The organism is Acinetobacter sp. NEB149 (assembly GCF_012516415.1).
Taxonomy (GTDB): Bacteria; Pseudomonadota; Gammaproteobacteria; order Pseudomonadales; family Moraxellaceae; genus Acinetobacter; species Acinetobacter lwoffii_V.
Genome location: NZ_CP051208.1, coordinates 1,384,111 through 1,614,796, shown reverse-complemented (window position 1 = coordinate 1,614,796; position 230,686 = coordinate 1,384,111). Strand labels below are relative to the sequence as shown.

At 42.8% G+C, this 230,686-nt stretch carries 200 protein-coding genes, 1 other RNA gene, 18 pseudogenes and 1 other annotated feature (2 of these 220 running past the window's edge); of the genes and pseudogenes, 123 read left to right on the top strand and 96 right to left on the bottom strand.

Annotation, left to right across the window (positions count from 1 at the left end; all coding sequences use genetic code 11):
• Positions 1-1,647: the 3' portion of an EAL domain-containing protein gene (locus HGD77_RS07740; RefSeq protein ID WP_004730980.1), read on the top strand. It extends 933 nt beyond the left edge of the window; only the last 1,647 of its 2,580 coding nucleotides appear in the window; the start codon falls outside the window, past its left edge; its stop codon occupies positions 1,645-1,647.
• A gap of 177 nt (positions 1,648-1,824) precedes the next feature.
• On the opposite strand, the gene HGD77_RS07735 is transcribed toward HGD77_RS07740, so the two are convergent.
• From HGD77_RS07735 to HGD77_RS07725, 3 genes are all read right to left on the bottom strand, one after another.
• A complete protein-coding gene (locus tag HGD77_RS07735; RefSeq protein ID WP_004730978.1) occupies positions 1,825-3,024 on the bottom strand; it encodes an MFS transporter in 1,200 nt (399 codons plus the stop codon).
• A 17-nt stretch (positions 3,025-3,041) separates the two neighbouring features.
• Positions 3,042-4,307, bottom strand: a complete 1,266-nt coding sequence (locus HGD77_RS07730; protein WP_004730976.1) for a DcaP family trimeric outer membrane transporter — start codon at positions 4,305-4,307, stop codon at positions 3,042-3,044.
• Between the two features lie 117 nt (positions 4,308-4,424).
• Positions 4,425-5,723, bottom strand: a complete 1,299-nt coding sequence (locus tag HGD77_RS07725; protein ID WP_004730974.1) for an MFS transporter — start codon at positions 5,721-5,723, stop codon at positions 4,425-4,427.
• A 452-nt stretch (positions 5,724-6,175) separates the two neighbouring features.
• On the opposite strand from HGD77_RS07725, the gene HGD77_RS07720 reads away from it, so the two are divergent.
• The 3 genes and pseudogenes from HGD77_RS07720 (at position 6,176) to HGD77_RS07710 (ending at position 9,708) form a co-directional block, all read left to right on the top strand.
• A complete protein-coding gene (locus HGD77_RS07720; RefSeq protein WP_004730972.1) occupies positions 6,176-6,949 on the top strand; it encodes an enoyl-CoA hydratase in 774 nt (257 codons plus the stop codon).
• A 2-nt stretch (positions 6,950-6,951) separates the two neighbouring features.
• A pseudogene (locus tag HGD77_RS07715) lies at positions 6,952-8,471 on the top strand (3-hydroxyacyl-CoA dehydrogenase).
• A gap of 25 nt (positions 8,472-8,496) precedes the next feature.
• Positions 8,497-9,708, top strand: a complete 1,212-nt coding sequence (locus tag HGD77_RS07710) for a 3-oxoadipyl-CoA thiolase (RefSeq protein WP_004730968.1) — start codon at positions 8,497-8,499, stop codon at positions 9,706-9,708.
• Between the two features lie 120 nt (positions 9,709-9,828).
• Here HGD77_RS07710 and HGD77_RS07705 read toward each other — a convergent pair whose 3' ends face one another.
• On the bottom strand, positions 9,829-10,266 hold the full coding sequence (locus HGD77_RS07705; RefSeq protein WP_004730966.1) for a PaaI family thioesterase: 438 nt from the start codon (positions 10,264-10,266) through the stop codon (positions 9,829-9,831).
• A 110-nt stretch (positions 10,267-10,376) separates the two neighbouring features.
• Between HGD77_RS07705 and HGD77_RS07700 the strand changes: the two genes are divergently transcribed.
• The 8 genes from HGD77_RS07700 to HGD77_RS07665 all read left to right on the top strand — a co-directional run bounded on the left by HGD77_RS07700 (position 10,377) and on the right by HGD77_RS07665 (position 20,119).
• Entirely contained in the window at positions 10,377-11,132 is a 756-nt protein-coding gene (locus HGD77_RS07700; protein ID WP_004730963.1) for a class II aldolase/adducin family protein, read from the top strand.
• Positions 11,129-12,052 carry a 2-hydroxyacid dehydrogenase gene (locus tag HGD77_RS07695; protein WP_168730774.1) on the top strand — a complete coding sequence of 308 codons (924 nt, stop codon included), beginning with the start codon at positions 11,129-11,131 and terminating at the stop codon, positions 12,050-12,052. Before HGD77_RS07700 ends, HGD77_RS07695 begins: the two co-directional genes overlap by 4 nt.
• Before the next feature lie 37 nt (positions 12,053-12,089).
• Complete coding sequence (locus tag HGD77_RS07690) at positions 12,090-12,878, top strand: enoyl-CoA hydratase-related protein (protein ID WP_004730960.1); 789 nt, start codon at positions 12,090-12,092, stop codon at positions 12,876-12,878.
• An 11-nt stretch (positions 12,879-12,889) separates the two neighbouring features.
• Complete coding sequence (locus tag HGD77_RS07685) at positions 12,890-13,870, top strand: NAD(P)H-dependent flavin oxidoreductase (RefSeq protein ID WP_004730958.1); 981 nt, start codon at positions 12,890-12,892, stop codon at positions 13,868-13,870.
• Between the two features lie 210 nt (positions 13,871-14,080).
• Positions 14,081-15,883, top strand: a complete 1,803-nt coding sequence (locus tag HGD77_RS07680; protein ID WP_004730955.1) for an acyl-CoA dehydrogenase C-terminal domain-containing protein — start codon at positions 14,081-14,083, stop codon at positions 15,881-15,883.
• 128 nt (positions 15,884-16,011) lie between these two features.
• On the top strand, positions 16,012-16,851 hold the full coding sequence (locus HGD77_RS07675) for an alpha/beta fold hydrolase (protein WP_004730953.1): 840 nt from the start codon (positions 16,012-16,014) through the stop codon (positions 16,849-16,851).
• Between the two features lie 12 nt (positions 16,852-16,863).
• On the top strand, positions 16,864-18,360 hold the full coding sequence (locus tag HGD77_RS07670) for a flavin-containing monooxygenase (RefSeq protein ID WP_004730950.1): 1,497 nt from the start codon (positions 16,864-16,866) through the stop codon (positions 18,358-18,360).
• Positions 18,361-18,436: 76 nt separating this feature from the next.
• Positions 18,437-20,119, top strand: coding sequence for an AMP-binding protein (locus HGD77_RS07665; protein ID WP_004730948.1), 1,683 nt, complete (start codon positions 18,437-18,439; stop codon positions 20,117-20,119).
• Positions 20,120-20,189: 70 nt separating this feature from the next.
• Here HGD77_RS07665 and HGD77_RS07660 read toward each other — a convergent pair whose 3' ends face one another.
• Positions 20,190-21,413: a CaiB/BaiF CoA transferase family protein gene (locus tag HGD77_RS07660; protein WP_004730946.1), complete on the bottom strand. Its 1,224-nt coding sequence runs from the start codon at positions 21,411-21,413 to the stop codon at positions 20,190-20,192.
• Positions 21,414-21,769: 356 nt separating this feature from the next.
• On the opposite strand from HGD77_RS07660, the pseudogene HGD77_RS07655 reads away from it, so the two are divergent.
• Positions 21,770-23,040 (top strand): annotated as a pseudogene (locus HGD77_RS07655) (MFS transporter).
• Positions 23,041-23,191: 151 nt separating this feature from the next.
• Entirely contained in the window at positions 23,192-23,893 is a 702-nt protein-coding gene (locus tag HGD77_RS07650; RefSeq protein ID WP_004282345.1) for an IS1 family transposase, read from the top strand.
• Here the strand turns inward: HGD77_RS07650 and HGD77_RS07645 are convergent.
• Positions 23,874-24,071: pseudogene (locus HGD77_RS07645) on the bottom strand (hypothetical protein); the annotation flags it as partial. The gene HGD77_RS07650 and the pseudogene HGD77_RS07645 sit on opposite strands and share 20 nt — an antisense overlap.
• 2 nt (positions 24,072-24,073) lie before the next feature.
• Between HGD77_RS07645 and HGD77_RS07640 the strand changes: the two are divergent.
• Positions 24,074-24,871 (top strand): annotated as a pseudogene (locus tag HGD77_RS07640) (AMP-binding protein); the annotation flags it as partial.
• 109 nt (positions 24,872-24,980) lie between these two features.
• Here HGD77_RS07640 and HGD77_RS07635 read toward each other — a convergent pair.
• Both HGD77_RS07635 and HGD77_RS07630 read right to left on the bottom strand, forming a co-directional pair.
• Entirely contained in the window at positions 24,981-25,658 is a 678-nt protein-coding gene (locus tag HGD77_RS07635; RefSeq protein ID WP_004730940.1) for a type 1 glutamine amidotransferase domain-containing protein, read from the bottom strand.
• 171 nt (positions 25,659-25,829) lie between these two features.
• Positions 25,830-26,714: a LysR family transcriptional regulator gene (locus HGD77_RS07630; protein ID WP_004280289.1), complete on the bottom strand. Its 885-nt coding sequence runs from the start codon at positions 26,712-26,714 to the stop codon at positions 25,830-25,832.
• Between the two features lie 177 nt (positions 26,715-26,891).
• Between HGD77_RS07630 and HGD77_RS07625 the strand changes: the two genes are divergently transcribed.
• From HGD77_RS07625 to HGD77_RS07600, 6 genes are all read left to right on the top strand, one after another.
• Positions 26,892-28,421 (top strand): CoA-acylating methylmalonate-semialdehyde dehydrogenase, encoded by a 1,530-nt coding sequence (locus HGD77_RS07625; RefSeq protein ID WP_004280287.1) that lies wholly within the window; start codon positions 26,892-26,894, stop codon positions 28,419-28,421.
• A gap of 11 nt (positions 28,422-28,432) precedes the next feature.
• Positions 28,433-29,323 (top strand): 3-hydroxyisobutyrate dehydrogenase, encoded by an 891-nt coding sequence (mmsB, locus tag HGD77_RS07620; protein WP_004280285.1) that lies wholly within the window; start codon positions 28,433-28,435, stop codon positions 29,321-29,323.
• Positions 29,324-29,409: 86 nt separating this feature from the next.
• Entirely contained in the window at positions 29,410-31,059 is a 1,650-nt protein-coding gene (locus tag HGD77_RS07615) for an AMP-binding protein (protein WP_004730937.1), read from the top strand.
• A gap of 59 nt (positions 31,060-31,118) precedes the next feature.
• Positions 31,119-32,246 (top strand): acyl-CoA dehydrogenase family protein, encoded by a 1,128-nt coding sequence (locus HGD77_RS07610; RefSeq protein WP_004730935.1) that lies wholly within the window; start codon positions 31,119-31,121, stop codon positions 32,244-32,246.
• Positions 32,247-32,268: 22 nt separating this feature from the next.
• The gene (locus tag HGD77_RS07605; RefSeq protein ID WP_004730933.1) at positions 32,269-33,042 is read left to right on the top strand and encodes an enoyl-CoA hydratase; all 774 of its coding nucleotides are present in this window, start codon (positions 32,269-32,271) and stop codon (positions 33,040-33,042) included.
• A 25-nt stretch (positions 33,043-33,067) separates the two neighbouring features.
• Positions 33,068-34,129 (top strand): enoyl-CoA hydratase/isomerase family protein, encoded by a 1,062-nt coding sequence (locus tag HGD77_RS07600; RefSeq protein ID WP_129716697.1) that lies wholly within the window; start codon positions 33,068-33,070, stop codon positions 34,127-34,129.
• A gap of 85 nt (positions 34,130-34,214) precedes the next feature.
• Here the strand turns inward: HGD77_RS07600 and HGD77_RS07595 are convergent, their stop codons facing one another.
• The 5 genes and pseudogenes from HGD77_RS07595 to HGD77_RS07575 form a co-directional block, all read right to left on the bottom strand.
• Positions 34,215-34,385: a hypothetical protein gene (locus HGD77_RS07595; protein ID WP_004280276.1), complete on the bottom strand. Its 171-nt coding sequence runs from the start codon at positions 34,383-34,385 to the stop codon at positions 34,215-34,217.
• A 170-nt stretch (positions 34,386-34,555) separates the two neighbouring features.
• Positions 34,556-35,425 carry an SDR family oxidoreductase gene (locus HGD77_RS07590; RefSeq protein ID WP_004730928.1) on the bottom strand — a complete coding sequence of 290 codons (870 nt, stop codon included), beginning with the start codon at positions 35,423-35,425 and terminating at the stop codon, positions 34,556-34,558.
• A 521-nt stretch (positions 35,426-35,946) separates the two neighbouring features.
• Positions 35,947-37,106 (bottom strand): annotated as a pseudogene (locus HGD77_RS07585) (IS3 family transposase).
• A 75-nt stretch (positions 37,107-37,181) separates the two neighbouring features.
• Positions 37,182-38,552, bottom strand: a complete 1,371-nt coding sequence (locus tag HGD77_RS07580; protein ID WP_004729737.1) for an amino acid permease — start codon at positions 38,550-38,552, stop codon at positions 37,182-37,184.
• A 417-nt stretch (positions 38,553-38,969) separates the two neighbouring features.
• A complete protein-coding gene (locus HGD77_RS07575; RefSeq protein ID WP_004646934.1) occupies positions 38,970-40,472 on the bottom strand; it encodes a PLP-dependent aminotransferase family protein in 1,503 nt (500 codons plus the stop codon).
• A 328-nt stretch (positions 40,473-40,800) separates the two neighbouring features.
• Here HGD77_RS07575 and HGD77_RS07570 point away from each other — a divergent pair.
• The 3 genes and pseudogenes from HGD77_RS07570 (at position 40,801) to HGD77_RS07560 (ending at position 45,146) form a co-directional block, all read left to right on the top strand.
• A pseudogene (locus HGD77_RS07570) lies at positions 40,801-42,071 on the top strand (Glu/Leu/Phe/Val family dehydrogenase).
• 347 nt (positions 42,072-42,418) lie between these two features.
• Positions 42,419-43,681: a 4-aminobutyrate--2-oxoglutarate transaminase gene (gabT, locus tag HGD77_RS07565; RefSeq protein WP_004646932.1), complete on the top strand. Its 1,263-nt coding sequence runs from the start codon at positions 42,419-42,421 to the stop codon at positions 43,679-43,681.
• 16 nt (positions 43,682-43,697) lie between these two features.
• The gene (locus HGD77_RS07560; protein ID WP_085064718.1) at positions 43,698-45,146 is read left to right on the top strand and encodes an NAD-dependent succinate-semialdehyde dehydrogenase; all 1,449 of its coding nucleotides are present in this window, start codon (positions 43,698-43,700) and stop codon (positions 45,144-45,146) included.
• A 204-nt stretch (positions 45,147-45,350) separates the two neighbouring features.
• Here the strand turns inward: HGD77_RS07560 and HGD77_RS07555 are convergent, their stop codons facing one another.
• From HGD77_RS07555 to HGD77_RS07545, 3 genes are all read right to left on the bottom strand, one after another.
• On the bottom strand, positions 45,351-45,632 hold the full coding sequence (locus HGD77_RS07555; RefSeq protein ID WP_085064719.1) for a helix-turn-helix domain-containing protein: 282 nt from the start codon (positions 45,630-45,632) through the stop codon (positions 45,351-45,353).
• Positions 45,625-46,929: a type II toxin-antitoxin system HipA family toxin gene (locus HGD77_RS07550; RefSeq protein ID WP_168730773.1), complete on the bottom strand. Its 1,305-nt coding sequence runs from the start codon at positions 46,927-46,929 to the stop codon at positions 45,625-45,627. The genes HGD77_RS07555 and HGD77_RS07550 overlap by 8 nt, the downstream gene beginning before the upstream one ends.
• A gap of 249 nt (positions 46,930-47,178) precedes the next feature.
• Entirely contained in the window at positions 47,179-48,228 is a 1,050-nt protein-coding gene (locus HGD77_RS07545) for a Rieske 2Fe-2S domain-containing protein (RefSeq protein WP_004729750.1), read from the bottom strand.
• 311 nt (positions 48,229-48,539) lie between these two features.
• On the opposite strand from HGD77_RS07545, the gene puuE reads away from it, so the two are divergent.
• From puuE to HGD77_RS07520, 5 genes are all read left to right on the top strand, one after another.
• Complete coding sequence (gene puuE / locus HGD77_RS07540; protein WP_004729752.1) at positions 48,540-49,502, top strand: allantoinase PuuE; 963 nt, start codon at positions 48,540-48,542, stop codon at positions 49,500-49,502.
• Positions 49,503-49,645: 143 nt separating this feature from the next.
• Positions 49,646-50,149 (top strand): 2-oxo-4-hydroxy-4-carboxy-5-ureidoimidazoline decarboxylase, encoded by a 504-nt coding sequence (uraD, locus tag HGD77_RS07535; RefSeq protein WP_085064723.1) that lies wholly within the window; start codon positions 49,646-49,648, stop codon positions 50,147-50,149.
• The gene (uraH, locus tag HGD77_RS07530) at positions 50,146-50,466 is read left to right on the top strand and encodes a hydroxyisourate hydrolase (RefSeq protein WP_004280258.1); all 321 of its coding nucleotides are present in this window, start codon (positions 50,146-50,148) and stop codon (positions 50,464-50,466) included. The genes uraD and uraH overlap by 4 nt, the downstream gene beginning before the upstream one ends.
• A 30-nt stretch (positions 50,467-50,496) precedes the next feature.
• Positions 50,497-51,855: a nucleobase:cation symporter-2 family protein gene (locus HGD77_RS07525; RefSeq protein WP_086044843.1), complete on the top strand. Its 1,359-nt coding sequence runs from the start codon at positions 50,497-50,499 to the stop codon at positions 51,853-51,855.
• Positions 51,856-51,981: 126 nt separating this feature from the next.
• Positions 51,982-52,695 (top strand): outer membrane protein OmpK, encoded by a 714-nt coding sequence (locus tag HGD77_RS07520; protein WP_086044844.1) that lies wholly within the window; start codon positions 51,982-51,984, stop codon positions 52,693-52,695.
• Between the two features lie 57 nt (positions 52,696-52,752).
• Here HGD77_RS07520 and HGD77_RS07515 read toward each other — a convergent pair whose 3' ends face one another.
• Complete coding sequence (locus tag HGD77_RS07515) at positions 52,753-53,250, bottom strand: ureidoglycolate lyase (RefSeq protein WP_004646920.1); 498 nt, start codon at positions 53,248-53,250, stop codon at positions 52,753-52,755.
• A gap of 12 nt (positions 53,251-53,262) precedes the next feature.
• A pseudogene (gene alc / locus HGD77_RS07510) lies at positions 53,263-54,265 on the bottom strand (allantoicase).
• A 210-nt stretch (positions 54,266-54,475) separates the two neighbouring features.
• Between alc and hpxO the strand changes: the two are divergent.
• On the top strand, positions 54,476-55,633 hold the full coding sequence (hpxO, locus tag HGD77_RS07505) for an FAD-dependent urate hydroxylase HpxO (RefSeq protein WP_086044845.1): 1,158 nt from the start codon (positions 54,476-54,478) through the stop codon (positions 55,631-55,633).
• 76 nt (positions 55,634-55,709) lie between these two features.
• Here the strand turns inward: hpxO and HGD77_RS07500 are convergent, their stop codons facing one another.
• Entirely contained in the window at positions 55,710-56,633 is a 924-nt protein-coding gene (locus HGD77_RS07500; RefSeq protein WP_086044846.1) for a LysR family transcriptional regulator, read from the bottom strand.
• Between the two features lie 278 nt (positions 56,634-56,911).
• Between HGD77_RS07500 and HGD77_RS07495 the strand changes: the two genes are divergently transcribed.
• The 16 genes and pseudogenes from HGD77_RS07495 to HGD77_RS07420 all read left to right on the top strand — a co-directional run bounded on the left by HGD77_RS07495 (position 56,912) and on the right by HGD77_RS07420 (position 75,168).
• Positions 56,912-57,967, top strand: coding sequence for an aromatic ring-hydroxylating oxygenase subunit alpha (locus HGD77_RS07495; RefSeq protein WP_086044847.1), 1,056 nt, complete (start codon positions 56,912-56,914; stop codon positions 57,965-57,967).
• A gap of 388 nt (positions 57,968-58,355) precedes the next feature.
• A complete protein-coding gene (locus tag HGD77_RS07490; RefSeq protein ID WP_071850805.1) occupies positions 58,356-58,751 on the top strand; it encodes a transposase family protein in 396 nt (131 codons plus the stop codon).
• Positions 58,699-59,169 carry a transposase family protein gene (locus HGD77_RS07485; protein WP_086044848.1) on the top strand — a complete coding sequence of 157 codons (471 nt, stop codon included), beginning with the start codon at positions 58,699-58,701 and terminating at the stop codon, positions 59,167-59,169. Before HGD77_RS07490 ends, HGD77_RS07485 begins: the two co-directional genes overlap by 53 nt.
• 433 nt (positions 59,170-59,602) lie before the next feature.
• Positions 59,603-60,703, top strand: a complete 1,101-nt coding sequence (locus tag HGD77_RS07480; RefSeq protein WP_086044849.1) for a BMP family ABC transporter substrate-binding protein — start codon at positions 59,603-59,605, stop codon at positions 60,701-60,703.
• Positions 60,704-60,823: 120 nt separating this feature from the next.
• Positions 60,824-62,425: an ABC transporter ATP-binding protein gene (locus HGD77_RS07475; RefSeq protein ID WP_086044850.1), complete on the top strand. Its 1,602-nt coding sequence runs from the start codon at positions 60,824-60,826 to the stop codon at positions 62,423-62,425.
• Positions 62,426-62,465: 40 nt separating this feature from the next.
• Positions 62,466-63,563, top strand: coding sequence for an ABC transporter permease (locus HGD77_RS07470; protein ID WP_005106992.1), 1,098 nt, complete (start codon positions 62,466-62,468; stop codon positions 63,561-63,563).
• A gap of 33 nt (positions 63,564-63,596) precedes the next feature.
• A complete protein-coding gene (locus HGD77_RS07465) occupies positions 63,597-64,517 on the top strand; it encodes an ABC transporter permease (protein WP_004729775.1) in 921 nt (306 codons plus the stop codon).
• 43 nt (positions 64,518-64,560) lie between these two features.
• Entirely contained in the window at positions 64,561-65,934 is a 1,374-nt protein-coding gene (locus HGD77_RS07460) for an amidohydrolase family protein (RefSeq protein WP_086044851.1), read from the top strand.
• 448 nt (positions 65,935-66,382) lie between these two features.
• Positions 66,383-67,390, top strand: a pseudogene (locus HGD77_RS07455) (DUF1852 domain-containing protein).
• A 45-nt stretch (positions 67,391-67,435) separates the two neighbouring features.
• Positions 67,436-68,479 (top strand): methionine synthase, encoded by a 1,044-nt coding sequence (locus HGD77_RS07450; protein WP_086044852.1) that lies wholly within the window; start codon positions 67,436-67,438, stop codon positions 68,477-68,479.
• A gap of 92 nt (positions 68,480-68,571) precedes the next feature.
• Positions 68,572-69,066: a flavin reductase gene (locus HGD77_RS07445; RefSeq protein ID WP_005246437.1), complete on the top strand. Its 495-nt coding sequence runs from the start codon at positions 68,572-68,574 to the stop codon at positions 69,064-69,066.
• 263 nt (positions 69,067-69,329) lie between these two features.
• On the top strand, positions 69,330-70,535 hold the full coding sequence (locus HGD77_RS07440) for an MgtC/SapB family protein (protein ID WP_415877837.1): 1,206 nt from the start codon (positions 69,330-69,332) through the stop codon (positions 70,533-70,535).
• Positions 70,536-70,547: 12 nt separating this feature from the next.
• Positions 70,548-71,249, top strand: a complete 702-nt coding sequence (locus tag HGD77_RS07435; protein ID WP_004282341.1) for an IS1 family transposase — start codon at positions 70,548-70,550, stop codon at positions 71,247-71,249.
• Positions 71,250-71,484: 235 nt separating this feature from the next.
• Positions 71,485-73,170 carry a phosphoethanolamine transferase gene (locus HGD77_RS07430; protein WP_168730771.1) on the top strand — a complete coding sequence of 562 codons (1,686 nt, stop codon included), beginning with the start codon at positions 71,485-71,487 and terminating at the stop codon, positions 73,168-73,170.
• Between the two features lies 1 nt (position 73,171).
• Complete coding sequence (locus HGD77_RS07425) at positions 73,172-73,843, top strand: response regulator transcription factor (protein ID WP_168730770.1); 672 nt, start codon at positions 73,172-73,174, stop codon at positions 73,841-73,843.
• 5 nt (positions 73,844-73,848) lie between these two features.
• Positions 73,849-75,168 carry a sensor histidine kinase gene (locus tag HGD77_RS07420; RefSeq protein ID WP_168730769.1) on the top strand — a complete coding sequence of 440 codons (1,320 nt, stop codon included), beginning with the start codon at positions 73,849-73,851 and terminating at the stop codon, positions 75,166-75,168.
• 27 nt (positions 75,169-75,195) lie between these two features.
• On the opposite strand, the gene HGD77_RS07415 is transcribed toward HGD77_RS07420, so the two are convergent.
• Together HGD77_RS07415 and HGD77_RS07410 are read right to left on the bottom strand one after the other, a co-directional pair.
• The gene (locus HGD77_RS07415; protein WP_168730768.1) at positions 75,196-75,906 is read right to left on the bottom strand and encodes a phosphatase PAP2 family protein; all 711 of its coding nucleotides are present in this window, start codon (positions 75,904-75,906) and stop codon (positions 75,196-75,198) included.
• Positions 75,907-75,945: 39 nt separating this feature from the next.
• A complete protein-coding gene (locus HGD77_RS07410) occupies positions 75,946-76,332 on the bottom strand; it encodes a diacylglycerol kinase (RefSeq protein WP_004729795.1) in 387 nt (128 codons plus the stop codon).
• A gap of 186 nt (positions 76,333-76,518) precedes the next feature.
• On the opposite strand from HGD77_RS07410, the gene HGD77_RS17140 reads away from it, so the two are divergent.
• The 4 genes and pseudogenes from HGD77_RS17140 (at position 76,519) to HGD77_RS07390 (ending at position 79,096) form a co-directional block, all read left to right on the top strand.
• Positions 76,519-76,860 carry a thermostable hemolysin gene (locus HGD77_RS17140; protein ID WP_168730767.1) on the top strand — a complete coding sequence of 114 codons (342 nt, stop codon included), beginning with the start codon at positions 76,519-76,521 and terminating at the stop codon, positions 76,858-76,860.
• A complete protein-coding gene (locus HGD77_RS17135; RefSeq protein ID WP_004729798.1) occupies positions 76,838-77,248 on the top strand; it encodes a thermostable hemolysin in 411 nt (136 codons plus the stop codon). Before HGD77_RS17140 ends, HGD77_RS17135 begins: the two co-directional genes overlap by 23 nt.
• Positions 77,249-77,283: 35 nt before the next feature.
• The gene (locus tag HGD77_RS07395; protein ID WP_004729800.1) at positions 77,284-77,670 is read left to right on the top strand and encodes an AMP-binding protein; all 387 of its coding nucleotides are present in this window, start codon (positions 77,284-77,286) and stop codon (positions 77,668-77,670) included.
• Between the two features lie 213 nt (positions 77,671-77,883).
• Positions 77,884-79,096: pseudogene (locus HGD77_RS07390) on the top strand (ISNCY family transposase).
• 121 nt (positions 79,097-79,217) lie between these two features.
• Here HGD77_RS07390 and HGD77_RS07385 read toward each other — a convergent pair.
• The 9 genes and pseudogenes from HGD77_RS07385 to HGD77_RS07345 form a co-directional block, all read right to left on the bottom strand.
• Positions 79,218-79,985 (bottom strand): OmpA family protein, encoded by a 768-nt coding sequence (locus HGD77_RS07385; protein ID WP_004280226.1) that lies wholly within the window; start codon positions 79,983-79,985, stop codon positions 79,218-79,220.
• Positions 79,986-80,168: 183 nt separating this feature from the next.
• Positions 80,169-81,845, bottom strand: a pseudogene (locus HGD77_RS07380) (ImcF-related family protein); the annotation flags it as partial.
• 93 nt (positions 81,846-81,938) lie between these two features.
• A complete protein-coding gene (locus HGD77_RS07375) occupies positions 81,939-82,700 on the bottom strand; it encodes an alpha/beta fold hydrolase (protein WP_004280222.1) in 762 nt (253 codons plus the stop codon).
• Positions 82,701-83,615: 915 nt separating this feature from the next.
• A complete protein-coding gene (locus HGD77_RS07370; RefSeq protein WP_004280221.1) occupies positions 83,616-83,984 on the bottom strand; it encodes a hypothetical protein in 369 nt (122 codons plus the stop codon).
• Complete coding sequence (locus tag HGD77_RS07365; protein ID WP_004646887.1) at positions 83,985-84,347, bottom strand: hypothetical protein; 363 nt, start codon at positions 84,345-84,347, stop codon at positions 83,985-83,987.
• A 129-nt stretch (positions 84,348-84,476) separates the two neighbouring features.
• Entirely contained in the window at positions 84,477-85,079 is a 603-nt protein-coding gene (locus HGD77_RS07360) for a nitroreductase family protein (RefSeq protein ID WP_004280217.1), read from the bottom strand.
• Positions 85,080-85,510: 431 nt separating this feature from the next.
• On the bottom strand, positions 85,511-86,002 hold the full coding sequence (locus HGD77_RS07355; RefSeq protein ID WP_004280216.1) for a hypothetical protein: 492 nt from the start codon (positions 86,000-86,002) through the stop codon (positions 85,511-85,513).
• A 126-nt stretch (positions 86,003-86,128) separates the two neighbouring features.
• Positions 86,129-87,523: a class II fumarate hydratase gene (fumC, locus tag HGD77_RS07350; protein ID WP_004280213.1), complete on the bottom strand. Its 1,395-nt coding sequence runs from the start codon at positions 87,521-87,523 to the stop codon at positions 86,129-86,131.
• 138 nt (positions 87,524-87,661) lie between these two features.
• Positions 87,662-88,672, bottom strand: a complete 1,011-nt coding sequence (locus tag HGD77_RS07345) for an NAD-dependent epimerase/dehydratase family protein (protein WP_004280212.1) — start codon at positions 88,670-88,672, stop codon at positions 87,662-87,664.
• Positions 88,673-88,742: 70 nt separating this feature from the next.
• Here HGD77_RS07345 and tusD point away from each other — a divergent pair, with 70 nt between their 5' ends.
• From tusD to HGD77_RS07325, 4 genes are read left to right on the top strand one after another with little or no spacing between them, the layout of a single operon-like run.
• Positions 88,743-89,111, top strand: coding sequence for a sulfurtransferase complex subunit TusD (gene tusD / locus HGD77_RS07340; protein ID WP_004280211.1), 369 nt, complete (start codon positions 88,743-88,745; stop codon positions 89,109-89,111).
• A gap of 44 nt (positions 89,112-89,155) precedes the next feature.
• Positions 89,156-89,506 carry a hypothetical protein gene (locus HGD77_RS07335; RefSeq protein WP_004280210.1) on the top strand — a complete coding sequence of 117 codons (351 nt, stop codon included), beginning with the start codon at positions 89,156-89,158 and terminating at the stop codon, positions 89,504-89,506.
• 17 nt (positions 89,507-89,523) lie between these two features.
• Positions 89,524-89,808 carry a DsrH/TusB family sulfur metabolism protein gene (locus HGD77_RS07330; protein ID WP_004646886.1) on the top strand — a complete coding sequence of 95 codons (285 nt, stop codon included), beginning with the start codon at positions 89,524-89,526 and terminating at the stop codon, positions 89,806-89,808.
• Between the two features lie 14 nt (positions 89,809-89,822).
• Positions 89,823-90,134: a TusE/DsrC/DsvC family sulfur relay protein gene (locus HGD77_RS07325; protein WP_004280207.1), complete on the top strand. Its 312-nt coding sequence runs from the start codon at positions 89,823-89,825 to the stop codon at positions 90,132-90,134.
• Positions 90,135-90,249: 115 nt separating this feature from the next.
• Here HGD77_RS07325 and HGD77_RS07320 read toward each other — a convergent pair whose 3' ends face one another.
• From HGD77_RS07320 to ybaK, 3 genes and pseudogenes are all read right to left on the bottom strand, one after another.
• Complete coding sequence (locus tag HGD77_RS07320) at positions 90,250-90,732, bottom strand: hypothetical protein (protein WP_004280206.1); 483 nt, start codon at positions 90,730-90,732, stop codon at positions 90,250-90,252.
• 69 nt (positions 90,733-90,801) lie between these two features.
• Positions 90,802-92,002 (bottom strand): annotated as a pseudogene (locus tag HGD77_RS07315) (YncE family protein).
• Positions 92,003-92,246: 244 nt separating this feature from the next.
• Positions 92,247-92,714, bottom strand: coding sequence for a Cys-tRNA(Pro) deacylase (gene ybaK / locus HGD77_RS07310; RefSeq protein ID WP_004280203.1), 468 nt, complete (start codon positions 92,712-92,714; stop codon positions 92,247-92,249).
• A 959-nt stretch (positions 92,715-93,673) separates the two neighbouring features.
• Here ybaK and aroQ point away from each other — a divergent pair.
• The 3 genes from aroQ to accC are packed head-to-tail and all read left to right on the top strand — an operon-like array spanning position 93,674 to position 95,945.
• Complete coding sequence (gene aroQ / locus HGD77_RS07305) at positions 93,674-94,129, top strand: type II 3-dehydroquinate dehydratase (RefSeq protein WP_004280201.1); 456 nt, start codon at positions 93,674-93,676, stop codon at positions 94,127-94,129.
• A gap of 16 nt (positions 94,130-94,145) precedes the next feature.
• Entirely contained in the window at positions 94,146-94,562 is a 417-nt protein-coding gene (accB, locus tag HGD77_RS07300) for an acetyl-CoA carboxylase biotin carboxyl carrier protein (protein ID WP_004280199.1), read from the top strand.
• 18 nt (positions 94,563-94,580) lie between these two features.
• A complete protein-coding gene (accC, locus tag HGD77_RS07295) occupies positions 94,581-95,945 on the top strand; it encodes an acetyl-CoA carboxylase biotin carboxylase subunit (RefSeq protein WP_004280198.1) in 1,365 nt (454 codons plus the stop codon).
• Positions 95,946-96,001: 56 nt separating this feature from the next.
• Here accC and HGD77_RS07290 read toward each other — a convergent pair whose 3' ends face one another.
• Positions 96,002-96,445, bottom strand: coding sequence for a hypothetical protein (locus HGD77_RS07290; protein ID WP_005100815.1), 444 nt, complete (start codon positions 96,443-96,445; stop codon positions 96,002-96,004).
• Between the two features lie 314 nt (positions 96,446-96,759).
• Between HGD77_RS07290 and HGD77_RS07285 the strand changes: the two are divergent.
• Together HGD77_RS07285 and HGD77_RS07280 are read left to right on the top strand one after the other, a co-directional pair.
• Positions 96,760-98,191, top strand: a pseudogene (locus HGD77_RS07285) (diguanylate cyclase).
• A 46-nt stretch (positions 98,192-98,237) separates the two neighbouring features.
• Positions 98,238-99,728 (top strand): amidase, encoded by a 1,491-nt coding sequence (locus HGD77_RS07280; protein WP_005266474.1) that lies wholly within the window; start codon positions 98,238-98,240, stop codon positions 99,726-99,728.
• A gap of 16 nt (positions 99,729-99,744) precedes the next feature.
• On the opposite strand, the gene HGD77_RS07275 is transcribed toward HGD77_RS07280, so the two are convergent.
• Positions 99,745-100,911 (bottom strand): MFS transporter, encoded by a 1,167-nt coding sequence (locus HGD77_RS07275; protein WP_004280192.1) that lies wholly within the window; start codon positions 100,909-100,911, stop codon positions 99,745-99,747.
• Positions 100,912-101,114: 203 nt separating this feature from the next.
• On the opposite strand from HGD77_RS07275, the gene HGD77_RS07270 reads away from it, so the two are divergent.
• The 4 genes and pseudogenes from HGD77_RS07270 (at position 101,115) to HGD77_RS07255 (ending at position 105,975) form a co-directional block, all read left to right on the top strand.
• Positions 101,115-102,334 (top strand): IS3 family transposase gene (locus tag HGD77_RS07270; RefSeq protein WP_121980446.1). Its coding sequence is split into 2 segments (ribosomal slippage): positions 101,115-101,391 and positions 101,391-102,334, totalling 1,221 coding nucleotides; the frame shifts between segments, so codons are not numbered across the junction.
• Positions 101,390-101,506: a sequence feature (AL1L pseudoknot), on the top strand. Its footprint overlaps the gene before it by 117 nt.
• Positions 102,335-102,602: 268 nt before the next feature.
• Positions 102,603-103,741, top strand: a pseudogene (locus tag HGD77_RS07265) (catalase family protein).
• Positions 103,742-103,900: 159 nt separating this feature from the next.
• Positions 103,901-105,113: pseudogene (locus HGD77_RS07260) on the top strand (alpha/beta hydrolase family protein).
• Positions 105,114-105,339: 226 nt separating this feature from the next.
• Positions 105,340-105,975: an SOS response-associated peptidase gene (locus HGD77_RS07255; RefSeq protein WP_005266487.1), complete on the top strand. Its 636-nt coding sequence runs from the start codon at positions 105,340-105,342 to the stop codon at positions 105,973-105,975.
• Positions 105,976-106,016: 41 nt separating this feature from the next.
• Here the strand turns inward: HGD77_RS07255 and HGD77_RS07250 are convergent, their stop codons facing one another.
• Positions 106,017-106,157, bottom strand: coding sequence for a hypothetical protein (locus HGD77_RS07250; RefSeq protein WP_005107128.1), 141 nt, complete (start codon positions 106,155-106,157; stop codon positions 106,017-106,019).
• A 211-nt stretch (positions 106,158-106,368) separates the two neighbouring features.
• Positions 106,369-106,547 (bottom strand): annotated as a pseudogene (locus HGD77_RS17225) (type II toxin-antitoxin system HigB family toxin); the annotation flags it as partial.
• Positions 106,548-107,775: 1,228 nt separating this feature from the next.
• On the opposite strand from HGD77_RS17225, the gene HGD77_RS07240 reads away from it, so the two are divergent.
• The gene (locus tag HGD77_RS07240; protein ID WP_005266495.1) at positions 107,776-108,120 is read left to right on the top strand and encodes a hypothetical protein; all 345 of its coding nucleotides are present in this window, start codon (positions 107,776-107,778) and stop codon (positions 108,118-108,120) included.
• Between the two features lie 101 nt (positions 108,121-108,221).
• Here HGD77_RS07240 and HGD77_RS07235 read toward each other — a convergent pair whose 3' ends face one another.
• Both HGD77_RS07235 and HGD77_RS07230 read right to left on the bottom strand, forming a co-directional pair.
• On the bottom strand, positions 108,222-108,497 hold the full coding sequence (locus HGD77_RS07235) for a hypothetical protein (RefSeq protein ID WP_005266497.1): 276 nt from the start codon (positions 108,495-108,497) through the stop codon (positions 108,222-108,224).
• A 621-nt stretch (positions 108,498-109,118) separates the two neighbouring features.
• Positions 109,119-109,349, bottom strand: coding sequence for a hypothetical protein (locus HGD77_RS07230; protein WP_004280185.1), 231 nt, complete (start codon positions 109,347-109,349; stop codon positions 109,119-109,121).
• Between the two features lie 257 nt (positions 109,350-109,606).
• Between HGD77_RS07230 and HGD77_RS07225 the strand changes: the two genes are divergently transcribed.
• Positions 109,607-110,083, top strand: coding sequence for a CinA family protein (locus tag HGD77_RS07225; RefSeq protein ID WP_004280184.1), 477 nt, complete (start codon positions 109,607-109,609; stop codon positions 110,081-110,083).
• Positions 110,084-110,185: 102 nt separating this feature from the next.
• Positions 110,186-110,806 carry a hypothetical protein gene (locus HGD77_RS07220; protein ID WP_005266498.1) on the top strand — a complete coding sequence of 207 codons (621 nt, stop codon included), beginning with the start codon at positions 110,186-110,188 and terminating at the stop codon, positions 110,804-110,806.
• Positions 110,807-110,870: 64 nt separating this feature from the next.
• Here the strand turns inward: HGD77_RS07220 and prpC are convergent, their stop codons facing one another.
• Complete coding sequence (prpC, locus tag HGD77_RS07215; protein WP_005266499.1) at positions 110,871-112,010, bottom strand: 2-methylcitrate synthase; 1,140 nt, start codon at positions 112,008-112,010, stop codon at positions 110,871-110,873.
• Positions 112,011-112,014: 4 nt separating this feature from the next.
• A complete protein-coding gene (prpB, locus tag HGD77_RS07210) occupies positions 112,015-112,899 on the bottom strand; it encodes a methylisocitrate lyase (RefSeq protein ID WP_004280180.1) in 885 nt (294 codons plus the stop codon).
• A gap of 230 nt (positions 112,900-113,129) precedes the next feature.
• Between prpB and HGD77_RS07205 the strand changes: the two genes are divergently transcribed.
• From HGD77_RS07205 to HGD77_RS07195, 3 genes are all read left to right on the top strand, one after another.
• Positions 113,130-113,777 carry a TetR/AcrR family transcriptional regulator gene (locus tag HGD77_RS07205; protein ID WP_168730766.1) on the top strand — a complete coding sequence of 216 codons (648 nt, stop codon included), beginning with the start codon at positions 113,130-113,132 and terminating at the stop codon, positions 113,775-113,777.
• A 113-nt stretch (positions 113,778-113,890) separates the two neighbouring features.
• Positions 113,891-114,811 (top strand): ornithine carbamoyltransferase, encoded by a 921-nt coding sequence (gene argF / locus HGD77_RS07200; protein ID WP_004280178.1) that lies wholly within the window; start codon positions 113,891-113,893, stop codon positions 114,809-114,811.
• 104 nt (positions 114,812-114,915) lie between these two features.
• Positions 114,916-115,389 (top strand): hypothetical protein, encoded by a 474-nt coding sequence (locus HGD77_RS07195; RefSeq protein WP_168730765.1) that lies wholly within the window; start codon positions 114,916-114,918, stop codon positions 115,387-115,389.
• 101 nt (positions 115,390-115,490) lie between these two features.
• On the opposite strand, the gene HGD77_RS07190 is transcribed toward HGD77_RS07195, so the two are convergent.
• The 7 genes from HGD77_RS07190 to rpiA form a co-directional block, all read right to left on the bottom strand.
• A complete protein-coding gene (locus HGD77_RS07190) occupies positions 115,491-115,844 on the bottom strand; it encodes a YnfA family protein (RefSeq protein ID WP_168730764.1) in 354 nt (117 codons plus the stop codon).
• A gap of 95 nt (positions 115,845-115,939) precedes the next feature.
• Entirely contained in the window at positions 115,940-118,216 is a 2,277-nt protein-coding gene (clpA, locus tag HGD77_RS07185; protein WP_168730763.1) for an ATP-dependent Clp protease ATP-binding subunit ClpA, read from the bottom strand.
• An 8-nt stretch (positions 118,217-118,224) separates the two neighbouring features.
• Positions 118,225-118,638, bottom strand: a complete 414-nt coding sequence (gene clpS / locus HGD77_RS07180; protein ID WP_004279780.1) for an ATP-dependent Clp protease adapter ClpS — start codon at positions 118,636-118,638, stop codon at positions 118,225-118,227.
• An 18-nt stretch (positions 118,639-118,656) separates the two neighbouring features.
• Positions 118,657-119,406, bottom strand: a complete 750-nt coding sequence (locus HGD77_RS07175; RefSeq protein ID WP_004279781.1) for a DUF6776 family protein — start codon at positions 119,404-119,406, stop codon at positions 118,657-118,659.
• A gap of 77 nt (positions 119,407-119,483) precedes the next feature.
• Positions 119,484-120,539, bottom strand: a complete 1,056-nt coding sequence (argC, locus tag HGD77_RS07170) for an N-acetyl-gamma-glutamyl-phosphate reductase (RefSeq protein WP_171526263.1) — start codon at positions 120,537-120,539, stop codon at positions 119,484-119,486.
• Positions 120,540-120,722: 183 nt separating this feature from the next.
• The gene (locus HGD77_RS07165) at positions 120,723-121,403 is read right to left on the bottom strand and encodes a M48 family metallopeptidase (protein WP_004646782.1); all 681 of its coding nucleotides are present in this window, start codon (positions 121,401-121,403) and stop codon (positions 120,723-120,725) included.
• Between the two features lie 138 nt (positions 121,404-121,541).
• Positions 121,542-122,213, bottom strand: a complete 672-nt coding sequence (gene rpiA / locus HGD77_RS07160) for a ribose-5-phosphate isomerase RpiA (protein WP_004279784.1) — start codon at positions 122,211-122,213, stop codon at positions 121,542-121,544.
• Between the two features lie 104 nt (positions 122,214-122,317).
• On the opposite strand from rpiA, the gene ilvA reads away from it, so the two are divergent.
• The 3 genes from ilvA (at position 122,318) to HGD77_RS07145 (ending at position 126,015) form a co-directional block, all read left to right on the top strand.
• On the top strand, positions 122,318-123,856 hold the full coding sequence (gene ilvA, locus HGD77_RS07155; RefSeq protein WP_004646781.1) for a threonine ammonia-lyase, biosynthetic: 1,539 nt from the start codon (positions 122,318-122,320) through the stop codon (positions 123,854-123,856).
• A 165-nt stretch (positions 123,857-124,021) separates the two neighbouring features.
• Entirely contained in the window at positions 124,022-124,678 is a 657-nt protein-coding gene (locus HGD77_RS07150) for a potassium channel family protein (RefSeq protein ID WP_004646780.1), read from the top strand.
• A complete protein-coding gene (locus HGD77_RS07145) occupies positions 124,675-126,015 on the top strand; it encodes a TrkH family potassium uptake protein (protein ID WP_004646778.1) in 1,341 nt (446 codons plus the stop codon). Before HGD77_RS07150 ends, HGD77_RS07145 begins: the two co-directional genes overlap by 4 nt.
• Before the next feature lie 70 nt (positions 126,016-126,085).
• Here HGD77_RS07145 and HGD77_RS07140 read toward each other — a convergent pair whose 3' ends face one another.
• The 3 genes from HGD77_RS07140 to HGD77_RS07130 form a co-directional block, all read right to left on the bottom strand.
• Positions 126,086-127,225, bottom strand: coding sequence for a phospholipase A (locus HGD77_RS07140; RefSeq protein ID WP_004646777.1), 1,140 nt, complete (start codon positions 127,223-127,225; stop codon positions 126,086-126,088).
• A gap of 21 nt (positions 127,226-127,246) precedes the next feature.
• Positions 127,247-130,186 (bottom strand): insulinase family protein, encoded by a 2,940-nt coding sequence (locus HGD77_RS07135; protein ID WP_004646776.1) that lies wholly within the window; start codon positions 130,184-130,186, stop codon positions 127,247-127,249.
• Between the two features lie 165 nt (positions 130,187-130,351).
• A complete protein-coding gene (locus tag HGD77_RS07130) occupies positions 130,352-130,804 on the bottom strand; it encodes a GNAT family N-acetyltransferase (protein WP_004646775.1) in 453 nt (150 codons plus the stop codon).
• Between the two features lie 276 nt (positions 130,805-131,080).
• On the opposite strand from HGD77_RS07130, the gene HGD77_RS07125 reads away from it, so the two are divergent.
• Genes HGD77_RS07125 through HGD77_RS07115 form a run of 3 tightly spaced genes read left to right on the top strand, consistent with a single transcriptional unit; the run spans position 131,081 to position 133,042 of the window.
• The gene (locus HGD77_RS07125; protein ID WP_004646774.1) at positions 131,081-132,085 is read left to right on the top strand and encodes an adenosine kinase; all 1,005 of its coding nucleotides are present in this window, start codon (positions 131,081-131,083) and stop codon (positions 132,083-132,085) included.
• A gap of 14 nt (positions 132,086-132,099) precedes the next feature.
• Complete coding sequence (locus HGD77_RS07120) at positions 132,100-132,408, top strand: Rieske (2Fe-2S) protein (RefSeq protein ID WP_004279797.1); 309 nt, start codon at positions 132,100-132,102, stop codon at positions 132,406-132,408.
• A 19-nt stretch (positions 132,409-132,427) separates the two neighbouring features.
• Positions 132,428-133,042: an OB-fold-containig protein gene (locus HGD77_RS07115; protein WP_004279798.1), complete on the top strand. Its 615-nt coding sequence runs from the start codon at positions 132,428-132,430 to the stop codon at positions 133,040-133,042.
• Positions 133,043-133,107: 65 nt separating this feature from the next.
• On the opposite strand, the gene HGD77_RS07110 is transcribed toward HGD77_RS07115, so the two are convergent.
• Both HGD77_RS07110 and HGD77_RS07105 read right to left on the bottom strand, forming a co-directional pair.
• Positions 133,108-133,779 (bottom strand): YidB family protein, encoded by a 672-nt coding sequence (locus tag HGD77_RS07110; protein ID WP_004646772.1) that lies wholly within the window; start codon positions 133,777-133,779, stop codon positions 133,108-133,110.
• 105 nt (positions 133,780-133,884) lie between these two features.
• Positions 133,885-134,355, bottom strand: a complete 471-nt coding sequence (locus HGD77_RS07105) for a DUF6231 family protein (RefSeq protein WP_004279801.1) — start codon at positions 134,353-134,355, stop codon at positions 133,885-133,887.
• Positions 134,356-134,389: 34 nt separating this feature from the next.
• On the opposite strand from HGD77_RS07105, the gene HGD77_RS07100 reads away from it, so the two are divergent.
• Positions 134,390-135,259, top strand: a complete 870-nt coding sequence (locus HGD77_RS07100) for a DUF2797 domain-containing protein (RefSeq protein WP_004646770.1) — start codon at positions 134,390-134,392, stop codon at positions 135,257-135,259.
• 61 nt (positions 135,260-135,320) lie between these two features.
• Here the strand turns inward: HGD77_RS07100 and HGD77_RS07095 are convergent, their stop codons facing one another.
• The 3 genes from HGD77_RS07095 to HGD77_RS07085 all read right to left on the bottom strand — a co-directional run bounded on the left by HGD77_RS07095 (position 135,321) and on the right by HGD77_RS07085 (position 138,225).
• Positions 135,321-137,186: a SurA N-terminal domain-containing protein gene (locus HGD77_RS07095; RefSeq protein WP_004646769.1), complete on the bottom strand. Its 1,866-nt coding sequence runs from the start codon at positions 137,184-137,186 to the stop codon at positions 135,321-135,323.
• A 130-nt stretch (positions 137,187-137,316) separates the two neighbouring features.
• Positions 137,317-137,589: an HU family DNA-binding protein gene (locus HGD77_RS07090; protein ID WP_004279807.1), complete on the bottom strand. Its 273-nt coding sequence runs from the start codon at positions 137,587-137,589 to the stop codon at positions 137,317-137,319.
• A 162-nt stretch (positions 137,590-137,751) separates the two neighbouring features.
• Complete coding sequence (locus HGD77_RS07085; RefSeq protein ID WP_168730761.1) at positions 137,752-138,225, bottom strand: phasin family protein; 474 nt, start codon at positions 138,223-138,225, stop codon at positions 137,752-137,754.
• A gap of 203 nt (positions 138,226-138,428) precedes the next feature.
• Between HGD77_RS07085 and HGD77_RS07080 the strand changes: the two genes are divergently transcribed.
• The 8 genes from HGD77_RS07080 (at position 138,429) to fdx (ending at position 144,605) form a co-directional block, all read left to right on the top strand.
• Positions 138,429-139,079, top strand: coding sequence for a hypothetical protein (locus HGD77_RS07080; RefSeq protein WP_004646765.1), 651 nt, complete (start codon positions 138,429-138,431; stop codon positions 139,077-139,079).
• A 112-nt stretch (positions 139,080-139,191) separates the two neighbouring features.
• A complete protein-coding gene (locus HGD77_RS07075; RefSeq protein ID WP_004279811.1) occupies positions 139,192-139,665 on the top strand; it encodes an Rrf2 family transcriptional regulator in 474 nt (157 codons plus the stop codon).
• Between the two features lies 1 nt (position 139,666).
• Entirely contained in the window at positions 139,667-140,884 is a 1,218-nt protein-coding gene (locus HGD77_RS07070) for an IscS subfamily cysteine desulfurase (protein WP_004279813.1), read from the top strand.
• A 104-nt stretch (positions 140,885-140,988) separates the two neighbouring features.
• Positions 140,989-141,375 carry a Fe-S cluster assembly scaffold IscU gene (gene iscU, locus HGD77_RS07065; protein WP_004279815.1) on the top strand — a complete coding sequence of 129 codons (387 nt, stop codon included), beginning with the start codon at positions 140,989-140,991 and terminating at the stop codon, positions 141,373-141,375.
• A 34-nt stretch (positions 141,376-141,409) separates the two neighbouring features.
• Entirely contained in the window at positions 141,410-141,730 is a 321-nt protein-coding gene (iscA, locus tag HGD77_RS07060) for an iron-sulfur cluster assembly protein IscA (protein WP_004279817.1), read from the top strand.
• Positions 141,731-141,834: 104 nt separating this feature from the next.
• Entirely contained in the window at positions 141,835-142,350 is a 516-nt protein-coding gene (hscB, locus tag HGD77_RS07055) for a Fe-S protein assembly co-chaperone HscB (RefSeq protein WP_004646764.1), read from the top strand.
• 41 nt (positions 142,351-142,391) lie between these two features.
• Positions 142,392-144,251 carry a Fe-S protein assembly chaperone HscA gene (gene hscA / locus HGD77_RS07050; RefSeq protein WP_004646762.1) on the top strand — a complete coding sequence of 620 codons (1,860 nt, stop codon included), beginning with the start codon at positions 142,392-142,394 and terminating at the stop codon, positions 144,249-144,251.
• Positions 144,252-144,266: 15 nt separating this feature from the next.
• Complete coding sequence (gene fdx / locus HGD77_RS07045; protein ID WP_004279821.1) at positions 144,267-144,605, top strand: ISC system 2Fe-2S type ferredoxin; 339 nt, start codon at positions 144,267-144,269, stop codon at positions 144,603-144,605.
• Between the two features lie 89 nt (positions 144,606-144,694).
• Here fdx and HGD77_RS07040 read toward each other — a convergent pair whose 3' ends face one another.
• From HGD77_RS07040 to aspA, 5 genes are all read right to left on the bottom strand, one after another.
• On the bottom strand, positions 144,695-146,140 hold the full coding sequence (locus HGD77_RS07040; RefSeq protein ID WP_004729820.1) for an adenylate/guanylate cyclase domain-containing protein: 1,446 nt from the start codon (positions 146,138-146,140) through the stop codon (positions 144,695-144,697).
• A 55-nt stretch (positions 146,141-146,195) separates the two neighbouring features.
• Positions 146,196-146,630 carry an HIT domain-containing protein gene (locus HGD77_RS07035; protein WP_004646760.1) on the bottom strand — a complete coding sequence of 145 codons (435 nt, stop codon included), beginning with the start codon at positions 146,628-146,630 and terminating at the stop codon, positions 146,196-146,198.
• A 229-nt stretch (positions 146,631-146,859) separates the two neighbouring features.
• Entirely contained in the window at positions 146,860-150,318 is a 3,459-nt protein-coding gene (gene mfd / locus HGD77_RS07030) for a transcription-repair coupling factor (protein ID WP_004646759.1), read from the bottom strand.
• Between the two features lie 123 nt (positions 150,319-150,441).
• Complete coding sequence (locus HGD77_RS07025) at positions 150,442-150,807, bottom strand: hypothetical protein (protein WP_004646758.1); 366 nt, start codon at positions 150,805-150,807, stop codon at positions 150,442-150,444.
• Positions 150,808-150,937: 130 nt separating this feature from the next.
• Positions 150,938-152,380 (bottom strand): aspartate ammonia-lyase, encoded by a 1,443-nt coding sequence (gene aspA / locus HGD77_RS07020; RefSeq protein WP_034439543.1) that lies wholly within the window; start codon positions 152,378-152,380, stop codon positions 150,938-150,940.
• Positions 152,381-152,801: 421 nt separating this feature from the next.
• Between aspA and putP the strand changes: the two genes are divergently transcribed.
• Positions 152,802-154,310 (top strand): sodium/proline symporter PutP, encoded by a 1,509-nt coding sequence (putP, locus tag HGD77_RS07015; protein WP_004646756.1) that lies wholly within the window; start codon positions 152,802-152,804, stop codon positions 154,308-154,310.
• A gap of 79 nt (positions 154,311-154,389) precedes the next feature.
• Here the strand turns inward: putP and HGD77_RS07010 are convergent, their stop codons facing one another.
• Complete coding sequence (locus HGD77_RS07010) at positions 154,390-154,884, bottom strand: Lrp/AsnC ligand binding domain-containing protein (RefSeq protein WP_004279833.1); 495 nt, start codon at positions 154,882-154,884, stop codon at positions 154,390-154,392.
• Positions 154,885-155,002: 118 nt separating this feature from the next.
• Here HGD77_RS07010 and putA point away from each other — a divergent pair, with 118 nt between their 5' ends.
• From putA to HGD77_RS06990, 4 genes are all read left to right on the top strand, one after another.
• Positions 155,003-158,758, top strand: a complete 3,756-nt coding sequence (gene putA, locus HGD77_RS07005; protein ID WP_004646755.1) for a trifunctional transcriptional regulator/proline dehydrogenase/L-glutamate gamma-semialdehyde dehydrogenase — start codon at positions 155,003-155,005, stop codon at positions 158,756-158,758.
• Positions 158,759-158,942: 184 nt separating this feature from the next.
• Positions 158,943-160,025 (top strand): tRNA (uridine(54)-C5)-methyltransferase TrmA, encoded by a 1,083-nt coding sequence (gene trmA, locus HGD77_RS07000; RefSeq protein WP_005263041.1) that lies wholly within the window; start codon positions 158,943-158,945, stop codon positions 160,023-160,025.
• 243 nt (positions 160,026-160,268) lie between these two features.
• A complete protein-coding gene (locus HGD77_RS06995; protein ID WP_004279838.1) occupies positions 160,269-160,493 on the top strand; it encodes a hypothetical protein in 225 nt (74 codons plus the stop codon).
• A 392-nt stretch (positions 160,494-160,885) separates the two neighbouring features.
• Complete coding sequence (locus tag HGD77_RS06990) at positions 160,886-161,446, top strand: lecithin retinol acyltransferase family protein (RefSeq protein ID WP_026055785.1); 561 nt, start codon at positions 160,886-160,888, stop codon at positions 161,444-161,446.
• A gap of 83 nt (positions 161,447-161,529) precedes the next feature.
• Here the strand turns inward: HGD77_RS06990 and HGD77_RS06985 are convergent, their stop codons facing one another.
• The gene (locus HGD77_RS06985; protein ID WP_004646751.1) at positions 161,530-162,441 is read right to left on the bottom strand and encodes a bestrophin family protein; all 912 of its coding nucleotides are present in this window, start codon (positions 162,439-162,441) and stop codon (positions 161,530-161,532) included.
• A 69-nt stretch (positions 162,442-162,510) separates the two neighbouring features.
• Positions 162,511-164,238, bottom strand: coding sequence for a glutamine--tRNA ligase/YqeY domain fusion protein (locus HGD77_RS06980; RefSeq protein ID WP_004279842.1), 1,728 nt, complete (start codon positions 164,236-164,238; stop codon positions 162,511-162,513).
• 422 nt (positions 164,239-164,660) lie between these two features.
• Here HGD77_RS06980 and HGD77_RS06975 point away from each other — a divergent pair, with 422 nt between their 5' ends.
• Complete coding sequence (locus HGD77_RS06975) at positions 164,661-165,170, top strand: peptidylprolyl isomerase (protein ID WP_004279844.1); 510 nt, start codon at positions 164,661-164,663, stop codon at positions 165,168-165,170.
• Between the two features lie 111 nt (positions 165,171-165,281).
• Positions 165,282-166,001, top strand: a complete 720-nt coding sequence (locus HGD77_RS06970; RefSeq protein ID WP_004646748.1) for a UDP-2,3-diacylglucosamine diphosphatase — start codon at positions 165,282-165,284, stop codon at positions 165,999-166,001.
• A 28-nt stretch (positions 166,002-166,029) separates the two neighbouring features.
• Here the strand turns inward: HGD77_RS06970 and HGD77_RS06965 are convergent, their stop codons facing one another.
• From HGD77_RS06965 to istA, 4 genes and pseudogenes are all read right to left on the bottom strand, one after another.
• Positions 166,030-166,248 carry a hypothetical protein gene (locus HGD77_RS06965; protein ID WP_004279847.1) on the bottom strand — a complete coding sequence of 73 codons (219 nt, stop codon included), beginning with the start codon at positions 166,246-166,248 and terminating at the stop codon, positions 166,030-166,032.
• Between the two features lie 681 nt (positions 166,249-166,929).
• A pseudogene (gene hpaI / locus HGD77_RS06955) lies at positions 166,930-167,719 on the bottom strand (4-hydroxy-2-oxoheptanedioate aldolase).
• A gap of 220 nt (positions 167,720-167,939) precedes the next feature.
• Positions 167,940-168,713 carry an IS21-like element ISAba8 family helper ATPase IstB gene (gene istB / locus HGD77_RS06950; protein WP_005105266.1) on the bottom strand — a complete coding sequence of 258 codons (774 nt, stop codon included), beginning with the start codon at positions 168,711-168,713 and terminating at the stop codon, positions 167,940-167,942.
• Complete coding sequence (istA, locus tag HGD77_RS06945; RefSeq protein ID WP_005263048.1) at positions 168,713-169,732, bottom strand: IS21-like element ISAba8 family transposase; 1,020 nt, start codon at positions 169,730-169,732, stop codon at positions 168,713-168,715. Before istA ends, istB begins: the two co-directional genes overlap by 1 nt.
• A 188-nt stretch (positions 169,733-169,920) precedes the next feature.
• Between istA and nfsB the strand changes: the two genes are divergently transcribed.
• Positions 169,921-170,574, top strand: coding sequence for an oxygen-insensitive NAD(P)H nitroreductase (gene nfsB / locus HGD77_RS06940; RefSeq protein ID WP_004646745.1), 654 nt, complete (start codon positions 169,921-169,923; stop codon positions 170,572-170,574).
• A gap of 106 nt (positions 170,575-170,680) precedes the next feature.
• Positions 170,681-170,908: a hypothetical protein gene (locus HGD77_RS06935; protein ID WP_004646744.1), complete on the top strand. Its 228-nt coding sequence runs from the start codon at positions 170,681-170,683 to the stop codon at positions 170,906-170,908.
• On the opposite strand, the gene HGD77_RS06930 is transcribed toward HGD77_RS06935, so the two are convergent.
• The 4 genes from HGD77_RS06930 to HGD77_RS06915 form a co-directional block, all read right to left on the bottom strand.
• Positions 170,871-171,725 (bottom strand): EamA family transporter, encoded by an 855-nt coding sequence (locus HGD77_RS06930; protein ID WP_004646742.1) that lies wholly within the window; start codon positions 171,723-171,725, stop codon positions 170,871-170,873. The two genes, HGD77_RS06935 and HGD77_RS06930, sit on opposite strands and share 38 nt — an antisense overlap.
• A gap of 85 nt (positions 171,726-171,810) precedes the next feature.
• Positions 171,811-172,848 carry a class II fructose-bisphosphate aldolase gene (fba, locus tag HGD77_RS06925; RefSeq protein WP_004279853.1) on the bottom strand — a complete coding sequence of 346 codons (1,038 nt, stop codon included), beginning with the start codon at positions 172,846-172,848 and terminating at the stop codon, positions 171,811-171,813.
• A gap of 119 nt (positions 172,849-172,967) precedes the next feature.
• Positions 172,968-173,246, bottom strand: a complete 279-nt coding sequence (locus HGD77_RS06920; protein WP_004646741.1) for a hypothetical protein — start codon at positions 173,244-173,246, stop codon at positions 172,968-172,970.
• Between the two features lie 154 nt (positions 173,247-173,400).
• A complete protein-coding gene (locus tag HGD77_RS06915) occupies positions 173,401-174,588 on the bottom strand; it encodes a phosphoglycerate kinase (protein ID WP_004646740.1) in 1,188 nt (395 codons plus the stop codon).
• A gap of 139 nt (positions 174,589-174,727) precedes the next feature.
• Here HGD77_RS06915 and HGD77_RS06910 point away from each other — a divergent pair, with 139 nt between their 5' ends.
• From HGD77_RS06910 to HGD77_RS06900, 3 genes are read left to right on the top strand one after another with little or no spacing between them, the layout of a single operon-like run.
• Complete coding sequence (locus HGD77_RS06910; RefSeq protein WP_004279857.1) at positions 174,728-175,111, top strand: DUF2237 family protein; 384 nt, start codon at positions 174,728-174,730, stop codon at positions 175,109-175,111.
• On the top strand, positions 175,111-175,704 hold the full coding sequence (locus HGD77_RS06905; RefSeq protein ID WP_004646739.1) for a Maf family protein: 594 nt from the start codon (positions 175,111-175,113) through the stop codon (positions 175,702-175,704). The genes HGD77_RS06910 and HGD77_RS06905 overlap by 1 nt, the downstream gene beginning before the upstream one ends.
• 29 nt (positions 175,705-175,733) lie before the next feature.
• On the top strand, positions 175,734-176,903 hold the full coding sequence (locus tag HGD77_RS06900; RefSeq protein WP_004646738.1) for a cupin domain-containing protein: 1,170 nt from the start codon (positions 175,734-175,736) through the stop codon (positions 176,901-176,903).
• 79 nt (positions 176,904-176,982) lie between these two features.
• Here the strand turns inward: HGD77_RS06900 and HGD77_RS06895 are convergent, their stop codons facing one another.
• From HGD77_RS06895 to HGD77_RS06875, 5 genes are all read right to left on the bottom strand, one after another.
• Positions 176,983-178,905 (bottom strand): sensor histidine kinase, encoded by a 1,923-nt coding sequence (locus HGD77_RS06895; protein ID WP_004646735.1) that lies wholly within the window; start codon positions 178,903-178,905, stop codon positions 176,983-176,985.
• Positions 178,905-179,588 carry a response regulator gene (locus HGD77_RS06890; RefSeq protein WP_168730760.1) on the bottom strand — a complete coding sequence of 228 codons (684 nt, stop codon included), beginning with the start codon at positions 179,586-179,588 and terminating at the stop codon, positions 178,905-178,907. Before HGD77_RS06890 ends, HGD77_RS06895 begins: the two co-directional genes overlap by 1 nt.
• Before the next feature lie 222 nt (positions 179,589-179,810).
• A complete protein-coding gene (locus HGD77_RS06885) occupies positions 179,811-180,593 on the bottom strand; it encodes a glutathione S-transferase N-terminal domain-containing protein (protein ID WP_005263051.1) in 783 nt (260 codons plus the stop codon).
• A 117-nt stretch (positions 180,594-180,710) separates the two neighbouring features.
• A complete protein-coding gene (gene rraA / locus HGD77_RS06880; protein ID WP_004279866.1) occupies positions 180,711-181,220 on the bottom strand; it encodes a ribonuclease E activity regulator RraA in 510 nt (169 codons plus the stop codon).
• Between the two features lie 12 nt (positions 181,221-181,232).
• Positions 181,233-181,898 carry an NAD(P)H-binding protein gene (locus HGD77_RS06875; protein ID WP_004646732.1) on the bottom strand — a complete coding sequence of 222 codons (666 nt, stop codon included), beginning with the start codon at positions 181,896-181,898 and terminating at the stop codon, positions 181,233-181,235.
• Positions 181,899-182,112: 214 nt separating this feature from the next.
• On the opposite strand from HGD77_RS06875, the gene rpsT reads away from it, so the two are divergent.
• Complete coding sequence (rpsT, locus tag HGD77_RS06870; RefSeq protein WP_004279868.1) at positions 182,113-182,382, top strand: 30S ribosomal protein S20; 270 nt, start codon at positions 182,113-182,115, stop codon at positions 182,380-182,382.
• Positions 182,383-182,543: 161 nt separating this feature from the next.
• Here rpsT and HGD77_RS17130 read toward each other — a convergent pair whose 3' ends face one another.
• The 3 genes from HGD77_RS17130 to HGD77_RS06860 form a co-directional block, all read right to left on the bottom strand.
• The gene (locus HGD77_RS17130; RefSeq protein WP_004646731.1) at positions 182,544-182,669 is read right to left on the bottom strand and encodes a hypothetical protein; all 126 of its coding nucleotides are present in this window, start codon (positions 182,667-182,669) and stop codon (positions 182,544-182,546) included.
• 238 nt (positions 182,670-182,907) lie between these two features.
• Positions 182,908-183,648, bottom strand: coding sequence for a histidine phosphatase family protein (locus HGD77_RS06865; RefSeq protein ID WP_004646730.1), 741 nt, complete (start codon positions 183,646-183,648; stop codon positions 182,908-182,910).
• A 63-nt stretch (positions 183,649-183,711) separates the two neighbouring features.
• Positions 183,712-184,563, bottom strand: coding sequence for a 3'(2'),5'-bisphosphate nucleotidase CysQ (locus HGD77_RS06860; protein ID WP_004646729.1), 852 nt, complete (start codon positions 184,561-184,563; stop codon positions 183,712-183,714).
• A gap of 13 nt (positions 184,564-184,576) precedes the next feature.
• Here HGD77_RS06860 and HGD77_RS06855 point away from each other — a divergent pair, with 13 nt between their 5' ends.
• The 4 genes from HGD77_RS06855 (at position 184,577) to HGD77_RS06840 (ending at position 187,594) form a co-directional block, all read left to right on the top strand.
• Complete coding sequence (locus HGD77_RS06855) at positions 184,577-185,263, top strand: HAD-IA family hydrolase (protein ID WP_016806963.1); 687 nt, start codon at positions 184,577-184,579, stop codon at positions 185,261-185,263.
• Positions 185,256-185,696, top strand: coding sequence for an RNA-binding S4 domain-containing protein (locus HGD77_RS06850; RefSeq protein WP_004646726.1), 441 nt, complete (start codon positions 185,256-185,258; stop codon positions 185,694-185,696). Before HGD77_RS06855 ends, HGD77_RS06850 begins: the two co-directional genes overlap by 8 nt.
• A gap of 145 nt (positions 185,697-185,841) precedes the next feature.
• Positions 185,842-186,885 (top strand): recombinase RecA, encoded by a 1,044-nt coding sequence (recA, locus tag HGD77_RS06845; RefSeq protein WP_004279873.1) that lies wholly within the window; start codon positions 185,842-185,844, stop codon positions 186,883-186,885.
• A gap of 91 nt (positions 186,886-186,976) precedes the next feature.
• The gene (locus HGD77_RS06840; protein WP_004646725.1) at positions 186,977-187,594 is read left to right on the top strand and encodes a regulatory protein RecX; all 618 of its coding nucleotides are present in this window, start codon (positions 186,977-186,979) and stop codon (positions 187,592-187,594) included.
• Positions 187,595-187,807: 213 nt separating this feature from the next.
• Here the strand turns inward: HGD77_RS06840 and ffs are convergent.
• Positions 187,808-187,904, bottom strand: an RNA gene (ffs, locus tag HGD77_RS06835) — signal recognition particle sRNA small type.
• Between the two features lie 294 nt (positions 187,905-188,198).
• On the opposite strand from ffs, the gene HGD77_RS06830 reads away from it, so the two are divergent.
• A complete protein-coding gene (locus HGD77_RS06830) occupies positions 188,199-188,996 on the top strand; it encodes a YbgF trimerization domain-containing protein (RefSeq protein ID WP_004646724.1) in 798 nt (265 codons plus the stop codon).
• 60 nt (positions 188,997-189,056) lie between these two features.
• On the opposite strand, the gene lpxA is transcribed toward HGD77_RS06830, so the two are convergent.
• The 12 genes from lpxA to rimO form a co-directional block, all read right to left on the bottom strand.
• Positions 189,057-189,845, bottom strand: coding sequence for an acyl-ACP--UDP-N-acetylglucosamine O-acyltransferase (gene lpxA, locus HGD77_RS06825; RefSeq protein WP_004279876.1), 789 nt, complete (start codon positions 189,843-189,845; stop codon positions 189,057-189,059).
• The gene (gene fabZ, locus HGD77_RS06820; protein WP_026055766.1) at positions 189,842-190,327 is read right to left on the bottom strand and encodes a 3-hydroxyacyl-ACP dehydratase FabZ; all 486 of its coding nucleotides are present in this window, start codon (positions 190,325-190,327) and stop codon (positions 189,842-189,844) included. The genes lpxA and fabZ overlap by 4 nt, the downstream gene beginning before the upstream one ends.
• Before the next feature lie 5 nt (positions 190,328-190,332).
• Complete coding sequence (gene lpxD, locus HGD77_RS06815) at positions 190,333-191,403, bottom strand: UDP-3-O-(3-hydroxymyristoyl)glucosamine N-acyltransferase (protein ID WP_004646721.1); 1,071 nt, start codon at positions 191,401-191,403, stop codon at positions 190,333-190,335.
• Between the two features lie 3 nt (positions 191,404-191,406).
• A complete protein-coding gene (locus HGD77_RS06810; RefSeq protein ID WP_004646720.1) occupies positions 191,407-191,904 on the bottom strand; it encodes an OmpH family outer membrane protein in 498 nt (165 codons plus the stop codon).
• Positions 191,905-191,983: 79 nt separating this feature from the next.
• Positions 191,984-194,479, bottom strand: a complete 2,496-nt coding sequence (gene bamA, locus HGD77_RS06805) for an outer membrane protein assembly factor BamA (RefSeq protein ID WP_392389744.1) — start codon at positions 194,477-194,479, stop codon at positions 191,984-191,986.
• 84 nt (positions 194,480-194,563) lie between these two features.
• A complete protein-coding gene (rseP, locus tag HGD77_RS06800; RefSeq protein ID WP_085064675.1) occupies positions 194,564-195,919 on the bottom strand; it encodes an RIP metalloprotease RseP in 1,356 nt (451 codons plus the stop codon).
• Positions 195,920-195,922: 3 nt separating this feature from the next.
• Complete coding sequence (gene ispC / locus HGD77_RS06795; RefSeq protein WP_004279882.1) at positions 195,923-197,119, bottom strand: 1-deoxy-D-xylulose-5-phosphate reductoisomerase; 1,197 nt, start codon at positions 197,117-197,119, stop codon at positions 195,923-195,925.
• A complete protein-coding gene (locus HGD77_RS06790) occupies positions 197,120-197,944 on the bottom strand; it encodes a phosphatidate cytidylyltransferase (protein ID WP_004279883.1) in 825 nt (274 codons plus the stop codon).
• 3 nt (positions 197,945-197,947) lie between these two features.
• A complete protein-coding gene (gene uppS, locus HGD77_RS06785; protein WP_005263065.1) occupies positions 197,948-198,700 on the bottom strand; it encodes a polyprenyl diphosphate synthase in 753 nt (250 codons plus the stop codon).
• Positions 198,701-198,707: 7 nt separating this feature from the next.
• On the bottom strand, positions 198,708-199,262 hold the full coding sequence (frr, locus tag HGD77_RS06780; RefSeq protein WP_004279885.1) for a ribosome recycling factor: 555 nt from the start codon (positions 199,260-199,262) through the stop codon (positions 198,708-198,710).
• A gap of 80 nt (positions 199,263-199,342) precedes the next feature.
• On the bottom strand, positions 199,343-200,071 hold the full coding sequence (pyrH, locus tag HGD77_RS06775) for a UMP kinase (RefSeq protein ID WP_004279886.1): 729 nt from the start codon (positions 200,069-200,071) through the stop codon (positions 199,343-199,345).
• 46 nt (positions 200,072-200,117) lie between these two features.
• Positions 200,118-201,461, bottom strand: a complete 1,344-nt coding sequence (gene rimO / locus HGD77_RS06770; protein ID WP_005263068.1) for a 30S ribosomal protein S12 methylthiotransferase RimO — start codon at positions 201,459-201,461, stop codon at positions 200,118-200,120.
• A 341-nt stretch (positions 201,462-201,802) separates the two neighbouring features.
• Between rimO and glnL the strand changes: the two genes are divergently transcribed.
• Positions 201,803-202,912 (top strand): nitrogen regulation protein NR(II), encoded by a 1,110-nt coding sequence (gene glnL / locus HGD77_RS06765; protein ID WP_005107202.1) that lies wholly within the window; start codon positions 201,803-201,805, stop codon positions 202,910-202,912.
• Entirely contained in the window at positions 202,899-204,374 is a 1,476-nt protein-coding gene (glnG, locus tag HGD77_RS06760) for a nitrogen regulation protein NR(I) (protein WP_004279889.1), read from the top strand. The genes glnL and glnG overlap by 14 nt, the downstream gene beginning before the upstream one ends.
• A gap of 49 nt (positions 204,375-204,423) precedes the next feature.
• On the opposite strand, the gene HGD77_RS06755 is transcribed toward glnG, so the two are convergent.
• The 3 genes from HGD77_RS06755 to mnmG all read right to left on the bottom strand — a co-directional run bounded on the left by HGD77_RS06755 (position 204,424) and on the right by mnmG (position 208,284).
• Positions 204,424-204,750, bottom strand: a complete 327-nt coding sequence (locus HGD77_RS06755; RefSeq protein ID WP_005246639.1) for a hypothetical protein — start codon at positions 204,748-204,750, stop codon at positions 204,424-204,426.
• Positions 204,751-204,883: 133 nt separating this feature from the next.
• Positions 204,884-206,089: a 3-(3-hydroxy-phenyl)propionate transporter MhpT gene (gene mhpT, locus HGD77_RS06750; protein WP_005263070.1), complete on the bottom strand. Its 1,206-nt coding sequence runs from the start codon at positions 206,087-206,089 to the stop codon at positions 204,884-204,886.
• Between the two features lie 314 nt (positions 206,090-206,403).
• Positions 206,404-208,284, bottom strand: a complete 1,881-nt coding sequence (mnmG, locus tag HGD77_RS06745; RefSeq protein ID WP_004279892.1) for a tRNA uridine-5-carboxymethylaminomethyl(34) synthesis enzyme MnmG — start codon at positions 208,282-208,284, stop codon at positions 206,404-206,406.
• Positions 208,285-208,538: 254 nt separating this feature from the next.
• Here mnmG and HGD77_RS06740 point away from each other — a divergent pair, with 254 nt between their 5' ends.
• The 19 genes and pseudogenes from HGD77_RS06740 to mutS all read left to right on the top strand — a co-directional run.
• On the top strand, positions 208,539-209,033 hold the full coding sequence (locus HGD77_RS06740; RefSeq protein ID WP_005263072.1) for a hypothetical protein: 495 nt from the start codon (positions 208,539-208,541) through the stop codon (positions 209,031-209,033).
• 144 nt (positions 209,034-209,177) lie between these two features.
• A complete protein-coding gene (locus tag HGD77_RS06735) occupies positions 209,178-210,065 on the top strand; it encodes a bile acid:sodium symporter family protein (RefSeq protein ID WP_005263073.1) in 888 nt (295 codons plus the stop codon).
• 87 nt (positions 210,066-210,152) lie between these two features.
• The gene (locus HGD77_RS06730) at positions 210,153-211,040 is read left to right on the top strand and encodes a bile acid:sodium symporter family protein (RefSeq protein WP_004646703.1); all 888 of its coding nucleotides are present in this window, start codon (positions 210,153-210,155) and stop codon (positions 211,038-211,040) included.
• A gap of 131 nt (positions 211,041-211,171) precedes the next feature.
• A complete protein-coding gene (prmA, locus tag HGD77_RS06725) occupies positions 211,172-212,077 on the top strand; it encodes a 50S ribosomal protein L11 methyltransferase (protein WP_004279896.1) in 906 nt (301 codons plus the stop codon).
• A gap of 15 nt (positions 212,078-212,092) precedes the next feature.
• Positions 212,093-212,968, top strand: a complete 876-nt coding sequence (locus HGD77_RS06720; protein WP_005263075.1) for a DUF3426 domain-containing protein — start codon at positions 212,093-212,095, stop codon at positions 212,966-212,968.
• 398 nt (positions 212,969-213,366) lie between these two features.
• Positions 213,367-213,636 (top strand): DNA-binding transcriptional regulator Fis, encoded by a 270-nt coding sequence (gene fis, locus HGD77_RS06715; protein ID WP_001086304.1) that lies wholly within the window; start codon positions 213,367-213,369, stop codon positions 213,634-213,636.
• Between the two features lie 95 nt (positions 213,637-213,731).
• Positions 213,732-215,306 carry a bifunctional phosphoribosylaminoimidazolecarboxamide formyltransferase/IMP cyclohydrolase gene (gene purH / locus HGD77_RS06710; RefSeq protein ID WP_004646700.1) on the top strand — a complete coding sequence of 525 codons (1,575 nt, stop codon included), beginning with the start codon at positions 213,732-213,734 and terminating at the stop codon, positions 215,304-215,306.
• Between the two features lie 127 nt (positions 215,307-215,433).
• Positions 215,434-216,717 carry a phosphoribosylamine--glycine ligase gene (gene purD / locus HGD77_RS06705; RefSeq protein ID WP_005263077.1) on the top strand — a complete coding sequence of 428 codons (1,284 nt, stop codon included), beginning with the start codon at positions 215,434-215,436 and terminating at the stop codon, positions 216,715-216,717.
• A gap of 465 nt (positions 216,718-217,182) precedes the next feature.
• A complete protein-coding gene (locus HGD77_RS16995) occupies positions 217,183-217,572 on the top strand; it encodes a DUF4145 domain-containing protein (protein ID WP_005263082.1) in 390 nt (129 codons plus the stop codon).
• A gap of 27 nt (positions 217,573-217,599) precedes the next feature.
• Positions 217,600-218,157: a GNAT family N-acetyltransferase gene (locus HGD77_RS06695; protein WP_005263084.1), complete on the top strand. Its 558-nt coding sequence runs from the start codon at positions 217,600-217,602 to the stop codon at positions 218,155-218,157.
• Between the two features lie 602 nt (positions 218,158-218,759).
• Positions 218,760-219,635: a MetQ/NlpA family ABC transporter substrate-binding protein gene (locus HGD77_RS06690; protein ID WP_005263086.1), complete on the top strand. Its 876-nt coding sequence runs from the start codon at positions 218,760-218,762 to the stop codon at positions 219,633-219,635.
• A gap of 76 nt (positions 219,636-219,711) precedes the next feature.
• The gene (locus HGD77_RS06685; RefSeq protein WP_005100878.1) at positions 219,712-220,737 is read left to right on the top strand and encodes a methionine ABC transporter ATP-binding protein; all 1,026 of its coding nucleotides are present in this window, start codon (positions 219,712-219,714) and stop codon (positions 220,735-220,737) included.
• Entirely contained in the window at positions 220,734-221,429 is a 696-nt protein-coding gene (locus HGD77_RS06680) for a methionine ABC transporter permease (RefSeq protein WP_004279923.1), read from the top strand. Before HGD77_RS06685 ends, HGD77_RS06680 begins: the two co-directional genes overlap by 4 nt.
• 356 nt (positions 221,430-221,785) lie before the next feature.
• Positions 221,786-225,358, top strand: a complete 3,573-nt coding sequence (gene dnaE / locus HGD77_RS06675) for a DNA polymerase III subunit alpha (RefSeq protein WP_005263087.1) — start codon at positions 221,786-221,788, stop codon at positions 225,356-225,358.
• Between the two features lie 37 nt (positions 225,359-225,395).
• Positions 225,396-226,202, top strand: a pseudogene (locus tag HGD77_RS06670) (RNA methyltransferase); the annotation flags it as partial.
• A gap of 40 nt (positions 226,203-226,242) precedes the next feature.
• A complete protein-coding gene (cysE, locus tag HGD77_RS06665) occupies positions 226,243-227,052 on the top strand; it encodes a serine O-acetyltransferase (protein ID WP_004279928.1) in 810 nt (269 codons plus the stop codon).
• A 117-nt stretch (positions 227,053-227,169) separates the two neighbouring features.
• On the top strand, positions 227,170-228,120 hold the full coding sequence (locus HGD77_RS06660) for an ABUW_2363 family tetratricopeptide repeat lipoprotein (RefSeq protein WP_005263089.1): 951 nt from the start codon (positions 227,170-227,172) through the stop codon (positions 228,118-228,120).
• A gap of 120 nt (positions 228,121-228,240) precedes the next feature.
• Positions 228,241-230,247, top strand: coding sequence for an esterase/lipase family protein (locus HGD77_RS06655; RefSeq protein ID WP_034436086.1), 2,007 nt, complete (start codon positions 228,241-228,243; stop codon positions 230,245-230,247).
• Positions 230,248-230,582: 335 nt separating this feature from the next.
• A pseudogene (gene mutS / locus HGD77_RS06650) lies at positions 230,583-230,686 on the top strand (DNA mismatch repair protein MutS); its annotated part runs 2,518 nt beyond the window's last position; the annotation flags it as partial.

Below are 230,686 nucleotides of genomic sequence, written 5' to 3'. Positions count from 1 at the left end.
CTTTTTATTACCGATGTCTCTGAAGAAAGGCTAATGGTGTATGTGAATCCAGCTTTTCTAAAGCTCACCGGTTATACGGCAGCAGAAGTACTAGGGCAAAGCTGCTTTTTCTTACAGGGTCCAGATACTGATCCGGATCAGATTGCATTACTCAAGCAAGCAGTTAAAGAACAAAAAGAAATTCAGGTAACTATAAAAAGTTACTGTAAAGATGGCAGCTGGTTCTGGAATCGTTTAACTATAGGTCCTATTTTTGACCAGACAGGAACCTGCACCCATTTTTTGGGGATTCAGGAAGATATTACTCAGCAACGTATTCACGAAGAATATATTCAGCATCAGCATACTCATGATCATTTAACCGGTTTACCGAACCAGCATGCATTCAAACAGATTCTGGAAAATATTTTTGAAGCACAGCACGAGAGCTCACAACCTTTAGTCTTGCTGTATATAGATCTGGATGATTTTAAAAATATAAATGACAGCTTAGGTCATCTGGTGGGTGACCAGATTCTCAAAAGTGTGGGCGAGCGGCTGCAAAAATTTGTTCAAGGCAATAATGTGCTATGCCGCTTCGCTGAAGATGAATTCATTTTGCTGCTCTCAGGGACAGATGAGCACACTGAAGTCGAGGTGATTGCTGGAGAAATTCTTGATCTTCTTTCCATGCTGTTTATCGTCGATCAGTACAAAATACATTTAAGTGCCAGCATTGGTATTGTGGCAGATGACAGTTCGATTCATCATTCTTCTGAATTGATTTATCAGTCTGTTTTGGCGATGCAGGAAGCCAAAAGACAAGGTCGTAATATGTGGCAGTGGTATGAAAAAACCAGAATGCAGCCTGTCGCAGAAATAGACTATACTAATCTGCGTCTGGAACTCATGGAAGCGATCAATCAGGAAAATTTTGACCTGTTCTATCAGCCGCTGGTTCATCCTGAAACTGGACTGGTGACAGGCGTAGAAGCTTTAATCCGTTGGTGCCATCCGCAGCAGGGTTATATTTCCCCAGCAATTTTTATTCCGCTTGCAGAAAGAACCGGGCAAATTATTAGCGTAGGCCAGTGGGTATTGGAAAAGGCCTGTTTAGATATTGCCAAGTGGAACAAGACACACAATAGCCAGATCACGGTATCGGTGAATATTTCGCCTTTGCAATTCCGTAGAGCAGGTTTTTTGCAAGTACTTGAACATGCTCTTGAACTCAGTCAATTACCGCCGGAATTACTTAAAATTGAAATTACGGAAGGTGTCATCATTAATGGTGCAGATCGAACGATAGAAATTTTGAAAGCAGTACGTGCTTTAGGTGTACAGGTTGCCATTGATGATTTTGGTACAGGTTATTCGAGTCTCAGTTATCTGCGTCGCTTGCCGATCAATCAAATCAAGTTAGATCGTAGTTTTATTGAAGAGCTGACCCTCGATGGTCAGGATGCTGCAATTGTGCAATCGATTATTCACTTGGCACATCAACTGGATTTGGAAGTTGTCGCAGAAGGTGTCGAAACCTTAAGTCAGGCCAGTTTGCTCTATCAACAGGGCTGTGATCTGCTACAAGGCTTCTTCTATGCAAAACCTGCGCCTTTAACTGAATTGAAGCCTGTTTATCTCGCGATGGAAAATAGTAAAATGAATTAACTCTAGAAAGTTAAGGTATCTCAATATTTTTAACGGCTCTTCAGATAGAAAGGCAATGGCAAACAGACCTCAAAAATTTTCCTATTTTATCAGCGTATCATCTCTATAATTTATGCTTAGTATAGAAAGCGGGATAAAAAATAAGCTTTTTAACCCTCCAAAGGTTTTTAACAGTATTTAGGGCTCAGGTTGAATATTGGCTAAATTTCTTTCTTGGTTCAGATCATAATAGTTAATTACAAAGATCAATAGGGCAAAAATAAAACCTAAAATGACACAGGCAGACCAGCCATAGCTTTTCCATAAATGCAGCGATAAAAATGCTCCCAGACCAGCACCTGAAAAATAACAGGTCATATAGATGGCATTAATCCGCGAGCGAGCCTGCATTGAAATTCGATAGACCAGATTCTGGTTCAAGACATGTAAACAGGAAATTCCGAAATAAGCCAGAATCAAGCCCAGGATATAAATCCATAAATAATTCTGGGCAAAGAATAAGGGAATCCAGGCCAGAATCAGTCCGCATGTGGCCAGGTGTGCAATCAATTTTTCCCGATGTCTGCCAATCATTTTACCGGTCCATTGAGAGGACCAGATGCCGACCACACCCACAATACCCATGAGACCAATCTGGAAATCATTAAAATGATACGGTGCTTCAGCCAGAATAAAAGTCATGGTAGTAAAGATAATACTCAGCATGCCAAAACCCAAACCTCCGATCATACTACGCCGGATCAGCATGGGTTCTGTTCGGGCAAAGGTAAATAGTGAGCGATAAATTTGCAATATATTCATCTGCAACTGGCTCTTGGCACTCGGCAACTGGAACCACATGGCCAGACTTAGCAGAAGAATTGCACAACCACTAAATAGGTATACCGCATGCCAGGACCATAAAGTAGAAATCAGTCCGGCCACGGTACGGGCAAATAGAATACCAACCAGAACACCACTCATGAGCAGGCCAACGACTTCGGCACTTTTATCACGTTGCGACAGGCTGGCGGCAAAAGGAATCAGAATCTGGGTGGTGATCGAACAAAAAGAGGCGAGCAGAGTAAAGCCATATAACATATGCAGATTGGTACTGGCTGAAAGCCCAATAAGTGCCAGTCCGGTACAGAACATCAAACTGCAGATATACAGCCGTTTTTCAAATAAATCCCCCAAGGGGACAAATAAAAATAACCCGGTGGCATAGCCAATCTGGGTCAGTACTACAGTCCAGCCAGACTGCGCTACACTGATCTGCAGATCCTCTGCAATAGAATAAATCAAGGGCTGGTTAAAATAGTTACAACCTGCGCAGAGTGCGCAGGTCATTGCCATCATGAACATGAAACGGCGTGAAATTTGCCCTTGGGCTGACATCCTTGTCTCCTGAGGCTTTAAAAACTATAGTTGGCAGAGAGGTTGATACGCGAAATATCTGTTTCCTTGTTGTCAAAGGTTTCACGCTTGCCATGATGATATTCTGCACCTAGGTTAATCTTTGGAACAGGAGAATAGATCACGTTAGCTACATAGTCCGTTAAACGTTTATTGGTTTCAGGATTCGCGCGTGCATAGTCGCTGGAATCATCAAAATCAACAATGCTGGCATTAATACTACTCCGTAGTTTCGGCGTAAATTTATGTGTGAAGCCAATATTTATACTATTGAACTCATTGAGCAAAAGTTCATTATTAATTGGATCGACTGAATAATCGCCACCCCAGGTAGCGCCATCAGTTGTTGATCCTTGAGTTAAGAAAGCTGCAATACGCTGATCACCGACCATATGGAAATAGTTCCCTTGAATCGAGTTTTGATCATCTAAACGGTAACGTCCACCAACTCCCACACCCCAGCCAACTTTCTCGATATCGCCTGTCGCAATCTGTGCCTGCTTTTGATTGACAAAGCCTTGAGCTAATAAATGAAGAGAGCCTGATTGATGAACATATTTAGTGGTTAAAGCAGGTAAGGCAGAAGAACGATCGCCACCGGCCATATATTCCAGACCGACATTCCAGGTATTTTCCGGATCAAGTTTGAAAGCATAGCTCACCTGAGGGGTACGTAAGACTGATCCACCCAGGAACAAGCTGTAGTCGACAGCTTCAGTGCTAATCTCTGGTGTAGACATCAATGACCAGGCCTGACCAAACGTCCAGTTATAGTATTTTAAGTGTGCATGACGGATACGTAATCCACCATCGCCTTTACCATTGTTGGTCCAGAAGTCGGCTTCTAAACGAGCAGAAACATTCGGATTGCCTCCTAGATCTTTGGCCAGGAAACCAATCCGGCTGGCAGCCGCAGTAAAATCGGAACGTACAGAATCCGGTTCAGTAAAAGGTACTTTATTAATCTGGTTAATGGTACGGCCACGGGCTTCAGTAGTACTTTTGAAATCGACTGCACCATCAAAGCGGATCAAGCCATAAACATCGACATTATCTACCATTGAACTCAGCGTTTTAGAGTCTTGCGCTTTGGCTTGTTCCTGCTGGTTCTTTAATGCAAGTTGCGCGGCTTTTTGTTGTTCTAGTTCTGCCTGGATTTGCTTTAACTGTGACTCAAGAAATTGCATACGGTCTTCAGAAGCTTCTGCTGAAAATGCCTGTGCTGAAGCAATACCACATAATGTCGCTAAAACTAATTTTTTCATTTCTTAATCCCTAAAGAAATTTTTAATCCTGAATGAAAGGAGACCTTTCTATACTGACGTGTTGTAAATATTTGAAGTGAGGAAGGCAGCGATTTGACCTGCCTTCCGAAGTAGGGTTTATTCTGCTTTTTGCGGATCGTATAAACGGTCTTTAATAAACAGGGCAGGAATCAAACCGCATAGGAAATATGCTGCACCCATTACCAACAGACCTGTACCGATCGAACCATGCATCGCAAGATAACCAATCGTAATTGGCGCGAAGATTGCACCGATACGACCAATATTGAATGCACCGCCCACCGCTGTACCACGAACACCAGTCGGGAAACTTTCGGTTAGATAGGTTGCATTGATGGCATATGGAATACCGTACAGGAAGCCGAAGATTAGCATCAGTACGCCAATGTTATCGGCATTATGCATATACACCACGACAGGGATAAATAGCGCTGTTCCCATGGTGCCGAAAGCAAACACAATACGGCGACCAATTTTATCAGCAACATAACCTGCAATGATTTTGGCGAATATCATGGTCAAGAAAGTACCAATCATATAGATCGCCATTTCCTTGAATTTGATCCCTAATTCCGCTTCCAGATAACTTGGCAGCCAGTTGCTCACCCCAAAGTAACCGAATAAGAGAAAACCTGAGCTGAATGACCATAAGATAAACATTCTGCCGTGTGTTTTATCTTTTAAAATAGTGATATATGGATTGCCTTTTTTTGCATTATTATCGACGATCTGGCCAGTTCTTTTCATTTCCCGAACACGTTTCCACGATTCTGGTTCAGGCACCATAAAGTGCATGAGGATACCGAGTGCTAAAGGTGCAATGGTAATCCAGTACAGCATACGCCAGCCGAACTCAGGAATAATCCAGCCTGAAAGCATGGTAATCACCAGAGAACCCAGAGTAAAACCGGTCATCAATGTTGCCAGCACTGTGGTACGGTATTTGGTTGGCACATATTCAGACATCAAGGTATTACAGGCAATATATAAACAGCCTAAACCCAAGCAAGAAAGAGTACGTAAAATTGCAAATTCAGTATAAGACTGAGCAAAACCTGAGTAGGCTGACAAGATCGAGAAGGCGATGGTGGCCAGTACAATGACGCGGACACGTCCAAATTTGTCGCATGCCCATCCACCAATAAAACCTCCTATCCCCATTCCTAAAAGAGAATAACTTCCCAAGGCACCGGCCTGTACAGAAGTTAGTCCCCATTCAGCTTTCAGACTGGTCAGACTGAAAGCCAGAATCCCGATATCTGCACCGTCACAGAGCAAAATCAGAAAAGCAAAGACAAAAGCCGTCATCCATAGACGTTTTGGCGCCTGTTTAATGGTATCCGTGGAGGAGACATCGGTTTTATTGTCTCCTGTTACGATGGTATCGCTTGTCATTTTTATATCCTCTATATATTAAAAGTAGCATTTCCTCTGCTACCGCTAAATCCATTTTTCTTCCTCACGGAAACATTTTCCTGATCTAACAGACTTGCTCTGCATACAACAGCCGCTGCATTTATTATCAGGCTACATTCGATTTTTCACGCTTTACGCTAAATCAAAATCATCTCATTGCTGGAAAATTTGATTTCGTAAATTAATTTTAAGTTCTGCCTTATGGTGATTATTCATTTAAATGAATAATCAGATTACATTTAAAATACTTAATTCCGTATTGCGAAATCAATTAATCATAAAATAACCAGATGAACAAGAGTTTTTACTCTATTTTTAGTAAAAAATAACTTTTTTGAATTCTGGAGTTAAAAATCCTTGATTTATAGCTTGAGAAACCTTAGTTTTATATAAAATAAAATTTCGCTATACAAAATAAATGGAGTTTTTTAATGGAACAGGTCGTTCAAATAGAACAAATCTCAACTCATGTAGCGATGGTTAAAATTCATCGACCAGAAGCGAAAAATGCCCTGAATACAGAAGTTCGCCAGAAACTCGCGGCGGCTTTTTTGCAACTGAATGCCGATGAAAATATCCGTGTCATTATTCTTACCGGTGGTGAAACAGATTTCGCAGCAGGAGCTGATTTAAAAGAACTGGCCAATGCTGAAACCATTCAAATGATGCAACGTCGCACTGAACGTTACTGGCAGGCGATTGCACAGTGTTCAAAACCGGTGATTGCAGCTGTAAACGGTTATGCACTTGGCGGTGGCTGTGAACTGGCCATGCATGCAGACATTATTATTGCCGGGAAAAGTGCCCAGTTTGGTCAGCCTGAAGTGAAAGTGGGGGTTATGCCGGGTGCTGGTGGTACGCAACGTTTATTCCGTGCAGTGGGTAAATTCCATGCCATGCGCATGATCATGACCGGTTGTTTGGTACCTGCACCGGAAGCCTATCAAATTGGTCTGGTGTCCCAGGTGACTGAAGACAGTGCAACCCTTGCAACTGCCATCAAGATGGCAGAAGGGCTGGCAAAAATGCCACCAATTGCTTTGGAGCAAATCAAGGAAGTGGCTTTATTGGCCGAAGATGTGCCGCTCAATGCCGGACTTACCCTGGAGCGTAAATCTTTCCAGATGCTGTTTTCTTCAGAAGATCAAAAAGAAGGTATGCAGGCCTTTATCGAAAAACGTAAACCGAATTATCAGGGACGATAAGCATGAGTATTCAGATTCAGAAAATCGGCATTATTGGTGTAGGCACGATGGGTGCAGGTATTGCCCAAATCGCGATTCAGTCTGGTCATGATGTGATACTGTTTGATGCCAAAGAAGGGGCAGCTGAACAGGCACAGGACAAACTGGCCAAAACATTAAATACCTTGGCAGATAAAGGTAAATTCAGCCATGAAAAAGCCGCTGAAGATATTGCTCATCTGTCGACTGCGCAGCAGCTAGAAGACCTGAAAGATTGTGACTTGATTGTTGAAGCGATTATTGAAAATCTGGACATCAAGCAAAAACTGATGCAGCAGCTTGAAGGAATTATAAAACCAGAAGCGATTCTGGCATCCAATACCTCTTCATTGTCGATCAGTGCAATTGCTGCCAATTGCAGTCAGCCAGAGCGTGTTGCCGGTTATCACTTCTTTAATCCGGTCCCACTCATGAAAGTAGTCGAAGTGATTGAAGGCTTTAATACCCGCGCTGATATTATTGAAGCATTAACCCAGCTCTCTACAAAAATGGGTCATCGTCCGGTCAAAGCTAAAGATACTCCAGGATTTATCATTAACCATGCCGGCCGTGCCTTTGGTAGCGAAGCCTATGCAATTTTGAATGAAAATGTCACACCATTTTATGATATTGACAGGATCTACCGTGACGGAATCGGTTTCAAAATGGGGCCGTTTGAATTAGGTGATCTGACCGGTATGGATGTCTCGCACCCGGTGAGTGAATCGATTTATCATCAGTATTATGAAGAAGCACGTTACCGTCCAAGCGTGATTACCCGTCAGCGTTTTATTGCCAAGCAGTTAGGTCGTAAAACTGGTAAAGGTTTCTATGATTACACTTCAGGTAGCAAAGAAGGTGATGTTACTCCAGCATTGGTTGATAAGCTAAGTCAATATCCATCAGTCTGGCTAGGCACCGAATATGACGAAGACCGTCAGGCACTTGAGCAATATCTGCAACAGTTCAACATTCAGATTGAGCAAACTGAGATACCTTCAGCAGAGGCTTTAATCCTGATTGCCACTTATGGTGAGGATGCAACATCAGCTGCGATCCGTTATCAGCTGGCACCTCAGCAAGTGGTGTGTATCGATCTGCTATATGGTCTGCATAAACACCGTACCTTGATGCCAACTTTTGTCACCCAACCTGAGCTGGTAAAAGCAGCCCAATCGATTTTCAATCTGGATGGTGTGACCGCCAGCGTAATTCAGGAAAGCGTCGGCTTTGTGGCTCAACGTGCTTTGGCAATGATTGTGAATCTCGGCTGTGATATTGCCCAGCAAGGCGTTGCAACGGTAGAAGATATCAATATCGCGGTGAAATTAGGCCTTGGTTATCCGTATGGACCAATTGAATGGGGGATGTGCTGGGAGCTGAAAAAATTCTAAAAATTCTGGATCGTATGACTGCGATTACCCGTGACCAGCGTTACCGTTCAAGTCCTTGGTTGCGTCGCCGTGTTCAGCTTGGTCTACCACTTGTTCATACAACACATTAATTAGAAAGTTAAAGGAATAACACTCATGTTAAATGCATATATTTATGATGGTTTACGTTCACCAATCGGTCGCCATGCAGGAAGTCTGGCAAGCGTACGTCCAGATGATCTGGCAGCTACAGTCATTAAAAACCTGCTGAAAAAAACCGGTATCCCGGCAGCAGATGTAGAAGATGTAATCTTTGGTAGCACCAATCAGGCCGGTGAAGACAGCCGTAATGTGGCACGTTTTGCAGCGTTGTTAGCGGGTATGCCGGTAACAGTTCCAGGTCAGACGGTAAACCGTTTATGTGCATCAGGTCTCGGTGCTGTGATTGATTCGGCACGTGCCATTACTGCAGGTGAAGGCGAGTTGTACATTGCCGGTGGCGTAGAAAGCATGACCCGCGCACCTTTTGTGATGGGCAAAGCAGAAAGCGCGTATTCACGTGATGCCAAAATTTATGACACCACAATTGGTACCCGTTTCCCGAACCGTAAATTTACGGATCAGTTTGGCGCGCACAGTATGCCTGAAACAGGTGATAATGTGGCTGAAGAGTTCGGTATTAGCCGTGAACAGGCTGACACCTTTGCCGCTGCATCACAGGCAAAATATCAGGCAGCGAAAGAGGCAGGTTTCTTTGAAGGTGAAATTACCCCGATTGAAGTTTCTCAAGGACGCAAATTACCACCTAAACAAATTACTGAGGATGAGCATCCACGTGCATCTTCAACATTTGAAGCTTTATCCAAGTTAAAACCGCTATTTGAAGGTGGTGTAGTAACAGCGGGTAATGCATCAGGAATCAATGACGGCGCTGCAGCACTGATTATCGGCAGTGAAAAAGTTCAGGAACAGTATGGCTTAAAACCTTTGGCTCGTATCCTGTCTTCTGCAGCCGCTGGCATTGAGCCACGCATCATGGGTGCAGGCCCAATTGAAGCGATTAAAAAGGCAGTACAACGTGCTGGTTTGACGCTAGACGATATGGATATCATCGAGATTAATGAAGCCTTTGCCAGTCAGGTATTATCTTGCCTGAAAGGTCTGGATGTCGCTTTGGATGATCCGCGTGTCAATCCAAATGGTGGTGCGATTGCCATTGGTCATCCACTGGGCTGTTCGGGTGCGCGTTTGGCTTTAACCGTTGCACGTCAGTTACAGCGTACCGGTAAAAAATATGCCGTGATTAGTCTGTGTATCGGTCTGGGTCAAGGCTTGGCGATGGTGATTGAAAACCCTGAAGCTGCATAACAGTTTAGTCATAGTCTTAATGCCATGTATCTATGATATGCATGGCATTCTTTATTGGGATTTTTCTTTCAAAATAAAAATCCCTGCACATGCAGGGATTGATTACATCACTGTAATGATTTACTTACGGGCAGTGACTAATAAAGTCGCTGAACCAAAAGCATAAACTTTACCTTCTTTATCGATAATTCGGCCTTCTGAGGTCAGTACATTACGCCCGATCCGGATGACTTCACCAATAGCTGTATAGGTTTCGCCGCTTTTCATCGCTTTCAGCATTTTTACATTCAGGTCAATGGTCGAGAAACTGACACCTGCATCTACTGTCGTATGCACGGCAGCGCCAGTGGCACTATCTAGAACCGTTGCACAAAAGCCGCCATGAATACCACCCTGTAAATTATAATGGCGCTGATCAGGACGCACCTCATATTCCACATAGTTTTCGCGCACCAAGGTCAGACGCATGGGAATAATTTCACTCATGGCTGAGCTGGGGATTTCCCCATTTTTAATTGCGGTAAGATATTCAAGTCCGTTTAATTGTGATGTGGGCATATCCACTCCTTGTAACGATTTATTTCGCTTTATGAAATAATATTCTGTTTTCCTGAAATTATGATATAACAGATAGTGATCAAAATGCTATATTTTTCCAGGATGGAACGATGACAATAAAAAATCTCGTCACAGATGCTGAATGGCAGGCACGTTGTGAACTCGCAGCGCTTTATCGCATTATCGCGCATTACCGGATGACGGACCTGATCGATACTCACATCAGTTTAAGAGTTCCCGATCAACCTGACTGTTTTCTGATTAATCAGTATGGTGTCGCTTTTGAAAAAATGTGTGCTTCAACGCTGGTGAAGATTAATCATGAAGGGCAGGTTGTAGAAAGCTATGAACAGGACAAGCCGGTGAATATGGCGGGCTTCGTCATCCACTCTGCAATTCATGAAGCACATGCTCATCTGAACTGTGTCATTCATACGCATACCGCAGATGGCATAGCAGTTTCTGCACAGAAACACGGACTTCTTCCTATTTCCCAGCATGCGTTGAAATTTTATCAGCAGGTGGCCTATCACGAATATGAGGGCGTTGCATTGTCAACAGATGAACAGGAACGCCTGATTCAGGACCTGGGCAGCCATCGCGCCATGATTTTGCGCAATCACGGACTTTTAACGGCTGGCGAAACGATTGCACGGGCCTTTCATGAAATCTATTTTCTGGAGCGTGCCTGTCAGGCACAGGTGAAGGCCTTAAGCGGTGGTGCTGAATTGCATTATCCAGCAGAAGAAGTCCGAATTAAAACTGCCAAGCAGTTCGCCAGTCCTTTAGTTGAACCGATTTTACAGCGTGCCTGGCAGGCTGCATTATCCCTGATTGAACATCAATATACGGAGTATGCATCATGATTGTGATTTCCAGTACTGTGCCGAATATTGAGGCGATTCTGGTCAAGTCTTTTCAGAAATATGCGCCTGCTGGCAGTTTCTGTACAGTGGACAGCCTGGAAGCTGAACAGGCGACCACAGCAGCTTCGTGGTTTCCAGATCTGGAAAAACTTCGGCAACTTCCAGAACTTGGTCTAATTCATTCGATTGCTGCAGGGGTCGAACATTTAAATTTAAACGAGATTAGAGCTGACCAGTCAGTCTGCCGGGTACTGGATCCACATCATCAAAAAGGCATGCTTGATTACCTGCTCTGGGGCGTGCTGTATTTCCAGCGTTATTTTGACTGCATGATCCAGCAGCAAAAGCAGCAGCTATGGAAACAGTATCGTCAAAGTTATAGCCATCATATCCAGATCGGAATTATGGGACTGGGGCATATGGGTGGATACGTATCAGAACGTTTCGCAGACATGGGCTATCAAGTCTCTGGTTGGTCGAATTCCCCAAAAGACATTAATCAAGTTAAAAGCTATGTAGGCCAAGAACAGCTTTCCGAATTCCTGGCTCAAAGTCAGATTCTGATTAACCTGCTGCCACTCACTGAAGAAAATACCGGCATTCTTTCTGCTGAATTATTTCAGCGGTTGCCTGAGCAGGCGGCATTAATTCATGTCGGGAGGGGTCAGCATTTAATTGAGCAAGATTTATTAAATGCATTAGATTCCAGCCAGTTACGTGGTGCAATTGTCGATGTATTTGAACAGGAGCCATTAGCTGCTGAACATCCATTCTGGCAGCATGAAAAGATCGTTGTTACACCACATGTTGCCTCACATGCACCCATGTCTGTGGTGGTGGAACAGATTCTAGAAAATGACCGACGTTTAAATCTCGGGCTGGATTTATGCCATCAGGTAGATGTTAATAAAGGCTATTAATTGTAGGGATACCGGCAAAAAAATAAGGAAATTAATGATGTGGGAAACGATTCAAACTCAGGTTCAGCAAGGCGTCGCAACCTTAAGCTTTAACCGCGCGGATTCACTCAACAGTTTTAACCAGCAAATGCATGAGGAAGTGCAACAGGTGCTGAAAAACTGGAATACAGATCCGAATATTCGGGTAATTGTGATTCGCGGTAATGGCCGGGCATTTTCAGCGGGACAGGATTTAAAAGAACGTGCTGGACAGCTCGGCAATGTGCCTTTGCCACCGCAAGGCTCGCTGGCCAAATACTATAATCCCTTGATTAATCTGATCCGCCAGAGTCCCAAACCGGTAATCGCAGCAGTGAATGGTGTGGCTGCTGGTGCAGGTGCCAATATCGCGCTGGCCTGTGATCTGGTCATTGCCAAGGAAAGTGCCCGATTTATTCAGGCCTTTTCTAAAATTGGCTTGATTCCTGATGCCGGTGGCACCTGGATGTTGCCACGTTTAATCGGTTATGCACGTGCCATGGCACTTACTTTTCTGGGGGAACCGGTGTATGCCAAAGAGGCCGCTGAAATGGGCATGATCTGGAAAATGCTTCCAGATACAGAATTTGATGCTTATATCGACGACATTGCACACCGATTATCTCAACAGCCGACTTATGCGCTGGCTTTAACCAAACAGGCCTTGCAACGCAGTGCTGAAAATAACATAGACCAGCAACTGGAGCTGGAACAAAACCTGCAATATCGGGCTCTGAGCAGTCAGGACTATAAAGAAGGTGTCCAGGCTTTTGTCGAAAAACGCCCTGCACAATTTACCGGATGCTAAGGAGAGCATTTATGAAAATTCAGACCCGTATTACCGAGCTTTTAGGCATTCGCTATCCAATTATTCAGGGCGGCATGATGTGGGTCGGTACCGCAGAAATGGCCAGTGCCGTATCTAATGCAGGTGGCTTGGGAACATTAACGGCATTGACTCAACCGACGCCTGAAGCCTTGGTCAAGGAAATTGCACGCTGCCGAGAAATGACCGATCAGCCTTTTGCGGTCAATCTGACTTTATTGCCCGCTGTGAATCCGCCGCCATATGCAGAATACCGACAGGCGATCATTGAAAGCGGTATCAAAATCGTAGAAACAGCAGGCAACAAGCCACATGAACATATTGAGGCGTTTAAGCAACACGGCATTATTGTCATTCATAAATGTACTTCCGTCCGTCATGCGCTTTCAGCACAAAGAATCGGTGCGGATATCATTTCGATTGATGGTTTTGAATGTGCGGGCCATCCGGGTGAAGACGATATTCCTGGCCTGATTTTAATTCCTGCCGCTGCGGATCAGCTTACTGTGCCGATTGTGGCCAGTGGCGGTTTTGCTGATGGCCGTGGTCTGGTCGCAGCTTTGGCTTTAGGTGCTGAAGGCATCAATATGGGTACACGCTTTTGTGCGACTCAGGAAGCGCCGATCCATTCAAACATCAAACAGTTCTATGTCGATAATGATGAAAGGGCGACACATCTGCTGTATCGACAGTTCAGGAATACTGCCCGTGTTGCCAAAAATGCGGTATCTGATCTTGTGGTGAAAATGAGTGAAGATCCAAACCTGCAATTTGAACAGATTCGTCCCTATGTCAGCGGTTTAAAAGGCAAGCTCGCTTTAGAAAATGGCGATATTGATGCTGGTGTACTGACTGCAGGTCAAGTGATGGGATTGATTCATGACATTCCGACTTGTCAGGCGCTGATCGAAAATATCATGCAGGAGGCAGAGCAGATTGTTCAGCAACGTTTAGCTCAATTTTTTCCACGTTAATCAACTTTAGTGAAGTCGCTGAATAGAAAAGCCATTCCACCATGAATGGCTTTTTTCATCCTGTATATTTTTTATTTTTAAATGGGAAATTTCATCGAATGACTAGATTTTATTCTTTAAATTATATTATAGTGGATTTAAAACATAATTTCGTATTATGAAATTAATTGTCATAAATATACAAATTAGAACTCATACAAGGGAATTACGATGAGAAATTATATTGCGCCATTAAAAGACATGAAGTTTGTCCTGAAAGACCTGTTAAACGTTGAACAGAAATATCAGGGCTATGCAAAATTCGCAGACAAGGTTTCTATGGATATTATGGAGCAATATCTGGAAGTCGCTGCGGACTTTTGCCAAAACGAACTTCTACCGATTAATGCGACAGGCGACCAGCAGGGTTGCCGTTTGCAGGATGGCGTCGTAACCACCCCGGATGGGTTTAAAGCAGCTTATGACAAATATGTAGAACTCGGCTTTACCTCATTAACTGGTGACGAAGCATATGGCGGTCAGGGCTTCCCGACCTTATACCGTATTGCCATTTCTGAAATTATTACCGCAACGAACTGGTCTTGGGGCATGTACCCAGGCCTGTCCCATGGTGCCATGCGTACTTTAGAGCACCACGGTAGCGATGAACAGAAACAGAAATTCCTGGTACCTTTAATTGCAGGCCGCTGGACTGGAACCATGTGCTTGACTGAATCTCATGCCGGCTCTGATCTTGGCCTGATTCGTACCAAAGCTGTGCCAAATGAAGACGGTAGCTATAGCATCAGCGGTGAGAAAATCTTTATCTCAGCCGGTGAACATGACCTGGCTGAAAATATCGTGCATATCGTACTGGCACGTTTGCCAGATGCACCTGCGGGAACCAAAGGTATTTCGCTGTTTATTGTGCCGAAATACAATCTGGATGAAGCAGGTAATGTGGCTTCCCGTAATGGTGTGGTGTGTAGCGCCATTGAACACAAGATGGGCATTCACGGCAATGCGACCTGTGTGCTGAATTTTGATAATGCCAAAGGTTTCCTGATTGGGCCTGAAAATCGCGGTCTGAACTGCATGTTTACCTTTATGAACTCGGCACGTATCGGTACAGCTATTCAAGGCTTGGCAGCAGCAGAATCTTCTTATCAGGGGGCATTGGCTTATGCCAAAGACCGTCTGGCGATGCGTTCTCTTGAAGGTGCAAAAGTGCCAGGCCAGCCTGCAGATCCGATTATCGTGCATCCGGCAGTACGTAACATGCTGCTGACTCAAAAGGTGTTTGCAGAAGGTTCACGTGCACTTGCATATTATCTGGCGACCTATGCCGATATCGCTGAAGCCACTGACAGCCCGGAAGAAAAGAAAGCAGCTGAAGACCGTCTAGCATTATTAACCCCTATTGCCAAAGCATTAATGACCGAAACCGGCATAGAAGCGGCTAAACATGGTATGCAGATTTTCGGTGGTCACGGTTATATTGCTGAACATGGCATGGAACAGATTGCCCGTGATGCACGTATTGCCAGCCTCTATGAAGGAACTACTGAAATTCAGTCCATTGACTTGCTGGCGCGTAAAGTGCTGGGCTCAAAATTGGGTTTGCTGACCGCATTAACCGATGAAATTCAGGGCTTTGTAAAAGAGCATCAGCAACATATCCAGTTCAGCCAGCAAGTTGCACAAGTCAGCCAGTTGACTGAACAATGGCTGAAATTAACCAGAACCATTCAGGAGCAGGCTCAACAGTCTGCCAATGAAATTGGGGCAGCATCAGTTGACTACCTATATTTCTCTGGTTATGTCGTGTCCGCTTATTTGTGGCTGAAGATGGCAATTACTGCGCAGCAGAAAATTGAAGAAGGCAATACTGATCCGTTCTATGCAGCCAAGATCAAAACTGCACAATTCTTCTTTGCGCGTATTTTGCCAAGAACTTCAACCCACTTTGCCAATATTCAGGCGGGCGGTGAAAGCCTGTTTTTACTTGAACCTGAAGAGTTCAAATTCGATTAAACCTTTTGACCCACGATACTCGTGTCGTGGGTCTTTTTTAATAATTTTTGCATCCTCACCCAATTCAAATATTGAGATTTATTCTCGGATATTGAATAAACCATAAAACAACAAGATCAGGAGTCTATATGGATTTAGACATGATTACTCGACAGTGTCCTTATGCTGATCTGCAGCTTAATTTTCATGAAGTCGGACAGCGTTCTGCATTTCCGACTATTATTTTGATTCATGGCACCGGTGGAAATACCGACAAGCATTTCAGCTATATTTTTCCGATGCTGGGTATTCATCAGCGGGTTTTATCCATTGATTTGCATACCCCCGATAAAGCCGATCTGGCGGTGACTGATTTTAGCCAACAGGTTGAAGCATTGATTCAGCATGCAGTTGCAAAAGATGAAATCATTACAGTGGTAGGCTATTCACTCGGTGCAGTGATTGCTGCACAAGTAGCAGCCAGTTTAAAACAGCGCGTAGCGCGTTTGATCCTGTTAGCCGGTTGGGCCAAAACTAGCTCGGTGCAACAACTGCGTACCGTTATCTGGCAACAGTTATTTACTGAACAATCTGCGGCCTTGCCTCATTTTGTCAATTATTGCCTGTATAGCGATGATTATCTGTCTGCACGAAGCGAACAGCAGGTGCTGGATCTGGCACGCTTTGTTAAACCATCCCAAGATGCAGCCAAACAGCGTGAACTGAATTATCGCATTGATATTACATCAGCTTTATCTGACATCTGTGCAGAGACTCTAGTCGTTGCCTGTCGTGAAGACCGCATGGTGCCTGTAGCGCAAGCTAAACTGCTGTTTGCTTCAATTTCGAACAGTCGCTATATCGAAATTTCTTCAGGACATGCGCTCTATGTCGAAGCGCCAGCCGAAGTGGTGCAACTGGTAAACCAGTTTAGCCAGCATCCAGAACAATATCCGGTGAATCAAAAAATCCAGCCTTATATGCCTTAAAGGAGATAAATAATGCAAGCTAAAGGACAGCGCAGCAAGATTCTAATTGTAGGCAGCGGTTTTGGTGGTTTGGGAATGGCAATCCGCCTTAAACAGCAGGGCATCCACGATTTTAAAATCATTGAACGTGCAGCAGAAGTGGGCGGTACTTGGCGTGACAATACCTATCCCGGAGTCGCCTGTGATGTACCTTCCCATTTATATTCTTTCTCGTTTATTAAAAATCCCAACTGGTCGCGTGTCTTTCCACAAAGGGTAGAAATTCAGCGCTATTTAATTCAATGCTGTGATCAGGAAAATATCCGGCCCCATATTAATTTTCATACCCAACTGGAAAAGGCCAGCTGGAATGCACGAGAACGCATCTGGGAAATTCACACCTCTATAGGTCTGTATCAGGCTGAGATTTTAATTACCGCAACCGGGCATCTGGCAGATGAGCATCTCCCGAAAATTCCGGGGCTGGAAGAATTTGAAGGCCAAGTGATGCATTCCGCGCGCTGGAACCACGAGCTGAATCTGGAAAATCAACATGTCGTTGTGGTGGGTTCTGGTGCTTCTGCCATCCAGCTTGTGCCGGAAATTTCCAAAACAGCCAAAAGCCTGACCGTCTTGCAACGTAGTGCGCCATATATTTTGCCCCGACCAGACCGAGCTTATTCTGAGTCAGAAAAACAGCTTTTCCGCAAAGATCCGGACAGTATGTCGGCCCTCAGACATTCCTTGTTCTGGGGCAATGAATACAATTTTGCCCAACGCCGTAATCTGAAAAGCCAGATTGAGCGGGTCAAGAAAAACTGCCTGCAATTCTTAAAACATCAGATTTCAGATCCTGAATTACAGCGCAAACTTACGCCGAATTATGAACCTGGTTGTAAGCGCTTATTGCTTTCTAATGATTATTATCCGACTTTTCTAAAACCAAATGTCACACTTGAAGACTCAGCATTGGCAGAAGTTATGAAAGACGGTGTATTAAGCCAGGCTGGAAATAAATTTTCTGCAGATATCAGCGTATTTGCGACAGGATTTGAAGCGGCACGTCCACCCTATGCCGCAAAGGTGGTGGGTAAACAGGGTTTAAGCCTGGAGCAGCAATGGTCCAGCGGTATGCAGGGTTATCAGTCAACGACCGTACACAACTTTCCAAACCTGTTCATCCTGAATGGGCCAAATACAGGCAGTGGACATAATTCAGCACTTTATTTTCTGGAAACCCAGTTTGATCTGGTGCTGGATGCCTTGCAGTTTTTTGAGCAGGAACAGATTCAGGTCTTTGAAGCAGATCAAGAAGCTGAAAATAGCTATATGCAGGAGCTACAGCAGCTTTCGCAAGGTAGTGTCTGGTTATCGGAAAGCTGTAAAAGCTGGTATCTGGACCCGGTCAGTCGCAAGCTGACTTTGGTCTGGCCGGATTATGCTCACTCATTTAGAGATAAAAATCAGCATTTTATTCGTAGCAGTTATCACTATCAGTATATTGAATCGAGACAGCAGAAAGTGGTTTAAAAATATTTAATTAAAATCAAAATCTTATGGTTTAAATAATACAAAATAAATGTAAATCCAGGACAGGAGTATAGTCATGAGCATTCAGCCATGGATGGAAGAATATAAAAAGTGGAACATTAATCCGGAGTTTACCCGGCCAGATCCTGAGAAAACCCTGAGCACGACAATTGCTGAGAATTTGGTAAAATTTCAGGATAAAACAGCATTTTTTTATCTGGATCGCAAATTCAGCTATCACGATATCGATGTGTATAGCCAGAAACTGGCTAGCTATTTACAGAGTCTTGGGCTGACTGCTGGCAGCCGTATTGCGGTGATGTTACCGAATATTATTCAATATCCAATCGCGACCTTTGCCATTATTCGGGCCGGTTATGTGCTGGTCAATGTCAACCCCATGTACACCCAGCGCGAGCTCTATCATCAGCTACAGGATTCAGGTGCAGAAGCCTTGATTATCCTTGGACAGACTTTGGAGCAATTAACAGCATTAGAGGAATGTCCTCAACTCAAATATGTTATTTCGACGCATTCGCCAGATTTTATTCAAGAGCAGCAAAGTGCTATTTATAGTCAGGCAACACAATATCCGGATAAACAGTTCTTTGACTTTAGGCAGGCAATAAATCAGGTAGAAATTATTGATTTCAAAACACCTGTACAGCATCAGGAAGATACGGTCATTCTGCAATACACGGGAGGTACCACAGGTGTTTCTAAAGGTGCAGAACTGAGCCATCGCAATATTTTATTTAATATCGCCCAGAACAGTACCGTATTTATCAGCCATTTTGGTGACCGCTATGCCACTGAAAATGAATATGTATTCTGTGCCTTGCCGCTGTATCACATTTATGGATTTACCATCTGCCTGTTCAGTTATGGTTTAAGCCGTGGTTTCGCCAATGTTCTGATTCCAAATCCGAGAGATCTGGATGCTTTGGTAGATCAATACCAGAAACATCCACCGACCGTTTTTCCGGGTGTGAATACCATGTTTAATGCCTTGGCGCATCATTCACATTTTCGTGAACTGGATCATTCAAGCCTGAAAACCACAACCGGCGGAGGAGCATCTATTCTGAAAAATACGGCAGAGTTATGGCATGAGGTTACAGGCTGCCAGATTTATGAAGGCTACGGACTTTCTGAAACCTCACCAACTGCAACTTTTAACCCTCCTTTAAGCCGGCGATTTAGTGGCACGATTGGCTTGCCATTGGCAGGGACTGAAATTCTGATTCTGAATGATGAAGGAGAACCTGTAGAGCTTAATCAGGCTGGAGAAATCGCCATACGTGGTCCACAGGTGATGAAAGGATACTGGCAGCAACCGGAAGCAACAGCACAGGTATTTACCAAAGATGGTTACTTCCTGACAGGTGATATCGGTTGTATGGACGAACAAGGCTATATCACCATTCTGGACCGCAAAAAAGACATGATTCTGGTGTCCGGATTTAATGTTTATCCCAATGAGCTGGAAGGCGTACTGTCCAAACATCCTAATATACTGGAATGTGCAGTGATTGGTATTGATGATGAAAAATCTGGACAGGTACCCAAGGCATTTATTGTGAAACAGGATGAAACTCTGACCCAAGATGAAGTCATGACTTATCTGAAGCAGCAACTGACCAGTTATAAACTGCCGAAATTCATTGAATTTGTGTCCGAACTACCAAAGTCTGCAGTAGGCAAAATTCTGCGTCGTGAACTGCCTCGTAATGTTCAGCCCAGCGCTAAGGCCTGTTAAGGAATGATCTAATCCATTATCTTTAAAGTAAAAAAGGAATCGAAAGATTCCTTTTTTACTGCTTGCAGGCTTATCGCTGCTGGATGATTTTTTTGCTTTTTAGTTCTTCTATTTCAGCAGAACTTAAATATTGACTCAAAATGGCATCGGTATCTTCACCCAGACAAGGTGGGGCCTTTTTATATTCTACCGGTGTCTTGGAAAGTTTAATCGGAGAACCGATTGAAGTGTAATCTTCACGTAAGGTATGCGGCATCTGAATCACCATATCACGTGCCAATACCTGTTCTTCTTGCAAAGTCTGTTTCAGGTCATTGATCATTCCTACCGGTACTTTAACCGCATGAATCAGATCCACCCAGGTTTTTGCCGGTCGAGTATAGAAATGAGCCTGTAGAACTGTGGTCAGTTCTTCACGATGTGTAACACGCCCAGAATTTTTCAAGAAGCGAGGATCTTCTGCCTCCTTAGTCAAACCAACGGCCTGACACAAAGCTTGAAATTGCAGATCGTTGCCACAGGCAATAATAAATTCACCTTCTTGGGCTTTAAACACCTGATAGGGCACAATATTGGCATGTGCATTTCCGAAGCGACCGGGGACTTTGCCTGAGGTGAGATAATTCATGGCCAGAACAGAGAGGGAAGCAACCTGGGTATCCAGCAGCGCCATATCAATATACTGACCTTCACCGGTTTTCTCACGGGACAACAAAGCCGCCTGAATGGCAATTGCGGCATATAAGCCGGTGGTCAAATCGGCAAAGGCCAGACCCGCTTTTTGTGGGCCACCACCGGGCAGGTCATCACGTTCGCCAGTGACACTCATCATGCCACCCATTCCCTGAACGATAAAATCATAGCCCGGCTCTTGCGCACGCGGACCGTTCTGGCCAAAACCGGTAATGGAACAATATACCAGTCGCGGATTTAGCTGGCTCAGACTTTCATAATCCAGCCCATATCGTTTCAACGAACCGGCTTTATAGTTTTCAATGACTACATCACTCTGTTCAGCAAGTTTTTTGATAATACTTTGACCTTCAGGTGTAGATAAATCGATTGCAACCGAATGCTTGCCACGGTTGGCTGACAGGTAATAAGCCGATTCATGGGTATCTTGCTGGTGATTGTTTTTAAGCCAAGGTGGTCCCCAGATACGGGTATCATCCCCATGATCCGGTTTTTCAATCTTGATCACTTCTGCACCCAGATCAGCCAGAATCTGGCTACACCAGGGCCCAGCCAAAATCCGGCTTAAATCCAGTACACGAAATCCTGTTAAGGCACCCATTATTACGCTCCCTGTTCGATCATATTCAAATGACATATCGTTCTTATCCCTCTTTTTAAAGCTATATGAAAATGAAAGAACAATCAACTTTATGATAATAAATTTCGTATAACAAAATAAAACATCTGAAATGATGAATATTCATCTTATTTTCTTTAGCCTGATGCAAATATAAGTATGAACGAAGAACAAGAGGTCACTGATAAAAAGGAAAAAGCGATCTCCCAGACAGGATTAAAAAAGGAGTCAATCAAGTGAATTAAAAACGGATTAGCCTTAAAGCATATTCATTAGCGGAATAGCTTTAAATATAAAAGATCATGAAAACCTAAGGATAGGAAAACAGAGATTTAAATATGACGGATTTAGCGAGAGAATTAGAAAAGATTAAACCTACGACCAAACGAACGCAGCAAATTGCTTTTATTTTCGCCTTTCTGGCTTTACTGGTAGATGGCGCGGACATGTTGCTGCTGTCTTTCAGTTTAAATAGCCTGAAAGCAGAGTTTGGTCTCAGTAATCTGCAGGCCGGTACACTAGGCAGTTTTACCTTAGCAGGTATGGCGATTGGTGGCTTTATGGGTGGCTGGGCCTGTGACCGTCTGGGCCGTGTACGTACCGTAGTCATTTCGATTCTGGTATTTTCCATATTGACCGCAGCCTTAGGCTTTGCACAGAACTTTGAACAATTTGCTGTTTTACGCTTTCTTTCTGCCTTTGGCATAGGCTCTTTATATATTGCAGCCAATACGCTCATGGCTGAATATGTTCCAACTGAATATCGCACCACGGTTTTAGGTACCTTACAGGCAGGATGGACCGTCGGTTATATTGTGGCCACTGTACTGGCAGGCTGGATCATTCCAGAATATGGCTGGCGAACCCTGTTTTTTATTGCCATTATTCCCTCGGTTATGGCGATTTTTATCCAGAAACTGGTTCCTGAGCCAGAATCCTGGCAGCGTGCACGTTTGCAGCGTCTATATGCCCCAGCTGAAATCACAGCACAGCAACCCGCCAAAAAAAGCACAGTCAAAGAGATTTTCGCGGATCCTGCGAATCGTAGAATGTTTATTTTGTGGATCTTTACGGCCGGTTTTCTGCAATTTGGCTACTATGGCGTAAACAACTGGATGCCGGCATATCTGGAATCTGAATTGCACATGAATTTTAAATCCATGGCAGGCTATATGATTGGTACCTATGTAGCCATGATTTTCGGAAAAATTCTGGCGGGCTTTGCCGCAGACCGTCTGGGTAGACGCGCTGTCTTTTCGTTTGGAGCAATTGGAACGGCGATTTTCCTGCCCGTGATTGTGCTATTCAATACGCCAGATAACATTGCCTATCTGCTGATATTCTTTGGATTCCTATACGGCATTCCATATGCGATTAATGCCACTTATATGACAGAAAGCTTCGCCACCTCGATTCGTGGTACTGCGGTAGGCGGTGCTTATAATGCAGGTCGTATCGGCGCCATGTTTGCCCCTGCAATTATTGGCGCGGCAGCCAGCGGTGGTTCAATTGGCTTAGGCTTCCTGATTATGGGGGTGCCTATTTCTTGTGTGGCGCAGTGTCCGGGATATTCATTAAAGACCGTCAATACGATCCACAAAAGGCATAATTTCAATTTATAAAAAAGAGCCTGAATTCAGGCTCTTTTTTATATTCTTCAATTAAAGCTATATTTCTATTTGTTTATTCCTGATCCGTTTCTGGTGGTGTTTCAAAAAGTATGCTGAAAAAAACAATATGGCTTTTGATAAAATAGAGGTATGAAAATAACGCTACAAATCAAATGTCCTACCTGTCTAAGTAACAATATAAAGAGAAATGGCATCAAAGTAGATGGGAAACAAAACCATCAGTGCAAAGATTGCAAACGTCAATTTATTGGTGATCATGCATTAAGCTATCAAGGGTGTAACTCAGGTATTACCGGCAAGATATTACATTTAATGGTCAGAGGAAGCGGTGTAAGAGATATTGCTGAAGTCGAGCGTATCAGCATTGGCAAGGTATTACGAACCTTAAGTGAATCGATCTATCAGATTCAGCCTAAACAAAGCCACTACGAATGTCTTGAAGTCGATGAACTTTGGACTTTTGTAGGGAATAAGAAAAATAAACAATGGCTTATTTATGCCTACCATCGAGAATCTGGAGAAATTGTTGCTTATGTTTGGGGTAAGCGGGATTTAGCAACGGTTCAACGTCTTAAAGCTAGACTTAAAAAGCTTGGGGTTCAATATGCTCGAATTGCGAGTGATCATTGGGATAGTTTTATCACAGCATTTCAATGTTGCAAGCAAGTGATCGGTAAGTTTTTTACCGTCGGTATTGAAGGTAACAATTGTAGAATTCGTCATCGAATCAGGCGTGGATTTAGGAGAAGTTGCAACTTTTCTAAAAAGCTCGAAAATCATTTTAAAGCCTTTGATTTGACTTTCTTTTACCTTAATAACGGATTTGTTTAACGCCAGCATACTTTTTGAAACACCACCCCGTTTCTTTATGCAGATGAATACTTTTTAAACCATCATTTACTTTATTGAGCAGATGAATTAGGGTAACCACATCATCAAAAGCCAGCTTATTTAAGGCCTGACCATAAAAATCAAAGAAATCAGCTTGCAAGTTGTCCCATGTGTCCAAGCTGGGATGTAGCCAAAGCAGTGGATCTAATTCATCAGCATCAGGTGAATTTCACCATGGCCTCGACCCCATTCCTGAATGACCTGTCCAATACCCTGGCGGAACAGCATGACAAGGTTGATTCACTAAAAATTTTCCTGTGTGCTGATGCACCCATTCCGGGGCCATTGGTACAAAAAGCCCGGGAAATTCTGGGCATTAAAGTCATATCCGCTTGGGGTATGACCGAATGTGGTGCAGTGACGCTGACCCGACCTGAAGATGAGGATGAACACTCTTTCAATACTGATGGCATCGCTTTGCCAGGTGTGGAAATCAAGATCGTGGATAAAAAAGGTCAGACCAAAGCCGTGAATGAATCCGGGCGTTTGATGATCCGCACCTGTTCAAATTTTGGCGGTTATTTAAAACGTCCACATTACGAGCAGGGCTATATCCGGATTTGTGGACGTAAAAAGGATGTAATTATCCGTGGCGGAGAAAATATTCCGGTCGCGGAAATTGAATCACTACTTTATAAGCATCCGAATATTGCAACAGTAGCTTTGGTCGCTTATGCAGATGAGCGAATGGGCGAGCGTGCTTGTGCAATCATCAAGCTGAAAGATCCGTCACAGCCGTTAAGTTTTAATGAACTGGTAGATTTTCTAAAAACTCATAATCTGGCCATGCAATATCTTCCGGAACGTTTGGAAATCTGGGAGGATATTCCGATGACGCCATCGGGAAAAATCCAGAAATTTAAACTCAGAGAATTACTGGCTCAGCATATTGCCTCAACGACAGTTGAAGCGAACTAAATCTGGGAATAAATAGATAAATTAAACCCTGAATAATATTGCCTTATTCAGGGTTTTTCTTTTTCAAAGAAAATGATCTAAAGGTTTAATGCAAACTTTAGAATCACGTCTATTTTAATAATTTTAATAAGACTTCAGCCGTTGCAGCAGAAGAGGCCGGGTTTTGTCCAGTAATGAGCAGACCATCTTGTTGCACGTATACCTGCCAGTCCTCAGCTTTGGAATATTTCCCACCTTTTTCTTTCAGCATGTCTTCAACTAAAAACGGAACGATGTCTGTCAAACCCACGCCGTCTTCTTCAGTGTTACTGAAACCGGTGACTGTTTTGCCTTCTACAATAGAACGGCCTTCGGAATCTTTCACATCACGCAGGACACCCGGAGCATGACAGACCAGCGCAACAGGTTTATCTGCCTGCAAGGTTTGCTCAATTAAAGAAATGGAATTCTGGTCTTTGGCCAGATCCCATAGCGGTCCATGACCACCCGGATAGAACACGGCATCAAAATCCTGATTTAAGACTTCACCCAACTTGTGTGTATTGGCAAGAGCCTGCATGGCCGATGCATCTGCTTCAAAGCGTTTGGTGGTTTCGGTTTGCGCATCCGGCTCATTACTTTTTGGATCTAGCGGTGGCTGACCACCTGCAGGAGAAGCCAAAACTACCTCTGCGCCTGCATCGACAAAGGTGTAATAAGGCGCAGCCAACTCTTCCAGCCAGAAGCCGGTTTTTTTGCCGGTATCGCCAAGCTGGTCATGTGAAGTCAGTACCATCAAGATTTTCATATTATTTTCCTGTAGCTCGTTAAACATCGTGAATGATCGACTGTTAATTTAACAAGTCACAGAGATCAGGAGTGTTGTGATACGTTCATTTGCTGTATCGATACGTTGTTGTTTCAGTTGATTTAACTAAGGTGTATAGGCTTGCAACGTGAACAGTTTATTCAAGATCTCTCATCTGCCCATTAACAGGTCTTGCTGAAGATCAGCCTGCTTGCGCAGGAAATCCCAGACCAGTTTTATTTTTGGTTCATGTTGCAGATCGACCAGCGTCAGCATCCAGAAAGTGTGGGTAAAACTGAGCTGCTGACCCAGCACCTCTTTCAGTTCACTTTTATCATTGACCAGAAATTTCGGCAAAATGGCCAGTCCAGCACCTGCACGAACCGCAATTTCCTGCGCCAGAATACTATTACTGCGAAAACAGGCACTGACCTGCAAGGGAAGACGCTCCAGCGAATACAGTGCAGTGCTATAGACGAGATCATCAATATAATCGACAAAACGGTGCTGCTGGAGGTCTTCCAGTTTTTTAATTTCCGGATTTTGCTGTAAATAATGCTGGCTGCCATACAGTTTCAGGCAGTAGTTAGACAAACGAGTAATGATATAGGGGCCAGATTTGGGCCGGTCAATCGCGATCACAATATCGGCTTCTCGATGTGAAAGTTTGATCGCTTTCGGTACCGGAATCAGGTCAATGGTCAGCAAAGGATAATGCTGGGAAAATTCTGCCAAAAGACGGGCTAAAAATGCCGTACCAAAACCTTCTGGCGCACCAATCCGGACCCGACCTTGCAAAGGGTCGTGGCGCTTGTCAATCTGGATAAAGGACTGCTCCATCTGTTCCACACGCGGTACCAGTGCCAGACCTTCCGAGGTCAGTTCATAACCGGTGGCTTCGCGCTTAAACAGTTGAGTACCGAGGGTATTTTCCAGGGCCTGAATCCGCCGTGCCACGGTACTGTGTTCAACCCCAATCAAGCGTGCTGCATTGGTAAGCGTTTTAGCACGTGCCAAAACTAAAAAGAAACGTAAATGATCCCAATCCACTTTCATCTTCTATTTAACATCCTGTTAAATCCCTGTGCAAATTTGCACAATCATCGTGCATCATTTTCTATTGGTGGTCAAAGTGTTCTTTGTTAGTCTGCTGAAACAGCGTAAAAATTATACGTTAAATAAAAGCCAGTAAAGGCAAATACAACGACAATAACAAACCAGCACGGAGCGACCATGAACGCCATTTCTCATCCACAGCAAAGTACCGGATTCACCACCGCAAAACTTCTCATTAATGGTGAATTTGTCGAATCAAAAACCAGCCATTGGCAAGATATTGTTAATCCTGCCACTCAGGAAGTCTTGGGGCAGGTGCCATTTGCTACTACAGAAGAAGTCAATGCTGCGATTGCGGCTGCGCAAAATGCCTTTACCAGCTGGCGCCAAACCCCGATCCAGGCACGCATGCGCATCATGCTGAAGCTGCAGGATCTGATTCGTACAAACCTAAAAAGTATTGCCCAGGTCTTAACAGCAGAACAGGGGAAAACTCTGGCCGATGCCGAAGGTGATATTCAGCGCGGTCTGGAAGTGGTGGAGCATGCCTGTTCGATCGGTTCACTACAAATGGGTGAGTATATTGAAGGTGTGGCACGCGGTGTCGATACCTATACCTTGCAGCAACCCTTGGGTGTCTGTGCAGGAATTACCCCGTTTAACTTTCCGGCGATGATTCCACTGTGGATGTTCCCGATGGCGATTGTCTGCGGCAATACCTTTGTATTAAAACCCTCAGAACAGGATCCGCTATCGACCATGATGCTGGTTGAGTTAGCGATTCAAGCCGGTGTACCGGCTGGCGTACTGAATGTAGTACATGGCGGCAAAGAAGTGGTCGATTTACTGTGTACCCATCGCGACATTAAAGCGATTTCTTTTGTTGGTTCAACCGCGGTCGGTACGCATGTCTATAACCTGGCAGGCCAGCACGGCAAGCGTGTGCAGTCTATGATGGGCGCTAAAAACCATGTCGTGGTAATGCCAGATGCGAATAAAGAACAGACCTTAAATGCGTTGGTCGGTGCAGCTTTTGGTGCAGCAGGTCAGCGTTGTATGGCACTTTCGGTGGCGGTAATGGTCGGTGAGACCAAGCACTGGGTCGATGAACTGGTCAATAAAACCAAAACCTTAAAGGTAAATGCCGGGCATGAACCGAATACCGATGTTGGACCAGTGATTTCAACCCGTGCCAAATCGCGTGTCATCGATTTAATTAACAGTGGTGTTGAACAGGGTGCCGAACTGCTACTCGATGGCCGTGATGTGCAGGTTCCAGGCTATGAACAGGGTAATTTTGTCGGACCAACGATTTTTAATCAGGTCACGACCGATATGCGCATTTATAAAGAAGAAGTATTTGGTCCGGTACTGGCGATCATGCATGTCGATACTTTGGAACAGGCGATTGCACTGATTAATGCCAATCCGTTTGGTAATGGCGTTGGACTGTTTACCCAAAATGGCAATACGGCACGTACCTTCCAGAACCAGATTGATATCGGTCAGGTGGGCATTAACATTCCAATTCCTGTACCTGTGCCTTTCTTCAGTTTTACCGGTTCACGCGGTTCAAAACTGGGTGATCTAGGTCCTTATGGCAAACAGGCGGTGCAGTTCTATACCCAGACCAAAACCATTACCAGCCGATGGTTTGAAGATGACCAGGAAACCACTGGTGTCAATACCACAATCAGTCTGCGTTAAGGAGCATCAGCATGAAGATTGCATTTATCGGTTTAGGCAACATGGGCGGTTCTATGGCGCAAAACCTGCTCAAGTCGGGTCATCAAGTTTTTGGTTATGACTTAAGTGCAGTGGCTTTACAGCATTTTGCAGAAGTGGGCGGTATCGTCTGCGACAGTCCACAAGCTGCCGCGAAGCAGGCGGAGATCGTGGTCAGCATGTTGCCCGCCGCCAAGCATGTGCGTGAAGTCTATTTAGGTGAACACGGTATTCTGGAGGTGCTTCAAGCAGGCAGCTTATGTATCGACAGCAGCACCATTGATCCACAAACCATTCAGGAGGTTGCCGCAGCAGCGCAAGCCAAACAGATTCGCGTCTGTGATGCACCGGTATCCGGCGGTACTTTAGGAGCCAAAGATGGCACTTTAACCTTCATGGTCGGTGCAGATGCTGCCACCTTTGAGGCAGTCAAACCGGTTCTCGGCTGTATGGGTAAAAATCTGGTGCATTGTGGTGCAGTGGGAACAGGACAGGTGGCAAAAATCTGTAATAACCTGATTCTGGGTATTTCCATGACCGCCGTTGCAGAAGGCATGGCACTCGGGGCTAAACTTGGCATTGATCCGCAGGCACTGGCAGGCGTGATCAACAGTTCTACCGGGCGTTGCTGGAGTTCTGAAATTTATAATCCATGGCCCGATATTTGTGCCAATGCGCCGTCATCGCGAGGTTATACCGATGGCTTTGCCGCACAATTGATGCTCAAAGATTTAGGTTTGGCCGTCGATGCAGCGCAACAGGTGGATCAGCCGGTGGTTCTGGGCAGCATGGTACAAAAACTCTATCAACAACTGTGTCAGGAAGGCGATGCCCATCTGGACTTCTCCAGCATCATGCATCAATACACCACGCCACCTGCTTAAAACTTAAAAGATTCAGATGGAGCAAGGATTCGCTTCAATAATTACACCTTGTCAGTAATAACGATAAATTCAGGCTGAGGTTTAACATGTTAAATTATCAAACAACAGTTCAAAACTTTGATTTAGATGCGGTTGCAAGTCAGTATCTCTCCGGTTCAATGCAGGCAGTAAATGCCTGTTATGAATGCTGTGACCGTCATGCCGATTCCGATGCCATTGCCTTATACTGGCATGGTAAAGATGGCAGAAAAGAACAATATAGTTTTGCCGAACTCAAAAAATATTCCAGCCAGTTTGCCAACTTTTTAAAGTCTCAAGGCATTGGTAAAGGCGACCGCGTTTCCGGATTATTACCACGTACTCCCGAGTTGATCATTACTATTTTGGCAACCTGGCGGATTGGTGCTGTCTATCAACCCTTATTTACGGCCTTTGGTCCCAAAGCCATCGAGCATCGTATTCAGCTGGCGCAAAGCAAGCTGGTGGTGACTGATCTGGCGAATCGGGACAAATTATCCGAGATCAGCAACTGTCCACCGATTGTGACGGTACATGCCGAAACTGAGGCAGAGCGCTATCCGCACGACCTCAGCTTCTGGACGGTATTAAACCGTCAGGCTGAAGCTTGTGAGCTGGAAATCCTGAATGTCGATGATCCATTTTTATTGATGTTTACCTCCGGTACTACTGGACCAGCGAAACCTCTTAAAGTCCCTTTAAAAGCGCTGATTGCTTTTGCAAGCTATATGCAAAATGCCATTGGTCTAACTCCTGAAGATGCTTTCTGGAATATTGCTGATCCCGGCTGGGCCTACGGTTTGTATTACGCGATTACTGGTCCTTTAATGCTTGGACACTCGACCTTATTTTATGAAGGCGGTTTTAATGCAGAAAGTGTCTGCGAAATTGTTAAGGAATATGGCATTACCAATCTGGCCGGTGCACCGACTGCTTATCGCATGATGATGGCGGCCGATCCTGCTCAAATGGCAAAACTACGCGGTAAGTTACGTGTTGTCAGCAGTGCGGGAGAACCGTTAAATCCGGAAGTGATCCGCTGGTTTAAAGAGGTGCTAGATGTGCCGATTTATGACCATTATGGCCAGACCGAAGTCGGTATGGTGGTGTGTAACCATCATGCGCTGGAGCATCCGGTGCGTTCAGGTTCAGCAGGTTTTGCCAGCCCGGGTTACCGGATTGCCGTTGTCGATGAACAGGGTCATGAGCTCCCTGCGGACGTTCCGGGCATTCTGGCGGTGGATATCAGCCAATCCCCAATGATGTGGTTTTCGGGCTATGAAGAAAGCCGCAAATCGCCTTTTGTCGGCCATTACTACTTAACCGGAGATACCGCGGAAATTCATGCCGATGGCAGTATGAGTTTTGTGGGACGTAGTGATGATGTCATTACTACCTCGGGCTATCGGGTGGGGCCGTTTGATGTGGAAAGTGCCTTGCTGGAACACGATGCAGTGATTGAAGCGGCGGTGATTGGCGTACCGGATCCCGAGCGGACCGAAATCATTAAAGCCTTTGTGATTCTGGCTGGTCATTCTCCTGCAACTGCCGAGCTGCAGGAAGAGCTGGGTCAATTTGTGAAAAAGCGTTTATCTGCGCATGCCTATCCGCGTCTGATTGAATTTGTGACCGAATTGCCGAAAACCCCAAGCGGTAAAATTCAACGCTTTTTACTGCGCAATCAGGAAATCAACAAGCAGCAATCCAAAACTGCATAAGCTCATAAAGCCAACAGATTGAATAAGAAGATTAAATAAAGAGATTGAAGGAAGCATCGATGCAATTAACGGAAGAACAACACCTGATTCAGGATATGGCCAAAAGCTTCGCCCAGGAACAGATTAAACCCTTTGCCAGCGAGTGGGATCAAAAAGGCATCTTTCCCAAAGATGCCTTGGCCCAAATGGGAGAGCTGGGTTTTTTAGGCATGCTGATTCCGGAAGAATGGGGCGGCTCGGGCACAGGTACGCTGGCTTATGTTCTGGCCTTGGAAGAAGTCGCTGCGGCCGATGGTGCAACATCCGCGATTATGAGCGTACATAACTCGGTGGGTTGTGTGCCGATTTTCAAGTTCGGCACGGAACAGCAAAAGCAGCAATTTCTAAAGCCTTTGGCCCAAGGTGAAATGATTGGTGCCTTTGCCTTAACCGAACCACATACCGGATCGGATGCTGCCGCGATTAAAACCCGGGCGGTCAAGGACGGCGATCATTACATCATCAATGGCGCGAAACAGTTTATTACTTCTGGCCACAATGCCGGGATGATTATTGTGTTTGCCGTGACTGATCCAGGCGCGGGCAAAAAAGGCATGAGTGCATTTTTAGTGCCGCGCGACACACCTGGCTATGAAGTGATTCGGGTGGAAGAAAAACTCGGCCTGCATGCTTCGGATACCTGTCAGATTGCCTTAACCGATGTCCGCATTCATGAAAGTTTAAGACTCGGTGCCGAAGGCGAAGGTTTAAAAATTGCCTTGGCCAATCTGGAAGGCGGGCGGATCGGTATTGCCGCACAAGCCGTTGGTTTGGCACGTGCCGCTTTAGAAGAAGCAACGGCCTATGCGCATGATCGCGTGGCTTTTGGCAAACCGATTTTTGAACAGCAGGCGATTTCGTTCAGGCTGGCCAGTATGGCGACTGAAATTGAAGCAGCACGCCAACTGGTTCATTTTGCTGCACGTAAAAAGGAAGCTGGCGAAAGCTGTTTGACTGAAGCCTCCATGGCCAAACTATTTGCTTCGGAAATGGCCGAACGCGTGTGTTCCAAGGCGCTACAAATTTTTGGTGGCTATGGCTATCTGAAAGATTTTCCGATTGAACGCATCTATCGGGATGCGCGGATTTGTCAGATCTATGAAGGCACCAGCGATATTCAGCGTCTGGTGATTGCACGCAGTTTATAAGGAATTAAAAAGGATTTTTATCATGCAATGGCAAACCATTTTACTCGAACAACGTAACGGTGTTGGACTGATTACCTTAAACCGTCCTCAGGTGTTAAATGCACTGAATAACCAGCTGATTGTCGAGGTCAATCAGGCTCTTGATCAGCTGGAAAAAGACCCCGAAATTGGTTGTATCGTGATTACCGGTTCGGAAAAAGCTTTTGCTGCTGGTGCCGATATTAAAGAAATGGCAGATCTGAATTTTCCGCAAATTTATCTGGACGATTTTTTTAGTCTGGCCGACCGGATTGCGCAGCGCCGTAAACCTTTAATTGCCGCAGTGAGCGGCTATGCCTTGGGTGGTGGTTGCGAGCTGGCATTGATGTGCGACTTTATTTACTGCGCTGATAATGCAAAATTTGGTTTGCCTGAAGTTACCTTAGGCGTGTTGCCCGGCATTGGCGGGACCCAGCGTTTAACCTTGGCGATTGGTAAGGCCAAAGCCATGGAAATGTGCCTGACTGCACGGCAGATGGGGGCGCAGGAAGCGGAACAAAGTGGTTTGGTCGCTCGGGTTTTTGCGAAGGAAGAATTGCTGGAACAAACCCTGCAAGCTGCCGAGAAAATTGCTGAAAAGTCGCTTACTGCCGTGATGATGATTAAAGAATCAATTAATCGGGCCTTTGAAGTGAGCCTGGCTGAAGGCCTGCGCTTTGAACGCCGGGTTTTCCATTCGATTTTTGCCGGTTCCGATCAAAAGGAAGGCATGCAGGCCTTTGTGGAAAAACGCCCAGCCAAATTTACCCATCAATAAGAAATTCATAATAGGAACAAAAAGAATGAGTGATGAAAATAATTTAGCGATTCGGGTCGCAGGGGGGCTGGGCATTATCAGCCTGGACCGCACCAGCCATTTAAATGCCTTAACCCTGGCGATGATTCAGGGCATTCAGGCGCAACTCGATCAGTGGCTGCATGAACCACAGGTACAAGCGGTTCTGATCAATTCCAACAGTCCCAAGGCGTTCTGTGCCGGAGGAGATATCCGCTATCTGTATGACAGCTATCAGGCCGGCAATACCCAATATCAGGATTTTTTTGCCACTGAATATAAGATGCTGAGCACCTTGCGTAATTTTCCAAAGGCCGTGATCGTGATGATGGATGGCTATGTACTGGGCGGAGGCTTTGGATTGGCTCAAGCCTGTCATATCAAAGTTACGAGTGAAAAATCACGTTTTGCCATGCCAGAAACTGCGATTGGTTTTTTCCCCGATGTCGGTGCTACCCATTTTCTGTCCCGACTGGATGAAGTCGGTGTCTATATGGCATTGACTGGTGAGCAAATCAGTAGCAGTGATGCGCTGTATCTGGATCTGGTGGATTATCATGTGCCGAGTGAGCGTTTTGCTGAATTAGAAGCAGCATTGATTGCAGCACCGGTATTAAACCCGATTGAGATTCAAAAGATCATTAGTTCCTATATTACGCATCCGGTAGAAAGCGAGCTGCAAAAACGTGCAGATCTGATTAATCAGCATTTTGGCTATCAACACCTTGAGGAAATTGAACAGAGTCTTGCTCATACAAGTAACGCAACTGATCAGGAATGGGCCAATAAAATGCGGACCATTTTGCAGCAGCGTCCGGTCATGGCAAAACAGACCAGCCTGAAGTTACAGCAAGCCGGACAGAATTTGTCGCTGGAAAAATGTATGCAGCTAGAACGGGACTTGCAGGATGTCTGGTTAGAGCAGGGCGACTTTATTGAAGGCGTTCGTGCGCTGATTATCGATAAAGACAAAAATCCACAATGGCGAACAGAGAATGCAAAATTTGAAAAGACTTTGCAACAGATCTGGCCGGTCTGGACTCAGCAGCGTATCGAAAATATTACTTAAAGCTGATGCTAAAAGACTCTCTATAATTTAATTATAGAGAGTCTTTAGATGTGTCCTATTATAGCGTCATGAATATGAATTTTGCTTAATGAGACGTTTTCTTTTTCTTGCCGCCCCCATCTTGTTTATTGACCGTTGACCAGGCAATACGTTCGGCTTCTTCCTCAGAATGACCACGTTCTTTTTCGCTTTCTTCAATATGTTCGGCCTGCCGTTTCTGCTTATCGGTATAGGCTGATTTGTCACCTCTAGGCATCTTAATATCCTCATCAGGTTGGGCTGAAATTACTATAACAAGGGCTTATTTTTACAAGGGTAAGTATTTGTTGGAATCATTTTATAAAAACCATTTTTTTAAATATGAAAATCTAAAGATTAAATAGGTGAAGATAACGGTCAGCTAGAACCGCTATCTTCTCTGCCTGATTAGCCATTAATAATACTGCCGCCATTCACATGAATCACCTGACCTGAAATATAACTGGCTTCTTCACTGGCCAGAAATAAATACGCCGGTGCTACTTCACTTGGCTGGCCCATGCGGCCCATTGGGGTACTTTTACCAAAATCTTTAAGCTGTTCTTCATCAAAGCTGCTCGGAATCAATGGTGTCCAGATGGGACCTGGCGCGACCCCATTGACACGAATGCCGGTTTTATTTTTCAATAAATTGGTGGAAAGGCTTCGGGTAAATGTCGTGATGGCACCTTTTGTACTCGCATAGTCAATCAGCTGATCATGTCCGTGATAACTGGTAATACTGGTGGTATTGATAATGCTGTCACCTTCTTGCATATGCGGAATCACCGCCTGAGTCAGGTGGAACATCGACAAAATATTCACATTAAATGTTTTAAGTAATTGCTCGGGCGAGATATCGCTAATACTTTCTTGCGGATACTGAACCCCGGCATTATTGACCAGAATATTAATCGTTTTAAATTCCTGAAGGGTCTGCTCCACCATTTTCTTGATTTCATCTTGATCTTGTAAATCACATTGAATCAGCAGACAACGGCGGCCTTCATCTTCCACCATTTTTTTGGTGTCCCGTGCATCCTGATCTTCATCCAAATAGCAAATGGCAATATCGGCACCTTCGCGAGCAAATAAGACCGATACAGAACGGCCAATTCCGCTATCACCACCAGTAATCAAGGCAACTTTGCCTTTTAATTTTTCACTGCCTTTATAATGCGGTTTAATAATTTCCGGTGCAGGGTCCATTTTGGTTTGCACACCCGGTTGATGGTCTTGTGTTTCAGTTGAAGCTGGGGTTTCAGGATAATGATTCATATCTTTTCCAATTCCAATGATTGTGGCCATATAAGAAAAAATATATTAGAAGCTTTTAGGCAAAATGAGGCTGGACTCAACATTTCATAACAGAATGTATTCGAGATTTATCAATTATTCGTTGAAACGGATCAGGTTGAGCAACCAGAACAGAAAAAGCTGATGAAACAGCTTCTGGCTACACTTTGATAGCTGAGGTGGTCTTGAAAGGTGAAATTTGATTAGGAAAGGTGAGGTATCAACGGAGATTTAAAATCTAGACATACATAGGCCTTTTTTACTGGGCTTGTATATAAAATAAATGGAGAGTTTTTTAACTCTCCATTTATTTATTCATTCTGATGTGTTTAAAAAATTTCTATAGAAATAAATTAAAGATTATCACTTAAATTAATTCTGGCCTGTGCTGCCTTTTCCTTTTTGGCTGAGGCTTTACCCCAGTTAAACTTTTGTGCACAGAAGAGGTGGTCCCACTTGTTTGAACAACTAAAAGCTTATTTATAAGTGATATTCTGCTCTAGTTAAGCTACCTTATTTTGTTGTGGTAGCTGGTCATAGTAAAACTCATCTGGAGTCATTTTGTCCAGACTCGAATGAGGTCGTTTCAAATTATAAAATTCAAAATATGCGTTTAATTGCTTCTTCGCATCCAAAACATTGCTGTAGGCTTTGAGATAAACCTCCTCATATTTAACGCTCCGCCATAATCGTTCAATCATCACATTATCGACCTATGAGCAGCGATGCTGCGCAAGATTACCGTCCATGCTGATTTGGATGTCATTTGATTTTAACACTTCAATAAACGCATCACTGGTAAATTGACTGCCTTGGTCTGTATTAAAGATTTCAGGTCGACCATATTTTTCAATAGCTTCATTTAATGTTTCTATACAAAATGCAACCTCCATACTAATCGATACGCTATGGGCAAGCACCTTACGGCTGTACCAATCAATCACAGCACATAAGTAGACAAAGCCTTTTGCCATAGGGATATATGTTATATCCGTTGCCCACACTTGATTACTCCGTTGAATATTCAATCCTTTGAGCAGATATGGATATTTACGGTGAGCTTGATTGGCCTGACTTAGATTTGGTTTACGATATAACGCATTAATGCCCATTTTTTTCATTAAAGTACGTGTATGACGTCGTCCTATATGATGTCCTTGACGGTTCAATAAATCACGCATCATACGGCTACCTGCAAAAGGGTATTGCATATGTAATTCATCAATACAGCGCATCAGCTTCAGATCTGATGCACTCACAGGTTTTGGGCGATAGTAATAACAACCACGGGAGACTTTCAGTAGCTTAGCTTGCTTAGATACTGAAATCTGAAGTGAGTCGTCGATTAACTTTTGTGGTTGAAGCGGCCCAGTTTCTTCAACACACCTTCTAAAAAATCAATTTCTAATGCCTGCTCACCGATTTTTGCATGTAGTTTTTTTAGATCAATGGGTGGTTCTGCTGGAGCTTTTGATTGATCGAAGGCTTGCGAGGAAGCCGAAATCAATTGATTTTTCCAGTCAATAATTTGGTTTTGATGAACATCAAATTCAGCACTCAATTCAGCAAGTGTTTTTTCTGCTTTAATCGCAGCAAGTGCTACCTTAGCTTTAAAGTCATTTGAATGATTTCTTCTTGGTCTACGTGTCATAAAATACTCCATATATTGATGTTTATAACATCATTTGGGGAGCAAAATATCACTTATAGGTGTTGTTCAAATTTCCTGATCCACCTCTCAGATGCCTAAGCCCACAATAAATAATGCAAGCACACTGGTATAAACCACTTCTTTAAAATAGGTTCCTTCAATAATCATGGTAATTAAAGCGCCGACAATAAAGATAATGACCAGATAAGTGAGCCATGGGAATAACCACATCTTGAATGGAATATTTTGTCCTTCAGCTTCCAGTTTTTTACGTAACTTAAGCTGAGAAATGGCAATAGCAAGATAGACATATAAAGATACGGTACCAGTCGCTAACATCAAGACATCATAAATATTCATACTTTCGGTGGCAGTCAGATAAATCGCCACGAAAGAAAACAGGCTTGAAAAGATGACACCTACCCATGGGCTGTTATTGCGGTTGGTTAAACCGAAACTCTTTGGGGCATCTCCACGTTTCGAGAGGGAATAGACCATGCGTGAACAGGTATAAAGTGCGGAGTTAAAGCAGCTACATACCGAGGTGAGCAAGACAAAATTAACAATATGGCGTGCTTCTGGAATACCGAGTGCAGTAAGCGCTACGCTATACGTACCCCAGGTCGGATCTTTCAATAAAGGATTATTGTGTGGAATCAGGCAAACCGTAATCAACATTGAACCGACATAGAATAAAATGATACGCCATACAATTGAATTAGCGGCCTTACGAATTTCCTTGGCTGGATCTTTGGTTTCAGCTGCTGCTACGGTGACAATCTCTGCTCCCATATAAGCAAACATTACACCCAATAAGGCCGTGATCACCGATGAAAACCCATTAGGCATAAAGCCTTGAGCGGTTAGATGAGTTGTACCACCGAGCATAGAGGCATCGCCCCAAGGCCACAGGTGCATCACGGCCAAACTACCAAACACCAGAAACAGTACAATGGCAATAACTTTGATCAGGGCAAACCAGAACTCGAATTCACCAAAGTTTTTTACGTCACGGAGATTAATCCAGACCAGTGCTACAGTGACCAGAAGCATATAGCCCCAGATCGGGATAAATGGAAACCAGCTATTTAGGATTTTCCCGGCAACAAAGGCTTCCCAGCCCATGAGCAACGTCCAGAAAGACCAGTATAACCAGCCGATAGAAAATCCAGCCCAGCGCCCGATTCCACGATCCGCATAGGTTGAAAATGAACCACTGTCGGGATTCAGTACCGCCATTTCTCCCAGCATACGCATGATGAGTAAAACTAATATTCCACCTAGAGTATAGGCAATGAGTGCAGCCGGCCCTGCAGAATAGATGACATTACCGGAGCCGACAAAGAGTGCTCCACCAATGACACCGGCAATTGAAATCATGGTGAGATGGCGTGATTTAAGTCCGTTTTTTAAGCCGTTTGATGATTCGGAATTGGAGAAATGTTGATGTTCTGCCATATAATTTCCCTTAATATCAATAGCGTAGCGGCAATAAAATTCCTTATTTGGCTTACGCTATCTTATCCTTTGAAACTGTAACCGAATTCATCAGTGCTTGACCAATATTAAGTTAATCTTAATAAAATGAATCCTTGTAACCCTATAGACAGGATCACACTTTGATTAAAGTACGGTTACATGCTGTTCATGTATGCGGTTAATTTCTCTTTTTTGTTGTAAAGTGACGAGAGCCATTTTTGAGCAATTAAAAGGAGCCAATTGGCTTAAGAGATAAAAAATATAAGCAGGCCATATTTACAGAAAAATAAAGCCTACCTAAAATATCAGGCTAAAAGCAGGTTTACGTTCCCTTTAAAAATAAATTAAAAGCTTTTTGATTTTAAAAATATAATTGTATTGATCCCTGAGTTTTTACTAAGTTAAAGTGCGGATCCCATGCTCGCGCAAGCACTTTAACAATATCCCGAAAGCCACCAGAATTTCCTGTTCACTCACACAGGCAAAGCCCAGTAATAATCCTTTCTGCCGGGTGGAATAATGTTTGGTATAGTATTGCGATAAGGCTCTGACCTTGATTCCCAGTTCAAGCGCTTTGGATGCAATCAAGACATCATCACTGCTGCTGGGCAATTTTAAAATCAGATGCAAACCGGCGGCGGTATTGTATTCATGCAGAAAATCTTCACCTAAATGTCGGCGAATCAGGTCAATTAAAAAAGCGTGGCGTTTGCCATACAATAAACGCATCCGTCGGATATGCGCTTCATAATGTCCTTCACGGATAAATTCAGCCAGTGTTTGCTGATCGATTAAGTGACCACCACGATAAAGTTCCGAAGCTACAATTCGCAATGAAGAAAAGAGCTGTTTTGGTACCACTAAATAGCCAATACGCAGGGCCGGATAAATCGTCTTACTGAACGTCCCCATATAAATCACCGGAGAATCCGGCTCTAAACCTTGTAAAGAAGGATAGGGCTGGCCCGAGAACCTGAACTCGCTGTCATAATCATCTTCAACAATCCAGCTATTGTGCTGGCGTGCCAGTGCAATTAACTGTTTGCGCCGTTCTAAACTTAAATGTGAGCCCAAAGGATACTGATGCGACGGCGTCACAAAAATCAGTTTAGGTGGTTTCTTGGGATGCAGATCGGGAATAATCCCTTCCTGATCCACCGGTAAGGAACGTAGATTGACGCCATTAATTCGTAAAATATTACGCGCGCCCCAATAGGCTGGATCTTCGATCCAGACCTCATCGCCTATGTCGCTTAAAGTACGCGAGACCAAATCAATCGCCTGATGGGTGCCTTCGGTAATAATGATCTGATCAGCATCGCACTGCACTGAACGGGCAATTTTCAGATATTCTGCCAGCTCCTGACGCAGTTCTAGGGAGCCACCGGCATTGCTGTAAATCAGGTTGTTAACTTGAGGTTCACGGCTCAAACGCGTTTGGATTTTGCTGAAAATATGATGCGGAAATTCGGTTACATCGGGTGCGCCCGGTACAAAGGCTCCCCATTGATAAGGCGAAGCCGCGGAATAGCCGAGCAAGTAAGAACCGCGTTGCGACAGATTATAATTTTGCTGTGCTTTTTTTTCTGCAACGGCAGGAGAATTCTGTTCTGCCTTCACCAAAAAGGATTCGGGTAATTTCTCTACTACCCAGGTACCTTGACCGGTACGGGCATCAACATAACCCTGTGCCTGTAATTGTTCATAGGCATTTAACACCGTATTACGTGATACCTGAATCTCTTTAGCCAGATCACGTGATGCAGGCAAGCGGGTTTTGGGAGCCAATACGCTATCAATAATCGCGTTACGCAAGCAGCGGAACAGGCGCATCTGTAATGTTCCTGTGACATCTTGCTGCAATCGCTGCAGTAAATAATCTCCAAGCAAGCTACGCAATTGGCTCTCTCCTACAAATTTGAAATGGCTCTCGTGAGAGCGGTATTGCTAGGTGCAAAATAGTCTGATCAGGCAGTCATTGTAAAGTGTCTTGTATGGGTTTTGATCATGTACCTGCGGCTTGAATGCGAGCATACAGGCGGGCAGGCAATATACACAGATACCGATTAAAACTAAAGCGGAAAATCTAGACACTGATTTTGTTTGGAGCTCGCTGAACTAAGACCTGAATCAAGCAATGATTGCCATAACAGCCGAATAGAGATGTGTTGCAGCCGCCAGGACATACGACTGCATATAACAAAAGGATCATAGAATGAACATGATGATGAAAGGATTGACCTATACCGAGCAAGGTACAACGGCCTGGAACAATTATCTTAAGCAACTGGATAAAGTAGCGCCTTATCTGGGTGAGCTGAGTGAACGATTGGACATGCTGCGACGCCCAAAGCGCAGTTTGATTGTCGATGTTCCGGTCATCATGGATGATGGTACGGTTCAGCATTTTGAAGGCTATCGTGTTCAGCACAATTTAACTCGCGGTCCAGGCAAAGGCGGCGTGCGTTTTCATCCAGATGTCAATTTAGATGAGGTGATGGCTCTGTCGGCCTGGATGACGATCAAATGTGCTGCTCTAAATTTACCTTTTGGCGGTGCCAAAGGCGGTGTGCGAGTTGATCCGAGCCAGCTTTCCAAGCGCGAACTGGAACGCTTGACCCGACGTTATACGGCAGAAATCAATTTAATTATTGGACCGCAAAAAGATATTCCGGCGCCGGATGTTGGAACCAATCCGCAAATCATGGCCTGGATGATGGATACGTTTTCCATGAATGCGGGTTCTACGATTACTGGTGTAGTGACCGGAAAGCCGGTTCATTTAGGGGGTCTTTAGGCCGCAGTAAAGCTACAGGTCGCGGCGTATTTATTAGCGGTCGTGAAGTTGCCCAGCAAATCGGTCTGGATTTAAAAAATGCTCGGGTTTGTGTACAGGGTTTCGGTAATGTGGGCAGTGAAGCTGCGCTGCTTTTCCAGGAAAATGGCAGCAAAGTGATCTGTGTTCAGGACCATTCTGCCACCCTGTATCAGAAAGAGGGGATTGATATTAAAAAGCTGCTTGAATACTCAAATGCCCACCATAAAATTCAGGGATTTTCTACCAGTGATGAAATTTCTGCATCAGCTTTCTGGACCATTCCTGCCGAAGTCTTTATTCCGGCAGCGCTGGAAGGTGTGATTAATACTCAGGTCGCGCAAAATATTCAGACCAAAATGATTCTGGAAGGTGCCAATGGTCCCACTTTGACTGAATCGGATGAAATTCTGAGTGAGCGTCATATTACCGTGGTGCCAGATGTAATCTGCAATGCGGGTGGCGTGACGGTCAGCTATTTTGAATGGGTTCAGGATTTGGCCAGTTATTTCTGGACCGAGGAAGAGATTAATCAGCGTATGGATGCCAGCATGAAAAATGCGGTACAGGATGTATGGCAAAAATCAGTCCAGGCCGGATGTTCTTTGCGTACAGCCGCTTATATTCTGGCCTGTGAGCGGATTTTAATGGCGCGTCAGGAACGCGGCATCTATCCGGGTTAAGCGAAGTTTTTACAAGATGGATTAATCCATAAAAATGAATGGATTTAATCCATGATGACCTATCCTAAATTTTTGCAATGGATTTTTAAATTGGCTTCTTTATTTAAAAAGGAGCCAATTTTTATTAAAAACATAAATACTTGTTTATAAATAAAATAATTTTATATTTTGACTCTTTTACTAATTTCAACTAGACCAATTGGCTCCTTCGATCTGCTGCAAAGTGGCTCTCGTCTCATACGTATAAATGCGCAAAATGAACCATATCAGCCAGTCTTTGGCAAATTTCTATCCCAAGATCCGGATAGCAAAATTTACAACGTATGAATCAAGAATGAGGATACAAAATGGACAGTAAACACTCAGCACTGAATGCACGTAAACAGCAGGCAACACCACGTGGTGTTGGGGTCATGTGTCAATGGTACGCAGAGAAAGCAGAAAACTCGACCATTTGGGATGCAGAAGGCAATCAATATATCGACTTTGCGGGCGGGATCGCCGTACTGAATACTGGCCATCGTCACCCTAAAATTATTGCTGCGGTCACTGAACAATTAACCAAATTTACCCATACGGCTTATCAGGTTGTACCATACGAGAGTTACGTTGCTCTGGCAGAACGTATCAATGCACGCGCTCCCATCCAAGGTGCTGCAAAAACCTCATTCTTTTCGACTGGTGCTGAAGCTGTCGAAAATGCAGTTAAAATTGCCCGTGCCCATACTGGCCGTCATGGCATTGTCACTTTTGGCAATGGTTTTCACGGCCGCTCATTTATGACGATGGCCATGACTGGTAAAACTGCACCTTATAAACGCGACTTTGGAGTGATGCCTGGTGGTGTTTTCCATGCCCGTTATCCGGTGGAATCCAAAGGCATTAGTGTTGATGATGCAATGCAAAGCATCGAAGATATTTTCGCAGAAGATATTGCTGCGCATGACGTAGCAGCAATTGTGCTTGAACCGGTACAAGGTGAAGGCGGTTTTAATGTGGTGCCTGCAGAATTCCTGAAACGCTTGCGTGTCCTATGCGATCAAAACGGCATTTTACTGATTGCTGATGAAGTACAGTCTGGTTTTGCGCGTACAGGTAAACTGTTTGCGATGGATTATTATGAAACCAAGCCAGATCTGATTACGATGGCAAAGAGTCTGGGCGGCGGTTTCCCGATCTCAGGCGTTGTGGGTCGTGCTGAAGTCATGGATGCACCAAATCCAGGTGGATTGGGCGGTACTTATGCAGGTAACCCGGTTGCTGTTGCTGCTGCCCATGCGGTACTGGATATCATTGAAGAAGAAGGGCTTTGTGAAAGAGCGAATGATCTAGGCGCAGAACTGGTTGATGTTTTACATGAACTGAAAATGTCATCTAGCATGGTCAAAGATATTCGTGCACTGGGCTCAATGGTGGCGGTTGAGCTTGAAACTGCGGAACAGGCAAAAGCTGTACAAAACCATGCCATGCAAAATGGTCTGTTAATCCTGACCTGCGGTCGTTATGGTAATGTAATCCGTTTCCTATACCCGCTCACGATTCCGGCAGAACAGTTCCGTGCGGGATTGGCTATCTTGAAACAAGGGTTTGCACTGTCTGTCGCAGCCTAATAAAAGAGTAATGATCATGCTTCAAGCGCAATATAGAGATTTATTACAGCATCCTGATATCAGCTTCGATCAGCCTGCCACGGATGAATATATTGAAGTCAAAGATGCAGCAACCCAAGCCACTTTGGCCTGGGTAAAATCCCATGACCGGGCGTCTGTAGAACAGCTGATTGTTCGTTCTCAGCAAGCCCAGAAAGCCTGGAAAGCCAAGACAGCTCTTGAACGTGCGGATGTGCTTTGGGCCTGGTTCGATCTGATGCAGGAAAATAAAGAGTCCTTGGCTCAGATCCTGACTGCTGAACAGGGCAAGCCACTGGCTGAGGCGCGTGGTGAAATTGGTTATGCCGCTTCCTTTATCCGCTGGTTTGCTGAGCAGGCACGCCGTATTGATGGTGACGTGTTGACGCCAACGCTTGCCCATCAACGGTTATTGGTCATTAAGCAGGCGATTGGGGTGACAGCGGCCATTACACCGTGGAATTTTCCGGCGGCGATGATTACCCGTAAAGCCGCGCCAGCTCTGGCTGCTGGCTGTTCCATGCTGGTTAAACCGGCTGAACAAACGCCTTTAACCGCCTATGCGCTTGAAGTTTTGGCCTTGCGCGCAGGTTTGCCACAAGATGTATTGCTGCATGTCAGTGGTGATGCGGTTGAAGTGGGTCAGGTCTTATGTGAAAGCGAAACCGTGAAAAAGTTAAGCTTTACCGGTTCGACTCAAGTCGGCCGTATCCTGATGCAGCAGTGTGCGCCGACCATCAAAAAACTGTCCTTAGAACTTGGTGGCAATGCACCGGTTCTGGTCTTTGATGACGCCAATCTTGAACAGGCGGTACAGGGCATCATGGCCAGTAAATTCCGTAATAGTGGACAGACTTGTGTTTGTGCGAACCGGATTTATGTACAAGATGGCATTTATGATGCGCTGGTAGAAAAACTGGTGGCTGCCGTTGCCAAGCTGAAAGTCGGTGATGGCCGTGATGAAGCTTCTACCCAAGGTCCATTAATTGATGAGGCTGCGATCGAAAAAGTGCAGTCACATATTGCCGACGCAGTGAGCAAAGGTGCACAGGTGAAAACCGGTGGACAGCGCTCAAATCTGGGCGGTACATTCTTCGAGCCAACGCTTCTGACTGAAGTTACTCAGCAGATGCGTGTGGCAAAAGAAGAAACTTTTGGACCGTTGGCGCCGTTATTCCGTTTCAAGACTGAAGAAGAAGCAATTCAGATGGCGAACGATACAGAATTCGGTCTGGCTACCTATGTATTTACCCAAAGTACAGCACGTCAGTGGCGTGTAGGTGAAGCCTTAGAATACGGTATGGTGGGAATCAATACCGGAGCTATCTCTAATGAGGTTGCGCCATTTGGTGGAGTCAAGCAATCAGGGTTAGGCCGTGAAGGGTCTAAATTCGGTATGGATGAATACCTTGAAATGAAATATCTCTGTGTTGATATTTCTTCATAATGATGTTTAAAAAGTAAACTTATTCATTAAAAAACTGATGAGAAAATATCAGCCTCCAGTGAATCCCGTGTTTAATTTAAACCGGGATTCCTGCGATGGAGCAAGGACTCAATAAACAGATTGGAGGAGGGCATATTTTCAGTTGTTAAGTCATTCTTCTTCTCTAAAATTCCCCTAAATATCAATTAAAGCATCAGATTTCTATCAGGATTTAACCCTGATTTCTAACTTTAAACCAAAAGCATCCAGTAATTTCTGCATAGACTTGAGTGTTGGATTAGCTTCCGGTTGCTCCATTTTCTGTAGAGTCTGGGGAGCAATCTTGGTTATTTTAGCCATATCGTTGAGTGTGAGGTGCAACTCGGTACGAATGAAGCGAGCAACCTGATGAAAAGGCCAGTCAGGATTGTTACTGACGGTTTCAAGTACAGATAATCTCTTTTGCATCTGTTGAATCGGAGTCAGGGGCTTAAAACGTTTATCCATGATTCAGCTCCTCCAATTGTTGGCAAATATTATCAATTCGATACTGGCTATTTTCCAGAATTTCAGGTGCCAATTGCAGATGTTGCATGTGCTCGAGTAATCCCTGATAAAGTGCTAATTGCTCGATTAACACCGCTCTGATTTCTTCTGAATCGATGAGCGTGCATTCAGCGATCTGTTCAATCACTGAATGCCAAATTGGCATACCACCATGATCATCTCGCTCCCAACGCGTAGTTCGGGCAATACCATCTGGATGTAGCCACATCGGCGCAAAGTCAAATAATGGGGTTAGTTGAATGATTCCGTTATTGAAACGTTGAATCGCTGTATTACGGGTATGATTGTCCTTATTACCTAAAGCGACATTGGCAAGATCACGCTTCAAATATTCAAAGATTTCCTGTTTTGGTTCAGTACAGCATTGCATCAGCAGGCTACAGATCTGGTTATGGGTCATTCTTACCCCAAAACCTGCTTTTCCTCCCAGAGAAGCAATACTTTCCTGAGCGATTCTTTCAACCTTCCCATCAATGACTTTACGGTCGAATCGGGGAATGAATAAAGTCTTGCCATGCAGCTCCAGTTCCTGATGAACACGAAGTCCCAGATACTGGGCAATTTTCATATATAAGGCTTCGTGCATCAAAATTTTATCTAAATTCTGATCGCTGCCACGGCTGAATTTCACCAGCCAATGCTGCTTGACCTGATGATCTGTCAGCGTGTGATCCAGATAGAACAGGTCATCATGACCTTGAGTCAGCAGTAATTTTGGCCACTCGCCCTGAATACCAGAAGAGCCGGCAATAAAAAGTCCATAAGAGGCTAAGGATTCAATAAAGTTTTCTTGACGTTCTACGACTTGGTCTAGGCTAAAGCCATGATTCTGCTGAACAGGAAACTGCCCCTGTAGCCATTCATAAGCCTCTTTAATCCGTAAATTACCAATCGGATTACCTGCACCTGCTTTTAAAAGCGCCCAGTCTGCTTGTTCCTGAGTATTTTCAGAAAAATTAAGCTGACGGAGTAATTCTTTACGACCATAACCTTGAGGTAACAAATCCATCAGGAAGGCCGGCCAGGTAGATTGCAAGGTATTTTGCACATTTACTGGTAAATGATAGGCTAGCGCATGCCCATCGCTTAGGTCCATATAAGAAATAGCATATTCAAATAGATATGATGTGCGCGTGGCTGCTTGCCATCCAGTTTGTTGTTGACCGACAATCTCAACAATAGCGCAATCCAGCCATTCATCTTCCTGATAAATCTGCAGTGTGCAATATTGATCCATAATTTTATTAAAATAGTAAAGTAAAGTGATTTTATTTATTATATACCTATTCTAATAAAAAACTAATTTTATCTTCTTAAAGTTCTTTATCGTTCTAAAAGGCCTTATCTTCACCAGAATACAAGGCTTATGAGGCTATATAACAAGATGTATCCTCATAGAAATCACGATATAACCCAATTGATTTTTAAATATCAGAGCATCTCTAACCCTTACTACCTATAATCGCTTTTTCACTTGAATGAACTTTTAAGCAGCAAATAAAGGACTAAATCCCCGTTTACGTAGTAATTTTCGGTACATACTCGAGCTTCGATCTGCCGGAAAATGCGCTTCTAAAGATAAGTCCAGAGGTAAATATTCAGGTTTCTGATTTTCTACAATCACACGATCTTCCTCGAAAATTTTCATATTAAAGGCATAGGCATCTTCAACCGGTAAATCTTTATCATAATTGCGGCAAATAGGTGCAAAAAGTCGTGTTGAACGCGCAGTCATGGGTGAAGCCGCATTCATGATGACCTGCTTGGCATGATTTGGAAAATGAATCGTAAGTGTTGCAGTAAAGGGTAGGCTCACTTCAAAATGACGTAACCATTTAAAATCTTCCTGGCCACGCTGCTCGATTCCGATCGGATAACGTCCCACACTGCTGATATAATCTGCATTAAAACCGACCTCCGTTTCTGTCGTACTGTAATCAGGAACTTCTACATCCTCCGGATCGCCAAAAGTGTCTGGATGCACCCAGGCAAAATGAGCCACATCAATAAAACCTTCGAGCTGTCTTCCTGCAAAACATTGAATGTCTATCTGAGGGCAGACCAGTTGCTGATACTCAGTATCATCCCAAAAAGGCATGTTAGGAATATGAGGTTCTGCATCTTTTGTAGCGCTTAATGAACACCAGATCAGACCATACTTTTCTACCGCAGCATAAGTTTTCAAATGGAAACGTTCCGATATTTTATGCTGAGGATGTGCAGGAATACGGTTGCATTTACCTTCATTGCCAAAGCGTAAACCGTGATAACGACACACCACGCCTTGGCCGTCATTTTTTCCCAAGCTTAAAGGTACACCGCGATGCGGACATGCATCTTTCGCCACCACCAGTTCATCGTTCATTTTATAAATCACCAGAGGCATATCAAGCAGCATGCTACTTGTTGGCTGATCTGTAATATCACGCGCAAGTGCAATCGGATACCAGTACTGAGCCAAAAGATGCCAGTCATGTTCCTCGAATGTCATATGGACTGGTAAGTCGGGACTAAAAGCGGCGATATTTGTATTCATAATGGGTTCTGTGTCATGACCTTTAGCTGGACTATAAAACAGCAATGTGTTCTATGAAATTTCAATTAACAGGACATAGGATTGCGTAAATCAGAACACTGACCAGCGATTAAAAACAAAATAAGCATCTTTCCAGGTTTTTTATGTTGAACCACGCAAATATTGAGATGGGATATTTCTAAGCTTAAATTTCGCTGAAAATATTTTTTTAAAAAGCGTGCTCTCAGTTTCAATGCTCTAGTTTGGCGCATAAATTGCTTATCACGCGTATAGAAAATTGATCATTTACTCAGAATCGACAAGGAATTGATGTGACGACTAGCTACTTACGCGGACAAGAACTTATTGACAGCATTCGCAGTGCACCTTATTCGCGTGACCTGATTGGCTATCATGGTGAACCACCGAAAGTGCAATGGCCAAACGGCGCGCGTGTCGCGGTACAGTTTGTACTGAATTATGAAGAAGGTGGTGAAAACCACATTGAACATGGTGATACGGGGTCAGAACAGTTTTTATCTGAAATCATCGGTGCTGCCAGCTTTCCAGACAAACATATGTCGATGGATTCGATGTACGAATATGGTTCACGTGCAGGCTTCTGGCGGATTCATCAGGAGTTCCAGAAACGTGGTTTGCCGATGACTATCTTTGGAGTCGGTATGGCCTTAATACGTAATCCTTATGTGGTCGAGGCGATTAAATCAGCTCATTATGATGTGGTTTCACATGGGCAGCGCTGGCTACATTATCAGGACATGCCGCTTGAACTTGAACGTCAGTATATGGATCAGGCGATCAGTGTTCTGGAAAGCCTGTTTGGTGAAGCGCCTATTGGCTGGTATACCGGTCGGGACAGTCCAAACACCCGTCAACTTCTGGCTGAATTTCCTCACATCAAATATGACGCTGATTACTATGGAGATGACTTGCCATTTTGGAGCACCTTGACCAATCAGGCAGGGGAAACACGTCCGCATTTGATTATTCCTTATAGCCTGGATAGCAATGACATGAAATTCAGTTCACCGGGCGGGTTTAATAGCGGGGAACAGTTTTATCAATATCTCAAAGATGCTTTTGATGTGCTCTATGCCGAAGGCGAAACTGCGCCAAAAATGCTGTCGATTGGCATGCACTGCCGTATTTTAGGACGGCCGGGACGTTTTAAAGCACTACAAAAGTTCCTAGATTATATTCAGAATCATGACAAGGTCTGGATTTGCCGCCGTGGGGATATTGCCGAGCACTGGTATAACCATCATGCGCCATAATCATAAAATATATTGGAAAAGATCAGTTTAGATGCTCTTTTTTGAGTCATGTACTTTATAAAAATAACAAACACATCAGCTTTGGCACTGTTATTGCAAAACCAGTTTTAAATAACCAAGCAATATAATCAGGCGATTGAATAGTGCAACTTGTTGAATTTAATCAAGCATCAACAGAAGATGCGATGATCTTTTTAAAGCACTGTGTGCAAATACCCAGCTGGTCGACCGAGCTTGCCGCAAAACGTCCTTATGCATCGTTTGAGGATATTTTGAATGCAGCGCAACAACAAGCGGCGACCTGGAGTTGGGATGAGATTAAAACTGCACTGGATAATCATCCCCGTATAGGTGAAAAACAGGCACAGGCTGAATTAAGTGAAATAGAAAAAGACTTTTCCCATCGTGAGCAATCCGGCATTACAGCAGATGACGATACCCAGCTCGCGCTGCTTAAAGGCAATCTTGCCTATGAAAAAAAATATGGGTTTATCTTTCTGATCAAAGCTGCTGGATTGAGCAGTGAAGACGTCCTTCAAGCCCTGAACTATCGTTTGCTAAATGATCCAGAGATTGAGAAACGTATTGTCCATCATCAACTGGCAGAAATTGCCTTGTCACGACTGGCTCAGGAGCTTCATGCATGATTAGCACACATATTTTAGATACACATCTGGGAAAACCTGCGACAGACGTGGTGGTACGACTTTTTGCTGAAGACGGTCGCTTGCTTGCTGAGACAAAAACCAATACAGACGGTCGCGTCAGTGATTTTGGCATAGTCGATTTAAAAACAGGTATCTATAGTCTTGAGTTTTTTACATCTGCTTATTTTGAAGGTTTGGGTTTAGAAACTTTTTTTCCTAAAGCAGTTATTCATTTTTATGTGAAAGATGCATTCCAGCATTTTCATATTCCTTTACTGATCAGCCCATTCGCGTACTCCACATATCGCGGAAGCTGATTTTATATTTAGACTTTGAGGGTGAGAAAAATGACAGAACAAAGTAAAACAATATCACCTGAACATGAATATTTAGGTGCGGGGAAAAGTGCAGCTTATGGTTTGCAACACGTACTGACCATGTATGGTGGAATTATTGCACCACCTTTAATCGTGGGAACAGCAGCCGGCCTAGAGGCTTATCAAATTGGATTATTGATTGCGGCGGCGCTATTTGTGGGTGGTTTAGCCACAATTTTGCAAACCGTTGGGGTGAAATATATCGGCGCGAAATTACCTTTGGTACAAGGGGTTTCTTTCGCTGGCGTTGCGACGATGGTCGCGATTGTGACTACAGGCGGTGGTTTGCAAGCCGTCTACGGTGCAGTCATTGTCGCATCATTGATCGGTTTTTTCCTCGCACCTTATTTTTCCAAAATTATCCGTTTCTTTCCACCAGTCGTGACCGGTTGCGTCATTACTATCATTGGTTTGTCTTTATTACCTGTAGCAGTCCGCTGGATGATGGGCGGCAATCCCAAGGCATCAGAATGGGGAAGTGTCGAAAATATTGGTCTGGCACTCATGACTTTAGCTTTAGTCGTCTGCCTGAATTTGAGCCGACATGCTGCTATTCGTCGCTTGTCTATTTTACTGGCAATTGTTTTAGGTTCAGTACTGGCTTATTTATTCGGTTTTGGTGATTTCTCTAAAGTTGCGACTGGGACATGGATTCAGGTACCTAGCTTCTTCGCCTTTGGACTACCGACTTTTGAGCTCACAGCCATTATTTCCATGCTCATCGTTACTCTCGTGATTATGACCGAAACCACAGCAGATATCATTGCAGTGGGTGAGATTGTAGGTACCAAAGTGGATGCGGATCGTATCTCGAATGGCTTGCGTGCCGATATGTTATCGAGTGCGATGGCACCGGTTTTTGGTTCATTTATGCAAAGTGCTTTTGCGCAAAATGTCGGCTTGGTGGCGATTACCGGAATTAAAAGCCGATTTGTGGTCGCTGCGGGTGGCATGATTTTAGTAGTGCTGGGTTTACTGCCCATTATGGGACGTTTGATTGCTGCCATTCCTGTACCGGTATTAGGTGGTGCAGGTCTGGTACTTTTTGGAACAGTCGCTGCAAGCGGGATTCGTACCTTGGCTAAAATTGATTATAACGAGCAAAAAAATCTCATCATTGTTGCGACCGCTATTGCTGCCGGTATGATTCCAATTATTGATCATTCCTTTTATGCCAATTTTCCAAAATGGGTACAAACCTTGTTTCATTCAGGCATCAGCTCAACCTGCTTAATGGCCATTTTACTCAACCTGTTGTTCAATCAACTGAACTTATTTAAAAATAAAAGTACAGCAACTACAGAAATTGTGGCAAAACTTCCCCATTAGAAAATTTAAACCAGAATGAAAGCAGCCCGGAAAGTGGGCTGTTTTTTTATCAAAAATTAAAAATGTTGGCTTTGTTTTTGCTTAATTCAGAATGTGATTTTTTCATTCCACTGGGGACCCTTATTTATGAAATTCACTCAACTTACTGCTGCAACTTTACTTGTATTGGGTGCGGCATCCGCACAGGCAAAACCGATCTGGCAAGACTTCAGTGTCACCGGACTTTATGGAGAAAACTATGAGGTGGTCAATGAGAAACAGGCGACTGCGACCTTTGAATATACGGCAAAAATAAAATATGCAGATGTCTTCTTCTTCATTGACCGTATGCGCGGCGCAGATGACTTTAAATCCAGTTATTTTGAATTTTCACCACGTTTGAGCTTGGGTGAAGTGTCGGGTCAGAAGCTTGCCTTTGGTCCGGTTAAAGATGTACTGGTTTCAACGACCTGGGAAGGTGGAGAGGGTTTTGATAACTTCCTGTACGGCGTAGGTTTCGATCTGGATATTCCATATTTCCGTTATGCCAGCATTAACCTTTATCGCGTGAATAATGAGAATATTGATGATGATTACCAGTTGACACTGACCTATGGCGTGCCAATTAAACTGGGAACTGAAGAATTTCTGGTGGATGGCTTCTTGGACTGGTCTACAGAAGAAGATACTCATGACAGCGAGATGAACTGGACCACCCAATGGAAATGGAATGTCGGTAAACACATTTCTCCAGACACCAATTTATATCTGGGGATTGAACATTCTATCTGGAACAACAAATTCGGTATCCCAAATGCCGATGAAAATAATGTCAGTGCTTTAGTGAAATATCACTTCTAGGCAAAGTGATGAAGAAATAAGTTAAAAGCCCTGATAAAAGGGCTTTTTTTAATGCGTTTAAAATACGATCTGGATGTTTTCAGGAAAAGGATGAACATCACAATTTGATCCGCTACCTATACGATCCACTACGACAAACTCGCTGGGTGCTTCAAGGGTCAATAATGGATGATGCCAGGTTCCGGCACGATAATTTATCCCTTGAGAACCATCACTGATAAATACCTGAATCTGACTAATATCGGGCTGTGTATAATCAAGTTCAGGCGCTACAACGATTAAAAATTGCTGGCCGTGCATCGGAATAAAAGCCTGTGATCCTAGAGGATGCCTTTCCAGCATTGAGATTTGAAAAGGAATTGCCGTAGCTTGCATATTTCTAAAAATACTCAGTCCGACCTTGGTGTCACTTTCTACTTCAGCCAGGGCATGATAACGCTCAGTCTGCTGCTCATTGATATGAAAATAATGATTACCCTGACAGGCAATGACTTCTCCAAAAGGCAGAAAACTTTCAGTGCTTAAAGGCTGTATTTTTATACTTTGCATAGACATATCATTGATCACTCAAGCCAATTTTCCCCAGAGACGAATCCGGCTGATGCCACCGTCCGGAATCATGTTGACACGAATATGGGAAATTTTTTCGTGTTGTAAAATTTCATTGATGTAATGATGAATATGATCCATTTGCATAGGTTGGGCTGCTAACAAAAAGGCCAGAACATGCTTTGTGGAATGAGTTGCTCATCGGTTGCATCCTCAACATAGATGGCTTGAATAGAAACCTCTGCAGGGAAATTTCCCTTAAAATGGGCGGTATCAATTTCAATTTTCTCGATTCGGGCACTGGCGCCTAAAGCCAAAATGCACCAGTCAAATCCTGGAGCACGACGCCGTTTGGTTTCCCAGCCATCGCCCATGTTAATGCCACGTCCCGGATTAATCAGATTGCGTGGATGTCCAAAATGCGCATCGCTATAGGCAACGACACGGCCACCATGTTCTAGTGCCAAAACATCTAGCATTTGATCACTATCTTGCAGATTGATTTTTACCTGACCATAGACCTTAAAACGTGCAATCCCACCGTCAGGATAAATATTCAAACGGACATGGGTAAATATCTGCTTTGCTGAAATCTGAACAATATGATGCTGGCTGGGGCCCAAGACATTATTTTCTATAATGCTGATCCATTCTGCCTGATCAAGATTTCCATCTGGCGCATAACATGCTTGCACAGCAGCAGAGGCCGGATAATTACCGCTAAAAAAGTCGTATCAATATCCAGTGCCTGTATTTGACCTGCAACAGCAAGTTTAATGATGGCCCAATCATAGCCCGTGTGGCGCTTGCGACGGGTTTCCCAGCCATCCATCCATTTGCCATGCTCATCAAACTTGTCTTCGATAAAGACCGGTGCCTCAAATTGCAACATGCGTTTTGCTTCAGCAAAAAACTCATCTGAACATTCAAGAATTTCTGCGCCAATTCGGGCATCTGCAAGGTTAGTTAACTGCTGTACTGGAGCAGGCAGATCAAAAATTGGAGCTAATAAGGTCGCCATCTTAAATTTCCATCATTGGTATACGTCACATGAATATGCACTTTTATAAATACAAATTTAGGTCTTCTGCCTTTATAAAAACAGGACATTGAAGGAATTTAAAAGCACAGCGTGTGCCAACTCTTGCTATTTATTTAGTGCATTTTTTTCAGGATGGCACGTTTTTAGCATTTTAGCTGGCAATGAAGATGAAATAGCCAGGAGGAATAGATGGAGATTGCAATTATTGGGGCAGGCATGGGCGGATTAACCACAGGAATTGCACTAAAAAAGTTCGGACATCGGGTCACCATCTATGAGCAGGCAGAACAGATTTTACCTGTCGGTGCTGCAATTTCCTTGTGGTCAAACGGGGTGAAGTGTTTGAACTATCTGGGCTTAACTGAACAGGTAGCAAAGTTAGGTGGCCAGATGAATGACTTAGCCTATATCGATGGTTTGAATGGCGAGGTCATGACGCAGTTTAGTTTGGCGCCGTTAATTGAAGAAGTCGGTCAACGTCCATATCCGGTATCGCGTGCTGAATTACAAAATATGTTAATGGATGCGTTTGGCCGGCAGGATATTCAGCTCGGTAAAAAAATGATGTCTATTGAGGATAAGGGGCAACACGTTGAAATCGGTTTTCAGGATGGCAGCACTGTTTCTGCAGCATTATTGATTGGCGCAGATGGTACCCATTCCATGACGCGTCAGTATGTATTGGGCAAACAGGTTGAACGCCGTTATGCTGGCTATGTGAACTGGAACGGACTGGTTGAGATCTCTGAAGATTTAGCGCCCGCACAGCAGTGGACCACTTTTGTCGGTGAAGGCAAACGCGCTTCACTGATGCCTGTGGCAGAGCATCGCTTTTATTTCTTCTTTGATGTGCCATTGCCCGCAGGTCTGGAGAATCAACATTCGGAATATAAGATCTTATTAAAGCAATATTTCTCTGGCTGGTGCTCCCAGGTTCAATGCCTGATTGACAGTATTGATGAGCAGAAAACCAATCGTGTCGAAATCCATGATATTGAGCCTTTTAACCAGTTTTATAAGGGCCGTGTGGTAATTTTAGGGGATGCGGCACATAGCACCACACCGGATATCGGGCAGGGAGGTTGCCAGGCAATGGAAGATGCGGTCTATCTGGCACGTGCCTTACAAATTAATACGCTAGGTCTGGAAGATGCCCTGAAACGTTATCAGAATAAACGCAATGAACGCGCCAATGAATTGCTGCTACGTGCACGTAAGCGTTGTGATGTCACGCATATGAAAGATGAGCAAATTACCAAAGACTGGTATGCAGACCTGCGGAAAGAGCAAGGCCCACATATTATGAAAGGCATTATTAGCAATATTGTGGGTAATCCATTGGATTAAGTTTCATTAATAGCATCACATATCGAGAAACCACGATTTTAGCCATCGCGGTTTTTGTTATTTAAGTATGAAAATACTACAGTTGCTGCACCTTGCTTTTTAAGGCCTCCATTTGTTCAATAATATGTTTGATCATCAACTGGGAAACGCGTGAAATCTGGCGTTTAGGCGCCACACAGAGAGCAAGGGTTAGCGGATGCAGCCCTTTTTCAGAGATAGGTTTAAAGACCACTTCATCTCGCTCGACATAGGGTAAAACATCGAGATAACTAAAAATTCCAATCCCGGTATTCGCCTTAATGAGAGTATTCATCAGGCGGATATCATTCGATTCCGTTTTACGTGCGGGTATAAATTGATGATGTTTATACAGTGCCTGTACATAATCATGAATAATCAGGGGGTCGGCCGGAATAAAATGGTTGTCATTCAAGGTATCGGAAAAATAAATCTTTTCTGCTTGAACAAGAGGATGAGACTTACCCATCACAAAACCTAAAGGCAGTTCCAGAAAATGGAGGACTTCAATATGTTGATGGGATTTTGGATTCAGGATCAGGCCAAAATCCAGATCTGCCTCAATCACTTTTTTGGCTACAATTTCACTGTCTGCGACCCGGATATTAAAATTAATCCAGGGATAATGTTCATACATATATTGCACGGACTGCATGACAAAACCATCATTCAAGGCAGAAATTAAACCAAATTCGATGGTCCCACGCGTAAGCCCCTGAATTTCATCAAAGCGAATCCGGGTTTGCTGGAATTCTTTTTGCCATTTCATAACATCGGCATAGAGTAATTCGCCCGCCAGTGTCAGTTTTAAACCATTGGGCAAGCGCTCAAATAACATAATTCCCAGTTCTTCTTCAGCCAGAGCAATTTGCCGATGTACTGCAGACACGGAAATGAATAATTGATCTGCGGCCTTGCGTAAACTTCCCGTTTTCGCCACCGCGATAAAATATTCTGAAAATCGGGAAAAAGGCGTATTCATCAATTTAGTCAAGCAAGTACCACCGTTTATTTATATCAATATTTGAGATAAACGTGTTTATGCGAGTTTTATGCCAAAGAAGGTAGCTTTAATCGGCAAGTACATTTGTACATGGTTGATGTGTTCTAATTTTAAGAATGAATAGTACGAATCATTCTAATAGACAGAATGACAATAAATTAAGTAATTTCAATCATAAGCAAAGCCAAAATTGCACAGTTCTGTACTGTTCAAGGCCTGTAAAAAGAGACCATCCACAGTAAGAATATAGGTTTGATATGAACGCCATTCCAGTCATCAATTTATTCAACAAACCCTGCTATAGCCAGTTTGATGATCAGGACTGGGAAATTCTGGCTCGTCACTGGTATCCGGTTGCACGGATTCAGGACGTTTCTACCCAACCGCAACAAGTAACCCTGCTTGATGTCAAACTTGCACTGTATAAAACAGACAGTGGTGCAATTCACCTGGTTCGTGATCTCTGTCCACACCGGGGCGTACCCTTAACCAAAGGCTGGGTTTCGGGTGAAAATCTGGTCTGTCCTTATCATGGCTTACACTACAATGGCCAGGGAAAATGTATCAAAATTCCTGCACAACCCGAGCTGACCAACATTTCTGAGCGCTTTTCTCTGACCAAATTTCCAGTAGTGCAAAAATATGGCTTGATCTGGACCAGTATTTTTGGCCGTGACGAAGCAAAAGCCAATTTTCCTGTTTTAGATACCTGGGAGATGCCAGATCATCAGGCAATTTTACCGCCGTTTGTGGATATTGGCGGCTCAAGTGGCCGTCAACTGGAAGGCTTTATTGATGTTGCACATTTTGCCTGGGTTCATCAGGGTTCTTTCGCAGATCCTGAAAATCAGGTAGTGCCCAAATATTCAACAGCACGGACCGAATATGGTTTACATACCGAATATGTCAGTGATGTCAGCAACTATCCGCATGGGATGCAAGATCTGGCGCCGGAAGGCTTTTTGTGGAAACGGGTATTTGATGTCTATCCACCGTTTTCTGCGGTGCTTACCGTACATTTCCCAGAACAGGGACAATTAAAAATTCTCAATGCTTGTTGTCCGGTCTCACACAATAAAACCCGTTTATTTGTGCCACTGACACGTAACTTCGATACCACAGGAGATTTACAGGCAGTATATGACTTCAATGCACAAATTTTTGCCGAAGATCAGGACATGGTGGAAAGCCAGAAACCTGAAGAATTACCGCTCGATATTTCCATGGAAGCACATTTTGAAGCGGATCGCTCTTCAACGACTTACCGTCGAATCTTAGCTGAGTGGGGATTAAGTAAACGTTATGTGGTCTAATATATTTTAAAATTAAAAAATATAGATTAAATTTTAAATAGAAACCCTATATTCTAATATAGTGGTTTTTATTTATATTATTTTTGAATGATCAAAATATTATTTATATGTCCTTATTTATTAATTAAAATTGATTAATATTTTCAAAATTTGGAAATTAAATAAATCAATCCAGGCAAGCTCCGATTAGAGATTTCCAACCTCCTTCAATGAGGAGAGAAAAGAATAATATCTTTAGAACATTACCCCCTCAGTACATTACAAGCTAAATTGAATTATAAAAAATATTAATATATTTTAATAGATCTCTTTCATAAATCAAAAAATGATCTTCTTTTTGGTTAATATTTGCACTCCTAATTTCTTGGCATTCGTGCATAATCTGCGGATGAAATACATCGATTCAAACAAGCTTTCTGATCCTCAGTTCAAGCGATACACGGGCATCTCATGGTCAACTTTCTATTTGATGGTTGAGCAATTGAAGAAACATGTTCCTGTCAAAGGCAGACCGCCCAAGTTAAGCCTGGAAGACCAGGTTCTGCTCTGTCTGAGCTATTGGCGGGAATACCGAACCTTATTTCACGTTGCAACGAGTTACGGGGTTTCAGAGCCCACAGCCTCAAGAATTGTCCGTCATGTTGAAGACTGCCTGATTCGGTCCAATCTTTTTAATTTACCGAAAGATTTACCCGAGGGCGAAGGCATTGACTGGAATGTTGTGATCGTGGATGCCACGGAAATTCCAATACAAAGGCCCAAAAAAACAGAAGAAAAGCTATAGCGGCAAGAAAAAGCCCCATACCTTTAAAGTACAGGCCATGATTCACTACAAGACTCAGCAAATTCTGAGTTTATGTAGCAGTCGCGGTGCAGTGCATGATTTCGAGTTGTTCAAACGCAATTTAAACCAGATTCCTTCAGGAGCCTTTGTTCTTGCGGATAAAGGTTATCAGGGGATTTATACTTTGTATCCCAATAGCCTGTTGCCCTTAAAAGCCAAAAGACGCTGTAAATTGGATCCTGAACTAAAAATCTATAATCAGGAAATCAATAAAAGAAGAATAGCAATTGAGCATGTATTTGGCAGTCTAAAAACTTTCAAGATCCTTGCGGAACGTTATCGCAATAGAGCTAAAAGACTCGGTTTGAGATTCAATCTAATTGCTGGAATTTATAACTTGGAGCTGAGTAAAAAATGATTTATGAAAGAGGTCTAATATTAGTAACTTATATAAAAAAAATTCCAATCCCTCAATGAAGCTCAATACATGGTTCTATCATTTTAATTTATCTTTGCTCATGAAAAATATGAAGCTTGGATTAAAAAAGGAATGCGCAAATTTAAGGCATTTTATTTTATCGCACCACTTATAAGCAAAAATAAAAAATAAATCCATTTTATAAATTAAATTCCCTATCAATCACAAAATAAGCTTTTATAAATTTAACATCATTACGCCTTAATTAAATTATAAAAACAAAAAACATTTTATTTTAAAACCCTATTTCTATTATTTTTATAAAAACTGGAATGCTTATTGCTAATTATATCTTGAACAGACTGAGCACATTTGCGTGAAGTCATTTTAAAGCATGTGTTGCATGACACAGAACAACCAAGAGCAGAATAGAATGAAAGAAAAAAATAGCTTGAAAACCGGATTGAAAAAATTGGTAGGGGTATTAATGGCAAGTGGTGTAATGGGCATGGCCGCTGTCGCCAATGTTCAGGCCCAAGATAAAGCCGCATTTGTTTATATTGGCCCAACCAGCGACCATGGCTGGACCTATTCTCACGATCAGGGCCGGATTAAGGCTGAAAAAACCCTCGCAGGAAAATATAAAACCTCTTATATCGAAAATGTCCCTGAAACAGCAGATGCCGAACGTGTGATCCGCAACCTGGCACAACAAGGCAATAAAGTCATTTTTGCGACTTCGTTTGGTTATATGAATGCAATGGAGAAAGTATCCAAGCAATTTCCCAATACAGTATTTATGCATGCAACCGGTTATAAGCAGGGGAAAAATTTAGGAGTGTATGATGTCCGTACCTATGAAGGCGCTTATATGCTGGGTGTGGTCGCAGGGCAAAAAACCAAAAATAATGTTTTGGGTGTAGTTGCGTCTTTTCCGATTCCTGAAGTCATCCGTAATATCAATGCCTATACCCTCGGTGCACAAAGTGTAAATCCAAAAATTAAAACCAAAGTCATTTGGGTGAATTCATGGTTTAACCCGGGCAAAGAGCGTGATGCAGCCTTGGCATTGATTGCTCAAGGTGCAGATGTGCTGATGCAAAATACCGATTCTCCGGCAGTGGTACAGGCGGCTGAACAAAAAGGTGTCTTTGCTTTTGGCTGGGACTCTGACATGAGCAAATTTGGCCCTAAAGCGCATCTTGCCGCATCGGTTTTACATTGGGAAAAAATTTACACCCCGGTAATGATGCAAGTCAGCAATAAAACCTGGAAACCAAGTGCAATGTGGTACGGCGTGAAACAAAAAGCAGTCGATATTGAAAGCTTTGGTCCTTCCGTGTCGGCAGCCTCTAAAGCAAAAGCACTCAGCGTACGTGACGGTATTTTAAAAGGCACATTGCATCCATTTACCGGCCCGATTCATAAACAGGATGGCACATTGGTCTTGGCAAAGGGCAAGCGCCTAGATGATGCGGCACTAAGCAAAATGAATTACTACGTGAAGGGCGTAGAGGGTTCATTACCGAAATAAAGCTTTGTCATTTTGCAATTCAAAAAACTTTAAATACTTTGATGTACTTTCCCGCATCCATCTGAATGCCTGCACGCTTCAGATGGATGCCGCACTGTCACAGCATTGAATAGGGCACTGATGATGACCTCTCAACACGATAGATCTGCTCATGCGCAAGAGTTGAACGCACGTTCTTCTTCAGGTGTACCGCGTTTACAGCTCATCAATATCTGTAAAAGTTACAATTCATTGAAAGCGAATGACCAGATACATTTAACCGTTCAACCTGGGCAAATTCATGCCATTTTGGGTGAAAATGGTGCTGGCAAAAGTACCCTGATGAAAATCATTTATGGGGCAACCAAGGCCAATCAAGGACAAATCCTCTGGAACGGTAAAGAAGTTCATATTGATAACCCGTCGATGGCAAGAAAACTCGGGATTGGCATGGTCTATCAGCATTTCTCTTTATTTGAAACCTTGACCGTGGTGGAAAATATTTTGCTGGGACTGGATGAAAAGATTCATTTAAAAGTCCTGAGCCAAAAAATTATTGAAGTTTCAGAACAATATGGTTTACCCATTGATCCACGCCGCGAAGTACATTCTTTATCGGTAGGTGAGCGGCAACGTGTCGAAATTATTCGCTGCCTTTTGCAAAATCCCGCTTTAATCATTTTAGATGAACCGACTTCAGTATTGACACCACAAGCGGTACGGCAACTGTTTAAAACTTTACGGTTATTGGCCTCCCAAGGCGTTTCAATTTTATATATCAGTCATAAATTACACGAGATCAAAGAACTCTGTGATGAAGCGACCATCTTACGCAATGGCCGTGTCACCGGAAATGTTAATCCCAAAGACAACAGTACCAGTGATTTAGCACGCTTAATGATTGGCCGTGATTTACCGACCTATGTACGCCCTGAATATACAGGTGAAAAACAGATATTATTCCAGGTTGAGAATCTCAATTACCAGTCCGACGACCCATTTGGTGTGTCGCTGAAAAATATCAATTTAAATATTTTTGCCGGTGAAATTGTAGGAATTGCCGGGATTTCTGGCAATGGGCAAGCAGAATTACTGTCTTTATTGTCGGGTGAAAATAGCCTGAAACATGGCCGGATGGTTCTGGATCAAATCGATATTTCCCGATTCAGTTCTGGACAACGGCGTGATTTGGGCCTGGGCTTTGTCCCTGAAGAACGTCTGGGCCGAGGAGCAGTCCCGAACATGACACTGTCCCAGAATGCCTTGCTGACCGCATTTCGGCAGAACCTGACGCAATGGGGATTAATCAAGTTTGCACAATGTAAGCTTTTTGCCGAGCACTGTATTGAAAAATTCGGGGTGAAAGCCAGTGGCCCAGAGGCAGAAGCACGTTCCTTGTCCGGTGGAAATCTACAAAAATTTATTGTCGGCCGGGAAATTTTGCAAAACCCGAAATTCCTAATTGTGGCTCAACCGACCTGGGGCGTAGATGTCGGCGCGTCCATGTTTATTCGGCAGACCCTGATCGACCTCTCTCGACAAGGTGTTGCTATTTTGGTGATTTCAGAAGAGTTAGAGGAGCTGTTTGAAATCAGTGATCGTCTCTGCGTGTTGGCCAATGGTGAACTATCTCCAGCGATACCTACTCATGAAACCAATACTGAAAATGTTGGAATCTTGATGTCAGGCATTCCAGGCCATGACACTGCGATCATCGTAGAGGAGCAGCAAGCTCATGCTTAATATAGCCAAAAACAAATATACGGGTTGAGAGGAGAGCAACATGCATTTACTGGAACCGCGTGAACATCCATCTCAAATCATGAAGTGGCTTTCACCGCTCATTGCGCTGCTGGCCATGCTGATTGTCGGTAGTATTCTGTTTTTAATGTTGGGCATTAATCCCGCGCAAGCCATGTACATCTTCTTTATTGAACCGCTGACATCATCTTATGGTTGGAGTGAACTGGCAGTGAAAGCCGGGCCTCTGATTCTGATTGCCTTGGGGCTGGCGGTTGGATTTCGAGCCAAATTATTCAATATTGGTGCTGAAGGTCAGCTTACCATCGGGGCAATTTTTGGCGGTGGTATTGCGATTTTATTTCATGATCAAATCGGTTGGTGGGTTCTCTCGTTAATGATCGTCATGGGCGCACTTGGTGGGGCACTCTGGGGTGCAATTCCTGCCTTACTGAAAACCCATTTTAATGCTGAAGAAACCCTGACCACCCTGATGATGAATTATGTCGCAGTATGTGTGTTGCTATACCTGGTCAACGGTCCTTGGCGTGATCCGGAAGGGATGAACTTCCCACAATCGGTGGTTTTTAGTGAGAGTGCGACGCTGCCATTCATTGTAGAAGGCACACGCATTAATGCCTCTATTTTTATCACTTTTTTTGCAGTCCTTCTGTTTTGGGTTTTTATGCGTAAAAGTCTGACGGCCTATAAACTGGAAGTCAGCGGTCAGGCACCTTTAGCTGCCAAATACGCAGGTTTTTCTTCCTCCAAAGCGATCTGGATGAGTCTGGTGATTTCCGGAATGATGGCAGGTATTGCCGGAATCTGTGAAGTGGCTGGACCTATTGGTCAGCTGAATCCGAACCTGTCCCCAGGTTATGGCTATGCAGCGATTATCGTGGCCTATCTAGGGCGTTTAAACCCAATCGGTATTGTGCTGTCAGGCTGTTTTATGGCGCTGATTTATCTGGGCGGCGAAATGGCACAAATGCAGTTGCAGCTTCCGGTCGCGATTACCGGTATTTTCCAGGGCCTGCTGTTATTTTTCCTGTTGGCTTCCGATGCATTAATTGAAAACCGTTACCGGTTTAGCAAAAAAATGGTGCCACCGGTCCCTCAGTCCACAGCAACCACCCTCTAACCCAATGTTGTCTACAGCAAAAGGAAGCATGATATGGCTTTAGAAATAACTGCAATTCTTGCAGGTACTGTTGCAGCAGCAACACCACTGATTTTCGCAGGTCTGGGGGAATTGGTCACACAGCGGACAGGTGTGATTAATCTTGGAGTAGAAGGGATGATGCTGGTCGGTGCAATTGCAGGTTTTGCTTTTGCTGCGCAATATGATGCCAGTGTATTAAGTGCCTTATTGATGGGTGGTCTGGCAGGCATGCTGATGGCCCTGATTTTTGCCTTTTTTACCTTGTCTTTAAGTACCAATCAATCCGCGTGCGGTTTGGCTTTAACCATTTTTGGACTCGGTATCTCTGCATTTTTGGGACAGAACTACGTCAGTATGGCTTTACCGGGTCTGGCTAATTTTAATATTCCACTATTAGCGGATATTCCAGTATTGGGTCCGATTTTGTTCCAGCAAAACTATGTGGTTTATCTGTCAATCTTGGTCTTCTTTCTGGTGTGGTTTGTCTTGGCCAAAACCCGTTTGGGCTTATTGCTTAAAGCAGTCGGAGAATCACCGGAAAGTGCGCATGCCATGGGTTATCACGTGTTGGCGATTCGTTATGGCGCAGTGCTATTTGGCGGTTTGATGGCAGGGGTTGGCGGAGCATTTTTATCGACCGTATATACCCCGATGTGGATTGAAAATATGGTGGCAGGCCGCGGCTGGATTGCCATTGCACTGGTAGTATTTGCGGTGTGGAAACCAACACGTTTAATGCTCGGCGCTTACCTGTTTGGGGGCGTAACCATTTTGCAATTTCACGCCCAGGCGCTTGGAATCAAGGTGCCGAACGAGCTGCTTGCCGCATTGCCCTATATAGCCACCATTGTGGTACTGGTCATGATTTCACGGAATAAAAAAGTACTCAAAATGAATTTGCCATCTTCTTTAGGCAAAACCTTCGTGCCATAACCGCAGCCATTCATCATAAATAGAATAGATTTGAGTATAAATCATGAAAATTTTAACAGCTTCCTATGTCCTTACCATGAACACGCAGAATGAATGTATTAAAAATGGCGCGATACTGATTGATGGTGACAAAATAAAAGCAGTGGGTACATTGGCACAGTTAACTCAATGCTATCCAGAGGTGCTCATTGAAGATTACCCACAAAAGATCCTGATGCCGGGCTTGATCAATACCCATTGTCATTCCGGTTTATTGCGTGGTACGGCTGAAGGATTACCGGTTTGGGATTGGTTACAGCAGTATATTGACCCGATGCACCGGGTGTTGACACCAGAGGATGCGAAAATCGCCTCCTATTTATGTTATGCCGAGGCACTATTGTCGGGAACGACCACCATCGTTGATATGTGGCGTTATATGGACGGAAGTGCTGAAGCTGCGCAAGCATTGGGAATTCGTGCCGTTCTAGTACCTTATGTCGCGGAACATCCGGATCACAATTATTTTGAAACCTTAAAAAGTAATGAGGCTTTAATCAACCGTTGGCATCAGCAGGCGAATGGACGTATTCAGGTTTGGGTGGGTTTAGAGCACCTGTTTTATGCTGAAGCTTCAGCATTAAGCCTCATTGAGAAACTTTGTCAGGATTATCAAACCGGTTTTCATACCCACAGCAATGAAAGCCAATTTGATGTACAGGAAAACCTGCGCCGTTCAGGTATTCGCCCAATTGAGAGTCTGCAAAAACTGGGCTTGCTAGATCTGCCTAAAACTTTGTTGGCACATTGCGTCTGGACAGATGCAAATGAAATTCAGATTTTAAGGCGACATGCGGTAGGGGTTGCGCACAATCCTATTTCCAACATGAAGTTGGCTTCCGGTGCAGCGCCTGTCGTTGAAATGCTACGTCAAGGCGTTGCGGTGGGTTTGGGTACTGACGGAGAAAAAGAAAACAATAACCTGGATCTATTTGAAGAAATGAAAACGGCATCATTGCTGGCCAAATTTTCTTCGCTGGATGCGGCCGCCCTGGATGCCTGGTCAGTCTGTCAAATGGCTACGATTACAGGAGCTAAAGCCTTGGGTATGCAAGATGAAATTGGTTCATTGGAAGTCGGCAAACAGGCCGACCTGATTGCGGTGAAACTGGATACACCGCGGATGACGCCGTTGATTGATCATAGAAAATTATTTAATTTGCATACCAATTTAGTCCATGCAGTTCAAGGCCAAGATGTCGTGATGACGATGGTGGCGGGACAGACTGTGGTTAAAAATGGCCGTTTGATCAATGCCGATTTACAGGCTCTAATTGATCAAGTGAATCAGGCGGCGCCACGCTTGTTTGAACGTCGTGATCAGTGGTTTGCAAAGCAGGGGCAAACGGTGAATGAATTACAGCGGGAAGAATTTTAAGATTTACGTGGGGGTTGAGGTTATTCATTGATAGTGGGGTGACCTCAGACGCCTTTCTAACGAATGATTTAAATGAAATTAAACAGAGTGAATAGACTGATATTTTCTAATCTTTAGATGAGTTTCATTCATTCACTTCTAAATTGCATCTAATAAGCTATAAAACCATTCTTTGAATTTACCCCTCAATTTCATCCACTTAATATTCGATAGAATTTATCTTAAGTTATTAATATTCATTATTTTATCATCTATTAAACCCTAAAATTTCATAGAAAAAATCTTTCATATTTTTCTTCATTAAGTGATCTTGATATCTTAAGAACAACCAATCATGAGTAATATTCACTTTTCATTGATTTTAAATCATTTTTATTCATCTTAAGGTTCACGTATAACTAGGCTTATTCAGAAATTTGGTTATTAGAACTTAGGGTAGTGAATCACAATGAGTAAAAAGTTTGCATGTTCAATTAAGCGCATTCGTTTTGACGAAAACTATTAACCTGCAGATAGCACACGTCTGACGACGAACTTTGCCAATTTGGCACGTGGCGAAAGTCGCGAACAGAATTTGCGTAACACTCTACGAATGATCAATAACCGTTTTAATGCATTGGCACATTGGGATAATCCAAAAGCAGATCGTTATTCAGTTGAAATCGATATTATTTCAGTTGACCTGGATATTGAAGGAAATGGCAAAAAGTTCCCTGCAATTGAAACTTTAAAAATCACGATTATTGATCATCAAACCAATCAGCGTATTGATGGCATGATTGGCAACAGTTTCTCGTCTTATGTCCGCGATTATGATTTTAGCGTGGTACTTCCTGAACATATCAAGAAAAATCCAGCCTCGACCAAGCCAGAAAATTTTGGTGATTTACACGGCAAGCTTTATCAATATCTCGTCAATTCTGAAGTATTTAAAGCAGAATTTAAAAAACAGCCGGTGATTTGTTTGAGCGTTTCAACCTCGAAAACTTACTACCGTACAGCGAATGTACATCCTGTATTGGGTGTGGAATATAAAAATGATGAGTATTCACGTACCGATGAATACTTCGCCAAAATGGGCTTAACCGTCCGTTATTTCAAACCTGAAAATGCTGCTGCACCTTTAGCATTTTATTTCGCAGGTGATTTATTACGTGATTATACCGATCTGGAGTTGATCAGTGCGATCAGCACCATGGAAAGCTTCCAAAAGATTTACCGTCCTGAAATTTATAATGCGAATTCTGCTGCGGGTCAGGTGTATCAACCCAGCCTTGAGTACCCAGATTATTCATTGACTCAAATTGTGTATGACCGTGTTGAGCGTGGTCAATTGGCAGTGAAGCAAGGGAAGTGGGCGGAAGAACACTTTATCCAGCCTTATAAAGACATTCTGGAGCAATGGGCCGCAGAATTCACAATCAAAACTACTGCTGACCAAGAACGCGCTGCTTAATACACAACATTATTATTTTACGAATATAGAGATAGAAGATTAGACATGGCACTTTTACAACCTAAAAAGCTACTCCCAACATCAACTGCTGGCAGCTTACCGAAACCGTCTTGGCTAGCAGAACCTGAAAAACTTTGGTCACCCTGGAAATTGGAAGGCCAGGAATTATTGGATGCAAAACAAGATGCACTGCGTTTGTCACTGCATGAACAACAGCAGGCAGGCATTGATATTGTCAGCGATGGTGAACAAACCCGTCAGCATTTTGTGACGACATTTATTGAGCACCTTGAAGGCGTTGACTTCAATCAGCGTGAAACGGTCAAAATCCGTGACCGTTATGAAGCGAGCGTTCCATCAGTCGTGGGTGAAGTTTCTCGTCAAAAACCTGTCTTTGTTGAAGATGCCAAATTCTTACGTTCTCTCACAGATCAACCGATTAAATGGGCACTGCCTGGTCCAATGACCATGATTGATACGCTATATGACGGTCACTACAAGAGCCGTGAAAAACTGGCTTGGGAATTTGCCAAGATCCTGAATCAGGAAGCTCGCGAGCTTGAAGCGGCTGGCGTGGATATCATCCAGTTTGATGAACCTGCATTTAACGTGTTCTTCGATGAAGTGAATGACTGGGGTGTGGCAACTTTAGAGCGTGCACTTGAAGGCTTGAAGTGTGAAACTGCGGTACACATTTGCTATGGTTATGGTATTAAAGCCAATACCGATTGGAAAAAGACCTTAGGCTCAGAATGGCGTCAGTACGAAGAAGCATTTCCGAAACTGCAAAAATCAAAAATTGATATTGTGTCGCTCGAATGCCATAACTCACGTGTTCCGATGGATTTGATTGAGTTGATTCATGGTAAAAAAGTCATGGTCGGTGCGATTGATGTCGCAAGTAATCAAATTGAAACAGCTGAAGAAGTGGCAAATACGTTGCGTAAAGCACTTCAGTTTGTGGATGCAGACAAACTCTATCCATCAACCAACTGTGGCATGGCACCACTTGGTCGCCAAGTGGCTCGTGGCAAACTCAATGCACTCAGTGCAGGTGCTGAGATTATTCGTCAGGAATTATCTCGCTAATTAAAGTGAATCCATGATGCTTTTAAAAGATTGAAAGTATCATTTGAGTGATATAACGCTCTTTATAAAAAGCTGAATATTGGAATACGGTGATGGTTGAAGCGACAGACTTTAGAAACGCAATGTCTTTATTAACAAGTGCAGTGAATGTAGTGACCACGATGGGCGATTCAGGTCGTCATGGTTTTACTGCGTCTGCCGTGTGTAGCGTGACCGATACACCACCGACATTGTTGGTTTGTATGAATAAATCATCGCGTTCTTATATCAACTTTGTTGAAAATAAAGTGCTGTGCGTAAATGTACTCAGTGCAGATCGAGCGCATCTTTCAAATGTTTTTGCATCTTCAAAATTCAGTTCTGAACAACGATTTGAACAGGGTGAGTGGACTGAATTAGAAACAGGTTCTCCTGTACTTCAAGATGCACTGGTGAGCTTTGATTGTGAAATTGGGCAGATCCAGGAAGTTGGTACACATACGATTTTGATTTGTCCGATTGTTGCCATTCAACAGAATCAGGAAGATCAAGCCCTGGTTTATTTTAATCGTGCCTATCATCAGGTCGGGGAAACAGAGTCTGTCTAATCCTGGAGCTGATGTAGGATTAAAATATTTTAGATTTAAAACCTGATTAACTTTTTTAATTTTGATTAAAATGGTCTACTAAGAATAGGGAATTATGTAAACCATAAATAAGGATGAATGGCAGACTGATCCAATAATTTACAGCTATCTATAGCCCAGAATTTAAAGATACAGCGGTTAAATTGATGGGCTGCTTTAAAAAACTGTTTATATACTAAAAATACGCACTGTCACTGGATGACACAAGGTGAATGCTCTTGAATATGCTTTTGCAAAGTTTATCTTTTCAGGAATTACTGACCATCATGCTGTCGGCATTAGGCTGTGGGCTTTTAATTGGACTTGAGCGTGAACGTCATAAAAACAATAACCATGAGCAGAGTTTTGCAGGATTAAGATCATTTACGATTACAGCTTTATTGGGTGCTTCATGTTTCCTTTTGCATCTCTATATTGGAGTAATAGGAACCGTCGCGGTCAGCCTGTTTTGTGTGTATAGCCTGTTTCAACAGAAGCAGGATATCGGCTCTACCACTGAACTGGCTTTTTTGATGACCTATATCATTGGCGCTATTTGTGTGTGGAATATCCCACTGGCTGCAGGGATGGCGGTTCTACTTACGATCATCCTGATGGGCAAACAGACACTGCATCAATTTGCCGGAAAAACGATCCAAAGCTATGAGTTAAGAGATGGCTTACTTTTATTGGCTTTGATATTGATTGCGTTGCCGGTCATGCCCAATAAGCCCTTGTGGGGCGCCGTACTGAATCCCTATATCATCCTTAAACTACTCATTTTAATCTTGATTGTGCAGTCCATGGCACATGTGGCAAAACGAATCCTATCCAATGATAAGGCTCTCATTTTATCTGCCTTAGCCTCGGGATTTGTCTCCAGTACGGCCACGATTGCCAGTTTGGGCATGCAAGTCCGATCCGGGCGGGCCAGTGCAAAATTAAATGCAGGCGCCGGATTGATCTCCTGTATTGCCACCTTATTACAGCTCTTGCTGATTGTTCTGGGAGTGAGCGTAGAGTGGTTCAAGTTCCTGCTGATTCCGAGTTTGGTGGGGATCGGAATTTTATGTATTGCAGCCGGATTCTTGATTTATCGAACTCCCCAAGCGGATAACAGTACGACCATCAATGAAATACAAGAAATTGATAGTCGAATGTTCAGTATCAAAGAAGCGGTGATTATTGCGGTCAGTTTGACCTTAATCCAGGCTGGGATTTACGGCGCGAATCTTTTACTGGGAGATAGCGGCTTAATCTTAGGTACTTTTTTAGCCTCTTTATTTGAAGTGCATGCTGCTGTAGCAGGTGTAGTGATACAGGGAAATCCTCATAACCTGACTTTAATTTATGCTGTCATGATTGGACTTGCGGCACATGCGGTGTCTAAAAGTATCAATTCTTGGTGGTGTTTCAAAAAGTATGCTGAAAAAAAGCAGGTTGGATTTTGATAAAATAGAGAAATGCGAATAACTCTAGAAATCAAGTGTCCAGCCTGCCTAAGTGACAGTATAAAGAAAAATGGCACAAAAGTAGATGGTAAGCAAAATTACCAATGTAAAATATGCAGACGTCAATTTATTGGTGATCATGCTCTCAGTTATCAAGGCTGTCACTCAGGTATCAAAACCAAAATATTACACCTCATGGTGCGAGGCAGTGGTGTCAGGGATATAGCAGAAATTGAAAGAGTAAGTATCGGTAAAGTTCTACGGACACTTAGCCAATCAAAATATCAACTTCGAGCACAGCAAAGTCATTATGAAACCCTTGAAGTAGATGAGTTTTGGACTTTTGTTGGTCATAAGCAAAATAAACAATGGCTAATTTATGCCTATCATCGAGAAACAGGTGAAATTGTTGCTTATGTATGGGGTAACCGAGATTTAGCCACTGCAAAACGACTTAAATTAAAATTGAAGCAGTTAGGTGTAAGCTATACATGTATATCAAGTGACCATTGGGATAGCTTTGTTACGACCTTTAAAGAATGCAAACAGTTGATTGGTAAATTTTTCACTGTGGGTATAGAAGGCAATAATTGTCGATTACGGCATCGAATCAGGCGAGGCTTTAGGAGAAGCTGCAACTTCTCCAAAAAGCTTGAAAATCATTTCAAAGCCTTTGATTTAGTGTTCTTTTATATCAATAATGGATTCGTTTAATGCCAGCATACTTTTTGAAACACCACCCAATTCTTTTGTGACTGGGGGATGGAAGTTTTTTCTGTATTTCGCGCCTAGCCAAATTCTACATATGTTAGGGCTTATCTTTATTCTTCTGAGTTTGAAATAAAAGGGAGCTGGTTTGCATATATTATAAAATGATCCAGTCATTTTAAGCCATTTTTAAGTTTCAGATTCTAGGCTAAAGCATCTTAAAGTCTTTGAGCCACGGATCATGCTGAAGCTGTTTTCCCATTCGTCTTTTTTTAGTCAGCGACCTAAAAAGTCGATTAGTCTTTCAGGCTTCAATATGTTGCTCGCTATTTGGCTAGGACTGATCTTAAACTTTGCTTTCTATCAGAAAATTCATGAATTTACGCCTTATGCCAATCTGAAAGCAGGTCTGTTACTGGCCGCCACGGCATTGATCATCATTGCCTTTTACAACTTGGTATTACAGTGGCTGAACTGGAAATGGAACGCCAAAATACTGGCCAGTGTCCTGATCATTCTGGGTGGTTTTAGTGCTTATTTTGTCAATAGTCTGGGGGTCGTTATTACGCCTGACCAGATCCAGAATATGCTGCAAACTGATGCCCGTGAAGTCCGTGATCTTTGGTCAATGCGACTGGTCATCTGGACACTGGGGTTTGTAATATTTCCACTCGGCATCGTCTGGATGCTTCAAATTCAGCCTGTATCGCTGGGGCGTAAAATCTTACAAAAAGGCTTGAGCAGTGTAGTCTCACTCGGACTGATTCTAGGCTTATTGTTCTGTTTCTATGTCGATTATGCTGCTATCTTCCGCGAGCATCGTGATCTGAAGGGAATGCTTTCTCCACAAAACAGCATCGCGTCTACCTTGTCCTATTATAAAAAGAAAGCACCTAAAGCAAATTTGCCTTTGGTGACTTTTGGCGAAGATGCACATCTGCTACAGCAGGCTCAAATGCAGGAGCATCCCAAATTAATGGTGCTGGTAGTGGGAGAAACTGCACGTGCCGAGAGTTTTGCCTTAAATGGCTATGCGCGTAATACTAATCCTGAACTGAGCAAGTTAGCGGTGATTAATTTCAATCAGGTCAGCTCTTGCGGAACTGCAACAGCCGTTTCAGTCCCGTGTATGTTTTCGGGCATGTCACGTGAAACCTATGATGAACAGCTCGCCAGCCACCGTGAAGGTTTACTGGATATTGCCCAGCGCGCCGGTTATCAGGTGACATGGATTGATAATAACTCAGGCTGTAAAGGCGCCTGTGACCGAGTACAAAAATATCAGATTCCGACGCAACTGAAACAGAAGTGGTGTGATGCTGGTGGTGAATGTTTTGATGAAATCCTGGTGGATAGCCTGAAAGATTATCTGGCGCATCTGGATAAAAACAACCCGAAACCACAATTAATTGTACTGCATCAGATGGGCAGTCATGGCCCCGCATATTTCAAGCGTTCCAAAACGCCGTATCAACCATTTCAACCAACCTGTAATAGCAATGCCATTCAGGGCTGCAGTACAGAAGAATTAAAGAATAGCTATGATAATTCGATTGTATATACAGACCATGTTCTTGCCCAGATCGTTGAAACTTTAAAGCAGCAAACTCAATATCAAACCGGTTTCTGGTACCTGTCTGATCATGGAGAATCCACCGGAGAGCATGGTTTATACCTGCATGGTGCACCTTATAGTATGGCGCCGACCCAGCAAACCCATGTCCCGATGCTGATGTGGTTCTCCGATGCCTGGAAGCAGCAGAATACCCAGCAGGTCAGCTGTCTCAAAGGACAGACCGAACAGGCCCGTAGTCAGGATCATCTTTTCCCCAGCTTATTAAGCTTGCTGGATATAAAAACGCAAGTGATTGAAGCTAAAAATGATATGCTTGCACAATGCTCACCATCCTTAAAGAACAGAGCTTGAAATGCATAAAATACTAATTATTGAAGACGACTTTATGATTGCCGAGTCGACTGAAACATTGCTCAAGCTGCATCAGTTTGATGTGCATTGGGTCAATAATGGGATTGAGGGTTTAAAACAGTTACAGCAGCAGGTCTACGATATTATCCTGCTCGATTTAGGCTTGCCGATGATGGATGGCATGCTGGTGCTAAAAAATATCCGGCAGAAGTTTCCGAATTTACCGGTGCTGATTATCTCCGCCCGGGATCAGTTACAAAACCGGGTGGATGGGCTGAATCAGGGAGCAGATGACTATTTAATCAAGCCTTATGAATTTGACGAGTTGCTGGCCCGTATTCATGCCTTAATACGCCGTAGTGGTTTAAAAAATACCGGGATAGATACGAATAAGAAATTATCACACAGCGGTTTGGAACTAGATCTGGAGCAGCATATCGCTCTGTTTAATGGACAGGCTATAGAATTATCCAACCGGGAATGGTCAATCTTAATGGTCATGTTAAATCATCCGAATAAAATTTTTTCTAAGAATGATCTGGAAGACAAGCTTTATGACTTTGACAGTGATGTCAGTAGTAATACGGTAGAAGTCTATATCCATCATCTGCGGGCAAAATTAGGAAAAGACTTCATCCGTACCATACGTGGGCTAGGGTATCGCTTAGGATGAGCGCCATGCAGAAACGTTATTCCTTGCAAAAACGTCTAGTTATTTATATTTCACTGTTTAGCGTGGTGCTGGGCTGTGTGCTGATCTTTGCTGCATACCGGATTGCGCTCGAAGAAATTAACGAGGTGCTGGATAAGCAGATGCAAAGTCTGGCCGAGCGCATTGCAGAAAATCATCTACAACCTCTGCAAAGCCAAATCGATCTAGCCAAACAATACAGTGAAGAAGATTTATTTGTAGATATCTGGTCCTATACAGATACAGCCACTTCCTTGCATCCGCAGGATGTTCTGGTGGCACCGGTCAGGAAAGCAGGTTTCTACAAGCATCAAACGCCGTATGGAACCTGGTTAACTTATATTATTCCTGGTAAGCAATTACAGATTCAGGTGAGCCAGCAGCAAAATGTCCGGCAGGAACTGGCTCTGGAGCTGGCAGCCAATATGTTTCTTCCTTATGTGCTTTTTTTACCTTTTGCATTATTCGGTTTAGGCTGGATGATCCGGAAAAATTTTCAGCCCCTTAATGATTTTAAAACTGAATTGGCCAGCCGCAAGGCACAAGACTTAAAGCCAATTGCAATGAAAGATTATCCCTTAGAGCTGGAACCGACCATTCAGGAAATGAATTATTTGTTTGGTCGCATTTCTCTGGCCCAACAGGAACAACGTCAATTTGTAGCAGATTCTGCCCATGAATTACGCACGCCACTGACGGCTTTGAATTTACAGGTACAAATTTTGCTACAGCAGTTTCCGCAGAGCGAGTCTATCCATAATTTGAGCCAAGGCATTTTGCGTATGCAGCATCTGGTCAACCAGTTATTGAGTCTGGCCAAACAGGAGGTGACCGAAGGTTTGAGTGAGCCTGTTCAATTGTTATCACTGAATCAGATGACAGTCACCTGTATCGAAGAACTAATTCAATTGGCGCTACAGAAAGACATTGATTTGGGCGTAGAACAGCAACAGGAACTGCAGATTCAGGGCCAGGTTTCAGCTTTGCACTCGATTATTTATAATTTAATTGATAATGCAATTAAATACAGTCCGAAGGATGGCGTGATCAATGTATCAATTTTCCAGCAAGGCCAGCAGGCGGTTTTACAAATTGAAGACAGTGGGGCAGGGATAGATCCTGCTCAATTCAATCAGATCCGGCAACGCTTCTACCGGATACATAACCATGCAGAAATTGGCAGCGGTTTGGGTTTATCCATTGTAGATAAAGCCACCGAGCGCTTGGGTGGAACACTGGAATTTTCGCGAAGTACCAATCTGAGTGGCCTTTGTGTACAGGTCAAGCTTCCTTTAATCGAAGCCTAAGCGAATAAGCTTCTGGTTTTTTTGGAGTTAAGGTTGCCTGATACTAGAGAGTATAGGAGTGGTCTTTTCTATCGGCAGTTTATGGCTAAACAACGCATAGCCGATAATATTCATGCACCAGATAATCCAGCCAGTCCATAAATTATGACTCAGGAAATGTGCTCCGCGCATCATTTGTGCCCAGCCCATGGTCAACCCTAAAATTACTGCAGCGATCAGAAGAAAATAAGCCCGCTTGCGGTTAGAAATGCGATAAACAAAATAACCAGCCATCAACGCAAAACCACTAGATGCATGCCCTCCAGGAAAACAGTGGCCCGCAGTAGCACTAAAATCCCATAAAATACCATCATAAGTGGGAATAACCATATTCCAGGGACAGGCATGGGCCGACTGGGATTTTAAAATTCCGATTGAGGCTGTGGTCAGCACTACCATGCTAAAAAAATAGCCAAATTCCCAGCGCCGTATATGCCAGTTCTGCCATTTCAGTGATGCCAGCCAGCCCAGCAATAATGTGATATACACCAGAATCAGCAGGTCTTTCACATAGCGATGATTGAGTTCTGCCAGTGCCCATTGTTGTCGAAGGGGAAATTGACCATGATCATCGATAAAGGGATAGATGAGCTGTAAGTCCAGCACTCCTCCAATGTCAAAGAAGTTGAGAAGAATCAAAAAACTGAAGATCAAAAGTAAAGTTTGGGTCAGTAAAAACCGGGAACGGTCAGTGATCATTTTTAAGTTGTCCATTTCAGGCAGTAGCAAGAGCAGAGGTCAAATCAAATGACCAGCCAAAATGATGCCCCAGGTCAGAGCAATTAAACTGAGTGCTACAAACTGAGCCGCACTGCCCATATCCTTGGCATTTTTAGACAGTTCATGCCGTTCCATGGAAATACGGTCTACCACTGCCTCTATCGCTGAGTTAATCAGTTCAATGATCAACGCCAGTAGGCATACGGCGACCATCAGCGCTTGCTCAGCTGGACTAACCGGCATCCAAAAACTTAGAGGAATCAAAATAAGGTTGATCAACAGAATTTGCCGGAAGGCAGCCTCATTTTGAAAGGCGGTTTTAAAACCAGCCAGGGAATAACGGGTCGCATTAAAAATACGCTGCGTTCCTGAGGTGCCTTTATAAGGTGAGCGGTAGGAAGACATAGAACAGTTTCAGTTAACAAGAGATAGGATTAACTTAAATTTTCAATCTTAAAATGTTCTTAAAAAACCGGCCGTTCTCTGGATTTTTTATACACACAGCTTTTACATTCTTTTGCACAAAATTAAGAATTTTTTAAGTTTGGACTTCTATCTTGAGTAGCAAGTTAATTTCGTGGTGTGAGCCAAATGATCAAGTTCAGTTTTGATCCTTATTTATCTAGTCAGATTCACTTTCTAAATACATATTTCAAGCAGCCTGAATATAAAAAACAAATCCATCACAATAAATTTTTAGTACAAGTACCTCCGGCGTATCCGGTAATTTCAGCACAGGATCAATCGCTACATTTGACGGTCAAAACTGTAGAACAAAGCGAGACACCTGAACGCCGTAGCCTGGAACATTTTATTCAGGAAAAATATCAGCAAGTCCATCAGGCCACTGTATCGAGCTTCTCTTCGACCCTGTTTGCCAGTTATCACGGTGCCGAGATGCAGGTGGTGAATGCAGCATTTAAATCAATTTAATGCCTTTCTGGAACAGTATCTCGATGAACCAATTGAAAATATTCTTGGCAAGCTCAGCCAGACCACGGTCAGCCGAGACAAAGTAGTAGAAATTGGCAATCTGGCAGCACTAGATATGGACAAAGCCAAACTGATGGTGGCCTTTCTGGTTTTTCATCTCTCGCAGCAACACATCGAATGGGCAGTATGTACCGGAACAACTGCAGTACGTTATGTGTTGCAACAGATGGGATTACGTTTTCATGTGCTTGAAAAGGCTGATCCGCAAGTCCTAGGAGATGCACAGCACCTGTGGGGCAGCTATTACCAGCAGAAACCTTATGTGCTGGCGATTGATGTGGCAGAGGCCTTACAAGTCGCTCGTCAACTTTATCAATTTAGTCATTAAAGCATTTTGCTTGATTACCGAGGCACAGAATTTAAATGATGACTGCTTTATTTGAACGTATCAGCCTACAAGCACACCAGTATCCGCAGCGAGAAGCTGTGGTTACCGCACAGGCAACACTGAGCTATGCGGAACTACAACGGCGGATAGAATTATTGAGTGCCAGTTTCATGCAGCTTAATCTGCGACGTCTGACCTTATGGGGCGTGAACAGCATCGACTGGATTGTGGTCGATCTTGCCGCACAAAAAGCCGGCATGACCGTGATTCCGGTGCCTCTGTTTTTTACTGCAGCGCAGGTACGGCATCTGCTTTCCGACAGCCGAACCGAGCTGCTCTGTATTCTGGATGAATCTTTCTCTGCACCAGAATGGCTGTTAAATCTAGCTAAAGACATGAGTAGAGATGAGATTTCCATTTAATTCAATTTTCTTCTAAAAATTTCAAAATTCACTTTTATGGACAAGGAGGATATGAACTTATGGTTAAGTGTATCTTATTTAACTTGTATTTAACATAATATACATTATACGAAATACTATTGTTAGAACCCATTTAAAGTGTCTATATTCTCACCAATAAAAATGTCTGGTTTATGATGGTTTTTATCACCATGGACTGGATATAAAATATAGATGCTGATCACTATGTCCGATAAAGAAATTCAACGTCTTGCAGTTCTGCAAGACGTTAGAGATCATCGTATTACCCAGGTCCGTGCTGCTGAAATCCTGAATCTTTCCACCCGTCAAATTACCCGGTTATTGCAGAAGCTCAATCAAGATGGTGTCTCAGGTATGGCACATGCCAGTCGTGGTCAACCGGGTCGTAGAAACGGTTCGTCGCTGGATGACTGCAAATGACCTCTGGATTCCTCGATCCAAGCGCCTGAAACGTCCATATCAGCCTCGATACAACCGTGATTGCTTCGGTGAGCTGATCCAGATCGATGGCTCATATCATGACTGGTTTGAAGGTCGAGCTTCCAAATGCTGCTTGCTAGTTTATATCGATGACGCCACTGGAAAGCTGTTGCATCTGCGCTTTTGTGAGGCTGAAACGACCTTTGATTATATGCTTTCAACCCGAGCCTACATTGAGCAATACGGCAAGCCTTTAGCGTTTTATAGCGATAAACACTCGGTATTCCGAGTGAATCAGAAATCGAGCCAAGATAGCCAGATCACGCAATTTGGGCGGATTCTGAATGAGTTAAATATTGATATTATCTTCGCCAACTCACCCCAGGCCAAAGGCCATGTGGAACGTGCCAATAGAACACTCCAGGATCGCCTGATCAAGGAAATGCGCCTAGAAGGTATCTGTTCAATTGCCGAGGCAAATGCCTGGCTGCCCTGCTTTATTGAGCATTTCAATCAGAAGTTTGCCAAGTGTGCGCGAAACTCAAAGAATTTACATCGGCCATTAACCGAATCTCATCTTGAACTGGATGATATTTTTACCTGGCAGGAACCGCGTAAGGTCACCAAGAATCTGACCCTGACCTATGACAAATGTATTTATCTGCTTGAACCGATAGAGCTGAATCATAAGCTTGTTGGGCAATATATTTCATTTCTGGAGTACCCGGATGGGACTGTGGCCCTCATGCACGAGGGACGAAAGCTCAACTACAGCATTTTCAATAAATTAGCTGGGCTACAGCAGAATGAGATCGTTGAGAATAAACGGTTAGGTACAGTTCTGGCACATATTCAGCAACAGCATGAAGAGTTGGAAAAACAGAATAAACGTTCCCGTCTCAAGAAAAGTATGCCGAGTTGTAAAGCTCAGAAAGCTGTTATTGAACAAAGAAAGTTAAATCCTGTGCTTGACTCTTGTGGTTAAAAACAGGACATTTTAAATGGTTTATCGCATAGACATTTTAATTGGTGAATAACACAACCTAATATGTTCATATAACTGCATTCACCATATACTTATAGCTGCTGCTCAAGCAACTTAAACGTTAAAGCACTTCAAATTCAATCCGACGATTTCTCTTGCGACCATCAGCTGTTGCATTATCCGCTACAGGTTTACTTGAACCTGAGCCTTTAGTACTCAGTAAATGTGTTGGAACATTTTTTGCGATTAAATAAGATTTCACTGCTTCTGCACGTTGCTGACTCAACATGAGATTTTTATTAATATCGCCTGAACTATCCGTATGTCCAATAATCCGTATTTTTTTGCCGCTAACCTTATTTAAGGCACTGACCATTTCATCCAGAATTTGTATACCTGAGGTTGCTAATACTGCACTGCCAGATTCAAATTCAATAATCCGGTTCTTTAATGCAGCATCAATAATCCGCTGTTCGGCCTGATTGACTGAAAGCTGTGCATTTAAACGATAATTTTCAGGTATTAAACCCTTAAATTTTTCTGTAGTATCCTGAATTTCATAAAAATTTGATACTTTACCCGTTAGCTTAATATCAGAACCTTTAACCGTTAACGTTCCCTGTTTAACTTTTTTAAGGTCTTTATTAATCACATCACTGACTATATTCGACCAATCCGTTGATGCCACTACTTGACGAATCTGAATGCGATCTATCACATTTTCCTGACCATAATTTGAATGCAATTTCGCCAAAATAGCTTGCTTACTATTGTTATTCGGTACATTACCTTCAGCAATTACAGGTTGTGCATGCACATTAAAACCAATTAAAAAACAGGATAAAATAATGATTTTATTTAACTTTAAGTATTTATTTTTTATTTTCATTTTATGCTTCTATAAATGTTTATTTAATTAATTTAATGCCTTGAGTCAGGCTCATCTGATTTTCAGTTAAAGACTATTCTAGTGCCGCCAACCTTGAATTATTTTCTACATTAAAATTAGTTGTTTTTAATTCATATCAATTCACCCACGTGATCCATTTACAATATAATTGATTGATCAATGTCATGGCGCTGAAGTTCCTATGTTTGCAGCAGCCGTGGTAGTTGTCTGAACAGTTTTTCCTGATATCGTCTTATTCTGAGCTGCGACCACTCTTACTGCTTTATTCGAAACCACCTGATCCACCAACTGCAAATTACTATAACTTGGATTACTTCCGATAGAACTTGTATTATTCCCACTCACCAACCGAAAATTGGTCTTCACAAATAGTTCAGGATTCTCTTTACTGCGCCAGACCATTTCAAAAATATTGCCTTTTTGTGTACGCTGAGCACTATCAATCAAACGATTGATTCCATATTCCCCAGGCTCATCAAAAATGGTATGGGTCTTCCCTTCCAAATCAATCACCGTGATCCGTGCGCCTGGAATTGCGCCGGAATTTGGCCAGATAAAATTCACCCATTGTTGAATTCCGTTTTCAAATAGCATTCTTTGTCCATCAATATCAATGGTATAAGCCAATAAATGAGCCTGTTCCAGTGGGTAAAACTGGAAATTAGATTGATTGGGTCTCACTGCCTGACGACTGGTATTATTTAACTCACCAGTTGCCATACCATTCACAGGCGCGACATAATTTTGAAAGTTTGCAACAAACACAGGATTTAGATTAAGCCCTAAATCTTGCCAGGTTTTCGAGCTTAAGCTATAGCCACGACGGATCACTAAGGGATCAAGATGCTCTTTGACAAAACGGGAAATACTGCCATTTTCACCAAAAATCTGATTAATTTCTTGAGAGGTTGCCTGTAAGCTACCTTGACTGCTAAACGGATATTTTTGCGATAAATTTGCATTAAATGGTTGATAGGCCTGTATTAGCCAGAGTTCGTTCATTTCAGCTTGTGCCGGAAGCATCAGACTTTCAAAGGAACGTGTGAGAGGAACACTAAACAACTTCTTAATCAGCTGTTGATCCAGCTCATGGGTTCCTACCGACATTTTCTCATCCACAAACTTTTGAGTGATATTAAAGATAGAATTCTGCTCATCAACGGTCTGCTTAAGGAGCATCATGCTCGCCGGACCAATATCTCCAGAACTTTTTAGATCATTAAAGCGACTCCGTATCTTGGCCAGAGATTGCATATACTCATCCAGCAGCGACCGGTTCTGCAAATCATCTCGTGTACGTACAATCTGGTAGAAGATCTGAAAGTCTTTGGCAATCATCCCCTGAGAGAAAGTCGATGCAGAATTCTGTGCCAACTTGCCATCATGACGTTGCAATATCTTGCGTTTAAACCAGGCAATAAAACCTTTTTGTGGAACCGCCAACTCAGCTTGTACCATTGGATTATCCCAGCTGGTTTCTTGCGCTACCCGTTGTATGACTTTACGAATCGGTGAGTTTTCTGGTTCGCTAAGAATATCTATCTGATATGTTTGCTGATTAAAGTCACCGGCCTTGGCATAATAAATGGCACCCAAGAATTTACGCCATTCGCTGATATATTCTTTTTTATACATTTCAGTCAGCTGGCGTCGAATTTGTTCAGGACTGCCACTAAAACTCAAATCATCAGACTGTGATGTATTAAGTACCCAATCTTTACTTTCAGTTGGGCTTTGCGCCGCGGTTTCTATGGCAGGTTGTACATATTCGTTCCAGGCTTGATAGCTATAAAAACCGGGTAAGGCATAACTTCCCAACATGGTTGTCTGAGCATTCTCGGTTTAAAGAAAACAGCTGAAATGGCGCATCAACTCATTCATGAAGGACAATTACAGACTCAAACATTTCAGCCTTGAGTGCGAAATCGTAAATTAATTTAGAAAAGTCTGCATATGTTTAATGACTTCATCTGGCTTTTCACCATGCAGCCAATGTCCTGTATTTTCAATGCATTCAATTTTCGCCTGAGAAAATTGTTCATTGATTGCCGCAAAATGTTCAGGTTTTGAGATATAAAAAGAATTACCGCCACGAAGAAATAAAGCTGGCTGATTAACTTTTTCGACCTTTTCCCAAGCCATAATATCTGGATAATGATCAAATAAAGCTTGAACATTAAAGAGCCATTGCCCTTTATTAAAGGATTTTAATAAAAACTGAATTACCATTTCTTCATGAATGTATTCACGCATAATTTTTGCTGCCTCAAGTCGTGAAGCAACATTTGCTTGCTGCACAGCAAATAAGGCTTTAAAAATCTCAGTATGATGACTCTCATGATATTGGATTGGTGTAATATCAAGAACGACCAACTTTTCAGTTTGTACTCGGGCTAAATCAGCCAATTTCATAGCAATTTTTCCGCCCATAGAATGCCCTATTACTATGAACTTTTGAATATTTAAACTTGATAAAGTTTCTAGGACATCTTCCGCCATGAACTGATAATTTAAGTCTGAACTATGACCAGAAAGACCATGATTGCGTACATCAATTTGAAGCACGGTTCTTTGCTCAGAAAAATATCGAGCTAGTATTCCTAAATTACTTAAACTACCGAATAAACCATGAATAAAAATCATTGGAGATAGTACTGACGTTTCGTGGTGTTGGAGTTGATAATTTAGGATCATTTGAGAATTCCGTGATTTCTTTCTTTATTTAAGTGTTTATAATGGATTTATATTGGGAATTAATCAATTGCGAAATTTTTAAATATAAATTTTACTTAGGCTATTTTATGGGGATATATTTTGCTTAGGCTAAATAATTCATAATCGATTTGTAAGTATTTAAAATTACGATTTTAGATCTGGATGGATATTTGGCTATAAATATGAAAGAAGATGGTTGAGTTGTGATGCAGACTAAATAAAATTAATGAAAATCTTAAAACTGGGATTTAATAACATGTAAACCACTTTTAGGTCAGAGTGTTTCTTAAACTAACTCGCTGTTATTACCCAAATAGACTGAGGTAATTTTGAAAATATTGTTTTTAATTATTCATTGCTTATTATTTATCAAAAAATGACTATTCATAAGTAGCTTATTAATCCACTTGATTCTGTTTAGAATAATACGTCTTAAGTCCAAATGAGTTACAGGTAGTAAACATCAACATTATAAATTTCCCCTCTCCCCCTTTCTTGATAAAGTTGTTAAAATTATGTATTGCTTAGGCTATTTTAATATCTTAGGATGTTCAAGTTATTAGCTTAAATATAAACGTGCAATCACGCTATCCTACTTAAATTATCCTGTTCAAGAAATTACACCGCATAAATAAGACATTTTTTAGAAATTACAAAACCACGATTATTCATCTATTCTTATCAATAGATTGAATACAGTGGATATATCCCCGAGGTATGAGGTATTCACATTAAAATAAATTTAAATTAACTTAACAAACTCTTTATCAAATGATATTCGGGAGATGGTCTTTCAGGTTTTAATATCTATAAAATTTGATTGTGAAATAGACTTAGATACTTTATTTTTATTCCACTGCGAAAAACTTTCAAGATAAAAAAGTAGTTTATAACTTATTCTACTTCCCTATTTTTACAAAATACGCTCGCCGTCATTCCAGATTTAGTCAAACTTTGATCCTGCCGCTCAAGAAAATTTCTGGCAATCATAGACATCGTAGGTGCCATATTCAGACTGCTGTTTTCTTCGGACACCTTTTGAATATCCTGATAGGCTTTCAGTCGCTTGCAGAAAGCCTGGCGTTGAGTTTGGGCATCTGCCTTTTGATCATCTTCATCTAAAATATGTTTGGTTTCATTCACGATTTTAGTCTGTGCTGAAATAAACTCATCATAGGCACTTTGTGAAAGCGGCTGTGCGAAGACTACGCTACTCAGTCCTAATAATAATCCAGCACAAATGAAAGATGATTTTTTTAGCATTTAAATTTCTTCTTTCCAGACATCTTCATAATCATCGGCATCGATCATGAAACGAAAACCTGTTTCCAGAGCCAGATACGGTAAAACTTCTGGTGCAATGTCCTGTAATTCACGTACTGTCATGGTTTCAAAAGTTTCTTCACTTGAAGGTTCTCCACCATAAATATACCAGCTAATATTTTCAGCCGTTTCAGGCTTTTTACGGATGCCGACAATCGGATCTTGTTTCAAGGTATGTACGGCCACCGCAACAACATCATCACCCGTGACTTCAACATAAGCCGAGCCTACTTCTTCACAAAGTAGTTTTTGCTCTGCGATCAGTTCTTGTAAAGGTGATAGGTTTTGCGTGTTTTTCGACATTCGGTCTTACTCATCAATTTTCATTAGCACGCTATTTTAACTTAATTTTAATGAAGCTGATTGGGATTTCATCGAGATCTAAAAAATATCTGCCCTTAAACCGTGTTAAGTGCAGATATGGATCTCAGCTTATTGGAATACTTTAAAGCGCTCTTCATCTGCCAGATAATCTTTGGCACGTGGCTCGCCTTCTATCGAACCAAAGACCAACTGTGCACGCAACTTCCAGTTCGATGGAATGTCCCATTCCGCATGTACCTGTTCATCCACGATCGGATTGTAATGCTGCAATGATGCGCCCAGACCTTCTGTATGCAATGCTGTCCAGGTTGCAAATTGTGCGATCGCAGTCGAATGCTCTGCCCAGATTGGGAAGTTATCAGCATAAGATGGGAATTGTTCCTGTAAGCCTTGTACGACTGTGTGATCTTCAAAAAATAAAACGGTACCTAGCCCTGCCGCAAAACTTGCCATTTTTACTGTGGTTTTTGCAGCACTTTCTTCATCTTTAGCATAGCTTTTTAATTTTTCTGCTACAAAGCCCCAGAACTTTTCATGTTCTGAATTGAATAAAATGACGGCGCGTGAAGACTGAGAATTGAAAGAAGATGGGCTTTGCTTAATTGCAGTCTGAATCAAATCAGTTAAATGTTCAGGAGATTGTTCAACATTCTTGGCAATGGCATAAATAGTACGGCGTTTAGTAATTAAATCTAAAAACTGATTCGACATTTTTGAAAATCCTGGGATATATCTTCGGGAAAATTTGAACCTTCAGTTATTTTTATGAAGGATAGCTAATCAATGGAGCTTTTGCTTTAACGTGAGATAAAGCCTATATACCTTAAAAAATAATGGACTCAATTACTAGGCTATTTAATTGATATTTTTATATATTTTTTAGCTAAAAATGATCATTTTCATCTATTTTTTGAACAATCGTTAAAACTACTGCCCTATGCGAGTGCCTGACGCTAAACAATGGTTCAACATGCGCTATTATTGATCAAAATTTTAAGAATGAAAAAGTTCAATGACCATATTTAATATTGCTTAGGCTATTTCAAGAGATCATGCATCATGAAATAAATCTCATATTCCAGATAAAATTAATCCCCCAAAATTGGAGGATTAATTTTATAATTAAAAGCTAAAAAACCGATTTAAAACTTCGCGTTCAGCACCTGAGCAGATACTTTAGTCTTCCAGAGCTCACGTAAAATCGGTAAATAGAATTTCTCACCGAGTTCCACCAGTTCTGCATCAATCAGAGCATGCATCTCATGCATAAACAAATAATCCAGTTCAACTGTGGTTAGTTTAGTCTGCTGTTTTTGATAGTCTTTGCGTTTCTGTTGGGCTTGTTTAACCAGACGATCCGCAAATGCTTTATCTTTAAACTGGGTAATTGCTTTTAATCGAAGTTCGATAATACCCCATCCAGTTAAGAACATCTGGAAGGTTTCAAAATCATCGCTGGTCGATTCCCAAGACATTTCTTCCAGATTTTCATTATCGGGAAGCACAGGTAAAAGAAGTTCCATCACACTTGGGAAAATCTTTTTGAAATTCAGAATAAATTTAACAGGATGCTCACCTGGATAATCCTTGAATTGCACCTTTCTTTGAACATCTGTTAAATAAATATCAAGCATAAAACAATCATCAGTGGTTAATCTCATCTAACATTATTGTACGCAACTCTGCCTGAGATAAAAACCACTGCTGACTATTCCATGATAAAACAGGCGTAAAGATTGAAAATAAAAGTGCTCCGGCCCTTATTTAGCATTCGGTGAGACCATCTGTTCAGGACGCACCACTTCATCAAACTGTTCAGCGGTGACTAAACCCAGTTCAACAGCCACCTGTTTTAAGGTTTTTCCTTCCTTATAAGCTGTTTTGGCAACCTTGGCTGCATTCTCATAACCAATGACCGGATTCAATGCCGTGACCAGCATTAAAGAATCATGCAGGAAATGTTCAATTTTCTCATGATTCGGCTCAATGCCTACGGCGCAATGATCATTAAAACTGTTACACGCATCGCCTAAAAGCTGGATGGATTGCAACAGATTATAGGCAATGACCGGCATAAATACATTCAGTTCAAAGTTACCTGATGCACCTGCCACGTTAATGGTGGTGTCATTTCCGAGAACTTGCGCGACCACCATCGTCATCGCTTCACTTTGCGTCGGGTTCACCTTACCCGGCATGATGCTAGAACCCGGTTCATTTTCAGGAATACGCAATTCACCAAAACCACAACGTGGCCCGCTGGCTAGCCAGCGAATATCATTGGCAATCTTATTCAGGCTAACCGCTAAAGTCTTTAATGCACCAGAAGCAAATACCGCAGCATCACGGCCTGCCAAAGCCTCAAACTTGTTTGGCGCAGTTACAAATGGCAAGCCAGTTAATTGTCCCAGGGTTTTAGCAGACTGAACGGCATAATCAGGATGGGCATTCAGACCGGTACCAACCGCTGTACCGCCTAATGGTAATTCATATAGTCCGACCAATGCCTGTTCTAGACGAAGAAGCCCATGATCCAGCTGAGAGACATAACCGCTGAATTCCTGCCCCAAGGTTAAAGGCGTAGCATCTTGTAGATGTGTCCGGCCAATTTTTACAATATCGGCAAAATCCTGAGATTTGGCATATAAAGTATCGCGTAAACGTGTGACAGCCGGAATTAAAAGTTCATTAATCTGCAAGCTCGCAGCCACATGAATCGCAGTTGGAAATGAATCATTGGTAGATTGGGCACGATTGACATGATCATTTGGATGAACCGGTTTTTGTGCCCCTAAATGATTGCCCAATTTCTGGTTGGCAATATTGGCAATCACCTCATTACAGTTCATATTGCTTTGTGTACCTGAACCAGTTTGCCAGACTACCAGTGGAAATTGACTGTCCCATTTCCCGCTGATGACTTCATCTGCCGCATCCACGATATAGCGTGACAGTTCTTGGGGAATCTGGTTTAGCTCGGCATTGGTCAAGGCAGCCGCTTTTTTGACGAGTCCCATGGCACGAATCATTGGCCGTGGCAACCGCTCATTGCCAATTTTGAAATTTTGCAAGCTACGCTGAGTCTGAGCGCCCCATAAAGCCTCACTCGGTACAGCCACCTCTCCCATCGTGTCATGTTCAATACGTGTTTGCATGTTCAACCTCAATTCTTCTTGCCTGTTACGGATCTTAGGAATTTCTATATCAATGATTTAATCTATTTATTTAAAGTAATCGATTACAGTATCAATGTAAATGATAATTATTATCAAATATAAGCTAAGTTCTCTTACTTACTGCCCTCTGAGCATATTCTGATAAAACAACCATTCATCCTCAAGCATCTTTCTGAGTGATCGCTGAGGTTGCCAATGTAGGATATTTCGCGCTTTTCCAATGTTCGCCCCCAATTGATCCATTTCCGCATGTGGGTATGGCAGAGCATCCATGGTTTTGATTGCAGACTGAGTCACTTCAGCCAGTTGATCTAGCAAATCCTGTATGGAAATCAATTCACCGGCAATATTAAAGGCTTCACATTTTAATTCCTGCTGTTGTGATAGCCATTGCAAGGACTTGATCACGGCATCACAACAGTCTGCGACATGCAGAAAACTGCGTTCTACTGTGCCATCCGCAGTATGGGCCTGACGGCGTAATTCCAGATATTCACGTTGCTGTGCAGCGACCTGCATCGCCAAAGGCAAAATATTTTTCGGTAAAGGTGGCACCGCTTCCCCCAGCACACCGTGTTCAAAGGCGCCGGCGATATTGGATAGACGTAGGATCGCAATCCGCCATTCATTATCAGTTTTGGCAGTATCCCGGATAATTTCCTCAACCATTTGTTGCGATTTGATATAGGGATTCGGATAGGTATAGTTAAAAGGCAGATCTTCGCTTAAATCTGTGCCAGATTGTCCATATACCGCCAGACTGGATAAATGTACCAGATGACGCACTCCGGTACGTTGCATGGCACGCATGAGACTCATAATACAGCTGACATTATCATTATAATATTCAAGTGGTTTTAATACTGATTCTTCCAGTGACTTAAAACTTGCGGTATGTACCACAGCCTGAATCGAATGCTGCTCAAAGACTTTGTTCAATGCTGGGGTATTGCGAATATCAATCTTGATAAAAGGTACGTACATGCCGGAGATAAACTCAAGACGCTCCAGAGTCTGTAAGTTCGCATTGGCCAAATTATCGACCACAATGACCTCTAGTCCTTGTGCTAACAGACTTAAAGCAATATGTGAGCCTAAAAAGCCTAATCCACCCGTCACTAAAATCATTTATACTACCTACTTTCTGATGAAGCCAAGATCAATCTGTTGCTATTGATCAAGCCTGTAGTGAATTTCGATGAGCACCTTAATTCTTGTTACCTCCGCACCGACTTCCATTTATGCCTGGCATGCCCTGGGTTTGGCTCAGGCCTTGCAAGATAAACAGGAAGCATTCCGTGTATTCTTCTATCAGGACGGCGTATCGGTCGCAAATGCACTGCAATGGGTACCCGACGATCAACGTCATCTTACACATGCATGGCAAGCGCTACAGATTCGCCTCCCGGTCTGTGTAAGTGCAGCATTGGCACGTGGAATTACAGATCTGGACAATGCTCGACGTCACAATATTCAGCAGCATAATCTGGCAGATGCCTTTGAATTGGTCGGTTTAGGTGAACTTGCCGATGCTGTTCAGTCCTCACAACGTCTCATTCAATTCTAGATGTTTCATTTTTTAGAATGTGTTGCTTTTCCAAGGAATCTTGTGTGAAATCTGTACTTGTTATATTAACCCAAGCCAATCTGACCAGTCTGCAGGTGCATGAAAGCCTATCGGCTACGATGGTCCTGGCAACTTTTGGCGCAGAAGTTAAAGTCCTGCTACAAAGTGCTGCCCTCAGTTTGCTGCATTCAGACCTGCAATTTGACCAGGTGCATCATGCATTCAAACTGGCATCAAATATGGTCGACAGTTTCGAGTTTTATGATCTCACTCCGATTCTGATTGAGAAAAAAAACCAGCATTCCTCATTTGTGGCACAGAGCGAACAAGAAATCGAATTTATTGAGCTTAATTCTGAATTTATTCAAAGCTTTGATCATGTGATGTATTGGTAAGGAACAAGGATATAAAAATGTCAAATCACACACTTTATCTGATCCAATCCAGCTATTCGGCAACAGCGCAGATCCTAGAGCAACTGGCTCAAACTTATACAATGGGTGATCAGGTCGTGCTGATGGGTGAAGCGGTTTTGCTGCTAGAGCATTCATTTCTTCAAAGCTTGCCGAAAATTCACATACTGAAAAATGATGCGGAGTTATTAGTACAGCCTTTGCCTGATCAGATAAAGCTTTTGAATTATGCGGATTTTGCAGATCTTTGCCTCGAGTTTAATCGCTGCATTTCAATGAAATAATAAATGAGTTAGATATGAATTTAGAATTGGATCAAGATGGCCATCTGGTTGACTATACCATCTGGAATGAAGAAGTCGCTCAAGTGCTGGCCGATAGTCTGGAACTGAGCTTAACTCCTTGGCATTTTGAAATTCTGCAAGCGGTACGTCAGTTCTATCAGCAGTTTGGTCATTCACCAGCAACACGACCACTGATTAAATTTTTAATGAAAACTGTCAGTGCCGATATCAATAATGCCATGCTTCAAGAAAAGTTTAATACTGGTCTGGTGGCCCGTCACTTAAGCCGTTTGGCTGGTGTACCCAAGCCTGCAAATTGTTTATAAAGATACTTAGCTTTCTATAGTGTGTATTTAAAGGCCCAGATCATTTTTTGGGCTTTTTTTTATGAGAGCAATTTTCAGACTGAGAATAATGAAAGATACAGCTGGATCTAATTCGTCAAGTTCGAGTTTGTTCTAATACTCGCAACGCCCGATGCAATTCATGATCCATTTCAGGCAGAACTTTAATCAGAAACTCAATTTGTGCTTTCGCTTCGGCCTTGCTCACCAGTTGGGCCTCTACCAGTTTTTGCTGCTGACTGATCAACAAACTGACTTGTTGAGGATTTGGTCGTTGTCCCTCACTTAAAGCGTTAATGATCTGAGTAAAGTCCAGATATAACTGTTCTTGTTGCTTTGATAATTCGCTTTGCTTTGCAACCGTATCGTTCTGTTTCTTCTTCGTAGTTTGACTATTCTCAGGAGAGTTAACAGATATATAGCTTGCCGATTTTTCAACTGGCAGGACCGGATCAGAATGGGTCTGATCAGTAAAATTCGTCCGATAGATTTCTTGTCGTACCTGATAACCAATACCCACTAAAGTCCCAAACAAGAGCAATCCGATCATTACATAGAACAGAATTGTTTTATCATTCATTTTTATGTCCTCAGCTCAACAAAGACAACCTTTATCAAAAAGCTGTCTTTTTCGCTAATCGACGATTGACTACGGCGTTGACCAGTCTGCTGGTGCATAACCAATCCGAACGCGTTGTGGATGATTTCCTACCGGTACACTCAGCACTTTATTGCCTGTGGCAAAATCAATCACTGTGACTACATCTGTTTCACTTTCTGAAATTACACAGCTACGACCATCCGGGCTTCGCGTTGCCCAATAAGGTTTATCTGCAGAAATCAGTTTCCCGGCTGTCAGTGTTTTGCGATCTACAATCGTAGCGTAGTTATCCATGGTACCGGCGACACAGAGCTTTTCACCATCAGCACTGATTGATAGGCCATGATGACGCGAATCATTCACCCATTTTGTCCGGTCTTTCGGAATACTGTCACTGCCAGGCAGCTGTCCGATCCGGCTAATCTTGTTCTGATTCAGATCGTACTCAATCAGCCCATTAAAAAATGAAACCTGGGCATACAGTTTGGTTTCATCCTTACTAAATACCATTGGTCGTACTGAGTTGGACAAATCTTTTCGACCAAATGCATCCAATGCAGGCCTGAAATCGATTTTTCTTACCACCTGATGCGTATTGGCATCTGCGATAGTGATAAAACGCTTACCTTTAGTAAAGTCTTGCCACTGTGCATCCATCGAGGTTTCAACATTGCCGATGGCAGAGTTCAGGATCTTGTTGCCGCCATCGAAGTAAATGTTTTCATGCGGTTTATCGCCAGTGCTGAAACGGCCCAACTCTTTACCGGTATGGATATCCAGTACATGCACCACATTTCCTGAAGATGCAGATACGGCGACTCGTTGCCCATCTGGTGATACCGCCATATGGTCGGCACGGAAGCTTTCAACAGGCGTCCGCCAGTTAATCTTGCCGGTTTTGATATTAATCGATACCACATCAGCGAAACTTGGGCGCGATGCAACGACTGACTGACCGTCTGGTGTCGAGTACATATCATCCACCAGCTGGTCATTGCCTTCACCAGCTGTAGTCTGAATAAGTATAAGCAATGAGTTTGATTGGATTCAGGTGAATTTCCTTAAGGCGCTCTTTACGGTCAGGAATCATGTTAATGACGCCTATTTTGCCAAAATCACCCGATGGACGAATCACGGTTACTGTGCCATCCCAGTTATTTCCGACAAAGAAAACCTGCTGTGAATTGGCAGGTGCTGCTAAAGACGAAGTAGCGGCCTGTACACTCGGCAACGCAGAAAGCATCGCCATTGCAGATAATGTCAGACAGAACCGTGGTCATTTTTTATTTTGAATTTTCATCCATTATGCTCCGCATCATAATTTATATTTTTGTTTTCATTCCTTGTTGTGTACACAGTCAGGCTGTGTTTTAACTTATCTAATATACAAACGTATAAAATGATTTACTGTTATTTCCGACCAAAAAATATGCAGCCATTTTAAATCTATCACTTCAGGTTCTATGAATTTAGGTGATCATCGTACTTCGATCTTATGTATCCAGTACATCGACAAACTGTGCATTGAGCACATTGGCAAGATCAGCTGGTTTTATTCCGATATCCAAGCCTCTTTTACCGCCACTGACATAGATCGTATTCAACTGTTCTGCGCTGGCATCAATCACCGTTTTTAATCGTTTCTTTTGACCAATGGGACTGATTCCGCCGACTAGATAACCGGTCAAGCGTTCTGCATGTTTAGGATCTGCCATCTGGAGTTTTTTGCATCCTACGGCCTGCGCTACTTTTTTCAGATTGAGTTGATGATGTACCGGTAAGATGGCAACAAAATACTGTTTTTCATCCGTGACTAATAAAGTTTTAAAGACTTCTTCCACCGAAAGCCCCAATTTCTCAGCAGCTTCTAACCCGAAACTTTTGGCATTGGCATCATGTTCATATTCATGAATGCTGTATTCGATTTTATTGGCTTTTAATAGTTTGCATGCAGGTGTCATAGAAAGTCTTGTTTGAGAGGTATCGCATGATTATATAAAGATTAGCTCAAGAAGTTAATGTAGATGAGGCAACTACAGAGCAAATTTTGCTTTAAGTCCGTATTCCGCTTCAATCAGACCTATTTGGTTCAATCTTTACGCTCTTCAATACTTTTAAACTCTTCTGCAAAGATGATGACGAGCAAAATATCAACAAATGTATGTGTTTTTGCCACTGTCTATGCGTTAGGTGAATCATATCTTTACTGCGTAGAAGACTTGAAGATGAACACATTCGTCACCTCACAGATCTATACACACGAAGCATATAAGTCGAGCGTTTTATCTTAAACCTGCTGAGATTCAACCCTTATATCTAGAAGATGAAGTACATTTTTGCACAGCACTTATCATGGATGCTTGAAGTTAAAGTAATGTAATTAATTCCAATCTATTGGAAGAATAGACCTAGGAAAATCCAAGGACAATAAGAGAAAATATCATTAACATATTGTCTTATCTTATATTTTTAAATTTTCATCACGTTTTAAGAAGCGGTCGATAGCTTATATATAAAGAGGATAATCAGCACAACTCTAAAGTCAGAATGTAAAGAGTTTTCTATGCTCTAGAAGTCGAACATTGCGGTAAAATCAGCCAGACAACTCTTGCTCAAAACTAAAAATATCACTAAAAGGAAGAATTTAGCGTTAACATGAAGATACAGTTACATAAAGGATATTAACTGTTTTTGCCAATTGGGTTTACAATGAAAATAATCTGAATACCCAGCGAATTGTAATTTTTTAACATTGCCAAATCTCTGCAAAGTTTTCATTATAGCGCCACTGTTTGCTATATGCTTTCTACGTTAATTCAAAGAAATTATAAATAGTAATGTAGAAAATCATGCAATAATAAGCAGAGTTTGCAGACATCTTGCAAACAAACCCCGATACTTTTTAATTGGAGCATGCTGGATGAGTTCGACCATTTTGGTTATTCATGGACCGAATTTAAACTTGCTTGGGAAGCGCGAACCGGAAGTTTATGGTCACCTTAGTCTTGACGATATTAACCAGCAACTGATTACTCAGGCTCAAAAGGCCACATTACAACTCGAAACGTTCCAAAGCAACTGGGAAGGTGCCATTGTTGACCGAATTCATCAAGCTCAGCAAGACGGCGTTCAATATATAATTATTAATCCGGCAGCATTGACTCATACCTCTGTTGCGGTTCGCGATGCCCTTCTTGGCGTTGCCATTCCTTTCATTGAAGTCCATCTGTCTAATGTGCATGCACGTGAGGCATTCCGACATCATTCGTACTTGTCCGATAAAGCCATCGGCGTGATTTGTGGTCTAGGTGCAAAAGGCTATGCTGCTGCCCTCGACTATATCATTGAAAAAATACAACCTTCTACACAATCTTAATTAGGAATACTGTCTCATGGATATCCGTAAAATCAAGAAACTCATCGACTTGATGATTGAATCTGACTTACAGGCGATCGAAGTTAAAGAAGGCGATCAGTCGATTGCATTAACTCGTCGTAATCCAGTGGTTGCAGCAGCTGTTCCTGCTATGCCTGCACCAGCAGCCGAAGCGCCAGCAGTAAAATCTCCTCGTGGCGCAGTTGAAACTTCACCAATGGTCGGCGTGTTCTATGCAGCACCAAGCCCAGGTGAACCGACATTTGTTAAAGTTGGCCAGACCGTTTCTGCAGGCGATACGCTGGGTATTATCGAGGCAATGAAAATCATGAACCCGATTGAAGCTACTCAAAGCGGTGTGATTGAAGAAATTCTGGTGAAAAATGGTGAAGTGATTCAATTCGGTCAACCACTTTTCCGCTACCGCGCTTAATCACCCCGGGGATTTATAATGTTGCAAAAAGTTTTAATTGCAAACCGTGGTGAAATTGCGTTACGCATCACCCGTGCTTGCAGAACTTTAGGGATCAAAACTGTAGGTGTCTATTCTGACGCAGACAAGGACCTGATGCACTTACGTTTCTGTGATGAAGCAGTATGTATCGGCCCTGGTGCGAGCAGTGACAGCTACTTGAATATTCCTGCGATTATTACAGCTGCTGAAATTACCGGCGCAGATGCAATCCATCCTGGTTATGGATTCCTCGCTGAAAATGCAGAATTTGCAGAAATCGTAGAAAATTCTGGTTTTATCTTTATTGGTCCGCGTCCGGAACATATTCGTTTAATGGGAAACAAGGTTTCTGCCATTATTGCCATGAAAAAAGCTGGTGTACCAACAGTACCGGGCTGCGACCATGCCGTAACGATTCACAATGCCATGGCTGAAGCCAAAGAGATCGGTTTTCCACTGATTGTAAAAGCTGCTTCTGGCGGTGGTGGTCGTGGTATGCGTATCGTAGAAAATGTCGATACCCTGCTGGAATCTGTTCAGGCTGCACAGCGTGATGCAGAAATGTGGTTCGGTGATGATACGGTCTATATGGAACGTTTCCTGCAAAAGCCACGTCACGTCGAAGTGCAAGTACTTGCTGATGGTAATGGTCATGCGATTCATCTGTATGATCGTGACTGTTCACTACAGCGTCGCCATCAAAAAGTACTGGAAGAAGCACCAGCACCGAACTTACCAGAGCAAGCACGTGCTGATATTCTAGAAGCCTGTGTCAATGCCTGTAAATTGATGCAATATCGTGGTGCAGGTACATTCGAATTCCTGTTTGAAGATGATGAGTTCTTCTTCATTGAAATGAATACGCGTGTTCAGGTTGAGCATCCGGTAACTGAAATGGTCACGGGTATCGATATTATCGAACAGCAATTGCGTATTGCTGGCGGCTTAGGTCTGGATATTCAGCAAGAAGATGTCAAGGTTTTAGGACATGCGATTGAATGCCGTATTAACGCAGAAGATCCATCAACCTTCTTGCCTTCACCCGGCAAGATTGAGAGCTTCTATGCACCAGGCGGCGCAGGTATCCGCTTAGACTCGCACATCTACCCAGGCTATAGCATTCCGCCGTATTATGACTCGATGATTGCCAAACTGATTTCGCATGGTAAGGATCGTGAGACGTCTATTTCTCGAATGAGAAATGCTTTGGAAGAAATGATTTTGACTGGCGTTAAAACCAATATTCCTTTGCATAAAGATTTAATCCTTCAGGATAAAAACTTCTGCAAACAGGCAATGGATATTCATTACCTAGAGAAGCATTTGTTAAAGCAGCTTGAAGGTGCTGAAGACAAAGCTTAAATCAAAGCTCATAAAAAAAACCGCTGTCATTCAGCGGTTTTTTTATTGTTTGCAATTTAAGGCAATACGCGTCTGAGCACAGCAAAACATTGTTCGGCTTTTTCATTGGCGCAGAAGTTAATGGTATAAGGGTTTTGCCATTTCACAAAATATTGCGAAATTTCACCAGACTGATCCACCTGATTGCCTGAACAGTCTTTTTCATTATTGTCATATTTTACTTGCAGAATCAGCGCTGGAATCTGCTGCGAAGGATCCTGTGCCGGCTGATAGTCATATAGCCCCGACGTCCACTCATCGCCACTTTTAATCACCACATTATTATTGCCTTTAAAATTATAATATTCGATACATTTTTTATTATTCGGGATTTCCATTCCCCACAATCCGACAATTTCCGGACGGGTTTTCACAGTAAATGTATTTGGGATTTCAGCAGCTTTAGCAGGAGCATTCGCTGGTTTTTTATTTTCTGTCGCCATTAGCCAAGGTGAGCTCATGAGTAAGATAAGGCTAAGACATATTTTTTTCATATTTACCGGCATCTTGTTAACAATTGATTCTAAATTATCATATTTTTTGGGATCGTGTCCCGCTCTAACGCAATTTCAATACAGAGTCAGAAATTATTTATCACATTGTTTAAAAACATGGATTTCCTTTCTGACTTTTTTTGTATATATTTCGTATATAAGAATCTTAATAGTTCGCATTAATAACAGATTAATCAAACAATAAAATTATATTTTGGGTCAAACTTAGTTGCTGAACAAAGTGATCATTCACACTTAAAAATTTGAATAGGATTTTAAATTTGCAATTAGCTCGAATAACAGAACACCAATTAAATCATGAAACCTATGCTTATTTTGTCATTGTTTTCGCTGTTTTAGTCTGTTGTTTTATTGGGATCGCAACCAGACCAATTGAGTATCTGGCCTTATTGTGGCCGGCCAATGCTGCCTTGTTAGCCCTGTTCTTACGCTTTCCACATTTAAATAATATGGGAGGTTGGCTTGGGTGCATTCAGCGCTTTTATGTTTGCAGATCTGATCACCGGGAACAGCCTATTACAAAGCCTGTTTCTTACCTTGTCTAATCTGATCAGCACTATTGTCTCGATATTTTTTATTCGATATTTCAAGATTAATTACAAATACTATAATACTGGTTATACATTCGTTCATTTATTTGGCATCTTCGCTTTTGCAGGCTGTCTGGCCAGTGCGGCTTTTGCAGTTCTCACCTTGCCAAATCTACCCAATTCATTCATGACCAAAGAGAATTTATGGATTGATTTTGGTCTGTGGTGGACCGGTGAAATGGTGAATTATATTGTGTTTCTCCCTTTAATCTTGGCATTCCCAAGAATAAAAGACATGCAGTATCTATTTAAAAACCGTCGTCAAAAACGTAATTACTTCAGCTATTTTTTACCTGCATCTTCAGTCGTGGCCTGTGTCATCATTACCAATATTTTTGCAGGCCCCGGCGCAATGCTCTACCCTCTGGCTGCACTGATCTGGGCTGCGTTGACCTATCGCCTGTTTAGCATGACACTGATTAATGCGTTTGTGACTATTTTAACCTATTACAGCCTGACGCGGTTTTATGCCACAACGCATGACACCTTGGCAGATTCTACGATTTATATTTCGCTCCGGATCGGGCTGTTTATGCTGGCCTTATCGCCGCTTATTCTTTGTATTATTAGTCAAAACCGCAATGAGCTGTTTAAACGGGTTCTCTATCTGGCCAATCATGACAGTCTGACCCGCACCATGAACCGTCATTTTTTCTTTCAGAAAGGTGAATATTTACTGCAATATGCCAACAGAATGGAATTTTCGGTCATCATGCTGGATATTGATCATTTCAAACGTCTGAACGATGATTTTGGCCATCATGTCGGTGACAAGGTGCTGCAACATTTTGCGGAAATCATTCGCTGCAATTTACGTGCTGAAGATCTGTTTGCACGAATTGGTGGGGAAGAATTTGTGCTGTTACTCTGGAATACCGAACCATCAGAAGCACGTCTTATTGCAGAACGGATTCGTGATCTGGTGGAAAAAACCCCGATTTATCAATCAGATGGCTCGCCCCTGTATATTACCGTGAGTGTGGGCATCACTCATCAAAATGAACCGCAGGCCCAAGACCTGCAAAACCTGATCAATATTGCAGATCAAGCCTTGTATCAGGCCAAACATCGTGGGCGAAATCAGGTGGTGCTTGCATCTTGAGCCTAAATGATCTACAACCTTGAAGCAGCAACACTAGGGAATGGCAATGAAATTTGAAGAATATCTGCAATATGACGGTTTAGGACTGGCTGATCTGGTCGCCAATAAACAAGTACATTCAAGTGAACTTTTATCTGCTGCACTAGAGCGTAGCTCAATTGCCAATCCCGAGCTAAATGCAATTATTATTCCGATGCATGAGCATGCATTGAAACGGAGCCAGCAAAATCTGTCCGGACCTTTTGCCGGTGTGCCTTTTCTGGTTAAAGACCTGTTTCAGGAATATGCCGGTTATCCAACTTCTTATGGTTGTCAGGGCTTAAAACGGATTGGTTATATCGCCGAGACCAATGCCGAGATTGTCAATCGCTGGGAAAAAGCCGGGATTGTGACTTTTGGACGTACCAATACTCCTGAATTTGGGATTAAAGGTATTACTGAACCAGATGCTTGGGGCAGCTGTAAAAATCCGTGGAATTTACAGCATAATAGCGGCGGCTCGTCCGGTGGTTCCGCTTCTGCCGTGGCTGCCGGAATTGTACCAATTGCGGGTGCTGGTGATGGTGGCGGCTCGATACGTATCCCCGCTTCCTATTGCGGCCTGTTTGGCCTGAAACCGAGTCGTGGCCGCACGCCTTGGGGACCACAAATGAGTGAAGCCATGCATGGCGCCGCGATTCAGCATGTACTGACCAAAACGGTACGGGATAGTGCTGCAATGCTGGATGCCACCCATGGTGAAGATCATAGTTCACTGTTTAAGATTCAGCGTCCACAGCATCATTATCTGGATGTGATTCAGCAACCGCCAAAAAAACTGAAAATTGCGTTTAGCACTTATTCTACGATTGGCACACCTGTTTCGCAGGATGCCATTAAAGCCATTGAACAAACAGCCAAATTGCTAGAATCTTTGGGCCATGAAGTGGTCGAAGACCGTCCAGCCATTGATGGCATGCAACTGGCCAAGGATTTTATTACCACCTGGTTTAGCCAGTTTTCATTTATGCTGGATGAAATCCAGAAAGGCTATCCGTCCAAATCGAATGATTTTGAACTGGACTCTTTAGCGCTGGCGGCTTTTGGGGCCAAAACCAGCGCGATTGATTATATCCAGAACCTGAATAACTGGGGCCAGTACGTGACCCAGATGAATCATTTCTTTGATAATTATGATCTGTACCTGACGCCTGCAACGGCGACAGTGGCGCCAAAAAATGGTGAGGTCAAAACACCAAACTGGCAGAAACCGATTCTTAAAGCTTTATTGAAACTAAATAAAGCACATTTGCTGGCGCAAGGTAAACTGGTCGACCAGATTGTGAAAGAAAATCTAAAATGGGTGCCTTTTACCCAGTTGGCCAATATTACCGGACTCCCAGCGATGTCTGTACCACTGTACTGGAATGAACAAAACCTGCCGCTCGGTTCACAGTTTATTGCGCCGTTTGCCCGTGAGGATCTGCTATTACAACTGGCAGCCCAATTGGAACAGGCACAACCGTGGTTTGGGCAATACGCCAAAATCCGTATTTAATACTGAGATGATATTTTCAAGCCTGTTTTTGCAGTTCGACTTTATTTGGCAATCCGAAAATCAGTAACAAGCCAAGCAAAGTCGATACTGCAGCAGCGATAAAAATAGATGTGCCGCCGACTTGATCCCAATAATGCCCAGCCAGAATACTGCCACTCGCCACGCCAACGCCCCACATCGTGCTATATAGCGCTTGTCCACGTCCTTGCTGCCCTGCAGAAAAATTCTGGAAAATCACTCGCATCGCAATCATATGAAATAAACCAAAACTTAAAGCGTGAATCGTTTGAGCAAAAAACTGTGCCATGAATGAAGCAGGAAAGACCCCGACGATGAACCATCTTAATCCGGTCATCAATAAGCATAACGTGACCAGATGGCGCCATGACCAGCGTGTCAGAAAGAACGTCGCATAGGCAAACATGATGATTTCCGCAATGACCCCGACTGACCAGAGCAGCCCAATCTGGCTGGTGCTAAATCCCGCCTGACTGAGATAATTGCTATAAAAACTATAAAACGGCGCGTGTGAAAATAGCAGAATCAATTCAATCAGGAAAAAACTATACACCACTGGGCGTTTAAATATCGGCCATAAGGGTTCGAGCTGTTTCTGGGCGGTAGGCGCCATCGTGGGCTCTTTAATGGTAAATGACCAGAGAAAGGCCAGAAATGAAATACACAGCAACAACACTGGCAACATACTGATGCTCATAATTTCAAAGACGGCGCCCAAGCCGAATACACCAATAATAAAACCGACAGATCCCCATTTTCGTACTTTGCCATAGAGTTCTGCTCTTTTTTCCCCGAGCCAAAACAAAGTCACGCCTTCAAACTGTGCCAAAATAGCATTCTGAAAGAAACTGAAAATCAGCATCAGTAAAGCTACGGACTGAAAGCTATTGGGAATGATAAAAATCATGAACCAGATACAGGCTTCCATCCAGGTGGCAATACGTACCAGCAGCATGCGTTTACCAGACTTGTCTGCAATCCAGCCCCAAATTAAGGGAGCAAAAAAGCGGGTGACGATTGCAATAGAAGATAAAATGCCAATTTCCTGATAATTGAAGCCCTGATCTTCTAGATACAGACTCCAAAAAGGCATGAACGCCCCAACAATCGCATAGTAAAAAAAGTAAAATCCACTGAGTCTATGCTGGATTGCTAGAACTGGCATTGATTTATATATCCTAATATTTTCAGAATGTTAAACTAAATAGATTTCTATAGCACTGTATTCGACGACTCTTGATTTTGCTACGAGCATCTCGCATTATTCTAAAAATAAATTTTCATAAGTTTATGGCTAAATTTTGCTAAAGTAAAAAACTGAACCGTACCGGGTTTGTCGGAGAGTCAATATTCTGAGAGACTATCCCGATGACAAAATTAAAATATACCCCTGAAATCAGAGAAAGAGCGGTTCAATTATTGATTGAATCTGAAAAAGATTATCCTTCTACTTGGGCTGCAATCACAGCAATTGCGCCTAAGATTGGTTGTACTCCTGAAACACTTCGTGCCTGGCATCAAAAGCATTTAGATCAGCAAAATCCTATTAAAGTACAACAGATATCTGATCAAGAAAAAATGAAGCAAATGGAACGTGAAATTAAAGAATTAAAGCGTGCCAATGAAATTCTACGTAAAGCAGCCGCTTTTTTCGCCCAGGCGGAGCTCGACCGCCCACACAAATAATGGTGGATTTCATCCATAACAATAAAGACTTATATGGTGTTGATGCGATTTGTAGGATTTTACCGATCGCAGCTTCAACCTATTACCGGACTCTAGATCTCTGCGAAAATCCAGAACATCGAGCAAAGCGAGATTTACATGATGAGCATCATGCTGAACAAATTAAACGAATTTGGAAGGAAAGTTCAGGTCGATATGGTGTACGTAAAGTCTGGCAAAAACTGAAACGTGAAGGCTATATTATTGCACGCTGTACTGTTGCTCGATTAATGAAAAAGCTAGGTATACAAGGTGTTTGGCGAGGTAAGAACAAACAAACCACCCGTAGCCGAGATGACCAAAAACGAGCAGATGATTTAGTGAAACGTAATTTTAGTGCTGATCGACCTGACCAATTATGGGTCAGTGACTTTACGTATATTCAAACTCATTCAGGCTGGGTCTATACCGCCTTTATTATTGATGTGTTCTCACGAGCAATTGTTGGATGGAAAGTATCTACACGGATGAATACAGATATGGTACTCGATGCACTTGAGCAAGCATTGCACGATCGAGGCATGCCAAAGAATGTGATTCATCATTCCGATAGAGGTGTTCAATATCTTTCTATTCGCTATACCAATCGTTTAGAAGCTGCAAATTTACGAGCATCAGTCGGTACAACTGGTGATTCATACGATAATGCTTTGGCTGAAACGGTGAATGGCTTATACAAAACAGAGGTGATTGAATATTTAAAAGCAGATTGGCAAGGTTTAGCAGATGTACAACTTGCGACACTAAACTGGGTAGATTGGTTCAATAAAAAGCGTGTACACAGTGCACTGGGTTATGTATCGCCTTTTGAGTTTGAAGCAATGTACTATGATAAGATTAACCCGTTAGGTCAGGTGGCCTAACTTAAATAAAAAAGTCTCCGACAAACCCGGTACGGTTCAAACTCTGTGCTGAGTTAAATTAAAGTAAGAACATAAATCGGCTTCTATATTGAGCACACGATAAAGAATGGAAACATTTTTAGAAAGGAGTTGGATGGACTTTAAATCTGAAGATCGATAATTACACAGACATTATCATTATTTTATGGCTAAAGTATGTCCAAAGAATTTTCAGATCATAGGCTAAAAAATTAAAACTAACTCTAGCTTTATAGCAAGGAGAAAATCAATGCCTAACTTTATAAAACCTATATGCTCGGGTCTAGTCTTCCTCCCTCTAATGGCAATAAGTATTTGTAGTGCTGCATATGCTAACACTTCCCCTATAGTATCTAACTCTCCAAAAGATAATATTCATCCCAATATAGATCATCATTTAAGTGAAAGTCTTTATCCTGATGAAGCAAACATAACTGAAAAAATCGCAGATATAATTGAGATATCGATTCGGAAAGAATATTCCACAGGTATCGCGCTACGTGATGCCCATCCCAAAGCACATGGTTGTGTACGTGCAGAATTCAAAGTAGATGAAGTTCTTCCTAAAAACTTGGTTCAAGGTGTTTTTATTCCGGGAAAAACATATCAAGCCTGGATTCGTTTCTCTAATGGTTCTAAAGATGCCCAACAAGCAGATATTAAAAAAGATGCCCGTGGCATGGCGATAAAACTTCTGGCTGTACCGGGAGAAAAGCTTTTAGATGATGAAACCTCTACTCAAGATTTCATTATGATCAATCATCCTGTCTTTTTGTGAATGATCCAGTCCGATATATGTCATTTATGCAAGATATAAATAGCGATAGATTTTTTAATAAACTGCATATTCCTTTTGCATTAGGAGCTAAAGGAACCTGGATTGCCTTAAATACGAGAAATAAAATTTCTAATCCTTTGCAAACTAGATATTGGTCTATGGTGCCCTATCAATTAGGAATAGGCACTGATCGTCAAGCTGTAAAGTATTCAGCTCAAGCATGTTCGACAGTGATAGATCCTCTTCCACATGCTCCCCATCATAATTTTCTAAGAGAAAACCTGCGCAAACATTTGCAAAAAAGTGAAGCATGTATGGAGTTTCTGGTACAGCCTAGAACATCAAACAGCATGTCGGTCGAAGATTCCATGACTGAATGGCAAGAAAGCCAAGCACCTTTTTACAAGGTAGCCACTATCCGTATTCCCCAACAAGTTTTTGATACGCCTGAACAAAACAAGTTTTGTGAAAACCTCTCTTTTACACCATGGCATACACTACCAGAGCACAAACCTCTGGGAGTAATAAACCGAATGCGAAAGGTGATTTATGATCGTATTAGTCAGCTTAGACATGATATGAATTCTACTCACAGATCAGAACCACATTAAAATATAAGTGCTTATATGAAGTTATTAGCTAAACTAAAATAACCTGTTGTACTGCTCATTCGCCTTAACTTAAAAGCTTTAGTTTACAAACTCTGTGCAGAGTTAATTTAGAAACATAAATAAAGCTGCTATATTAAAAATGACATTATAAAAAGGAAAATGGTTTCAGCGATGAAAATTAAATCTCCTATTATTAAATTAATCATGAGCTGTTTATGTTCAGGTTCAACATATGCAATAGCCTCTCCTCCACTTCCCGATAACAGCAAAATCCAAGCATCTCATATTTCGGAAAAAATACCGGGTACAATATTATCTATACAAGAACAAAATACTGATCTGTTTACGAATGCCTCACAACGTTTCTTAATTAATTATCGCAGTCGTGGCACAAAATCCGAACCCATTGTCACTTCAGGCTATATCTTGTTACCTAAAGGCAAATTCCCTAAAGATGGCTGGCCTGTTCTGGCTTGGGCGCATGGTACAACTGGCGTTGCTGATACATGTGCACCCTCTGGGGATTATGTGGGCGGGAGTCCATGTCTATCAGCAAATCGCTGCTAAAGCATTGAATGCCTGGCTCGCTCGCGGCTATGCAGTCGTTGCACCTGATTATCAAGGTTTAGGCACTCCGGGCGGTCATCCTTATATGAATGCGCGAAGTCAGTTGCATACTGTCGTTGATGCTGTACGAGCGATCCACCATTTAAAGCCTTATAGCTTTAGTAAAAATTGGTATGTTATGGGTCATAGTCAAGGAGGTGCAGCATCTATTAAAGTTGCAGCATCCGGTCAAAAAGATGCGCCTGAATTTAATCTTCGTGGGGCAATTGCACTGGCACCAGGCAGTTATCAATATGAAGGAATCGCTGAATATGTTGCCAGCAATTCGCAAATCACGACTAATGTCGCCGCATTTTTTCCAATTGTGCTTTTAGGAGCAGAGGCTGCAGATCCGCTGCTTGCTCCAGCAAATTTAGTGAGCCCAGAAATGGGAGAAATTCTTAATCATGCACGCAGTCGCTGTTTGTCAGAATTACAATCTGACCTAAAACAAGCACCTAAGACTGTCTTTAATTCAAATGTAAATCTGGCACCTTTGACCAATTATTTAAAAGAACAGTCTATTGAGAATATGAAACCGACTGTGCCAGTTCTGCTGGTACAAGGTGAGAAAGATCAACTGGTCGATTATCGTGGTACTTATGCTTACTACCAGCAGGTATGTACAAAGCAAAAATCTATCGTCTTCCATCTCGTCAAAAATGGAGATCATCGTGATTCCTTAAGACAGAGTGAATTTCTGATTGGAAACTTTATCCATTCAGTTGAACAAGGAAAAGCTTTGAGCACCTGCGCTACAAAATAACCCGGCGAGCTTTTGCATTTAATCATTAAAGACTCAAATATTTTAATCTTCATATTTATAGAATAGTCCTTTAAATAAGCACTATTCTATAAAGAGGATAAACTGATATTAATCCGTATTCTTACTTTCTGTTAAAACTATACTTACGATTTCGAATTGTTTTGAGCCCATCATTTTTATACTTTAATTCTTTAGCAAACAATAATTAGAATGAAAGAGGTTATTTATGTGCTCGAACTATGAATTCCCCTCAAAAAAACGTCTTTCCTTATTAGATATTCATGAAGATCAACTCGAACTGGAAATAAAAAGGCATGTTTATCCTTTAGCGCCTGCTCCAATCATTATGCGCGGTGCTGACGAATTTGAGCTGGATATTGCACGTTTCGGACTGATTCCAGCCTGGGCGAAAGAATTGAAATATGGCCGGCATACCTATAATGCACGGACTGAAACAGTGGCATCCAAACCGAATTTTCGACATGCCTGGAAAAACAACCAGTTTGCTTTAGTACCGGTCGATACCTTCTATGAGCCTAAATATATAGACGGCAAACCGCACTGGTTTGGTATTTCACGTGAAGATGGCAATCCTTTTACCGTGGCGGCGATTTATGATGACGCACACATTGATGGTGAGAAAATCAGATCATTTTCGATGCTAACCATAAATTCAGATCAACATCCCTTTATGAAACAGTTTCATGATCCGAATGACGAAAAATGCTCGATCATTGTGATTCCGGAAAAATCACGACATGACTGGTTGCACTGCGATCATGAACAAGCCCATGAATTTTTCTTTGAAATGAAAGATGAATTTATTGCAAAGCCTAGAGATCAACGCTTATTGGGAAATTAAAAAGCCCTAAACCAAGTTAGGGCTTCGTCCATGTGAAAAAGCTATTTTTGCTCTCTCAATGGATTTTCCGGTTCTGCATTGGGTTTTTTCTCTGGTTTGACATGCTTATAAGATGCCTGATTCCCTTTATCATCATTTGATTCTTTATGCGGATTTGATTCTTGCTCTGGCTTATTTGTCATATGCATCTCCTTCATACTTCATATCTGTATTAAGAAATAAATATGACATCTGCTGCTAAACATCAATGTTATTTATGTTGCACATTCAGTTTTTTTAAAAGACAAACTTTCCTTCAAGTGCTCTTTTACATTTCACAATTCCTGAAGTCCATCTGAGCAAATAAGCTGTTCAGCCTGATCGTAGATGGTACAGCAAAGAATATGAATTCGCGTGCGAGCCGATATCGAATACATGAAATTTTCTAACCTGATCCACTGCCGGAAAAGTCTTTTCATCTCAGCAAAACCTTTAGGATGATTGGCCTTAATTATTCCATACCAACCATCTAATGCTGTTTCAGCCTATGACCACTTTTGAGTTTCTCCAAGAGTTCGAGCGTAGATGCTCACCTACATATATTTTATAGTATTTTGCTATTTCAGTTCTAAGCAGCTAAGAATCTATTAAAATATAATCCTATTGAAATGATTCTCTTATAAAGTATTCCTTGTGAGAAATTATGTTTAGATCCAAAAATTTTATCAGTAAAGAAAAACCCCGCCAACTGATGATTGAACGGGGATTGATCTTCATTAATATGTCTGATGATTTGGCACATTATTCAATATTTTTCAAGCAATCACGACACTGTTTGACCTCATCATGGTCACACGTGTAGGTAATTTCAGTCGCACCATGAAGACCAAATAAACAAAATATAAATTGCATCATGTTTTTCTCCTGAGTGTAAAAAGCTCGATCCAACATCAAGCTTTATTGCTTTAAATATAGAATGACTCAATACAAAATGATTGGATCAGCGATCTAGAACAACTTCAGTACTCAGCTCTGTTTAGCCTTTAAGTAAAATTGAAGCTTTTGGGGCTAAGTTCGTACAGGCTCTTCAACTTGAGTCGTCTGATCCTTTTTACAATGATCACTTTTACAATGCTTGCTGCTCATCATCTGACACATTTTCTCTTTGCAAGATTTAAAACAACAGCCGACCATCACGCCCATGCCAAATGCGCATATACATCTCATCATAGCTTTGTCCTGTCTTTTCGTGAAAAGAGATATATAAATAACATCTATTCATGTATCTCTCCTGAGGGAATTTTCAGGCTTTATGTTGTGTATGAAAACTTATGTGAAAGAGAGTGAGCAAAAAATACAATCAGCAAAGAAAAAACCAGATTTAAGACGGAAAAGAAAAAGCCTGTTTAACTCTCCTAAATTAAACAGGCCTTATAATGTGCTGATTTTTAATTATTTTCATTAAGTTCTTAGAATGACGCCAAGATATCACTAGCCATGCAGCCAATCTGTGTAGGATATATAGATGCAATGTTTCAAAATATGAAAAAACCATTACTTTTGTTAATTAAATGACTGTAATTTATCCAAAAATCTTTTTAATGAGCAAATAAGACGATTAAATAACCAAAACCCAAGAAGAATTGCTAAACCTATAAGTGAGAATGGGTTAATTTAGATTTTTAGAAGAAAATTCCTTATTTCAGTCAATATCGGATGTTATGAATGTTCAATGTCTCATAAAGTTTATAGATCCCTGCTTTCTTTTTAGTCATTTCTCTCTATAATTTTTCATATGAGCATTAACAATATTTTGGCAGCATGAAAAATCGCATACTAATTACTTTATTGATGAGTCTGGCAATAAGCGGCTGCCAAAAACAGCAAGCAGAGAATTCAGCCGAGGCTGCTGCAAATATTAAAGCGCAGTTTGAACAGTCAGATAATCAACTCAGTGCTTATCTGGACAAACTCGACTCTTCAACAATTAGTTTGGAAGAAAGAACACGCATCCTGTGTGAACAATATCCTAAAGAATATAAAAATAACTACATGCCTGCTCTGCTAAAACTTGCTCCCAAGGAATATACAGAAAAAGAGTTGCTCACCGACCTAGACAATGCCTTGAATTTCTACAAGCTAAAAGCCAATATTCAGTGTTCATAAATACTTAGTCTAATCATGCAATGAAATATAAAAAAACCGCCTGATTCAGGCGGTTTTTTTATGAAGAGCGTATATCTTAAACAGAATTAACGCTGTGGTTTTCACTGATCTTGTTGATTGCGTGAACGTTGTTGCTGTTGGTTACTGTTTTGCTGTGGCTGTTGTTGCTGTTGGCCTTGCTGGTTTTGTTGCTGCTGGTCGCGCTGTTGCTGGTTGTTTTGACCACCCTGCGGCTGTTGTTGTTGCTGGTTATTTTGTTGCTGATTTGGGTTTTGCTGGTTGTTTTGTTGACTCTGCTGATCTTGATTGCGTTGCTGATTTTGCTGTTGCTGTTGTTGCTGCTGTTTCTGTTGGTCTTGCTGTTGATTATTAGCCATGGTGGTATTCCTTACTATTTGCTTTAAATTAAAAGCCGATAGGTTTCGACTTAATATCTACTCTACGCATTTTTTAGATTTCGCCAACCTTTAACCTGTTACAGATTAATTCAATGTAATAAATAGTAAGCTAAGTACTTGAAGTGGAGATTAATGCGCAACATAAATTACCTGATATAATGCAATAGAAACATAATGAAAGATTTTATAGGTCAAAAATTTATTATCCAATAAAAGGAATAACTTAAGTCCTATTTCATATATATAAAAATTTTTAATAAAATTTAAAAAGTGTTATTAAATAGAACCACTTAATAACTATACTATTGATATTTATAAATATATAAAAATAAATCTAAATCTTCTATATTTTTAAAAATTAAATAAAATATTAAAAATCCAATTCTTTTTGAATATTCTTAATTGTGATGAAATACGATACTTAACATGACCTCACCAATAACACTTAAGCTGTTTCGAATTTATCTTGACTTTAATTCAAATATTTTTACTTATTATTTTGGTATAAACTTAGATCAAATCATTGTTTGTAATTATATTTATTAATCTATTTATAATAAATAAGCCCCTTTAAAAGAGGCTTATTCTATTCAGTTTTTATTAGATATTGACCACTTTGACGATAATTGTTTGAGTATCTTCCTGCTCTTCGGCCAGATGCAAACGTTTAAGCTCTTTGCTTTTTACTTTGAACTGCAAGTTCTGATAAGAAATTGTGCTTGGTATCTGATCAAAATATTGACCATCAGCGTCAATTTCTTCCTGAAATAATGGTGTACCCAATTGATAGTCAAGACTTTTTAAGACTACATATTTTACTGTGGTTTTCATTCCAACACCCTACTTTCACTAAGCACTTTATTTTTATTTTTACCACTGTTCCGCCTGAGAAGAAACCTCTATTTTTGAAAATAGCCCAAGCTTTAACCATTCAGATTTTGCGATCAGATCAACATGAAATTACACTAATCTATGAAAAAAATTTTAACTTTCATAAAAATATAAATATACTTGGAGTTGATCGACAGAAAAAATCTGTCTAAATTGATCTAAAATCACTCCCACAAAGAAAAGAAAATATAGAGACTATGATAAAAACCTGTTGCGGCTTACTCGAAGAGAAAAACATAAAAATTGCCTTTATCGAAAGCGCAAGTTCTGGATATCTCAGTAGCCAGTTCTCCATTTGTAAAGGAGAAGGTGCCGAAATTCTGATTGGTGGTTTGATCTGCTACGATGTAAGTGTCAAGACTTCTGTATTGGGCATTTCCAAGAATCTGATCAATAGTCATACCGCGGAATCTATGCCGGTAACGGTTGCTCTGGCGGAAGCAGGTAAAAAAATGTTCCGTGATGCTGACTGGATTATCGCCTGTACAGGATTGCTTAAACCAGGTGGTAGCGCGACACCAGAGAAACCGGAAGGAACATTTTTTGTGGCCATTAATGATGGCACGCAAATCCATCAGTTCCAGTATTATCTCAAAGGCTCGCCACTTGAACGCCTCAACAAACTGTCAGCTGTGGTTGCACATGACATGATCAATCTGTTGAATAACAGCTAAGCTTTCAAAGTTACTGTGTAGCTTGAATAAGCTTCATTATTTCTACCGTATTTTAAGATAGATTGGCATGATCAAATGCCAATCTATTTTTTTGAGGGTGGAATGACCATGAATATTAAAACCGCACTGCTTCTGCTCCCTCTGAGCTTGCCCACTCTGACTTTCGCTACCGTAGGCGGCCCACAAAATATTGAAGTTCTAGGCTATGAAGTCAAAGAACAGAAGCTTTATATCATGCGTCACTATCTTGATGGTCGTGGACGCTTGCCTCAACTGTATTATTATAATTTTAAATCCCAAAAACCAAATCAATTGATTCAGGTCAGTTCCTTATATATCAATCCTAAAACCAAGCGCATCGATTATGATCAAGACAGTCGCAAGTTTGATCAGGACATTGCCAAAATCAAAAAACGTTTAGTTCCATTAAATCCGATTCAAAAATCAAAGCCACAGCTTAAGGTTTTAAAGACAACAAAAGGTAGCGCACCTGCTTGGCATGATCCTCAGGAAAAAGTGCCAAAATGGACCTATCAATATCAAGTGAAATCTGGCTCACAAAAAAGTCCGGTTCAGCAAGCAGTCAGTTATCAGCAAGGCTTGAAAATTAGCCAGGCCTATAAAGTCCCGCGACACAATAAGACCCTAGTAGTAGTAAAGTATCTGGGTATTCCTTTTGAAACAGGTTATAGCATTGAAGATCCGGCACTGTTAAGCCGATAACAGAATTCACTAAAAAAATAAGGTCTCAATTGAGACCTTATTTTTATTCTAGGACATTTACGGATTAAGCCGCTGTAGAACGCTCAGCGATTGGCACTACTTTACGTAGTTCTGGTCCGGTATAGTCTGCGCTTGGACGGATAATACGGTTGTCAGCACGCTGTTCCATCACATGCGCTGCCCAGCCTGTCACACGTGACATAACAAAGATCGGGGTAAACAACTTGGTTGGAATGCCCATAAAGTGATAAGCAGACGCATGGAAGAAATCGGCATTACAGAATAATTTCTTCTCGCGCCACATGACTTCTTCGCAGCGCACTGACACTGGATAAAGTACGGTATCACCGACATCTTTGGCTAAACGCTCCGACCAGACTTTAATAATGCCATTACGCGGATCATTGTCCTTATAGATCGCATGACCGAAGCCCATGATTTTTTCTTTACGTTCCAGCATGCCCAGCATTTCACGCTCAGCTTCCTCAGGCGACTTCCAGTTTTCGATCATATCCATTGCAGCTTCATTGGCGCCACCATGTAGAGGGCCACGCAAGGAACCGATTGCACCGGTAATACAGGAATGCATATCTGACAGCGTTGATGCACACACACGAGCGGTAAAGGTTGAAGCATTGAATTCATGCTCTGCATACAGAATCAACGATACATTCATGGCCTGTTCATGTAATTTATTTGGCTTTTCGCCATGCAGTAAATGCAGGAACTGTGCACCAATCGAATCATCGTCAGTATTTTCTTCAATACGTACGCCGTCATGACTATAACGATACCAGTAACAAATGATTGCCGGCAAAGTTGCCAAAATACGGTCTGCGATATCCTGTTGCTGCTCAAAAGATTGCTCAGTTTCAAGATTGCCCAGCATGGAAACGCCAGTACGCATCACATCCATTGGATGTGAGTCGGCAGGAATACGCTCAAGGACTTCTTTTAATGCCTGAGGTAAAGTGCGTAAGGATTTCAGTTTGGCTTTGTAGGCTGCCAATTGCTCTGATGTCGGCAATTCTCCGAAGAAAATCAGGTAAGTGACTTCTTCAAACTGGCAATGTTCAGCCAGATCCTGTACGTCATAACCGCGATAGGTCAGGCCTGCGCCACTTTTGCCTACTGTTGAAAGTGAGGTTTTACCTGCCACTTGTCCGCGCAATCCTGCGCCAGTGAGTACTTTTCCTTCAGCCATTTTTTTAATTCTCCTGTTTAAACAGTTTATCTAATGTGTCTTCGAAGCTGTGATAATCTAAAAATTCGTAGAGTTCTTTTCGTTGTTGCATAATATCCAGCACATTTACCTGAGTACCATGTTCGCGTACTGAACGCATCACTTCAAGTGCGGCTTTTTGCATTGCACGTGTCGCTGATAACGGATACAGCACCATGCCAATGCCCTGCTCCGCCAGTTCATCAACCGTATAATACGGTGTATCACCAAATTCGGTAATATTTGCCAAGACTGGCACACCGACCGCATCACACACTGTACGGTACATGGTGATATCGGTCATCGCCTCAGCAAAGATCGCATCTGCACCCGCTTCAACACAGGCAGAAGCACGATCAATCACGGCTTGCAAGCCTTCTTTTTGTAGCGCATCGGTACGCGCCATCACCACGAAGTTTGAATCGGTTTTCGCATCTACAGCCGCTTTGATACGATCGACCATTTCCTGCTGCGATACGATTTCTTTATTTGGACGATGACCACAACGCTTCTGTGCCACCTGATCTTCAATATGAACCGCAGCGGCTCCTGCTGCAATCATCTGCTTAATCGTGCGGGCAATATTTAATGCACCGCCCCAACCGGTATCGATATCAACCAGTAAAGGTGTATCCACACGTTCAGTGATTCGGCGTACATCTTCAAGAACATTATCCAGGCTGGTCATGCCCAGATCAGGCAAACCATAAGAATAATTCGCGACACCCGCACCTGATAAATAAATGGCTTTATAACCGACCTGTTTGGCCATCATGGCAGCATAGGCATTTACCGTGCCCATAATTTGCAATGGTTTCTCGACTTCAAGCGCTTGTCTAAATCTTAAACCTGCAGACATTTGTTCTGTCATCTTCCTTTTCCACAGTCTTGGCTATAATTATTGAAATTCGAGTATACTCATTTGGCTTGCTCATTCCATAACCCGATAGAACAAATACTCTAAAACTTTAGTCAAATTTTTAAGTTTTGCTTTACCTAATCAGCAAATAGCGCACTTATCCGGCGCAATTATGAAATATGTGCATATATTTGCTATGATGGCGTTTCAATCTCTATTGACATGTTGATGTATTATCTCCTATGCAAGACCTCGCCCTAGAACCGCTCGCCAAAGATCTGCCACAGACCAAACGTGGTCATGAGCGTTGTATTGCGCTGCTGATCAGTGCAACCGAGCTGTTTCTGGAACGGGGTTATGATGCTGTGTCTCTGGATGATATCGTCCAGCATGTCGGAGGCTCCAAAGCTTCGATCTATAAATACTTTGGCAATAAAGAAGGCTTGTTTAAAGCCATTTGCGATTATCGTCGTATCAAGTTTTTTGAAGATATCAGTATTCCGATCGAACTGATGGCACTGGATTTTCGTAGTTATTTAGTACACACGTTGCTCAATTTTTATCACCAGATTATGCAACCTGAAAACTCGGCCTTTATGCGTCTGGTGCTGGAACAAAGTCAGCGCAATCCGGAACTTGCTCAACATATTCATGAGCGAGGCCCGGTGCATGTGCAAAGTGCCATTGCCACGGCTTTAGAACAGGCAGATGCGCAAGGTTTACTGCATTGCGAAAATCCGCAATATTCTGCACAGCTGTATTTTGGTATTTTGCGCAATCTGGAATGGCGTATTCTGATGGGAATTCCGGTACAGGAAGATGATCAGGAAATCGACAAATACATCAGTTATTGTGTGGATCGCTTTTTAGACGGTCATCAAAAAGTCTAGTTTTTTTGCATTTTTCATTGCTTATAGTATATTAGCCGATTCCGTATTTTTTCTTAAACTAACCAACAACTGATTGTTGATCGAGTTTTTCGGCAATTATTGTGGAGTAACGAATGGCTCTCCGTCACTTTCTCACCTTACGCGATTTATCAACTTTAGAACTTAACCAGATTTTGCAACGCGCAATTGAGCTTAAGCGCAAACAGCATAACAATGAAGTGTTCCAACCATTTGTTGGTAAAGTGATGGGCATGATTTTTGAGAAATCGAGTACCCGTACGCGTGTTTCGTTTGAAGCTGGCATGAGCCAATTTGGTGGTAGCGCGATTTTCCTGTCTTCACGCGATACCCAGTTAGGTCGTGGTGAACCGATTGAAGATTCTGCACGTGTGATTTCAAGCATGCTGGATATCGTGATGATCCGTACTTTCGGTCATGATATCGTGGAGCGTTTTGCATCTTATTCAAAAGTTCCAGTGATTAATGCGTTGACTGATGACCACCACCCTTGCCAGTTACTTGCTGACATGCAGACCTATGTAGAGCAACGTGGCTCAATCGAAGGTAAAACTGTTGCCTGGATTGGTGATGGCAACAATATGTGTAACTCTTATATTGAAGCTGCACATATGTGGGGCTTTAATCTGAAAATTGCAGCGCCAAAAGGCTATGAGCCACAAGAAAAATTCCTGTCTGAATTTGCCCATTGTGTGGAACTGGTTCCTTCTGCTGAAGATGCAGCGGTGAATGCTGATCTGATCGTGACTGACGTTTGGGCAAGCATGGGCCAGGAAGAAGAACAAAAGATCCGTGAAAAAGCCTTTGCAGATTATCAGGTAAATGAACGTCTGATGGATCTTGCACATCCGGATTGCTTGTTTATGCACTGCTTGCCTGCACATCGTGGTGAAGAGATTTCAGAAAATCTGCTTGACCATAAAAATGCTGTGGTTTGGGATGAAGCGGAAAATCGCTTGCACGCGCAAAAAGCTTTGGTTGAATTCCTGATTAATGAAAATCTGAAAAAAGACTAATTTTTTAAGATGAATCTTCACAAATTAAGCACCAATCTCTGGTGCTTTTTTTGTCTCAGCTCTTATAATCATTGTTGAAATGGAATAAAAAGTGATTTTATACAATGCAAAAAAAATATTGGATTTTGGCACTCTTGACAGGTTTTAGCAGTGTCGCCTTACCGGTGCATGCTTCTGAATTTGACCAATATCTTCAAGAAAAAAATATTATTGACAGCAAATTTAAAATTCAGAAAAAAGCTGAGCTGAATGAATTACTCGCAGTGCTCAGTGCAGAAGATTCTAGAACTTTACCGTTGCAGATTGATCAAAATACGATTATTGAACAATTGCAGTTAAGTGCCAACAAAACCACACTGAAAGGCATGATCATCACGCCCGATTTTAGCCAGTTTGAAAAAGACCTGGGGCGCAAAGAAGTGATGAAAGTCATTCGTAATAATCTGCTTAATAATTGTGAAATTTTCTTTGAACATCGCTATCAGATTGAGAACCCTTACAAGGTTGAACTCAGCCTGAACTCGCAGACACAAACCTATAAAACTGATATTTCCCAGAAAGATTGCAAATTAAAATAATCTAAACACATAAGACATTTATTTCGATTCAGGATTCAAGAATCCTGAAAACAAAAGGTAGCCGTGGCTACCTTTTTGATAAGGTTTGTTGTTATATCTTGCTAACGCACCAGACCCTGCGGCTGCAAAATAATAATCAACGCACCCAGTATCACCACCATGCCACCAAGCAGATCCCAACGCGAGAGAGTCACTTGATCAACGAAGCGCAACCACATCAGTGCTGAAAAAATATAGATACCACCATAAGCGGCATAGATCCGTCCTGAAGCAGCTGGATGCAAGGTTAACAGCCAAACAAAAGCCGCCAAAGCCAGAGCTGTCGGAATCCATAACCAGTGGCTTCTGCCCTGATTTAAAATCAGGTAGGGAAAATAACAGCCTAAAATTTCCATCAATGCCGTGACTAAAAACAGTAAAAATGTCGTGAACAGCTTGGTAACTTGAATTTCCATGATTTATTTATTGAACTGTATAAATGGATTTAATGATTTACAACATGAACACATGAAAAAACCCGTGCAAGCACGGGTTTGATCCTTCTTATTAATTAAGCTGGTTCAGCAGTCTGGTCTTCAAAGACTTCAAGTTTTAAGCCAACCGCTTTACCATTTTCTTTTTTCACCGATACTGCAACATTGCCGCCATTTTCAGCCAGTTCACCAAACAGGATCATCTCAGCCAGCGGTTTTTTCAGGTGTTCCTGTATCAAGCGTTGCATTGGACGTGCGCCCATTAAACGATCATAGCCATGTTCTGACATCCATTCACGTGCACTCTGATCCACTTCCAGCATGACTTTTTTGTCATCCAGTTGTGCTTGAAGTTCAGTCAGGAATTTATCCACGACATTTTCTATAATGCTGCTTGGCAATGCCTTGAACTGAATCACGCCGTCAAGACGGTTACGGAATTCTGGCGAGAAGGCTTTCTTCATCGCTTCCTGATTATCGTTACTATTATCCTGTTCCATAAAACCAATGCTGATACGAGAAATACTTTCCGCACCAATATTAGTGGTGAGTACCAAAACCACGTTACGGAAATCAGATTTACGCCCGTTGTTATCAGTCAATGAACCATGATCCATAATCTGCAATAACAGGTTAAACACATCTGGATGCGCTTTTTCGATCTCGTCTAGCAACAGTACACAATGCGGATTTTTATGAATCGCATCTGTGAGCAAGCCACCTTGATCAAAACCGACATAGCCCGGAGGTGCACCGATTAAACGAGACACCGCATGGCGTTCCATATATTCCGACATATCAAAGCGAACCAGTTCTACACCCATCTGTTTCGCCAGCTGCTTGGTCACTTCGGTTTTACCAACACCCGTTGGACCTGCAAAGACAAAACTACCTACAGGCTTATCTGGAGACTTCAAACCGGCACGTGACAGTTTAATTGCAGAAGCCAAGGCCTCAATCGCTTCATCCTGACCAAAAACCACACGTTTTAAATCACGCTCAAGATTTTCCAGCACACTCTTGTCATCTTTAGAGACAGTTTTCGGAGGAATACGCGCAATTTTAGAAACGATGTCTTCAATATTTTCTACGGTGATTAAACTGTCATCTTGTTCTGCTTTGAGACGGCGCTGAGCACCGGCTTCATCAATGACATCAATCGCCTTATCTGGCAAGAAACGGTCGTTGATAAATTTCGCAGAAAGTTCTACCGCAGACACTAAGGCTTGATCTTCATATTCCACATGATGGAAATCTTCAAACTTCGATTTCAGACCACGTAGGATATCAATAGTTTCAGAAATAGATGGCTCATTCACATCAATTTTCTGGAAACGACGCGATAAAGCATGATCTTTCTCAAAGACCTGACGGTATTCCTGGAATGTGGTTGACCCGATGCAGCGTAAAGAACCATTTGCCAGCGCCGGTTTGATCAGATTCGATGCATCCATGGTACTGCCCATACTCGAGCCTGCACCAATAATCATGTGAATTTCATCAATAAACAACACGGCTTCAGGTTTCTTTTTCAACGCATTTAAAAGCTGTTTCAAGCGTTTTTCAAAGTCGCCACGGTATTTGGTTCCTGCCACCAAAGCACCAATGTCCAGACTGAAAATTTCAGCATTTTCCAGTGGTTTTGGCGCTTTACCATTGACGATTAACCAAGCAAGACCTTCAGCAATCGAGGTTTTACCAACTCCCGGATCACCGACAAGGAGTGGGTTATTTTTACGACGGCGGCAAAGAATTTGCGCGGCACGCTCGATTTCTTTTTCACGACCAATCAGTGGATCGGTCTTACCTTTTTGTGCTTCAACATTCAGGTTAGTGGTATAAAGTTCAAGTGGACCTGAACTTGCTGAAGATGCTGATTCGCCATCTAGATCTTCGATTTCTTCTTCAGACTGTACATCTTCTTTACGGGTACCATGAGACAGGTACTGAGTCAGGGTCAGACGGTTAATTTGATGACGTTTCAGCAGATAGACTGCAAATGAGTCACGCTCAGAATACATGGCAACCAGAATATCAGCACCTTCTACAGTACGATCACCACCGCTTGATTGCACGTGAAAAATCGCGCGTTGCAAGATCCGGTCGAAGCTTTCTGTCGGGTGTGGTGCCTGATCACTATTTTCACCAAGTTTAGGGGTATGTTGTTCTACGTACTCTTCTAATTCCTTACGCAACACGATGATGTCGGCACCACATGCTTTGAGAGCATTTACGGCAGAATCATTGTCGAGTAAGGCTAACAATAAATGTTCTACGGTCAGGAACTCATGTCTCTTTTGACGAGCCATGCTGACAGCCAAACGTAGTGATACTTCTAATTGACGACTGAGCATGTAACCCCTTAATCTTTAGGCTCTATTTGGCAAAGTAACGGATGACCTTGTGATCGAGCATAATTATTGACTTGGTTCGCTTTGGTCTCCGCAATGTCTCGAGGATAGACCCCAGCTACACCCTTTCCTTCATAATGTACAGTTAGCATTACTTGTGTAGCTTGGTCAAGATTCATTGCAAAGTATTGTTGTAAAATTTCAATTACAAACTCCATCGGCGTATAGTCGTCATTTAATAAAACAACGGCATACAACGGTGGACGTTTCAGTTCTGGCGGTGCAGTCTGTACAGCTAGGTCAGAATCACCGTCTTCAGAGGGTTCATTTGCTAAACGTGGGCTGATATGCCAATCAACAATTCCAGACTCATTAAAAGAATTTTTAATATCACTTAAACACATTTGACGTTTATTGCTTGGCATAAGATTTATATTTCACACTTAATTTGCATTTGCTTCAGTTTTCGGAATTTCTGACAAGGTGGCAGACTGATTTTCGACTGCTTTGCCCTGTTCCCAACTAAAACGACGAATCACAGGTTTGGCACCAGTAAGACGCACTTCAATAAATTCTGGCTTAAAGCCTTTCGGCATGGTCCAGCGACCAGTGAGGCGCTCATAATTTTCAAAATTAAAGTTTTTATCTTCCAGTGGCACCACCAGAATTTCAGTCCCTTTAATCAGGCGCAATTCCACACTACCTGAAGCACGGCTTTTGCCTGGACTGACCTGCACCAGATCAATCTGATATTCAAAAGCATTTTCCGGCAAAGGTTTAATGGACAGGTTTTGAACCGCCAATGCTAGACCACCACGCTGACGCAAAATCTCGCGATAAATGGTTCCCACACTTTCGGCCTGCACCTGTTCATCACGTGCCTTGGTCATGGCCAGATACAGATCATTGGCATTGCTGACAGCCAGATCACGCTCCTGAACCGCAGTATTCAGCGTCTTGTTCAGTGTTTCCAGACTGGCTTTTTGAGTCTGTACTACATCGACCAGTTGCTCTGCATCCGCATCATAACCCGCCGCAGTCAAACCCTGACGATGTCCTACGGTATATCCGAGTACGCCACTGCTTAAGATCAATACAGCCGCACCAATGGCTAAGGGCGTATTGCCTTTCATGAATGGTTTCTTAGTACCGGGTTCCTGAGGAAGCGTCGTATTTGACTCGTTATTCGGCATTTTGATCTCTTGTTTGCTTTAATCAAGACACACATTTAAATGCAAATCTAAATGTGTGTGAAGTTCTAATACGTTTTTTATGGTAATAAACCAATATTATTTAAGCCAGCGTCTTCAGCAAAACCAAACATCAAGTTCATGTTTTGCACAGCCTGTCCTGCTGCACCTTTCACCAGATTGTCTTGTGCAACCAGGATCACCAGTTTTGTTGGTTGTGGCTTATACAAGGCAATACGCAACTGATTCGCTCCACGCACTGAACGGGTTTCGGGTGAGCTACCCGCCGGCATAACATCGACAAATGCTTCATTGGCATAGAACTGCTCATATAGCGCTTGTAAATCTGCTGATTGGCCTGCTTCAGTTAAATCGATATAGATGGTCGACAACATACCACGAATCATCGGCACCAAATGCGGTACAAATAAAATATGATCAAACACATTTTTTTGACCTGAAATTTTTTCCAGTGCTTCGACAATTTCAGGGTGATGACGATGACCCGCTACACCATAGGCCTTAAAATTATCGGAATTTTCAGAATAAATCATGCCCAGACTGGCTTTACGACCTGCACCTGATACACCAGATTTGGCATCGATAATAATGCTTTCAGGTTTCACCAATGCTTCAGCCGCTTTTAAGACTGGCGCCAGACCCAACTGAACTGTAGTTGGATAACACCCCGGATTCCCGATCACACTGGCCTTTTTAATTTCTTCACGATTTAGCTCAGATAAACCATAAACAGAATCTTTTAACAGTTCTGGACATGCATGTTGCATGCCATACCATTTTTCAAACTGTTCAAGATCTTGTAAACGAAAATCTGCCGCCAAGTCGATCACTTTGGTATTTGCAGCAACCAGCTCTTCGGCATGTTTCATTGCGACACCATGCGGTGTTGCAAAGAACACCACATCGCATGATTTTAATAAACCCAGACTCAAATCAGAGAATTTAAGATCGGTATGACCGCGCAAGCTCGGGAACATGTCATCTACACGACGACCTGCTTCAGTACGTGATGTCAGTGCTGTTACATTTACATCTGGATGTCGTAGCAAAAGACGCAAAAGTTCAACGCCTGTATAACCCGTACCACCCACAATACCCACTGAAATCACGATGATTACCTCAAATAAATGTTTCCTTTATACAGCCTAGTATGACAGGAAGTTGAGGTTTTCTAAACCATTTCACTGGGGTTTGCTGGTTTTTTAATTGATCAGTAGGATAAGTCCGATTTTGATCATGAAACTTTTAATTTGCTTAGGCTATTTCAATAGAGTTATATGGACTTATTAATTATGGTTTTAGGCACCCCACCAATATGGCAACGGCGTATTTTTCAGCGTTATACGATGCTGCTGGAAATGCTGATCATGCTTAGCAACTTCTGCCCAAAAGCGTGGACTATGATCAAAATGCTTTGTGTGTACCAGTTCATGGACAGCGACATAATGCGTGACCTCTTCAGGAAATAATACTAGCGCACTATTCAGCATAATGTCATGTTTGGCCGAACAACTGCCCCACCGGGTTTTAGGTTGTCGAATACTGCAGTTTTTAAAAGGCAAATGACATTGCTGTGAGACAAGATTTAAATATGAAGGAAGCTGTTCTTTTGCGTAGGCAATCACGAAAGTTTTTAAATATTCTTCAGGATGTCGGTCACTGATGCAAAGCTGTAAATTTTTATGATCAAAAATGAAGTTGCTCTTCTGGCTTTGATAAGAAATTTGTACAGGTTCTTTTAGATTAAATAACCGCAGCTCAATCGGTAACGTCCGGTCAATATTTTCGATTTTTTCTTGCTGGGATTGCCAGGTTTTAATCAGCCAGCTTTCAGATTGTTCAATAAAATGCCGTATCTGTTTTTTGCTGCAAAAAACCGGGGCTGTGAGGCGAATCTGGGTCGCATCGACACGCAAACGTAACCGGGTTGAACGGACATTTCGGGTGATTTGGATTTCGGGTAGATCGGATAAGGTCATTATAGTTTTTTTAATCTCCCTAACCCCCTCTTTTTCAAAGAGGGGCTTTTAAAAGTCTCCCTTCTTGCACTTGTTTTAAAGCAGTGCTTCAAAACTTCGCTCAGGGAGATTTAGAGGGATTTTTTCTAGAAAGTTTAATTAAACCGCTGTACGCTCTTCAATTCCGTTATCAGTCGCGACAATGGCGATATCTGCTTTGTTGATCGCAAAGATACCGTTACATACCACGCCCGGAATATCGTTTAAGGTTTTTTCCAGTTCAAGTGCATTTAGAATATTCAGGTTGTACACATCTAAAATCACATTACCGTTGTCAGTGACCACACCTTCACGGTACGCAGGATCGCCACCTAAAGATACGATTTTACGCGCGACTGCAGAACGCGCCATTGGAATCACTTCTACAGGAAGCGGGAACTCACGCCCTAATTGTCCAACCCATTTAGAATCATCCACGATACACACAAATTTTTTCGCAATAGAGGCAACAATCTTTTCACGTGTCAGCGCTGCACCGCCACCTTTGATCATATGCATATGACGATCAATTTCATCTGCACCATCAACATAAGCATCCAGACCACTGACAGAGTTCATATCTACCACTTCAATGCCGAGTTTTTTCAAGCGTTGTGCAGTTGCTTCTGAACTGGCTACCGCAGCTTCCAATTGCAGCTCAGGCAATAAGTCAATTAAAAAGTTTACAGTACTGCCTGTACCTACGCCTAAAATGCCCCCTTTTGGCAAGTGTTTTAAAGCGGCTTTGGCTGCTGCTTGTTTTTTCTCATCTTGGGTTGCATATAGACTCATGGCTTCACTCAACTATTTTGGACTTTTGCAGCTTTTTTAAACCGCAAAGCCGTGTGGTTTGTTACAATAAGCCCCTATTTTAAACTGTTAGATGGAAAATTAACATGCTGTCTCGTTTGGTTCGACAAATTTTACAAGCAACGGTCTACGATGTTGCAATCGAAACTCCACTCGAAGCAGCGCCACGAATTAGCGAACGACTCAATAATAATATCCGCTTTAAACGTGAAGATTTACAACCGGTTTTTTCATTCAAGCTACGCGGTGCCTATAACCGTATTAGTCAATTACCGAAATCACAAATGGAACGTGGCGTTATTACTGCTTCAGCGGGTAACCATGCACAGGGCGTGGCACTCTCAGGGAAAAAGCTGGGTATTCGCGCGATTATTGTGATGCCTAAAACCACACCTGATATCAAGGTACAGGCGGTTAAGCGTCTTGGTGGCGAAGTGGTTTTGCATGGTGATTCATTTGATGTCGCCAACAAGTATGCGATTCAACGTGCCCAGGAAGATGGCATGACCTTCATTCCGCCTTATGATGATGAACTGGTGATTGCTGGCCAAGGTACGATTGCTAATGAAATCCTGCGTCAATGGCGCGATGTGGATTACGTGTTTGTCGCAGTTGGCGGTGGTGGCCTGATCGCAGGTGTTGCAGCGTATTTAGGTGATGTCGCACCCCACGTTAAAGTCATTCCAGTGGAATACGACGAATCTGCCTGTTTAAAAGCTGCTTTAGAAGCAAATGAACGTGTGATTCTCCCATCTGTGGGCTTGTTTGCTGATGGTACAGCGGTAGCCCAAATTGGTGAAAAACCATTTGATGTGATTCGTCTGCAAAAATCGGACAATTCTGGCCCAATCGTGGAACCGAATGTGGTGCTGGTGAATACGGATGAAGTCTGTGCAGCGATTAAAGACACTTATGACGAATGCCGTAGCATTGTAGAACCATCTGGTGCAATGGCTCTGGCAGGTATTAAAAAATACGTGGCTGAACATGGCATCGAAGGGAAGAACATGGTGTCGATTGTCTGCGGCGCCAACATGAACTTCGACCGTTTACGTTATATCGCTGAACGTACCGAACTGGGTGAACGCAAAGAAGCGATTTTTGCCGTGACCATTCCGGAACAGAAAGGTTCATTCCTGAGTTTCTGCCGTGCATTACAAGGCCGTAATATTACTGAATTTAACTACCGTGCCAGCGATGCTTCTGCTGCGCAAGTCTTTGTCGGCATCAGTCTGAAAAATGGCGAGAAAGAACGTCAGGAAATTTATGAAACCTTAAAGTTCCAGTATGACGTTGACGATCTGTCTGATGACGAAGTGGCCAAACTGCATATCCGTTACCTGATCGGTGGTCATGCCGATATTGAAAATGAGCGCCTGTTCCGCGTGGAATTCCCGGAGCGTCCTGGCGCTTTACTGATGTTCCTGGAACGTCTTGGCCCAACCCATAATATCACCCTGTTCCACTACCGGAACCACGGCGCTGCTGAAGGACGTGTTCTGGTGGGTCTTGAAGCAACCGATGCACAACAGAATCCGGATGGCTTGATCGAAACTCTCGAAACCATTACCTATCCATATCAGGAAATTACCAATAATCTGGGTTATCAACGTTTCTTGAAGTAATTCTTTCAAACATAAACCGCCTTTCGAGGCGGTTTTTTTATGTCCGGCTGAATGAAAATGTATGAAGTATTTATGTAAGGCCAGATAGCTGAAAACTATAAAAATCTTTAAGATACATACTTAGACATGAACTGATTTGAAATAAAAAGATTTAAGGAAATATGCATGGCATTATTTGCAGTCATTGGGCTGGGCAGCTTCGGTGCAACAGTGGCGACTCAACTGATCAGCCTGAAACATGATGTGATTGGAATCGATCTCGATAAAAAATATGTGGAAAATATTTCCGATCAGCTCACCCATGCGGTCATTGCCGATGCAACCGATGAGCATGTCCTGGATGAACTGGATATCCAGCGCTGTGAAGCGGTCGTAGTCGCAATTGGTGAAGATATTGAAGCCAGCATTCTGTGTGTACTGCATCTGAAAAATATGGGTGTAAAGAAAATTTGGGCCAAAGCCAAATCCAAAGCCCACCATATGATTTTGACCCATCTGAACGTCGAAAAAATTATTCACCCAGAAGAAGATATGGGCGTCCGTGTGGCACAATCACTCAGCTACCCGATGGTTAGCCGTTATATGTCACTTGAAGATGATCACTATATTGTCAAGATCGAGATTCATGCAGATCATCATGGTACACCGTTGAATCAGTTGATGAAGCATATACCTGAAATTACCACCTTATTACATAAACGCGGATCTACGCTGCAATACCACGTAGATGCCAATCAGATTCTTCAAGAAGGCGACATTTTACTGGTTGAAGGATTGCTGGAACCTTTGCGCCGTCTTGCTAAATATTTTAAACATTTATGAAAAGTTCTGATTTAAAGCAACACAGGACGATTAACCTCAGTCCTCCGAGCTTACTGGCTTTGGGTTTTCTCGGATTAATTCTGATCGGCTCACTGCTATTGATGCTGCCTATTGCACATCATGGAGAAATCAGCTGGCTGGAGGCGATTTTTACAGCAACTTCTGCTGTGACCATTACCGGGCTATCGGTGGTGAATGTCGGTGAAGCCTATACCGTATTTGGTCAAATCGTGATTATGTTTTTGTTGCAATGCGGCGGCTTGGGTTTTATGACCTTTGCCATTCTGGCAGTGATGAGTCTGGCACCGCAACTGGGGCTAAAACAACAAGTCATGGCACAGGAGTCCATTGGACAAACTAGTCTGAAAAAAGTCAGTTTTACCATTAAAGCCGTGTTTTTATATTCTCTATTCTTTGAAGCGATCGGCACGCTGATTCTGACCTTGTCCTGGCTTAAAGAATATCAATTCACTGATGCATTATTTTATGCAGCCTTTTATAGTGTCTCCGCTTTTAATAATGGTGGATTTTCACTATTTCCAAATAGCTTGATGAGTTTTTCAGGGCAATATCTGATTACCTTTACCATCAGTATGTTGTATATCATTGGCGGTATCGGTTTTCTGGTGCTGATGGACGTCAAAGAACATAAGCGCTGGCGTAAGTTGAGTACCAACAGCAAGCTAATCCTCTCAACGATTCTGGGTCTGAACCTAAGTGCTTTTATCGTACTTTGGCTACTAGAGGCTTCCAATCCACACACCTTGGGTCTCATGAGTTTGGGCGATCAGGCCGTGAATGCCTGGTTCCATGCCACCGTTCCCCGCTCTTCAGGTTTTAATAGCTTGCCAATGGAACAAATGAGCGATGCATCCAGTCTCGTTACCATGCTGCTCATGTTTATCGGGGGCGGCTCCTTAAGTACGGCGGGCGGCATTAAGGTCGGTACGTTTATTATTGTGGTCATCAGCGTAATCAGTTTTTTAAGACGCGAAGATGAGATCCGGCTGTTTAATCACTCTATTCCTGAAAAAACTACGTTTAAAGCATTGGCCGTCGTGTGTATTACTGCAGCATTGATCATGATGGGTTTTATGAGCTTATTAATCCTGGAACCTGAGCAGGATTTTCTGGATCTGTTGTTTGAAGCCGTGTCTGCGGCCTGTACCGTCGGTTTGTCCCGAGGGGTAACAGAGGAACTACAACCTGCCAGTTTGATTATTCTAATGCTGTTAATGTTCGCAGGGCGTCTAGGGCCACTGACGCTTGCTTATTTTATTGCGACTCCGAAAAAGAGTCGTCTCAAACATCCGCCTTCAGAAATCCAGATTGGCTAATCTATCTATAAAAAAACCATGCAGCGGCATGGTTTTTTATTTTCATTCCAAGATGTTTAAAGTTGGAATCCTAGAACCAGTTCATCAAGGAAACACCTAAACCGACATACGTGGCACGATGGTTATAATCAATCAGGCTTTCTCCGTAACCATCAAAAAGCTGGAATTGGCCACGCAAACGCCCACTGATCGGGAATGACCAGTCGAACTGTACCGCTCCACGGTTTTCATCTCCACCTTTTAAGGTATGTCGTAGCATCAATGAAAAATCATGCTCCTTATAACGATAAAATGCGGTCATGTCTCCACGGCCAATATAGTTCTTGATCTCTGGATTGTTATCGTCTTCTCGCTTCTCTTCAAAGCGATACCAAGGACGAACCATCAAGGCAAAATTGTCTTTTTCAAAACCAAGATTCAGCATCACCCGATTCCAGCTACGTGATAACGGATCAGAACGACCATTGGACTGATGATTGATGGTCAATCCCAACATACGCCAATTCAGACCCAAAAGATCATAATTGGTACGGAAAATCAAACTGGCTTCGGGTTCATAGTTGGTCTCACGAAACGGACGTGATTCTTCCGAGTTATACACCTGCCAACGCGAAGACTGAGTATAACCAAGCCAGAGATCGCCATTATCTCCCAAGATATTTTCAACCGCCTTGGTCTTTAAAGACAGTTGAAACTTAGCTTCAGTTGAGGTGAGATTCTGTTTCTCTGTCTCTATATTGTTGGGATTTTCACTCTCGGGTAATTCATTCTTGTTTGATGTCCAGAAACCTGGCATCAAATACACCGGCTGATAAGAACGAATGTTCCAGGTGCCTAATTTACTTTCCGGAGAGAGTTCCCAGCGGCTATCCAGCAAAGACAGATTCGGCGTCAGCTTTGATCCTTCAGAAGCGTAAATATTGGAAACAGTCTGACCAATTTTCGCTTTTAAATTGTCGGGTTCAGGCGCAATTTCTGCTGCTGCACGACGTTCAGAAACGATTGCAGGCTTATCAGTAACCGGAATTTTAAATAAAGTATCATAACAGGCCAGACGCTCTGCACTAATTTCCAGTGCAGCACAGGCTTCAGCCGTTGCCGGCGTGGGACTGTTGACTACTGTTTCTTCCGCATTCACTTGCGTCCCAACTGCACAGCCCAGCAACACGCTCAGCTGTAGAGTTGAGCGCTTAAACGAATTAAGCGCCATCCCTTATCCTCTTTTTTTTATTTATAGAACTTGTTGAATTACAAAACCAAGCTGCTCCAGCATTTCACGTTTTGCCACTGGTGCCACAACGGCTTTCGTCGCCTGCTGCTCGACCAGATAGGTCTGTGCAACACGCTGCAAATCATCCAGTGTGACATTCAATAAACGTTCACGTAATTTTTTACGGAACGCTGGCGTACGTTGATGCAAGTAGGAATAACATGCAGTAATGGCTTCGCCTGCCGGTGAGCCTGGTTTATCCATACTGGCAATCAGCCCCAGAATGGCTTCTTCCAGTTGATGCGGCTGTTGTGGTGCATTGAGTAACCACTGAATACTCGCATCAAAATCCTGGAAGGTTTCTGCCAGACGTGGGTCACGGTAGCTGTAGAAACGGAACGAACAGGCATTGCCGTCATAGCTCGCACCACCACCATAGGCACCGCCTTTTTCACGAATGGCGCTGTGCAGGAAGCCATTACGCAAATAACCCGCTAGTACCATCAAGGCAGCAGCATCAGGGTGTGAGACTTCAACTGCCGGATAAGCAGCCGCACAGAATTGGACATTGGCTTGAATCAACCAGGCTTCGTGCTGATCATGGGTTACTTTTTCGACTTGAGTCAATGCAACCGGTGCTGGATCAACAGCAAGTTTGTCCCAGACATTCTGAATTTCTTCGATCAGATGCTCAGACTGCGGCTCTTCACAGACTAACAGGAATTGCTTTGGTGCTTGCAACAAGACCCGATGAATCCGTTTTAATTCATCAATCAGCAGATCATATTCAGCCGGATCTTTTTCGATCTTAGACACCAGCTCGATCAGCCAGTTCAATGCACCCAAACCGGTATTGTGATAATCACGCAAAGCCAATGCACTATGCTGACGTGAAGCCGTTTGCATTGCATAGCTATGTCCAGAACCAGAAATACGTGACTGCCAGCGCGTTTTACGCTGTTGTAACAGTTCAACAATACGGTCTTTCTCATCAAAACGAAGCTGTTCAAAACCGATCTTTAACAGACGAATTGCATCCAGATGATTCACCAAAGATTTGGTGGTCAACGTCAACCAGGCAGTAATTTTGTTTTTGTCATCGACTTTAGAACGCAAAGATGCGCCCATGCCCAGACCGCCACTTACCGCTGTTTGCAGTTGCTGGAACTCAAGATAATCATACTCACCCGCACCAACTTCACCCATCAGGATCGACAGCAGGTTAAAGTAAGGCGACTGCACCACTTCATCCGGAATATTGACCAGAACCTGTTGATAATAAATCCCATTGGTGCCGGCATGATACAGGTTCAACGGCGTATCAACACGGTTACAGATAATCTCACGCAACTGGCCTTGAACAATTTGCAATTCCGCAGGGACATCTTCCAGACCGACTTTCGGCAATAAGTTCAAGTCATCCGGCGTGTCCTGACGAACATTCAATGCTTCAGTCTGGGCAATAATTTCAGCTTTTTGTTCTTCAGTCAGATTCTTTCCAATTTCGGCTAGACGCGCTTTTTCATCAGCCGCTTCTTTGGCAGATTTGGTCGCATCGGGAACCAGTGTCAGTTGGACACGATGTGGGTTATCCAGCAGATGCTCTTTGATCAGATTGGAAAGCCACATCGGATCTTGCAGCTCTTCCTTAACTGCGGCAATCGCAGAATCCACATCCCAAACTTCAACCGGATCACGGTGATGAATCGCGCTGCCCAGACCGCTCAGAATCAGGCTCAAACCATACGGCGTACCATCACCATTGATTTCACGCTGATGCAATTCAATTTGATGCAGGATCGCATCGACCATGTTCTGATCAACCGGTTTAGAGGCAACATCTTCTAGAACCTTAAACACACCATTTTTAAATTCTTCTGCATGTTCAGGATTTGAACCCTGCACCGCACAGTAGAAAGTCATTTCAAAATTAGAATCATCCACGCCCATGAATGGACCTGTTGCATCTGCATAACCACACGTTTCCAGATAATGACGCAGTGGTGATGCTGAATCTTCAAGCAGAATCCCTTCAACTAAACGCATGCCCAAACGCAGTTTAATGTCACTAGCTTCCGGCAATAACCATGACAGCACATGATAGGTCTTGTCCTGTAGATCTTCGGCATCGACCGCATAGCTGTCGGTAACCGTCAATGGTGCAGTCAAACGGGTTTCAGGTGTTGGATACAGCGTCTGACCTTTTTCAAATTTGGATAATGCCAGATGTTCAAACTGCTCTTGCAATTCAAATGCTGTTTTATTGCCAAAGGTCATGAAGACTGCATTACTTGGATGGTAATGTGACTTATAGAAATCTACTAACTCTTGGTAAGTCAGGTCAGGAATATCTTTAGGATCACCACCAGAATTATAATGATAGGTGGTATGCGGATATAAATGATGCGCCAGCGTGTGATACAGCTGGTCTGAAGGCGAACTCATCGCACCTTTCATTTCATTAAAAACTACGCCTTTATAGACAGGCTCGCCATTTTCCAGCTCAATGCGAATGCCTTCCTGGGCAAAATCCAATGGATTCAGGTTCGCAGCAAATGCTGCATCCATATACACTTCGAGCAGGTTCTGGAAATCTTTACTATTTTGGGTCGCAAATGGATACGCAGTCCAGTCAGCCGCAGTAAAGGCATTCATGAAAGTATTCAATGAACGGCGAATCATCAGGAAGAATGGATCACGCACCGGGAATTTTTCTGAACCACACAGCGCAGTATGTTCCAGAATATGGGCTTCGCCTTTAGAATCCATCGGCTGGGTACGAAACGCCACCAGAAAGACATTTTCGTCGTGATTGGTCGCCAGATGATAATGCGTGGCGCCAGTCACTTTATGTTTATATTCAGACACGAAAATGTCTAAAGCTTCAACATGTTGTTGACGTACCAACTGAAACGCAGGATGTACAGTTTGAGAAATGGTTTCAGTGACATCTACAGTCATGCGATCTCCTAATGCTTTAATTAAAATAACTAAGCGCATTATAGCTTTAGTTGTTTGAATTATTCACGTTGAAAACCGAGGATTTTGATCGAATTAAGTAAACTTGATCATTTGAAAATTAAATCATCAAATTTACTTCCTGCATCTAGATGAGTATTTACAAGCTTAAGAAATCAGATATTTAAAATAGTTATAGCTTGGATTATTTTCTACAAATACATAATTCTGCTTTTGATAAAAACTGGCGGCCAGTCGGGTATCTGTTTGTAAGCATAAAGCCGAATAATGCGGACGTGCCAATTGCTCTAGGTAAGCCAAAAGCTGTTTGCCTACGCCATGCTGACGATATTTCGGATGCACATAAAAACGGCGTACACGACCAATGCGGTCTTCAATGCCGTTATCTCCCCATTGCTGGTTTAAGCCACCACAGCCAACCAGTTTCTTGCCATCATGCGCCACCACCAAATATTCATTGGCGTGGCTAAAGCAGTTTTTCCCGGTGCGATATTCTTCTATTAACTTATCTACCAAATTATAGCCTTCTTTACGTGCCAGAGTTGCCAGTGTTTCGATCTGATCCGGGAGTTGTTCGGCTGTTACAATTTTAATATTCATATACGCACACTATTTGAAATTGTTGTGAAGAATCACTGTTGCCAAGCGACTTAAAGTATCATGCCAGGAGCGATATCTCTTTATAAATAAAATGTGATCCTTAAATCAATGCTGCAGCACACCAGTGCACAAAAATAAGTCAGTTTTTAGACCAAAGATAGCTGCTGAACAAAATACAGCATTTTTGAAAAATATTTGAAAATGATTCAGCAAACTACAGCAATCCCAAGCAATCGTGTAAACTTAGGACTTTCATTTTTAATGTGATATTTGAACATGGCAACTGTTGATCTTTTTGCGATTGGTAATGCGCTGATTGACCAAGAATTTAAAGTTTCTGATGACTTTTTAACTGCACATCACTTGCAAAAAGGCACCATGCAACTTGCAGATGGTGAGACTCAGGCCACTCTTTATCAAAATCTTCAAGCGACTCAAGTGTATAAGGGTCAGGCTTCAGGCGGTTCAGCAGCCAACACTACCGTGGCATTTTCTGCGCTCGGTGGTTCTGCATTTTATGGCTGTCGTGTCGGAAATGACGAACTGGGGCACATCTACCTGAAGGGTTTGAATGATGCAGGTATTAAGACCACCACCCAATCGATCAGTGAAGGCGTAACAGGGACATGTATGGTTCTGGTCAGCCCTGATTCTGAACGTACCATGCATACCTATCTGGGTATTACGGCCGAACTGACTGATCAACAAATTGATTTCAGCGCACTAAATAGCGCGAAATGGCTATATCTCGAAGGTTATTTATCAACTTCTGACACAGCACGTCATGCGGTACAACAAGCACGTGATATTGCCCGTGCCAATGGCGTTAAAATTGCCCTAACTTTATCTGATCCTGCCATGGTGCAATACGCGCGTGCCGGTTTGGATGAAATGATTGCAGATGGTGTAGACTTGCTGTTATGTAACCAGCAAGAAGCGCTGATGTATACAGAAACAGATAATCTTGAGGCAGCCCTGCTTAAATTAAAAACAATCAGTCAGCACGTTGTCATTACATTGTCAGCTGAAGGCGCACTGATTTCGGATTATCAAAATACATTTACTGTTCCTGGCCGTAAAGTGCCTGCAGTAGATGCCAACGGTGCCGGTGATGCTTTTGCCGGGGCTTTCCTGTACGGATTGAATGCTAATTTGGGTCTTCAAGCTGCGGCTGAACTGGCGATTCTCATTTCGAGCCAGGTGGTTTCACAATTTGGTCCACGCCTGGCAGTTGAAGACTATGCGGCATTATTACAAGACTTTCAAAAGGAATGTGCTTAATGTTTAAAATTTGCATGACCGAAGACGTTCCAGAACGCGAAGCACGCTCTTTTGAGCTTCCCGATGGAGATAATATCTTTATCACACAGCGTGACGGTGCCTTCTATGCCTATCAAAACCTGTGTCCGCATTTGCAGGTCGAACTGGAATTTCTGGAAAACCAGTTTCTGGATCGCGATCAGGAATTTATTGAATGCTCCACGCATGGCGCCTTGTTTCTGGTAGAAAGCGGTGAATGCATTTCTGGGCCTTGCCAAGGTCAAGCACTTGAAAAAGTAGAGATTACCGTGCATTCTGATGGTGGAATTTACCTCTCAGAATAAGACTAAAACGGACTTCACCATGCCTGCATTTTTTCTAGACTATAACCTGATGCCTTTTCATCTGAGTTTATTGGCGATTATTCTGTTCGGTGTGGTGAAAACCATTGGTTTCTATTTTGGACTCAGACCCAGCAAGTTTCTGCAAAAAATTTCACCTTATGACTTTCAGCAGATGGATCTACTAAACGTCAAATTCTCCAAAACCTTGATTGTGTTTTTCTTCCTGATGAATTTTAGTTTTGCCGGCTATGTTTTACAGTTCCTGATCTATTCTCAGGAATTTAAATTTCTGCCTGCTTATTACCTGATTATTCCGGCTTTAATCATTGCGACTTTTTTTACTATTTTTATGATTCACTGTCTGGATCAGGTCATTCCACCTAAATATAAAAAGAACAATGTCAATTTACTTGGCCGTTTGGCGACAATTTCCAGTGGCAATGCCCGACCCGGTTTTTCTGCTCAAGCGCGGGTGCGAGATGAGTATGGGCAACTGCATTATGTACAGGTAGAACCTGAGTTTGGTGAACTCGGTTTTCAGTCGCAGATTATCCTGATTCGCATGAGAAAATCTCATTATGTTGCCAAGAAAATTTGTAAATCTAATCAGCTGTTCAGCATGAATCTAGATTAAATTCTAAATCATTTGATAGTTATTAAAAAATCCCGACAGATATCGGGATTTTTTAATGTCTATATTTATTTTTTAAGAAGTCCTGAAACCATATTCAATACATTTTGAATATCATTATTGGCTTCCTGCTTGCTGGTTTGCTCACCTTGTGGAGTAAGCGAATCAATAATCTGCGGCAAGACCTGTGAAATCGCACTATACACATCCTGCTTCGGTGCATGGGTTTGTTGTGCAACTGCTTCAACTTCCTGATCATCAAACAGGTTTTGCACCTGCTGCGGATCGACATTGGCATTTTCACCGGGGCCGGTCGACACCCAATCATCGACCTGGCTATTGAGCCCCTGTCCTTTTAGCTTGTCTAATGCACCCTGTAAACCGCCCTGTTTTTGAATCCAGGCCAGCACTAAAGGCAGTACTGCAATCAATAAGGTTTTACCAGTAGAACCACCCAATCCTGAACGAGGCTGAGCAGTACCTTGAGTACCACTACCACCGAACTGACTTATTACTGAACCTAAAATTGCCCCCAGACCATTTTGTCGAGTCTGCTGGCCGGTTTGATTTTGCTGGTTTTGAGTATTTTGATTTTGCTGAGAATTTGACTGGTTTAAATGCCCTAGCACAGACCCCAGGATATCTGCCAAGCCACCTTGTTGTGAGGACTTTTGCTGCGACTGCCCACCACCCAATGCCTGCTTTGCTAATATTTCCACAATACTACTCAGGTTTGTCATGTCCTATATCCTATGTGCATCTTAATTACAGAATACGGCCTGCCCTCATATTGTCTAGGCAAGATTGTGTTAATATTTGCAATCTTGGTTAAGCAGGTTTTCGGTTTACCAGCGAAATTTATCCCAGTTTTCCGGATTAGCCCAAAATTTGGAGTTAAACCAGTCTGGCACGTGCTTATAGGTTAAAATATTAAACTGCCACAGCGCAAAATCGGCCTCATGTGTGGTCTTGTCAATCAGCTGGGTAAATCCTAAAGCTCTCAATAACTTTTCATTTTGCAGCCGGCTGATCACCACTAGCCGTTTGGCAAACAAATCACGTAATTTCACCAGAATTTGACTCATGATCTGTTCAGACAAATGTTCTGTTTCTGCAGTATCCAGCATCACCACAGCCAAGTCATAACGTTGCTGAAAAGGCAGATTTAAAAAGTCAGATACGCTAAAATAGGACCATTGAATAGCTGGCTGAAACTGGACTTGGCTCAAGTCCTGCCCAATACAAATAGCAGTATGAATTGGCTGTTCCTGTGCGAAATCGTCTAGCATTGAAGTAATGACATTCTGCTCAGCCATAACTGCATCCTTATGATTTAAGTGAGTAATTTTTATGGAACTTCAGGGCATTTGTCATAAAATGCACGTCGGCCTCAAGGACCTTAGTGTAACTGATCAACAGATACAGCGGGCAAATGTTGAATATAAATTAATTTTAGATCGTGCAGAAATTGATCTTCCGTTTAATTTAGGCCAAGAAATCGAGATTGAATGGACCGGTAATATTTACTGCGTGTCTTGTGGCAACAAAACTTCCAAATCATTTTCGCAAGGTCACTGTTTTAAATGTTTTAAAACCAATGCTTCATGTGATATGTGCATCATGAAGCCAGAGACGTGCCATTATCATTTGGGCACTTGCCGCGAAGATGAATTTGCACAGAATGTCTGCTTCCAACCACATATTGTCTATCTGGCCAATTCCAGTGCATTAAAGGTCGGCATTACCCGTACCAGCCAAATGCCGACTCGCTGGCTTGATCAGGGTGCCTCCCAAGCCCTGCCGATTATGAAAGTGGGCTCACGTCGTCTTTCCGGAAAGCTTGAGGTCATGTTTGGTACGCAGGTTGCTGATAAAACTGACTGGCGCAAGCTACTGAAAGGTGAAGCAGAACCATTGAACCTGATTGAAGTGCGTGAACAACTGCTGGAAGAATTTGCGCCTAAAATTCAAAGCATTCGCGAAGAATTTAATCAGAATCTAGAATTTAATGAAAATATTGAAGTATTGGAAGATGAATTCGCACGAGAGTTTATTTATCCGGTAGAACAATATCCGGAAAAGATTAAATCGCATAATCTGGATAAAACTCCTGTGATTCGTGGCAAATTACAAGGCATCAAGGGCCAGTATTTAATTCTGGATACTGGCGTGATTAATATGCGCAAATATACCGGTTATCAACTGATTATTCGTGCTTAAACCATTATTTGCCTAGAAAACAAAAAACCAGCCCGCAGGCTGGTTTTTTTATACAACAATTTTATTTGATTTTTGCCTGAGATTTCAGGTAACGCGTATAGTCATCAAATTCCTGCTGACCACGAAGTTGCTGATATAACTTCACCAACTCACTACGCTGTTCTGCACTTAATACATCCACCGGATTTTTCTTCACTTCTGATACCGCAACCACAACCAGTTCATTCGGCATTTTCGCTGTGGTCACTGACCAATGGCCTGCTTTTGGTGTCGGCAGACTAAAGGCCGCACGCTGTACATCACGTTTTAGTAAACCTTCAGCACGTGTGTAAACGCCAGCATCTTCAAAGATCAAATCACCTTTCGCCACTGCTGCAGCCGGTTTGGTTTTGAACTCATCCAAAGCTTTCTGAATTTTTGCTTTTGCCAAAGCAGCTGCCTTGTCTTCAATCAACTGAGCCTTAACACGGGGTTTTGCTTCTGCCAATGTTTGTTCGCCGGCTGCATGATAATTACGCACCTTTATCCAGGCTACATCACCATTGGCTAACTGAATGCTTGATGAAGCATTACGATCACCATTTTTAACATCGTCATTAAACAATTTGACTTTGAGGTTAGCATCGCTCAGCACAGGATCACGGGTCGAAAGTGTTACACCTTGGGCTTTCTGGACTTGTACACCTTTAACTTCCTGTGTAACGACATCCAGAGAATCACTTCCTACCACCATATCATTTAGCGTATTGACCGTATCAGAGAATGCATTGGATTTTTTAGCAGCCAAGGCTTCTTCAGACAAACGTGCTTTTTGTGATTCAAAAGAAGGAACTGCAACATCTGGCGTTTGCACAGAAATAATGTGGTAACCATAATCTGTTTTCACTGGTGCAGACACCTGACCCGATTTTAAAGAACTAACCGTCTGATCAAATGCAGTACCAAATACACCTTCTTCATAAACGGCAAGCGCGCCACCTTTAGACTTAGATTCAGGGTCTTCAGAATATTGTGCTGCTGCCTGAGCAAAAGTAGTACCGGCTTTAATTTTGGCTGCAATATCGGTCGCCAGTTTTTTTGCTTCAGCATCACTACGACTGTCCGCCGTAATTAAAATATGCTTCACATCTGGTTTAACTGTCTGTTTTTGTGTTGCAACAAAGGCGGTATAGGCTTCCTGAAGCTCAGCCTCTGTAACCGCTAAACTCTCCACCTGAATATCGCTTGGCTTTAACACCACATAGTCGACATCTACACTGGTCGGCTGTTTAAATAGCGTTTTGTGTTTTTCATAATAAGCAGCAATATCTGCATCCGTCACTTTGACATCTTTTTTATAGCTGTCCAGATTAATGCTGGAAATATGAATATGACGTTGTTCAGTTTGTAAATCGGCAATCTGCTGCATTTCGACTGGGCTTACCAGTGGATAATCCAGGAAAGTCGATGACAGCATCTTCAGCGCATGATCTTTACGTAAACTTTCAATCAAAGCGCGATTGGTCATGCCAATTGATTTTAGATAATTTTCATATAAAGCATTCGAGAACTTGCCATCTTGCTGGAAAGTAGGCTGCTGAGCAATCATCTGTTCAATTTGCTGGTCACTCAGACTGATCCCTAATTCTTCAGCCTGTTGCAGCAATAAAGTACGTGCAACCAGAGTATCCATGGCTTTCTGGTCAATGAAGCTTTGATTCAGTAAAGTTTCATCCCCATTGGCATAACTGAGATATTGTTCTTTAAATGATTTGGTCAGTGACTCTAATTCTTTTTGAGATATTTCAGTCCCGTTCACTGATTTTGCCGCATCAGAGTTTCCGCTGCTAAAATATCCTTCAATACCTACAAGTGCTAACGGGGTCAAAAACAGAACGAGCAAGACTTTGCCCAACCAACCCTTAATAACTTTACGAAAAGCTTCCATAAGTATTCCAATATTTTATTTGCAAAGGATTTTAACCGAAAATACCCATTGAATGAATGTGTTAATCATCACAATTAAATTTATCAATAAAAAACGCGCCAAAGAAGGCGCGTTTCGTCGCTGGGTAAGCTTAAGCTACAGCGTCTTTTAAGCCTTTACCTGCTTTGAAGCTAGGTACTTTGCTTGCTTTGATCTCAAGAGTAGCACCAGTTTGTGGGTTACGGCCAGTACGTGCAGCGCGTTCTTTCACACCGAAAGTACCAAAACCCACTAAAGTTACTGTATCACCCGATTTTAAAGCTTCAGTAACAGAAGCAATTGTAGCATCTAAAGCTTTACCTGCGTCAGCCTTAGATAATCCCCCTTTTTCTGCAATTGCATCAATTAATTCTGATTTATTCATGAAGATTACGTCCTCTTAATATCGTTTATTTAAGGTTCAAGAATTGGTTTAACATGCCATAACGCCTTTATAGCAATGCTTTAGGTATAAACGCAATACTTAAGAACCTCTTTTTTTTCAAAAAATATGCGAAAAAAACATTGAATAATAAATAAAGTCATTTTATTTAAGTTTTTTCGGCAATTCTTCTTTCATTTTTTCTTGTTCCGCAGTCAACTGATCAACCTTGGCATGCAACTGGAGAATTAAACGTTCCAAATACTGTACATCCTTCAGTGTGACTAATCCTATACGATTCAATGAGTGATGAACAGAGTTGTCGATTAATTTTTCCACTTTGTCTTTGGTGTCTGTGACCGACTCTTTGGCTTTTTCTGAAACCTTCTCTACAGTTTGATCGGCAATATCTGCAGTTTTAGATTCAAGTTCTTCCCCGACCTTGACCAGCGAGTCAAACAGTTTATTGCCTTCCTCTTCTGCACGTGAAAATGCCCCAAGTCCAGCCAACCAGATCTGTTTGGTGTATTTACGAAAATCAAGAACCGATTTGCGCTCCGAGGCAGATTTAGACTTGGGTTTCAGCATTTTCTCATTCGAAGGTTCAGCTGAGTCTTGTGCTGTTTTTGACTTGTCCATGTGCACGGCTCCTGTTTGTTTTCTGCGCAATTATTATAAATTATTCTACAAAACCACTGCATAATAGCAAATTTAGTACTTGATAGATTTGATAAACTGTTCTACAAAGCAATTTATTTCAAGTCTAATTTGATTTAACCCTGAAATCTCTTCACAAGCAGGAAGCTTTTTCACTTTATATTTCAGGTAAGGATTGGTTGTATATGAGCGAATCGCAACAAAGTCAAAATCAACCGCATTTGTTGCTTACGATGACGTTAATTGTTTTAGAGACAATATTTACTTTCATTCTCAAGCATGATCGTGTCGTTGCATTACAGGCCAAAAAGTTTGTAGATAAAAACATCTCGATTAAAATCAATAGCTATATTCCATATTTCGACTTTTATGTGCAATTCACCCCCAATGGACTATTATTTGACCACAAAGCACCGGGCCGCATTGTCGACCTGGATGTGCGCACTACACTTCCCGATCTGATTAAAATTTTCATTTTTGGCAATCGTCGTAGCATTCGCAGCATGCGCATTGATGGCAATCAGGTTTTAAAAGATGAGTTTCGTGATCTGTTAACCGTATTCAGCTTGCCAAAAGTACTAGCCGACTGGAAACACTGGCTGTCTGATGCGCCGACGGATGAAGCGGAAATTATTGCTTCTAAAAAGCGTATTGCACCGCTTTTAAAGAAAATTGAAGAACAGCGCTCCAAGATCAATACCCTGCAAGTGGAAGTCAAACAGTATAAAAACCGCCTGAAACGGATCGAACGCCGTCAAAAGCGTATTAATATCATTTTTGGCCTGAGCAGCGTACTTTTGATTATGTTATTAGTGTATAATTGGCTGAGCATGTAAATCTTTCATTCTCCAAAAATTAAATCCCACTAAGGTCTACTAAAAATAACTTGACTAATTTAGTCGGGATTCATAAAATCTACACATCTAGTCTAACCATGTGTATCGAATCATGCGCCTAACCACTCGCGGTCGCTACGCTGTGACTGCTCTACTTGATCTAGCTTTGCAGCCTTCTGAAAAAACGATAACGCTCGCTGAAATTGCAGCACGTCAAACTATTTCTGTTGCTTATCTTGAGCAGTTATTTGCGAAGCTCAAGCGTCATGGTTTAGTTTCTAGTGTTCGTGGCGCAAATGGTGGTTACCATTTAGCACGTAATGCAGATGAAATTACTGTGTTAGCAATTATTGAAGCTGTAAACGAAACAGTTGATGCGACTCGCTGTGACCATAAAGGCAATTGCCAGAATGGCGCGATGTGCTTGACTCATGATTTATGGCAGGAACTCTCCCATCACATCGCCGATTATTTAGAAAAAATCTCGCTTGCTGATCTGGTTGCACGTGACAACGTCCAGACTGTGTCATTACGCCAAAAATCAGCACCTTTAGATTCAGCCCTTTTATCGGTTACAGGTATTTGACATGAAACGTCCGATTTATCTTGATTATGCAGCTACAACTCCTGTAGATCCTCAGGTTGCTGAACGTATGATGGAATGCTTAACATTCGATGGTACCTTTGGTAATGCGGCATCTCGTTCACACGCGTATGGTTGGCAAGCAGAAGAAAAAGTTGAATATGCACGTGAACAAGTTGCGAATTTAATTAAAGCTGATCCACGTGAAATCGTATGGACTTCAGGTGCAACCGAGTCAGACAACCTTGCGCTTAAAGGTGTGGCTCATTTCTATGCATCTAAAGGTAAACATATCGTTACCTCTAAAATCGAACATAAGGCAGTTTTAGATACCTGTCGTGAGCTTGAGTCTGAAGGTTTTGAAATTACCTATATTGAGCCTCAACCTCAAACCGGTTTAATTACGCCTGAAATGGTACAGGCAGCGATCCGTCCAGACACAATTCTTGTTTCCCTGATGATGGTAAACAATGAAATCGGTACTGTGACTGATGTTGCAGCGATTGGTGAAATCACTCGCGCCAACAAGATTTTCTTCCATGTCGATGCAGCTCAGGCAGCGGGTAAAGTTGAAATTGATCTTTCAACTTTAAAAGTAGATTTGATGAGCTTCTCTGCGCATAAGATCTATGGCCCTAAAGGTATTGGCGCACTGTTTGTACGTCGTAGCCCGCGTGTACGCCTTAAAGCTGAAATGCATGGTGGCGGCCATGAACGTGGTATGCGTTCAGGTACCCTTGCGACTCACCAGATTGTAGGTATGGGTGAAGCGTTTGAACTTGCAGGCAAAAACTTGGAAGCTGAACAGACTCGTTTACGTGTACTTCGCGACAAGCTGTGGAATGGTTTACAAGGTCTTGAACAAGTGTTCCTGAACGGCCATCCAACACAAAACGTAGCGAACTACCTGAATATTAGCTTCAACTTCGTTGAAGGCGAATCATTGATGATGGCATTGAAAGATGCTGCGGTATCTTCAGGTTCGGCATGTACATCTGCAACACTTGAACCATCTTATGTACTTCGTGCATTGGGTCTTTCAGACGAACTTGCACACAGTTCGATCCGCTTCAGCTTCGGTAAATACACCACTGAAGAAGATATCGATCACGTATTGACTATCACTAAAGCTGCTGTTGAGAAGTTACGTGAACTTTCTCCGCTTTGGGATATGTATAAGGAAGGTATTGACCTTTCTAAAGTTGAGTGGGCTGAGCACTAATTTTCATTCTGAGATAGTGACAAATCCGTTGCTATCTCATTGAGAAAAGTTTTTTTACCCCCATATTTAATACTGAGGCTGACCCCGAGGTTTGGAGAAGCAACATGGCTTATAGCGAAAAAGTAATTGATCATTACGAAAACCCTCGTAATGTTGGCGTTTTAGATAAAAATGCTGAAAACGTTGGTACTGGTATGGTTGGTGCGCCAGCATGTGGTGACGTGATGCGTTTACAGATTCAGGTAAACGATGAAGGCGTGATTGAAGAAGCACGTTTCAAAACTTATGGTTGTGGTTCTGCCATTGCATCAAGTTCACTTGTGACCGAATGGCTCAAAGGTAAAACTTTGGATCAAGCTCAAGCGATCAAGAACATTGATATTGCAACTGAACTTGCACTTCCACCAGTAAAAGTACACTGCTCTGTTCTTGCTGAAGATGCAATCAAAGCAGCTGTAGAAGACTACCGTAGCAAGAAAGTTAAAGCTTAATTGTTCCACGTTTTGAAATTTTAACGGAGTTTTCATGATCCATTTAACTGAAAATGCTGCAACTCATATCAGCAATTATTTAAAAAATCGCGGTAAGGGTGAAGGCATTCGCGTTGGTGTGAAAACTTCAGGCTGTTCTGGTCTGGCCTATGTGCTCGAGTTCGTCGATGAAGTCGATACACATGACCAAGCCTTTGAGCAGTTTGGGGTTAAAGTATTCGTTGACCCGAAAAGCCTGGTTTATCTTGAAGGTATGGAGATGGACTATGTTAAAAACGGCTTGAACGAAGGCTTCGAATTTAACAACCCCAACAAAAAAGGCGAATGCGGTTGTGGTGAATCCTTCACTGTATAAACCCGGCAGTTATTCTCTTTTTGACATTAAAACAGTGTGTTTCACACTGTTTTAATTGCATTTATACAGTTACTTTTGCACATTAATCGCGGATCCCATCTCCCATGAATCATTTTGAGTTGTTCAACCTTCCTGTAGCACTCGATATTGATTTAGCGGCTTTAAAGACTGAATTTTTAAAGTTGCAGCAACAATATCACCCAGATAAAGCTGAAGACAAAGATCAGGCTCTGATTAAATCAAGTGATATCAATCAGGCATTTAAAACCTTGTCAGCGGTCGATAGCCGTGCAGCGTATTTACTGTCTCTCAAGAAACAGGATTATCACTTAGATCAGTCGATCAGTGATTTTGAATTCTTGCAGGACGCTCTGGAAATTCGTGAACAACTTGACGATGCAACTTCTGCTGAAGATTTAACTTCACTGAAAGTCGAAGTCCAGCAATGGATTGAGGGCTTGGTTCGCGAGTTCAAAATTGATTATGCGGATGAAGACTGGGCCGAAGCACGCGATACAGTGCGCAAACTACGCTTCTTCGTTAAAGTCATGGCCGATATCGACAAAGCGGAAGACCGCTTCCTGGACGATGACAGCTTTGATCTTGATGATGATTTCTAATTTTTAGTATTTAATATTTAACGTGCAAAGGATGTAACACTATGGCTCTCTTGCAAATTGCAGAACCAGGTCAATCAAGTGCACCACATGAACACCGCATTGCGATTGGTATCGATTTAGGCACCACCCACTCTTTGGTTGCCACGGTTCTTTCAGGTAAAGCCAAAGTACTTAATGACGAACAAGGTCGTGTGCTACTTCCTTCTATCGTGCATTATGCAGAACAACAGACTCAATACGGCAATGAAGCTGCGCCTTTCATTACTACTGACCCTAAAAACACCATCGTTTCTGTAAAACGTTTTATGGGTCGCTCGAAAGCTGACATCAAATTCCAGCATCCTTATGCGTTGGTTGGTGAAGCGAATGAAATGCCGGCTTTTGAAACCGCACAAGGCCGTAAGACGCCGGTTGAGATTTCTGCAGAAATTTTAAAGCAGTTGAAAGACCGCGCTGAAGCCAGTCTGCAAAATCCGGTCAATGGTGCCGTTATTACTGTTCCGGCCTACTTTGATGAAGCACAGCGTCAGGCAACCCGTGATGCTGCTCAACTTGCTGGCTTGAATGTTTTACGTTTGTTGAATGAGCCAACCGCTGCTGCTGTTGCTTATGGTCTCGATCAGGAAAGCAATCTAAGTACAGATCGCAACTATGTGATCTACGACTTGGGTGGTGGTACCTTTGACGTTTCGATTCTGCGTTTTAGTCAAGGTGTGTTTGAAGTTCTGGCAACCGGTGGCCACACTGCCCTCGGTGGTGATGACCTAGATCGTTTGATCCTGAAATGGGCCAAGAAACAACTGAATATTGACACCTTGAATGATGCAGAATATGCACATTTTGTGGTTGCAGCACGTAAAGCCAAAGAAGCTTTGTCTGATGCAGATTCAGTTCAACTCAAATTGCTTGATCAGGTATTGACGCTTGACCGTCCGACATTTGAAGAGATCATTAAAGTTGCTTTGGATAAGACCATCAGCGTATGTAAGCGTGTGATGCGTGATGCCAAGCTTGAACTGGATGACATTCAAAATGTCGTTTTGGTCGGTGGCTCAACCCGTTCTTATGCAGTACAAAAAGCCGTGCGTGAAGTATTCAATCAAGAACCACTATGCACTATTAATCCGGATGAAGTGGTTGCGATTGGCGCATCAATTACTGCGAACCAATTGATTGGCAACTCAACTGATGGCTCATTACTATTAGACGTGACGCCTCTGTCTCTTGGTCTTGAAACCATGGGCGGACTGGTTGAACGATTAATTTCGCGTAATACTGCGATTCCAGTCGCTCGTCGTCAGGAATTTACGACTTATCAAGATGGCCAGACTGCCATGTTGATTCATGTGGTTCAAGGTGAACGTGATCTGGTTGAGCATTGCCGTAGTTTAGGGCGTTTTGTCCTGCATGGCATTCCACCAATGACTGCCGGTCAGGCACGTATTGAAGTGACGTTCCAGGTCGATGCAGATGGCTTGCTGACTGTATCTGCCAAAGAAACCACCTCTGGCGTGACGGCTCAAATCGATATCAAACCATCTTATGGTTTATCGGGTGAAGATACTGAACGTCTGTTGCTAGACGGTTATAAGTTCGCTGAAGAAGATAAGAATCTTCGTCATTTGAATGAAACCAAAGTGGAAGCACAGCGTGAGCTGGAAGCACTGGTTCAGGCACTCCAAGCGGATGCCGGTCTGTTGACTGAAGATCAACTTGCAGCACTGCAAACTGCGCAAGCACAACTTGAAACTCAGCTTCAGGGTTCAGATATCAAAGCGATTGAATCTGCCGTTGAACAGCTTAAAATACATAGTGATGCTTTTGCAGCAGCACGTATGAATCAACATATTGATGCAGCTCTTAAGGGCACTAAACTCGACGACTGGTCAAACTCAAACTAATTTAAGGTAACGACTATGCCACGTATTAAAGTTCTTCCACATGCGCAGATTTGCCCCGAAGGTGCTGAGTTTGAAGTCGAACAAAATGCCAATCTTTGCGAAAGCCTGCTAAAAAATGGCATTAAAATCGAACATGCTTGCGATATGTCAGCAGCGTGTACCACCTGCCATGTAGTGGTACGCAAAGGTTTTGACAGCCTGGAAGAAATGGATGATGTTGAAGCTGACTTACTCGATCGTGCCTGGGGTTTAGAACCTGATTCACGTCTTTCTTGTCAGGTTAAACTGGACGATGAAGATCTGGAAATTGAAATTCCAAAATACACCATTAACCATGCGTCAGAAAATCACTAAGATTTTCGTTGCAGGCTAAAATAAAAAACCACGCTCATGCGTGGTTTTTTCTCTTTATAAGAAACAATTAAAGTAAATTTACATGAACTTTAAATGTGTTCAATTACTTCATCCTCAAGCTTCAATTTGACAATACCTTGTGAATTGGTCATTTTCTGCTGAGTTTCAATGCGTTTAATCATTTTTTCTAGTACATGAATCAGCTCAGGATATTCAAAGTTTTGCACTTCATCCAGATTCAGCAATAAATGAAAGCCCTTATATTCATAATCGAACCAGCGCTGATACTCGACTTTCTGAGACGCATATTTTTCCATGACCTGCCAGGTTCTTACATGTGCTTTAATGCCTTTCAAGAATATCGGCTTTTTCGGTGCACAAAGATAATCATCTTTGATCAGATTATGAGTATCTTCCGAAATCAGGATTTCATCGACTTCCGCTGCACTTTGCAAACGCGCTGCCAGATTGGCATCACGTCCTACAATGGTATAAGCCATACGATGCGTAGCCCCATAATTCCCTACGTGGCAATAACCGGTTGAAATCCCCATGCGGATATGCAGTGGCGGATAACCCATTTTAATCCAGCGTTCCCGCAGCAATTTCATTTGCTGACGCATCGCCAATGCCATTTCCATACAGTTCTTAGCATCCTGTTCCACACCTTCGGAGTTCGGATCACCAAAGAAAATCAGGATGGCATCACCCATGAATTTATCGACAGTCGCTTCATAATTTTTAGCGATTTCGGTCATATGCCGAAGATAGTCATTCAACAGGAATGCTAAATCATCTGGAATCAGAGTTTCAGATAGCTCTGTAAAGCCTTGAATATCAGAGAAAAAGATCGTCAACTTTTTACGTTTATATTCAATTTTGGCTTCAGATTCACCTTTCATAATGGATTGCCATAACTGCACGGGCGCATAGCGACTCAGCTGATTGGCAAATTCCATATAACGGTTCATCTGTTCGAAATAATGGTCTTTTTTCTGGGTCATGTATTGCACACGACCACTTTGATAAAAACTTCCGACACCAAAATAGGTAATCAGACAGATAAAGCCTAAAACGGTCAACTCACTGCTGGTCGGTTCGAAATAATTATTAAACCCAAAGACCAGAATATTGGCCAGATAAAAAAGCGTAATCCCGATCAGGCTGGCTAGAGATGCCATCATAAATGAAATTTTATTGCTGATCGCGGTATAGAGCACTGCGACCAGACCCAGCAAGGACAAGACCAAGTCCAGATGCACGGCCGCCAAAACCACCGAAATGACAATGACATCAATCAGGAAAAGAATATTACGCCGGATGTGATAATCATGACGATAGATCAGCCAGCGAGATAGTTTCGGTGTAATTAGCAAAACCAGAAACAAAAAAAATGGAACAAAAAGCTGATACTGGGTATCTGGTTCAGTGTAATGAAAGACGACCAGAACCACAGACAGCATGATGTATCCCATCATGCGATGGAAATACTCAAACTGATGGGGTTCTTTTTGAATCCAGTCGTCTAATTGCACTCACTCCCTCCCTGAAGTCCGCAACTGTTCATGGTTCTCGGAATGCCTTGGCTGATTAGTCCATGCGCCAGTCAAATGGCATGTCGCCCTGACCACGTAAAGCCAGCATTAAGGTTTGACGCATATGTGCCAATACTTCACTGCTATAAGGAACAGCAGGTGTACCCCAAACAGGCTTCGGCCATGCAACGTCGTTCTGATAACGAACTACATGATGAAAATGCAATTGCGGCACCATATTACCCAGCGCTGCTACATTCATTTTATCTGCACGGAAAACACGTGCCAGCTGGCTTGATAACCAGCTTGACTCTCTTAAAAACTGCTCTTGGTCAGCTTGACTCAATTCATATAATTCAGAGACACCCGGCACACGTGGAATCAGAATGAGCCAGGGAAATTGCATATCATTCATCAAACGACATGTTGACAAAGGAAAGTCGCCTACAAAAAACGTATCTTGAGCAAGTTGTGGATGCAAACTAAACATATCTTTATAAATGATGCAAAATTAGAATGATGGCTAATACTAACATATCCAACTGAAGCTGAATATTGAAAGCAATGTGTTTAAAGACAAATTCTCATGATTTGTTGCGAAGCACATCACAACAATTACTGTAAACAATTCATTAAAAAAATCAAGCCTGTTGTTCCTGCAAACTTCATTGGAAAATGAAATCCAAACTGAATTTTCAGGCTGATTTAATCGAATAAAATCAGTGCAATTCTTTAAGCAGACTGTCCAGTAAATCCTGTATAAACTGAATCCGCTTTTGATAGTCTTCCAGCATGACCATGACTTTTAGACGTTGACCGCCATCCATCCGGAAATAGGTCGGATGTTTCTGCATCATCTGGATAATCGTCATGGCTTGAACCGGAGTATCCGGTGCAAATTCAATATGCCCACCCTGACTGCTGATATCAATTTTAGTAATACCAAGCTGCTCGGCTTTCAATCGAATCTGATGTACAGCAAAGAGCTGTTTGACCGGTTGCGGCGGTATACCAAAACGATCGATCAATTCCATCCGGATATTGTCCAGTTTTTCCTGGGTATCAGTATTACTGATGCGTTTATAGAACAACAGACGTTGATGCACATCACCCAGATATTCATCTGGAATCAACGCTGGCATATGCAGGGTAATTTCGGCAGTCAATGACAATGGTGCATCGAAGTTTGGCGTTTTGCCTTTTTGAATGGCTTTGGTGGCTTTTTCCAGCATTTCCATATACAGGCTATAACCAATAGCCTGCATCGAACCACTCTGCTGCTCACCTAGTAACTCACCTGCGCCGCGAATTTCCAGATCTTCGGTTGCCAGCATAAAACCGGCACCCAAGGTCGAAGCACGCTGAATGGCATCCAGACGTTTTTCTGCATCACCTTTTAAGGCTTTTAAAGACGGCACCATTAAGTAGGCATAAGCCTGATGGTGTGAGCGTCCTACACGTCCGCGTAGCTGATGTAATTGTGCCAGGCCCAGCTTGTCAGCACGTTCAATCAGAATGGTATTGGCATTCGGAACATCAATCCCGGTTTCAATAATGGTCGAACATACCAGAACATTGTATTCCTTGTGATAGAACTGCTGCATCACCTGCTCCAGTTCACGTTCACGCATCTGCCCGTGGGCCACAATCACCCGCGCTTCCGGCACCAGTTTACGGATATGCTCGGCGGCACGATCGATTGTATCAACTTCATTATGCAGAAAATAAACCTGACCACCGCGCAGCAATTCACGCAGAATCGCTTCTTTAATGGTGTCATCGGTATGTTCCTGCACAAAGGTTTTCACCGCAAGACGGCGTGCCGGCGGTGTGGCGATAATCGACAGATCACGCATGCCACTAAAGGCCATATTCAGTGTCCGTGGAATTGGAGTTGCAGTCAGTGTCAGCATGTCGACATCGGCACGCATCGCCTTGATTCGTTCCTTGTCGCGCACCCCGAAACGATGCTCTTCATCGACAATCATCAAGCCAAGATTCTTAAACTGAACATTTTCCTGCAAAATCTTATGTGTACCAATCACAATATCGACTTTACCTTCAATCAGGTCGTCAATGGTCTTGGTATGTGCTTTGGAAGAGCCGAAACGTGACAGCACTTCAATCCGGACTGGCCAGTCGGCGAAGCGGTCTTTGAATGAATCATAATGCTGCTGTGCCAGCAAAGTGGTCGGTACCAGAATCGCCACCTGCCGGTTATTCTGTACTGCAACAAATGCGGCACGCATTGCGACTTCTGTTTTACCAAACCCGACATCACCACACACCAGACGATCCATCGGCTTGGCCTGCTGCATGTCATGCAACGTCGCTTCAATCGCATTGGCCTGATCCAGTGTTTCTTCATAGGCAAAGCCACTGGCAAATTGCATATACAGGCTTTGATCGATTTCAAAACTGATCCCGGGCTTGGAAGAACGCCGTGCCTGAATATGCAGCAATTCGGCCGCGACATCGTGAATCTGTTCCAGCGCTTTACGTTTGGCTTTATTCCATGCGTCCGTACCCAGTTTATGCAAAGGTGCCAGATCCGGATCACCACCACTGTACCGGCTGATTAAGTGTAGATTGGTCACCGGCACATAGACTTTGGCGGCATCCGCATAATCCAGCTGCAAAAATTCGTGATCCTGATCATCAATACTTAGGGTGACCAGACCGGCATAACGTCCGACCCCATAATCGATATGTACCACAGGCGCGCCCATGGTCAGCTCAGTTAGACTTCGGATCAGAAACTCTTCGGAAACTTCCTGTTGACGTTTGCGACGGCGCTGTACCACGCGATGTTCATACAGCTGATTTTCAGAAATTACGCTGACACGATCGGTCAATACCAGACCACGCTCTAAAGGCGCATTGGTAATGGCAATTGCATACAGAGATTGAATAAAACTATCAAAATTTTCAACCGTGGGGATATCACCCAGACTTGGCCTTAAGGCATCTTTAAGACTTTCCCGGCGTCCAGCACTTTCAGCCACTAGCAATACCGGATGATTAGCCTGATCAATATATTTTTTGATTTCATGAAACGGTTTTTCACGTTTCGGATCTACGGGCAGACGCGGTGGCAACTGGGTATCAAGATTCAATACCCCAGCTTTTTGATCAAAAGATGTTTGTGCGGCAATGATGCGTGCAAACTGGTTCAGCTGCTCCAGCACCTGATTGGTCTGAAAAAACAGGCTTTCAGGCGGCATGATCGGTTGGTCGACATTGTGGCGACGATCTTCATAACGGCGCACCACATCTTGCCAAAACTGGCTGAGACTTTCGTCCAGAGCCTTATCTGTAATGACAATGCCATTCTTCGGTAGGTACGAAATCAGTGAACTTTGGCCTTGCATGGCTTCCGCGCTGAAAAACAAGGGCAAATAAAACTCGATTCCCGGCGAGACTATGCCATCCATCACATCCTGATAGATCGGGTTTTTCTTTGGATTCGCGGTCGGGAAAAATTCGGCATAGCGGTCACGGAAAGTGGCACGACCTTCCTTGAGCGGAAATTCCTGTGCCGGCAATACGGTAAACTGCTGCAAACTTTGCGTGGTGCGCTGAGTTTCGGCATCGAAAAATTTCAGGCTTTCAATTTCATCATCAAACAGGTCAATCCGAATCGGTGCTTCCTGTCCCGATGCGTAGATATCCATGATACTGCCGCGTACCGCGAATTCACCTGGATCATAGACGGTATCGACCAGATGATAACCGGCCTGAATCAACTTTTTCTTTTGTTGTTCCAGATCAAATTTCTGACCGACATGAATATCGAAATGCTCACCCAGAATCCATGAGGTCGGCGCCACACGTTGTGCCAAAGTTGAGGCGGACAGCAACAGTACGCCAGTTTTTGGCATATTGGATAAGATTGCCAGACGTTCCGAGACAATATCCTGATGGGGGGAGAGACGGTCATAAGGCAAGATTTCCCAATCTGGAAAAATCGTGGGTTTAACCCCATAAAATTCCAGTTCACTTTCCAGTTGACCCAAATGCTGATTATTACGTGCAATCACGATAAATAAACGCGATTGCTGCTGCACGATTTCTTTGAGCAACAATGCCGTCGAGGAACCTTGCAGATTGCCTAACCAGCGTTTCTCGCCTGCTTTGAGTTGTGGTAAATTGAGTTGGGAAATTTCTTGTTGGAACATGGATATAGCTTTAAAGTCTAAATAACCTGAGGCTTATACTAGCACGATGATCTCAGGATATTTTGTTATTTTTATGCAGTCTTGCCACATCCATACGCTTCGATTTCAAGCCACTTTTAACACTTATTTTTTCTCTCGCAGAAAGTTACGATAATAATCATTTAACTTCTTGAGGATCATTTTAAATTGCAGCAGGTTCTCTTCGGTATTTCCCAAAGTCACATTAAAACGCTGATGGGCAATTTCCAGATCAATCTTTTCATTGATCAGCATCGCGGTGTCGTATAAAGCTTTTAAATCATCAAACTGTTTTAGACGGCGATTGGACAAATATTCTAAGCGTGTGGTCAGTTCCTGATTTAAATCAATGCCATCCACGATATAACCTGTGCCTTCGACATGCTGGATATTCTGCTCGTCTAAATATAGCTGTGCAGCAGTCGGTTTATTAGTTTTAAATAATGCACTGATTTTATCAAACATCGCCATTTACCCAGCCAAATAAAGTTCAGACCCTAGTCTAGATGAAAATGCCTCAAATCCACATATCGAACTTGAGGCAAATTGTCAAAATCACAACGATCAGTTGATTTGAGCTGTTTCAAGACAATTTATGCTATCAAGAAACCTGTTCGAGCTGACTCTCTGCTACAGGTATTTCAGACACCAGATTTTCAAATGCAAAAATCTCTTCTAATTGCGCTTCACTCAATAAGCCTAACTCTAATACCACCTGTGGCACGGTTTTATTTTCCCACATACATTGTTTGCCGATTTCATCACACTTGGCATGTCCCAGAATCGGTTCAAGCAAGGTCACAATCCCGACACTGCGCATGACGGAACTTAAGCAAATCTGTTCATTGGCCTGAATACCAGCAATACATTTCTGATTCAGGGTTTGCATGCCTTGGGTCAATAATTGAATTGATTCATTCATCGCCACGGCAATCACAGGTTCCATGACATTCAATTGTAACTGCCCGGCTTCCGCAGCCATAGTAATGGTTAAGTCATTACCAATCACCCGGAATGCAATCTGATTCACAACTTCTGGAATTACCGGATTGATTTTTGCCGGCATGATCGAAGAACCTGCCTGTAACTCAGGTAAGCGAATTTCAGCTAACCCTGTACGCGGCCCCGAGCTGAGCAAGCGCAAGTCATTACAGATTTTGGACAATTTCACTGCCAGACGTTTTAAACTGCTCGACAAGATAATAAAGACGCCACAATCGCTGGTCGCCTCGACATAATCTGCTGCACCTTTTAAAGGTAAACCTGTCAGGTGCGCCAAGATTTCCACCACCCGCTTGGCATAGCCCGGCGGTGTATTCACCCCGGTCCCAATGGCGGTGGCGCCTAAATTGACTTCCAGCAATAACTGTCGCATCTGTCCAATCAGCTTCAGGTCTTCTTTTAATAAGGTGGCAAATGCCCGGAATTCCTGTTCCATGGTCATCGGCACGGCATCTTGTAACTGGGTACGTCCCATCTTGATGACATATTCAAATTCGGCAGCTTTATGATCGATACAGTCAATCAATGCTTTAAGCACGCTCAATAACTCATCCAGACTGCTATAGGTCGCCAGACGCAAAGCCGTTGGATAGACATCATTGGTCGATTGCGAGGTATTGACGTGATCATTCGGATGCAGAATGTGATAATCACCTTTCTGATGGCCCGACATTTCTAGGGCAATATTGGCAATCACCTCATTGGTATTCATATTGATGGAGGTTCCGGCACCGCCCTGATAAGGATCGAGTGGAAATGCCGTTTGCCACGCTTCCGGATGCTGAATCAATTCATCACAAGCTTTCTGAATGGCAGTACTGGTCTGCTCGGACAATTTTTGAAAGTGCAGATTGGCTTGTGCCGAAGCTTTTTTCACTTGGGCCAAAGCACGAATAAAGTGCGTTTGTTGCCCCACCGCCAATCCAGAAATCTTAAAATTTTCGATGGCACGTAAGGTATGAATCCCATAATAGCTATGCAACGGGATTTGTTTTTCCCCCAATAAATCACGTTCAATGCGGGTCGGTTCGATTTGAAGCATATTGTCCACTAAAAAATACTCTTGGCGATGCACCGTATTTGGTGTGACATTAATATGAGCAAACAAATACAGGCCTAATAGGAAGACTTTAACCTAGATTTGCTACGATTTATTACCAATACGCTAAAGCTGTGAGTTTTGTAAGATTGTGTAAGCAATTGGCTAAGATTCAAATATTTTCATTATTTATTCAAAATTTCCACTTTTCCCCTGAATTCGACGTCGTATTGCCTTTTATCCGCTCAAGTTATTCCTAATTCAATTTCAGTGAATTACTACTCTATTTACAATAGGTATACATAAAAGCTGTGTAATTGTTACAGAGTGTAATTTTTAAACCATGCTTGAATCACCTCCTTGCAATCTCAGTACAAAAAATCATCTTGGACGATGATTTCCATATTTACAGGATGACCTGCCCATGACTTCTTTAAACCCCACCCTGATTACTTTCATGTTTTATATTATCGCCATGATTGCAATCGGTTTATATGCTTATCGTGCCACCTCCAATTTTGACGAATATATTCTAGGTGGACGGAGTCTGGGCAGTGTCGTCACTGCACTTTCGGCGGGCGCATCGGATATGAGTGGCTGGCTGTTGATGGGTCTTCCAGGAGCCATTTACTTGTCTGGTCTGTCAGAAGTCTGGATTGCGATCGGTTTGATTATCGGTGCATGGCTGAACTGGTTACTCGTGGCAGGTCGACTGCGCGCCCATACTGAATATCAGAACAATGCTCTAACCTTGCCGGATTATTTCACTAGCCGTTTTTCCGATCGTAAACGTATTTTACGGGTCTTGTCTGCCTTGGTGATTCTGGTGTTCTTTGCAATTTATTGTGCCTCAGGCATGGTCGCAGGTGCACGACTGTTTGAAAGCCTGTTTGGCTGGGATTACACCACAGCGCTTGTGATTGGTGCGATGGCGACGATTCTTTATGTTTGTATTGGTGGCTTTTTGGCGATCAGCTGGACAGATACATTCCAAGCCGGTTTGATGATTTTTGCCTTATTGCTGACTCCGATCATTACCTTCTTGGCTCTGGGCGACAACAGCCAGCAAGTGAGTGTCATCCTTGAATCGGCTCGCCCACATGCTTCAAGCATGCTTGAAGGTTTAAGCACCGTTGCGATTATTTCCAGTCTGGCTTGGGGCTTGGGTTATTTTGGTCAGCCGCATATTCTGGTGCGTTTTATGGCAGCAGATTCGGTCAAAACCATTCCTGCTGCACGCCGTATTGGCATGACCTGGATGATTCTATGCCTAGGCGGTGCAGTGGCTGCCGGTTATATCGGTATTGCCTACTTCAGTGTCAATCCCGCATTGGCTTCGGTGGTGAATCAAAACCCTGAAACGGTATTTATGGAGTTGACCAAAATCCTGTTTAATCCATGGATTGCCGGAATCATTCTGGCTGCTATCTTGGCGGCAATTATGAGCACCTTGAGCTGTCAGCTTCTGGTCTGCTCAACCACCCTGACCGAAGATTTATATAAGAGTTTCCTGCGTAAAAATGCTTCACAAAAAGAACTGATCTGGGTCGGTCGCGGCATGGTCTTGGTGATTGCCCTAATTGCCATTTCACTGGCGATTAATCCGAACAGTAAGGTTTTGGGTCTGGTGGCTTATGCCTGGGCGGGCTTTGGTGCTGCATTTGGCCCGCTGATTATCTTGTCGCTATTCTGGAAACGAATGACCCTCAACGGCGCAATTGTGGGTATGGTGGTTGGTGCCATGACTGTAATTGTCTGGAAAAATTATATGGGTGATACCGGTCTGTATGAGATCATTCCAGGCTTTATTCTGGCCACCCTCAGCATTATCATCGTCAGCCTGCTGGATAAAGCACCGAGTGCTGATGTGGTCAAACGCTTTGAAATGGCTAAAGCCGAGTATCAAAAAGAAATGGCAGAAATGAAAAAATAATCACCTTTTTTCTTGCACATAAAAGGGACTTAATCGTCCCTTTTATGTTTCTTAGATTCACAAATGAAGTTCTTGAAAATTACTTGGCTTTTCCCGGCATTTTCAGATGGATCTGCTGACTTTCTTTAATCACTTCCATCACCGGATAACTGCGCGTTTCTTTAATTCCGGGCAATTGCCACAAGATCTGACCAGAGATTTTCCGGAACTCATCCATATTGGCACAGCGGATTTTTACCACGAAATCAAACCCGCCACTGATCATATGACACTCGATAATTTCAGGAATCTGCCGCACAGCATGGGAAAATTCATCTAAAACATTCGGCGTGGTTTTATCCAATAAAATTTCAACAAAGACCACAAAACCATTATTCAACATGACTGGATTGAGGCGCGCTTCATAGCCCACAATAAAACCTTCCCGGGTCAGCTTTTGTACACGCGCCAAGGCTGCTGTAGGCGACAAATTGACCAGTTCAGCCAGTTTGATATTGGATAGCTTGGCATCGGATTGCAATAAACCCAGTATACGAATATCTATACGGTCAAGGTTCAAATAAGGACTTGGCATTAGAATTATTCTCTAAAAAAAGCGAAAACTATAGTGAGATATTCGTCAAATATTCTGTGATTATAGATTAAAACTCATTCACCTCAAAGAACTGATTGACGCAGTACAGGAAGTCACTATGCCAACCACTCTCCGCCCAGATTCAATTTTAGATTCAGCCCAGCACTCAAATTATATTGCTGAATTTAAACACAAAAACCAATACGAAGAACGTATTAATACGGTATGGCGTCGTGCAGAAACTGAATGCGTCGAAGAGTTATTGGCCCATAGTGAAATTTCTTCCGAGATGAGTGACAAGATTCAGGCGCTTGCCTTTGATCTCGCACATTCCTTACGTGAACGCAAAAGTTCCACTGGGAAAGCCGGTATTGTCCAAGGCTTATTGCAGGAATTTTCTTTATCTTCTCAGGAAGGCATTGCCCTGATGTGTCTGGCAGAAGCCTTACTGCGGATTCCGGACAAAGCCACACGTGACTTGCTGATCCGTGACAAAATCAATCAAGGTAACTGGAAAGAACATTTGGGCCAGAGCCAATTGATGTTTGTGAATGCAGCAGCCTGGGGACTGATGCTGACCGGCAAGCTGATGGAAACCCCACAGCAAAAAAGCCTGTCTAGCTTATTGACCGGTCTTTTGGCACGCAGTGGCCGCGGGATTATCCGTAAGGCTGTCGATGTTGCCATGCGCATGATGGGCGAGCAGTTTGTCACGGGTGAAACCATTGATGAAGCCCTGAAAAATGCCGAACCGTTGGAAGAAAAAGGCTTTCGCTATTCCTATGACATGCTGGGTGAAGCAGCACTGACCGATCCGGATGCTGAACGTTATTATCAGGATTATCAGCAAGCCATTCATGCCATTGGTCAATCTTCGCAGGATAAGGATGTTTATGACGGGCCTGGCATTTCTATCAAACTCTCTGCGCTGCACCCCCGTTATCAGCGTTCGCAAATGGATCGCGTGCATGATGAGCTCTATGCAAAAGTACTGAAACTCGCGGTCTTGGCCAAGCAATACAATATTGGTTTAAATATCGATGCTGAAGAAAGTGATCGCCTTGAGATTTCACTTGAACTGTTAGAACGCCTGTGTTTTGAACCACAATTACAGGACTGGAAAGGCATTGGCTTTGTGATTCAGGCCTATCAGAAACGCTGCTTCTATGTAGTGGATTACATCATTGATCTGGCGAAGCGCAGCCAGAAACGCTTGATGATTCGTCTGGTCAAAGGCGCATATTGGGACAGCGAAATCAAGAAAGCCCAAATTGATGGAATGTCAGATTATCCGGTATTTACTCGTAAGGTGCATACGGATCTGTCTTATATTGCTTGTGCGCGTAAGCTGTTGGCTGAACCGGATTATATCTACCCACAATTTGCCACTCACAATGCACAAACGGTAGCGACGATCTATCAGCTGGCACAACCTGAGCAGTATTATGCCGGCCAATATGAGTTCCAATGTCTGCATGGCATGGGCGAACCACTGTATGAAAATGTCGTGGGCGATCCATCGAAAAATAAACTCGGTGTACCATGCCGGATCTATGCGCCAGTCGGCAATCATGAAACCTTGCTGGCTTATCTGGTGCGCCGCTTACTGGAAAATGGTGCCAATACCTCCTTCGTCAATCGTATTGCTGACAAAACCTTGAAAATTGAAGATTTGATTGAAAATCCACAGCAAACCATTTTAAAGGCGTCAAAACAGGAAAGCGTATTGGGTGCCAAGCATCCGCATATTCCCTATCCGCAAGATCTTTATGCCGATGAACGATTGAACTCTTCAGGACTCGATTTGGCCAATGATGCTGAACTCAGTATTTTAAATGAAGTCGCATCCAGTCTGGCAAATACGCAATTTCAGTCAGCTGCTATGGGAACGGCATTTAGCAGCGTGGATACGCCCCATGCAGTTCCAGTGATCAATCCAGCACACCATCAGGATGTGGTCGGCACAGTCTATGAAGCAACTTCTGAACAGGCTGAAATTGCACTCACTCAAGCAGTTAATGCACAAAGTTTCTGGGCCAATCTGCCAAAAAATGAGCGTGCTGCCTGCCTGAATAAAGCCGCAGAACTGATGGAACAGCGTTTGCTTCCGCTCATGGTTCTTCTTTCTCGCGAAGCAGGTAAAACCTATGCCAATGCGATTGCCGAAGTACGTGAGGCGGTAGATTTCTTGCGTTACTATGCAGCTCAAGTTTTGGATCTCAGTGACAATGTACAGATCCAGCCTTTAGGTACTGTACTATGTATCAGTCCATGGAACTTCCCGCTGGCGATTTTTACCGGTCAGATTTCAGCAGCGCTGGTCGCTGGCAATACCGTGATTGCCAAACCGGCTGAACAAACACCGCTCATTGCAGCACAAGCCGTACAGATTTTATGGGAAGCCGGCATTCCGCAGGATGTGTTACAGCTATTGCCGGGCCGTGGTGAAACCATTGGTGCACAGCTCAGTGCAGATCCACGTATTCAGGGCATCATGTTTACCGGTTCCACCGAGGTCGCCCAAATTCTACAAAAAACCGTGGCAGAACGAATAAACCAGTTTGGAGAAAGCGTCACCCTGATTGCTGAAACTGGTGGTCAAAATGCCATGATTGTGGATTCATCTGCATTGACTGAACAGGTGGTGTTGGATGTTGTGAGCTCTGCCTATGACAGTGCCGGTCAGCGCTGTTCTGCCCTGCGTGTCCTCTGTGTTCAGGAAGATAATCTGGAGGCCGTACGCAGCATGCTCAAAGGTGCGATGCAACAGTTGCGCGTTGGCAATCCGGTCTTGCTGAAAACCGATATTGGTCCAGTGATTGATGCAGAAGCCCAGCAAAATATCCAAAAGCATATCGAGCAGATGCGCAGCAAAGGTCATACAGTTCATCAGTTGATGTTTAATCAGGACCAGACTGAATTAACTCCAGGAACATTCATTGCACCAACCCTGATTGAACTTCCAAATCTGGATGATCTGGAACGTGAAGTGTTTGGCCCGGTACTGCATCTGATCAGCTATAAATATGGCGAACTGGAACAGTTGTTAGATCAGATCAACAGCAAGGGTTATGGCCTGACCATGGGCTTGCACACGCGTATTGATGAAACCATGCAAACCGTGATTGCACGAGCGGAAGTCGGCAACCTGTATATCAACCGCAATATCGTTGGTGCGGTCGTGGGCGTCCAGCCTTTTGGTGGTGAAGGTCTGTCCGGCACCGGCCCGAAAGCGGGTGGCCCGTTGTATATCTATCGTTTAATGCATCAAGTATCCGAGAAAAAACTGGCTCAGCCTTATGCAGCTCAAGCTGAGCCAGCACTTGTTGAACATAAACTTGTTCAGGAGTTTAAAGCCTGGGTAGCTAAAACTTTCCCAACTTTATCTTTAAAAGCGCCTATGCAAATTGCGACTGGTCAAAGCTTTAGCCTGCAAGGCCCAACTGGCGAGGAAAATCAATACATGATCTTGCCACGTGAAAGCGTTCTCTCGTTAGCACATAGGGATCAAGACCAGATTCAGCAAATTCTGGCGATTTTATCGGTTGGCAGTCGTCCTGCGGTACTGGCAAACAATACTTTTATTCTGAAATATTTACCAACCATGCCAGCCGCGGTTAGCAAGCAATTTAAAGTGGTCCGGGATATTGAAACAGGTGTATTTGAGGCCGTCCTGCATCATGGTGACACTACTGAACTGATTGACTTGCAGAAACGCATTGCAACACGCCAAGGTCCAATTATTGGTATCACCCATTTAAGTTCGGGCAACTATGATATTCCGGTCGAGCGATTTGTGATTGAACGCGCGATCAGTATCAATACGGCGGCGGCAGGCGGCAATGCCAGCTTGATGACGATGGATAATCTCTAAATCAGTCCAATCATCTCAGCATTTTTAGCTTAAATCTTTCCTCTTTATGGCCAAACCTCTCTCCTCAGAAGGTTTGGTCTTTTTTATGCAGCTTTTAAAGCGGCTTGACTACAATAGGCTTAGGCAGATCGGCAATTTTTTGCTACCATTTGCGCTTTAAAATATTTGCGATTTCTTACTGCATATGACTTCATCTTATCAGCAACAACTTGAAGCCAAAATTGAACGCATCAGCGCTCAGTTTGCCGAATATCAACCACCTGCTTTAGAAGTATTCCAGTCTCCTGAAAAATATTTCCGCATGCGTGCTGAATTCCGGATCTGGCATACTGAAGATGATCTGTTTTATGCCATGTTCGAACGTGACGAGAACAACAATAAAAAAGTCATTCGTATTGATGAATTTCCAATTGCAGACCGCAGCATTAATGACTTGATGCCACAATTACTTGAAGCATTCAAGGCAGATGCCAATCTGGGTCATCGTCTATTTGAAGTCCATTTTCTGGCGACTTTAAGTGGCCAAGTCCTAGTTTCCCTGATTTATCACCGCAAGCTGGATGAAAGCTGGGAACCTGCAGCAAAAGCACTGGCGGAAAAACTGAATATTAAACTGATTGGCCGAAGCCGTGGCCAGAAATTCGTCCTGACTGATGAATATGTGGTGGAAGAACTGTCTGTTTTTGATCGTCACTATAAATATAAGCAGATCGAAAGCAGCTTCACCCAGCCCAATGCACAAGTTTGTCAAAAAATGCTGGAATGGGCATGTGATGCAGCGGAACAATCAGATAAAGATTTGCTGGAACTCTACTGTGGCAATGGGAACTTTACCCTGCCGCTTTCGACCAAATTCCGCCGTGTTTTGGCCACTGAATTAGCCAAATCTTCAGTTTATGCAGCTGAGTGGAATATTGAGCAGAACCAGATTGAAAATATTCAGGTTGCGCGTCTGTCTGCCGAAGAATTCACTCAAGCCTATAATGGCGAACGTGTTTTCCGTCGTTTGCAGGAAGCACAAATTGACATTTCGACTTATGATTTTGATACGGTATTTGTCGATCCACCGCGTGCTGGTATTGATGATGAAACGCTGAAACTGTTACAGCGTTTCCAGCGTATTATTTACATTTCTTGTAATCCAAATACCTTATATGACAATCTGAAACAGTTGTCTCAAACGCATAGAATCAGCAAGTTCGCCATGTTTGACCAGTTCCCGTATACACATCATGTTGAAACGGGTGTATTGTTGGAAAAAGTATAAAGAATTTGTTTCAATTTATTATATTGTTACAAAAATGGAGCTTTTTGAAGCTCCATTTTTTATACTATAAATCATGTATTTAATAATAAATATTGACTTGTACAGCAAGAAATATCGTTAGACCTTTAGGCTTCAATCGGAAATTTTCTAGCCTGACTGCTGCTTTTATCACATAGGTCCTATTGCTTTATTTATTTAATTGGCTATATTTCACTCTATGTTAGGTTGTTGTATGAAGGCTCTATGAGTTTTTGGCAAAAGTTGTTTTCTCATGAACAACACAATGAACACAAGAATCAAATTGCTTGTGTTGAAAATGATTGCTCTTGCAAGACAAATGAACAGCTTCTTGAAGCACTTTCTAAAGCTACTGATGAAGAAATCATCATCGGAATTAAAAAGGTTCTTGTATCTCGCGGCTATAGCCGCAAAGAACTGAATGAACTTCAGCACTTGCCATTGCAGTAATCGGCCAAGGTTACAGCCGTATAAAGAAAGCACTTGCGTAGTCAGGTGCTTTTTTTATGCTTGAAAGTTTAGTTTAAGGGTTTGGTCTTCTCTATTTCAGCATAGTTTATTAACTTCAACTTTAAAAGCTTCAGGGATCAGGCAGAAAATGTTGAATGACTTCCTTGATCCATGCTTGTGATTTTGCAGAAATTTTAGTACTTGCTTAGGCTATTTAAAACCTTTATCAGAAGAATATGTTCTAAATTCTGCTCTCTTCTAGCTCCTTTAAAACTTGGCTTAATAACTCTTCAATTCTGATCTGAAACTCAGGCAAGGCATCGATTAATTTAGCAAAACACAGTACACTTCCTATTAAACGACAATGCTTTTTTAAATGGCTTAATTCTGATATGCAACAGACTAAACGGTTTCCCATAGGCGCACATCTTATGGTTAAACATTTCGGTTATACCCATCATGGGATTTACGCCGGACGTGGTCGTGTCATTCATTATTCCGGCTTTGCGCATTTATTCAAGAAACGCCCGATTGAAATAACTTCTATTGAAAAATTCAGTCATGGCAAACCAATTCATATGCAACATTATGACTCGGCAAAATATAAAGGTCGTAAAGTGGTGCGCCGCATGCGGTCCAGAATGCATGAAAACAACTATCATCTGATTATTAATAATTGCGAACATTTGTGTACCTGGGCGATTACCGGTGTGGAAAGTAGCCCGCAAGTAATTTATATGATGAATCGCCTGACCACGATTGGTTATATCAGCTCGATGATGAGTTTTATGAACAGCATGTTCCTGACCCTGACCACGACCAGTTTCGCATTGGCGCTGTACATCAAGAAAAAACTCAGAGATAAAGCCAATCTGCGTTTGCAACAATACCGTGAATTGCAAGATCAGGCTAAAACCAAAGTGTCAGACCTGACCAATCTTAAACATCGTTAATTTAAAGCTCAGCCTGCCGATGATTTTTTGTGAGCAAGAAATTTTAAGTTCGTGTTTTACATTTTGATGATGTTGATAAGGAATCAAGTCAAATAGCCTTTTCTGGCTTGAATTGCCTCAGGTAGTGCTTTACCTAAAGAACTTAGGGTTTCCCGCTCGACCAGTCGCACAATTGAATCTAGCGGCAGATCGTTGTCCTGCAAGCCAAAGGGCTCTTCCAGTTCCGCACTGAGTTCATCCAGCCCGAGTAGCATATAGGCAATCAATCCAACCAGAATTGGTGTCCACAGGCCTAAATTTGCCTGCAAACTGAAAGGCAGGATAAAGCAAAAAGAATAAACCGCACGATGTAACAATACCGAATAAGAAAATGGTAATGGCGTGGACAAAATCCGGTCACAACCAGCCTGAATATCTCCCAAAGCCACAGTGTGCTGATTCAGGTTATTATAAATAATATCGCTGATCTTGCCCTGCTTATATTGCTGCACCAGCTCTTTTTGCATCTGTTCCAGCACCCATTGGGATGGATTGATTTGCATGGGCAATTGCTCAAATGACTTGGGTTCAAAACCGGCAGTGGCTTCATAAGCCTGAATACTGGGCGTTTGCTGTCTCAGCCGATCACGTAATAGATGGGTAAACAGCATCATGCGATATAGCAAAACTTCACGGATTTGATCATCTAGCACATGGCTGTCACGGCATAAATGACGCGTGGTTGCAATCAACGCACCCCAAAGCTTGCGCCCTTCCCACCAGCGATCATAGCAGGCCGTATTTCTAAAACTCAGAAAGATCGAAAGAATGACACCAAAAATGGTAAAGCCAATTGCCGGGACAGCAGGAAGGCTCACGAAATGCGCCTGACTCAAATACACTAGTAAAGCGGAAATAAAAACCACCAAAACCAATGCGGGCAGCACCTTGGGCAGAATCGTTCCCTGCCAGGCAAACAGTAAGCCCAAACTATTATTCTTATCACGCACAATCATGCAATTTTCCCTGCTGTATTGAAAAAGCCCAACCAGAGTTGGGCTTTTTACATTCTGACTTAAACCAGCTTATTTGCCTGGTTTAAAGCTGTCCTTAAGATCCAGAATACGGTTGAATACCGGTTTTTCGCTGGAATGATCATATTGATCAGCCACAAAATAGCCTTCACGCTCAAACTGGAAACGGTCTTCCGGTTGTGCTTGTGCCAAAGCAGGCTCAATCACGGCCTGAACTACCTTCAATGATTCAGGGTTCAGGTTTGCCAAGAAGTCATCGCCCACCTCAGGATCAGATTCAGTAAACAGACGGTCGTAAATACGCACTTCCGCAGGAACGCCTTTTGTCGCAGATACCCAGTGAATCACGCCTTTCACCTTACGACCTTCAGGATTTTTACCTAAAGTTTCAGGATCAATCGAACATTTCAGCTCAACCACTTCACCATTTTCATCTTTAATGACTTCGTCACATTTGATGACATAGGCATGACGTAAACGAACTTCACCTCCTGGAATCAGACGTTTAAAGCCTTTTGGTGGCTCTTCTTCAAAGTCTTTACGGTCAATATACAGCTCAGTCGTCAATGGAATAACGCGCTCGCCCATATCGACATTCGGATGACGTGAATGGGTCAGGTCCATATCGGCTGGCAAGTTGGTTAAAGTCACTTTTAATGGATTTAACACAGCCATACCACGAGCGGCAGTATTTTCCAGAGACTGGCGAATACAGTATTCCAGCATAGCTACATCGACAATACTTCCATCAACTTTCGATACACCGACACGTTGACAGAAATCACGTAGACCTTCAGGTGTGAAACCACGACGACGCATACCGACTACAGTTGGCATACGTGGGTCATCCCAGCCCTGAACATAGCTACCTTCCACCAGTTTACGTAATTTACGTTTCGAGGTGATGGTATAGTCCACATTCAAACGGCTCGATTCATACTGACGTGGCACGGATGGTGATTTAACTTTTGCCACTACCCAATCATAGAACGGACGATGATCCTGGAATTCCAGGGTACAGAGTGAATGCGTAATGCCTTCAATCGCATCAGACAATGGATGCGCATAGTCATACATTGGATAAATTTTCCATTTATCGCCAGTCTGATGGTGTTCAGAATGCAGGATACGATACAGAATCGGATCACGCATATGCACGTTCGGTGAAGTCATATCAATCTTGGCACGTAATACAGCCTGACCTTCTGCATATTCACCGCTGCGCATTTTCTCAAAACGCTCCAGGTTTTCTGCAACCGTTGCATCGCGTTGTGGCGAGTTCTTGCCTGGCTCAACGAAATTACCGCGGTTTAAACGGATCTCTTCAGGGCTTTGCAAATCCACATAGGCATCGCCCTGCTCAATCAGCTGAACTGCCCAGGTATAAAGTTGATCGAAATAGCTTGATGCATAACGCGGCTCGCCTTCCCATTGGAAACCCAGCCATTTCACATCATTGGCAATACCATCCACATATTCCTGCTCTTCGGCATCCGGGTTGGTATCGTCAAAACGCAGGTTACACACACCTTTAAATTCTTCAGCAATTCCGAAGTTCAAGCAAATTGCTTTCACATGGCCAATATGTAAATAGCCATTCGGCTCAGGCGGAAAACGCGTCACCACCTGTTGAGTACGACCAGCGGCTAAATCATCGGTAATGACCTGACGTACAAAGTCCAAGCCCGGTTGTTGTTCTTGCTGCTGCACTGAATCGACTGCATTGTTCTTTTGGGTCGGGTTCTCGGGCAGAGATGTCACAACATCATTTGGCTTCATGATCAATCATTCACTTCTAAAGTTAAAAAGGGATTAACGAATATTTAATCGCACAGGTTGTACGCATATTCATTATCAAAGTTCCTTAGTTTAACTAGAGGTGAATAATCTCTCAACCGCTAACTATGGTATTTGATTTCAATTCACCCATTTTAAAAAATGAAAATACGGCGAGTTGCCTGAAACTAAAATATCAGTGCTTGTACAAGCAGTAAAATCATTAATTTACGCCAATTCAAAATAGGGTACCTGATAGGGCAATATCTGAAATGCCTTGATAAATCAACGTATAAATAAGGTATTATTTTTATGCTTTTAACAAAGAAAATAATGTTTTTACTTGCCTTGTCGAATGTAGTTTGCTTATGCTTCACTCATTCAGAAAAAACCATGGCACTCGTCCATGATCAGGAGATTACACAATGAGTTTTCCTCAAGTCGAATTAAACACCAATAAAGGTCGTATTGTTCTAGAACTCAATGCTGAAAAAGCACCTAAAACCGTAGCTAACTTTTTAGAATACGTACGTGACGGTTTTTATGACGGCGTAATTTTCCACCGTGTTATTGATGGTTTCATGATCCAAGGCGGCGGCATGGATGAAAACTTCAAAGAAAAAGCAACACGTGATGCAATCGAAAACGAAGCAGACAACGGCTTGACCAATGACGAAGGTACGATTGCAATGGCGCGTACTCAGGCACCGCACTCTGCTTCTGCTCAGTTCTTCATTAACGTGAAAAACAACTCATTCCTTAACCACTCTGGCAAAACTGCTCAAGGTTGGGGTTATGCCGTATTTGGTAAAGTCGTTGAAGGTATGGACGTTGTGAACGAAATCAAAAACGTACGTACTGGCAACCGTGGCTACCACGCTGACGTTCCTCTAGAAAACGTAGTAATCGAATCTGCAAAAATCATTTCTGAATAAAAAACGTCCTCTCCGTTCTTTTATGAGTTTTAAAGCAACACTTTAAAACAGTGTAATGGAAAATCCCTCATATGAATGAGGGATCTAGAGAGGAATAAAAGGAAAAGATTCGTGACCTATCTGTTTATCTCAGATTTACATTTGTCACCTGATCACCCTCGACTTGTTCGGGGGTTTTTAGATTTATTAACTGAATATCAAAATCAAAATACCCAATTGTATATTCTGGGTGACTGGTTCAATGCCTGGATTGGTGATGACTATACCTCTCCATGGCTGGACGAAATTGTCACTGCATTAAAACAGTTTACTCAGGCTGGGAATCAAGTCTATTTTCAGGCCGGCAACCGGGATTTTGTCTTAGGAAGTAAATTTTTAGCTCGATTTGGCGGGCAGCTTCTTCCCGAAATCGATCAGCTAATCATTGCCGGAACACATTTTCGCCTGGAACATGGCGATGCCCTATGTACCGATGACGTCTCCTATCAGCGTTTTAAAAAGATTATTCGTCATCCCTGGCTACTTGGCTTCTTAAGAAAAACCCCTCTCTCATTTCGAACCAGACTAGCCAACCGCTTTCGTCAACAAAGCCATCAGGCACAACAGTTTAAAAGCTATGAAGTGATGGACGTCAACCCACATGCAGTTGAGCTGGCATTACAGGATGTAGATGTACTAATCCATGGTCATACGCATCGCGCAGCCATTCATCAGTTAGCCCAGAAAAGAAGAATTGTACTAGGCGACTGGAAAGAAGACAGTGCAGAGATTCTGGAAATTCAGGAAGATCAAAGTTTTGATACCCTGAAACTAAAAAAGTGGCGATATTAATCAGCCACTTTTTACGATATTGATCTGCTTAACACAGACGATAAAGCTGGTTTACCCCAGTATAGAAACTTTTACCATCGAGATTGAACTGAAATTCCTCACCCGTTGGCAATTGAATCATTTTACCGACCTCAACCCAGATAAAACCGTCCATTGTATTTTGCTTGCGCTTTAATGGAACCAGTTTCACGTTAATTTCATTGCCATCAGCGGCAGTGGCAATATGCCATTCATTGATTTTGATCAAAATATTTACTCACACGATATGAGCTTTTTGTGACTATATGGAGAGAGATTAATAACAACCTAGTTTACATAATAGTTCTATGGTTAGTAGATCTTATTTGAGTTCAAATACTTGAACTAAAAAGTACATCACAATCAGCTTAAAATAATAATAGAAGCAAGAACAGTACTTGCTTGAAGTGCAGCCAGTGTAAGCTATTTATCCAGCAAAAGCAAAATTACATTGTAATGACAATAGAATGGGATTTTTAAGAACTTTTTTCATGCTTTGTTAATTATTAGGCTTTTGATTTTTATGATCTAAAATTCATTTTAACGTTACTTCATTTCCGTTGATAAACAAAACCTGTCTTTAAATACCTTAAAATCAATATTAGAGACATGAAACTCAGCCCGAGGTACAGCAAGTTCCACTCTCCCGTCTTTTGATAATTTAGGATCAAGAGAATAGCATTTAAGGCTACAAACAGTACGTGAATCATAAAAAAGGCTTGTTGCACTCGTCTAGTTTTTTGCTGACGTTGGTTCTCTAAGATGTTCTGCTGTTCTTGTAAAAATTGTTCTGCATCTTGAAGGTTCATTATGATTTTCTTATGGCTGAATGAATAGCTCATCTAAAGAATTTCCGGTTAAAAATAAACTAAAAATCTAAGCAAGCTATTCATTCAGAATCTCTTGTTGATTAATAACCGCTAGTCGGATTAATCACATTGATATCCTTTTTATATTTCCCCAATAGATCACGCAAGGAATTCATCAAAATACTGGTATCTACGCCCACTGCTACAAACTCAGTGCCAAGTTCGATATATTTTTGCGTCACTTCATGCTGGGTTGACAGAATTCCTGCAGCTTTGCCTGCAGAACGAATCCGCTGGATTGCATCAATTACAGCTTTTTGTACTTCAGGATGATTCGGATCACCTTGATAACCCATAGTGGCAGATAGATCAACGGCGCCAATAAACACGCCATCAATCCCGTCGATCTGAAGAATAGCATCCAGATTTTCAAGTCCTGTGACCGATTCAATCTGGATTAATAAACAGATTTCTTCATGTGCCGTCTGATAATAATTTGGAATGCTGTTCCAGCGGGTGGCACGTGCCAGTGCAGCACCAACGCCACGAATTCCTTCAGGCGGATAACGGACTGCCCTGACCATGAGTTCGGCCTGTTCCACGGTTTCTACCATCGGAATCAACAGCGTTTGTGCACCGATATCAAGGAGTTGCTTGATCAGTTGTACGCTACCAATGGGTGGTCGTACTACTGCTTGCGAGGGATAAGCAGCAATACTTTGCAGTTGCGACAAAGTCGTTCTCAAATCACTGGGTGCATGCTCACCATCAATCAGCAGCCAGTCATAACCTGCATTTGCCGCAATCTCGGTTCCATAGGCATCTGCCAATCCATAAGCCGATTTGCTGCTGGGTTTTCAGTTTGTGTTTAAAGTAATTGGTCACTTGCATCCGCTAACCTATTTGCATGTTGCTGGCGATGCCTCTTATTAAACGCTTCTCGCTTAAAAGTGCCAATAGACAAAAACTGGATTTTAATCTGATTTAACTCTAAGTTTTGCTTGAATCCAGCTCAAGATCATCTCAAAACAGGCTTTTGTCAACGGCATTTTAAAATTGACCCCTTTTACCTTAAAAATGGCGAAGTAAAATTGACCCCTTTGATCTCGTATTAAGTTTCAACCTGCGGCTGAATCCCAATTCTTTTTTTATCCTTCAAACGATAACTCTCACCCGATATCTGTACCACATGACAGTGATGTAATAGCCGATCTAACATCGCAGCGGTCAACGTAACATCATCCGCAAATGACTTAGACCATTGGCTAAAGGGTAAGTTACTCGTCAATATCGTACTGCCTTTTTCATAACGCTTGGCAATCACGTTAAAGAACAGATTCGCTTCTTCACGTCCAAACGGTAAATAACCAATTTCATCGATAATCAGTAATTTTGGGGCGAGTATCACCCGTTGCATATAGGTTTTCAATTTACCTTGCTGATAGGCTGTACTGAGTTGCAGCATGAGATCGGCGGCGGTAATAAACTTGGTTTTGACATTGTTCATGATGGCCTTATAGCCTAATGCCATAGATAAGTGCGTTTTCCCTACACCGCTAGCCCCGAGAAACACCACATTTTCTGCTCTAGCAATAAAGCTCAGGTTGAACAACTCGACCACCTGTGATTTGGGAGCACCCAGTGCATAATTAAAATCGTAACCTTCCAGCGTTTTCACTTGAGGCAGGCCTGAGAGTTTCATCAGGACCTGCTGGCTGCGCTGTTGCCTGGCAGCATATTCATGCGTCAAGATCGCTTCAACAAAGTCGGCATAACTTCCATCTTGACCTAATGTTTGTTGTGCATGATGTGACCATTGTGATGCGATGGCAGGCAGATTGAGCTTTTGGCAAAGTTGCTCTATACGGTCGTATTGCAGATTCATCAGGAAACTCCCAGCAACTGGTCATATACCGATAAAGGATGCTGCAAACTCTCGTAGGGCATGACATGCTGTGCTGCTGCAACAGGTACAGTGCTAGAACCTGTATCTGATAGCGGTAATGGCGTAAATTTTTGCTGCTCCTGTTGCAGTCGAACAGCCGGTTTTTCTTGCGTGGTGGCATGAATCCGCTGATTGGCGGTTTCATGCAGCCACCGGCCAATGTGGGCATTGGCGACATCAACATCTAACAGTAAACCCGAAGTCTTCAGGCTTGCTTTCAATGGCACAATAAAGCTTGATTTGAGGTATCCATTAAAGCGTTCAACTTTGCCTTTGGTCTGTGCACGGTAGGGCTTACATACGCGAGGACGAAAGCTGTATTTCTTGGCGCAGTCGAGCAGTTTGGGATTCCATTTATGCTGCCCCTCCTGATAGGCATCCCGTTCAATCATGATCGTTTTAGCGTTATCAAACAGGATTTCTTGAGGTACTCCTACAAAAAACTGAAATGCATTTTCTAGACCATCGATCCATGCATCCGTACGTTCATGATCATAAAATTTCACGAAAGTCGCTCTGGAATACCCTAATGTTGCGACAAAGGCTTTTAAAGTCGTGTTGTTGCGTCGAATTGTGGTGAAATCCACCTGCATTTGTTGGCCAGGTTGGGTTTCAAAACGAATGATCGGTTCCGGTTTGGCAACTGGTTTTAATGTTGCAAGATATTCCCTCAATATCCTGATCTTTCCTGGATATCCCAACCTTAAAATTTCCTGGTAGAGCACGACAGCAGGAATCCATTCAGGATGAGCTGCATTTACACGTTGGAGTAAATAGGGTTTATATGGGTCAAGGATACTTATTCTAGGCTGTATACGCTGATACTGAGGTGTGGTGTTTTGCCGTAAATATTTACGTACGGTATTTCTGGACACCCCCAGTTCACGAGTAATGGCTTTAATAGATTTACCTTGTTGATGAAGTATTTGGATTGTCACTGCTTGCTCCAAAGTTAACATGTTGAGCAGTCCAAAATGACCGCTATATTAACCAAGGGGGTCAGTTTTTAAATGCCATTAGGGGGTCATTTTTACACTGCCGCTAACATTTGCCTGATGCTTTGTTATTGTAATAATCAGGGGATGTGAAAAATGTATATATTTAAAACTTCTACTCGCTGTTTATTTAAAAAGATTGGAGTCCATTGATGGATTTACTCAAGATCACACAGACCCGCTATACCACTAAAGCCTATGATCCTAGCAAGAAAATCCCAGCAGAACAGTTTGAACGCTTGTTAGAAATTTTGCGTCTGGCACCCTCTTCGATCAATATTCAGCCTTGGCATTTTTTTATTGCCGATCATGATGCCGCCAAACAGCGCATTGCCAAAGCCTTGGTTGGTACTTATGCCTACAATGCACCCAAAGTTCTGGATTCTTCACATACCATTTTATTCTGCACCAAAGCCGACATTAATGAGTTGCATCTAGAAAACTTATTGAACCGCGATGATCTCAGTGGCCGTTTTAAAGATGAATCAGCCAAAGAAGGTCAGAAAAATACCCGTGCAGGTTATATTCATTATTATCGTAATGAAAAAGGTGATATTCAGCGTTGGGCTGAAAACCAGACCTTCATTGCACTCGGTCAAATGCTCTTGGCTGCCGGAATTGAAGGGGTTGATGCCACACCAATTGGCGGCTTTGACGGAGAGATGATTAGTGAAGAATTACAACTTGCAGAACAGGGTTTGATCCCTTCTGTATTGCTGACTTTAGGCTATCGCAGTGAAAATGATTTCAATGCCAAACTCCCTAAATCACGTCTTGCCGCTGAAGATATTTTCACCAAACTGTAAGGAATTTATGCTATAAAAGGGGTCAAGCGCCCCTTTCCATGTCAATTCGGGCCTATTTTTTGCTTTATTTAATTTACATCTAATAGAATAACAATAGAGGTCATCTATGTCGCTCCTTACATCCAAATCCCTGAAATTTGAATGCCATCATTGCGATAAAATTTATCTCCAGCACTATAAAGAGCAACAGCATCGTTATCCGCACTGTCCAGACTGCCAACAGTCCGGTTTATTGCTTGGACTGGCCGAAGCAGGTGACCTGCTCCGACATCCGATTGAATTTGCATCCTCTTATGTCAAGCAGACATTGCATAAGCTAGGCAAATCACACTAGTCAAGCCTAGCAGTAATCCTAAAGTACTTGCAGGTTTGAGCCGTTCTTTAAAGAATACCAGACCTGCTATCACACCAAATACCACCACCAGAATATTCATGCCAGCAAAGACGATCGCAGGTGAATCCTTAAGCAGCATATGGGCTTTGACATAGAAAGCAATATTGGCAAAATTCAGGAAACCCAATAACAGACCAGCGCCGATATTCTGCATCGAGCCCAAGCTTTTATATTTGATTAACAGATAGCCCATCGAAATGATCAGGGCACAAACAAACATTAGATTCAGCGCCACCGCGAATTGGAGGCCCAGACTGGTTGTATATTTCAACAATACATCAATCAGTGCATAACCGACCCAGACCAAGCCCAGATACAACATTCCCTGACTGCTCTGTCCTGTACTTTGTCGATGTGAAAACAGGATGCACAGCACTGCTCCAATACCTAAAGCGATCCCAAGTATTTTCAGCTGATTAAACTGTTCCTGAAAAATGAAATAGGCTGCAGCCAGTGACAAAACTACAGAAAGTCGCTGGGCAATTTCGGTTTTTAAAATTCCAGCCGTTTGCAAAGCCTTGGCCAAAAACAGAAATACGCTCGGAAGCAAAATACCCAGAGCCAGAATAAGCAACCAAGGCGTCTGAGACATTGAAATATGCTGAATATCAGGCTTAAACCAGAAAAAACACAAGAGACTAGCTGTCATATAGTTCCAGCTAATCATGTGTATCGGACTCAAGCCCTTATTTTTGGCGACTTTTAATAATATTGAGACCGCAACGCTGCATAGCGCTGCTGCGAAAATCAGTTCCATATGCTGCTCTTATTCTTGATATTTATGAGTCTACAAAAAAGCCCACATTTGCAGTGGGCTTTTTTTATAAATGATTCACTGGGAATTATTTATAGTGTGACACCATTTTCTCTAAAGAGATTGGGCGAATCTTGTCTGCATTGCCTGCAGTACCAAAAGCTTCGTAACGATCGATACAGATTTGCTTCATTGCATCTACAGTTGCGCTGAAGAATTTACGTGGATCGAATTCGCTTGGTTTTTCTGCCATCATACGACGCATTGCACCGGTAGATGCTAAACGCAAGTCAGTATCGATGTTAATCTTGCGCACGCCGTGTTTGATCGCTTCAACCAGCTGTTCAACCGGAACACCGTAAGTTTCCTTGATGTCGCCGCCATACTGGTTAATCACTGCCAACCATTCTTGTGGCACAGAGCTTGAACCGTGCATGACAAGATGTGTGTTTGGAAGTGCTGCGTGAATTTCTTTAATGCGGTCAATCGCAAGAATATCACCTGTAGGTGGACGCGTGAACTTGTACGCACCGTGTGAAGTACCTACTGCAATTGCAAGCGCATCAACATTGGTATCAGCAACGAAGCTACGCGCTTCTTCAACTGAAGTCAGGAGTTGAGAATGATCCAGTACGCCTTCTGCGCCTACGCCATCTTCTTCACCCGCCATACCTGTTTCAAGGCTACCCAAACAACCGATTTCACCTTCAACAGATACGCCACACGCATGTGCCATTTGAACTGTACGGCGAGTCACATCAACGTTATATTCATATGAAGTTGGTGTTTTACCGTCTTCACCCAGTGAACCGTCCATCATTACTGATGAAAAGCCTAACTGGATTGAACGTTGACAAATGTCAGGGCTGGTACCGTGGTCTTGATGCATTACCACTGGAATATGTGGCCATTCTTCAATTGCAGCCAAAATTAGGTGACGCAAGAACGGAGCGCCTGCATATTTACGCGCACCCGCAGATGCTTGTACGATAACAGGTGAATTGGTTGCATCTGCTGCAAGCATAATTGCACGCATTTGTTCTAAGTTGTTTACGTTAAATGCTGGTACGCCGTAAGCATGTTCGCCGGCGTGATCCAAGAGCTGGCGCAATGAAATAAGAGCCATAATATCCTCCCAGTGAATGCCACATATTCTACATGTTCAAAGGTTTCAATTCAGCAACAAATAACACTATTTAAAAAAAATCCCTGCATTTGCAGGGATTTTGTGTCACATCAACCGGATTAAGGTGCTACAGGCTCTGAAGTCGCAGCAACTGACTCGTCTGCAGTTGCTTCATCGGCTGGTGCATTGGCAACTTCAGCCGGGATATCGGTATTTTTTTCGTCTAGAATTGGCTGATCAATGGCATCAATGGCAGCTTGCTGTTCTGGAGTCACCGCCTGATCCGCCACTGCTGCCGAGCTTTCTGCTTCAGCTTCTGGTGTGCTTTCCTGTTTTGCACATGCAGTCAGTGCCAGAGAAGCTGCTAATAATACTGCGATAGTTAACTGTTTCTTCATCACGTATTCTCGTCATTTGGTGATTTAATTACTGCATCTTATGACAGATTTATTGCATTTTAATGACGAAGCCATGAAGGGTAAGTTTTCACTGTCAAAAAAATGACATAAAAAAAGCTGGCACTGGGCCAGCTTTTTAGCTTAGGACATGCAATTAAGCACGTTCTAATAGTACCGCAACTGCAGGAAGAGTTTTACCTTCAACGAATTCAAGGAATGCACCGCCACCCGTCGAGATATAACCAATTTTGTCAGCCACTTCATATTTATCAATCGCAGCAAGTGTGTCCCCACCACCCGCGATCGAGAAACCTTCCGATTCAGCAATTGCTAAAGATAAAGTTTTAGTCCCTTCACCGAATTGATCGACTTCAAATACGCCAACCGGGCCATTCCAAAGAATGGTTTTAGAGGTTTTCAGAATTTCTGCAAATGCTTTCGCAGTTTCCGGACCTACATCCAGAATCATGTCGTTGTCAGCAACATCGGCAACGTTTTTCACCGTTGCTTTCGCAGCAGCCAATGAACCCAGGAAATCCTCAAAGTTGATTTCAGAGGCATCTGCAACCACAACGTCAGTAGGAAGTGGCACTGATACTTTTGCAGCAATGGCTTTTGCTGTATCGATCAGGTCTTTTTCACACAGTGATTTACCAACGTTATAGCCTGCTGCAGCAAGGAAAGTATTGGCAATACCACCACCCACGATCAATTGATCACAGATATCAGAAAGTGAGGTTAAAACATCCAGCTTGGTAGAGACTTTAGAACCCGCAACAATCGCCACCATTGGCTTTTCTGGCGTTTGCAGTGCACGGCCAAGTGCATCCAGTTCAGCTGCCAGTAAAGGACCTGCTGCTGCAACTTTCGCTAAACGCGCTACGCCTTCAGTAGATGCTTCTGCACGGTGCGCTGTACCAAAGGCATCCATTACAAATACGTCGCAAAGTGCTGCATATTTTGCTGCAAGTTCAGGATTGTTTTTCTTCTCGCCGACGTTAAAACGGCAGTTTTCAAGCAGAACCACCTGACCTGGCTGAACATCAACGCCATCTAAATAGTCAGTGAACAGTTTCACTTCTTGGCCCAAAGCTTCAGTCAAGTAAGCCGCTACAGGAGCAAGTGACTGTTCAGCCTTAGGCTCACCTTCAACCGGACGACCCAGATGAGAATACACCATGACTGCAGCGCCTTTTTCTAATGCTGCTTTAATCGTTGGCAATGCTGCACGAAGACGCGCATCGCTGGTGATCACACCATTTTTAACAGGAACGTTTAAATCTTCACGGATCAGAACACGTTTACCTGCTAAATCGAGGTCAGTCATACGCTGAAAGTTCATGTAGAGCTCACTTTATAGATATTAAAACCAGGCGATTTTAAATGATTATGCAGAAAAAGGTTAGCATCTTTTGCAGAAAACATTATGAATGCCAAAGTTTTGTTATGATAGAAAAAAGCCTCTTTTAGATTCAGTCCCTATGTCGATACATCCTGATCCAAATCTTAACCGTTTGAACGTGTTAGGTGAGCCTTTGTCCAGCTGTTGCTTCGATCCGATTACCGGTTATTTCCGCAATGGCTTTTGCCATACTGCGACCACTGATCTGGGCCAGCACACGGTTTGCGCGCAAATGACTTCAGAATTTCTGAATTTTTCTCAAAAAGTCGGTAATGACCTGATTACGCCTTTGCCTGAACTGGATTTCCCCGGCCTGCAACCTGGCGATTTCTGGTGTATCTGCGTAACGCGCTGGGTCGAAGCCTATGAAGCAGGTCAAGCACCTCCAATCAAGCTGCAAGCCTGTCACAAAGCTGTTCTGGCTTATGTGCCGTTAAATATTCTTGAGGAATATGCTGTCTAATGAATTCTGTACAGATTATTTTGGCATCATCCAGTCAAACCCGCAAAGCGCTGATGGATCGTCTGCATATTGATTATATTTCCATGGTACCGGATATTGATGAATCTCCTCGCGGGGAAAATCACGCAGATGATCTGGCACAACGACTAGCTTTCGAGAAAGCCAGATATATTGCCGAACAGAATCCTGAAGCGATTGTGATCGGCTCGGATCAGGTGGCATGGCGTGAAGGTGCACCGGATATTTTTATCGGTAAACCGTTAACGACTGAAAAAGCCATTCGCCAGCTCCAAGCTAACTCGGACAAGATTGTCTATTTCAGTACGGCGCTCAGTGTACAGCAACAATCGACGGGTTTTGAACAAAGTCTGGTCGAACACTATAAAGTCAAGTTTCGTAAACTTTCTCAGGCCGAAATCGAGCGCTATGTCGAGATTGAACAGCCACTGCATTGTGCTGGCAGTTTCAAATGTGAAAGCTTAGGAATTAGCCTGTTTGAAGAAATGACCGGGCAAGACCAGACCACACTGATGGGTATGCCGATGATCAAGCTATGCAATATTCTTCGTGAATTAAAAATTTTAGTTCCTTAATCTCTCTCTTTAAATTCAGGCTGTAATCTATGTCTCAACCTTTAGACGTTTTAGGCGGCATCACCGCTGAACAATTCCTTAGCGAATACTGGCAAAAGAAACCATTACTGGTGCGTAATGCGATGCCTGAAATCGCCAGTTTGCTTGAACCCAATGATGTGATGGAACTTGCGCTTGAAGAACATGTCACTGCCCGTCTCATCAAGCAGAAAGATCGTGATCCGAATCAATGGAGCGTGAAATCTTCACCTTTGCTCAAAGCAGATTTTCAGAAAATGCCAAAACTCTGGACACTTTTGGTTCAGGCTGTAGATCACTATTCATTTGACCTGTCGGCACTTTGGAAAAAATTCCCATTTATTCCACAATGGCGTCGCGATGACATCATGGTGTCTTATGCACCGCAAGGCGGTTCAGTCGGCAAGCATTTCGATTTCTATGATGTGTTTCTGGTACAAGGCTATGGCCATCGTCGCTGGCAGCTTGGGCAAATGTGTGATACCGAAACTCCATTTGTTCCGGGTCAACCGCTTAAATTATTGCCTGAAATAGAAGTGGACTTTGATGAAGTGCTGGCACCTGGCGACTTGCTCTATGTGCCGCCTGGTCTGGCTCATTACGGCGTGGCTGAAGATGACTGCCTGACTTATTCATTCGGTTTCCGCATGCCAAATATCAGTGACATGATGGATCGTGTCGGGGATAAATTCTCTGAAAATGAAACGCTGCGTAACCCATTGCTGGATATCATCCGTGATCAAGTCGGTGCTATCGGTGAAGTGAGCAGCAATGAGCTGGAATATCTGAAAGAACACATCATGCAGCAACTGCATAATTCCAATGTTCTCGAAGATGCCATCATGAGCTTGATGTCCGAACCTAAATATCCTGAAAACCTGCCTGAAGCAGAAGAAATCGGTACAGGTGATCTGGAAGAAGCACTCGATCAGGGCTATAGCCTGATGCTCGAACCTGCGTCACGCCTGCTTTATACTGAAACGGACGGCGACGTTCTGTTCTGGGCAAATGGTGAGGGTGTGTGCATCTCTGAGACATTTACCGCAAAACTCAAACAGCTTGCAGATGGTGAAGCGCTGTTATTCAGTGAAGACTTCGCTGATGAAGAAATTCTGGAAGATGTTGCAGCATTATTGAATGAAGCCGTGTTGATGTTGGTTCCACCTGCTGACGACGAGTAAGCGTTTAACGACTCGTTAAGCGATAATAAAAAGAGGATCACATGATCCTCTTTTTATTTTCTACTAAAATTCTAGTTACTTAAGGCTGATACAGCTCTAATACAACACGAATCAGCGTATCTCCTTGTTCAGATTCAATCTGGAACAATCCTCCCATGCGCTCAACCCGCATTTTCATGCTGCGCATTCCAATACTCAGGCCATTTTTTTGCACCATGTCAGCATCGAAACCGATGCCATTATCCTGAATGCTTAAAGTAAGCTGATGTGGCTGGGAATATTCCAGACTGACTTTTACCTGACTGGCCTGACTATGCTTAATGATATTGGTCAGACTTTCTTCGACTACTCGGATCAAGGTCAAACACTGTAATGCCGTCGGTTCACGCTGCCAGACTTTTGGAAATGACCATTCAACTACAATCCCCATTTCTTCCATCAGCTGGGTAAAACGATAACGTACCGGTGCGATCCAGAGTACCGGCGTTTGTGGGACTTTATTTTCAATAGATGAACCACTGTCAATGATTTGTCTGAGATCATCTCTGAGCAGTTTCAGCATGGAAAGAAACTGCTGTTTAGAAACTGTTTCGCTACTTTGATCCACCAGAATCATGGAACGGACAATAGACCCTCCCAACCCGTCATGCAGTTCATGTGACAGATTAATCCGTTCTTGCAGACGAACATTCGTCAGCTCCAGTTGATGTTTATCGCTCAGGCTTTTATTCAGGTCGGCACTGACCTGCTGAACTTTACGTTCTAACTGGGTATTAAATTTTTCGATTTTCCTGACATTACGATTCAAGCGTGTGCCCATAATCAGCACGACAAACAGGGTAATAATCGGTGAGGTATAGGGGGATAAAGGTGAAAATTCATTGACCTGGGTTTGGTTCAACATGATCAGGTCGATGACTACACACAGCAAAATCCCCCAGAGACACAGCGTCAGGAAAAGATATTCTCCATTTCGGGTTTTGATGGCCTGATAGCTGACATATACAGTACAACTAATAAAGAGCAATACATAGATGATAAACACTCCGCCCAGTACCTGCTCCAGATAATCCAAGGAACTGATCATAACCAGTAAGCTGGACAGAACGCTGACCAGAATAAATCCTCGCTCCAACTGCTTAAATTTCTGTTTTACAAAGCGGATCAGATACAGACAAAAACAATGGATATAGGCAATAAAAAAAAGCATATTGGCTTTAGCTGCCGAAATCGTGGAGTGAAATGGAAAATTTTCTGTAGTCAAGACATTGGAAATAAACAGAATCCACAACAGTGAACTGAGTGCCAGCCAGCCAAAAGTGGTTTCTGAACGCCGGAATAACCAGATAATGAAACAGATCAGCCCAATCGTGGCAGAGAAAATCATATTGATCTGGAATACGGTACGGCGATCCCAGATTTTTTCCAAATACTGCTGGCTATTCACCAACACATTATTAAACTGAATATTGCCCAGGCCCGCGCTTTGGAAACTGTAGCCATTTACATAAATCAGGATTTCATTACTGTCTTTACGCAAACCGCTAATCGGGAAAACCCAGTAACGCGGCATATTCCAGCTTTTCGACAAGGGCTCTTGCAAGTTCCGGTCAGACCAAAGCAAGTCACCATTCAGGAACACGGCACCTGCCGAATTAATATAATCAATAGAAAAGGCAACCGGTTCTGCAAGACGAATATTGTCCTGACATGACCAACGCCAGACAATCTTGTACCAGGCACCCCCATGATAATTCTTCCAGTTATTCTGCCAGTTATCCGGCAAACGTACGCTTTGCCAGCCCGATGTCGGCATCTCGGTAGGACCCTGAGCCTGAACCTTCTGAATATATTCGATCTTCACCTGACAAAGATCATTAATCTGAAAATGGTTTTGTGCCTGACTGATACTACAGAACAAGCAAAGCCAGCTGCACAGGACAAAAACACCGATCCATTTCAGTCGCTGCCGTTTGCTGCTTCTGGAACAGGCAGATGACATTACAGAATTCCCAGATGCCGTGCGGTACTGACCGCCTTGGTACGTTTACTGACCGAGAGTTTGCGGTAAATATGCTTGATATGACTTTCGACGGTATAGCGTGATACACAGAGCTGCTCGGCAATTTCACGATTACTCAGACCTTGCGCAACCAAGGACAGGATTTCCTGCTCCCGCTGTGTGAGCGTTTCCTGATCCGCAGCTGGCCTGTTCTGTTCTACTGTTCCTGAAATGGTGGGAATAGAAATCTGTTTTAAAATTTCACGGGCAACAAAGGGATCAATCGGTGCACCGCCACGCAAAATACTGCGAATAGCCAAGGCGACTTCAACATCATCCCGTTCTTTCAGCACATAACCGGTCGCACCGGCCTGAATTGCCCTAAACAGGCTATCTTGGGTACTCCAGGCAGACACCACCAGAATCAACGCTTGTGCGTCCTGTTCGCGGATTTTTTCAATAATTGAAATCCCACTTCCATCTGGTAAACCCAAATCTACTAAGGCCAGTGCAATCGGCTGTTGCTGCAAAACGGCATATGCTTCTTTCACCGTATTGGCAAATAACAGAACGTCATCCTGATAACCTAGATTGCTTAATATGATTTTTAAACGGCGCTGGATGACATATTTATCTTCAACGATTAATACTGGTACTGGCAAGACTGCCTCCGATGCTGTCATAAGCACGCCCCTTATATTTATTTTTATATATCCCCTTTAAGATTAAAATATAAACAAAATCACACTAAAAATCATGATTTATTTATTTTTTATTATCTGAAGTTTTAAGCAGCGAGAAACGCTTACGCCCGTTTTCCATATCATAGACATAAAAAATGCCATCTGTTTAGCAGATGGCAGTTCAAGATAGAAAATCTTTTGAAGTTATACGAGCTGTCTACTTTAAGCAGTACCGTATTGCTGTTTTAAATATTTCACAATCTCAGCCGATTCAAACATTTTGGTATCTGTATTTGGATCGACCAGATAGGGAAGCTGAATATTATTTCCCATCATTTCAAACAAATGTTCACGCTTACCGCCTGGTAGTGGTTCATATTTTCCCGGTTTTAAACGCAATTTGGCCGGTCCATAATCTTGCCAGCGCTCTTTAGCGACATTATGAAAAACAAACGGCACTTCCAGTTCACTCAAAACGGCGCGTACAATTCGGGTATAAGGACTGGCCTCAAAGCCCCATAATTCTAATAACAGTTCAGGTGTTGGCCGATCCTTAATCTTGGGAATCACCATTCCGCCGCGTAAACCATTGAGGACGGTTCCCGCAATTGCAGCCACTGGAATTTTAGGATAGTGAGCATATTTCTTGGGAGTTTTGCCGGTTTTGCCATAATGCTTGAACAGATGATCGATAATATCCTGAGACTCATAGAGTCGATCACCGGTATTTTCATCAACTAAAAAAGGAAATTGCAGTTTTCCACCCAATTGCTGCACCTCAGGACGGAAATGAGTACCCCCTCGTGGACATGGATAAACTTCATAATCCAGATTTAGCAAGGTCATGACTTCACGCACCCGACGACAAAATGGTGAACCCTCGTATTCATAGAGCTTCAAGGCTTTTTCAGGCTGATTTGGAAACGGTGTACCCACCATCCCACGTCCACCTTCAGCGATTGAAGAGGCCAAAGCTTGTACAACTTTAATTTGATGACTCAACATAGTATTTTCCTATTTTTGTTTTATATGAATGAAAGACAGAATCTAGGCATCCTGTCTTTCAGGGTACAGATAAGTTTTGTTGTTATTCTTTCATGCAGAAATGCAGATTCCGGCCGATTAAGCCACTAATGCTGTTTTAGACACCACAATACCATTATTGTCTGCATAGACATACTCGCCTGCATTAAACGTGACACCACCAAAACAGAGAGAGATATCAACTTCACCCACACCCTTGCGGTTGCTCTTTTGCGGAATAGCCGCCAATGCATGCACACCAAGATCAAGTTCAGCAATCGCATCGACATCACGAACGCAACCATAAATAATTACGCCATTCCAGTGATTTTTTACCGCTGATTCTGCAATCAGGTCACCCATCAAGGCACAGCGCATGGATGCACCGCCATCTACGACCAGGACCTTGCCTGTTCCATCTGTGGCCAACAACTCTTTCACCCGCGAGTTATCTTCAAAACATTTTACTGTCACAATCTGACCGCCAAAGGTTTTGCGCGCCCCATAACTCTTAAAAAATTTACCGTCCAGGCAAGGTGTCACCACCTGAAGCTCTAATTCTGGATGATCATCTAACAAGTCACAGGTAACAAATGCTGCTGTAGACACGGTGTTTTCCCCTCATTTCATTTTTTGTATGCGTAAATTATCATAAATTTCAAATTTTACCGTCTGAGTTAGCGCGGCCTCGACCATAGTATGAGCCACCTGCTCGGCTGTCACTGGCTTATACGCAAAACTATCCGGAATAAAACGCGATACTTTGTGGTAAACCTGCTGCGCGATATCTTCCAAAAAACGCTGCTCTGGACGTTCACCAATGAGCAATGAAGGTCGAATCAAACTGATTCTGTCCAAGGACAATGTTTGTATATATTCTTCCAGTTCACCTTTGACCCGATTATAGTAAAAATGCGATTGGGAATCGGCACCCATTGCGCTTAGCAAAAGATAATGGGCTGAGGTTTGCTGTAACAGCTCTGCAAAGTGAGCATTTATGGTATAGTCAATACTATAAAATGCCTGTTTGGATCCGGCTTTTTTCATGGTGCTGCCCAGGCAGCTAAAACCATGGCTATGCTTGCTGACATCCTGATCATTCAACATCAGGAAATCTTCCAGTACCAGTTGTTGAACTTTATCCAAAGCATCCAGATCATTTTGATGTTTTCTGACCACTGCAGTAATCTGCTGGCAAGTCGGCTCATCTTGCAAACGTTTTATCAGTTGTTTTCCCACCAAGCCAGTGGCACCTATCACGATGGGATGAGTCAGTGATTTAGTCATTTTTTATACGATCTCCTGGGTGGAATACTAATCTAACGTTTTCTTTAGAATTTTTCTGCATCTAAAATGTTGTCAAAGCATGTCAAGACTTGACTTCGGTGCTTAGTTTAATCAAAATATGGCACTTGTTTACGGGCTGGTGATAATTCCTCTGATGTTGGTTTTCAGTTGAGTTTCAGCCCGCCCAGACCAATCTATTTCAAGGAGTGCACGAGTGGCAAACTCTGCTCAAGCTAAAAAACGTGCTCGTCAAAACGTTAAAGCACGCAAACACAACGCAAGCTTGCGTTCTATGGTTCGTACCTATCTTAAACGTACATTAGCTGCTATCAGCACTAATGACTATGCAGTTGCTACTGAAGCGTACAAATCGCTTGTTCCAGTAATCGACCGTATGGCTGACAAAGGCATCATCCATAAAAACAAAGCAGCTCGTCATAAGAGCCGCTTGAACGCGCAAGTTAAAGCACTAGCTTCTAACTAATCGCAAATGAAAAAAGCCCTTTTTAGGGCTTTTTTTGTGTCTGGAATTTGAAGAAACTAAAAAATATAATGACTCATTCAGAAAAATAATTTGTTTAGACAGCACTCATCCAGTCAATGCGATACTGTGAGATAAAAACCTGAATCTCCCTCTCTTTTAGATTATTGATCTTTATCCATAGAGGATGGCGAAGTGGTTTTATCCTGTTTCGTATTGTCAGTGTCCCGCTTTTGACATGCGGTTAAACCCAAAATCGCGATCAGGCTAAAAATTGTGATAACTTTCATAATTTTCCTCAAGATGAATATTTCTATATTTATTAAGCATAGATAATTTTTATACTTACATTATTGAATTTTCACCCTATAAATGTAAAAGGTGCAGTTTAAAATTTATTTTTATCGTTTTAGCCTGAACTTTATTGAATGATCAATATGAAACGCCCCACCATCTTTATAATTTCTAACTCCCCAATAAAAAACTCAATTGCTGTGAACAATTGAGTTTTGAATAGATCAATTTAATTTAAGAAAGTTGGGAACGTTTAAAATCAGCAATATCCAGTTCATGTACCTGACCGCGCCAGATCCATTTCAGTTTGGACTCCAAAAACACATCACCTTCAAACCAGACAAACAGACCTTCCATCATTTTTGGCCAGTCTTCCCGACTGACGTCTTGACGCCCTGACATCACTGCAATCATCGCTGCGAGAATAGTATCGTGGCTGACAGCCAAACTCAGCCCATATTTATTTTGTGGATGGGTGTTGTAAATCAGTTCCAGTACATCCACCACGCCATGAATCGGCTGTTTCATCCCAGGCAAGGCATTATTGACAAAACTGTTAATAAAACCGAGTGCACCCTGCTTGGCAAAATAAGGCCCAGCTTTTTGAATATCCAGCACAAAGCTGCCAGGCTCCATCAGAAGTCCCTGTTCAATAATTTCAATACGATGGGTATTCTGCTCAGGGGTAACCGCATCTGCCCCTTCAATCATCAATGCAGCGGTATCAATACACCGCTGGATCGGACTTGAAATACAGTGATGAATCACACGATCAGTTTGATCAGCCAGATAAGCACCCCATTCCTGCGCCAGATCCCGCCCCTGATTGGTCAGTTGCAGATCATAGCCTGCCAAACCTTGACCCGGAACCTCTTCACGAATCGAATGCCGTGTAAATAAGGTGACAGGCGTCTGTACATCGGGCAATAAATCAATTGCACTCAACATACTCGGTGGAAGCAGTTTCAGGGACACGTTACAGCCAACTCTGGATTTGGTAATAGGTTAAGCACCACTATAACACGCTCAGAATTTTGCTCAATGCTCGGCCTGCATGTCAGAAACCGCCTGCAATGCAATAATTTTCATATCATTATTCTTATAAGCAATGAATCCGCCATTCAGCAAAGTATCCCGATGATTATAAATAAATGGGCGACCTTCTAAATCGACCAAGCCACCCCCAATCCGTTCGAGCATACATTGACCAGCGCTGGTATCCCATTCCGAGGTCGGATGAAAACGTGGATAGATATCCACCTGATCTTCCAGCATCATGCAAAATTTATAAGCGCTGCCCGCTTTAAATTCAGTGTAGTCCGTGAGCTTGGCCAAACTTTGTAAATATTCGAGATATTTCGGTTTCTGCTGGCTACTTTGGCTCAACCCTACAGCAATCATTTTAGATGTCGAAGACATTGCATAAGCAAACCATGTTCTAGTTTGAATATCATATTTATAAGGCAAGCCCTGCTCAGGACAGAAATAAATCAGTTGCTGCTCTGGAACCGCCAATATGGCAAAAGTGGTCAAACTGCCTCTGACCAGACTCAAATTAATGGTAAATTCGGGGCGCTGGTGCAAAAACTCTTTAGTGCCATCTAACGGATCCAGTAACCAGAATTCTGACCATGAGCGGCGTTCATGTTCCTGTCCTTCTTCAGACAGTAAAGGCAAGCTGGAAATCTCTGCCAAAGCTTGGGTCAGATAAGTATTAACCCGAAAATCTGCCTGAGTCACCGGAGAATTATCATTTTTTTTGATGACATCAAAAGCTGCACCAGAACAATAACGCTGATATTCTTCTCGCAAAATTTCACAGGCTTGTGTCAAAATGGGCACAAACTGCAAAATCATTGGATCTTGTGGTGCTGCTGTTGCTTTAAACATAGAAAACCTAAATATGTCAAAATGCTCTGAAAAACCTACCATAATTTTCGATATGGATGGCACTTTACTTGATCTTGCCTACGATGATTTCATCTGGAACGAGTTATTGCCTGTGCGTTATGCTGCCACACATGGCTGTAGCCTGGAACACAGCCAGGCGACACTCTATGCATTCTATCAGGAACATAATCATACCTTAAACTGGTACTCTTCACGCTTCTGGACGGCTAAAGTCGAAGTCGATGTTCTGGCGATGCAAATTGAACATAAAGATAAAGTGGCCTTACGCCCGCATTGTCTCGAATTGCTCGATTATCTTAAAAATAATGGCTATCCCATCTGGCTGGCCACCAATGCTGACTGTGCGGGTCTAGCATTTAAACTGGATCATTTGAATTTAAGAGATTATTTCGATGTGATTGTCAGTTCAGAAACGATCGGACATGCCAAAGAATTTATCGAGTTCTGGCAAGGCCTGAATGCGTTGCATCCATTTGACCCTGCACATGCTTATTTTATTGATGATACTGAAAAAGTCCTGAATGGGGCTCAAGCCTATGGCATTCAGAACCTGTTCAGCATCCAGCAGCCCTCTTCAGCCAAAGTAGCACGTCAGACTTGTAATTACCCGATGCTGCACCAATTAACAGATTTAATCACTCATTTAAATCAGGCTGAGGTAGAAAAAAAATATGCGTAAATCGTCTTTACCCGAAGATGCGGTAGGCATGCGTATAGACAAATGGCTGTGGGCAGCACGGTTTTTTAAAACCCGCTCGATTGCCAAACATGCGATTGAAGGTGGCAAAGTCCATCACAATGGTGAACGTGTCAAGGTATCGCGCGAAGTCCGTGTTGGTATGGAACTGACGATTCAGCAAGGCATCGACAAAAAAACCGTGCTGGTTAAGGAACTTTCTGATGTTCGTGGACCTGCACCCGTGGCACAAAAACTGTATGAAGAAACCGAAGTCAGTATTGCACGCCGGGAATTGATTACATCACAAAGAAAGTTGCATAATCTAGCTCGTCCCGACCATCGTCCAAGCAAGAAGGATCGTCGTGATATCAGTAGATTTAAAAATGAAAATAGTCAGAATTTCGATCAGTCATGGTCCTATAATGACGATTAAATTTAAGCGTCAGAATATGTCGTACATGCGCTGACTTTTATAGAACACTAGGGAAAATTCTGTCACTATACACCTGTGGAACAAAGCTCTAATTTAAGACATCCACTTGAGTACTAACTTAGTGACATCGTATTGAGGTTGTAAGATGGATGAGAATAAAAACAAGGCGCTCAACGCTGCCTTAAGCCAGATTGAAAAACAGTTTGGTAAAAATACAGTTATGCGTCTTGGTGACAATACCGTTCAGGCAGTTGAAGCTGTGTCTACAGGCTCTTTAACGCTGGATATTGCACTCGGTATTGGTGGTTTACCTAAAGGTCGTATCGTCGAGATCTATGGTCCTGAATCTTCAGGTAAAACCACAATGACCCTGCAAGCAATTGCAGAGTGTCAGAAAGCAGGCGGTACGTGTGCATTCATCGATGCGGAACATGCACTTGATCCTCAATATGCGCGCAAACTGGGCGTAGATATTGACAACCTGCTGGTATCGCAACCGGATCACGGTGAACAGGCACTTGAAATCGCAGACATGCTGGTACGCTCTGGCGCGATCGACATGATCGTTGTCGACTCTGTTGCTGCATTGACTCCGCGCGCTGAAATTGAAGGCGAAATGGGTGACTCGCATATGGGTCTGCAAGCCCGTTTAATGAGCCAGGCACTGCGTAAAATTACTGGTAATGCCAAGCGTTCCAACTGTATGGTGATCTTCATTAACCAGATTCGTATGAAGATTGGTGTCATGTTTGGTAGCCCTGAAACCACAACTGGTGGTAACGCACTGAAATTCTATGCCTCTGTTCGCTTGGACATCCGTCGTATCGGCCAAGTGAAAGAAGGTGACGAGATTGTTGGTTCTGAAACCAAAGTCAAAGTCGTGAAAAACAAAATGGCGCCTCCGTTTAAAGAAGCTTTATTCCAGATTCTTTATGGCAAAGGTGTTAACCATCTAGGTGAATTGATCGACCTTGCTGTACAGCAAGAAATCGTGCAGAAAGCTGGTGCGTGGTATTCTTATCAAGGCGACAAAATTGGCCAGGGTAAGAACAACACCATCCGTTATCTGGAAGAGCATAAAGAAATGGCTCAGACGATTGAAAAACTGATTCGTGACCAGCTTCTGACTAAAGCAGTGGTTGTTGAAGAAGACGATAGCAAGGAAGAACCTGACTTTTTAGATGCATGATCTTATTAGATGCATCATCTTTAAACGTCAATACACAGCGCCCTCCGGGGCGTTTTGTTATTATATAGGGAATCTAAAATCCGAGAGAATCATGTCAGACGCGAAATTCAGCAAACTGCTCGATTATGAAACTTTAAAACAGCAATTTGGTGATACTGAAGATCAAGCTCAACCTGCAAAAAGTGCGATCCAAGACGCTCCTGAATTTGATCCTGAAGAACGTTTGTTTTCCTCTACCCCAACTCAGGATGAGAAGAAACCGGGACTGACAGGCTCACGCTTACGTTCTTATGCCTTTGCCGTACTGACGCGCAAGGAATATTCCAAAGCCGAACTGATAGAGAAACTAGCCCTCTATGCAGAGCATCGTGATGAAGTTATTAACCTGGTTGAAGAACTGTCCCGTGAGAACTATCAAAGTGATCAGCGTGTGGCGGAAACCATGTTGTCGAGTCAAAAGCGTAAAGGCAAAGGTCCCAATCAAATTAAAATGAAACTCAAGAGCAAAAAGATTGATACTGCTCTGATTTCAGAAGAACTCAAAGAAACCGACTGGGTTCAACAAGCCTATGAACTAAAAGTCAAAAAATATGGCACCGAAGTTCCTAAAGACCCCAAGCTCAAAGCCAAACAGATCCGTTTTTTAATGTATCGTGGTTTTGAAATGGATGCGATTATCAAGGCCATTAACCGTAAAGCAGAAGACTAAGTCTTATATTCTTTGAAAGTCTTAATGAATTAAAAGGATTGGATATTTAATCTAATATTAGTTGGAAAATAAAATAAAGCACGGCAAAAGATAATGATGATTTAATCATTAAAACAATAAGATAATGCTGTTTGACGATATTGAAAAAAAATGATATTTGAGAATAGAAAACTGCGAATTCGCATTGTTATTATAATAAGAATATGGTGGCAACCCTACCAGCAAAGCTCCGGCACATCATAGTTCTATTACCGTTGCTACCTTCCGGTCCTGGCGGGGTTCATAGAGTACAATTGCGAAGTAACCAGCAGGGCTACCATTACAAAAACAGAGTATAGAGATTTTTAATCAAGTTGCAAGCCTTGTTCCGCAAAATAATCCCTTAAGCTATCCGTTTGATTATTTTAAAAACAATATTGATATTTCTGCTGATTTTTAAGGGATCTTCACAATCAATCCATCAACACTCAGATTCACATGATCTTTGTAAAACCTTGTTGCATTTTCTAAAAATGCCGTTTTTAATGTGTGCAATGTATATGAATGATCTACTTTGAAAAGATGAGCAGCGGATCCGCATCTCACAAAGAATTATGGAAATTTTATGATGTTTAAAAAGACCGTATTGTGTGCAGTGACAGCACTCTTTACCACGCCTCTATTTGCCAATATTCCGATTGAATCGCGCGGCTTGAGCCAAGCTACGAATCAAACCGCAGTAAATACCCCAGCGGCAATTGCGGCTGGTGCAACTCCAGCAGTTCAAACCAATACCAGCTGGCAAATCATGCAAAAGAACCAGCAGCTCGAAAATGACTTGCGGATTTTGCGCGGTAAAATGGAAGAACAGGAAAATGAGATTGAACGGCTCAAAAATGAACTGACCAATCGTTATGCCGATCTCGATCAGCGTCTCGAACTATTGCAGCAAAAAATTGAACCTGCTGAAGACAATCCAACGGAGGAAAACCCACAGGATACTGCACCCAGCCTAAACACAAATAAGGTCAATACAGCAAGCAGCGGAAAGCAACCTGCTGAGCTAGAAAAGGCAGCTTATACCGTGGCTTTAGATGCTTATAAAAATGGCGGTGCAGCCAAAGCCATTGCACCGATGCAAAACTTTATTAAAAACAATCCGAATAGCGTTTATATCAGCAATGCCTATTTCTGGTTAGCGGAATTCAATCTGGCGATTGACCCGCCAAAATTTACTGAAGCGAAACGTAATTATCTGATTGTCGTTGACCGTTACCCAAATTCTGCAAAAGCCTCCACTGCCCTGTATCAGCTTTATAACATCAGCAAAGATGTTGAAAAGAATACTACGCTTGCATCGCAATACAAAACAAAGCTATTGAAGAATTATCCGAAAGCTGAGGAAATTAAATTTCTTAAGTAAAATAGAAATTCCCAAAATAAAAAAGACACCTTCAGGTGTCTTTTTTATTACCTCAAACATTTAGCGCACAATGCCGCGCTTCGACTGTTCAAGAGAGTCAATTAGACGTTGTACTTCAGCCACTTCCGGCAAAATTCCTGTACGGATCTGCTCGATTGCTTCCTGAGTCGTTAAACCTGATTTATAAATCAGTTTAAAGGCATCACGTAAACCGCTGATTACGGTCTTCGACCAGCCTTTACGACGCATGCCTTCAATATTCATGGCAAATGCATGCGCAGGATTACCTGAAACCATCACATAAGCCGGCACATCTTTCAAAATCAGTGATGCACCACCAATCATGCTATAAGAATCAATCTTACAGAACTGATGAATGCCCGAGTTTCCGCCAATGACGACGTAGTCCCCGACATGGACATGTCCAGCCACACCGACGTTATTGGCAAAGATATTATAATCTCCAACCATACAGTCATGTGCAATATGAGTATTGACCATGAGCAGGTTATGACTACCGATCTTGGTCAGGCTCTGGTCCTGAACCGTACCACGATGCAGACTGCAATGCTCACGAATCTTGTTGTGATCGCCAATCTCAAGCCAGGTTTCTTCACCAGCATACTTAAGATCCTGACACACCTCGCCTACACTGGCGAACTGGAAAATTTCATTATATTCACCTATACGCGTATAGCCACCCACCACCACGTGTGAATGAAGTTTGCTACCCGCACCAATAGTGACATTTGGCCCGATAATACAATATGGGCCAATTTCTACATCAGCAGCAATGACTGCTGACGGGTCAATAATGGCAGTTGGATGAATAAGGGGATTATTGCTCATGCCTGCTCGACTTTTTGATGCGAAACCATAATTTCCGCGGTTGTTGCGACGACGCCATCTACAGTGGCAATACAATTATATTTGTAAATGCCCCGCTTTTGCATCACTAATTCAGATTTTAAAACCAATTGGTCACCTGCAACCACCTGTTTTTTAAATCTAACTTTTTCCGCACCGGCAAACAGGAACAAAGAACCTTCACTTGGTACTTCGTTATTCATCACAAAACCCAGAATTCCAGAGATTTGTGCCAGTGCCTCAACAATCAGTACACCTGGCATAATTGGATAATTCGGAAAATGGCCTTGTAAAAACTCTTCATTAATTGAGACGTTTTTATAACCAACAATGCCATTATCGGTAATTTCGACGACGCGATCAACCAATAAAAATGGATAGCGATGGGGCAAATATTCACGAATCTTTTGAATATTCATTGGCAATTCAGGCTTCGTGAATGTAGGCAAATTCGACTCTGTCATCATAATTATTTACGCAACTTAAATGTTGATTCAATGGACTCAATCTGAGATTGCATATGATCTAGTCGTTTGATCACCTGGGTCAATGGCACATCTGCTAATTGTCTGAGGCGAACCACGGTACGTTTCCATTTCTGATTTTCAAACAGACCAATCCCGGATGAATATTTTCCAGCTTCAGAAATATTATTTGTCACCATTGACATTCCGGTCAACGTCACATTATCAGCAATATTCAAGTGTCCAGAAATCGCAGAGGCACCACCAATGATACAGTTTTTGCCAATTGAAACACTTCCTGCAACGGCAGTTTTTGCAGCAATCGCGGTATGTGCACCAATTTTAACGTTATGTGCGATTTGCACAAGATTATCAATGATCACACCCTGTTGCAAAATCGTATCATCCAGTGCACCACGGTCTACGCTACAATTTGACCCAATACGCACATCATCCTCAATGCATACAGAACCTAATTGCGCAATACGGTGCCATTTACCCTGATAAGGTGCAAAACCAAACCCTTCGCTACCAATCACGCTATTGGCATGAATGCGCACCCGATTACCAATTTTTGCTGCGCCGGTGAGGGTCACATGTGAGTCAATAAAACAGTCCTGACCGATCTCGACATCATCATCGATCTGCACATGCGCCTGAACAATCGTATTCGCACCCACGACACAATGCTCACCAATCACCACGTAATGACCAATATAAGCATCGTCCGCAATCACTGCCGACGGGTGAATTTGAGCAGTACTCTCAATGCCACGCTGGCGATGTTTTTTCTCAAAGACATGCGTCAGAATCGCAAAAGCCAGATAGGGATTTGCCACAACAATAAAGTTTTGATGTGAAGTTATCTGTTGTTTTAGTTCAGCCGTGACAATTAAAGCACCTGCCTGACTTTGATTGGCCTGCTCTACATATTTATCGGCATTCACAAATGCCAGATCGTGTGAAGTTGCCTGTTCAAGACTGGCCAAAGCGCTCAAACGTAAATCTGTCTGACCTATGCACTCGCCCTGAACCAGGCGAGCGAGATCAGCTAACTGAAGCTGTTGATGATTCATTGATTATTTAATTGCATTAACCTTTTGAATCATTTTATCAGTTAAATCATATTTAGCATCATAAGCAAGCGCTGAATTTTTATTTAAAACCACATCCAGGTTGTTTTCTCTACGCAATTGTTCAGCAATTTGCTTTACCCGTGCATCAAATACAATTCGGATCTGCTGAATCGAGCTTTGGACATTCGTCTGTACAGATTGCTGTAACTGATTCAATTCTTGCAACTTAGCCTGATATTGCACAGACATTTTCTGTTTTTCAGTCTCACTGAGCTTGGTATTGGATTGAGCACGTTGCTGCAAAGTTTCCAGCTCTTTGCTGAGTTGCTCAATCTTAGTGGTTTGTGGCTGAATTTTTTGCTGGAATATCGTGTTTTGTTGTTTCAGATAAGTACTACCTTCAACCACACGCTCCAAGTCAATTACCCCCATACTGGCCGCTTGAGTTAAAGGTGCAACACTTGCCAAAGCCAGGCTCATTGCCATAATCATTTTTTTCATATTCTTACTCATTCAAAAAATTTGCTCACAAAACCTGCAGGCTTTATGAGCAAAATTTAGTTTCTAGGTCAAAACGATTTTAGAAAGTACGTCCAATTTCAAACTGGATATTTTGAGTATCATCCCCATCTTTATCATTCAATGGGTATGCATAGCTAAGTGATAATGGCCCAATCATGGTAATCCAGGTGAAACCTGCGCCTACGCTATAACGCATATTGCCTGCATCAAAACCAAAGTTATCTTTACAGTATTGCTTCGCATTTACATCAGTATTTTGTGGATTGAGATATAAATTTCCGCGAGGCACATCACACTGAGTATCAAAAACTTGTGCTCCCTCTGCAAAAAGTACCGGGCGAACCTGACGTGCCCAATCTCCTTTAAATGGCACAGGAAGCACTAATTCTGTACCAAACTGGACTAAGGCATTACCACCCACTTCTTCTGGACCAAAGTCTTGTTCTCGTGATTCATTATAAGTTACACCTGGATATTTAGGGCCTAAGGTACTGTTTTCATAACCACGGACTGAACCATAACCACCAGCGTAGAAATTCTTATAGAATGGTAGGTCATTACCATAGCCCAACTTACCATATCCACGCAGAACAAAATCTTTACCTAATGGGAAGAAAGCTTGCGCATCATAAGTGACTTTTTGATATTCCACATCACTACCCGGCAAGGCAATTTCTGCATTAACACGGTGTGACATGCCCGTTGTCGGGAACATTGGACGGTTTAAGGTATTATAAGACCAACCCAGATTCAGGTTATAAGTCAAGAAATCACCTTTAAATTCATTTCCATAAGTAATTTGTGGCACTGCGCAGTCATAACCAATTACTGTAGTACCATCTTGTCCATAAATAGGTACAGTTAATTGTGAGTTACCAGCGCTGTCTTTTGGACAGTAGGCACCATCTCTAGTACTTTTACCACCATTAGCTAATAAATAATCCCGTACATAAGTCGATACATATGGACCAGTAGTTACTTCAGTCTGATCGACGTTTAGACCCAAGCTGACACTCTGGTTTTCATCAATTGGATAACCAAAGTTAATCCCACCACCAAAACTATCCGTTACATAGTTGTTGACGTTATAGTCATCATCCAGCTTGGTTTTACGGTAGTACATATTATAGCCGCGACGTACACCATCAATAGTGAAGTACGGATCCATCACGCTCAAGTTATAGTAATCTTGCGTTTCAGAACGCGACAAATCGATTGAGACACTATTACCTGTACCCAGGAAGTTGGTCTGACTTAAACCTGCCTGGAAAGTTACACCACCGCTTTGCGAGAAACCAACTGCAAGAGTACTGGTCCCTGAATGCTGCTCTTCAACAGCAACATTCAAGTCCACCTGATCTGGTGCACCCGGAATACGTGCAGGTTTGATATCGACAGTTTTAAAGAAACCGGTACGTTCCAGACGAACCTTAGACAGGTCAATTTTTTCATTACTGGCAAGCGCACCTTCCATTTGGCGCATTTCACGACGTAGTACTTCATCTGCAGTTTTAGTATTACCAGTGAAATTAATACGTCGTACTGTGACTTGCTGACCTGGATTAATATAGTAATTTAGATCAACCAGTTTGGTTTCGTTGTTAATTTGAGGAACGATGTTGACTTCTGCATAGTAGTAGCCTGCATTACCATACTTACGCTGTAATAATTGCTTAACCGCATTAACTTTTTCCTGCGAATAAATTTCGCCTTCTTTGAAGATTTGTAAAGCCTGCAATTCTTCAGTCTTATAAAGCGCATCACCTAAGTATTTGGTTTGACCAAATTTAAATTGCTCGCCTTCATCCACAGAAACTTCGATAAAAACATTTTTTTTATCTTCACTCAAGTTCAGACTGGAATTGGTAATATTAAAGTTGATGTAACCGCGATTCAGATACATGGCACGCAAAGCTTCAAGACTTGCCGCCATCTTTTCACGTGCATAACGGTCATTACGCGAAATGACTGAACTCCAGCCACTTTCTTTTACTGCAAAGGCCTGCTTGATATCAGATTCTTTAAATACGGTATTCCCGATAATATTGATATCAAAAACTTTGGCCGCTTTACCTTCAATAAAATCAATTAGCAATTCAACACGGTTATTTGGTCGAGGCGTCGTGGTGACCGTAATATCGGCATCATAACGACCTTGCTGCATGTATTGCTGTTCAAGTTCAGTTTCAATAGTTTGCAGCGCTGATTTTTTCAGCACTTCACCTTCAGCCAGACCCATTTTTTTCAGGCCTTCCTCAAGTGCTTCCTTAGGAATCAACTTATTGCCTTTCAATTCGATTTTTGAAATGACCGGGCGTTCAACAACTTGGAAAACCAAAGTATTGCCTTGCTGCACGGCTTTAATGTCATCAAATAGGCCTGATGCATACATGCTACGAATTGCATTGGCAATGATTGGATCATTGACCCGATCACCACTGTTAATTGGCACTAGGCCATACACATTGTCAGGAGTTAAACGTACTAATCCATCAAATTTTATATCTTGTACAATGAATTCATCTGCTGCATATACTTGTTGTGCTACTGCCATTGCACTAACGAGTGCCAGAGGCATAAATAAATGTGTGTGCTGCATGCCAGTCTTTTCCGCTGTTAATTTATTCCATTTACGTTGTTATAAACGCATAAAATCATTAAATAATGCCAGAAGCATCATACTGCCGAGCAGTACCATACCAATTTTTAACCCAACCAATTGTATTTGTTCGGAAACAGGTTTACCACGAATTAATTCAACAAAATAGTAAACCAGATGTCCGCCATCAAGCATTGGAATAGGCAGTAGATTTAATATTCCTAAACTTACACTCATTAGCGCCATAAAGGAAATAAAAGTTTCCCAGCCCATTTCTGCGCTTTGTCCTGCCACTTTGGCAATGGTAATTGGACCTGATAAATTATCCAGACCAATCAGACCGCGTACCATTTTGACAATCGAGTTCAGAATCATCGAAGATAAATGTGCTGTTTTATCAAATGCCATTACCAACGCTTCACCTGGCGTGTAATGAATGGTCTGTTTATATTCTGCAGGAATGGTCATTTTACCCGGATCACTGTGTACACCCAGCATACCGGTCACATTGCCCATATTGTCACGTTTGCCTTGCGGCATGACTTCTAGCTGAACCACCTTATTTTCGCGTAAAACATCCATTTTGAGTAATTTTTCTGGAGATGCCTGTACCACCTGCACCACATCAAACCAGTCTTTCATCTGAACGCCGTCAATAGCCAGAATCTTGTCACCTTCTTTCAAACCTTGACGGATGGCTGCACCATCTTCACTCAGTTTGCTAATTACAGCCGGAATTTCTGGCCGATAAGGCAAGAAACCCAAACTTTCAAGTGGCGATTGACTTTGATCTTTTAAATAGTTTTGAATCGGCAACTGGAACAGTTTGTTTTCACCAGCACGATCTGCCTGAATAGAAACCACGCCAGTTTCACCAACACGATCCACCAAGGCATAACTGAGTTTTTCCCAAGTTTCTACCTGAGTACCATCCACAGCTATAATTTTGTCGCCCGGCTGCATTTGTACTGTTGCAGCAGGTGTATTTGGTAAAACTTTGCCTACCCGGGTATTGAGCTGTTCTTGAGCTGGTAAAAATAACACCCAAAATAGAAGAACTGCAAAAATCAGGTTGATGAATGGACCCGCTGCCACGATGGCAATCCGCTTCCACGGATGCTGACGATTGAAAGCTTTGGGTAAGTCCTCTTCAGCGACATTACCTTCACGCTCATCCAGCATCTTGACATAGCCACCCAAAGGTAAGGCAGACAACTGATACTGAATTCCGGATTTTTTCGAGGTCCATTTTAATAATGTTGGCCCAAATCCAATCGAATAGACCAATACTTTAACGCCCAGTTTACGCGCCACAATATAGTGACCGAACTCGTGAATCGCAATTAAGGGACCGAGTAAGAGAATTGCAGCGGCAATCATAAACAAGGCATTCATATCTTAACTTCCTTTATTCACAACGTATTGCTGTGATAAACCTCGTGCCATTTGATCTGCTTGCAAGATAGCCTCCAGATCATGTGCAGGTTGATTGTCCATCTGATTCAGGACGTGCTCAGCTACCTGAGGAATTTGGGTAAATCTGATCTGTTGATTTAAAAATGCAGCAACTGCAATTTCATTGGCCGCATTTAAAATCGTAGGTGCAATTCCGCCACTCTGCATGGCCTGACGGGCCAATTTTAATGCAGGGAAACGGAGCATGTCCGGTTCTTGAAAATTAAGTTGTGAATGCATAAACAGATCCAGTGGTGCCACATGCGTACTGATACGCTCAGGCCATGCCAATGCATGTGCAATAGGCGTGCCCATATCCGGATTACCCATTTGTGCCAAAGTCGAACCATCAACGTATTGAACCATGGAGTGAATAATACTCTGTGGATGCACAACAACTGTAACAAATTGTTCTTGAACTGCAAACAAATGACAGGCTTCGATCAATTCTAAACCTTTATTCATTAAGGTAGCAGAATCGACTGAAATTTTTTGACCCATGGACCAGTTAGGATGCTTGCAAGCTTGGGCAGGTGTGACCTCTTCAAGTTGCTGCATGCTGTGGTTCAGAAATGGGCCACCTGAAGCGGTCAGTAGAATCTGGGACACACCCAGTTTGGGCTTGCCATGACGCTCTGCTTCAAAATAATGCTGTGGCAGACATTGGAAAATCGCATTGTGTTCGGAATCCACGGGAAGCAGTAATGCCCCATGATCGCGCGCTGCCTGCATCATGATGTCACCTGACATCACCAAAGCTTCTTTATTGGCCAGCAGTACGCGCTTACCCGCTTTCACTGCAGCCAGTGTCGGCAACAAGCCTGCTGCACCAACGATTGCCGCCATGACGATATCAACATCCGCGTGTTCAGCCACAGCAATTAAACCGGCTTCATCTTGCAGAATTTCAATATCAGATAAATGATGTTGCTGAAGTAGTTTTGAAAGTTCATCTACTTTTTCAGCCGGTACCACCGCCACTTTAGGACGGTATTGCTGGCAAATTTCGACCAGCTCATCAATACGACTTTGCGCGGTCACAGCAAAAACCGAGTATGCTTCAGGATGTCGCTGCAAGATTTTTAAAGTACTTTGACCAATGGAACCTGTAGCACCCAGTATACAAACTGCTTGTGACATTTATAAATCTACACCAATAAGTTTTAAAACAGCCATACCTGCTGCAAAGATTGGAGCTGCAGCAAGCAAAGAATCAATACGATCCAGTACTCCGCCATGTCCTGGCAAAATTCGACCTGAATCCTTAATACCGGCACGACGTTTGATCATGGATTCAAACAGGTCACCCAGTACCGAACTAAATACTGTAACGACAGATAGAATCAGAAATAAAATCAGTTCTGGCCAAGTCATATCCAGATAAAGCAAGGCAACTGCCGTCACGATCAGCATTGAAGTAACGATACCGCCATACAGCCCTTCTACGGATTTATTAGGACTAACATTCGGCGCCAGCTTTTTCTTGCCAAATTTACGACCCACAAAATATGCACCACTATCTGCGCCCCATACCAGTAAAAACAGGTACATCAGCCACCACGGTGAACTTTGCCAGACAGAGAAAATTGCAGTAACCGCAGCAGAGATCAGAACTACGCCGATTCCGTGCAGGCTGGCGTTGTACCAGCCATCATATTCAGGATAGGTTTTAACCCAGTAAATACTGAGCAACCAGGTAATTATAGAAGCTACCCATAACAATAAGGCAACTTCGGCAAAATACAATGCCAAAGCTGAAAGTGCCGCAGTGAGCACTCCATATCCCCAAGCAACAGGTTTGATGACATGTTTAAATTTTCGCGGCATGAGTTTGAACCACTCATAGCCGGCCACCCCAGCAGCAAGAACCATCAATACAAACATTGGATAATGTGATTCGGTAGCAAACATACAGCTCAGTACAACTGCTACCAACACCAATGCGGTTATAATCCGCTCAAACATGTATTAATTCTCAAGTTTTTCCTGATGAATCTGTTCTGATGTTTTACCAAAACGACGTTCACGCCCACCAAATACGGCAAGTGCATCATCAAGTTCTTCAACGGTAAATTCTGGCCATAGCGTCTCAGTGAAATAAAGCTCTGCATAGGCTGCCTGCCATAACAGGAAATTCGAAAGACGGAAATCTCCACCCGTACGAATCAGCAGATCAACTGCAGGTAAATCACCGAGGCTGACATATTGACCAAATACATCAGTATTAATTGCATCAAGATCTAATTTATTTGTTAAAACATCGCTAGCAATTCGCTGTGCAGCTTGTGCCATATCCCACATACCACCATAACTGATTGCAATAGTGAGTGTCATACTATTGAAATTAGCAGTCCTTTGTTCGGCATGCAACATAAGTCCCTGTAATTCTGGGGACAAACGGCTGCGATCACCGATAAAGCGTAAGGCAATATTGAATTTTTCCATGCGGGGCAATTGTTCATGAATGGTATCAACCAGCAATTTCATGAGCAATTCAACTTCAAACTGTGGACGATTCCAGTTTTCACTTGAAAAGGCAAATACAGTTAAAGCCTGGATATTTCTTTTTTTACAGTGTTCAACAATCGGATCCAGAACCGTTTTTCCTTCACGGTGTCCATCACCTTTTTGCATCTGATTTTTTTTGGCAAAACGATTGTTGCCATCCATGATGATGGCAACATGTTTCGGAAGACGGGGATTTTCTTCAGCAACGGTCATCGATGAATTAGACCTTCATCAATTCAGCTTCTTTCGCAGCCAAGCGCTTGTCAACTTCAGCAACAAATTTGTCGGTAATTTTCTGGATTTCGTCAGCAGCACGACGCTCTTCATCTTCAGAAATTTCTTTTTCTTTCAACAAAGCCTTGATATCGCCCAATACATCACGGCGAATGTTACGGATCGCCACTTTGGCATTTTCTGCTTCATTACGCGCAACTTTCTGCATGTCACGACGCGTTTCTTCAGTCAACGCAGCCATTGGTACACGAATCGCATCTGCTGTAATTGGGTTCAGACCCAAATCAGATTCACGAATCGCTTTATCAATTGCAGAAACCATTGAACGTTCGAAAGGCTGGATTAACAAAGTACGTGAATCTTCAACACCTACGTTTGCCACCTGGTTCAATGGAACGTCTGAACCATAGTAAGAAACCATCACGTTATTTAAAATTGATGGATGCGCACGACCGGTACGAACTTTTGCAAAACCATGCTCTAGAGATTCTAGAGTTTTGTTCATACGGTCTTCGCTGTCTTTTTTAAGATCGTTAATCATATGATCTTCCTTACTTAATTCTTGAAAAGAGGTTATTACTAAATTAGCGTGTAGTATAAAGTGCTTTGGTGCTCACGTCATTAATTGGTAACGTGAGTCCCTTCTTTTTCACCCATCACAACGGAAAGCAATGCGCCAGATTTATTCATATCGAATACTTGTAGCGGCACATTGTGATCACGACATAAACAGATTGCAGTTAAGTCCATCACACCCAGCTTTTCGTCCAGAACTTGGTCAAAAGTCAATGTGTCATATTTAACCGCATCATCATATTTGCTTGGATCTTTATTATATACGCCATCAACTTTGGTCGCTTTCAAGATCAAGTCTGATTCGATTTCAATACCACGTAAACAGGCAGCTGTATCTGTCGTAAAGAACGGATTACCTGTACCTGCCACGAATACACACACTTCACCCTGAGTCAGGTGACGGATTGCATCACGGCTTGAGTAAGACTCAACCACGGCACCAATTGGCAATGCAGACATTAAACGGGTTTTAATATTACGGCGCACCAAAGCGTCGCGAAGTGCCAAACCGTTCATGACTGTTGCCAGCATACCCATCTGGTCGCCAGTTACACGACCAACTAGACCATCTTTTTGTAGCTGGCTACCGCGATACAGGTTACCACCACCCACAACAATACCTACTTGTACGCCTAAACCCACGAGGTGCGCAATAGAAAGTGACATCTGATCGAGCACTTGTGCATCGATCCCCATGTCTTTATTGCCTGCCAGCGCTTCACCAGAAAGCTTTAACAGGATGCGACCAAAGCGTGGCTTTTTAGAATCCAACATCATCAAACTCCAAAGTATTCAATTTAAATTTTTTTAATTCAAAATCTTAAGCAGACTTGATTGAAATGAGTTTTGCATACAGATCGTATTCATCTGCATCAGTAATTTCGACTTCAAGTAAATCCCCCGCCTTGATGACGCTTTTATCGATATCTTCAACAAAAACATTACCATCAATTTCAGGTGCATCTGCATAAGAACGCGCAACCGCTACCGGGAATTCATCTTCCAGGTCATCTACCAGCACAGTCATGGTCTGACCGATACGTTTTTGGAGTTTGGCTGCCGAGATTTCTTGCTGAACCTGCATGAAACGCTCATAACGCTCTTGTTTAATTTCTTCAGGAACGTGATCTGGCAAATCATTTGCTGTCGCACCTTCAACTGGCGAATAGGTAAAACATCCCACACGATCCAGCTGGGCTTCTTTCAGCCAGTCCAGTAACATCTGGAAGTCTTCTTCAGTTTCACCCGGGAAGCCCACCACAAATGTTGAACGCAACACCAGATCAGGACATTTCTCGCGCCAGATTTTCAAACGCTCCAGTGTATTTTCACTGTGCGCAGGTCGTTTCATCAGTTTGAGAATTTTTGGACTCGCGTGCTGGAATGGAATATCCAGATAAGGCAGGATTTTGCCTTGTGCCATCAGGTCAATTACTGCATCTACATGCGGATATGGGTAAACATAGTGCAAACGTACCCAGATTCCCAACTGACCCAATGCTTCACACATGTCATAGAATTTGGTTTTAACCGGCTGACCATTCCAGAAATCCAGCTTGTATTTCGTGTCCAGGCCATAAGCAGAAGTATCCTGGGAGATCACGAGTACTTCTTTTACACCGGCACGTTTCAGCGCTGCAGCTTCTTCAAGCACAGAACCAACTGGACGTGAAACCAGATCGCCACGCATGCTTGGAATAATACAGAAGGTACAACGATGGTTGCAGCCTTCAGATATTTTCAGATAAGCATAGTGTTTTGGCGTCAGGCGGATGCCTTGCTCTGGAACCAGATCAATAAATGGATTGTGTTTTGGCGGCTCAGGTACGTATTGATGAACCGCATCCATAACTTCTTTATATGCCGCTGCACCTGTCACTTTCAGGACATTGGGATGCATTTGGCGAATCTTGTCTTCGTCTTTACCTAGACAACCTGTTACGATCACGCGACCATTCGCGCTCATCGCCTCACCAATCGCATCGAGCGATTCTTGCACTGCGGATTCAATGAAACCACAGGTATTTACTACAACTAAATCAGCACCGTCATAATCCGAAGCGACGTCATAACCTTCAGTCTTTAACTGGGTTAAAATACGTTCAGAATCTACCAATGCCTTAGGACAACCTAAAGATACAAAACCGACTTTGGGGGACTTCATGAATTTTCGCTCTACTAGAATGCGCGTATTGTATGTCTTTTCGCATCATAAAAATAGTTGAAAACCTGACTCTTTGCATCATGCACTAAAATATTGCCATAAAATATTCAACATACCCACTCATGCACCAAAATGAATCATTTTAGATTTACAGCCTCAATTTAATCCGCTATATCTAAGATGAATTGTGTTGCTCTGTCACATTTCTGCATTTCATCGCAATAAATAATCTCTCGTCATAAAAGTTGGCGTGCATCTTGCATCAAATCAGAACTTAAAATTGATTAAATTGCTTTATGAAGATGCCATTGCGCCATTTTAATACAGGAACAAACCCGCGAATGGATCAAATTATTCCGATCGACTATCGTGCTTTAGTGGACAATATGACCACGTGTATCTTATTGATAGACCGCGATCTTAATATTTATTATCTGAATTCTGCCTGTGAAGCCTTATTTGATGTGAGCTTATTCCGCGCGAGCGGCACATCCGTGCTCAATATTTTGCAAAACCCGACAGATGAGTTTAATACCGAAGAAGCCCTGAATAATACTTTAACTACGGGACAGCCTTATACACGCCGCGAAGCCACTATTCTGGTCAACTTTAAAGACATTCATGTTGACTACACTGTTTCTCAGCTAAATCTGGGCAAACCTTATCATCCGCTACTGCTCATCGAACTCAATCCTCGCGATCGCATGTTAAAAATCTCTCGTGAAGAAAATCTGCTGCAACAGCATCAGGTAGCGCGTCAGCTGATTCGCGGTGTTGCGCATGAAATCAAGAATCCCTTGGGTGGCATTCGCGGGGCGACTCAACTCCTGGCACGCAGTTTGAATGATCCACAATACAAAGAATTTACCGACATTATTATTAGCGAAGTGGATCGACTCAGAAATCTGGCCGATACCATGCTCGGTTCACGCCAGCTTCCGAGCTATGAACTGGTCAATGTGCATGAACCTCTGGAACGGGTGCGTTCACTGATTGCCAATCAGACCAAAAAGAAAATCAAGATTACCCGGGATTACGACCTGTCCTTACCGGAAGTTCTGGCAGACCGCGACCAATTGATTCAGGTCATTTTGAATATTTGCGCCAATGCCGTACAGGCCATGACCGAGAACAAGGAGTTCTTTGTCGAACATCAACCGGAACTGATTTTAAGAACCCGGATTCAGCGTCTCTTTACCATTAACGGGGTGATTCACCGCTCTGTAGTAAGGATTGATATTGAAGACAACGGTCCAGGTGTGCCGGAAGAGATTATCGAATCGGTGTTTTATCCGCTGGTCACCAGTCGCGCAAAAGGTACCGGACTGGGCCTCAGTATTGCTCAAAATATTATTCATCAGCACAACGGCATGATCGAGTGTCAGTCCGTGGCTGGAAAAACCGTCTTTAGCTTATATTTACCTTGGGAGTCGAATCATGTCGCGAAATAAAATATGGGTGATTGATGACGATCGCGCCATGCGCTGGGTACTGGAAAAGACCTTTAAAGAGGAAGGTCTGGATGTGACCAGTTTTGAAGAAGCACAATCTGCACTAGACCAACTGAGTCTGGAAGCACCCGATGTGATTTTGACCGATATCCGCATGCCGGGTATTGATGGACTTACCTTCCTGGGCAAGGTTAAACACAGTTATCCTGACCTACCTGTCATTATTATGACGGCGCATTCAGACTTAGAATCGGCTGTTTCTAGCTATCAAACTGGTGCTTTTGAATATCTGCCTAAGCCTTTTGATATTGATGAAGCACTGGCGCTGGTAAATCGTGCAATTTTACATATCACCAAGCTACAGCAACAAGAATCAGCAAAAGCGGCTCCACCAATTCAATCTACCGAAATTATTGGTGAATCGCCTGCCATGCAGGAAGTGTTTCGTGCCATTGGCCGTTTATCACAATCGCATATTACCGTGTTGATTAATGGTGAGTCTGGTACAGGTAAAGAACTGGTAGCGCATGCCCTGCATCGTCATTCACCACGCAGCTCAAAACCTTTTATTGCCCTCAATATGGCGGCGATTCCAAAAGACCTGATCGAAACTGAACTTTTCGGCCATGAGAAAGGTGCATTTACCGGTGCTAATACCCAGCGCCAAGGTCGTTTTGAACAGGCAAATGGCGGTACGCTGTTTTTAGATGAAATTGGCGATATGCCATTTGAGACCCAGACCCGTTTATTGCGTGTCCTAGCCGATGGAGAGTTCTACCGAGTTGGCGGTCATATTCCGGTTAAGGTCGATGTGCGTATCGTGGCTGCAACACATCAGGATTTGGAAAAACTGGTCCATGATGGTCGTTTCCGTGAAGACTTATATCACCGCCTGAATGTAATTCGTATTCATATTCCAAAACTGGCACATCGCAGTGAAGATATTCCGATGCTGGCGCAGCATTTTCTGGCACGTGCCGGTAAAGAACTTGGGGTCAACCCAAAGATATTACGTCCTGAAACCCAAGAATATATGCAGAAATTGCCATGGCAAGGTAATGTGCGTCAACTTGAAAATACCTGTCGCTGGCTGACTGTCATGATCACAGGTCGTGAAGTCTATCCTGAAGACTTGCCACCTGAGCTGAAACAGATTCCAATTCATCAGCAGGATCCGGGTGCGCCAATTCCAACGCTAAACCAGATCGCACCGCATCACTGGGATGAATTGCTGGGTCAATGGGCGATGCAGAAACTCAAAAATGGTGAAATGAAACTTCTGGATGTTGCGACGCCAATGTTTGAACGCACCTTGATCAATGCAGCCTTGCAACAAACCCGTGGCCGTAAACGTCATGCCGCAGAGCTTCTAGGTTGGGGTCGCAATACTTTAACGCGCAAGCTTAAAGAATTGGGCATGGATACTACGGATGATGAAATCGAAGAAGAAATAGAAAGTTAATCTTTCCATATAAAAAAGCGCCGATTGGCGCTTTTTTATTGATGATGATCTATGCAGTAAAACCCACATAGCGGAAATACCCATCTATGCCCAGATCAGACTTATAGATCAGATAATTTGAATAAGTCGCTTGGGTGATTTCATCCAGCATATTCACCTGATCATCATTGGCATGCAAATCATCTACAGAACGCGGCATGCTGTGCTCGAATTCATCGGTCATATATTCAAAGCCTATATCCATGGCAATAAACAGGGTATGTTCACAAGGTTGCACATATTGCTCTTCTGCCCAATCAATCACGTTGTGCTGACAATGCGGACAGGCAATATTATCGGTGGCCTGAATCGAGAGTTGAATAAGTTGATAAGCCATATAAAAATCAATCTGTTTACTATCCGTATATTTTAGCAAATTTTATGGACTGACTTTATTCAATTAAAAGTCTCGACGATAAAAAAAGGAATCTTCAGATTCCCTTTTTGTATTGATAGATCTCAATGATTAATTACTTATGAGCAGCCTTATAACGTGATAGTGCGGTGACGGCTACTGCCGATACGACCACTGCTGGTAAACTTGCCACAAGAATACCTGTGGTGCCCAAACCTAATGCCAGAATTTTTCCAGTTAATAATGGTCCAGTCATCGCCCCTAAACGCCCTAAAGAGATCGCACTGCCCACGCCTGTCACTTTGCCTGCGCCTGAGTAAAAAATCGGTGAGATCCCATATAGAATAAATTGACCACCCGTAGAGAAAATGCCACCCATGACTCCCGCCAAAATTAATAACGGAATAGAAGTTGTGGTGAATAACAATACCAAGGCAACAAACAAGCCACTATAAATGATGGTCGCCATTTGCCAAAGCTTTAAACGATCCAGTAAATAACCTAGGCTCAGGGTTCCAATGACAGCGCCCACCTGGAACACCAACATCACCAAAAATGCCTGCTGTTTCTGCAAACCTTGTTCCATAAGTAAATTTGGCAACCAGCTAATCAAAATATAATTGATCATCAAGGTAAAAAAGAAGCCAACCCAAAGAGGCACTGTATTTTTATACTGTCGCTGCTTGAACAACACCTCAGCCATTCCCGGCACAGCTTCGCCAGAAACCGGTACTTCCGCATTCACTTTAGGCTTATCTTTAAGAATAAACGCCATTAATGGAATCAGTGCTAAAGGTGTTAATCCCCCAATCAGGAATAAGGTTTGCCATTGAATCTCTGGAAGCAGCATGGCCAGACCGGCAACAAAGATCGCCCCTACCGGTAAACCACAATACATCAGACTATTTAGCTTGCCACGGTTGGCTTCGGTTGCTTCATCACCGACGACTGAAATCATGGTTGGCATTGCCGCACCTAAACCCAGACCAGTAAAGAAACGCGCTGCATATAAAACTTCGATGCTGGGCGCAATTGCAGTCAGCGACATGAACAGACCAAAAATAGTCACAGAAAGCATCAGGACTTTCTTTTGTCCTAGATAATCTGCAATACGTCCGCCAAAGAATGCACCAAACAGCATTCCAAAGACACCCAGACTAAATACATAGCCCATTTGGATTTGATCTAAACTAAAGCTTGCCGCAATTCCTTTCGCTGCAATCCCGGGAGCTTGAAAGTCAAAACCTTCAAAAAATGCGACCCAAAAACATAAGAATATGGTTAATATTTTTTGGGCTTTTCCGCTATATGGCTGCGCCATGACTGATCTCCATCAATAATTCACAAACCGTTTGATAGTGTGACGATCCGTTGCATTATTCTTAACCTAATCTTGATAGAGAAATAGCACGACAATAGTCGGGTTTAAGCACATCAACATGTGTAAATACCCTCCAAATTAGACCTAAAAGATTGTATTTATAGACTTAACACATCTTAATAATATTTATTATATATATTTATCAAATACTTAATTTAATTGTAGTTATTTTTAATTCAACGATAGTCAAAACTTATACAAAACTACAAGCCGATAAAAAGCCCGCTTAATGCGGGCTTTTTTAGCGCAAAATCTTAAGCAGATTTCTTTGCTTGTGCATTCTTACGAATTGTAATCATCACCAGTTGAACTGCTGCAGGGGTTACACCTGGAATACGACTGGCTTGCGCCAATGTTTCAGGACGAACATCTTTCAGTTTCAGGGTAATTTCACGGGACAGACCTGACACGATGTCATAATCGAAATCCGCAGGAATACGGGTTTCTTCAAGACGTTTCATTTGTGCGACGTCTTCATGCTGACGATTAATATAACCCGCATATTTCACTGCAATTTCAATTTGCTCACCGACAAATGGTGATACTTCAGAATTGGTTAACTCTGCAATTTGAGCAAATGAAATGTTTGGACGTTTCAACAAATCAATCGCCGAACATTCTTTAGACAGGTCTGCACCGGTCATCTCAACGAATTTCTTACCCATTGGGTTATTTGGTGCGGCCCACAAGTGTTGCAAACGGCCTGTTTCTTTTTCCACTGCTTCCATTTTCTCACAGTACACTGCCCAACGCGCGTCATCCACCAGACCCATTTCACGACCAATGGCTGTTAAACGCTGATCTGCGTTATCTTCACGCAGCATCAAACGGTATTCGGCACGTGAGGTGAACATACGGTATGGTTCTTTGGTACCTAATGTGATCAGGTCATCAACCAGAACACCCATGTATGCTTCATCACGTTTTGGCGTCCATTGCTCCTGATCCCAAGCACGGCGTGCAGCGTTCAAGCCTGCAAGCAAACCTTGCGCACCCGCTTCTTCATAACCGGTTGTGCCGTTGATTTGACCGGCGAAATACAAGTTATTAATTGCTTTGGTTTCAAGGGTAAATTTCAACGCTTGTGGGTTGAAATAATCGTATTCAATGGCATAGCCCGGACGAAGAATGTGCGCATTTTCCATACCACGGATCGAGCGAACCAGTTCAAACTGAACGTCGAACGGTAAAGAAGTCGAAATACCATTTGGATAAAGCTCATGTGTATCCAAGCCTTCGGGCTCCAAGAAGACTTGGTGAGAATCTTTATCGGCAAAACGGTGAATCTTATCTTCAATCGATGGGCAATAACGTGGTCCAACACCTTCGATCACACCCGTGTACATCGGTGAACGGTCTAAACCGCCACGAATGATTTCATGCGTGCGTTCATTGGTATGCGTGATATAGCAATTTACCTGCTCAGGATGCATAGACACATCCCCCATGAATGACATGGTCGGAGATGGGAAATCACCCGGCTGTGGTGTCATCACAGAGAAATCCACTGAACGCGCGTCAATACGTGGTGGTGTACCTGTTTTTAAACGACCTACTGGCAAGTTTAATTCACGCAAACGATGTGCAAGTGAAATAGATGGCGGATCACCAGCACGACCACCGCTAGATTTCTCCAGACCAACGTGGATGACACCACCTAAGAATGTACCTGCTGTCAGCACCACAGTTTTCGCATCAAAACGGATACCCATTTGGGTAACCACACCTTTAACGGTATCGCCTTCAACAATCAGGTCATCTGCGGCTTGCTGAAAAATATCAAGGTTTGCTTGGTTTTCTAATGTTTCGCGAATAGCCGCTTTATAACGTACACGGTCCGCCTGCGCACGTGTTGCACGTACTGCAGCACCTTTACGCGAGTTCAAAATACGGAATTGAATACCGCCTTTATCGGCAGCCAGTGCCATCGCACCGCCCAAAGCATCAATTTCACGCACCAAATGCGATTTACCAATACCACCGATGGCCGGGTTACAGCTCATCTGCCCTAAAGTCTCAATGTTATGAGTTAAGAGTAAAGTCTGTCGACCCATACGCGCTGCAGCCAGAGCCGCTTCCGTACCGGCGTGACCGCCACCGATAACAATAACATCGTATACTTTAGGATAATGCATAGTGGTAATTGAGAGATAAAAAAGGATAGCTGAGCATTATAGCAAATTTCACTCTAAAGTAGACAAATTCAGTAGAATTTATCCTCAGATAAATCGCACTTAACTCGCACAACATTAAAGCACTGTAATTTAACTTTGCAGAGGGACTATATAAATTAAACATATAAGCTGAGAAATTTACTCGATTTGCATTGTTTAATCTCGCGCATTTTTTAATCTATATGTTGGTTACATTACAAACAAAGGTATAAAAGATGAATAAGAATATTTTCCTCTCAACCGTTCTATGTGGTTTATGTTTTGCGCCGTTTGCTGCATCAGCGAATGATAAGGTCGAAACCATTTATAATGCACAAAAGTACCAACAGGTTTGTAAAGGCAAATCCCAAGGTGCACAAGTCAGTTTTGCCCATCGCGGCATTATCTGGAATGGTACCTGTGAACAGCAGTTTTTCGCTTCATCCAAAAACGCTTCAATCAAAGGCGATGAAGCCGAACTCATGAGTACTTGTAGCGGCAACAGTGGTGCAACCACTGCCACCATTAATGGTACCGAAGTCAAAGGTAAATGCGCATTAGGCTTTATGCCACCACGCCCTCAGGGACAATCTCAGATGCAAAGCCAACCAATGCAGCCGCAAATGCAAAGTCAGCCTATGCAGCCACCGATGCAAAATCAACCAATGCAGCATCAGATGAACCAGCCAGCACAGCCTGACTCACCAATGCAAGGCCAGCCAGGTATGTAGCCGATATATATCTAAATAGTTTAGATTTCAAGTAAAAGCTTTGACGGGCAAAGTGACTGCATTTTGCCCGTTTTTTATTGCTTATTTATTCATCTAGGCTAAACTCGAAATATATCTATAAATGTATAATAAAAAGGCAAATTCATGGATTCGGGGTTTTTTAGCGTTTTTTTGCCAATTACATTGGCAATCATGATGATGGGGCTGGGGCTAGAACTCACCATCAAAGATTTCCTGCGCTTAAGTCGCTATCCTAAAGTCATTTTTATTACTTTATTTGCGCAGTTAGTGCTGTTACCCAGTATTGCTTTTTTTATTTGTCTGATTTTGGACTTGCCCGCTTTGCTTGCTGTAGGTCTGATGTTGCTAGCCGCCTCACCTGGTGGCCCAACCGCAAACCTGTTTAGCTACATATATAAAGGTGATGTAGCACTGAATATTACTCTAACCGCCATTAATACCATCATCTCTATTTTTACTCTGCCCTTTATTATCAATCTGTCCTTACACTACTTTATGAGTCATGACTCAAACGTGACTTTTCCAGTTGAAAAGATTGTGCAGGTCTTTTTAATTACCTTGATTCCCGTGATCATGGGTATGCTGCTTCGAGCCAAATTTCCAAACCTGTCGATTACAGTCAGCAGGCCCATGCGCTTACTCTCTATCGGTTTTCTAACCATCCTATTCATATTCGCCATTTTCAGAGAACGTTCGAATTTGGTCGAATACTTTGCCAATATTGGTACAGCAACTGCGATTTTATGTTTTTCCAGCCTGTTTATTGGCTATTGCATCCCTCTACTCATGGGCATTCCAGAGAAAATGGCACGTGCTTGTACCTTTGAAATCGGCATTCATAACACAGCCATTGCCCTAACCATTGCGATATCGGTCTTAAATAATGTCACGATGGCTATTCCTGCAGGCATTTATACAATTTTCATGTACAGTTTCGCCACTATTTTCGGTGTGCTGATTAGTCGCCAGCAAGTGGTGTATAGCAATAAAAGTCGTTTATCAGATTTGTAATTTATTTGGCTGATTCTGCTATAAGGCTGTATGCTTTTCTAAAGAAAATCAGAAGTATTAAAACAATTTTCGACAAGGAGCATACAGATGGATTCTGGCCTTATAACGATATTACTGCCGCTGGCACTTGCAATCATCATGATGGGACTGGGCCTTGAACTGACGCCTCGGGACTTTAGCCGTGTCACTCGTCACCCCAAAGCCGTATTTATAGCATTGTTCTGCCAACTGGTTATTCTGGTTGGCATTGCCTTTTTACTCTGCAAGCTATTCGCTTTAACCCCATTACTCTCAGTCGGGTTGATGCTCTTGGCGGCTTCGCCCGGGGGTGCAACAGCCAACCTGTTTAGCTATCTGTTTAAAGGTGACTTAGCCCTCAATATCACTTTGACTGCTATCAACTCAGTCATCGCAGCGATTACCTTACCTTTAATTATTAATTTTTCGATCATGCATTTTATGCAGGATAGCCAGCAAGTTGGCCTGCAATTCGGCAAGATTCTGCAAGTCTTTGCGATCATCCTGATTCCGGTGGGAATTGGCATGTTGATTCGGCGCTATGCACCAGGCGTGACAGCAAAACTGAATCGGCCGCTGCGGATTTTTTCGATTGGCTTTTTGGTGCTGATTATTATTGCCACACTCATCAAAGAGCGCAGCAATATCGGTGAATACTTGACCCAGGTGGGTCTGGCGACTGCCTTGTTCTGCATCCTGAGCCTGAGTATTGGTTATCTGATTCCGCGACTACTGAATATTAATAGCGCTCAAGCCCGTGCCAGTGCATTTGAAATTGGCATTCATAACAGCACCCTCGCCATGACCATTGCCCTGACCGTGATTGGCAGTGCTGCTGTGGCGATGCCAGCCGCGGTTTATTCTATCTTTATGTATATCTTTGCTGCAATTTTTGGCAGTCTGTTGAACCGGCTTGCACCACTCCCGGCGCAAACACCTTTAACGAATCTGGACTAGATAAGCTCTGGAACTGTTCAAAGGATGCCTCAGGCATCCTTTTTATTTTGGGAATGGATCAAGAAGATAGCAGCGTTGAGTCTGAACTTCCGTTACAATAGCTTTTTGAAAAATGTATAAAGGTTATTTCTGTGAAGTGGTTACAAATTCATATTACGGTTGAACAGGCTCAGGTTGATTTTACTGAGACATTACTCAGCTCGCTAGGCGCAGTGAGTGTGACTTTGGATGATGCTGAAAACCAGGATTTGCTGGAACCACTTCCAGGTGAAACACCACTCTGGAATAAAGTGATTGTGACCGGTATTTATGCGCAGGAAGAAGGCGAAGAAATTGATGTTACCGCACTAGAAACCTTTATTCGTGCACAAATGCCAGATGCTCCGATCCGTCATGAACTGATTGAAGATCAGGCTTGGGAACGCACCTGGATGGATGCCTATGAGCCAATTCAGATTGCTGATAAATACTGGATCGTACCCGAATGGATGGAAGCACCTGATGCCGATGCGGTAAACATCAAGCTTGATCCAGGGCTGGCTTTCGGAACAGGCAACCACGCTTCAACTTTCCTGTGCTTACAATGGCTCGGCAAAATTAATGTGAAAGATAAAATTGTCATCGATTATGGCTGTGGCTCAGGCATTCTCGCGGTAGCTGCACTCTTATTAGGTGCGAAAAAAGCATATGCCACGGATATCGATCCACAAGCTGTACTGGCGACTCAGCAAAACGCTGAACTGAATGGCGTACTGGACAAGCTTTATGTCGGACTGCCAGAAGAATTTAGAGATGAACTCGGCAATACCAAAGCTGACGTATTTGTTGCCAATATTCTGGCAGCACCACTAATGATGCTGGCTCCTGAGTTCGCAACTTTAATTAAATCTGAGGGACAGTTCGCACTTGCGGGTGTTATTGAAGAGCAAGTTGCTGATGTTACTAGCATTTACTCAAATTATTTTGATATATTAGAGGTAGAAAAACGAGATGAGCACTGGTGCCGTATCTCGGGTAAACGCCATAAGAACGAATGAGCCTATAAATAATCCATGAGTGACAAAAGAACCCATTGCCCTACCTGTTCCACCACCTATAAGGTCACAGTTGCTCAACTCACCGTTGCGCAGGGTATGGTTTGCTGTCCCAAATGTACTACTTCGTTTAATGCCTTATCGCATTTGGTGACCGAAACCCGGAATTCGGTCACCGCCCCAATGTCTCAGGCTCAGTCGAACTCCAGCGAATTCAGCAAAACTGATGCTCAAAATAGACCAGGTGTTTATCACACGGATCAGCAGCATCGTCATAGCCTGCTACAGATTTTTGATCAAAAAGTTGAACATTCCAATATTGACCTGGAAACCTATTTAAATAACCTGAATTATTTCAGTACCGAGCCAATTTCAGTATTACCGAGCATGAATTGGGAAGATCAGGCAGAAAAACAGACTAAACGCGGGCCAATGTACTATATAGGCTGGAGTTTACTCAATCTGTCACTGTTCAGCCTGCTGATGTTTCAATTCTTCTGGTTCAATCCGCAATACATCAAAAACAGTCACGTTATGAGCCTGGCCTTTAACACTGCCTGTGAAGTGTTTAATTGTTCCAATCTGGAAAAATACTACACACTGATTCAGGCCAATAAAGTCAAAATCAAGGCAACCGGTAATAATGAAGCTGAGTTTAGCGGTGAGCTGATCAATTTTCATGACCGTAGCCTGGCCTTACCGATTTTAAGAATCAATCTGGAACATCGCGGTGAAGTGATTGCAACTTATAACCTGTCCTCCGAAGAGTACCTGATTGAAAGTCTGGTCAATATTCAGCGCATCCCAAAAAACAGCCCGTTTAAATTCAAATTTAAGCTTCCAGTCGATCGTAAAAGCTTTGATCGCTATACTTTGGAAATAATTCGCCCCTAATCTGCTGAGAAAGCATTAAAAAATTAAAAAAAGTTAAAAAAAATGCAGTTTTCTTGCTCACTTTTGCTTAGACAATGGTATGATACGCGCCACGAAAGCTATGTGCTGCAACTCCTCGCGACTTTTTCACAACAAATACAGTCTTGCCTAATGCGCTATAAAATTTATTGCGTATCGTGCAGATTTTTTTGTTTTGATTTTGGTCAGTAACAAAACTTTAACTATTGTTACGCTTATTTTTCGACCAAATCGCAGAGATGTGTCAAGCTACAGGCTCAATGTAATGACTAAGTTTTAGAACTTCCGTTTTAGGATCTAAAATGGAGTTCATTTCAATTTCTAGACCACTTTTATATATCACTTTACCCAAGTGATATCTGTTTTTCGGATTAATTCGCATGAATAGCAAATCTCCTATTTTTACTGCACAATCTGATGTTGCTTTACGTATCCACGTAGATCGCGCAGTTCGCCACTATTTTGCACAACTGCAGGGCGAGCAACCATCTCAGGTATACGACATGGTGCTAGCAGAAATGGAGAAACCTCTTCTATCTGTAGTTCTAGAATATACACGTGGTAACCAAACACGTGCTGCCGAGATTCTCGGACTCAACCGTGGTACTTTACGTAAAAAGTTAAAAGCTCACGGTTTAATGAGTGAATAAATGATAAAATGCTTGCGGCTTCCGCAGGCATTTTTTTTAACCTGTAAATTGCTGATTTTGTTTTATTCTGTTCCTTGAAAACTGTGACGAAGATCATGACTATTAAACGCGCTTTAATCTCTGTGTCTGACAAGACTGGTATTGTTGAATTTGCACAAGAACTTGCTGCTCTAGGGGTAGAAATTTTATCTACAGGTGGTACCTACAAATTGTTGAAAGACAATAATGTGGCTGTAGTTGAAGTTTCGGAGCATACAGGTTTTCCAGAGATGATGGACGGCCGTGTAAAAACACTACATCCAAAAATTCATGGGGGTATCCTGGCTCGTCGTGGTCTAGACGAAGCTGTGATGGCTGAACACAACATTGATGCTATTGATTTAGTCGTTGTAAACCTTTATCCATTTGCTGCAACGGTAGCCAAACCAAACTGTTCACTTGCTGATGCTATCGAAAACATCGACATCGGTGGTCCTACCATGGTTCGTGCTGCAGCAAAAAACCATGCATCTGTAGGTATCATCGTAAATGCTTCTGACTATGCAACTGTCGTTGCCGAGCTTAAAGCTGAGGGTGCTTTATCTCATGCAACTCGTTTTGACCTAGCAGTAAAAGCATTTGAACATACTGCTCAATATGACGGCATGATCGCATCTTACTTAGGCGCTCGCGTAGGTAAAGAAGAAGGTCAGGCAGACAAATTTGCACGTACTTTCAATACTCAATTGAACAAAGTTCAAGACCTTCGTTACGGTGAAAACCCGCATCAAGCTGCTGCATTCTATGTAGAAGACACAGCGACTGAAGCTTCTGTTTCAACAGCGAAACAGCTTCAAGGTAAAGAACTCTCTTATAACAACATCGCAGATACTGATGCAGCACTTGAATGTGTGAAATCATTTGCGAAGCCTGCTTGTGTGATCGTTAAACACGCTAACCCATGTGGCGTTGCAGTATCTTTAGACGGTATTCAAGCAGCTTATGATCTTGCGTATGCAACAGATCCTGAATCTGCTTTCGGTGGTATCATTGCATTCAACCGTGAATTAGACGTTGCAACTGCACAAGCGATTGTAGATCGTCAATTCGTTGAAGTGATCATTGCACCGAGCGTTGCTGAAGGCGTTCTTGAAGTAACAGGCGCGAAGAAAAACGTACGCGTACTTGTATGTGGCGAACTTCCAGCAATCGATGCGCGTCAATCGCAACTTGACTACAAACGCGTAAACGGTGGTTTGTTAGTTCAAGATCAAGACTTGGGCATGATCACTAAAGATGATCTTAAAGTAGTCACCAAACGTGCGCCGACTGAACAAGAAATCGATGACATGATCTTCGCTTGGAAAGTAGCGAAATACGTAAAATCTAACGCGATTGTGTATGCTAAAAACCGTCAAACCATTGGTGTCGGCGCTGGCCAAATGAGCCGTGTAAACTCAGCTCGTATTGCTGCAATCAAAGCTGAACATGCTGGCTTAGTAGTTGAAGGTGCGGTAATGGCATCTGACGCATTCTTCCCATTCCGTGATGGTATTGATAACGCTGCGAAAGCGGGTATCAAATGCATTATCCAACCGGGTGGTTCTATGCGTGATGAAGAAACGATTGCTGCGGCTGACGAAGCTGGTATTGCAATGGTGTTTACTGGTATGCGTCACTTCCGTCACTAATTAATTTTAAATCCTCCCTAGCCCTCCTTAATAAAGGAGGGTTTTCTATATCATAGTAGAGCGAAGGGAGTCCCCCTTTTATCAAAGGGGGATTTAGGGGGATTCTATTTCAGAAGGATTTTTTTTAATGAATATTTTAGTTTTGGGTAATGGTGGTCGTGAACATGCACTTGCATGGAAAATCGCGCAAGATGATAAAGTCGCAAAAGTATTTGTAGCACCGGGTAATGCAGGTACTGCAACAGAAAATAAATGCGAAAATGTTGCCTTAAATATTTTAGACAATGCTGCGATTATCGACTTTGCAAAAAGCAATGCGGTTGATTTAGTGGTTGTTGGTCCTGAAGCACCACTTGTAAATGGTGTTGTAGATGCATGCCGTGAAGCTGGCGTTAAAATTTGGGGTCCAACTCAATTTGCTGCGCAGCTTGAAGGCTCTAAAGCATTCGCTAAACACTTCCTTAAACGCCATAACATTCCAACGGCTTTCTATGACGTATTTACTGAAGTAGATGCTGCGAAAGCATTTGTTGAGAAAAATGGTGCGCCAATCGTGATCAAGGCTGATGGTCTTGCTGCAGGTAAAGGCGTAATCGTTGCCATGACCAATCAAGAAGCATTTGCAGCAATTGATGACATGCTTGCAGGTAACAAGTTTGGCGATGCAGGTTCTCGCGTTGTGATCGAAGAATTCCTTGCGGGTGAAGAAGCATCTTTCATTTGTATGATTGATGGCGACAACATCTTGCCAATGGCAACATCGCAAGACCATAAGCGTATTTTTGAAGGCGACCAAGGTCCGAACACCGGCGGTATGGGTGCTTACTCTCCTGCACCTGTTGTGACTGCTGATGTGTTTGAAAAAACCATGAATGAAGTGATGCGTCCTACCGTTGAAGGTATGAAAAAAGACGGTCACGTTTACACTGGTTTCTTATACGCTGGCTTGATGATTGACGACAAAGGTCAACCAAAAGTAATCGAGTTTAACTGTCGTTTTGGTGACCCTGAAACTCAACCGATCATGATGCGTTTAAAATCATCTTTGGTGGATCTCGTTGAAGCTGGTATTGCAGGTAACTTACCTGCTGAAGCTGAATGGGATGAGCGCAAGACTGTTGGTATCGTTTTAGCGTCAAAAGGCTACCCAGAAACTTCAAGCAATGGTGATGTGATTTCAGGCTTAGACACTGAAATGACTGATGCGAAAGTGTTCCATGCAGGTACTAAAGCCAATGAAAATGGCGATATCGTCACTGCTGGTGGTCGTGTACTTTGCGTGACTGCACTGGGTAATACCATTGGTGAAGCACAAGCAAAAGCTTTAGAACTTTGCCAAAAAGTAACGTTCGACGGCGTTCAATATCGTAAAGACATTGGTTACCGTGCGATTGTGCGTGAAAATGCTTAATTTTATTTAAGTATAAAAAACCCCGATTCTTTCGGGGTTTTTTTATTTGCTTATACAATCCACAGAACTATTCATACGCCTATAAATAATTTACTCTTTTGCACATCACTAAAATAAGAAGTTGAATATATGTATATTTGGAAATATTGCTGGGAATGTAAGCACGATACTCCACAAAATAGATTGAATTTAACAATCCACCCAAGAGTTATCGAAGGTTTTTCAAAAAATATAACGACTGATCAAGCAACCTCACTATGGACTTACAGCATTGATGCCTACCAGTTCACCCAATGTCAAAAATGTAATGCGCCATCATTACATTTAGACTCATTTCATGTAAAAGATATTGATGAGAACACTAGCCAAAAATGGGCTTCAATAAAATCTGATTTAGAGAACTTAGGGAAATGCGAATCTTATTAGATATCAAGTACGAGTTTTCCCAGATTCAACAAATCATTATTGCATGAAAAAAAATGGTCTTTCGATCTACCTAAAGATGATCTGTTGCTCTTCTTTGAAGTCATTTCAGCCTACGAAAAAGGATTATTTATTTTAGCTCTTTCAGGAATTCGAACTCTAATAGATAGATACTTAGTAAAAAAAGTAGGCGATATAGGAGGATTTGAAAGAAAGCTCAAAAAAATGTTAGAGGACAAACATATTAGTAAGACACAATATGAAATATTAAATACGATTATTGAGGGTGGAAATGCTTCTAACCATAGAGGCTTTAGACCTGAAGAGGAAATGGTAAAAACATTTTTAGACGTAGTCGAGGATATAATATCTTTGGACTATAAAACGAAACAGTTTAATGAGTTTAAAGAGCAAATCCCTAAACGAAACTAAAAAATCGTAACCAAATTAAGATACCTAATGACTATTCACCTTCAAACCCCTCGCCTGATCCTGCGCCAATGGCAAGACTCCGACACTGCGCCATTTATCCAAATGTGTGCAGATGACGAGGTCATGCGCTACTTCCCTAAAAAACTCGATGCGACTGAAGCAACTGCATTTATTGAACGTATTCGTACTGCCATAGAAACACGTGGATGGGGACTCTTTGCCGTAGAACTCAAAGCTACAGGCGAATTCATCGGTTTTATCGGCTTACACGTGCATCCATTTGAACTTGAAATTGCCGATGCCCCTGAAATTGGCTGGCGCTTGCTACCGCAATACTGGAATCAAGGCTATGCCACTGAAGGAGCCAAAGCGGTACTGAAATATGCCTTTAGAACTCTACGACTTGAAAAAGTCATTTCTTTTACTGCATGCGTCAACACGCCATCAGAACGTGTCATGCAAAACATTGGCTTAGAAAAAGTGGGAGAGTTTGATCATCCGCTTGTACCTGCCGATCATATCTTGTGTAGACACGTACTCTACAAAAAACAGCGTTCGGATTATCTGCATATTCCCTTCTGTTAAAACAAGCTTGTAATATCATGACCAGAGGAAACCAAGATCAGATACTGACTCGCTTAAGTTAATATAAAGGAAAGATTTATCTCGTTAATGATAGGATTTTCTTAATTTCCCAAAAATCACATATTTTTTATATTTATCTATATGCATTTTTCATATTTCTATCTTAAAAAATCTTATAAAGATCACTATTTAGACACATCTATTAAAACTATATTTTCAATATAAATAATATATTGTTTTAATTAATATTTTCTTTAAAAGATCTTTTTTTATATTCGACTAAAGAGATAAGCAAGGCTTTTTTATCCAGTATATCGAATATAGATTTATTGCTATGATATCCGCAACTTCAGAGCACATAAACCTTGGCATGTACTTATAAAATATCTATTTTCTCTCTCCAAAATAGATCAAGTACATCAGATTTGGGCTGCCTCTGACTTGATCAAGTTCACCAGAACTGTTGCTGCACGCTTGCATCTTCCGATCTCAAGCCCTCCTCAGCAATGATCAAGCCACCTACTTAGATCGTAATAAAACTCTTATTTAACACGATTTAAAAATGCTTATACTTTAGGCAAGAATAGAATTAGGACAATTTCATGAAAAAGTTACTTGGCGTTATCTTAAGTGCCTCTGTATTGACTTTAACTGGGTGTGGTAAACAAGAAGCGCCTGCCACTGATGCAGCGCAAAGCAAAGATGCTAATGGTCTTCAAACTGTAACTATGGCTTCGACCGGTTCAGATGCAGACGTATGGCGTTATATCGCGACCCTGCCTGAAACCAAAGCAGCCGGTATCAAACTTGATGTGAAAAATTTTACTGACTATGTGTCAATGAACACGGCAGTAGCCAACAAAGAAATTGATGTGAATGCATTCCAGTCTTATGCCTATATGGTGGCTTACAACGATGCCAACACAGCCAAAATTGTACCTCTATCTACCACTTATTTAGAGCCAATGGGTATTTACTCAAGCAAAGTGAAATCTTTAAACGAGTTTAAAACTGGTGCAACCATTGCTATTCCTAACGACGGCGCAAACGAATCACGTGCATTATTACTTTTACAATCAGCAGGCCTAGTTAAATTAAAAGCTGGTTTTGACAATGTCAAAGGTACAACTTCTGATGTGACCGAAAATGCAAAACAAATCGTGATTAAGCCAATTCAAATGGCGACTGCAGTACGTGTAAAAGATGAAGTTGATGCGATTGTGCTGGGCAATACCCTGGCAATGGAAGGTGGTTTAAACGTATTGAAAGATGCGATTTACTATGAGCCAATCGATCAAAGCACAAAAATGAATGTCAACGTATTAGCTGTTGCAGCAGACCGTCAAAACGATCCAGTCCTGCAAAAAGTGGGTGCGTTGTATCATACGCCAGCAGTAAAAGCATATGTTGATGAACATTTTGGTGGTACGAAAGTTGCGGTAAACAAACCTGTGACGTATTTAACTGAATCAAAATAGTACTATAATAGACTTTTAGAACAGGCAAGGACGATTTCTTGCCTGTTTTTTTATCCGTGATGCAGTTTTTGACACTATGATTGAATTTAAAGATATTTCAAAACAGTATGAGCTTAAGGGTCAAACCTTGCATGCCTTGAATCAGATTAATCTTCAGATTCCAACCGGCAGTATTTTTGGCATCATCGGTTATAGTGGTGCCGGTAAAAGCACCCTCATCCGTCTGATCAACCTGCTTGAGCGCCCAAGCTCAGGCCGGATTATCATTAACGGAACAGATTTTACCGCACTGGATGCCAAAGCATTGCGTCAAGAACGTGCCAGCATCGGCATGATTTTCCAGCATTTCAATTTAATGCAAACCAAAACCGTGGCAGCCAATATCGAAATGCCCATGAAACTCCTAGGCTGGAGCAAGGCAGAACGGGAAAAGCGCCTCGAAGAATTATTAGACTTTATTGACCTAAAACATAAACGTCATGCTTTTCCAGATGAATTGTCTGGCGGTCAAAAGCAGCGTGTTGGTATTGCCCGTGCCCTTGCCAATCATCCAAAAATTTTACTCTGTGATGAAGCGACTTCTGCACTTGATCCACAAACCACCAAATCTGTTCTACAGCTACTTAAAAAAATTAATGAAGAACAAGGCATCACCATTGTTATGGTTACCCATGAAATGGATGTAATTGAAACCGTGTGTGATTATGTCGCCGTGATGGAAAAAGGTGATGTGATTGAAACCGGCAGTACCTTACAAATATTCAGTCAGCCCCAGCACCCGACGACCAAGAATTTTATTCAGACCGTATTACAGCAGCATTTACCAGTCAATATTCTGAATAATCTGGAAAACCAGAACCACAACAGTATTTATTGCCTGAAATTCCTTGGTAGCTCGGCACAGGAAACCGTGATTCAAGCGGTGATTAAACAGTTTGATATCAGTTTAAATATTCTGTTTGCCAATATGACCGAAATTAATGGCACGGTGATTGGCCAGATGTTTATTCAGCTACTGGGTGATGCACAAGAAATTCAAGCAGCAATAAAATTCCTTGAACAACACGGCGTACAAGTCGATCAGGCGGGAGTACAGGCATGAGAGATTTAATTGTACAGTGGCTGACAACGATCACGGCGCCGTTCTGGAAAAGCTCCCTGTCGATAGATCAGTTTGTGACAGCATTGCAAGAAACCTTTCATATGGTGTTCTTCGCGATGCTGTTTGGCTGTATCTGGGGCTTCATTCAGGCGATTACTCTGCTGGTGACACGTCCGAATGGAATTCTGCCGAATCGTGTGATTTATCACGGTCTCAATCCTATTGTGAATGCGCTGCGTTCGCTGCCGTTTATTATCCTGCTAATTGCAGTCATTCCACTGACCAAGTTAATCGTTGGTACATCGATTGGTACATGGGCAGCAATTGTTCCATTGACCATTTATGTCGGCCCATACATTGGTCGCCTGATTGAAACATCTTTGCTTGAAGTGAATGAAGGTATTATCGAATCTGCCCAAGCCATGGGCGCGACGCCAATGCAGATTATATTTAAGTTTATTCTGCCGGAAGCGCGTAGTTCCCTGATTCTTAACCTGACCACCGCCACCATCAGTTTGATTGGTGCCACGGCAATGGCGGGTGCAGTCGGTGCGGGTGGTATTGGTGACTTAGCGATTTCTTATGGTTATCAGCGTTTTGATACCTCTGTTGTCATCATGACGGTGATCGTATTACTGATTCTGGTGCAGATTGTACAAAGCCTCGGTGACTGGTTATCCCGACTTCGTTAAGCTAGTTTTTATGTATGAATAAATCCCTCTTTTTGAGGGTTTTATTGTTTTTAATACTTACAAACCCTTTCTCATTATTTCAAAGTAAAGTCCGGCAACTATTTGATACGTGCCACGGCGACAGGAAGTCGCCCGTTGGTCTGTGGCACATGGAAGTGCCATCAGATCAACAAAGGGGTTTTGTTACTTTTGCCCCGTCAAAAGTAAAAGAAAATATCTTCTAACAACTAACTAAATAATCAGCTTAAAAAATCAAATTCAAACTTGACCTAAAAGTTAGCCATTTCCCCTCATTTTCAAACTGAAACAATAAATCCCATGTTAAACTATTCAATGGTTTTAGCAGGGACTCATCTATGCACTTTGTTCATCTTGGTATTCATACAGAATTTTCGATTACTGAATCCATCGTACGGATACCTGACCTGGTCAAAGCTGCCGAAAAAGAACAGATGCCTGCCCTTGCGCTCACGGATCTTTCTAACCTGCATGCTGCCGTCAAGTTCTATGGCAAATGTTTGGGCAAAGGAATCAAGCCGATTCTGGGTTCCGAAATTCGCCTGAATGATGCCGAACATCGCATGACCTTATTGGCCATGACCAATACCGGCTGGCGCAACCTGACTGAACTGGTATCTGAAGGCTTTATCAGTGGTCAGCAACTGGATATCCCCTGCGTTCAAAAACAATGGATTTTAAATCAGTCTGAGGACATGATTGCCCTGCTCGGCATGCATTCCGATGTCGGCAAAATGCTGATGAGTTCAAATCCGCAAAAAGCGGAACCGCTGCTAGAAGAATGGGTCGAAAAATTTGGCAATCGTGTTTATCTTGCCCTGACCCGCACCAATCGTCCGGATGAAGACAACTTCATTCTGGAAGCCGTGAAGCTGGCAAAAAAATACAATATCGGTGTGGTTGCACATAATGATGTGCACTTCATGACCCGTGACGATTATGAAGCGCATGAAGCGCGGGTATGTATTGCCGATGGTTACGTGCTCGGTGATAATCGCCGCCCTAAAACCTATTCACCTGAACAATATTTCAAATCTGCTGAAGAAATGACGGCGCTGTTCTCGGATATTCCCTCTGCGATTGAGAACACCTACCACATTGCCAAACGCTGTAATGTCACATTGCGACTGGGTCAATACTTTCTGCCGGATTATCCGATTCCTGAAGGTCATACCATTGATACTTTCTTTGCACACTTGTCCAAAGAAGGTCTGGAAGAACGTCTGAATTTCCTGTATCCGCCTGAACAACGTGATGAAGACTGGCCAGAGATTCGCAAGCCTTATGATGAGCGAATCGAATACGAGATTAATATCATTAACTCGATGGGATTTCCCGGCTACTTCCTGATCGTGATGGACTTCATTCAGTGGTCGAAAAGTAACGGCGTCCCGGTAGGTCCGGGCCGTGGTTCGGGTGCAGGCTCACTGGTCGCCTATAGCTTAAAAATTACCGATCTTGACCCGCTGCGTTATGAACTGCTGTTCGAACGTTTCCTGAACCCGGAACGTGTTTCGATGCCCGACTTCGACGTCGATTTCTGTATCGCAGGCCGTGACCGCGTGATTGACTATGTAGCACGTACCTATGGCCGTGATGCGGTCTCCCAGATTGCAACATTCGGCACTATGGCGGCCAAAGGTGCGATTCGTGATGTTGCGCGCGTTTTGGGTAAATCTTATGGCTTGGCGGATCGTATCTCGAAAATGATTCCGACCAAGCCTTTAGGTCTAAGCCTGCTTGAGTCACTAGAAGCTGAACCCCAGCTTAAAGATATCGTCACCAATCCATCCAATCCAGACCATGACGATGCAGCCGAAATCTGGGAAATGGCACTGAAACTGGAAGGTATTACCCGAAACACCGGTAAACACGCCGGTGGTGTGGTGATCTCGCCAACCAAAATTACCGATTTCTCTGCGGTCATGTGTGATGCCGATGGTACCGGACGCGTGGCACAGTTCGATAAAGACGATGTCGAATCTGCAGGTCTGGTGAAGTTTGACTTCTTGGGTTTGCGTAACCTGACGGTGATTGAAGATGCGGTTAAAAATATTAATAAACGCATCAAAGCGGATAAACCTTTAGATATTGCCTATATCCCGCTTGAGGATAAAGACGCATATCTGGTCTTTGCCAATGCTAACACCACCGCGGTATTCCAGTTTGAATCCGTGGGCATGAAAAAGATGCTGAAAGAGGCACGCCCGAGCAAGTTTGAAGAAATTATTGCTTTCGTGTCGCTGTACCGTCCAGGCCCGATGGATCTGATTCCTGACTTTATTCACCGGATGCATGGTGGTGATTTTGAATATTTGCATCCATTACTTGAAGGCGTACTAGAACCCACCTACGGGATTATGGTGTATCAGGAACAGGTCATGCAGGCTGCACAATACTGTGCTGGCTATACCCTCGGTGGCGCGGACTTGTTACGTCGGGCCATGGGTAAGAAAAAACCGGAAGAGATGGTCAAACAGCGCCAGATCTTTATTGAAGGTGCATCGAAAAAAGACATTGATGAAGCTACCGCCAACCATATCTTCGACTATATGGAAAAGTTCGCCGGCTATGGTTTTAACAAATCGCATGCGGCTGCCTATGCTTTGGTTGCTTACCAAACTGCATGGCTAAAAGCGCATTATCCGGCGGAATTCCTGTCTGCGGTATTGACCTCGGAGATGCAGAACACCGACAACGTGGTATTTCTGATTGATGACTGTCGCAAGAATAATCTGGAAGTTTTGCCGCCGTCAGTGAATATGTCGCTGTATCAATTCCATGCCACTGATGAGCAAACTATTGTCTATGGTCTGGGGGCAATCAAAGGCGTCGGTGAAGCGGCGATGCAATCGGTGATTGACTCACGTGCGCAAGAAGGTCCATTCCGTGACTTATTTGATTTCTGTCATCGTATTGACCTGAAAAAAATCAATAAGCGCACCCTGGAAGCACTGATTCGCTCAGGTGCACTGGATTGCTTAGGCATTGATCGTGCCGACCTGATGGCGCAACTGCCTGAAGCGGTTCAAGCTGCGGAACAGGCACGTTCCAACCGTGAAACCGGCATCATGGACTTGTTTGGCGAAGTGGAAGAAGTTCAGCGCAAGCCATCTAAACCCGTCAAACCTTGGGCGGATGAAGTTCGCCTGAAAGGTGAGAAAGACACACTTGGTCTGTATCTGACCGGCCACCCGATTGATGTGTATCGCAATGAGCTGAAAGCCTTTGTGCCTAGTCAGATCAATGAGCTAACGCCGACCCGCCGTGGTGTAACCACCGTGTTTGCAGGACTGGTGGTAGATATTGCCAACTTCCCGAACCGGATGATGATGACCCTAGATGATGGTACGGCACGGATTGAGATTTCAGCCAATCACGAACGCTTCAACCGCTTTAAAGAGATTATCCAGCTCGATAAAGTGGTGGTGATTGAAGGCGAAATCTATGAGCGTGAAGGCTTTGACCGTCCGATGGGACGCCTCACCAAGGCATTTAGCCTGAATGAAATTCGCCAGAAACGTGCCAATAGCATCAAGATCACCCTCACAGCCGAGCATTTCAGTAAGAGCTTGAGCCGTGACCTGCAGCAAATTCTGACTCCTTATTGCAATGTCGATATGTCCGCACATATTCCGGTGATTCTATATCTGGACTATCCGTATGCCACGACTGAACTGCATCTGGGTCTCAACTGGAAAGTCGCCCCACTGGATGAGCTCCTAGCCAAATTGCGTGATTATTTTGGTAAAGAAGCCTTGCATATTGAATACCAGGTCAAGTCCAAAGCTGCCAAAGCCGTGTTCTATGAACAGGCCAAGCCGGTGGATATTCCTCCGCCGCCTGCAGGCATGAGCATGGATGATGCACTGGAAATGTATCAGGCTGAATCCCAACCGCAATATTCATAAATCCTGATCTTTAAAACACCTTAAAATTGGAATCCTCATGAGTCAAATTGACAATGCTGCTGTTTCAGCACATCTCTCCCATGTGCGTATTGTCATGGTCAATACCACTTTACCTGCCAATATCGGCAGTGCCTTACGTGCCATGAAAACCATGGGCCTGTCCAAACTGGTTCTGGTGGCACCGAAAACCTATCCGCATCCGGATATTGATGCGCTGGCTGCGGGTGCAACTGACCTGATCGAGCAGATCGAGATTGTAGAAAGCCTGGAAGATGCCATTAAAGACTGTCAGATTGTATTCGGTACCAGCGCACGCAGCCGTACCATTCCCTGGCCGCTGTTAGATGTGCGTCCTGCCGCAGAAAAAGCCATGACCGCTGTTGTTCAAGAGCAGCAGGAAGTTGCGATTTTATTTGGCCGTGAAGACCGTGGTCTGACCAATGAAGAACTGGCGATGGCCAACTATCACCTGACTATTCCTGTGAATACTGATTATGGCGTACTGAATGTAGCTCAGGCGATTCAGGTGATCTGCTATGAGATGCGCATGGCGACGATGAGTCAAATTGAACAGCCACGTGATGCTAAAGCGACCATGCAAGTCATTGATGGCATTGAAATGGAATGGGATGAACCCTTGGTCAACCATGCCCAGATGGAACAATTCTATCCGCATTTGGAAAAAATGCTGGCAGAAATTGAATTTATGGATCCAAAAAATCCAAGATTATTGCCTTTACGCTTGCGTCGCCTCTTTGGACGTATACAATTAGATCGTATGGAATATCACTTACTTCGTGGTATTTTCAGCCGTGTTCAGGCATTGAACAACGGTACCTGGAAAAATCTTCACACACATCATCACAGGACGAGGATCAAATCTAATGCTAAAACAGCTCAAAGAAGATATACAAGCTGTCTTTGCGCGCGATCCTGCAGCACGCAATACCTTAGAAGTCTTAACCACTTACCCTGGCATTCATGCGCTGATCATGCATCGCATGGCACATGAGCTATGGAATAAAGACTGTAAAGGAACTGCGCGTGCGTTGTCTTCGTTTAGCCGCTTTGCCACCGGCATTGAAATTCATCCCGGCGCAAAAATTGGCCGCCGTTTCTTTATCGATCACGGTATGGGTGTGGTCATTGGCGAAACTGCTGAAATTGGCGATGACGTGACGCTTTATCACGGCGTGACTTTGGGCGGAACGACCTGGAATAAGGGTAAACGTCATCCGACCCTAGAAGATGGCGTGGTGGTCGGTGCTGGTGCCAAGATTCTAGGGCCATTTACCGTGGGTAAAAATGCCAAAGTCGGTTCTAATGCGGTCGTCACCAAAGCGGTTCCTGAGAACGCCACAGCGGTGGGCAACCCGGCACGTTTTATCACTAAAGACAAACCCAAAGATGATGCTGAAGCCCGTCGTCGTGACTATGCCGAAAGTATCGGTTTCCAGCCCTATGCCGCGACTGAAGACCAGTCTGATCCGATTTTAGAAGGTATGCGGATTCTGCTGGATCGCATTCAGCAAAATGAAAAACGCATGAACAACTTGTGCAATCGTCTTTCTTTGTTAGATCCGACCTTTAACAAGCAGCAACAGGATGGCCAGCCTTTGAGCAAAAAAGAGTTGGAGATTCTGGAAGAAGCGCGCCGTGAATGTGAAGCGCAAACCAGCCAATCCAAAGCCTGAATATCACACTTCACTCTGTAACACGGGTTTACTTGCATGATCGTTATACTTTTCATAGACTGACGATCATGCAATTTTTGAATAGATGTTTTAAAAATAACAGAATGGATGACTATTATGACCTTTAAGCCCTTGGCACTTGCTTGCTTAGCATTCACAATTACTGCGTGTTCCACCACTCCTCAGAAATCTGCTGAGAAACCTGTGGACCAAGTGGTTTTTGTAGAGCCTGAACTGAGCCCACCATTTTATGCTTTAAATCCATTCAATTATAATGAACCGCCTGAATTTGAAGTGCATTTGAAAAAAGCTGCAGCGCAGCCTGTAACCAAGATGGTGGTGACGGATCCTAATGATCCATCCAAGCAACTGACCCTGGATGTGAATAAACTGATTATTCCAGTGGTAGATAGCAATACACGTGCAATGCGTTATGCAGCACTTGCCAATTCAAATGAAATCGATATCACCGAAATTGACGATTTCCTGCAAATGGTCGAAGGTAAGGCACGTCATTATCCACCACGTTTCAGCGATCGTCAGGAACGCCGTGGTTTTGAAGCCAAATTGCGTGAAGTCACCCGACAACTGGATACTTTAGCGGCCCGTCCAAATGCCTCTTTTGATGTGTTGATGCGTGCTTTTAAAGCCAGCGTGATGGCACGTAACCTGGATCTGGGTTCAGTTTATACCACCAATTCCCTGACCTATGCCCAGCGTATTCTCAAAATTAATCCAGAAGATCCTGAGGTCAACTTCTGGTTTGGTTTTGGTCTGTCTGAAGGCGGTGGTCAACGTGAAGCCATCGCTTATCTGGACAAAGCCATGAAAGCTGGCGTTCAGGAGGCTTATCTTTCTGCAGCCAATAACTATATTGCATTGGAACAGAAGAAAAATGCCACTCAAACCTTGGCGAACTATAAGGTGAAATATCCGCAAGAAGCTGAAGTGGCTGACCGCCTGATTCAGGAAATTGAGAAAAATGGCCGCTGGAATGTTTGGCAAATTCTGCAAAGCTCAACACCTGCTCCGGCTACAGACCCAGCAACAGCACCGGTGACCCCATAATCAAGATTCGCTTCAATTTGATTACAAATAGACTGCTACGGCGGTCTATTTTTATGGGAAAAAATTAGTAAAATACAAAACATTATCCCGCTTTATAACTTGAATTCAGTGAAAAGTTTTATGCACGAAAAAATAAATAAAAGATTAATGCTGTGCACTTTACTCATCACCAGCATACTCAGCGGCTGTCAGGTGGTCAGTGTTAAGGAACAGGCGATTAATGTCACGCTGAACAATGAGCGTGACAGTATCTTGACCCGCGACAAGCTTAGCGAAGCCAGTCTGAATGTGTTGTCCATGACAGGTCTTGAAGCTCAGATCTGTATTGATCAGCCCGAAGAATGTGTGGAAGATCTGAAAAGTATTCCCCAGATTTTAGATGAACAATTGCTTTCTACAGCAAGTGAATTATATCTAGCCAACTCCTTACAAAATGCCAAGTCTGCTGAATGTAACACCGGAATTTTAAACAAAACCCGATCACCGGAAAAACAGCAACAACACAAGCAGAACATCCAGAAATGTCTGGATCAGCAGCTCACTATGCTGGATAAAAGCATTCGTTATAGCTATGCCTATCTATTTAAAACCGAGCGTGCGCCGCAAGAGCGTATTTTTGATAACCGCCAGGTCCAGATTCGTGACTTTTATAACCTGGCAATTGCTCATCTGATTCAACGCTATGCTGAACGTTATGAAGCCAAACAGTCCGGCCAGCGCATTCAGGTCGGTGACAGTGTATACACCATTGATCTGGAAAATTTTCCGCAGCTGAAAAACCAGACCATTGAACAGCTGATGTCTACCTATAACATGAACTTTTCCGGCCTACGTTCCATCACCCGCCGTGATGGTTTTGGTTCAGAATTTTTAGTGGTTTTACCTGAAGCACAGCAAACCGAGCAGGATAAAAAATATATTGTCGATCCGCTCAAGCACAACTATCCAAATGGTAAAAATCCTAACATTCATTCAGCACGCTATCTGGCGACCACCATTACTGCTGTACCAAAATCCGCGAATTCGACTGAACAGATTTTATCTACTTCGGAGTTTCACCTGAAACTGTATGACCCTTATAAACATGAAAAGATCAAAGTAGCTTCGAAAGAATATGCGCTAGCCGCCAACTTTTCCGCACCTTACGGTTTATGGCTGGCCGAGAACAATCTGGGGCGTTTAGCCTATCTGACGCTGATTAATCGCGAAGACAGTCTGAGCATGCCGCACCTGTACATGCTGGAACCTTATAATCCGGACAAGAAAGTGCTGGTATTGATTCATGGCCTGGCCAGTAGTCCTGAAGCCTGGATTCGTCTGACCAACGACATTATGGGTGATCCGGTATTAAGAGAAAATTTCCAGGTCTGGCAGGTATTTTATTCTACTAATATGCCGATTCTGGAAAGCCGTTTTCAAATTAATGCACTGGTTCAGCAAGGCTTTGCCCAGGTCGCGAACAATGCACCAGCCAAAAAAGATGCGGTACTGGTCGGACATAGCATGGGAGGTGTGATTGCCCGTTTAATGGTCAGTCAGGCCGATATTACCCAAGATGCATTCAAGCTGGTACAAAATACCCGCATTGCACAATTTAAGGATAACCCGCTCTTTAAAGCACGCCTGCAAATGCGGCCTATTCCAAATTTCACTCGGGCCATTTTCTTAGCGACACCACATCGTGGGACAGAATATGCCGACCGCTGGCATACCAAACTGGCCCGTAAAATTATCCGTATACCGGGTGCATTTTTGGGTGCCTTTGCCGATACCCTGCAAGGCCAGATCGGGTTAAACGAGTTTGTCAAAGAACTGGGGCATGACCTGATTCAAAATGGCCCAAGCGATCTGAGTGAAAATTCAAAATTCACGGCGTTGACCCAGGATATTCAGCCTTCTAAAGATATCAAATTTCACTCGATTATCGGCAATACCGTAGATACGCAAGACACCAAGCTCATGAGCGATGATATCGTTTCATATGAGAGTGCTTACCTAAATGGTGCTGTATCTAGCAAAGTCATTAAGGGTGGCCACTCGATTCAGGAAACGCCTGAAGCCGTACTGGAATTACGCCGGATTCTCAGATTACATCTGACCGATCTTGGTCTTTATGATCCGGAATAAACTATCGTCTTGATTGAGACTTGCCACCGCATGTTCGCATCCGGTGGTTTATTTTTTAAAATTGCAAATAATGCTGAATAAGAAGCCATAGCGACAGATCTGAGCGCTGACTTAAAGATTCATCTGGAATTTCATTTCTTTCTAAAAATTAAATTTGATAGACTTGCTGCAATACAGCTTTAAAGCTGAATTGAATCAGCAGATTCATTTCACATTTTCGATCTCCTGTGCTCAACCATGTTGGATTGGCCTGATTGAAAATGTGCTTTAAATTTTCCTGCATAGCCTATTGAGCAGTATTTGCATTTATCTCTTGTTGAAAGGATTTATTTTTAATGACCAGTTCAGAAATTATGGCTGATCTTTCTACCTTAACGCCCATGATGCAGCAATACATGTCGGTGAAAATGCAGCATCCGCATTCTTTGATGTTTTATCG

Excerpts from the sequence above, each read along its gene's own strand:
- HGD77_RS06850 (WP_004646726.1), top strand. The coding sequence starts at position 185,256 with ATGCGTAAATCGTCTTTACCCGAAGATGCGGTAGGCATGCGTATAGAC.
- HGD77_RS07360 (WP_004280217.1), bottom strand. The coding sequence starts at position 85,079 with ATGTCGAATCAGTTTTTAGATTTAATTACTAAACGCCGTACTATTTAT.
- lpxD (WP_004646721.1), bottom strand. The coding sequence starts at position 191,403 with ATGAATCATCAACAGCTTCAGTTAGCTGATCTCGCTCGCCTGGTTCAG.
- istA (WP_005263048.1), bottom strand. The coding sequence starts at position 169,732 with ATGTTAACTTTGGAGCAAGCAGTGACAATCCAAATACTTCATCAACAA.
- HGD77_RS06935 (WP_004646744.1), top strand. The coding sequence starts at position 170,681 with ATGTCGCTCCTTACATCCAAATCCCTGAAATTTGAATGCCATCATTGC.
- HGD77_RS07635 (WP_004730940.1), bottom strand. The coding sequence starts at position 25,658 with ATGAAAATCTTGATGGTACTGACTTCACATGACCAGCTTGGCGATACC.
- HGD77_RS07445 (WP_005246437.1), top strand. The coding sequence starts at position 68,572 with ATGGTTGAAGCGACAGACTTTAGAAACGCAATGTCTTTATTAACAAGT.
- HGD77_RS07095 (WP_004646769.1), bottom strand. The coding sequence starts at position 137,186 with ATGGAAGCTTTTCGTAAAGTTATTAAGGGTTGGTTGGGCAAAGTCTTG.
- pyrH (WP_004279886.1), bottom strand. The coding sequence starts at position 200,071 with ATGTTGGATTCTAAAAAGCCACGCTTTGGTCGCATCCTGTTAAAGCTT.
- HGD77_RS07130 (WP_004646775.1), bottom strand. The coding sequence starts at position 130,804 with ATGAATATTAAAATTGTAACAGCCGAACAACTCCCGGATCAGATCGAA.
- HGD77_RS07500 (WP_086044846.1), bottom strand. The coding sequence starts at position 56,633 with ATGAATACGCCTTTTTCCCGATTTTCAGAATATTTTATCGCGGTGGCG.
- HGD77_RS07325 (WP_004280207.1), top strand. The coding sequence starts at position 89,823 with ATGAATTTAGAATTGGATCAAGATGGCCATCTGGTTGACTATACCATC.
- lpxA (WP_004279876.1), bottom strand. The coding sequence starts at position 189,845 with ATGAGCAATAATCCCCTTATTCATCCAACTGCCATTATTGACCCGTCA.
- HGD77_RS07625 (WP_004280287.1), top strand. The coding sequence starts at position 26,892 with ATGAACGCCATTTCTCATCCACAGCAAAGTACCGGATTCACCACCGCA.
- fis (WP_001086304.1), top strand. The coding sequence starts at position 213,367 with ATGAATAGCAAATCTCCTATTTTTACTGCACAATCTGATGTTGCTTTA.
- glnL (WP_005107202.1), top strand. The coding sequence starts at position 201,803 with ATGGATCAAATTATTCCGATCGACTATCGTGCTTTAGTGGACAATATG.
- istB (WP_005105266.1), bottom strand. The coding sequence starts at position 168,713 with ATGAATCTGCAATACGACCGTATAGAGCAACTTTGCCAAAAGCTCAAT.
- hpxO (WP_086044845.1), top strand. The coding sequence starts at position 54,476 with ATGGAGATTGCAATTATTGGGGCAGGCATGGGCGGATTAACCACAGGA.
- uppS (WP_005263065.1), bottom strand. The coding sequence starts at position 198,700 with ATGACCGTTGCTGAAGAAAATCCCCGTCTTCCGAAACATGTTGCCATC.
- HGD77_RS06695 (WP_005263084.1), top strand. The coding sequence starts at position 217,600 with ATGACTATTCACCTTCAAACCCCTCGCCTGATCCTGCGCCAATGGCAA.
- HGD77_RS07465 (WP_004729775.1), top strand. The coding sequence starts at position 63,597 with ATGGCTTTAGAAATAACTGCAATTCTTGCAGGTACTGTTGCAGCAGCA.
- fba (WP_004279853.1), bottom strand. The coding sequence starts at position 172,848 with ATGGCTCTTATTTCATTGCGCCAGCTCTTGGATCACGCCGGCGAACAT.
- HGD77_RS07225 (WP_004280184.1), top strand. The coding sequence starts at position 109,607 with ATGATAAAAACCTGTTGCGGCTTACTCGAAGAGAAAAACATAAAAATT.
- mnmG (WP_004279892.1), bottom strand. The coding sequence starts at position 208,284 with ATGCATTATCCTAAAGTATACGATGTTATTGTTATCGGTGGCGGTCAC.
- HGD77_RS06680 (WP_004279923.1), top strand. The coding sequence starts at position 220,734 with ATGAGAGATTTAATTGTACAGTGGCTGACAACGATCACGGCGCCGTTC.
- HGD77_RS07085 (WP_168730761.1), bottom strand. The coding sequence starts at position 138,225 with ATGGACAAGTCAAAAACAGCACAAGACTCAGCTGAACCTTCGAATGAG.
- HGD77_RS07275 (WP_004280192.1), bottom strand. The coding sequence starts at position 100,911 with ATGCCAGTTCTAGCAATCCAGCATAGACTCAGTGGATTTTACTTTTTT.
- frr (WP_004279885.1), bottom strand. The coding sequence starts at position 199,262 with ATGATTAACGATCTTAAAAAAGACAGCGAAGACCGTATGAACAAAACT.
- HGD77_RS06655 (WP_034436086.1), top strand. The coding sequence starts at position 228,241 with ATGCACGAAAAAATAAATAAAAGATTAATGCTGTGCACTTTACTCATC.
- HGD77_RS17130 (WP_004646731.1), bottom strand. The coding sequence starts at position 182,669 with ATGAAAGTTATCACAATTTTTAGCCTGATCGCGATTTTGGGTTTAACC.
- tusD (WP_004280211.1), top strand. The coding sequence starts at position 88,743 with ATGAGCACCTTAATTCTTGTTACCTCCGCACCGACTTCCATTTATGCC.
- iscA (WP_004279817.1), top strand. The coding sequence starts at position 141,410 with ATGATCCATTTAACTGAAAATGCTGCAACTCATATCAGCAATTATTTA.
- HGD77_RS07560 (WP_085064718.1), top strand. The coding sequence starts at position 43,698 with ATGCTTCAAGCGCAATATAGAGATTTATTACAGCATCCTGATATCAGC.
- HGD77_RS07720 (WP_004730972.1), top strand. The coding sequence starts at position 6,176 with ATGGAACAGGTCGTTCAAATAGAACAAATCTCAACTCATGTAGCGATG.
- rpiA (WP_004279784.1), bottom strand. The coding sequence starts at position 122,213 with ATGAGTCTATATGCAACCCAAGATGAGAAAAAACAAGCAGCAGCCAAA.
- HGD77_RS06840 (WP_004646725.1), top strand. The coding sequence starts at position 186,977 with ATGTCAGACGCGAAATTCAGCAAACTGCTCGATTATGAAACTTTAAAA.
- HGD77_RS07255 (WP_005266487.1), top strand. The coding sequence starts at position 105,340 with ATGTGCTCGAACTATGAATTCCCCTCAAAAAAACGTCTTTCCTTATTA.
- HGD77_RS07330 (WP_004646886.1), top strand. The coding sequence starts at position 89,524 with ATGTCAAATCACACACTTTATCTGATCCAATCCAGCTATTCGGCAACA.
- rseP (WP_085064675.1), bottom strand. The coding sequence starts at position 195,919 with ATGAATGCCTTGTTTATGATTGCCGCTGCAATTCTCTTACTCGGTCCC.
- prpC (WP_005266499.1), bottom strand. The coding sequence starts at position 112,010 with ATGGCTGAAGGAAAAGTACTCACTGGCGCAGGATTGCGCGGACAAGTG.
- HGD77_RS07425 (WP_168730770.1), top strand. The coding sequence starts at position 73,172 with ATGCATAAAATACTAATTATTGAAGACGACTTTATGATTGCCGAGTCG.
- HGD77_RS07545 (WP_004729750.1), bottom strand. The coding sequence starts at position 48,228 with ATGAATACAAATATCGCCGCTTTTAGTCCCGACTTACCAGTCCATATG.
- HGD77_RS07280 (WP_005266474.1), top strand. The coding sequence starts at position 98,238 with ATGAAATTTGAAGAATATCTGCAATATGACGGTTTAGGACTGGCTGAT.
- HGD77_RS06730 (WP_004646703.1), top strand. The coding sequence starts at position 210,153 with ATGGATTCTGGCCTTATAACGATATTACTGCCGCTGGCACTTGCAATC.
- HGD77_RS07415 (WP_168730768.1), bottom strand. The coding sequence starts at position 75,906 with ATGATCACTGACCGTTCCCGGTTTTTACTGACCCAAACTTTACTTTTG.
- HGD77_RS06995 (WP_004279838.1), top strand. The coding sequence starts at position 160,269 with ATGAGTTTTTGGCAAAAGTTGTTTTCTCATGAACAACACAATGAACAC.
- HGD77_RS07650 (WP_004282345.1), top strand. The coding sequence starts at position 23,192 with ATGAAAATAACGCTACAAATCAAATGTCCTACCTGTCTAAGTAACAAT.
- cysE (WP_004279928.1), top strand. The coding sequence starts at position 226,243 with ATGCTAAAACAGCTCAAAGAAGATATACAAGCTGTCTTTGCGCGCGAT.
- HGD77_RS07290 (WP_005100815.1), bottom strand. The coding sequence starts at position 96,445 with ATGAGCTCACCTTGGCTAATGGCGACAGAAAATAAAAAACCAGCGAAT.
- HGD77_RS07710 (WP_004730968.1), top strand. The coding sequence starts at position 8,497 with ATGTTAAATGCATATATTTATGATGGTTTACGTTCACCAATCGGTCGC.
- HGD77_RS07140 (WP_004646777.1), bottom strand. The coding sequence starts at position 127,225 with ATGGCGCTTAATTCGTTTAAGCGCTCAACTCTACAGCTGAGCGTGTTG.
- iscU (WP_004279815.1), top strand. The coding sequence starts at position 140,989 with ATGGCTTATAGCGAAAAAGTAATTGATCATTACGAAAACCCTCGTAAT.
- HGD77_RS07660 (WP_004730946.1), bottom strand. The coding sequence starts at position 21,413 with ATGGGTGCCTTAACAGGATTTCGTGTACTGGATTTAAGCCGGATTTTG.
- HGD77_RS07700 (WP_004730963.1), top strand. The coding sequence starts at position 10,377 with ATGACAATAAAAAATCTCGTCACAGATGCTGAATGGCAGGCACGTTGT.
- HGD77_RS07525 (WP_086044843.1), top strand. The coding sequence starts at position 50,497 with ATGACAGAACAAAGTAAAACAATATCACCTGAACATGAATATTTAGGT.
- HGD77_RS07150 (WP_004646780.1), top strand. The coding sequence starts at position 124,022 with ATGGCATTATTTGCAGTCATTGGGCTGGGCAGCTTCGGTGCAACAGTG.
- HGD77_RS07610 (WP_004730935.1), top strand. The coding sequence starts at position 31,119 with ATGCAATTAACGGAAGAACAACACCTGATTCAGGATATGGCCAAAAGC.
- dnaE (WP_005263087.1), top strand. The coding sequence starts at position 221,786 with ATGCACTTTGTTCATCTTGGTATTCATACAGAATTTTCGATTACTGAA.
- HGD77_RS06735 (WP_005263073.1), top strand. The coding sequence starts at position 209,178 with ATGGATTCGGGGTTTTTTAGCGTTTTTTTGCCAATTACATTGGCAATC.
- HGD77_RS07605 (WP_004730933.1), top strand. The coding sequence starts at position 32,269 with ATGCAATGGCAAACCATTTTACTCGAACAACGTAACGGTGTTGGACTG.
- trmA (WP_005263041.1), top strand. The coding sequence starts at position 158,943 with ATGACTTCATCTTATCAGCAACAACTTGAAGCCAAAATTGAACGCATC.
- HGD77_RS07125 (WP_004646774.1), top strand. The coding sequence starts at position 131,081 with ATGGCAACTGTTGATCTTTTTGCGATTGGTAATGCGCTGATTGACCAA.
- HGD77_RS07190 (WP_168730764.1), bottom strand. The coding sequence starts at position 115,844 with ATGGAAATTCAAGTTACCAAGCTGTTCACGACATTTTTACTGTTTTTA.
- HGD77_RS07370 (WP_004280221.1), bottom strand. The coding sequence starts at position 83,984 with ATGCTAAAAAAATCATCTTTCATTTGTGCTGGATTATTATTAGGACTG.
- HGD77_RS07580 (WP_004729737.1), bottom strand. The coding sequence starts at position 38,552 with ATGGCAGAACATCAACATTTCTCCAATTCCGAATCATCAAACGGCTTA.
- HGD77_RS07735 (WP_004730978.1), bottom strand. The coding sequence starts at position 3,024 with ATGTCAGCCCAAGGGCAAATTTCACGCCGTTTCATGTTCATGATGGCA.
- HGD77_RS06900 (WP_004646738.1), top strand. The coding sequence starts at position 175,734 with ATGTCTCAACCTTTAGACGTTTTAGGCGGCATCACCGCTGAACAATTC.
- HGD77_RS07690 (WP_004730960.1), top strand. The coding sequence starts at position 12,090 with ATGTGGGAAACGATTCAAACTCAGGTTCAGCAAGGCGTCGCAACCTTA.
- HGD77_RS07430 (WP_168730771.1), top strand. The coding sequence starts at position 71,485 with ATGCTGAAGCTGTTTTCCCATTCGTCTTTTTTTAGTCAGCGACCTAAA.
- HGD77_RS07090 (WP_004279807.1), bottom strand. The coding sequence starts at position 137,589 with ATGAATAAATCAGAATTAATTGATGCAATTGCAGAAAAAGGGGGATTA.
- HGD77_RS07460 (WP_086044851.1), top strand. The coding sequence starts at position 64,561 with ATGAAAATTTTAACAGCTTCCTATGTCCTTACCATGAACACGCAGAAT.
- HGD77_RS07440 (WP_415877837.1), top strand. The coding sequence starts at position 69,330 with ATGCTTTTGCAAAGTTTATCTTTTCAGGAATTACTGACCATCATGCTG.
- fumC (WP_004280213.1), bottom strand. The coding sequence starts at position 87,523 with ATGCAAACACGTATTGAACATGACACGATGGGAGAGGTGGCTGTACCG.
- HGD77_RS07450 (WP_086044852.1), top strand. The coding sequence starts at position 67,436 with ATGGCACTTTTACAACCTAAAAAGCTACTCCCAACATCAACTGCTGGC.
- HGD77_RS07490 (WP_071850805.1), top strand. The coding sequence starts at position 58,356 with ATGAAATACATCGATTCAAACAAGCTTTCTGATCCTCAGTTCAAGCGA.
- HGD77_RS07520 (WP_086044844.1), top strand. The coding sequence starts at position 51,982 with ATGAAATTCACTCAACTTACTGCTGCAACTTTACTTGTATTGGGTGCG.
- HGD77_RS07165 (WP_004646782.1), bottom strand. The coding sequence starts at position 121,403 with ATGACCTTATCCGATCTACCCGAAATCCAAATCACCCGAAATGTCCGT.
- gabT (WP_004646932.1), top strand. The coding sequence starts at position 42,419 with ATGGACAGTAAACACTCAGCACTGAATGCACGTAAACAGCAGGCAACA.
- HGD77_RS06910 (WP_004279857.1), top strand. The coding sequence starts at position 174,728 with ATGTCGATACATCCTGATCCAAATCTTAACCGTTTGAACGTGTTAGGT.
- HGD77_RS07480 (WP_086044849.1), top strand. The coding sequence starts at position 59,603 with ATGAAAGAAAAAAATAGCTTGAAAACCGGATTGAAAAAATTGGTAGGG.
- HGD77_RS06885 (WP_005263051.1), bottom strand. The coding sequence starts at position 180,593 with ATGTTGAGTCATCAAATTAAAGTTGTACAAGCTTTGGCCTCTTCAATC.
- HGD77_RS07195 (WP_168730765.1), top strand. The coding sequence starts at position 114,916 with ATGCAAAAAAAATATTGGATTTTGGCACTCTTGACAGGTTTTAGCAGT.
- HGD77_RS07630 (WP_004280289.1), bottom strand. The coding sequence starts at position 26,714 with ATGAAAGTGGATTGGGATCATTTACGTTTCTTTTTAGTTTTGGCACGT.
- HGD77_RS07115 (WP_004279798.1), top strand. The coding sequence starts at position 132,428 with ATGCCTGCATTTTTTCTAGACTATAACCTGATGCCTTTTCATCTGAGT.
- HGD77_RS07375 (WP_004280222.1), bottom strand. The coding sequence starts at position 82,700 with ATGATCCTAAATTATCAACTCCAACACCACGAAACGTCAGTACTATCT.
- HGD77_RS07410 (WP_004729795.1), bottom strand. The coding sequence starts at position 76,332 with ATGTCTTCCTACCGCTCACCTTATAAAGGCACCTCAGGAACGCAGCGT.
- HGD77_RS07035 (WP_004646760.1), bottom strand. The coding sequence starts at position 146,630 with ATGTTTAGTTTGCATCCACAACTTGCTCAAGATACGTTTTTTGTAGGC.
- HGD77_RS17140 (WP_168730767.1), top strand. The coding sequence starts at position 76,519 with ATGATCAAGTTCAGTTTTGATCCTTATTTATCTAGTCAGATTCACTTT.
- HGD77_RS07385 (WP_004280226.1), bottom strand. The coding sequence starts at position 79,985 with ATGAAAATAAAAAATAAATACTTAAAGTTAAATAAAATCATTATTTTA.
- HGD77_RS07475 (WP_086044850.1), top strand. The coding sequence starts at position 60,824 with ATGATGACCTCTCAACACGATAGATCTGCTCATGCGCAAGAGTTGAAC.
- ispC (WP_004279882.1), bottom strand. The coding sequence starts at position 197,119 with ATGTCACAAGCAGTTTGTATACTGGGTGCTACAGGTTCCATTGGTCAA.
- aspA (WP_034439543.1), bottom strand. The coding sequence starts at position 152,380 with ATGCTTCAAATCGAACCGACCCGCATTGAACGTGATTTATTGGGGGAA.
- HGD77_RS07600 (WP_129716697.1), top strand. The coding sequence starts at position 33,068 with ATGAGTGATGAAAATAATTTAGCGATTCGGGTCGCAGGGGGGCTGGGC.
- HGD77_RS07470 (WP_005106992.1), top strand. The coding sequence starts at position 62,466 with ATGCATTTACTGGAACCGCGTGAACATCCATCTCAAATCATGAAGTGG.
- HGD77_RS07590 (WP_004730928.1), bottom strand. The coding sequence starts at position 35,425 with ATGAATCATTATCCTGAAACCCCAGCTTCAACTGAAACACAAGACCAT.
- HGD77_RS06975 (WP_004279844.1), top strand. The coding sequence starts at position 164,661 with ATGAGTTTTCCTCAAGTCGAATTAAACACCAATAAAGGTCGTATTGTT.
- HGD77_RS07670 (WP_004730950.1), top strand. The coding sequence starts at position 16,864 with ATGCAAGCTAAAGGACAGCGCAGCAAGATTCTAATTGTAGGCAGCGGT.
- mhpT (WP_005263070.1), bottom strand. The coding sequence starts at position 206,089 with ATGGCGCAGCCATATAGCGGAAAAGCCCAAAAAATATTAACCATATTC.
- HGD77_RS07175 (WP_004279781.1), bottom strand. The coding sequence starts at position 119,406 with ATGCCGAATAACGAGTCAAATACGACGCTTCCTCAGGAACCCGGTACT.
- putA (WP_004646755.1), top strand. The coding sequence starts at position 155,003 with ATGCCAACCACTCTCCGCCCAGATTCAATTTTAGATTCAGCCCAGCAC.
- recA (WP_004279873.1), top strand. The coding sequence starts at position 185,842 with ATGGATGAGAATAAAAACAAGGCGCTCAACGCTGCCTTAAGCCAGATT.
- HGD77_RS07395 (WP_004729800.1), top strand. The coding sequence starts at position 77,284 with ATGATGACTGCTTTATTTGAACGTATCAGCCTACAAGCACACCAGTAT.
- HGD77_RS07100 (WP_004646770.1), top strand. The coding sequence starts at position 134,390 with ATGGAACTTCAGGGCATTTGTCATAAAATGCACGTCGGCCTCAAGGAC.
- HGD77_RS06895 (WP_004646735.1), bottom strand. The coding sequence starts at position 178,905 with ATGTCATCTGCCTGTTCCAGAAGCAGCAAACGGCAGCGACTGAAATGG.
- HGD77_RS07105 (WP_004279801.1), bottom strand. The coding sequence starts at position 134,355 with ATGGCTGAGCAGAATGTCATTACTTCAATGCTAGACGATTTCGCACAG.
- HGD77_RS06920 (WP_004646741.1), bottom strand. The coding sequence starts at position 173,246 with ATGAAGAAACAGTTAACTATCGCAGTATTATTAGCAGCTTCTCTGGCA.
- HGD77_RS07730 (WP_004730976.1), bottom strand. The coding sequence starts at position 4,307 with ATGAAAAAATTAGTTTTAGCGACATTATGTGGTATTGCTTCAGCACAG.
- HGD77_RS07695 (WP_168730774.1), top strand. The coding sequence starts at position 11,129 with ATGATTGTGATTTCCAGTACTGTGCCGAATATTGAGGCGATTCTGGTC.
- HGD77_RS07685 (WP_004730958.1), top strand. The coding sequence starts at position 12,890 with ATGAAAATTCAGACCCGTATTACCGAGCTTTTAGGCATTCGCTATCCA.
- HGD77_RS07080 (WP_004646765.1), top strand. The coding sequence starts at position 138,429 with ATGAGCGAATCGCAACAAAGTCAAAATCAACCGCATTTGTTGCTTACG.
- uraH (WP_004280258.1), top strand. The coding sequence starts at position 50,146 with ATGATTAGCACACATATTTTAGATACACATCTGGGAAAACCTGCGACA.
- HGD77_RS07550 (WP_168730773.1), bottom strand. The coding sequence starts at position 46,929 with ATGGATCAATATTGCACACTGCAGATTTATCAGGAAGATGAATGGCTG.
- mfd (WP_004646759.1), bottom strand. The coding sequence starts at position 150,318 with ATGTTCCAACAAGAAATTTCCCAACTCAATTTACCACAACTCAAAGCA.
- HGD77_RS07235 (WP_005266497.1), bottom strand. The coding sequence starts at position 108,497 with ATGGCTAATAATCAACAGCAAGACCAACAGAAACAGCAGCAACAACAG.
- accC (WP_004280198.1), top strand. The coding sequence starts at position 94,581 with ATGTTGCAAAAAGTTTTAATTGCAAACCGTGGTGAAATTGCGTTACGC.
- purD (WP_005263077.1), top strand. The coding sequence starts at position 215,434 with ATGAATATTTTAGTTTTGGGTAATGGTGGTCGTGAACATGCACTTGCA.
- HGD77_RS07675 (WP_004730953.1), top strand. The coding sequence starts at position 16,012 with ATGGATTTAGACATGATTACTCGACAGTGTCCTTATGCTGATCTGCAG.
- HGD77_RS07250 (WP_005107128.1), bottom strand. The coding sequence starts at position 106,157 with ATGACAAATAAGCCAGAGCAAGAATCAAATCCGCATAAAGAATCAAAT.
- HGD77_RS07075 (WP_004279811.1), top strand. The coding sequence starts at position 139,192 with ATGCGCCTAACCACTCGCGGTCGCTACGCTGTGACTGCTCTACTTGAT.
- hscA (WP_004646762.1), top strand. The coding sequence starts at position 142,392 with ATGGCTCTCTTGCAAATTGCAGAACCAGGTCAATCAAGTGCACCACAT.
- purH (WP_004646700.1), top strand. The coding sequence starts at position 213,732 with ATGACTATTAAACGCGCTTTAATCTCTGTGTCTGACAAGACTGGTATT.
- HGD77_RS06685 (WP_005100878.1), top strand. The coding sequence starts at position 219,712 with ATGATTGAATTTAAAGATATTTCAAAACAGTATGAGCTTAAGGGTCAA.
- HGD77_RS06875 (WP_004646732.1), bottom strand. The coding sequence starts at position 181,898 with ATGACTAAATCACTGACTCATCCCATCGTGATAGGTGCCACTGGCTTG.
- HGD77_RS06985 (WP_004646751.1), bottom strand. The coding sequence starts at position 162,441 with ATGATTGTGCGTGATAAGAATAATAGTTTGGGCTTACTGTTTGCCTGG.
- mmsB (WP_004280285.1), top strand. The coding sequence starts at position 28,433 with ATGAAGATTGCATTTATCGGTTTAGGCAACATGGGCGGTTCTATGGCG.
- fabZ (WP_026055766.1), bottom strand. The coding sequence starts at position 190,327 with ATGACAGAGTCGAATTTGCCTACATTCACGAAGCCTGAATTGCCAATG.
- clpS (WP_004279780.1), bottom strand. The coding sequence starts at position 118,638 with ATGCCAAGCAATAAACGTCAAATGTGTTTAAGTGATATTAAAAATTCT.
- accB (WP_004280199.1), top strand. The coding sequence starts at position 94,146 with ATGGATATCCGTAAAATCAAGAAACTCATCGACTTGATGATTGAATCT.
- HGD77_RS07355 (WP_004280216.1), bottom strand. The coding sequence starts at position 86,002 with ATGCTTGATATTTATTTAACAGATGTTCAAAGAAAGGTGCAATTCAAG.
- fdx (WP_004279821.1), top strand. The coding sequence starts at position 144,267 with ATGCCACGTATTAAAGTTCTTCCACATGCGCAGATTTGCCCCGAAGGT.
- HGD77_RS07515 (WP_004646920.1), bottom strand. The coding sequence starts at position 53,250 with ATGTCTATGCAAAGTATAAAAATACAGCCTTTAAGCACTGAAAGTTTT.
- clpA (WP_168730763.1), bottom strand. The coding sequence starts at position 118,216 with ATGCTCAGTCGTCAATTAGAAGTATCACTACGTTTGGCTGTCAGCATG.
- HGD77_RS07010 (WP_004279833.1), bottom strand. The coding sequence starts at position 154,884 with ATGCCAAGTCCTTATTTGAACCTTGACCGTATAGATATTCGTATACTG.
- ilvA (WP_004646781.1), top strand. The coding sequence starts at position 122,318 with ATGCTGTCTCGTTTGGTTCGACAAATTTTACAAGCAACGGTCTACGAT.
- HGD77_RS07435 (WP_004282341.1), top strand. The coding sequence starts at position 70,548 with ATGCGAATAACTCTAGAAATCAAGTGTCCAGCCTGCCTAAGTGACAGT.
- HGD77_RS06660 (WP_005263089.1), top strand. The coding sequence starts at position 227,170 with ATGACCTTTAAGCCCTTGGCACTTGCTTGCTTAGCATTCACAATTACT.
- HGD77_RS06990 (WP_026055785.1), top strand. The coding sequence starts at position 160,886 with ATGCAACAGACTAAACGGTTTCCCATAGGCGCACATCTTATGGTTAAA.
- HGD77_RS07345 (WP_004280212.1), bottom strand. The coding sequence starts at position 88,672 with ATGATTTTAGTGACGGGTGGATTAGGCTTTTTAGGCTCACATATTGCT.
- HGD77_RS07680 (WP_004730955.1), top strand. The coding sequence starts at position 14,081 with ATGAGAAATTATATTGCGCCATTAAAAGACATGAAGTTTGTCCTGAAA.
- HGD77_RS06905 (WP_004646739.1), top strand. The coding sequence starts at position 175,111 with ATGAATTCTGTACAGATTATTTTGGCATCATCCAGTCAAACCCGCAAA.
- prpB (WP_004280180.1), bottom strand. The coding sequence starts at position 112,899 with ATGACAGAACAAATGTCTGCAGGTTTAAGATTTAGACAAGCGCTTGAA.
- HGD77_RS06855 (WP_016806963.1), top strand. The coding sequence starts at position 184,577 with ATGTCAAAATGCTCTGAAAAACCTACCATAATTTTCGATATGGATGGC.
- HGD77_RS06790 (WP_004279883.1), bottom strand. The coding sequence starts at position 197,944 with ATGTTTGAGCGGATTATAACCGCATTGGTGTTGGTAGCAGTTGTACTG.
- HGD77_RS07365 (WP_004646887.1), bottom strand. The coding sequence starts at position 84,347 with ATGTCGAAAAACACGCAAAACCTATCACCTTTACAAGAACTGATCGCA.
- HGD77_RS06860 (WP_004646729.1), bottom strand. The coding sequence starts at position 184,563 with ATGTTTAAAGCAACAGCAGCACCACAAGATCCAATGATTTTGCAGTTT.
- nfsB (WP_004646745.1), top strand. The coding sequence starts at position 169,921 with ATGGATTTACTCAAGATCACACAGACCCGCTATACCACTAAAGCCTAT.
- HGD77_RS06755 (WP_005246639.1), bottom strand. The coding sequence starts at position 204,750 with ATGGCTTATCAACTTATTCAACTCTCGATTCAGGCCACCGATAATATT.
- HGD77_RS07555 (WP_085064719.1), bottom strand. The coding sequence starts at position 45,632 with ATGGATAAACGTTTTAAGCCCCTGACTCCGATTCAACAGATGCAAAAG.
- HGD77_RS07705 (WP_004730966.1), bottom strand. The coding sequence starts at position 10,266 with ATGCCCACATCACAATTAAACGGACTTGAATATCTTACCGCAATTAAA.
- HGD77_RS07420 (WP_168730769.1), top strand. The coding sequence starts at position 73,849 with ATGCAGAAACGTTATTCCTTGCAAAAACGTCTAGTTATTTATATTTCA.
- HGD77_RS07485 (WP_086044848.1), top strand. The coding sequence starts at position 58,699 with ATGCCACGGAAATTCCAATACAAAGGCCCAAAAAAACAGAAGAAAAGC.
- HGD77_RS06720 (WP_005263075.1), top strand. The coding sequence starts at position 212,093 with ATGAGTGACAAAAGAACCCATTGCCCTACCTGTTCCACCACCTATAAG.
- HGD77_RS07120 (WP_004279797.1), top strand. The coding sequence starts at position 132,100 with ATGACCGAAGACGTTCCAGAACGCGAAGCACGCTCTTTTGAGCTTCCC.
- HGD77_RS06740 (WP_005263072.1), top strand. The coding sequence starts at position 208,539 with ATGAATAAGAATATTTTCCTCTCAACCGTTCTATGTGGTTTATGTTTT.
- HGD77_RS07025 (WP_004646758.1), bottom strand. The coding sequence starts at position 150,807 with ATGGCGATGTTTGATAAAATCAGTGCATTATTTAAAACTAATAAACCG.
- HGD77_RS07110 (WP_004646772.1), bottom strand. The coding sequence starts at position 133,779 with ATGACAAACCTGAGTAGTATTGTGGAAATATTAGCAAAGCAGGCATTG.
- HGD77_RS07135 (WP_004646776.1), bottom strand. The coding sequence starts at position 130,186 with ATGACTGTAGATGTCACTGAAACCATTTCTCAAACTGTACATCCTGCG.
- HGD77_RS07595 (WP_004280276.1), bottom strand. The coding sequence starts at position 34,385 with ATGCCTAGAGGTGACAAATCAGCCTATACCGATAAGCAGAAACGGCAG.
- HGD77_RS07220 (WP_005266498.1), top strand. The coding sequence starts at position 110,186 with ATGACCATGAATATTAAAACCGCACTGCTTCTGCTCCCTCTGAGCTTG.
- putP (WP_004646756.1), top strand. The coding sequence starts at position 152,802 with ATGACTTCTTTAAACCCCACCCTGATTACTTTCATGTTTTATATTATC.
- HGD77_RS06930 (WP_004646742.1), bottom strand. The coding sequence starts at position 171,725 with ATGGAACTGATTTTCGCAGCAGCGCTATGCAGCGTTGCGGTCTCAATA.
- HGD77_RS07495 (WP_086044847.1), top strand. The coding sequence starts at position 56,912 with ATGAACGCCATTCCAGTCATCAATTTATTCAACAAACCCTGCTATAGC.
- rimO (WP_005263068.1), bottom strand. The coding sequence starts at position 201,461 with ATGAAGTCCCCCAAAGTCGGTTTTGTATCTTTAGGTTGTCCTAAGGCA.
- aroQ (WP_004280201.1), top strand. The coding sequence starts at position 93,674 with ATGAGTTCGACCATTTTGGTTATTCATGGACCGAATTTAAACTTGCTT.
- HGD77_RS07320 (WP_004280206.1), bottom strand. The coding sequence starts at position 90,732 with ATGAATGATAAAACAATTCTGTTCTATGTAATGATCGGATTGCTCTTG.
- ybaK (WP_004280203.1), bottom strand. The coding sequence starts at position 92,714 with ATGACACCTGCATGCAAACTATTAAAAGCCAATAAAATCGAATACAGC.
- HGD77_RS07230 (WP_004280185.1), bottom strand. The coding sequence starts at position 109,349 with ATGAAAACCACAGTAAAATATGTAGTCTTAAAAAGTCTTGACTATCAA.
- hscB (WP_004646764.1), top strand. The coding sequence starts at position 141,835 with ATGAATCATTTTGAGTTGTTCAACCTTCCTGTAGCACTCGATATTGAT.
- HGD77_RS07070 (WP_004279813.1), top strand. The coding sequence starts at position 139,667 with ATGAAACGTCCGATTTATCTTGATTATGCAGCTACAACTCCTGTAGAT.
- HGD77_RS17135 (WP_004729798.1), top strand. The coding sequence starts at position 76,838 with ATGCAGCATTTAAATCAATTTAATGCCTTTCTGGAACAGTATCTCGAT.
- HGD77_RS06690 (WP_005263086.1), top strand. The coding sequence starts at position 218,760 with ATGAAAAAGTTACTTGGCGTTATCTTAAGTGCCTCTGTATTGACTTTA.
- HGD77_RS06890 (WP_168730760.1), bottom strand. The coding sequence starts at position 179,588 with ATGACAGCATCGGAGGCAGTCTTGCCAGTACCAGTATTAATCGTTGAA.
- HGD77_RS07205 (WP_168730766.1), top strand. The coding sequence starts at position 113,130 with ATGCAAGACCTCGCCCTAGAACCGCTCGCCAAAGATCTGCCACAGACC.
- HGD77_RS07145 (WP_004646778.1), top strand. The coding sequence starts at position 124,675 with ATGAAAAGTTCTGATTTAAAGCAACACAGGACGATTAACCTCAGTCCT.
- HGD77_RS06810 (WP_004646720.1), bottom strand. The coding sequence starts at position 191,904 with ATGAAAAAAATGATTATGGCAATGAGCCTGGCTTTGGCAAGTGTTGCA.
- bamA (WP_392389744.1), bottom strand. The coding sequence starts at position 194,479 with ATGGCAGTAGCACAACAAGTATATGCAGCAGATGAATTCATTGTACAA.
- HGD77_RS07725 (WP_004730974.1), bottom strand. The coding sequence starts at position 5,723 with ATGACAAGCGATACCATCGTAACAGGAGACAATAAAACCGATGTCTCC.
- HGD77_RS06980 (WP_004279842.1), bottom strand. The coding sequence starts at position 164,238 with ATGAAGCCAAATGATGTTGTGACATCTCTGCCCGAGAACCCGACCCAA.
- HGD77_RS07615 (WP_004730937.1), top strand. The coding sequence starts at position 29,410 with ATGTTAAATTATCAAACAACAGTTCAAAACTTTGATTTAGATGCGGTT.
- glnG (WP_004279889.1), top strand. The coding sequence starts at position 202,899 with ATGTCGCGAAATAAAATATGGGTGATTGATGACGATCGCGCCATGCGC.
- HGD77_RS07240 (WP_005266495.1), top strand. The coding sequence starts at position 107,776 with ATGAAAAATCGCATACTAATTACTTTATTGATGAGTCTGGCAATAAGC.
- HGD77_RS06915 (WP_004646740.1), bottom strand. The coding sequence starts at position 174,588 with ATGAACTTTCAGCGTATGACTGACCTCGATTTAGCAGGTAAACGTGTT.
- HGD77_RS07665 (WP_004730948.1), top strand. The coding sequence starts at position 18,437 with ATGAGCATTCAGCCATGGATGGAAGAATATAAAAAGTGGAACATTAAT.
- HGD77_RS06830 (WP_004646724.1), top strand. The coding sequence starts at position 188,199 with ATGATGTTTAAAAAGACCGTATTGTGTGCAGTGACAGCACTCTTTACC.
- argF (WP_004280178.1), top strand. The coding sequence starts at position 113,891 with ATGGCTCTCCGTCACTTTCTCACCTTACGCGATTTATCAACTTTAGAA.